This window comes from Alteromonas sp. MMG017, from assembly GCF_018100795.1.
Classification (GTDB): domain Bacteria; phylum Pseudomonadota; class Gammaproteobacteria; order Enterobacterales; family Alteromonadaceae; genus Alteromonas.
In genome coordinates this window covers 230,685-455,876 of sequence record NZ_JAGJDY010000004.1, presented here as the reverse complement: position 1 = coordinate 455,876, position 225,192 = coordinate 230,685, and the positions used below count along the sequence as shown (strand labels likewise).

210 protein-coding genes and 1 pseudogene (1 of these 211 cut by a window edge) are annotated in these 225,192 nt (G+C 44.1%); 110 read left to right on the top strand and 101 right to left on the bottom strand.

The annotated features are described in order from the left end of the window. The first annotated feature begins 195 nt into the window (after window positions 1-195). A complete protein-coding gene (locus J8L84_RS08905; RefSeq protein WP_211070363.1) occupies window positions 196-750 on the top strand; it encodes a gamma carbonic anhydrase family protein in 555 nt (184 codons plus the stop codon). Window positions 751-777: 27 nt separating this feature from the next. On the opposite strand, the gene aroE is transcribed toward J8L84_RS08905, so the two are convergent. Then, a complete protein-coding gene (gene aroE / locus J8L84_RS08900) occupies window positions 778-1,605 on the bottom strand; it encodes a shikimate dehydrogenase (protein ID WP_211070387.1) in 828 nt (275 codons plus the stop codon). 25 nt (window positions 1,606-1,630) lie between these two features. Between aroE and J8L84_RS08895 the strand changes: the two genes are divergently transcribed. After that, window positions 1,631-2,062 (top strand): group II truncated hemoglobin, encoded by a 432-nt coding sequence (locus J8L84_RS08895; RefSeq protein ID WP_211070362.1) that lies wholly within the window; start codon window positions 1,631-1,633, stop codon window positions 2,060-2,062. A 101-nt stretch (window positions 2,063-2,163) separates the two neighbouring features. Here the strand turns inward: J8L84_RS08895 and J8L84_RS08890 are convergent, their stop codons facing one another. The 7 genes from J8L84_RS08890 to J8L84_RS08860 all read right to left on the bottom strand — a co-directional run bounded on the left by J8L84_RS08890 (window position 2,164) and on the right by J8L84_RS08860 (window position 7,859). After that, window positions 2,164-2,838 (bottom strand): OmpW family outer membrane protein, encoded by a 675-nt coding sequence (locus tag J8L84_RS08890; RefSeq protein ID WP_211070361.1) that lies wholly within the window; start codon window positions 2,836-2,838, stop codon window positions 2,164-2,166. Between the two features lie 165 nt (window positions 2,839-3,003). Further along, a complete protein-coding gene (hemF, locus tag J8L84_RS08885; protein ID WP_211070360.1) occupies window positions 3,004-3,948 on the bottom strand; it encodes an oxygen-dependent coproporphyrinogen oxidase in 945 nt (314 codons plus the stop codon). Next, window positions 3,945-4,520, bottom strand: coding sequence for a Sua5/YciO/YrdC/YwlC family protein (locus J8L84_RS08880; protein WP_211070359.1), 576 nt, complete (start codon window positions 4,518-4,520; stop codon window positions 3,945-3,947). The genes hemF and J8L84_RS08880 overlap by 4 nt, the downstream gene beginning before the upstream one ends. A 21-nt stretch (window positions 4,521-4,541) precedes the next feature. Then, on the bottom strand, window positions 4,542-5,093 hold the full coding sequence (locus J8L84_RS08875) for a topoisomerase DNA-binding C4 zinc finger domain-containing protein (protein ID WP_211070358.1): 552 nt from the start codon (window positions 5,091-5,093) through the stop codon (window positions 4,542-4,544). Between the two features lie 23 nt (window positions 5,094-5,116). Next, the gene (locus J8L84_RS08870; RefSeq protein WP_013782529.1) at window positions 5,117-5,593 is read right to left on the bottom strand and encodes a DUF494 family protein; all 477 of its coding nucleotides are present in this window, start codon (window positions 5,591-5,593) and stop codon (window positions 5,117-5,119) included. 1 nt (window position 5,594) lies between these two features. After that, window positions 5,595-6,752 carry a DNA-processing protein DprA gene (gene dprA, locus J8L84_RS08865; RefSeq protein WP_247670649.1) on the bottom strand — a complete coding sequence of 386 codons (1,158 nt, stop codon included), beginning with the start codon at window positions 6,750-6,752 and terminating at the stop codon, window positions 5,595-5,597. A gap of 33 nt (window positions 6,753-6,785) precedes the next feature. Beyond that, window positions 6,786-7,859 carry a LysM domain-containing protein gene (locus tag J8L84_RS08860; RefSeq protein ID WP_247670648.1) on the bottom strand — a complete coding sequence of 358 codons (1,074 nt, stop codon included), beginning with the start codon at window positions 7,857-7,859 and terminating at the stop codon, window positions 6,786-6,788. Between the two features lie 216 nt (window positions 7,860-8,075). Between J8L84_RS08860 and def the strand changes: the two genes are divergently transcribed. From def to J8L84_RS08830, 6 genes are all read left to right on the top strand, one after another. Beyond that, window positions 8,076-8,585 (top strand): peptide deformylase, encoded by a 510-nt coding sequence (def, locus tag J8L84_RS08855; protein WP_013782526.1) that lies wholly within the window; start codon window positions 8,076-8,078, stop codon window positions 8,583-8,585. Window positions 8,586-8,593: 8 nt separating this feature from the next. Then, window positions 8,594-9,550, top strand: a complete 957-nt coding sequence (fmt, locus tag J8L84_RS08850) for a methionyl-tRNA formyltransferase (protein ID WP_211070357.1) — start codon at window positions 8,594-8,596, stop codon at window positions 9,548-9,550. Then, a complete protein-coding gene (gene rsmB / locus J8L84_RS08845) occupies window positions 9,550-10,884 on the top strand; it encodes a 16S rRNA (cytosine(967)-C(5))-methyltransferase RsmB (RefSeq protein ID WP_211070356.1) in 1,335 nt (444 codons plus the stop codon). The genes fmt and rsmB overlap by 1 nt, the downstream gene beginning before the upstream one ends. A gap of 24 nt (window positions 10,885-10,908) precedes the next feature. After that, window positions 10,909-12,288 carry a Trk system potassium transporter TrkA gene (gene trkA, locus J8L84_RS08840; protein ID WP_013782523.1) on the top strand — a complete coding sequence of 460 codons (1,380 nt, stop codon included), beginning with the start codon at window positions 10,909-10,911 and terminating at the stop codon, window positions 12,286-12,288. Between the two features lie 126 nt (window positions 12,289-12,414). Next, window positions 12,415-12,759 carry a hypothetical protein gene (locus J8L84_RS08835; protein ID WP_211070355.1) on the top strand — a complete coding sequence of 115 codons (345 nt, stop codon included), beginning with the start codon at window positions 12,415-12,417 and terminating at the stop codon, window positions 12,757-12,759. Window positions 12,760-12,808: 49 nt separating this feature from the next. After that, entirely contained in the window at window positions 12,809-13,555 is a 747-nt protein-coding gene (locus tag J8L84_RS08830) for a complement resistance protein TraT (RefSeq protein ID WP_211070354.1), read from the top strand. Window positions 13,556-13,604: 49 nt separating this feature from the next. Here the strand turns inward: J8L84_RS08830 and J8L84_RS08825 are convergent, their stop codons facing one another. Both J8L84_RS08825 and elbB read right to left on the bottom strand, forming a co-directional pair. After that, window positions 13,605-15,056 carry a TrkH family potassium uptake protein gene (locus tag J8L84_RS08825; protein ID WP_057795008.1) on the bottom strand — a complete coding sequence of 484 codons (1,452 nt, stop codon included), beginning with the start codon at window positions 15,054-15,056 and terminating at the stop codon, window positions 13,605-13,607. A 109-nt stretch (window positions 15,057-15,165) separates the two neighbouring features. Continuing rightward, window positions 15,166-15,819: an isoprenoid biosynthesis glyoxalase ElbB gene (elbB, locus tag J8L84_RS08820; protein WP_211070353.1), complete on the bottom strand. Its 654-nt coding sequence runs from the start codon at window positions 15,817-15,819 to the stop codon at window positions 15,166-15,168. A 408-nt stretch (window positions 15,820-16,227) separates the two neighbouring features. On the opposite strand from elbB, the gene polA reads away from it, so the two are divergent. Beyond that, window positions 16,228-19,020, top strand: a complete 2,793-nt coding sequence (polA, locus tag J8L84_RS08815) for a DNA polymerase I (RefSeq protein ID WP_211070352.1) — start codon at window positions 16,228-16,230, stop codon at window positions 19,018-19,020. Window positions 19,021-19,404: 384 nt separating this feature from the next. Here the strand turns inward: polA and yihA are convergent, their stop codons facing one another. After that, the gene (gene yihA, locus J8L84_RS08810; RefSeq protein ID WP_057795014.1) at window positions 19,405-20,022 is read right to left on the bottom strand and encodes a ribosome biogenesis GTP-binding protein YihA/YsxC; all 618 of its coding nucleotides are present in this window, start codon (window positions 20,020-20,022) and stop codon (window positions 19,405-19,407) included. Between the two features lie 174 nt (window positions 20,023-20,196). On the opposite strand from yihA, the gene J8L84_RS08805 reads away from it, so the two are divergent. The 3 genes from J8L84_RS08805 to J8L84_RS08795 all read left to right on the top strand — a co-directional run bounded on the left by J8L84_RS08805 (window position 20,197) and on the right by J8L84_RS08795 (window position 22,335). Next, window positions 20,197-20,820 (top strand): c-type cytochrome, encoded by a 624-nt coding sequence (locus J8L84_RS08805; RefSeq protein WP_211070351.1) that lies wholly within the window; start codon window positions 20,197-20,199, stop codon window positions 20,818-20,820. 531 nt (window positions 20,821-21,351) lie between these two features. Then, window positions 21,352-21,864 (top strand): Der GTPase-activating protein YihI, encoded by a 513-nt coding sequence (gene yihI, locus J8L84_RS08800; protein WP_057795027.1) that lies wholly within the window; start codon window positions 21,352-21,354, stop codon window positions 21,862-21,864. Between the two features lie 18 nt (window positions 21,865-21,882). Next, window positions 21,883-22,335, top strand: coding sequence for a DUF2489 domain-containing protein (locus tag J8L84_RS08795; protein ID WP_211070350.1), 453 nt, complete (start codon window positions 21,883-21,885; stop codon window positions 22,333-22,335). Window positions 22,336-22,426: 91 nt separating this feature from the next. Here J8L84_RS08795 and J8L84_RS08790 read toward each other — a convergent pair whose 3' ends face one another. Then, a complete protein-coding gene (locus J8L84_RS08790) occupies window positions 22,427-23,014 on the bottom strand; it encodes a DNA-3-methyladenine glycosylase I (protein ID WP_211070349.1) in 588 nt (195 codons plus the stop codon). 149 nt (window positions 23,015-23,163) lie between these two features. Between J8L84_RS08790 and glyQ the strand changes: the two genes are divergently transcribed. The 3 genes from glyQ (at window position 23,164) to J8L84_RS08775 (ending at window position 26,668) form a co-directional block, all read left to right on the top strand. After that, window positions 23,164-24,069 carry a glycine--tRNA ligase subunit alpha gene (gene glyQ / locus J8L84_RS08785; RefSeq protein ID WP_013782512.1) on the top strand — a complete coding sequence of 302 codons (906 nt, stop codon included), beginning with the start codon at window positions 23,164-23,166 and terminating at the stop codon, window positions 24,067-24,069. A gap of 2 nt (window positions 24,070-24,071) precedes the next feature. Next, entirely contained in the window at window positions 24,072-26,150 is a 2,079-nt protein-coding gene (glyS, locus tag J8L84_RS08780; protein WP_211070348.1) for a glycine--tRNA ligase subunit beta, read from the top strand. A 71-nt stretch (window positions 26,151-26,221) separates the two neighbouring features. Then, entirely contained in the window at window positions 26,222-26,668 is a 447-nt protein-coding gene (locus tag J8L84_RS08775) for a hypothetical protein (protein WP_211070347.1), read from the top strand. A 618-nt stretch (window positions 26,669-27,286) separates the two neighbouring features. Here the strand turns inward: J8L84_RS08775 and gyrB are convergent. From gyrB to dnaA, 4 genes are all read right to left on the bottom strand, one after another. Continuing rightward, window positions 27,287-29,707 (bottom strand): DNA topoisomerase (ATP-hydrolyzing) subunit B, encoded by a 2,421-nt coding sequence (gene gyrB, locus J8L84_RS08770; RefSeq protein ID WP_211070346.1) that lies wholly within the window; start codon window positions 29,705-29,707, stop codon window positions 27,287-27,289. Between the two features lie 8 nt (window positions 29,708-29,715). Next, on the bottom strand, window positions 29,716-30,804 hold the full coding sequence (gene recF, locus J8L84_RS08765; RefSeq protein ID WP_211070345.1) for a DNA replication/repair protein RecF: 1,089 nt from the start codon (window positions 30,802-30,804) through the stop codon (window positions 29,716-29,718). 118 nt (window positions 30,805-30,922) lie between these two features. Beyond that, window positions 30,923-32,023: a DNA polymerase III subunit beta gene (dnaN, locus tag J8L84_RS08760; RefSeq protein ID WP_159534265.1), complete on the bottom strand. Its 1,101-nt coding sequence runs from the start codon at window positions 32,021-32,023 to the stop codon at window positions 30,923-30,925. 32 nt (window positions 32,024-32,055) lie between these two features. Then, window positions 32,056-33,765: a chromosomal replication initiator protein DnaA gene (gene dnaA / locus J8L84_RS08755; protein ID WP_211070344.1), complete on the bottom strand. Its 1,710-nt coding sequence runs from the start codon at window positions 33,763-33,765 to the stop codon at window positions 32,056-32,058. A 605-nt stretch (window positions 33,766-34,370) separates the two neighbouring features. Here dnaA and rpmH point away from each other — a divergent pair. The 25 genes from rpmH to J8L84_RS08630 all read left to right on the top strand — a co-directional run bounded on the left by rpmH (window position 34,371) and on the right by J8L84_RS08630 (window position 55,819). Next, window positions 34,371-34,505, top strand: a complete 135-nt coding sequence (gene rpmH / locus J8L84_RS08750) for a 50S ribosomal protein L34 (protein ID WP_049791785.1) — start codon at window positions 34,371-34,373, stop codon at window positions 34,503-34,505. 22 nt (window positions 34,506-34,527) lie between these two features. Next, the gene (rnpA, locus tag J8L84_RS08745) at window positions 34,528-34,887 is read left to right on the top strand and encodes a ribonuclease P protein component (RefSeq protein WP_013786828.1); all 360 of its coding nucleotides are present in this window, start codon (window positions 34,528-34,530) and stop codon (window positions 34,885-34,887) included. Continuing rightward, complete coding sequence (yidD, locus tag J8L84_RS08740) at window positions 34,872-35,120, top strand: membrane protein insertion efficiency factor YidD (RefSeq protein WP_082605073.1); 249 nt, start codon at window positions 34,872-34,874, stop codon at window positions 35,118-35,120. The genes rnpA and yidD overlap by 16 nt, the downstream gene beginning before the upstream one ends. A gap of 10 nt (window positions 35,121-35,130) precedes the next feature. Then, entirely contained in the window at window positions 35,131-36,783 is a 1,653-nt protein-coding gene (gene yidC / locus J8L84_RS08735; RefSeq protein WP_211070343.1) for a membrane protein insertase YidC, read from the top strand. Window positions 36,784-36,854: 71 nt separating this feature from the next. Continuing rightward, window positions 36,855-37,337, top strand: a complete 483-nt coding sequence (locus J8L84_RS08730) for a YajQ family cyclic di-GMP-binding protein (protein ID WP_057795044.1) — start codon at window positions 36,855-36,857, stop codon at window positions 37,335-37,337. A 3-nt stretch (window positions 37,338-37,340) separates the two neighbouring features. Continuing rightward, on the top strand, window positions 37,341-38,729 hold the full coding sequence (gene mnmE / locus J8L84_RS08725) for a tRNA uridine-5-carboxymethylaminomethyl(34) synthesis GTPase MnmE (RefSeq protein ID WP_211070342.1): 1,389 nt from the start codon (window positions 37,341-37,343) through the stop codon (window positions 38,727-38,729). 3 nt (window positions 38,730-38,732) lie between these two features. Next, the gene (locus J8L84_RS08720) at window positions 38,733-39,170 is read left to right on the top strand and encodes a flavodoxin domain-containing protein (RefSeq protein ID WP_211070341.1); all 438 of its coding nucleotides are present in this window, start codon (window positions 38,733-38,735) and stop codon (window positions 39,168-39,170) included. Beyond that, window positions 39,167-39,838 carry a DnaT-like ssDNA-binding domain-containing protein gene (locus tag J8L84_RS08715; RefSeq protein WP_211070340.1) on the top strand — a complete coding sequence of 224 codons (672 nt, stop codon included), beginning with the start codon at window positions 39,167-39,169 and terminating at the stop codon, window positions 39,836-39,838. The genes J8L84_RS08720 and J8L84_RS08715 overlap by 4 nt, the downstream gene beginning before the upstream one ends. Window positions 39,839-39,842: 4 nt before the next feature. After that, a complete protein-coding gene (locus J8L84_RS08710) occupies window positions 39,843-40,664 on the top strand; it encodes an ATP-binding protein (protein WP_211070339.1) in 822 nt (273 codons plus the stop codon). 710 nt (window positions 40,665-41,374) lie between these two features. Next, a complete protein-coding gene (mnmG, locus tag J8L84_RS08705; RefSeq protein WP_211070338.1) occupies window positions 41,375-43,276 on the top strand; it encodes a tRNA uridine-5-carboxymethylaminomethyl(34) synthesis enzyme MnmG in 1,902 nt (633 codons plus the stop codon). A gap of 14 nt (window positions 43,277-43,290) precedes the next feature. Further along, entirely contained in the window at window positions 43,291-43,935 is a 645-nt protein-coding gene (gene rsmG / locus J8L84_RS08700; RefSeq protein WP_211070337.1) for a 16S rRNA (guanine(527)-N(7))-methyltransferase RsmG, read from the top strand. A gap of 11 nt (window positions 43,936-43,946) precedes the next feature. Further along, window positions 43,947-44,741, top strand: coding sequence for a ParA family protein (locus tag J8L84_RS08695; RefSeq protein ID WP_013786818.1), 795 nt, complete (start codon window positions 43,947-43,949; stop codon window positions 44,739-44,741). A 49-nt stretch (window positions 44,742-44,790) separates the two neighbouring features. Then, window positions 44,791-45,669 (top strand): ParB/RepB/Spo0J family partition protein, encoded by an 879-nt coding sequence (locus J8L84_RS08690; protein ID WP_061998130.1) that lies wholly within the window; start codon window positions 44,791-44,793, stop codon window positions 45,667-45,669. 205 nt (window positions 45,670-45,874) lie between these two features. Then, window positions 45,875-46,258, top strand: coding sequence for an ATP synthase subunit I (locus J8L84_RS08685; protein WP_211070336.1), 384 nt, complete (start codon window positions 45,875-45,877; stop codon window positions 46,256-46,258). Between the two features lie 100 nt (window positions 46,259-46,358). After that, a complete protein-coding gene (gene atpB / locus J8L84_RS08680) occupies window positions 46,359-47,192 on the top strand; it encodes a F0F1 ATP synthase subunit A (protein ID WP_061998128.1) in 834 nt (277 codons plus the stop codon). Window positions 47,193-47,297: 105 nt separating this feature from the next. Then, the gene (atpE, locus tag J8L84_RS08675; protein ID WP_061998127.1) at window positions 47,298-47,528 is read left to right on the top strand and encodes a F0F1 ATP synthase subunit C; all 231 of its coding nucleotides are present in this window, start codon (window positions 47,298-47,300) and stop codon (window positions 47,526-47,528) included. A gap of 37 nt (window positions 47,529-47,565) precedes the next feature. Continuing rightward, the gene (atpF, locus tag J8L84_RS08670; RefSeq protein ID WP_211070335.1) at window positions 47,566-48,036 is read left to right on the top strand and encodes a F0F1 ATP synthase subunit B; all 471 of its coding nucleotides are present in this window, start codon (window positions 47,566-47,568) and stop codon (window positions 48,034-48,036) included. Between the two features lie 14 nt (window positions 48,037-48,050). Beyond that, window positions 48,051-48,584, top strand: coding sequence for a F0F1 ATP synthase subunit delta (atpH, locus tag J8L84_RS08665; protein ID WP_211070334.1), 534 nt, complete (start codon window positions 48,051-48,053; stop codon window positions 48,582-48,584). A gap of 13 nt (window positions 48,585-48,597) precedes the next feature. After that, window positions 48,598-50,139, top strand: coding sequence for a F0F1 ATP synthase subunit alpha (atpA, locus tag J8L84_RS08660; protein ID WP_061998124.1), 1,542 nt, complete (start codon window positions 48,598-48,600; stop codon window positions 50,137-50,139). Between the two features lie 62 nt (window positions 50,140-50,201). After that, on the top strand, window positions 50,202-51,062 hold the full coding sequence (gene atpG / locus J8L84_RS08655; RefSeq protein WP_057795063.1) for a F0F1 ATP synthase subunit gamma: 861 nt from the start codon (window positions 50,202-50,204) through the stop codon (window positions 51,060-51,062). 33 nt (window positions 51,063-51,095) lie between these two features. Continuing rightward, complete coding sequence (gene atpD, locus J8L84_RS08650) at window positions 51,096-52,481, top strand: F0F1 ATP synthase subunit beta (protein ID WP_013786810.1); 1,386 nt, start codon at window positions 51,096-51,098, stop codon at window positions 52,479-52,481. A 58-nt stretch (window positions 52,482-52,539) separates the two neighbouring features. Continuing rightward, entirely contained in the window at window positions 52,540-52,956 is a 417-nt protein-coding gene (locus J8L84_RS08645; protein WP_211070333.1) for a F0F1 ATP synthase subunit epsilon, read from the top strand. 198 nt (window positions 52,957-53,154) lie between these two features. Next, window positions 53,155-54,069: a hypothetical protein gene (locus tag J8L84_RS08640; protein ID WP_211070332.1), complete on the top strand. Its 915-nt coding sequence runs from the start codon at window positions 53,155-53,157 to the stop codon at window positions 54,067-54,069. 152 nt (window positions 54,070-54,221) lie between these two features. Further along, the gene (locus tag J8L84_RS08635) at window positions 54,222-55,184 is read left to right on the top strand and encodes a hypothetical protein (protein WP_211070331.1); all 963 of its coding nucleotides are present in this window, start codon (window positions 54,222-54,224) and stop codon (window positions 55,182-55,184) included. Between the two features lie 35 nt (window positions 55,185-55,219). After that, window positions 55,220-55,819 carry a glutathione S-transferase family protein gene (locus J8L84_RS08630; protein ID WP_211070330.1) on the top strand — a complete coding sequence of 200 codons (600 nt, stop codon included), beginning with the start codon at window positions 55,220-55,222 and terminating at the stop codon, window positions 55,817-55,819. Window positions 55,820-55,822: 3 nt separating this feature from the next. Here the strand turns inward: J8L84_RS08630 and J8L84_RS08625 are convergent, their stop codons facing one another. Further along, window positions 55,823-56,404 carry a tRNA-uridine aminocarboxypropyltransferase gene (locus tag J8L84_RS08625; protein WP_211070329.1) on the bottom strand — a complete coding sequence of 194 codons (582 nt, stop codon included), beginning with the start codon at window positions 56,402-56,404 and terminating at the stop codon, window positions 55,823-55,825. Window positions 56,405-56,472: 68 nt separating this feature from the next. Here J8L84_RS08625 and J8L84_RS08620 point away from each other — a divergent pair, with 68 nt between their 5' ends. From J8L84_RS08620 to J8L84_RS08610, 3 genes are all read left to right on the top strand, one after another. Continuing rightward, window positions 56,473-56,811: an MGMT family protein gene (locus J8L84_RS08620; RefSeq protein WP_211070328.1), complete on the top strand. Its 339-nt coding sequence runs from the start codon at window positions 56,473-56,475 to the stop codon at window positions 56,809-56,811. A gap of 73 nt (window positions 56,812-56,884) precedes the next feature. Continuing rightward, complete coding sequence (locus tag J8L84_RS08615) at window positions 56,885-58,078, top strand: HD-GYP domain-containing protein (protein WP_211070327.1); 1,194 nt, start codon at window positions 56,885-56,887, stop codon at window positions 58,076-58,078. A gap of 541 nt (window positions 58,079-58,619) precedes the next feature. Beyond that, window positions 58,620-59,255 (top strand): OmpA family protein, encoded by a 636-nt coding sequence (locus J8L84_RS08610; protein WP_211070326.1) that lies wholly within the window; start codon window positions 58,620-58,622, stop codon window positions 59,253-59,255. A gap of 30 nt (window positions 59,256-59,285) precedes the next feature. Here the strand turns inward: J8L84_RS08610 and J8L84_RS08605 are convergent, their stop codons facing one another. From J8L84_RS08605 to J8L84_RS08590, 4 genes are all read right to left on the bottom strand, one after another. Next, window positions 59,286-59,819, bottom strand: a complete 534-nt coding sequence (locus tag J8L84_RS08605; protein ID WP_211070325.1) for a nuclear transport factor 2 family protein — start codon at window positions 59,817-59,819, stop codon at window positions 59,286-59,288. A gap of 107 nt (window positions 59,820-59,926) precedes the next feature. Next, window positions 59,927-60,928, bottom strand: coding sequence for a LacI family DNA-binding transcriptional regulator (locus tag J8L84_RS08600; RefSeq protein WP_211070324.1), 1,002 nt, complete (start codon window positions 60,926-60,928; stop codon window positions 59,927-59,929). Between the two features lie 74 nt (window positions 60,929-61,002). Then, window positions 61,003-62,535: an MFS transporter gene (locus J8L84_RS08595; RefSeq protein WP_211070323.1), complete on the bottom strand. Its 1,533-nt coding sequence runs from the start codon at window positions 62,533-62,535 to the stop codon at window positions 61,003-61,005. 22 nt (window positions 62,536-62,557) lie between these two features. Continuing rightward, complete coding sequence (locus J8L84_RS08590; RefSeq protein WP_211070384.1) at window positions 62,558-63,895, bottom strand: GH1 family beta-glucosidase; 1,338 nt, start codon at window positions 63,893-63,895, stop codon at window positions 62,558-62,560. A 447-nt stretch (window positions 63,896-64,342) separates the two neighbouring features. Between J8L84_RS08590 and J8L84_RS08585 the strand changes: the two genes are divergently transcribed. From J8L84_RS08585 to J8L84_RS08570, 4 genes are all read left to right on the top strand, one after another. After that, window positions 64,343-67,348, top strand: coding sequence for a TonB-dependent receptor (locus J8L84_RS08585; RefSeq protein WP_211070322.1), 3,006 nt, complete (start codon window positions 64,343-64,345; stop codon window positions 67,346-67,348). A 147-nt stretch (window positions 67,349-67,495) separates the two neighbouring features. Further along, a complete protein-coding gene (locus J8L84_RS08580) occupies window positions 67,496-69,139 on the top strand; it encodes a tryptophan halogenase family protein (RefSeq protein WP_211070321.1) in 1,644 nt (547 codons plus the stop codon). Next, window positions 69,117-70,637: a tryptophan halogenase family protein gene (locus J8L84_RS08575; protein ID WP_211070320.1), complete on the top strand. Its 1,521-nt coding sequence runs from the start codon at window positions 69,117-69,119 to the stop codon at window positions 70,635-70,637. Before J8L84_RS08580 ends, J8L84_RS08575 begins: the two co-directional genes overlap by 23 nt. Before the next feature lie 263 nt (window positions 70,638-70,900). Next, window positions 70,901-71,194 carry a DUF1330 domain-containing protein gene (locus J8L84_RS08570; protein ID WP_211070319.1) on the top strand — a complete coding sequence of 98 codons (294 nt, stop codon included), beginning with the start codon at window positions 70,901-70,903 and terminating at the stop codon, window positions 71,192-71,194. A 92-nt stretch (window positions 71,195-71,286) separates the two neighbouring features. Here J8L84_RS08570 and J8L84_RS08565 read toward each other — a convergent pair whose 3' ends face one another. Together J8L84_RS08565 and J8L84_RS08560 are read right to left on the bottom strand one after the other, a co-directional pair. Continuing rightward, window positions 71,287-71,730, bottom strand: a complete 444-nt coding sequence (locus J8L84_RS08565; RefSeq protein WP_211070318.1) for an SRPBCC family protein — start codon at window positions 71,728-71,730, stop codon at window positions 71,287-71,289. Between the two features lie 217 nt (window positions 71,731-71,947). Continuing rightward, on the bottom strand, window positions 71,948-72,811 hold the full coding sequence (locus J8L84_RS08560) for a YicC/YloC family endoribonuclease (protein ID WP_211070317.1): 864 nt from the start codon (window positions 72,809-72,811) through the stop codon (window positions 71,948-71,950). A gap of 287 nt (window positions 72,812-73,098) precedes the next feature. Between J8L84_RS08560 and rph the strand changes: the two genes are divergently transcribed. The 3 genes from rph to tusA are packed head-to-tail and all read left to right on the top strand — an operon-like array spanning window position 73,099 to window position 74,723. Beyond that, window positions 73,099-73,812, top strand: a complete 714-nt coding sequence (gene rph / locus J8L84_RS08555) for a ribonuclease PH (RefSeq protein WP_013786776.1) — start codon at window positions 73,099-73,101, stop codon at window positions 73,810-73,812. Between the two features lie 9 nt (window positions 73,813-73,821). Beyond that, window positions 73,822-74,463, top strand: a complete 642-nt coding sequence (pyrE, locus tag J8L84_RS08550) for an orotate phosphoribosyltransferase (RefSeq protein WP_211070316.1) — start codon at window positions 73,822-73,824, stop codon at window positions 74,461-74,463. Window positions 74,464-74,465: 2 nt separating this feature from the next. Continuing rightward, entirely contained in the window at window positions 74,466-74,723 is a 258-nt protein-coding gene (tusA, locus tag J8L84_RS08545; protein ID WP_063456681.1) for a sulfurtransferase TusA, read from the top strand. Between the two features lie 15 nt (window positions 74,724-74,738). On the opposite strand, the gene J8L84_RS20660 is transcribed toward tusA, so the two are convergent. The 7 genes from J8L84_RS20660 to J8L84_RS08510 all read right to left on the bottom strand — a co-directional run bounded on the left by J8L84_RS20660 (window position 74,739) and on the right by J8L84_RS08510 (window position 80,036). Further along, complete coding sequence (locus J8L84_RS20660; protein ID WP_211070315.1) at window positions 74,739-75,551, bottom strand: DUF1206 domain-containing protein; 813 nt, start codon at window positions 75,549-75,551, stop codon at window positions 74,739-74,741. A 140-nt stretch (window positions 75,552-75,691) separates the two neighbouring features. Then, the gene (locus J8L84_RS08535; RefSeq protein WP_211070314.1) at window positions 75,692-75,874 is read right to left on the bottom strand and encodes a hypothetical protein; all 183 of its coding nucleotides are present in this window, start codon (window positions 75,872-75,874) and stop codon (window positions 75,692-75,694) included. A 54-nt stretch (window positions 75,875-75,928) separates the two neighbouring features. After that, on the bottom strand, window positions 75,929-76,309 hold the full coding sequence (locus J8L84_RS08530; protein ID WP_247670646.1) for a hypothetical protein: 381 nt from the start codon (window positions 76,307-76,309) through the stop codon (window positions 75,929-75,931). 215 nt (window positions 76,310-76,524) lie between these two features. Beyond that, entirely contained in the window at window positions 76,525-77,115 is a 591-nt protein-coding gene (locus J8L84_RS08525) for a VTT domain-containing protein (protein ID WP_211070312.1), read from the bottom strand. Between the two features lie 56 nt (window positions 77,116-77,171). Next, window positions 77,172-78,479: an amidohydrolase family protein gene (locus J8L84_RS08520; protein WP_211070311.1), complete on the bottom strand. Its 1,308-nt coding sequence runs from the start codon at window positions 78,477-78,479 to the stop codon at window positions 77,172-77,174. Between the two features lie 140 nt (window positions 78,480-78,619). Further along, window positions 78,620-79,189 carry a DUF1285 domain-containing protein gene (locus J8L84_RS08515; RefSeq protein ID WP_211070310.1) on the bottom strand — a complete coding sequence of 190 codons (570 nt, stop codon included), beginning with the start codon at window positions 79,187-79,189 and terminating at the stop codon, window positions 78,620-78,622. Beyond that, entirely contained in the window at window positions 79,176-80,036 is an 861-nt protein-coding gene (locus J8L84_RS08510; RefSeq protein WP_211070309.1) for a DUF3014 domain-containing protein, read from the bottom strand. Before J8L84_RS08510 ends, J8L84_RS08515 begins: the two co-directional genes overlap by 14 nt. A gap of 319 nt (window positions 80,037-80,355) precedes the next feature. Between J8L84_RS08510 and J8L84_RS08505 the strand changes: the two genes are divergently transcribed. Beyond that, on the top strand, window positions 80,356-81,618 hold the full coding sequence (locus tag J8L84_RS08505) for a sterol desaturase family protein (RefSeq protein WP_211070308.1): 1,263 nt from the start codon (window positions 80,356-80,358) through the stop codon (window positions 81,616-81,618). 88 nt (window positions 81,619-81,706) lie between these two features. Further along, window positions 81,707-82,015, top strand: a complete 309-nt coding sequence (locus J8L84_RS08500; RefSeq protein WP_211070307.1) for a DUF6482 family protein — start codon at window positions 81,707-81,709, stop codon at window positions 82,013-82,015. A gap of 109 nt (window positions 82,016-82,124) precedes the next feature. On the opposite strand, the gene J8L84_RS08495 is transcribed toward J8L84_RS08500, so the two are convergent. The 4 genes from J8L84_RS08495 to J8L84_RS08480 form a co-directional block, all read right to left on the bottom strand. Further along, entirely contained in the window at window positions 82,125-83,471 is a 1,347-nt protein-coding gene (locus J8L84_RS08495) for an AarF/ABC1/UbiB kinase family protein (RefSeq protein WP_211070306.1), read from the bottom strand. A gap of 276 nt (window positions 83,472-83,747) precedes the next feature. Next, the gene (locus tag J8L84_RS08490; protein WP_211070305.1) at window positions 83,748-84,020 is read right to left on the bottom strand and encodes a hypothetical protein; all 273 of its coding nucleotides are present in this window, start codon (window positions 84,018-84,020) and stop codon (window positions 83,748-83,750) included. Between the two features lie 264 nt (window positions 84,021-84,284). After that, entirely contained in the window at window positions 84,285-84,848 is a 564-nt protein-coding gene (locus tag J8L84_RS08485; protein ID WP_211070304.1) for a DUF6702 family protein, read from the bottom strand. Further along, a complete protein-coding gene (locus tag J8L84_RS08480; RefSeq protein WP_211070303.1) occupies window positions 84,838-87,306 on the bottom strand; it encodes a M1 family metallopeptidase in 2,469 nt (822 codons plus the stop codon). Before J8L84_RS08480 ends, J8L84_RS08485 begins: the two co-directional genes overlap by 11 nt. A gap of 179 nt (window positions 87,307-87,485) precedes the next feature. On the opposite strand from J8L84_RS08480, the gene proB reads away from it, so the two are divergent. The 4 genes from proB to J8L84_RS08460 are packed head-to-tail and all read left to right on the top strand — an operon-like array spanning window position 87,486 to window position 91,022. Next, the gene (gene proB / locus J8L84_RS08475) at window positions 87,486-88,583 is read left to right on the top strand and encodes a glutamate 5-kinase (protein ID WP_211070302.1); all 1,098 of its coding nucleotides are present in this window, start codon (window positions 87,486-87,488) and stop codon (window positions 88,581-88,583) included. 36 nt (window positions 88,584-88,619) lie between these two features. Beyond that, window positions 88,620-89,093, top strand: coding sequence for a thioesterase family protein (locus J8L84_RS08470; RefSeq protein WP_211070301.1), 474 nt, complete (start codon window positions 88,620-88,622; stop codon window positions 89,091-89,093). Continuing rightward, window positions 89,083-90,123: a D-2-hydroxyacid dehydrogenase gene (locus J8L84_RS08465; RefSeq protein ID WP_348771825.1), complete on the top strand. Its 1,041-nt coding sequence runs from the start codon at window positions 89,083-89,085 to the stop codon at window positions 90,121-90,123. Before J8L84_RS08470 ends, J8L84_RS08465 begins: the two co-directional genes overlap by 11 nt. Next, entirely contained in the window at window positions 90,120-91,022 is a 903-nt protein-coding gene (locus J8L84_RS08460) for an EamA family transporter (RefSeq protein ID WP_211070299.1), read from the top strand. The genes J8L84_RS08465 and J8L84_RS08460 overlap by 4 nt, the downstream gene beginning before the upstream one ends. 49 nt (window positions 91,023-91,071) lie before the next feature. Here J8L84_RS08460 and J8L84_RS08455 read toward each other — a convergent pair whose 3' ends face one another. Then, window positions 91,072-91,347 carry a hypothetical protein gene (locus tag J8L84_RS08455; protein ID WP_211070298.1) on the bottom strand — a complete coding sequence of 92 codons (276 nt, stop codon included), beginning with the start codon at window positions 91,345-91,347 and terminating at the stop codon, window positions 91,072-91,074. Window positions 91,348-91,619: 272 nt separating this feature from the next. Between J8L84_RS08455 and J8L84_RS08450 the strand changes: the two genes are divergently transcribed. Then, entirely contained in the window at window positions 91,620-92,117 is a 498-nt protein-coding gene (locus J8L84_RS08450) for a sigma-70 family RNA polymerase sigma factor (protein WP_211070297.1), read from the top strand. Continuing rightward, window positions 92,110-92,712, top strand: a complete 603-nt coding sequence (locus J8L84_RS08445) for a hypothetical protein (RefSeq protein WP_211070296.1) — start codon at window positions 92,110-92,112, stop codon at window positions 92,710-92,712. Before J8L84_RS08450 ends, J8L84_RS08445 begins: the two co-directional genes overlap by 8 nt. A 38-nt stretch (window positions 92,713-92,750) precedes the next feature. Here J8L84_RS08445 and J8L84_RS08440 read toward each other — a convergent pair whose 3' ends face one another. Further along, window positions 92,751-96,605, bottom strand: a complete 3,855-nt coding sequence (locus J8L84_RS08440) for a translocation/assembly module TamB domain-containing protein (RefSeq protein ID WP_211070295.1) — start codon at window positions 96,603-96,605, stop codon at window positions 92,751-92,753. Then, entirely contained in the window at window positions 96,602-98,416 is a 1,815-nt protein-coding gene (locus J8L84_RS08435; RefSeq protein WP_211070294.1) for an autotransporter assembly complex family protein, read from the bottom strand. The genes J8L84_RS08440 and J8L84_RS08435 overlap by 4 nt, the downstream gene beginning before the upstream one ends. Window positions 98,417-98,750: 334 nt before the next feature. Here J8L84_RS08435 and J8L84_RS08430 point away from each other — a divergent pair, with 334 nt between their 5' ends. Together J8L84_RS08430 and J8L84_RS08425 are read left to right on the top strand one after the other, a co-directional pair. Next, on the top strand, window positions 98,751-100,736 hold the full coding sequence (locus J8L84_RS08430; protein WP_211070293.1) for a prolyl oligopeptidase family serine peptidase: 1,986 nt from the start codon (window positions 98,751-98,753) through the stop codon (window positions 100,734-100,736). 196 nt (window positions 100,737-100,932) lie between these two features. Further along, a complete protein-coding gene (locus J8L84_RS08425; RefSeq protein WP_211070292.1) occupies window positions 100,933-102,180 on the top strand; it encodes a multidrug effflux MFS transporter in 1,248 nt (415 codons plus the stop codon). Between the two features lie 97 nt (window positions 102,181-102,277). Here the strand turns inward: J8L84_RS08425 and ilvC are convergent, their stop codons facing one another. Then, entirely contained in the window at window positions 102,278-103,756 is a 1,479-nt protein-coding gene (gene ilvC / locus J8L84_RS08420) for a ketol-acid reductoisomerase (protein WP_211070291.1), read from the bottom strand. A gap of 154 nt (window positions 103,757-103,910) precedes the next feature. On the opposite strand from ilvC, the gene ilvY reads away from it, so the two are divergent. Further along, window positions 103,911-104,777: an HTH-type transcriptional activator IlvY gene (gene ilvY, locus J8L84_RS08415; protein WP_211070290.1), complete on the top strand. Its 867-nt coding sequence runs from the start codon at window positions 103,911-103,913 to the stop codon at window positions 104,775-104,777. A gap of 135 nt (window positions 104,778-104,912) precedes the next feature. Here ilvY and J8L84_RS08410 read toward each other — a convergent pair whose 3' ends face one another. Together J8L84_RS08410 and J8L84_RS08405 are read right to left on the bottom strand one after the other, a co-directional pair. After that, complete coding sequence (locus J8L84_RS08410) at window positions 104,913-106,427, bottom strand: YifB family Mg chelatase-like AAA ATPase (RefSeq protein WP_211070289.1); 1,515 nt, start codon at window positions 106,425-106,427, stop codon at window positions 104,913-104,915. A gap of 90 nt (window positions 106,428-106,517) precedes the next feature. After that, window positions 106,518-107,132 (bottom strand): trimeric intracellular cation channel family protein, encoded by a 615-nt coding sequence (locus J8L84_RS08405; RefSeq protein WP_211070288.1) that lies wholly within the window; start codon window positions 107,130-107,132, stop codon window positions 106,518-106,520. 447 nt (window positions 107,133-107,579) lie between these two features. On the opposite strand from J8L84_RS08405, the gene J8L84_RS08400 reads away from it, so the two are divergent. From J8L84_RS08400 to ilvA, 3 genes are read left to right on the top strand one after another with little or no spacing between them, the layout of a single operon-like run. Next, window positions 107,580-108,512, top strand: a complete 933-nt coding sequence (locus J8L84_RS08400; protein ID WP_211070287.1) for a branched-chain amino acid transaminase — start codon at window positions 107,580-107,582, stop codon at window positions 108,510-108,512. 34 nt (window positions 108,513-108,546) lie between these two features. Next, entirely contained in the window at window positions 108,547-110,397 is a 1,851-nt protein-coding gene (gene ilvD / locus J8L84_RS08395; protein WP_211070286.1) for a dihydroxy-acid dehydratase, read from the top strand. Then, on the top strand, window positions 110,394-111,935 hold the full coding sequence (ilvA, locus tag J8L84_RS08390; protein ID WP_211070285.1) for a threonine ammonia-lyase, biosynthetic: 1,542 nt from the start codon (window positions 110,394-110,396) through the stop codon (window positions 111,933-111,935). Before ilvD ends, ilvA begins: the two co-directional genes overlap by 4 nt. A 210-nt stretch (window positions 111,936-112,145) precedes the next feature. On the opposite strand, the gene plsB is transcribed toward ilvA, so the two are convergent. After that, entirely contained in the window at window positions 112,146-114,593 is a 2,448-nt protein-coding gene (plsB, locus tag J8L84_RS08385; protein WP_211070284.1) for a glycerol-3-phosphate 1-O-acyltransferase PlsB, read from the bottom strand. Window positions 114,594-114,738: 145 nt separating this feature from the next. Further along, window positions 114,739-115,221 (bottom strand): GNAT family N-acetyltransferase, encoded by a 483-nt coding sequence (locus tag J8L84_RS08380; protein WP_247670645.1) that lies wholly within the window; start codon window positions 115,219-115,221, stop codon window positions 114,739-114,741. Window positions 115,222-115,502: 281 nt separating this feature from the next. Between J8L84_RS08380 and J8L84_RS08375 the strand changes: the two genes are divergently transcribed. The 6 genes from J8L84_RS08375 (at window position 115,503) to J8L84_RS08350 (ending at window position 123,405) form a co-directional block, all read left to right on the top strand. Continuing rightward, the gene (locus tag J8L84_RS08375; protein WP_211070283.1) at window positions 115,503-117,617 is read left to right on the top strand and encodes a TonB-dependent siderophore receptor; all 2,115 of its coding nucleotides are present in this window, start codon (window positions 115,503-115,505) and stop codon (window positions 117,615-117,617) included. Window positions 117,618-117,774: 157 nt separating this feature from the next. Further along, entirely contained in the window at window positions 117,775-118,401 is a 627-nt protein-coding gene (gene lexA, locus J8L84_RS08370) for a transcriptional repressor LexA (RefSeq protein ID WP_057795164.1), read from the top strand. A gap of 583 nt (window positions 118,402-118,984) precedes the next feature. Continuing rightward, window positions 118,985-120,148 (top strand): cytochrome c oxidase subunit II, encoded by a 1,164-nt coding sequence (gene coxB / locus J8L84_RS08365; protein WP_211070282.1) that lies wholly within the window; start codon window positions 118,985-118,987, stop codon window positions 120,146-120,148. 9 nt (window positions 120,149-120,157) lie between these two features. Continuing rightward, entirely contained in the window at window positions 120,158-121,771 is a 1,614-nt protein-coding gene (gene ctaD / locus J8L84_RS08360; RefSeq protein WP_211070281.1) for a cytochrome c oxidase subunit I, read from the top strand. A gap of 124 nt (window positions 121,772-121,895) precedes the next feature. Next, the gene (locus tag J8L84_RS08355; protein WP_211070280.1) at window positions 121,896-122,483 is read left to right on the top strand and encodes a cytochrome c oxidase assembly protein; all 588 of its coding nucleotides are present in this window, start codon (window positions 121,896-121,898) and stop codon (window positions 122,481-122,483) included. Window positions 122,484-122,508: 25 nt separating this feature from the next. Next, window positions 122,509-123,405, top strand: a complete 897-nt coding sequence (locus tag J8L84_RS08350; protein WP_063457955.1) for a cytochrome c oxidase subunit 3 — start codon at window positions 122,509-122,511, stop codon at window positions 123,403-123,405. A 27-nt stretch (window positions 123,406-123,432) separates the two neighbouring features. Here the strand turns inward: J8L84_RS08350 and J8L84_RS08345 are convergent, their stop codons facing one another. Beyond that, complete coding sequence (locus J8L84_RS08345; protein ID WP_057795172.1) at window positions 123,433-123,642, bottom strand: DUF2909 domain-containing protein; 210 nt, start codon at window positions 123,640-123,642, stop codon at window positions 123,433-123,435. Window positions 123,643-123,675: 33 nt separating this feature from the next. Here J8L84_RS08345 and J8L84_RS08340 point away from each other — a divergent pair, with 33 nt between their 5' ends. Genes J8L84_RS08340 through J8L84_RS08315 form a run of 6 tightly spaced genes read left to right on the top strand, consistent with a single transcriptional unit; the run spans window position 123,676 to window position 128,232 of the window. Beyond that, the gene (locus J8L84_RS08340) at window positions 123,676-124,383 is read left to right on the top strand and encodes an SURF1 family protein (protein ID WP_211070279.1); all 708 of its coding nucleotides are present in this window, start codon (window positions 123,676-123,678) and stop codon (window positions 124,381-124,383) included. Continuing rightward, window positions 124,376-124,921, top strand: coding sequence for a hypothetical protein (locus tag J8L84_RS08335; protein ID WP_211070278.1), 546 nt, complete (start codon window positions 124,376-124,378; stop codon window positions 124,919-124,921). The genes J8L84_RS08340 and J8L84_RS08335 overlap by 8 nt, the downstream gene beginning before the upstream one ends. Window positions 124,922-124,929: 8 nt before the next feature. Further along, window positions 124,930-125,997, top strand: coding sequence for a COX15/CtaA family protein (locus J8L84_RS08330; RefSeq protein WP_211070277.1), 1,068 nt, complete (start codon window positions 124,930-124,932; stop codon window positions 125,995-125,997). Beyond that, window positions 125,990-126,958, top strand: a complete 969-nt coding sequence (cyoE, locus tag J8L84_RS08325) for a heme o synthase (RefSeq protein WP_247670644.1) — start codon at window positions 125,990-125,992, stop codon at window positions 126,956-126,958. Before J8L84_RS08330 ends, cyoE begins: the two co-directional genes overlap by 8 nt. Beyond that, a complete protein-coding gene (locus J8L84_RS08320) occupies window positions 126,955-127,623 on the top strand; it encodes an SCO family protein (RefSeq protein ID WP_211070276.1) in 669 nt (222 codons plus the stop codon). The genes cyoE and J8L84_RS08320 overlap by 4 nt, the downstream gene beginning before the upstream one ends. A 15-nt stretch (window positions 127,624-127,638) precedes the next feature. Next, window positions 127,639-128,232, top strand: a complete 594-nt coding sequence (locus J8L84_RS08315) for a GNAT family N-acetyltransferase (RefSeq protein ID WP_211070275.1) — start codon at window positions 127,639-127,641, stop codon at window positions 128,230-128,232. Here the strand turns inward: J8L84_RS08315 and J8L84_RS08310 are convergent, their stop codons facing one another. Next, window positions 128,233-129,444: a polysaccharide deacetylase family protein gene (locus J8L84_RS08310; protein ID WP_211070274.1), complete on the bottom strand. Its 1,212-nt coding sequence runs from the start codon at window positions 129,442-129,444 to the stop codon at window positions 128,233-128,235. It abuts the gene before it with no gap. A gap of 179 nt (window positions 129,445-129,623) precedes the next feature. On the opposite strand from J8L84_RS08310, the gene J8L84_RS08305 reads away from it, so the two are divergent. Next, window positions 129,624-130,892 (top strand): MATE family efflux transporter, encoded by a 1,269-nt coding sequence (locus J8L84_RS08305; RefSeq protein WP_247670665.1) that lies wholly within the window; start codon window positions 129,624-129,626, stop codon window positions 130,890-130,892. 44 nt (window positions 130,893-130,936) lie between these two features. Here J8L84_RS08305 and J8L84_RS08300 read toward each other — a convergent pair whose 3' ends face one another. The 6 genes from J8L84_RS08300 to nfuA all read right to left on the bottom strand — a co-directional run bounded on the left by J8L84_RS08300 (window position 130,937) and on the right by nfuA (window position 134,868). Further along, window positions 130,937-131,923 carry a GyrI-like domain-containing protein gene (locus J8L84_RS08300; RefSeq protein WP_211070272.1) on the bottom strand — a complete coding sequence of 329 codons (987 nt, stop codon included), beginning with the start codon at window positions 131,921-131,923 and terminating at the stop codon, window positions 130,937-130,939. A gap of 60 nt (window positions 131,924-131,983) precedes the next feature. After that, a complete protein-coding gene (locus tag J8L84_RS08295; protein WP_211070271.1) occupies window positions 131,984-132,637 on the bottom strand; it encodes a class I SAM-dependent methyltransferase in 654 nt (217 codons plus the stop codon). Window positions 132,638-132,731: 94 nt separating this feature from the next. Further along, the gene (locus tag J8L84_RS08290; protein ID WP_211070270.1) at window positions 132,732-133,115 is read right to left on the bottom strand and encodes a VOC family protein; all 384 of its coding nucleotides are present in this window, start codon (window positions 133,113-133,115) and stop codon (window positions 132,732-132,734) included. A 38-nt stretch (window positions 133,116-133,153) separates the two neighbouring features. Next, on the bottom strand, window positions 133,154-133,846 hold the full coding sequence (locus J8L84_RS08285) for an aspartate/glutamate racemase family protein (protein ID WP_211070269.1): 693 nt from the start codon (window positions 133,844-133,846) through the stop codon (window positions 133,154-133,156). Window positions 133,847-134,038: 192 nt separating this feature from the next. Continuing rightward, window positions 134,039-134,272 (bottom strand): hypothetical protein, encoded by a 234-nt coding sequence (locus J8L84_RS08280; protein WP_211070268.1) that lies wholly within the window; start codon window positions 134,270-134,272, stop codon window positions 134,039-134,041. Window positions 134,273-134,289: 17 nt separating this feature from the next. Further along, complete coding sequence (gene nfuA / locus J8L84_RS08275) at window positions 134,290-134,868, bottom strand: Fe-S biogenesis protein NfuA (RefSeq protein WP_057795196.1); 579 nt, start codon at window positions 134,866-134,868, stop codon at window positions 134,290-134,292. Window positions 134,869-135,002: 134 nt separating this feature from the next. Between nfuA and J8L84_RS08270 the strand changes: the two genes are divergently transcribed. Further along, the gene (locus J8L84_RS08270) at window positions 135,003-137,627 is read left to right on the top strand and encodes a M14 family metallopeptidase (protein WP_211070267.1); all 2,625 of its coding nucleotides are present in this window, start codon (window positions 135,003-135,005) and stop codon (window positions 137,625-137,627) included. A 73-nt stretch (window positions 137,628-137,700) separates the two neighbouring features. On the opposite strand, the gene J8L84_RS08265 is transcribed toward J8L84_RS08270, so the two are convergent. Continuing rightward, window positions 137,701-138,375, bottom strand: a complete 675-nt coding sequence (locus J8L84_RS08265) for a ComF family protein (RefSeq protein ID WP_247670643.1) — start codon at window positions 138,373-138,375, stop codon at window positions 137,701-137,703. Window positions 138,376-138,605: 230 nt separating this feature from the next. Here J8L84_RS08265 and bioH point away from each other — a divergent pair, with 230 nt between their 5' ends. The 3 genes from bioH to J8L84_RS08250 all read left to right on the top strand — a co-directional run bounded on the left by bioH (window position 138,606) and on the right by J8L84_RS08250 (window position 141,031). Then, entirely contained in the window at window positions 138,606-139,424 is an 819-nt protein-coding gene (gene bioH / locus J8L84_RS08260; protein WP_211070265.1) for a pimeloyl-ACP methyl ester esterase BioH, read from the top strand. 198 nt (window positions 139,425-139,622) lie between these two features. Then, entirely contained in the window at window positions 139,623-139,955 is a 333-nt protein-coding gene (locus J8L84_RS08255) for a hypothetical protein (RefSeq protein ID WP_211070264.1), read from the top strand. A gap of 17 nt (window positions 139,956-139,972) precedes the next feature. Further along, window positions 139,973-141,031: a putative metalloprotease CJM1_0395 family protein gene (locus J8L84_RS08250; protein WP_211070263.1), complete on the top strand. Its 1,059-nt coding sequence runs from the start codon at window positions 139,973-139,975 to the stop codon at window positions 141,029-141,031. A 164-nt stretch (window positions 141,032-141,195) separates the two neighbouring features. Here J8L84_RS08250 and J8L84_RS08245 read toward each other — a convergent pair whose 3' ends face one another. Next, window positions 141,196-143,571, bottom strand: a complete 2,376-nt coding sequence (locus J8L84_RS08245; protein ID WP_211070262.1) for a Tex family protein — start codon at window positions 143,569-143,571, stop codon at window positions 141,196-141,198. Between the two features lie 162 nt (window positions 143,572-143,733). Then, window positions 143,734-144,219, bottom strand: coding sequence for a transcription elongation factor GreB (gene greB / locus J8L84_RS08240; RefSeq protein WP_211070261.1), 486 nt, complete (start codon window positions 144,217-144,219; stop codon window positions 143,734-143,736). Window positions 144,220-144,394: 175 nt separating this feature from the next. Between greB and J8L84_RS08235 the strand changes: the two genes are divergently transcribed. Further along, window positions 144,395-144,682, top strand: coding sequence for a hypothetical protein (locus tag J8L84_RS08235; protein ID WP_211070260.1), 288 nt, complete (start codon window positions 144,395-144,397; stop codon window positions 144,680-144,682). Between the two features lie 298 nt (window positions 144,683-144,980). On the opposite strand, the gene fkpA is transcribed toward J8L84_RS08235, so the two are convergent. After that, window positions 144,981-145,760 carry an FKBP-type peptidyl-prolyl cis-trans isomerase gene (gene fkpA, locus J8L84_RS08230; protein ID WP_211070259.1) on the bottom strand — a complete coding sequence of 260 codons (780 nt, stop codon included), beginning with the start codon at window positions 145,758-145,760 and terminating at the stop codon, window positions 144,981-144,983. Window positions 145,761-145,956: 196 nt separating this feature from the next. Between fkpA and J8L84_RS08225 the strand changes: the two genes are divergently transcribed. Both J8L84_RS08225 and J8L84_RS08220 read left to right on the top strand, forming a co-directional pair. Beyond that, window positions 145,957-146,889 carry a hypothetical protein gene (locus tag J8L84_RS08225; RefSeq protein ID WP_211070381.1) on the top strand — a complete coding sequence of 311 codons (933 nt, stop codon included), beginning with the start codon at window positions 145,957-145,959 and terminating at the stop codon, window positions 146,887-146,889. An 8-nt stretch (window positions 146,890-146,897) separates the two neighbouring features. Beyond that, window positions 146,898-147,158, top strand: a complete 261-nt coding sequence (locus J8L84_RS08220; protein WP_211070258.1) for a SlyX family protein — start codon at window positions 146,898-146,900, stop codon at window positions 147,156-147,158. A 21-nt stretch (window positions 147,159-147,179) separates the two neighbouring features. Here J8L84_RS08220 and J8L84_RS08215 read toward each other — a convergent pair whose 3' ends face one another. Together J8L84_RS08215 and J8L84_RS08210 are read right to left on the bottom strand one after the other, a co-directional pair. Continuing rightward, on the bottom strand, window positions 147,180-148,325 hold the full coding sequence (locus J8L84_RS08215) for a DUF748 domain-containing protein (RefSeq protein WP_211070257.1): 1,146 nt from the start codon (window positions 148,323-148,325) through the stop codon (window positions 147,180-147,182). A 275-nt stretch (window positions 148,326-148,600) separates the two neighbouring features. Next, on the bottom strand, window positions 148,601-148,807 hold the full coding sequence (locus J8L84_RS08210) for a YheV family putative zinc ribbon protein (RefSeq protein WP_159534096.1): 207 nt from the start codon (window positions 148,805-148,807) through the stop codon (window positions 148,601-148,603). 117 nt (window positions 148,808-148,924) lie between these two features. Here J8L84_RS08210 and J8L84_RS08205 point away from each other — a divergent pair, with 117 nt between their 5' ends. The 4 genes from J8L84_RS08205 to J8L84_RS08190 all read left to right on the top strand — a co-directional run bounded on the left by J8L84_RS08205 (window position 148,925) and on the right by J8L84_RS08190 (window position 152,750). Then, on the top strand, window positions 148,925-150,862 hold the full coding sequence (locus J8L84_RS08205; RefSeq protein ID WP_211070256.1) for an ATP-binding cassette domain-containing protein: 1,938 nt from the start codon (window positions 148,925-148,927) through the stop codon (window positions 150,860-150,862). Beyond that, window positions 150,849-151,376 (top strand): TIGR02444 family protein, encoded by a 528-nt coding sequence (locus tag J8L84_RS08200; protein ID WP_211070255.1) that lies wholly within the window; start codon window positions 150,849-150,851, stop codon window positions 151,374-151,376. The genes J8L84_RS08205 and J8L84_RS08200 overlap by 14 nt, the downstream gene beginning before the upstream one ends. Before the next feature lie 20 nt (window positions 151,377-151,396). Then, a complete protein-coding gene (locus J8L84_RS08195) occupies window positions 151,397-152,425 on the top strand; it encodes a hydrolase (protein ID WP_211070254.1) in 1,029 nt (342 codons plus the stop codon). Between the two features lie 82 nt (window positions 152,426-152,507). Beyond that, on the top strand, window positions 152,508-152,750 hold the full coding sequence (locus tag J8L84_RS08190; RefSeq protein ID WP_211070253.1) for a YheU family protein: 243 nt from the start codon (window positions 152,508-152,510) through the stop codon (window positions 152,748-152,750). 170 nt (window positions 152,751-152,920) lie between these two features. Here the strand turns inward: J8L84_RS08190 and J8L84_RS08185 are convergent, their stop codons facing one another. Next, window positions 152,921-153,481, bottom strand: a complete 561-nt coding sequence (locus J8L84_RS08185) for an outer membrane beta-barrel protein (RefSeq protein ID WP_211070252.1) — start codon at window positions 153,479-153,481, stop codon at window positions 152,921-152,923. Window positions 153,482-154,089: 608 nt separating this feature from the next. On the opposite strand from J8L84_RS08185, the gene J8L84_RS08180 reads away from it, so the two are divergent. Then, window positions 154,090-155,799: a glucan biosynthesis protein G gene (locus J8L84_RS08180; RefSeq protein ID WP_211070251.1), complete on the top strand. Its 1,710-nt coding sequence runs from the start codon at window positions 154,090-154,092 to the stop codon at window positions 155,797-155,799. Next, window positions 155,780-157,732, top strand: coding sequence for a glucans biosynthesis glucosyltransferase MdoH (gene mdoH, locus J8L84_RS08175; RefSeq protein WP_211070250.1), 1,953 nt, complete (start codon window positions 155,780-155,782; stop codon window positions 157,730-157,732). The genes J8L84_RS08180 and mdoH overlap by 20 nt, the downstream gene beginning before the upstream one ends. A gap of 166 nt (window positions 157,733-157,898) precedes the next feature. Here the strand turns inward: mdoH and J8L84_RS08170 are convergent, their stop codons facing one another. The 3 genes from J8L84_RS08170 to nudE form a co-directional block, all read right to left on the bottom strand. Then, a complete protein-coding gene (locus tag J8L84_RS08170) occupies window positions 157,899-158,483 on the bottom strand; it encodes a YceI family protein (protein WP_211070249.1) in 585 nt (194 codons plus the stop codon). A gap of 76 nt (window positions 158,484-158,559) precedes the next feature. Then, window positions 158,560-159,408, bottom strand: a complete 849-nt coding sequence (gene cysQ / locus J8L84_RS08165; RefSeq protein WP_057795241.1) for a 3'(2'),5'-bisphosphate nucleotidase CysQ — start codon at window positions 159,406-159,408, stop codon at window positions 158,560-158,562. A 3-nt stretch (window positions 159,409-159,411) separates the two neighbouring features. Continuing rightward, on the bottom strand, window positions 159,412-159,975 hold the full coding sequence (gene nudE / locus J8L84_RS08160) for an ADP compounds hydrolase NudE (RefSeq protein ID WP_057795243.1): 564 nt from the start codon (window positions 159,973-159,975) through the stop codon (window positions 159,412-159,414). A gap of 66 nt (window positions 159,976-160,041) precedes the next feature. On the opposite strand from nudE, the gene yrfG reads away from it, so the two are divergent. The 4 genes from yrfG to J8L84_RS08140 all read left to right on the top strand — a co-directional run bounded on the left by yrfG (window position 160,042) and on the right by J8L84_RS08140 (window position 164,127). Next, entirely contained in the window at window positions 160,042-160,749 is a 708-nt protein-coding gene (gene yrfG / locus J8L84_RS08155) for a GMP/IMP nucleotidase (RefSeq protein WP_061998093.1), read from the top strand. Further along, entirely contained in the window at window positions 160,739-161,281 is a 543-nt protein-coding gene (yjjX, locus tag J8L84_RS08150; protein ID WP_211070248.1) for an inosine/xanthosine triphosphatase, read from the top strand. Before yrfG ends, yjjX begins: the two co-directional genes overlap by 11 nt. A gap of 266 nt (window positions 161,282-161,547) precedes the next feature. Beyond that, window positions 161,548-162,936, top strand: a complete 1,389-nt coding sequence (locus J8L84_RS08145; protein WP_211070247.1) for an NAD-dependent succinate-semialdehyde dehydrogenase — start codon at window positions 161,548-161,550, stop codon at window positions 162,934-162,936. A 69-nt stretch (window positions 162,937-163,005) separates the two neighbouring features. Further along, window positions 163,006-164,127 carry an MBL fold metallo-hydrolase gene (locus J8L84_RS08140; RefSeq protein ID WP_211070246.1) on the top strand — a complete coding sequence of 374 codons (1,122 nt, stop codon included), beginning with the start codon at window positions 163,006-163,008 and terminating at the stop codon, window positions 164,125-164,127. A gap of 71 nt (window positions 164,128-164,198) precedes the next feature. On the opposite strand, the gene J8L84_RS08135 is transcribed toward J8L84_RS08140, so the two are convergent. The 12 genes from J8L84_RS08135 to gspC are packed head-to-tail and all read right to left on the bottom strand — an operon-like array spanning window position 164,199 to window position 175,559. Continuing rightward, a complete protein-coding gene (locus tag J8L84_RS08135) occupies window positions 164,199-164,957 on the bottom strand; it encodes a type II secretion system protein N (RefSeq protein ID WP_211070245.1) in 759 nt (252 codons plus the stop codon). After that, window positions 164,954-165,433, bottom strand: coding sequence for a type II secretion system protein M (locus tag J8L84_RS08130; RefSeq protein ID WP_211070244.1), 480 nt, complete (start codon window positions 165,431-165,433; stop codon window positions 164,954-164,956). The genes J8L84_RS08135 and J8L84_RS08130 overlap by 4 nt, the downstream gene beginning before the upstream one ends. After that, complete coding sequence (gene gspL, locus J8L84_RS08125; RefSeq protein WP_211070243.1) at window positions 165,430-166,629, bottom strand: type II secretion system protein GspL; 1,200 nt, start codon at window positions 166,627-166,629, stop codon at window positions 165,430-165,432. Before gspL ends, J8L84_RS08130 begins: the two co-directional genes overlap by 4 nt. Then, window positions 166,629-167,672, bottom strand: coding sequence for a type II secretion system minor pseudopilin GspK (gene gspK / locus J8L84_RS08120; protein WP_211070242.1), 1,044 nt, complete (start codon window positions 167,670-167,672; stop codon window positions 166,629-166,631). The genes gspL and gspK overlap by 1 nt, the downstream gene beginning before the upstream one ends. Beyond that, entirely contained in the window at window positions 167,672-168,289 is a 618-nt protein-coding gene (gene gspJ, locus J8L84_RS08115) for a type II secretion system minor pseudopilin GspJ (protein WP_211070241.1), read from the bottom strand. Before gspJ ends, gspK begins: the two co-directional genes overlap by 1 nt. Next, on the bottom strand, window positions 168,289-168,693 hold the full coding sequence (gene gspI, locus J8L84_RS08110; protein WP_211070240.1) for a type II secretion system minor pseudopilin GspI: 405 nt from the start codon (window positions 168,691-168,693) through the stop codon (window positions 168,289-168,291). Before gspI ends, gspJ begins: the two co-directional genes overlap by 1 nt. Continuing rightward, on the bottom strand, window positions 168,690-169,319 hold the full coding sequence (gene gspH / locus J8L84_RS08105) for a type II secretion system minor pseudopilin GspH (RefSeq protein ID WP_057795262.1): 630 nt from the start codon (window positions 169,317-169,319) through the stop codon (window positions 168,690-168,692). The genes gspI and gspH overlap by 4 nt, the downstream gene beginning before the upstream one ends. An 8-nt stretch (window positions 169,320-169,327) precedes the next feature. Continuing rightward, window positions 169,328-169,765 carry a type II secretion system major pseudopilin GspG gene (gene gspG, locus J8L84_RS08100; protein WP_013786669.1) on the bottom strand — a complete coding sequence of 146 codons (438 nt, stop codon included), beginning with the start codon at window positions 169,763-169,765 and terminating at the stop codon, window positions 169,328-169,330. Further along, on the bottom strand, window positions 169,765-170,991 hold the full coding sequence (gene gspF / locus J8L84_RS08095; RefSeq protein ID WP_057795264.1) for a type II secretion system inner membrane protein GspF: 1,227 nt from the start codon (window positions 170,989-170,991) through the stop codon (window positions 169,765-169,767). The genes gspG and gspF overlap by 1 nt, the downstream gene beginning before the upstream one ends. 1 nt (window position 170,992) lies before the next feature. Continuing rightward, window positions 170,993-172,558 carry a type II secretion system ATPase GspE gene (gene gspE / locus J8L84_RS08090; RefSeq protein ID WP_282100412.1) on the bottom strand — a complete coding sequence of 522 codons (1,566 nt, stop codon included), beginning with the start codon at window positions 172,556-172,558 and terminating at the stop codon, window positions 170,993-170,995. Window position 172,559: 1 nt separating this feature from the next. After that, the gene (gspD, locus tag J8L84_RS08085; protein WP_211070239.1) at window positions 172,560-174,602 is read right to left on the bottom strand and encodes a type II secretion system secretin GspD; all 2,043 of its coding nucleotides are present in this window, start codon (window positions 174,600-174,602) and stop codon (window positions 172,560-172,562) included. Window positions 174,603-174,620: 18 nt separating this feature from the next. Beyond that, a complete protein-coding gene (gspC, locus tag J8L84_RS08080) occupies window positions 174,621-175,559 on the bottom strand; it encodes a type II secretion system protein GspC (protein ID WP_211070238.1) in 939 nt (312 codons plus the stop codon). A gap of 136 nt (window positions 175,560-175,695) precedes the next feature. Between gspC and hslR the strand changes: the two genes are divergently transcribed. The 3 genes from hslR to J8L84_RS08065 all read left to right on the top strand — a co-directional run bounded on the left by hslR (window position 175,696) and on the right by J8L84_RS08065 (window position 178,886). After that, on the top strand, window positions 175,696-176,091 hold the full coding sequence (hslR, locus tag J8L84_RS08075) for a ribosome-associated heat shock protein Hsp15 (protein ID WP_211070237.1): 396 nt from the start codon (window positions 175,696-175,698) through the stop codon (window positions 176,089-176,091). A gap of 28 nt (window positions 176,092-176,119) precedes the next feature. Then, window positions 176,120-177,019: an Hsp33 family molecular chaperone HslO gene (gene hslO, locus J8L84_RS08070; RefSeq protein ID WP_211070236.1), complete on the top strand. Its 900-nt coding sequence runs from the start codon at window positions 176,120-176,122 to the stop codon at window positions 177,017-177,019. A gap of 304 nt (window positions 177,020-177,323) precedes the next feature. Then, window positions 177,324-178,886, top strand: a complete 1,563-nt coding sequence (locus J8L84_RS08065) for a phosphoenolpyruvate carboxykinase (protein WP_211070235.1) — start codon at window positions 177,324-177,326, stop codon at window positions 178,884-178,886. Window positions 178,887-179,024: 138 nt separating this feature from the next. On the opposite strand, the gene J8L84_RS08060 is transcribed toward J8L84_RS08065, so the two are convergent. Further along, the gene (locus J8L84_RS08060) at window positions 179,025-179,519 is read right to left on the bottom strand and encodes a hypothetical protein (protein WP_211070234.1); all 495 of its coding nucleotides are present in this window, start codon (window positions 179,517-179,519) and stop codon (window positions 179,025-179,027) included. A 239-nt stretch (window positions 179,520-179,758) separates the two neighbouring features. Beyond that, the gene (locus tag J8L84_RS08055) at window positions 179,759-179,944 is read right to left on the bottom strand and encodes a hypothetical protein (RefSeq protein ID WP_211070233.1); all 186 of its coding nucleotides are present in this window, start codon (window positions 179,942-179,944) and stop codon (window positions 179,759-179,761) included. Window positions 179,945-180,425: 481 nt separating this feature from the next. On the opposite strand from J8L84_RS08055, the gene J8L84_RS08050 reads away from it, so the two are divergent. After that, on the top strand, window positions 180,426-181,601 hold the full coding sequence (locus J8L84_RS08050; RefSeq protein WP_211070232.1) for an MFS transporter: 1,176 nt from the start codon (window positions 180,426-180,428) through the stop codon (window positions 181,599-181,601). On the opposite strand, the gene envZ is transcribed toward J8L84_RS08050, so the two are convergent. From envZ to J8L84_RS08035, 3 genes are all read right to left on the bottom strand, one after another. Further along, window positions 181,592-182,908 (bottom strand): two-component system sensor histidine kinase EnvZ, encoded by a 1,317-nt coding sequence (gene envZ, locus J8L84_RS08045; protein ID WP_211070231.1) that lies wholly within the window; start codon window positions 182,906-182,908, stop codon window positions 181,592-181,594. The two genes, J8L84_RS08050 and envZ, sit on opposite strands and share 10 nt — an antisense overlap. 44 nt (window positions 182,909-182,952) lie before the next feature. Then, complete coding sequence (gene ompR, locus J8L84_RS08040) at window positions 182,953-183,675, bottom strand: two-component system response regulator OmpR (protein ID WP_057795281.1); 723 nt, start codon at window positions 183,673-183,675, stop codon at window positions 182,953-182,955. Between the two features lie 145 nt (window positions 183,676-183,820). Then, window positions 183,821-184,918 (bottom strand): DUF2855 family protein, encoded by a 1,098-nt coding sequence (locus tag J8L84_RS08035; RefSeq protein ID WP_211070230.1) that lies wholly within the window; start codon window positions 184,916-184,918, stop codon window positions 183,821-183,823. A gap of 335 nt (window positions 184,919-185,253) precedes the next feature. On the opposite strand from J8L84_RS08035, the gene J8L84_RS08030 reads away from it, so the two are divergent. Continuing rightward, a complete protein-coding gene (locus tag J8L84_RS08030) occupies window positions 185,254-186,051 on the top strand; it encodes a hypothetical protein (protein ID WP_211070229.1) in 798 nt (265 codons plus the stop codon). Window positions 186,052-186,135: 84 nt separating this feature from the next. Here J8L84_RS08030 and J8L84_RS08025 read toward each other — a convergent pair whose 3' ends face one another. From J8L84_RS08025 to J8L84_RS08010, 4 genes are all read right to left on the bottom strand, one after another. Continuing rightward, a complete protein-coding gene (locus tag J8L84_RS08025) occupies window positions 186,136-188,685 on the bottom strand; it encodes a TonB-dependent receptor plug domain-containing protein (RefSeq protein ID WP_211070228.1) in 2,550 nt (849 codons plus the stop codon). 185 nt (window positions 188,686-188,870) lie between these two features. Beyond that, window positions 188,871-190,238 carry a nucleobase:cation symporter-2 family protein gene (locus J8L84_RS08020; protein ID WP_211070227.1) on the bottom strand — a complete coding sequence of 456 codons (1,368 nt, stop codon included), beginning with the start codon at window positions 190,236-190,238 and terminating at the stop codon, window positions 188,871-188,873. Window positions 190,239-190,639: 401 nt separating this feature from the next. Continuing rightward, window positions 190,640-191,548 (bottom strand): phosphoribulokinase, encoded by a 909-nt coding sequence (locus J8L84_RS08015; RefSeq protein WP_159534032.1) that lies wholly within the window; start codon window positions 191,546-191,548, stop codon window positions 190,640-190,642. Between the two features lie 106 nt (window positions 191,549-191,654). Next, on the bottom strand, window positions 191,655-192,611 hold the full coding sequence (locus J8L84_RS08010; protein ID WP_211070226.1) for an ion transporter: 957 nt from the start codon (window positions 192,609-192,611) through the stop codon (window positions 191,655-191,657). A gap of 89 nt (window positions 192,612-192,700) precedes the next feature. Between J8L84_RS08010 and J8L84_RS08005 the strand changes: the two genes are divergently transcribed. Then, the gene (locus J8L84_RS08005) at window positions 192,701-193,453 is read left to right on the top strand and encodes a CBM9 family sugar-binding protein (RefSeq protein WP_211070225.1); all 753 of its coding nucleotides are present in this window, start codon (window positions 192,701-192,703) and stop codon (window positions 193,451-193,453) included. 91 nt (window positions 193,454-193,544) lie between these two features. Here J8L84_RS08005 and purD read toward each other — a convergent pair whose 3' ends face one another. The 6 genes from purD to prmA all read right to left on the bottom strand — a co-directional run bounded on the left by purD (window position 193,545) and on the right by prmA (window position 200,383). Beyond that, window positions 193,545-194,837, bottom strand: a complete 1,293-nt coding sequence (purD, locus tag J8L84_RS08000; protein ID WP_211070224.1) for a phosphoribosylamine--glycine ligase — start codon at window positions 194,835-194,837, stop codon at window positions 193,545-193,547. Between the two features lie 27 nt (window positions 194,838-194,864). After that, window positions 194,865-195,680 (bottom strand): class I SAM-dependent methyltransferase, encoded by an 816-nt coding sequence (locus tag J8L84_RS07995; RefSeq protein ID WP_211070223.1) that lies wholly within the window; start codon window positions 195,678-195,680, stop codon window positions 194,865-194,867. Between the two features lie 583 nt (window positions 195,681-196,263). Next, window positions 196,264-197,862, bottom strand: a complete 1,599-nt coding sequence (purH, locus tag J8L84_RS07990) for a bifunctional phosphoribosylaminoimidazolecarboxamide formyltransferase/IMP cyclohydrolase (protein ID WP_211070222.1) — start codon at window positions 197,860-197,862, stop codon at window positions 196,264-196,266. 81 nt (window positions 197,863-197,943) lie between these two features. Then, window positions 197,944-198,237, bottom strand: coding sequence for a DNA-binding transcriptional regulator Fis (gene fis, locus J8L84_RS07985; protein WP_012520109.1), 294 nt, complete (start codon window positions 198,235-198,237; stop codon window positions 197,944-197,946). Window positions 198,238-198,267: 30 nt separating this feature from the next. Next, the gene (gene dusB, locus J8L84_RS07980) at window positions 198,268-199,266 is read right to left on the bottom strand and encodes a tRNA dihydrouridine synthase DusB (protein ID WP_211070221.1); all 999 of its coding nucleotides are present in this window, start codon (window positions 199,264-199,266) and stop codon (window positions 198,268-198,270) included. 235 nt (window positions 199,267-199,501) lie between these two features. Continuing rightward, complete coding sequence (prmA, locus tag J8L84_RS07975) at window positions 199,502-200,383, bottom strand: 50S ribosomal protein L11 methyltransferase (protein ID WP_211070220.1); 882 nt, start codon at window positions 200,381-200,383, stop codon at window positions 199,502-199,504. 276 nt (window positions 200,384-200,659) lie between these two features. Between prmA and J8L84_RS07970 the strand changes: the two genes are divergently transcribed. Together J8L84_RS07970 and J8L84_RS07965 are read left to right on the top strand one after the other, a co-directional pair. Continuing rightward, window positions 200,660-201,427 (top strand): transporter substrate-binding domain-containing protein, encoded by a 768-nt coding sequence (locus tag J8L84_RS07970; RefSeq protein WP_211070219.1) that lies wholly within the window; start codon window positions 200,660-200,662, stop codon window positions 201,425-201,427. Window positions 201,428-201,706: 279 nt separating this feature from the next. Then, on the top strand, window positions 201,707-203,356 hold the full coding sequence (locus J8L84_RS07965; RefSeq protein ID WP_211070218.1) for an amidase: 1,650 nt from the start codon (window positions 201,707-201,709) through the stop codon (window positions 203,354-203,356). A gap of 92 nt (window positions 203,357-203,448) precedes the next feature. Here J8L84_RS07965 and J8L84_RS07960 read toward each other — a convergent pair whose 3' ends face one another. From J8L84_RS07960 to J8L84_RS07950, 3 genes are all read right to left on the bottom strand, one after another. Next, on the bottom strand, window positions 203,449-203,742 hold the full coding sequence (locus J8L84_RS07960; protein WP_013786614.1) for a high-potential iron-sulfur protein: 294 nt from the start codon (window positions 203,740-203,742) through the stop codon (window positions 203,449-203,451). A 256-nt stretch (window positions 203,743-203,998) separates the two neighbouring features. Beyond that, entirely contained in the window at window positions 203,999-204,697 is a 699-nt protein-coding gene (locus J8L84_RS07955) for a flavin reductase (RefSeq protein ID WP_211070217.1), read from the bottom strand. Then, window positions 204,690-204,881, bottom strand: coding sequence for a CPXCG motif-containing cysteine-rich protein (locus tag J8L84_RS07950; RefSeq protein ID WP_211070216.1), 192 nt, complete (start codon window positions 204,879-204,881; stop codon window positions 204,690-204,692). The genes J8L84_RS07955 and J8L84_RS07950 overlap by 8 nt, the downstream gene beginning before the upstream one ends. A 201-nt stretch (window positions 204,882-205,082) precedes the next feature. On the opposite strand from J8L84_RS07950, the gene J8L84_RS07945 reads away from it, so the two are divergent. Both J8L84_RS07945 and J8L84_RS20430 read left to right on the top strand, forming a co-directional pair. Further along, window positions 205,083-207,215, top strand: coding sequence for an exonuclease domain-containing protein (locus tag J8L84_RS07945; RefSeq protein ID WP_211070215.1), 2,133 nt, complete (start codon window positions 205,083-205,085; stop codon window positions 207,213-207,215). Window positions 207,216-207,374: 159 nt separating this feature from the next. Next, window positions 207,375-207,665, top strand: coding sequence for a TIGR03643 family protein (locus J8L84_RS20430; protein WP_348771827.1), 291 nt, complete (start codon window positions 207,375-207,377; stop codon window positions 207,663-207,665). Between the two features lies 1 nt (window position 207,666). Here J8L84_RS20430 and J8L84_RS07935 read toward each other — a convergent pair whose 3' ends face one another. From J8L84_RS07935 to J8L84_RS07905, 7 genes are all read right to left on the bottom strand, one after another. Beyond that, complete coding sequence (locus tag J8L84_RS07935; RefSeq protein ID WP_211070213.1) at window positions 207,667-208,113, bottom strand: hypothetical protein; 447 nt, start codon at window positions 208,111-208,113, stop codon at window positions 207,667-207,669. Window positions 208,114-208,367: 254 nt separating this feature from the next. After that, window positions 208,368-209,306, bottom strand: coding sequence for a hypothetical protein (locus tag J8L84_RS07930; RefSeq protein WP_211070212.1), 939 nt, complete (start codon window positions 209,304-209,306; stop codon window positions 208,368-208,370). A gap of 451 nt (window positions 209,307-209,757) precedes the next feature. Further along, window positions 209,758-211,101, bottom strand: a complete 1,344-nt coding sequence (gene accC, locus J8L84_RS07925) for an acetyl-CoA carboxylase biotin carboxylase subunit (protein WP_211070211.1) — start codon at window positions 211,099-211,101, stop codon at window positions 209,758-209,760. A 14-nt stretch (window positions 211,102-211,115) separates the two neighbouring features. Beyond that, the gene (accB, locus tag J8L84_RS07920; RefSeq protein WP_211070210.1) at window positions 211,116-211,580 is read right to left on the bottom strand and encodes an acetyl-CoA carboxylase biotin carboxyl carrier protein; all 465 of its coding nucleotides are present in this window, start codon (window positions 211,578-211,580) and stop codon (window positions 211,116-211,118) included. A gap of 14 nt (window positions 211,581-211,594) precedes the next feature. Continuing rightward, complete coding sequence (aroQ, locus tag J8L84_RS07915; RefSeq protein ID WP_211070209.1) at window positions 211,595-212,035, bottom strand: type II 3-dehydroquinate dehydratase; 441 nt, start codon at window positions 212,033-212,035, stop codon at window positions 211,595-211,597. 275 nt (window positions 212,036-212,310) lie between these two features. Then, window positions 212,311-213,162 (bottom strand): M23 family metallopeptidase, encoded by an 852-nt coding sequence (locus J8L84_RS07910; protein WP_211070208.1) that lies wholly within the window; start codon window positions 213,160-213,162, stop codon window positions 212,311-212,313. A 49-nt stretch (window positions 213,163-213,211) separates the two neighbouring features. After that, complete coding sequence (locus tag J8L84_RS07905) at window positions 213,212-215,149, bottom strand: protein-disulfide reductase DsbD (RefSeq protein ID WP_211070207.1); 1,938 nt, start codon at window positions 215,147-215,149, stop codon at window positions 213,212-213,214. A 202-nt stretch (window positions 215,150-215,351) separates the two neighbouring features. On the opposite strand from J8L84_RS07905, the gene J8L84_RS07900 reads away from it, so the two are divergent. From J8L84_RS07900 to J8L84_RS07885, 4 genes are all read left to right on the top strand, one after another. Further along, window positions 215,352-215,903: an FxsA family protein gene (locus tag J8L84_RS07900; protein WP_211070206.1), complete on the top strand. Its 552-nt coding sequence runs from the start codon at window positions 215,352-215,354 to the stop codon at window positions 215,901-215,903. Window positions 215,904-216,122: 219 nt separating this feature from the next. Further along, on the top strand, window positions 216,123-216,413 hold the full coding sequence (locus J8L84_RS07895) for a co-chaperone GroES (RefSeq protein ID WP_013786601.1): 291 nt from the start codon (window positions 216,123-216,125) through the stop codon (window positions 216,411-216,413). Window positions 216,414-216,453: 40 nt separating this feature from the next. Next, entirely contained in the window at window positions 216,454-218,094 is a 1,641-nt protein-coding gene (gene groL, locus J8L84_RS07890) for a chaperonin GroEL (protein WP_211070205.1), read from the top strand. A 490-nt stretch (window positions 218,095-218,584) separates the two neighbouring features. Then, complete coding sequence (locus tag J8L84_RS07885; RefSeq protein WP_211070204.1) at window positions 218,585-220,528, top strand: EAL domain-containing protein; 1,944 nt, start codon at window positions 218,585-218,587, stop codon at window positions 220,526-220,528. A 120-nt stretch (window positions 220,529-220,648) separates the two neighbouring features. On the opposite strand, the gene J8L84_RS07880 is transcribed toward J8L84_RS07885, so the two are convergent. Beyond that, window positions 220,649-221,341, bottom strand: a complete 693-nt coding sequence (locus tag J8L84_RS07880) for a DUF1826 domain-containing protein (protein WP_211070203.1) — start codon at window positions 221,339-221,341, stop codon at window positions 220,649-220,651. Then, window positions 221,341-222,543: pseudogene (gene zigA / locus J8L84_RS07875) on the bottom strand (zinc metallochaperone GTPase ZigA). The gene J8L84_RS07880 and the pseudogene zigA overlap by 1 nt, the downstream one beginning before the upstream one ends. Before the next feature lie 710 nt (window positions 222,544-223,253). Here zigA and ppiC point away from each other — a divergent pair. Further along, window positions 223,254-223,532 carry a peptidylprolyl isomerase PpiC gene (gene ppiC / locus J8L84_RS07870; RefSeq protein WP_013786522.1) on the top strand — a complete coding sequence of 93 codons (279 nt, stop codon included), beginning with the start codon at window positions 223,254-223,256 and terminating at the stop codon, window positions 223,530-223,532. Between the two features lie 86 nt (window positions 223,533-223,618). Here ppiC and J8L84_RS07865 read toward each other — a convergent pair whose 3' ends face one another. Together J8L84_RS07865 and J8L84_RS07860 are read right to left on the bottom strand one after the other, a co-directional pair. Beyond that, window positions 223,619-224,317 (bottom strand): hypothetical protein, encoded by a 699-nt coding sequence (locus J8L84_RS07865; RefSeq protein ID WP_211070201.1) that lies wholly within the window; start codon window positions 224,315-224,317, stop codon window positions 223,619-223,621. 109 nt (window positions 224,318-224,426) lie between these two features. Then, complete coding sequence (locus J8L84_RS07860) at window positions 224,427-224,603, bottom strand: DUF6435 family protein (protein ID WP_138118173.1); 177 nt, start codon at window positions 224,601-224,603, stop codon at window positions 224,427-224,429. Window positions 224,604-225,046: 443 nt separating this feature from the next. Between J8L84_RS07860 and J8L84_RS07855 the strand changes: the two genes are divergently transcribed. Then, window positions 225,047-225,192: the 5' portion of an NAD(P) transhydrogenase subunit alpha gene (locus tag J8L84_RS07855; RefSeq protein ID WP_211070200.1), read on the top strand. Its footprint extends 1,012 nt past the window's final position; only the first 146 of its 1,158 coding nucleotides appear in the window; its start codon is at window positions 225,047-225,049; its stop codon lies beyond the right edge, outside the window.

Here is a 225,192-nt window from a genome sequence, read left to right as displayed (position 1 = left end):
TCTGTTTTAAAAAAAGTGTCACATTTCGTTTAACTGCTTAAAATACCAACCGCACAGCCTATAAATCGCACATAATTTCGGTTTTTTACTGATAACCGCTTTCTCACCTTGCCACCTTTTACTGAAATAATGGTGGAATAAGGTTGGTTCTTTCCCCCTGTTCTCTGTTTTAATGCAATCACTATTGATGAATTTATGTATAAAGGTGCAATTTTGACAATTAGAACCTATCAATCAACGTCTCCCACACTCGGTGATCGCTGTTATATAGATGAGTCTGCCGTTATCGTTGGCGACGTTACCCTAGGCGACGATGCCAGTATCTGGCCATTAGTTGCTGCTCGTGGAGATGTTAATCATATTTCGATTGGTGCACGCAGCAATATTCAAGATGGCAGTGTGTTACATGTATCTCGTAAATCTGTGTCCAACCCAGACGGTTTTCCACTTGTTATTGGTGACGATGTTACTGTGGGCCATAAATGTATGCTTCATGGCTGTGTGCTTGGAAATCGTATTTTGGTAGGGATGGGCGCTATTGTTATGGACGGCGTTATTGTTGAGGACGATGTCTTTATTGGAGCCGGTGCATTAATACCACCGAATAAGCGACTTGAGAGTGGTTACTTATATGTAGGGAACCCTGCCGTTAAGAAACGCCCATTAAAGGAAAGCGAGACAGCCTTTCTTAAACAATCAGCATTGAACTACGTAAAACTAAAAGATGAATATAGAGAAGAGCAGGCTTAACAGCCTGCTTATTTATATGAGTCTCGATTACTTTGCCTTTAACTGACTACGTAATACATCAATTACCGCACTGGTCTGTGGTTTGTAACCTGTCCATATCGTAAATGATGCAGCAGCCTGTTCTACCAGCATACCTAAACCATCAAGCACCCGTGAAGCACCTAATGATAATGCTTGCTGCATAAAGTGAGTAGGCTCTGCACGATAAACCATGTCATATGCTGTTTCACATTCTGCAAATAGCGTGGCGTTCATATCAAAAGGCAGTGTTTCACTTAAACTCGCTGCGGTTGAATTGATAATAATATGTGGGGCTACTGTATCGCAGTCTTCTATACCAACAACCTTAACCTTTCCTCCGCCCGTTTCACTTGCCACTATTTCTGCTTTAGCCTTTGTCCTGTTAGTAAGATGTAACGACGCTATGCCTGAAGCAATAAGTGGCGCTATCACGCCTCTTGCTGCTCCACCTGCACCTATTAATAGCACACGTTTATTTTGTAGCTGTACGCCGTGGTTAAGTAAATCATTCACCAGCCCCACCCCGTCGGTATTAAAACCTGCAACAGTGCCATCGCTGCGCTTCATTAAGGTGTTAACTGCTTTTGCGTCTAACGCAGCCTGGTCGTCTACACTGGCAAGGGCAAAGGCATCTTGTTTAAACGGCATAGTGACATTACAACCCACTGCGCTCGGCTGCGCTAGGAATGCCTTCGCTTCAGGCGTAAAACCATCTTCTGGCGCAAGGATTTTTTCGTAACTAATTTGTTCGCCACATTGCTTAGCGAACATTTCATGAATAGTTGGTGATAGACTCTGAACAATAGGGTTACCGAAAACGGCAAACTTTTTCATTGGATTATTAATAAGGCTGTCTGTCATGGGAATGTCTAACTTCTTTAAATCGATACGAAAGGAAAAACCTGCTGTGTCAGAGACTACACCATATTACCGTATAGGTGGAGAAGATCAGGTACGCCTTTTGGCAAAGCGCTTTTATGATGTTATGCGTGATGATCCTATTGCGAAGGAGCTTTACGCCATTCATCCTCAGCCAACAGATAGAATTAGAGAAGTGTTTTTTCTTTATTTAAGTTTGTGGTTAGGCGGACCTGACACCTATCAGCAACAATATGGTCACCCAAGGTTACGTTCACGGCATCTTTCTTTTAGTGTTACACCTGAATTAAAAGACCAGTGGATGTATTGTATGCGCAAAGCCATGCACGAGACGGTTGATGACCTTCCTTTGGCGCAGCAACTTCTGAGTGCCCTGGACCAACTTGCCGAACATATGATTAATAGTAAATAAAAAAGCGCTCCGTTAAATTACGGAACGCTTCAGATTACGATATAAGGTTTTACGCCTTGCTAAGCTGCTTGTTTAAGGCAACTTACCTTATTAAACGAACCTTAGAATGTGTAACCTACTGACAAGGTATAAACCCAAGGGTCGATATCAATATCGTTTACGCTACCTTCTGCACCACCTACGGTAAATGACGCCTCGGTATTAATATCGATGTAACGTACTGACGCATTTACATGCCACTCTTTATCTATTTGATAGTCCATGCCTACTTGTGCAGAAATGCCTACAGAGTTATCTAAAGATAAATCCTCAAGCCCTGCATCCTTATTTGCAGCAGTAAATGATTCATCAAAGATAAAGGTATAGTTTAAACCCGCACCAACATATGGCTGAAATGCTGAGTTAGCGTCGTTGAAGTAGTAGTTAACAGTAATAGTAGGGGGTAAGTGCGTGACCTCTCCCAATGTATTACCTGTACCTAGTGGATCGCTTACCGAAAAATTTACGTCGTGAGTAAACGGTGTTGCGGCCAATAATTCAACATTGATATTGTCGGTAATGAAATAGGCAACGTTTAATCCCAACTGGGTATCGTTATCGATAGTCAGTGCTACACCTAAATCGCTACCACCTGCAATGATGTTTGAGGTTGACTCATCGGGCGCTACTGTTGTTAATCCGCCACGAACTAACCAGTCACCCTTTTCATGGGCTGAAGCAAAAGGGGCGACAAGCGCTAAAGAAATACATATGGCTGAAAGTGTGTGTGTACGCATTGTGTGTCTCTCATGTGTTTAATGATAATGACGACACTGTATACGTTTAAAAAGAAAATCCTTTGATCCAGCGCAAGGTGCAATCTAGCTATATACCATGGCAATGAGGAAATTTGATGTGGATCAAGAGATTGGCACCACAGGGAGAACCCATGGTGCAAAATATTACCAGTTTGTAGGCTGAAGCCAGTCGGTTAATTTTGCTTCCGCGCTACCCGGCGCTGGCGTATAGCAATACTCCCATCGGGCAAGTGGTGGCATAGACATCAAGATTGATTCGGTTCTGCCTCCAGTTTGGAGCCCAAACAAGGTGCCTCTATCGAATACTAAGTTAAACTCTACATAGCGACCACGGCGATATAGCTGAAAGTCACGCTCTCTTTCGCCGTACGACGTATTCTTACGCTTTTCTACAATAGGAACATAAGCATCAACGAAACCATTTCCTACCGCTTGCATAAAGTTGAATGACGTTTCAAAACCCCAATCGTTTAAATCGTCAAAGAACAAGCCACCTACACCGCGGGTTTCATTTCGATGCTTTAAGAAGAAATAGTCATCACACCATTTCTTATATTTTCCATACACGTTTTCACCAAAGGGGGCGCATAATTTCTTAGCGGTATTGTGCCAATGCACTACGTCGTCTTTAAAGGGGTAAAACGGGGTTAAATCGAACCCACCGCCAAACCACCAAATAGGTGCTTCACCTTCTTTTTCGGCGATAAAAAAGCGCACATTCGCATGAGATGTAGGAATATAAGGGTTATGTGGGTGAATAACCAACGAGACCCCCATGGCTTGAAAGTTTCTACCGGCCAGTTCAGGGCGGTTAGCCGTGGCTGACGCCGGCATTTGGCTACCAAACACGTGAGAAAAGTTCACTCCACCCTGCTCTATCACAGCACCGCTTTTGATAACACGAGAACGACCACCACCGCCTTCTTCGCGAACCCACGAATCTTCTTTGAACTGCCCTTTACCATCGGCAAGCTCAAGGGTTTGGCAAATGTTGTCCTGTAATGACAGTAAATACGCTTTAACTTGTTCTATCACTTCAGCCGCGTCTTTACCGTCTAACTGTTGATTTATGTGTTGGGGGTCAATCATGATCTTATTATCTCTCCGGTATCGCCGTCACGGATGGTACTGGGTTTAGCGTGGCCACCTACTTCCCCATCAATATAGAAAACACTATCACCAAATATATCGGTTGCTTCTTGCTGGGTAATTGCGGGTTGTTGGCCAGTTAGGTTGGCACTCGTAGATACCAGCGGCTTTCCTAGCTTTTCACATAATGCTCTAACCACTGGGTGGTTACTTACTCGAACCGCTATTTTCTCATGCTTGCCGGTTAACCATAGTGGTGCCGACGCAGACTTAGGTAGCAGCCAAGTATTTGGCCCAGGCCAACTGGACACAATTTCAGTACGTTTGTGCTGAAGTATGGCTTCATCATTTATATAGGGTAATAGCTGAGAATAGTTAGCAGCAATTAAGATTACCCCTTTTTCTATAGGGCGCTGCTTCAACGCTAAAAGGGACATTACAGCCGCTTCATTATCTGGGTCGCACCCTATGCCCATAACCGCTTCGGTAGGGTAAACCAATAAGTCACCATTTTTAAACGCGGTAACAATTGGATCGTTAGTGTCTATTTGCCCCTTGGTCGGGATACTCATTAATGCTTTTCTCTGTAGGTGTTATTTATCGTCTTTTTTGAAGCCACACCCTGGCTGAGGGCAATAAATTTGGCCTTTCTTTTTTATCAGAACGGCCCAGTCACAATCGGGGCATGCTTCATTTACTGGCGTGAAATTTAGCACATAACGACAATGGGGATAATGATCACATGCAAAAAACTGCTTACCGTATTTATTAGTACGTGATGTAAGTTGCCCTTTTTTACACTTAGGGCAAGTAACGTGGGTGTCTTCTTGCTGTTTAATGGGTGAGATATAGTGGCATTCAGGAAAATTGGTACAGCCTATAAACATACCAAAGCGGCCTTTTTTGATAGCCAATGTAGAATCACATTCTGGACAGCTAACGCCATCAAGTACTTTTAATAAGGTGGTTTGTTTATCGTGTAATGGCTTGCTGAAATGACAGTCTGGGTAACCTGTGCAGCCAATAAAAGGGCCTGATTTGCTGTTTTTTATATGCAGTGGTTTACCGCAATCGGGGCAATCACCGAAAGCGTCTTCTAAGGCATGTTCGTGCGCAGAGAAAAGTGAATGATCAATTTTTGACATAAACTAGCACGACATGATGCACATTAGTGCAACACGCCGTCAGGTTCATCAAATAATAAATCTTCCATTTGTGCATAGGCTTTTTCTTTACCTGGTACATTAAACAGTACCATGAGCACTACCCACTTTAGGTCTTCTAAACAAAATTCAGAAGAGTCTATTTCCATTACTCTGTCTATTACCATTTCTCGCGTTGACGCATCTACCACGCCCACCTGCTCTAAAAATAGCAAGAAGCCACGGCACTCTACGTCTAATCGCATTTGCTCTTCATGAGTATAAATGCGACTGAGGCTGGTACTAATCCCTTTACAAAAATAAGGCTTAATATCTGTTTCTTGCAAAGCCGCTAGCTTTTCAAGCCACGCTAATGCTTTGTAGATTTCATCATGATGGAAACCCGCGCGTACCAACTCCTCGGTAAGCTCGTCTTGATCGACTCGAATTTCAGTTTCACTGTGAATGAAGTTTTCAAACAGGTACATGAGGATATCGAACATATTATTTTCCCCTCAATTTAATGTAGCCACCAGGGACAGCGGCTACTAAACCACGCAACTCATATTCTAATAATGATGCCATAACCTCATTAACAGGAGAGGTACAGCGCTGCGCTATAACATCAATAGCGGTGATGTCGTAATCCACACTATCTAATAATTTATCGGTTGCCAAGTTATTCACTTCACTTTTTTTACTTAACGCTTCGCTCTGGCATTCTCTCTCACCAGCAGACACTACAATTTCATCGAAAATGTCATCAACACAGGTAACCAACTTAGCGCCTTGCTGAATTAACCAATGACAACCTTCGGAGTAAGCATGGAAGATACTTCCTGGAACTGCAAATACTTCACGCCCCATATCTGCGGCCAAATTCGCAGTTATCAAGGTGCCACTCTTTATTTTTGCCTCTATTACTAAGGTTCCAAGTGACATAGCCGCAATTATTCGGTTTCTTCTGGGAAAATGCCAAGGCTTGGCAGATACCCCAGGAAAGAACTCGGTAATACAGGCGCCACCAGCGTTTACTATGTCGCGGTGTAGCGATACATTTTTAGGGGGGTAGACAATATCAGGCCCCGTACCCATTACCGCTATAGTGCCACCCTCGCACGCCAACCCACCTGTATGGGCAGCTGAATCTATTCCTGCAGCCAGCCCACTGGTTACGGCTACCCCATTAGTTGCTAGTGCTTCAGCAAATTCAGTAGCAATTTGCTTACCTTGATGGCTAGCTCGCCTACTCCCTACTATCGCTATTTGGGGCATTACCAAGGTATCAATATTACCTATAACGAATAGCACCAGTGGTGGGTTTGGCAGGGTTTTTAATAGTTCAGGGTAATGAGCACACCCTAGGGTAACGATATGATGTTTTGCATGTGAAGCGTGCCAGTGTTTCGCTTTTTCAAGTAAGTTGAGAGATATTGATTGTGTAAGGGTATGAAGAACACCCGAGGTTAAAGCAGTTTTGTGAAAACCATCTAGCAATGCTACTTCGCTAAGAGAGTGTGCTTCAAGCGCCTTGAGCCACTTCCCTGTTGCGATATTTATTGCTGACGCCATTGTCAGCCACGCCATCTGTTCTTTGCATAAGGTTTTATCTAATACTTGAACAGCATCACTACTTGCTTCATGTGGTAGGGAAGTTGTCATTGCCGCTCCTAAATAATAAGCGGCAATAACGTATTAGGGTTTTGCCACAATGAAGCCGCGTCTTACGCCTTCTTTTGCTCGAGTTATAATGCCGTAGCTCGCTGAATCAAAAGTTTTGAACACAATGACTTCACCAATTTTAAGTGCAGGTTGCTGTACTTTATCGGTAAAAAGCCCGTTTCCTTTTATGACATCACGGTTGCTTGCGTATTGAGGTTCTTCGCCATCTATGATGTCAGGCCCACCAGCGTAGATGCCCATTACGGTACCCGCTGTTAGCTCACCCGCGCCTAAATCTAAAACCACAACATCGTAACGGCCGAGTAAGTCGTGATCGTGTAAGTCGCCAATTACAAACCCTCGTTGTGATGTTGCTTCTTGCAGAACTAAATCATCGTCTAACGTAAAGTTACCCGTAAGTAGCTTATCTCCACGTTTTGCTTCCTGATTTGAATCTGAAAGCTTCACCATTCTAGCGTTTGGCAATGACACGTCATTCTCTAAGCTAGCTTTTGCTACATGGGTAAGTTGCACACCAAGCACCTTACCCTGCATATTGCGTATAATAGATTGCTTTCTTACCACCTGATACTGATCCTCAGTGCGGTTTTCTTTTTGGCTTACCACTAGATCGTTAGACACAAAACTCACATTACCATCGTGATTCCCTAATAAATGAGGGAGTAATTCATACTCTTCCTCAGAAACCAGCGTGTGTTGTTTTATATAAGGGGCTAATACCGACCATGATAGGGTTTCTATAGGTGCACTCTTAACTCTTCGGGTAGAACCAGGCGAAAGCACTAAGGTTGGCTTATCTCGATTTATCGAAAATACGGGTTCACCATTGATATAAGACACCGAGATAACATCACCGGGGTAAATTAAATGCGGGTTATCTATTTGGGTGTTGTGACGCCAGAGTTCAGGCCACAGCCATGGCTGATTTAAAAAAAGATTAGCGATGCCCCATAAGGTATCACCTTGTTGAACTGTGTAAGTATCGGGCGCAGATTCTTTAAGCGGTTTGGCCATTGCTGAAAATGCGGCAAAACACGCCACTACTATTACCATTGCACGTGTTGCATTCTTCAATCGATTTTTCAAATTAACCTTCCGCAATTTTTCCACTGCCATTTACTGTTGAAATTTCAGACAATACTACTATATCGATATTGTGCCTCAATACTGTGGCGCGGCAGCAAAAAACTGCACGATATAACTCGATATACGTTAGAATAGTAACTCAAAAGGCACTGTAAAGGGTGCGAGCGACTAGATCGTATATGAATTTATACAGCGAAAAGGTTAAATAAGCGACACATGGCAATTTTAGACGTATTAAGTTTTCCCGATGAGCGACTTCGTACCGTAGCAAAACCGGTAGAAGAAGTGAATGACGACATTAAACAATTGGTTTCAGATATGTTTGAAACCATGAAAGACGAGAATGGAATTGGTTTGGCTGCTACTCAAGTCGACAGACATGTTCAAGTTGTTGTAATGAACGTAGCGGAAGATCAAGACGAGCCTCGTGTTTTTATCAACCCGGAAATCACCAAAAAAGACGGCAGCACTATTAGTGAAGAAGGTTGTCTTTCGGTTCCAGGCAACTACGCCAAAGTTGAGCGCGCAGAAGAAATTACGGTAAAAGCACTGAATGAAAATGGTGAAGCATTTGAGTTGGAAGCAGACGGTCTATTGGCGATTTGTATTCAGCATGAATTGGATCATCTAAAAGGCAAACTGTTTATTGATTACTTGTCTCCGCTTAAACGCCAGCGAATTCGTAAAAAGCTTGAAAAAGAAGCACGTTTAGCTGCACGCGACTGAGGTTAGTTTTGATAAAACCATTACGCATCATTTTTGCCGGCACTCCGGATTTTGCTGCTCAGCATCTGAGTGCTTTATTATCTAGCACTCACGACGTTGTTGCGGTGTACACCCAACCAGACCGTCCTGCTGGACGAGGCAAAAAACTTACACCAAGCCCCGTAAAAGTGCTTGCTCAAGAACATGAGATTCCAGTTTATCAGCCAGCCAGCTTAAAAAATGACGAAGCGCAGCAAATATTGGCAGACATTAATGCCGATATAATGATTGTGGTTGCCTATGGGTTAATTTTACCCAAGTCCGTACTTGATGCTCCCCAATTAGGTTGCCTTAATGTGCATGGCTCAATTTTGCCTAAGTGGCGTGGTGCTGCACCTATCCAACGGTCGATATGGGCCGGTGATAGCGAGACTGGCGTTACTATCATGCAGATGGATGAAGGACTAGATACCGGCGACATGTTGCATATAGCCACCTTGCCTATTAGCGAAAGCGATACAAGTGCGTCGCTTTACGAGAAGCTTGCAGAACTTGGCCCTACTGCATTATTAGATGTCGTAAACAATATCGACACCCTATCACCTGTGAAGCAAGATGATAGCGAAGCAACGTACGCCAAAAAGCTTTCCAAAGAAGAAGCTTTTATTAATTGGCACGATAGCGCAGCGCAAATTGCACGAAACGTGCGCGCTTTTAATCCATGGCCTGTAGCTTGGACTAAAATTGAGTCGCAAAATATTAAAATTTGGTCGGTGGATGTGGTTGATGGCCTACCGACTTCACATGCCCCCGGTACTATCATTCAAGCTGACAAGCACGGCATTGTGGTAGCTACGGGCTCAAGTGCCCTTCGAATCAACACCCTGCAAATACCTGGGAAAAAAGCATTGCCCGCTGCAGATGTCGTTAATGCTCGCAAAGACTGGTTCGCACCAGGAAACTGCATCGCCAGTACGGAAGAATAGTGAAACCCACTCCATTACCGAAACAAAAAAACCTTCGTGCCGATTGTGCATGGGTGATATATCAAATTCTAGAACAAGGTAAATCGTCAAGAGACTGCCTAGAGCGAGTTCAACGTCGCCATCACCCTAGAGACAATGCGTGGATCCAAGAAATGTCTTTGGGCGTCATGCGTAAACTTCCCATATTGCAGCATTGGTTACGAGAGTTACTCGACCGCCCTCTAAAAGGGAATAAAAAAGTAATAGAGCACCTTATTTTGTTGGGGTTATACCAGTTAGCGTTTTCTCGTGTAAGCCAACATGCTGCAGTGGGCGAAACCGTTAATGCCTCGCCTTACTTAGGTGGCACAGCATTAAAAGGCTTAGTGAACGCTGTACTGCGCAACTTCATGCGACAAGAACTGGTTAACAAGCCTATCGATAACCCCATTATTGCCAGTGGGTTACCCAAGTGGTTATTTAAGGCGCTAGAAGATGCCTATGGTCAAGATGCTGATGCCGTGCGAGAAGCTACCAATGCCATGGCGCCAATTTGGCTAAGGGTTAATACCAAACAAATATCTATTAGCGATTACACTGGCGCATTGGATGCTGCTGAGGTTAGCTATTCATTAAGTGCTGCACACCCAGATGCCATCAGACTTGAAGGCCGTGAAGATATAACCGGGCTTCCAGGGTTTGAAAAAGGTCACTTTGCTGTACAAGATGGTGCAGCTCAGCTTGCAGCCCATTATTTGGATGCCCAATCACATGAGCGCGTATTAGATTGTTGCGCCGCACCAGGTGGTAAAACAGGTCATATTATTGAGCGTACTCCCGACTTAGCCTATTGCCTTGCCCTTGATGCTGACGAGAATCGCCTAAAGCGTGTTGAAGAAAACATGACCCGCCTGCAGCATACACAAACCAATCTGCCGGTTATAAAGCAAGGCGATGCTGCTAAGCCTGATACATGGTGGGATGGACAACACTTCGACCGAATTTTGCTTGATGCACCCTGCTCTGCCACAGGTGTTATACGACGCCACCCTGATATTCGCTGGCTAAGAAAGTCGAGTGATATTGATGCACTTGCAGCACTACAAGCTGAAATACTGACTAGCTTATGGCAAACACTCAAGCCCGGTGGCACACTGCTTTACGCCACCTGCTCTATTCTGCCACAAGAAAATAGCCAACAGATTAGCGCATTTTTAGAGCGCAATGCAGATGCCACATTAGTACCTGTTATAAAAACGGAAACTCCGAGTAACCCTGGTAGACAAATCCTTCCTGGTGAGCAACAAATGGATGGTTTCTACTATGCGAGACTGGTAAAGTCGTTGAGCAAATAAAAGCAATAAGGCACATAAACACCGATGAAAATCATCATTTTAGGCGCAGGTCAGGTTGGCGGAACACTTGCTGAAAACCTTGTAGGCGAGAAGAACGATATTACGGTTATCGATTCAGATCCTAATACCCTACGTGCGCTTCAAGACCGATTAGATTTACAAGTGGTGAATGGGGTGGGCTCTCACCCTGACGTATTACGAAAAGCCGGCGCAGAAGATGCCGACATGCTTATCGCTGTAACGAACAGCGATGAAAGCAATATGCTTGCGTGCCAAGTTGCCTTTAGTTTATTTAAAACCCCAACCAAGATTGCTCGCGTTCGCTCAGAACAATATATTATTTACCAAGAACAACTCTATAAGCAGCAGGACATTCCTGTAGACCATATCATTGCCCCTGAACAACTAGTGACTAAAGCCATTAAACGGCTTATAGACTACCCTGGCGCCTTGCAGGTTGTTGAATTTGCTGACGGTAAAGCCAGCTTAGTGGCGGTAAAAGCGTATTATGGTGGTTTACTAGTAGGTCATGCGTTATCCGCGCTTAAAGACCACATGCCTAATGTGGAAACGCGGGTGGCAGCAATATATCGCCGTGGTCGCCCTATTCGACCACTGGGTACTACGGTTATAGAAGCCGATGATGAAGTATTCTTTATTGCTGCAACAAAGCATATTCGTGCGGTAATGAGTGAACTTCAAAAATTAGAGTCTAGCTATAAACGCATTATGATAGCCGGTGGTGGCTTAATTGGCGCAGGGCTAGCGAAAAAGCTTGAACACAAACATAACGTAAAGCTGATTGAGTTTAGTCACGAAAGAGCAAAGTACCTTTCTGCCCACTTAGACAAAACTATTGTCTTTAGCGGTGATGCATCGGATCCAGAGTTACTCAGTGAAGAAAATGTCGAGCAAGTCGATGCATTCATTGCGGTGACTAATGATGATGAAGCTAACATTATGTCTGCCATGTTGGCCAAGCGCATGGGCGCACAAAAAGCCATGGTACTGATTCAACGTAGTGCTTATGTAGACTTAGTACAAGGCGGTGAAATAGACATTGCTTTCTCGCCACAGCAAGCGACTATTTCGGCCCTACTTACCCATGTTAGACGCGGAGATATTGTAAACGTATATTCTTTACGTCGTGGTGCAGCAGAGGCAATAGAAGCGATTGCCCATGGCGATGAAAATACCTCTAAAGTTGTGGGTAAAGAAATCGGTAAAATTAAACTGCCTCCTGGTACTACCATAGGCGCGGTAGTAAGAGACGACCAAGTAATTATTGCCCATAGTGATACGCTTATTGAAGCAAATGACCACGTTATTCTGTTCTTAGTCGACAAAAAATATATAGGCGATGTAGAAAAACTGTTCCAACCCAGCGCATTCTTCTTTGGATAACAAACACATACGCCAAGCCGTAAAGGTAGTGAAATAGCTACTAGAAATAATCCTAAATAATCCGTTGCGAATTGTACAAAAAGTGATCAATAATTACCTTCTCAGGTCGTTATAGGATTAACGGAAATGTACAAAAACGGATTTACCTCACTCCCCATACCCACACTTGCTTTGTTATTTTCTAGTTTATTACTTTCTTTTTCCGCAGTTAGCCAATCAGATGAAGACGATGAACTTGCACGTATGCAAGCTCTATTAAATGCTGAAGTTATGTCTAAACCGTTTTTAGCCGAGAAGCCTGAGGAAGTAGACGCCTATATTAAAAGCATGCTGGATAAAGGGGTCAAGCCGAAAGAATATCAAGGTACGAATTGGCGTCCGGGTTATACCTGCCGAGACTTACTACGATATAACTGGCGAGAGTATCGCAATTGTCGCTACTACCACCGTTATTACGGTCGCTACTACTAACAAATCACTAACGATAATTTACAGTTCAATTTTTTAATAAGGAATTACCATGACGTTACGGAATCAGCATGTCAGGATTGTTGTACTTGCATTTGTAGTTATTCTTTTTAGCGGCTGTGCTGCCGTTCATACCTCCATAGCTAAAAAAGATTTAGATGTGCAGACCAAACTGAGCACCTCAATTTTCGTTGAGCCTGTGCCGCCTGAAAAACGAAAAATCTATTTAGAAGTTCGCTCAGCGGTGATGGAATTTGATCGCAATGCATTTAGAGACGCACTCAACTCTCAAATATCGAGCAGTGGAAACGGCTATTCGTTTGTAGATAGTCCTGCTGGAGCCCAATATACGATGAGTGTGTTCGTGCGCAATCTAGAAAAGGCGTCTCCTTCCGCGGCAGAAAATTATCTGTCATCAGGATTTCAGGGCGTCGCGTTAGGCTCAGCTGCAGCTTATGCGGGTGGTGGGAATTATAAGCAAGCTGCTGCGGGTGGCATTATCGGTGGATTGGTTTCTACTGCGGCCAACGCGATGGTTAAAGATGTAACCTACCTTCTCGTGGCTGATATTCAAATTAAAGAACGTGCCGCTAAGGGCGTGATAGTAAGGAAAGATTCTAAGGTGAATACGAAAATTTCAGATGACGGCGCATCAACTCAGACTGTATCTGAAGTTTCAAACCAAAAAGAATACCGCACTCGCGTTGTGACGACAGCTAACAAAGCCAACCTAGCGTTAGAAGAAGCACAACCACTCATGTTTGATAAAACGGCTTATGCAATGGCTTCGTTCTTTTAAACCTGCCTTACGGTATACAGCAATGACTGACTGAGCAGTCGTTGCTGTATTAACTCCGCCAGAACGTAGGTGAAAATAGTACTAATAACGAAAAGACTTCCAGTCGCCCAAACACCATTCCCACAACTAAAATCCACTTTCCAGCATCGGTCACACCCGCATAGTTAGATGCGACACTGCCCAATCCAGGTCCAAGGTTATTTAACATGGCGGCAGTGGCGGTAAACGCGCTTAAGTTATCTAGCCCTGTGGCGATTAGGCCTATCATTAGTATCACAAACACCACTGCGTATGCAGAGAAAAAGCCCCATACCGCCTCGACGACTTTATCTGGCATTGCTCGCTCACCTAACTTAACGGAATACACCGCCTTAGGATGAATAAGCCTGTCTACTTCACGCTTTCCTTGAAGGAACAATAAACAGACACGAACCACTTTTAACCCGCCCCCTGTTGAACTCGCGCAGCCTCCAATGAAACTTGAGAAGATGAGTAGTATGGGCAAAAACGTAGGCCAAATTGAAAAGTCTGTGGTGGCAAACCCCGCAGTTGTGCTGATTGATACGGCTTGAATCATAGCTTGGTCGAGCGCGGTTTCCGCTGAGTCGTAAAACCCAGATAGGGTGAGTACTAAGAAGCACAGCATGATAAGCGTGGCTTGAATAAAGAAAAAGGCTTTAAATTCTGGGTCGTTAAAATAGCCTTTTACCGAACGGGTACTCACTGCTGCGTAATGGAGTGAAAAGTTAAGTGCAGCAATTAATAGAAAGACCGTACAAACCACATTCACCATTGGGCTATTAAAGTAACCAAGGCTTGCATCGTGGGTTGAAAAGCCCCCAATGGCAACCGTTGAAAATGCATGGCAAATGGCATCAAACATATCCATACCGGCCAACCAATAGGCGGCAGCGCATGCAATAGTGATAGAAAGATAAATGTACCAAAGGTGTTTAGCGGTATCTGCAATACGGGGGGTCATTTTATTATCTTTAACCGGCCCTGGGGTTTCTGCACGGTATAGCTGCATGCCCCCAACCCCTAAAATAGGCAGTATTGCTACGGCGAGTACAATGATACCCATACCGCCTAGCCATTGTAGCTGTTGTCGATAGAACTGCACCGAATGAGGTAGGAAATCAATACCTTCTATTACCGTTGCACCGGTTGTAGTTAGCCCTGAGAATGATTCGAAGAAAGCATCAGTTACGGTCATGCTAGGCTGTTCTAGTAACATAAGTGGAATGGCACCTACACTTGCTAGTACCGACCAGAACAGGGCAACAATTAAAAAGCCTTCTCGCGCTCGCAAATCATTTTTTTGCTGTCGGTTTGGGTACCAAAGCACCATACCGCCACCTACGCAAATAAAGAACGCAAGGGTAAAGGGCAAACCACTACCATCTTGATAAATCAGAGAAACCACAGCAGGTGGGATCATGGTTACGCTAAATAGCGCAATAAGGAGCCCTAAAATTCGTACAATGGCACGGTAGTGCATGCTTCGTTATGCCTTTCGTTATTAGTAAACTCGCGATTAACAGTGTTCGCGGTTTTTAGAGGATACAAGGTTTCTACTACATTGACGCGATTATAGGGCTATAAGCAAATTATTTCATCGCTAGTACCGTTTCTACCATTTTATTAATACTAGCATGGGCTTGTAAGATATTTTGTGCCGACATATAAGCTGGCGTAGTAACCAGTTTATTTTCCACGTCTACCACCACTTCATCTACTTCACAGTTTACGTGGCATGCTCCTAACGCGTTCAAGGCATTGGCGGTATCTTCATCGCTACCAATGGTTAGTTTAACATCGTTTCCGTATACGCTGGCTGCAATAGCAGGTGCAATGCATGCATAGGCCACAGGTTTCTTTGCTTTCGCAAAGTCGCTGCATACCGCAAGCACGTCCTTATCTACCGTGCTTTTTTCACCATCAACTGCAAATGAACACAAATTCTTAGCAGCACCAAAACCGCCAGGTACAATAAGATAATCGAAGTCTGATACCTTACATTCTGTAATAGGCTTTACATTGCCTCGGGCAATTCGTGCAGACTCAACCAATACGTTACGCGTTTCATCCTCTGAAACTTCTCCCGTTAAATGATTCACTACGTGCATTTGAGCCTTATCTGGCGCAAAACATTGGTAACCTACCCCGGCTTGTTCAATAGCTAAAAGCGTTAATACTGACTCATGAATTTCAGCGCCATCAAAAACACCACAACCACTTAAAATCACTGCAACTTGTTTCATAATGTCCTCCTAGACCTTGCCAAACCGACTTATTCTATTTTTGGCTATAAAACCACCAACTGTTCAAAAAAAAGTCTTAATAACCAGTATTGGATTGTTAATTTGTTATGCTACATTATCTGACCAATTTGGTTAAACGAAAAAATAAGTTCACCAAGTTATCCACATAAAAAGGAATGATGAGTTGCAGGTACGCAGTCCACACTCTTATTTTTCATTCCCTTATTTTTATTGCTTTACAGGACGATCTTTCTATTAACAAAGATCGTTCATTTTGTTGTGCTTATTTTATTAGATCACAATCTTATCCACAGATGATCCCTTTATTTATGTTGTTATGCTCTATGGCGATCCACTAGCGCCTATGGCATGCTTGCGCCTTATTCTAAGCTTGGTTAATGCATAGCTATGACAGATTCGAAAAAGCCCCCTTTTATTCTAGTAGATGGATCATCTTATCTATTTAGAGCATTTCACGGATTACCGCCTCTGACGAACTCAAAAGGTCAGGATACCGGTGCGATCTATGGTGTTGTCAACATGCTGAAAAGCTTGATTAGACAGTACAACCCTACTCACATGGCAGTCATCTTTGATGCCAAAGGTAAAACGTTTCGCGACGATATTTATGAAGAATATAAAGCGAATCGCCCACCTATGCCGGAAGAGTTACGTAGTCAAATAGAACCATTACATACCATCATCAAAGCGATGGGGTTACCTGTAATCGTTGAGTCTGGCGTTGAAGCCGATGATGTTATTGGTACCCTAGCCTGTCGTGCAACAGAACATGGTATCGATACTTTGATCAGTACTGGCGATAAAGACATGGCGCAACTGGTCAACGACAATGTCACCTTGATCAATACCATGACGAATCAGATTATGGATATTGAAGGGGTAAACACGAAATTTGGTATTCCACCGGAACTGGTTATCGACTTCTTAGCCCTTAAGGGTGACAAAGTAGATAACATTCCTGGCGTGCCCGGTGTGGGTGATAAAAGCGCCCAAGCGCTATTAAACGGTATTGGTGGCATCAGTGCTATCTATGACAATCTTGATAAAATTGCCGATCTCTCATTTAGAGGGAGCAAAACGATGGCAACTAAAATGCAAGAGTATGAAGAACAAGCACGCTTGTCATACACCCTTGCCACGATTGCCATTGATTTAGATCTAGAATACAAAATAGATGAGCTTCGCCCTACTGTTCCGGATAACCAAACCTTACAGTCGATGTTTGCAGAGTATGAATTTAAGCGCTGGCATACCGAAATTAGCGCATTGATCGCAGGTGATGGTAGTGAGTCCTCAAAGCCAACAAGTGTTGAGAGCGCATCAGATTCAAGCGATACAGATGAAGTATTACCAGAAAGTAATATCGATAAATCTGGTTATGACGTGGTGCTAGATGAAGCTACGTTTGAGGCTTGGATTGAAAAACTAAAAACAGCGCCGCTTATTGCTGTTGATACTGAAACGACCAGTGTTAACTACATGGAAGCTGAACTTGTCGGTGTTTCTTTTTGTATTGAACCTGGTGCTGCGGCTTACGTGCCAGTTGCTCATGATTATCCTGATGCACCCACGCAGTTATCAAGAGAGTACGTGCTAGCAGCATTGAAGCCTATTTTAGAGTCTGAAACCATCATCAAAGTGGGTCAGCACATTAAATATGACAAGAATGTACTCGCGCATTACGACATCACCCTAAATGGTATCGGCTTTGACACTATGCTGGAAAGCTATGTGTTAAACAGCACCGCGCAGCGCCATGACATGGACTCGCTAGCCCTTGCCTATTTAGGCCATAAAACGATTCACTTTGAAGAAATTGCCGGCAAAGGTGCTAAACAGCTTACTTTTAACCAGATTGGGTTAGAAGAAGCTGGTCCTTATGCTGCCGAAGATGCAGATATTACTATGCGCCTTCATCAAGCAATATGGGCAAAGCTAGAGAACGAACCCAAACTTAAAACGTTGTTGGTTGATGTTGAAGTGCCGGTTGCTTGCGTTTTATCTCGTATGGAACAGCAAGGTGTATTAATTGAAAGCCAACGGTTACGCCAGCAGAGCCAAGATTTAGCTACGCGTATTGCTGAGCTAGAAAAAGAAGTGCATGAAGAAGCAGGTGAAGTGTTTAATTTAGGCTCGCCAAAACAGCTTCAACACATTTTGTTTGAAAAAATGTCGTTACCGGTTATCAAGAAAACCCCCAAGGGTGCCCCTTCTACTTCTGAAGAAGTATTACAAGAACTTGCCCTTGAATTCCCGTTACCTAAAAAGTTAATGGAGTATAGAGGCTTAACCAAGCTTAAAAATACGTATACCGACAAACTCCCTAAAATGATTAATCATCGCACGGGTCGTGTTCATACTTCTTACCATCAAGCTATTACGGCAACGGGCCGGTTGTCGTCAACGGATCCTAACCTTCAAAACATTCCTATTCGAAATGAAGAAGGTCGTAAGGTAAGACAAGCATTTGTTCCACGTGAAGGCTATAAGATTGTAGCTGCCGATTATTCTCAAATTGAACTTAGAATAATGGCCCACTTGTCGGGCGATGAAGGTCTTCTTGATGCATTTGCTCACGGCAGAGACATTCACAAAGCTACCGCTGCAGAAGTGTTTGGGGTTACGCTTGACGAAGTGACGACGGAACAACGTCGCAGCGCTAAGGCCATAAACTTTGGTTTGATCTATGGAATGAGTGCCTTTGGCCTTGCCAAACAACTTAATATTCCACGTCATGAAGCACAAAAATACATGGACCTATATTTTGAACGCTACCCTGGTGTACTCGAGTACATGGACAGCACCAGAGAAGGCGCTAAAGAAAAAGGTTACGTTGAAACTGTGTTTGGTCGCCGCTTATACCTACCCGATATTAAAGCCAGTAATGGCGCACGTCGTAAAGGCGCAGAGCGCGCCGCTATCAATGCGCCAATGCAAGGCACAGCTGCCGACATCATTAAAATGGCCATGATAAAGGTTGATGATTGGATCACTTCCCTTGAAAGTGATGATGTTCTCATGATGATGCAGGTACACGATGAATTGGTATTTGAGATTAAAGAAGAACATCTAGAGGAACAGGTTAAAAATATCGTCAGCTTGATGGAGCAAGCTGCGGTGTTAAATGTTCCGCTGGTGGTTGAAGCAGGCGTGGGCGATAACTGGGATGAAGCTCACTAAAAAGTAATTAGATTACAGAAAATAGTGAGCAATAGCTCAAAAATGGGCAAGTTTGGTAATTTTATTACACTCTTACTTGCCTTTTTTCACCATTATTGTACCCTAATGCGTGTAGGGTACAGAGGTGAGAAATCTGTTTTCAAACCTTTGCTTTAACCCCGACAGATTTGTCGGGGTTTTTTTATGTCTGGAATAAAGTTTCCAAAAATCCAGAAAGAAAAAAGCCTTAAAAATCTTAAGCTTAAATTAAAGAAAAGATATTTTTATATTTTAAAGTGAACTAACCGAAATTTGCACACTCTATATATTCGGTTTTTATGTGTTTTCTCTCAGTATTTTGGCCCTGCTTTTTAGCGGGGCTTTCTTTTATCTAGCCTTTTATTTCTATTCTTCGTCAGCCGTTTTTTCGTCAAGTGCCAACCATTTATTCAACACTTTCTCAAGTTCAGGTAATCCCTGACGATTTAACGATGAAAAGGTATTTACCGTCACATCACCCATAAACGCCAGTGCAGCTTCCTGCGCCATAAGTAGCTGAGCCTTTCGCTTCCCTGATTTAAGCTTATCTGACTTAGTCAGTAAGGCTAATACTGGGATATTGGAATCTACTGCCCAGTGAATCAAATCTTGATCAAGATCTTTAAATGGGTGACGAATATCCATAAGCACCACTAAACCTTTAAGCGATTTACGCTTTTGAAGGTATTCACCTAATGCTTGTTGCCATTTATTTTTCATCGCAAGCGGTACTTGGGCAAACCCATAACCAGGCAAATCGACTAAACGACGGTCTTCTTCAAGATTAAAAACATTGATGAGCTGTGTACGCCCTGGTGTTTTACTGGTTCTTGCCAGGTTCTTTTGACGAGTGAGTGTATTCAACGCGCTCGACTTGCCCGCGTTAGAACGGCCAGCAAACGCTACCTCAATACCGCTATCATCTTTTAAATGGCGAATATCAGGTGCACTGGTAAAGAACTTTGCTTTGGTGTAATACGACATCTAGACTTACCTCAAATGCGTCATAACCCTAGAATTAAACTCTATTAATGATCTAAACCTGCTAAAAACCATAGTTTTATCATGGAATAGGTTTTTCTGACGCGTTAAATGTGTAAAATACGCATGATATCACGTATGTTACGCGAGCCGTTGGATCCATTTAAGAGATTTATTATGAAAAAACTGTGTTTGTTATTGTGTGTGTCTTTAGGTATTTCAGTTTCTGCGATGGCAGAAGGTGATGCTGAAGCCGGTAAAGCAAAATCTGCAGTATGTGCAGCATGTCATGGACCTGATGGTAACAGCATGATAGACATGAATCCCAAAATAGCAGGACAACATGAAAAGTACCTCGTTAAGCAATTAATGGAGTTCAAGCTTGCGTCACAGACAGGTGGCGAAGAAGGCCGTAACAATGCCGTAATGAACGGTATGGCAGCCCCTCTTTCAGAACAAGACATGAAAGACCTAGCCGCTTACTTCTCAAGCCAAACACCTAAAGAAGGTGAAACGCCAGAGCAATATATTGAAGCTGGTCGCGCTTTATACCAAGGCGGCGATGAATCTCGTGGTGTTACTGCATGTATCGCATGTCACGGTCCTAAAGGTAACGGTATGGGCTTAGCGGGTTTCCCTGATATCAGTGGGCAGCATGTAACCTATACTGCAGCACAATTGAAATCTTTCCGTGCAGGCGAGCGCCATAACGATATGAATGGCATGATGCGTGATATTGCGATGAAATTAACCGATGAAGATATCGAAATTTTATCTAACTATATCGCGGGCTTACATTAAGACTCTGAAATTATATGCGCATTTGTTAATTAATTGTTGCGTATAAAGTTGTATTTCAAAAATATTCGTGTAGTCTATCGCAATAGTTTGTAGGTTTGTCTGAAACTCTACAGGCTAAATAACAAGAATAATAATAAAAATACAACACGGAAGATTGGATAAAGCGCCAAGAAGGCCAAGAACAAAATGAGCTCTGCTAAAACCAATAAAAAGGGGAGCCAAGCTGGGAAGCACAACTACACATAGAAGTGTAAATAACGGGAGAGGTGTCATCTGACACTCAAACAATGTAAGGTGATGGTGAAAGCCATCGCCTTTTTTCTTGCCTAAATTTACGTATTAGCCAGCCTTTATACTACGCATTATTCGGCAAACACCTACTTTTTCGTAGACCCTCAAGTTATATTATCGCGAGCACATTAAACAGTATATTCACTTTCCGATGAATCATGCTGTATTGATGAAGAAGCTTTGAGCAATTCGCGCTATAATATGCCCTTTCAATCACTAAAAATTTGATACCTTTTATATATGGCAAGATCAAAAAAGTCTCGTAAAGTTGGACTCATTGGCGTCAGGAAAGATCCTGATCGTAAACCTGGGCAAAAACGTCTGGAAAGTACTCCTCGTCCAAAGAAGCATAAAGGCAAACCAGCGGGTAGCCGTCACAATGTTGAGCAAGGTGAGAACGGTGCTTCTAAACGTCGTGAAAACCAAGATCCACGTTTAGGCAGTAAGAAACCTATTCCTTTAGTCGTTAAGAAAACGACAATTACCACGCCGAAAGAAAAGCAGAAATTCGCCACACCTAGCGAAGAGCTAGCGGCACTTGAAGCAGATCAGCGTTTAGCGTCATTGTTAGATAAGCTTGATGACGACAAGCAACTTACTAAAGAGCAACAATCTTACGTTGATGAAAAAATGGCACGCCACCGCATTCTTTGTGATTTGCTTGGCATCGTAGAAGACGATGATGAGGATGACGACGAGATGGATCCATTAGACGATTTAGACGCTATAGATATTAACGACTTTAAGAAATAGTAAGGCGGGCTCTGTTTTATGCTGTGGACAGTGTTAGTTATTGTGGCGCTACTAGTTATCGTCACACTTGGTTTTTATGCCGGTCGGTTGTTGTTCCAGCTAAAGCAACAAAACCAACGCCAGCAGAAGGTCAGAGACGAGCGCGTAAAAACGATTAGCGAAAGTATTTACACTATCGCTAAGGCTATGGAGCAACAACAGTGCGACTTATCTGAAGGGGTTATTCGGATAGTCAACTTATTGGGTGCATTACCTATTTTGTCTCCGCCAGATCATAAAGCCTCCTACCCTCATACTTATGCGTTATTCGTAGAAGTGAGCGGCTTCGCCGTACTAGAAGATAGGCAGAAACTGACTAAACAAGAAAGGCGTAAGCAAGACTTGGCTAGAGAGCAAATTGAGTCAGATTATGAATCTAAAGTGTTAAGTGAAATGCCAGCAATCAAGGCTTATTGCCAGTCTATTAGTTAAATACTTATCGTTGTTGGTATGTGTATGTTTTTTAAAAGCGCTTATTATGAAGCGCTTTTTTATTGGGGTTTTGTTGGGATTTTATTGAAGGTTAGCGTCTTGCTAAACTTCGGGTTTCCTCGTAGCAGTGGCAGTCTATAACGTGGTCGTTCACTATGCCTACCGCTTGCATGAATGCATAACAAATGGTCTCACCTACAAATGAAAAACCCTCTTTTTTTAGCGCCTTCGACATAGCTTTAGATTCAGCGGTAAAGGTAGGCGCTTCTTTAAAGTCTTCCCATTCATTGATGATGGTTTTACCGTCGGTAAACTGCCAAATAAAGTCAGAAAAACGTTGGCGCTTTTCGATATTTAAATAGCCATGGGCATTTTTAATAATGGACGCCACTTTCAGCTTGTTGCGCACAATACCAGGGTTTTGCAAGCATGCCGCTATTTCTTGCTCATCCATTTGAACTATTTTTGTAGGCTCAAAGTCATGGAAAGCGGCTTCGTAATTTGCTTGTTTTTTTAAAATGGTGATCCACGACAATCCAGCTTGCTGACCATCTAAACAAAGTTTAGCGAACAACTCTTTGCTATCTGTAACGGGCCGTCCCCACTGTTCATCATGATATTTTTGGTATAGAGGGTCATCGCTCACCCATCCACAACGATTCAATCCAGTTGACGTCATAATCTTAAATAGCCTCTTCAATCGACCTTTTAGTTATCTTTTAGCGGGTTTCATGGCGCTTTTTAACGCTTTACACCTACATACTATGCGTTACAAATTGTATACTATCCCACCTTTGAAGATACAGATAACCAATAAGCAGCGGATGTATGCAGAAATACGATATTAATACCTTTCAAGGTTTGATCCTTGCGCTTCAAGATTATTGGGCGCGTCAAGGGTGCGTTATAATTCAGCCCCTTGATATGGAAGTAGGTGCGGGTACCTTTCACCCAATGACATTTCTTCGTTCATTAGGCCCAGAGCCTATGAGCAGTGCCTATGTACAAACTTGCCGTCGCCCTACTGATGGTCGTTACGGTGAAAACCCAAATCGCTTACAACATTATTACCAGTTCCAAGTTATGTTGAAGCCTTCTCCTGACAATATTCAGGAATTGTATTTGGGTTCTTTGAAAGAATTAGGTTTCGATCCACTGGTGCATGACATTCGCTTCGTTGAAGACAACTGGGAGTCACCTACCCTTGGCGCTTGGGGCCTGGGTTGGGAAGTATGGCTTAATGGTATGGAAGTGACTCAGTTCACTTACTTCCAACAAGTTGGCGGTATTGAATGTAAGCCAGTTACCGGCGAAATTACTTATGGCCTAGAACGTTTAGCCATGTATGTACAAGGCGTAGATAGCATTTACGACTTAGTATGGGCAGATGGCCCTATGGGTAAAGTCACCTATGGCGATGTATTCCATCAAAATGAAGTAGAGCAATCTACCTATAACTTTGAATATGCCAACGTTGATGCCCTATTCCGTACATTCGATGAATGCGAAGCAGCTAGCCAACTACTTATCGAGAAGAATTTACCACTACCTGCCTACGAGCAAGTAATGAAGGCATCTCACGCATTTAATATGCTAGATGCTCGCCATGCTATTTCAGTGACAGAACGTCAACGTTACATTTTACGTGTGCGTACTCTTGCAAAAGCATGTGCTGAAAGTTATTTCCAGAAGCGTGAAGCGCTTGGTTTCCCACTTTGTAATAAGGAGTCTTAAGGGTGCGAACAGAGAATTGTTTGATAGAGCTTGGAACAGAAGAGCTTCCACCTAAAGCGCTTAAGTCTCTTGGCGAAGCCTTTGCACAGCAATTTGAGGCAGCACTTAGCGCTGCTGAGCTTAGTTTTACCAGCGTCAGTTGGTTTGCTGCACCACGTCGCTTAGCTGTTTATGTTTCTGCGTTGGCTGAAAGCCAAGCTGATAAAACGGTAGAAAAACGCGGCCCTGCTGTAAGCGCCGCTTTTGATGCAGATGGCAACCCTACTAAGGCCGCTCAAGGTTGGGCCCGTGGTAATGGTATTAGTGTCGAAGATGCTGAACGCCTTGTTACCGACAAAGGTGAATGGCTGTTGCACAAAGCGCACGTGCCAGGCAAACAGATTGGCGAGTTACTAGAGTCTTTACTTAACCAGGCTATTGCTAAGCTTCCTATCCCTAAAGCGATGCGTTGGGGTAATTACACTACGCAATTTATTCGCCCAGTTCATACCCTTACTGCGCTGTATGGCAGTGAAGTAGTGAACTTAACCGCGTTAGGCTTAGCAAGCGGAAGGACTATTCAAGGCCATCGTTTCCATGGTGAAGCGCGCTTTGAGCTAGATCATGCCGACAACTACGCAAGTGCCTTGGAAGCCCATTACGTGGTAGCTGATTTCACTGCGCGTAAAGACAAGGTACGTCAGCAACTACAAACTGCTGCTGATACGCTTTCGCTTACACCTGATTTTAATGAAGACCTGCTTGAAGAAATTGCTTCATTGGTTGAATGGCCGGTTGTGATGCAAGCAAGCTTTGAAGAAGGCTTCTTAGCGGTGCCTAAAGAAGCGCTTATTTACACCATGAAAGACGATCAGAAATATGTGCCATTGCTTGATAGCGAAGGTCAGCTTTCTAACACGTTCTTATTTGTAAGTAATATTGAAAGCCAAGATCCTATTCAGGTAATAAGCGGAAATGAAAAAGTTATTCGCCCTCGCCTAGCTGATGCTGAGTTCTTCTTTAACAGTGATAAAAAGACATCACTTGAAAGCAGACTTGCCAGCCTTGAGAGCGTGCTTTTCCAAAAGCAATTAGGAACACTTAAAGAAAAATCTGAACGTATTTCTGCGCTATCTGGTTTTATTGCGTCTCAAATCGACGCGAATGAAGCCCTTGCGGCTCGTGCAGGTTTACTTGCTAAAACTGACTTAATGACCAATATGGTAATGGAATTCCCAGACGTACAAGGCGTTATGGGGAAATACTATGCGTTAAATGATGGTGAAGATACTGCGGTTGCTGAAGCCCTGTACGAACAGTATATGCCTAGGTTTGCCGGTGACGCTTTGCCTTCTCCAGGCGTTAGTGCTGCAGTAGCGCTTGCTGACAAGCTAGATACGCTGGTTGGAATTTTTGGTATCGGTCAACTACCGAAAGGTGACAAAGACCCGTTCGCGTTACGCCGTGCCGCTATTGGTGTGCTACGTATTATCACCGAGCTTTCACTGCCTCTAGACCTTGAAGTGCTTGTTGCTAAAGCGGGTGAAGTGTACGGAGATAAGCTTTCTAACCAAGACTTCAAAGCACAGGTTGTCGACTTTGTACTAGCAAGGTTTGTCGCGGTGTTACAAGACCAAGGTATCGCTATTGATGTTATTCAAGCGGTTTCAGCAAGACGCCCTACTCAACCAAGCGATTATGTGGCCCGTGTAAACGCCGTAGCCGAGTTTAAACAACTTGAAGAAGCCCAAGCATTGGCAGCAGCTAATAAGCGTGTTGCGAACATTCTGGCGAAGCAAGGTGTCGATAGCAGTATTAATGTTTCTATAAATGAATCATTGTTAAGTGAAGATGCTGAAAAAGCACTTTACAGCGCGCTAGTTTCTGCAGAGTCTGTGGTAACCACAGCGGTTGCTACTCAAGATTACACTAAGATACTTTCTACTATGGCTACACTACGTAGTGCCATTGATAGTTTCTTCGATGACGTTATGGTAATGGCAGAAGATGACGCGGTTAAACAAAACAGACTTGCGTTGTTATCGCTTTTAAGGCAACTTTTCCTAACTACCGCAGATGTTTCCTTGTTAGCGAAGTCTTAAGTTAGTTTGGTAAGTAAGTTATAGACTAAAAACGCTCAACATCTGTTGGGCGTTTTTTTATTGGAGTTAGTGTGAATAAAACCCTGTTAGTCATTATTTTTTCGCTTTTTGTTTCTGCCTGTTCAAGCAGAAGTGGTTTTTCTATTCCAGAAGTAGCCCAGCCATCACCAAAAATTCAGTTTGAGAACTTGTTTCTTCGAGGCGTATTTAATTGGTGGGAAGCCACATCGGCCTATCAGTTTAAAAAAGATAGTAACGGTTGGTACGTCAATGTAGAGCTTATCGCTGATGGACAACCTTATGACTTTCGTTTGTCTGATGCTATTTGGACACCGAGTCAAAGTTGTGGAGGTAATTACAAGGGTCAGCCTGTTATGGTAAGCACTAAGATATTTTTAGTCTGTAAACAAGGCTCTGAGAACCTACAATTTACACCCTCTAATACCGGTATTTATCGTTTTCAGGTTGCTCCTGCAGACGACAATGAAGTGAGTTTGGTGATAACTAGAATGCCGTAAGGCTTTAGTTTCTGAACGCCTACATCACTGGTTCATAGCGCTATAATAAAGAAAAAGAGTAGACATTAAGCCTACTCTTTTATTAACCCGGTTTTTGGTATGCGCGTATTGTTATCTCAATCACCTACACCTAACCCCTACCTACCTATCCACCTATCCACCTATCCCTAATTATTACTGATTACCACTGATTAGCGCTCGACTAAAATCGTCACTACGTTGTCATATTGTCGTTGCTCAAACTCACCTGTCACCACACCAGTATCATCCATTAATGGAAAGACATAGCGCGGCGTCATTATGACTTCATAATCATCAGTACCCGATGGAATATCTTCTACCTCTAAAAAGCCATAATGTTTACCTCCCGATACTAGCTTTGCTCTTTCCCATACTTCAAGCGCGTCTCCATGGCCGCTCTAATGGGTTTTTCTTGCGCTTCAAGGTAGCAAGTCAAACTGCACATAATCTGTTGTAGGCGGTTAACCTGGGCTGAAATATATGTATTGAGGCTACGATTATAAGCGTGGTTTATAAACAAAAAAGCCCGGATTCTTTTGTTAAAGAAGCCAGGCTTTTCTTTATCTCTTCACACTTAGGTGTGGGTCATTGACCTCTTTACACGTCTAAGTTTTCTACTCTTAACGCGTTAGCTTCAATGAAGTTTCGTCTTGGCTCTACTTGGTCGCCCATTAGCGTAGTAAACAATTGATCACACGCTATGGCATCTTCAATTTTCACTTGAAGCATTCTACGACCTTCAGGGTCCATGGTGGTTTCCCAAAGCTGGCTTGGGTTCATCTCGCCTAGTCCTTTATAACGCTGGATGTACTGACCGCGTTTAGCTTCACTCATTAACCAATCTAGTGCTTCTTTAAATGACTCTACAGGCATCTTACGATCACCACGTTGTATAAACGCATTAGAGCTCATCATGTCGTTAATCGCCAAATTAAGCTCTTTAAGACGCTGATATTCAGTAGACTCAATAAAGTCGTGACCAATTACGTATTCGTAATCGATACCATGCATACGCATAATAATGGTGATATAGAACTCGCTAAGTTCGGTGTCTCTGCGAATTTCATAACGGTATGTTGCGCCATCATTTTCACGTTCAGTAAGCTGTGCTACAAAGTGCTCAGCCACGTTTGCTAGCGTGCTTTCGTCTTTTAAATCTTCTAGATTCAAAGTAGGCGTATAAATCATTCTATAAAGAATAGAGGAAGGCATTAGACGCTTCATGCGCGTAATCATCTTCTCTGCAGATTGGTATAAAGTTACCAATTGCTCTAACGCGACACCGCTGATACCTGGATCATCATCACTAGTATGCAAAGATGCGCCATCAATAGCGATAGAGGTTAGGTATGACGTTAACGCATCATCATCTTTCAGATACTGTTCTTGCTTACCTTTTTTCACTTTATAAAGCGGCGGCTGTGCAATATAGATATAACCACGTTCAATGATTTCTGGCATTTGACGGTAGAAAAATGTCAGTAGCAAGGTACGAATGTGCGAGCCATCCACATCAGCATCGGTCATGATAATGATGCTGTGATAACGTAGTTTTTCTGGGTTATATTCGTCGCGCCCAATACCACAACCTAGTGCAGTGATCAGCGTGGCCACTTCTTGTGAAGAAAGCATTTTGTCAAAACGTGCTTTCTCAACGTTCAGTATTTTACCTTTAAGCGGAAGAATAGCTTGGTTCTTACGGTTTCGTCCCTGCTTGGCTGAACCGCCAGCAGAGTCCCCTTCCACTATATATAGTTCGCTTAGTGCAGGATCTTTTTCCTGACAATCAGCAAGTTTACCTGGCAAACCAGCTAAGTCTAATGCTCCTTTACGGCGAGTCATTTCACGGGCTTTACGTGCAGCGTCTCGAGCACGTGCCGCATCAATAATTTTGCCAGCAATAATTCTACTTTCGGCAGGGTTCTCAAGTAAGAACTCAGCAAGTTTTTCGTTCATTGCTGATTCAACCGCGGATTTCACCTCTGAAGAAACCAGTTTATCCTTAGTTTGTGAAGAGAATTTAGGATCAGGTACTTTCACTGATACAACAGCCGTTAAACCTTCACGCGCATCATCACCGCTCGTGTTAGTTTTCGCCTTTTTGTTCATACCCTCTTTTTCCATGTAGTTATTAAGCGTTCTTGTTAACGCACCACGGAAACCGGCTAAGTGGGTACCACCATCTCGTTGAGGAATGTTGTTGGTGAAGCAGTATATATTCTCTTGGAAACCATCATTCCACTGCATAGATACTTCTACTGAAATACCATCTTCTTGCTCATGTGTGAAATGAAATACTTTCTGGTGTACAGGTGTTTTCTTTTGATTCAAATATTCAACGAAGGCTTTAATACCACCTTCGTACATGAAATGATCTTCTTTACCATCTCGCTCGTCTTTCAAGCGAATCGAAATACCAGAGTTAAGGAAAGATAATTCTCTTAAACGTTTAGCTAGAATATCGTAGTGGAACAAAGTGTTCGTAAAAGTGTCTGAGCTCGGCCAGAAACGTACACTTGTACCTGTTTTATCAGTTTCACCTATAACGGCTAATGGCTGTTGAGGCACACCATGCTGGTATTCTTGCTCGTGAGTTTTACCTTCACGACGAATACGCAGCTTTAATTTGCTTGAAAGAGCGTTAACTACAGATACACCTACACCGTGAAGTCCGCCTGATACTTTATAAGAGTTATCATCGAACTTACCGCCGGCATGCAGAACCGTCATAATAACTTCTGCTGCAGATACACCTTCTTCTTCATGCACCGCAGTTGGAATTCCGCGACCATCATCGTAAACAGAAACAGAACCATCTGTGTGTATTTGCACAACGATTTCTGAACAGTGTCCAGCCAATGCTTCATCTATCGAGTTATCAACAACCTCGAAAACCATGTGGTGAAGTCCTGTACCATCGTCCGTGTCACCGATATACATACCAGGACGCTTTCGTACGGCGTCTAATCCTTTAAGTACCTTGATACTGGACGAGTCGTAATTATTCTGTTCTGACATACTAGGTTTTACTCCTCTTTCACGCTTCCATGTTCCACGTGAAACATTTTCTTTTCGTTATATTTTTGTATGAATTCAAGCTGCGAAGATTCAATTGCAGTAACGAAAACCTGCGTATCCATATCCAACAGCCCGTCTATAAATAACTCACGTTTATCGGCGTCAAGTTCTGCGCCTACATCATCTAACAAGAAGATACTCTTTCTGTTAGTTAACGTATTAAATAGTTCTGTTTGCGCCATTTGAAGCGCTGCAACAGCCATTCTAAGCTGCCCGCGAGACAATAACTCTTGGGCATTAACCCCATTTACTTTTAGCTTAATATCAGCCTTGTGGGGGCCAGAAGTTGTATGACCTATTTTACCATCATACTCACGTTTTTTAACTAAGCTTTCTGCTAAAGACGCATCTTTTTCCCATCCTTTATAATAATTAAGGGAAACTTCGTAGTCAGCTAGAAATGTTGTAGCGTATTTTTCAAAAATAGGCGCCAATTTTGATATATATTCTTCGCGTTTCGTAGATAGCGCTTCCGCCCGCTCTAGAAAACACTGTTCCCAGTACTGATTTTGAGGTGCCGATAAATCGGACTGTTGTTTCAACAAGGCATTACGGTGCTTAAGAAATTTAGAAAATTGCACCGACAGCATTTGGAAGTCATGTTCCACGTGAAACAATCCCCAGTCACAAAAACGTCTACGTTCAGAAGGAGACCCTAAAATAAGATCAGTACTTTGGGGGGTAAATAATTGAACGGGTACTAAAGAAACTAAATCAGAAAGCTTATTTGAATGCTCACCGTTAATGCTGCAGGTAAATGTATCGTTGCGTCGACGCTGAAAACCTACATTCAGTTTCTCGCTGTCCTCATTCCGGCAACTAGCAAATACACTGAATTCCTCTTCCCCCGTTTTAATAACAGAAGTATGTTTACTGGTACGAAACGATCTTCCAAAACCTAAATAGAAAATAGATTCAACAAGTGAGGATTTTCCACTGCCATTTACACCGCGAATAATCGTTAATGCAGGCGAAGGTGAAAGAGTTGCAGAAGAAATGTTACGGAAGTTCGTAAGCTGGACTTTGTCCAGTTTCATAAGAAAACTCGGTAAAAAGCACGATAATAATAAAAGATAAACGGCGATGGAATGAATCTAGAAATCCTAGAATTTAGATACAAACGCACCGCCGATAAATAATGAAGTGTATTAATAACTACAGACGCATTGGCATAATGACATAAAGTGCAGCATCATCGGCAGCATCTTCAATCAGGGCACTTGCGTTAGAATCAGACAAACTGATTTTCACATCGTCAGAACCTAGCGAGTTCAATACGTCGATTAGATAAGCTACATTGAAACCAATTTCTAAGTCGTCGCCTTGGTAATTTACATCTACGATTTCTTCGGCTTCTTCTTGCTCTGGGTTATTCGCTGTAATTTTCAGTTCACCAGATGAAAGATTTAATCGAACACCGCGGAATTTTTCGTTGGATAAAATAGCTGCACGAGAAAACGCATCTTTTAATACCGCTTTGCTGGCAATAATTTCTTTATCACCATCTTGAGGCAGTACCCGACGATAATCAGGGAATCGGCCATCTACCAATTTAGAGGTAAAGATGAAGTCGTTTGAAAAAATACGTAAATGGTTTGCACCTATTTGTACTTTTAATGATTTATCGTCTTCTGTAATTAAACGCGATATTTCAAGTACACCCTTGCGTGGGATGATAACTTGTCGGGCAGGAAGTGTTGTTTCGTAGCTTAAACGACAAAGTGCAAGACGATGACCGTCAGTTGCCACGGTACGAATAATGTTTTCTTCCGTTTCTAACGACATGCCGTTCAAGTAATACCGAACATCCTGCTGCGCCATTGAAAAGCTTGTTGAATCAATTAAGCGTTTCATATCGCTACAGGTGATTTCAAACTCTACTTCGCCTTCCCAATCTTCTAGATTTGGATAGTCGTTAGCTGATAACGTAGATAGGGTGTAACGACCACGCCCTGCTTTTATAAGCGCTTTGTTACCATCTAAAGAGAAATGAATATCGGTGCCTTCAGAAATACCTCGAATAATATCGAAGAGTTTCTTGGCAGGAACGGTGATTTCGCCTTCGGTGAACTCCCCTTCTAACTTAACGCTAGAAATGAGCTCAACCTCTAAATCTGTACCTGTTAACCATAGTGCGTCTTCACTAACTTTAATGAGCACGTTAGAGAGAATAGGTAATGTGTGTCTACGCTCTACAGCCCCCGATACCAGCTGAAGGGGTTGTAAAAATTGTTCGCGGCTTATACTAAATTTCATTGCTGTGCTATCTCGCCTCTAAAGGTCATTTTTTAGGAAGACAAAGTCCGAATGAGGTTCTTATAGTCTTCTTTTATATCATGACTTTCTTCTCTAAGCTGCGTTATTTTTCTGCAAGCATGAAGTACCGTTGTATGGTCTCGTCCACCAAAGGCATTTCCTAACTCAGGCAAACTGTGATTGGTTAGCTCTTTCGCTAAAGCCATCGCCACTTGTCTGGGCCTTGCAACACTTCGACTTCTTCGCTTAGATAAAATGTCAGCAACTTTAATCTTATAATAATCTGCCACAGTTTTCTGAATATTATCAACCGTAACTAATTTTTCTTGAAGGGCTAATAAATCACGCAAGGCTTCACGAACAAAATCGATGGTTATCGGACGACCTGTGAAATTAGCGTTGGCAATCACTCGGTTCAATGCCCCTTCTAACTCACGAACATTCGAACGTAAACGCTTAGCAATAAAGAAGGCAACTTCATTAGGTAAGTGAATACGGTTCTCGGCAGCTTTACGCATTAAGATGGCAACACGAGTTTCTAATTCAGGAGGCTCAATAGCAATAGTTAAGCCCCAGCCGAAACGAGACTTAAGGCGGTCCTCTACCCCATCAATTTCTTTAGGGTATCTATCAGACGTGAGTATGATTTGCTGATTACCTTCCAGTAATGCATTAAAGGTATGAAAGAATTCTTCTTGAGAACGTTCTTTATTAGCAAAGAATTGAATGTCATCAATTAATAACGCATCTACTGAACGATAGAAGCGTTTAAAGTCTTCTATCGCATTATTTTGTAGTGCCTTAACCATATCTTGCACAAAGCGCTCAGAGTGCATGTAAACGATTTTGGCATTTTCATTGTTTGCCACAATGCCATTACCTACAGCATGCAATAAGTGCGTTTTACCTAAACCCGTTCCGCCATAAATAAATAAGGGGTTATAAGAACTACCCGGGTTATTTGCCACTTGAGTAGCCGCAGCACGGGCTAATTGGTTTGATTTACCTTCAACGAAGTTATCAAATTGGTAAGTCGGGTTGATATTACTTTTATGCTTAGCCGCTTCTGGGATCGGGATCACTTTAGGCTGCTGAGACGCAGATCGCATTGTGTTAGATCCAGCACTTCGTTGATCATACTGTATATTGTCATGATTAGACGTAGAGTGGCTTTGCTGACTGTACCCCGTTTGAGGCATGGCAGAGCGCGCACTCGCTTGTACAGGTGATGACGCAGTACTATTGTTATTATCAATAGATTGTTGATCGTTGCCCGATTGACCGGCCATATTTCCTGATGATCGCCCTGAATATTGATTAGACGATTGACCAGAACCTTGGCTAAATGACTGACTAGGTGCCTGGTTATACGATTGATCAGGTGCTTCGTTTTTATCTTGGCTAAAGCTCTGATCTTGACTGAAGCTCTGATTGTGGCTTTGATTTTGGTTTTGAGGTTGCTGGGGCGCAGGTGAAGCAGCGGCTCTACTACGGCTTAAGCTTTCCCTACTCATAACATCTAAGCGTAACTGAGGTGCGTTCGGACCTGCAAATTCCCGCAATAACCCAGTAATGTTATCGAGATACTTATCTCTAACCCAATCAAGAATAAAACGGTTAGGGGCAAACAAGGCCACAACACCTTCTTCCTCTTGAGGAACCAAAGGTCTGATCCACATACTAAATTGTTGCGTGGGTAATTCTTGACGCAAACGCTCAAGACATTGATTCCATAAAGACATGTAAGTTACTTAGCTCCGGTAACTCGCAAATAACAACCAATACAAAGAAACAGGCACCGAGATGCGCGCCAAGAAGAAGAATCAGGCGGATGTATATTGTTGGGTAGCAGCGAGAATTTGTTTTATCATTTTAATAGCTGTGGATTATCTTACTTTATCAACAAAAAGTAAATGACGATCTTTGGGGATCATCAGGATCAAACTTGTAACCTATTGATAATTAAACAAAGAGCTCTTATTCGAAAATGTGCTTAATTTAGCTGAATTAAGAATTAAAATCGTAATAATTGTATGAGATCACCGCCTAAATGCTATACATAGCGGCATGAAAATTAAAAATCTGTGGATAAAATGATGATTATAACCAGCTTATTCACAGTTAAAATTATACCTACTGCTTAGCATTTAAGCCTTTTCAGTAAACTTTGTTCACATTTTCTACCAAAATAGTGGATTATTGATTGACAGCAGCCCCCGAGATCTCTAGAATTCAGCGTCCTTTTTCGATGGGCTTTTCTGGTGATAAGCACAACTTACTCTGGCAACAGAATAAAGTGTTTACCAAAAACGCCTATGTTTAATTAAATATAAGTGAGACTTTGGTCATGAAAAGAACATTTCAACCGAGCAATTTGAAGCGTAAGCGTTCTCACGGTTTTCGTGCTCGTATGGCGACTAAAAATGGTCGTAAAATACTAGCAGCTCGCCGTGCAAAAGGCCGCGCTCGTCTTTCTGCTTAAGCTTAAGTAGAAAGCACCTAAAGTGGGCGAAAATCATTTTTCACGGGAGTTACGTCTGTTAACTCCCACCCACTTTACCTATGTGTTTGATAATGCAATTCCAGCTGTATCTCCCTCGTTTACTATCCTTGCAAGAACCAATACTCTACCGTCCCCACGTTTAGGCATTACACTTGCCAAAAAGCGCATTCGTAAAGCTCACGACCGAAATCGTTTAAAACGTTTAATTCGTGAAAGTTTTCGCCATAAGCAACATGACCTCCCAAATGTGGATATTATCGTAATTGGTAAATCTGGTGCTGATAAACTTAGTAACCAAGAAATTTTCGCAACGATGGATAAGCTATGGAAAAAATTAGCCAAACGTTGCAACGCGTCTTAATCGCGATACCACTGGTACTCATAAAACTGTATCAATGGTTTATATCTCCTATTTTAGGACAACGCTGTCGTTTTCATCCATCATGTTCTTGGTATGCTATTGAAGCACTAAAAACACATGGATTAGTAAAAGGCGGTTGGCTATCAATCAAACGCATATTAAGATGCCATCCTTTGCATGCCGGTGGTTACGACCCAGTACCGGAAAAACAACAAGATAAACACTCAAAATAAAGAGACCTATATGGAATCGCAACGTAGTTTTCTGATAATTGGCCTGGCGCTGGTCAGTTTTTTGCTTTGGCAACAATGGCAAAAAGAATACGGACCTCAACCTGTACAGCAAGTACAAACAGAGCAAGCCGAACAGGTATCACAAGGTGTGCCATCATTTGATGATGCGCAATCTGAAGATGTACCTACCGGTGATAGCCTGCCAGCTGCTAAACCGATGGTTAGCGCATCAAATGCTAACCGTATTATCGAAGTTAAAACTGATGGCTTAGACCTTCGCATCGACTTATTGGGTGGCGATGTCATTACTGCAGACTTGTTAAAGTTTCCAGTAACTCAAGGCTCTGAAGAACCTTATAGCCTATTACGTTCAGGTAATAATCTATATATCGCGCAAAGTGGTCTTATTGGTGCCAATGGCCCAGATGCTAGCAGCAGTGGTCGCCCTGTTTATCGTACCGACAGCAATTTCTACGAGATGACCGGTGATACCCTCGAAGTGCCTTTGGTATGGAAAAACGACCAAGGACTTACTGTTACCAAAACGTTCATCTTCAAAAAAGACCATTACAACGTAGCGGTAAATTATACTGTTGAGAATAACTCCGGTACGGCGGCTAATGTGCAGCAGTATGCACAACTAAAACAAGTTATTGACGCGGAAGACGACGGCAATATGTTTATGCCTACCTATCGCGGCGCAGCATACTCTACCGAAGAAGATCGTTATCAAAAGTACACGTTTGATGATATTGCTGATGACAAATTGCGTGAGACTACCAAGGCGGGTTGGGCTGGTATGCTAGAGCATTACTTTGTCTCTGCTTGGGTACCACCACAAGATCAAGTAAACACCATTTACTCGCGCAATATTTCAAACCAATATGCGGTTATTGGTGTGTTGATGCCAGCGGCAGTGGTTAATACTGGCGAAACAAAAACCTTATCTAGCACCCTTTATATGGGTCCAAAAGATCAAGACAAGTTAAAAGAGATTGCTCGCGGATTAGACCTAACCGTCGATTACGGCATTCTATGGTGGATATCGCAATCACTGTTTTCATTGCTTACATTCTTGCACAGCTTAGTGAATAACTGGGGTGTAGCCATCATCTTGATTACTATCGTAGTGAAAGGTGCTATGTACTGGCTGACTAAGAAGCAATACGAGTCTATGGCTCGCATGCGCAACTTAGCGCCTAAAATGCAGCAACTTAAAGACCGTTTTGGCGATGACAGACAAAAAATGTCTCAGTCGATGATGGAGCTTTACAAGAAAGAAAAAGTTAACCCAATGGGTGGTTGTTTACCACTAGTACTTCAAATGCCTATTTTCCTAGCGCTCTATTGGGTGTTAATGGAAAGTGTTGAATTACGCCATGCAGATTTTGCATTGTGGATCACTGATTTGTCGGTGAAAGACCCGTACTTTGTATTGCCTATACTAACGGGCGCAAGTATGTACTTGTTGCAGAAACTACAACCTACAACAATTACTGACCCAATGCAGCAGAAGATAATGCAGTTCATGCCTGTGGCAATGAGTGTGTTCTTCTTATGGTTCCCTGCAGGTCTAGTATTATACTGGTTAGTCAGTAACATCATTACATTAGTACAAGCCAAAATGATATATGCTTCTATGGAGAAGCGGGGAATTAAATAGCAACGTCTATTTCTTTTATAATAAACAGCCCGCCAATTGCGGGCTGTTTTGTCTACGAGGATAAATTAACTATGCCATCATTTGATATTGTGTCTGAAATCAATATGGAAGAAGTGCGTAACGCCACTGAAAATGCTCACCGAGAACTTGCCACACGTTTTGACTTTCGTGGCATTGAAGCGAGCTTTGAATACAAAGAGAAAACCGTGGTCATGAAAGCAGAAGCGGAATTTCAATTACAGCAAATGGAAAGTATGTTTAGAACTGCATGCTCTAAGCGAAACCTAGATACTTCGTTTATTGATATGAAGCCCTTTGATGCTAACGGCAAAACTTATCGTCAAACGATTGCTTTCAAAGAAGGCATAGAACAGCCTATTGCGAAGAAAATCGTAAAAATTATTAAAGACGCAAAAATCAAAGTACAAACGGCTATTCAAGGTGAAGAACTGAGAGTAACCGGTAAAAAGCGTGATGATTTACAACAAGCCATGGCCTTGGTGAAATCATCAGACTTAGGTCAGCCTTTTCAATTTAAGAACTTTCGCGACTAAAATATGGATTCACATATCATCACAACCGATACCATTGCCGCCCAAGCTACTGCCCCTGGGCGCGGTGGTGTAGGAATTGTACGCGTATCAGGCCCACATGCTAAAACTATAGCCGCCACTCTGGTACCTACAACGCTAACCCCTAGATTGGCCACCTATACCCCGTTTGTCGATAGCCAACAAAATGTTATCGACCAAGGTATCGCGCTATTCTTCAAAGGGCCTAATTCATTTACGGGCGAAGATGTATTAGAGCTGCAAGGTCATGGCGGTCAGGTTGTGATGGATATGCTTATTGACGCTGTGTTATCCACTGGCAAAGCGCGATTAGCCAACCCAGGTGAGTTCAGTGAACAAGCCTTTATCAACGACAAGCTCGATTTAGCGCAAGCTGAGGCTATCGCTGATTTAATAGATGCCAGCTCTAAACAAGCAGCTAGAAGCGCGCTACGTTCGTTACAGGGCGAGTTTTCAACCCAAATACAAACCTTGTCTGATCAAATCGTTCATTTACGTATGTACGTTGAAGCCGCTATCGACTTTCCTGAAGAAGAAATTGATTTCTTATCTGATGGAAAAGTGTCTGGCGATCTAGCCGCCATACTTGCGCATCTTCAAGTTGTACGAGAGCAAGCTAAGCAAGGAAGTCTGCTAAGAGAAGGTATGCAGGTGGTTATCGCCGGGCGCCCTAATGCGGGTAAATCAAGTTTACTAAATGCATTAGCAGGCCGAGATAGCGCCATTGTCACCGAGATTGCAGGCACTACTCGTGATGTATTAAAAGAGCATATTAATATTAACGGCATGCCGGTACACATCATTGATACCGCAGGTCTTCGTGATAGCCCAGACAAAGTAGAACAAATTGGTATTGAGCGAGCGTGGCAAGCCATCAGCGAAGCGGATCACGTACTTTTTGTTACTGATTCAACCACTACCGATGTGGCAGATCCTTATAAAATTTGGCCTGAATTTATGGCGCGCTTACCAGAGGGTATCCCAACCACGGTTATTAAAAATAAAGCGGATCTAAGCGACTTACAAGTAGGCCTGAATAACGTCAAAACCGAACATGGCGATATGCCGGTTATTAATATTTCAGCAAAACAAAGCGACGGTATTGATACCCTGCGAGATCATTTAGCCAACACCATGGGGTTCGACACCACCACCGAAGGGCAATTTATCGCCCGAAGACGTCATCTTGATGCCTTGGAAAAAGCTCATCAATTTGTGGTGATAGGCGAACAACAACTCCACGACGCGATGGCCGGTGAATTACTAGCAGAAGAACTTCGGTTAGCCCACCAGTCGTTGTGTGAAATAACCGGTGAATTCACCTCAGACGACTTACTTGGTAAGATATTTTCATCTTTCTGTATTGGTAAATAATTGATGACAACGCACTACGAAATAATTGTGGGTACCATGCTTGGCGCATCTGAATATGTAGCTGAGGCTATTGCAAAAACGCTCGAGCAGCGAGGCAATACATTTACTATTCATCTTGAACCAACGCTAAGCGACATTAATAAAGATTCAACATGGATAGTATGCACATCAACCCATGGTGCCGGTGAGCTCCCAGATAATATCCAACCTTTTGCAAAATCATTAAAAGACGCAGATTTACCAGGTGTGAATTTCTATGTGATTGGTTTGGGTGACACGAGTTACGATACCTTCTGCCATGGCGCAAAAGATATAGAAACCGCGATGAAAAATACCGGCGCTACCCTTCTTGCCGACCCCATACATATTGATGTGTTAGAATATCCTATTCCAGAAGATGAAGCGGTAGCACTGTTTGAACGCTCCTTGGAAACTGCATGAGTACAACGCTAACGCAAGCTGAACTCGCGGTACTGCAATCGCCGATATCAAACGATTGCCGCGTACTTTACTTGCTTGGCTTACGCCCAACAGCCAACACGGCTTCAACGGCAAGTGCTGCTATCGATTATAAGTACTTACTGTCGCTATTGAACGGCGAACAAAAAGACACCCCCTATCAACGTGGCCGGCAAATCAATAGCCTGTTAAAACAGCTTGAACTTGTGGGGCTGGTGGTTTTTCCAGAAGAGTTGGATTTAGAGCATTCTATTAATGGTAAAGCCCTGCTGCTTCCACTCATAAACAACGCACAATCAAATTTTGATGCCCTGCATAAATCCCATTTTGCTATTTCAGCCGCTTGGAAGCCAAACAAGGAGCTGTTTTTAGAAATGGCCTCTCTGCTCGGTATTATCGATACTGAATATGATGATAATGAAGTGGGCGAATTCATTTCATACTGGCTAGGCAGACCAAGCACAATCCTTAGTGAGTTTCAGTGGACACAAAAATTCGCTCACAATATTAAACATAAGCGCGTAGCCGCGGGTTATTCTCCTGTAAGAAAAGTGGGAAATCAGCAAGTGAAAGTTGCAGCCGGTATCGAAGCGGATGATAATGCAAGAAAGCTGGTGGAAAAATACGCCACATCGACAAAGAAGAACTAACGCTATGGATCGAATTACAGACAAAATTGCGAATCTTGCCAAGGCCCTTAACAAGCCTTCCGAGCCTAACGATGAATACATCGATTACGCAACGCTTAGAAAGCAATACGAGAACCAAGCAAACCAAGAAATTGGTCAACTACAACAACGCTCTAAAAAAGCGCGTGTAGAAGCCATTCATGGGCGTTCTGATCTAAACCCCAAGTGGACGTTCGCTAATTTGATAGAAGACAGCGACGATGTCATTGAAGCGGTGTCTATTGCACAGTCTTTTATTGCCGCTCATGACGATCCCGCCTGGCGTCAAAGTGGTTCTCACATGATGTTATTCTACGGCGATTATGGCAGGGGTAAGTCTCATATTGCTGGCGCGATCGCCCATCAACTTATAGAACAATATGAGATCTCAGTCTTATACAGGCAGCTTTCAACCCTACTGGAAATGCGTTATTTCTCTTATGATTTTAGTGCCACAGACAACGTAGGCCAGAAGTTCAGAGAAGCAAACCAAGAATTACTCGAAGTCGATTTGCTCATTCTGGATGAAGTCTGTGTGAATGAAACCGTGCTTAAAAAGAATACCCAAAGCTGGTTAGGCAATTTATTGCGCCAACGTTTGGTGAATAAAAAGAACTGCATCTTAATTACCAACCATAGTTTAGGCGAGCTAGAGCACGCTATGGGCCGTTATTGCTTTGAGTCAGTCAAAGAATACGATACTTATAAAGTACGCTTTCAAGGCCCAAGTAGACGTGAAGGCTTAACCCAAGATGAAGCCGAAGCACAAAATATCACGCCGAGATATCAACCTAACCAGGTTCGCTAAGCTAAAAACCGCAGAGAAAGCGCGCTCAACGATCAGTAAAATACCCTCGTATTTCTTTAAAAGGGTATCATTAATAATGATCATTGCTCCTCTGCGGCACTAATTTTTTCTGTTTCCTCCATAATTTTTTAATTATTTTTCCGATCACAAAATAAAAGATATTGAGTGATCACATGATCCACCTAAAAATTGTGGAAAGATCTCATCCACAATAAGATCGCTCTGAAAGCCATATTCTATGCTTAGTTAGCGATCTAACAGTAGTAATAACCAACATTTTATCCCCAATGCGATCACATCTTGATCAGTGCTGTGGATAGGATCCTACAAACCACTGTGTATAAGCTCTTACTGAAGAATGAGTAACTTTATTCACAATTGCCCATGTGGATAACTAAGGGGTTTATACACAAGATCATGAGGGGGTTATCGATCTGTATTGCACAACCTTTTAGATCGTGTAACTTCATGATCTGAAACTGCTTTAAAGGGTTACTAACAGATCTTGCTGATCCTAATAATAATAAAAATAAACAGATCTATAAGAGATCTTAAGATCAATAAGCCAGGGCAGAAAGAAATGAACAACAGCATTGAAGAAAATTTAACCGTTTTCTTTATGCAATAAGTCAGCTAAAATACGCGCCCTTTTTTCAGCTTGTTCAGAAAAGAAAAAAGTTACTCCATTTACGTTAATAGTGAGGTTCGATATGTATTACACCCAAGCATTTGATGTCATCGTAGTCGGTGGTGGTCATGCTGGAACAGAAGCTGCGCTAGCTGCTGCTCGCATGGGTTCAAACACCTTACTGTTAACCCATAACATTGAAACCATTGGACAGATGTCTTGTAACCCAGCGATCGGTGGGATCGGCAAAGGTCATTTGGTAAAAGAAATTGATGCACTTGGTGGAGCTATGGGTTTGGCTGCCGATCAGGGTGGCATTCAGTTTAGAACCCTAAATTCAAGCAAGGGACCAGCTGTTCGTGCAACGCGTGCTCAGGCTGATAGAACCCTTTACCGTCAAGCTATTCGTAAAATTGTAGAAAGCCAAAAAAACCTCACGTTGTTTCAACAAAGCGTTGACGATCTCGTGGTTGAAAACGATCAGGTAACTGGCGTGGTTACCAAAATGGGGCTTAAATTTAAAGCCAAAACCGTGGTACTCACAGTAGGAACATTCTTAGGCGGCACCATCCACATAGGCCTTGAGAACTATCGTGGTGGACGCGCAGGCGATCCCCCTTCGATAGCCCTCGCTGATCGTTTACGTGCCTTACCGTTTCGTGTAGACCGCTTAAAAACCGGTACACCTGCACGTTTAGATGCCCGTTCGTTAGATTTTAGTGTGATGCAGGCACAACCTGGTGATAATCCAACACCGGTATTTTCATTCATGGGCAACCGTGAAATGCATCCACAACAGATCCCGTGTTACATCACGCATACTAACGAAAAAACACACGACATTATTCGAGGCGGACTTGATCGCTCTCCTATGTTTACTGGCGTCATTGAGGGTATTGGCCCCCGTTACTGCCCAAGCATTGAAGATAAGATCACTCGGTTTGCTGACAAAGATTCCCATCAAATTTTTGTGGAGCCAGAAGGCTTAAACAGCATTGAAGTTTATCCAAATGGTATTTCTACAAGTTTGCCTTTTGATGTTCAGATGAATCTTGTTCGCTCAATCAAAGGCTTCGAGAACGCGCATATCGTGCGTCCTGGCTATGCCATTGAATATGATTTCTTCGATCCAAGAGATCTGAAACAAACACTCGAAAACAAATTTATCAAAGGCTTGTTCTTTGCTGGCCAAATTAACGGCACAACCGGTTATGAAGAAGCGGGTGCACAAGGCCTGATTGCTGGCGCAAATGCGTCATTGCAAGCACAAGAAAAAGATCCTCTTATTTTACGTCGCGATCAAGCCTACATGGGCGTATTGATTGACGATTTAGCGACCATGGGTACCAAAGAACCGTATCGTATGTTTACTAGTCGTGCTGAATATCGATTATTGCTGCGTGAAGATAACGCCGATAGTCGCTTAACCGCGTTAGGTCGTGAAATAGGCTTAGTGGATGATGCTCGCTGGGCCGCATTCAATACTAAGCAAGAAGCGGTTGAAGGCGAGTTGCAACGCATGCGTGGAAATTGGGTCCATAAAGATCATAGTGCTACGCCAGCGTTGAATACTTTGCTTAAAACACCCGTAAGCAAAGAGCATTCACTAGAAGAACTTATTCGCCGACCTGAAATGACCTATCGTCAATTGATGGAGATTGAAAGTATTGGACCTGGTTTAACCGATCCTATTGCGGCAGAACAAGTTGAAATCCAAATTAAGTACGCAGGTTATATTGCGCGCCAGATGGACGAAATAGCCAAAACACAGCGTCACGAGAATTCACTGTTACCGGTTGATCTCGATTTTACTAAAATCTCAGGTTTATCAAACGAAGTGGTGGCTAAACTTACCGAAGCGAGACCTGAAACTATTGGTAAAGCGTCGCGTATTTCCGGAATTACGCCGGCTGCTATTTCCTTGCTTTTGGTGTATTTGAAAAAGCACGGCATGTTAAGAAAACACGATAAATTAAGCGCTTAAGCAGATTTCAATTTATGAGTTTAGAGCAAGAATTACACGAAATACTGGCTTCGGGCCTTGCGGCACAATCACTTCAATTAAGCGATGATCAGCAAGCAAAGCTCGTGGGCTTTGTATTGTTGATTGATAAATGGAACAAAGCCTACAATCTGACATCGGTGCGTGATCCGAAGCAGATGATGGTTAAACATATTTTGGACTCATTAGCGATATACCCATATTTAGCTAAACATGAAGCCAAACATATCATTGATGTAGGTACTGGCCCTGGTTTGCCAGGCATGCCCCTTGCGATAGCGTTTCCTGACACGGCATTTACCTTGCTAGATAGTTTAGGTAAGCGCGTTCGTTTTATGACCCAAAGTGTCCATTCCCTTAAATTATCGAATGTGACGCCTGTTCAAAGTAGAGTTGAAGCACATACCCCAGCGCAACCGTATGATATAGTACTTAGCCGAGCGTTCGCTTCGTTAAAAGATATGTTGCACTGGTGCCAACATCTGGTAAATTCAGACGGGCAGTTCCTTGCACTTAAAGGGCAGTTTCCAGAAGACGAATTAAAAGAAGTGAGTGATCACTATCAGGTGATCAAAACGGAAAGTCTCACTGTACCGAATCTGGTGGGCGAACGACACCTCGTTTGGATTAAAAAGGCATAACAGGACATATTGTGGCAAAGGTAATCGCGATCGCGAATCAAAAAGGTGGTGTGGGTAAAACCACTACTGCAGTGAATGTTGCAGCATCAATGGCTGCCACAAAACGTAAAGTGCTACTGATTGATCTTGATCCACAAGGTAATGCAACCATGGGAAGCGGCGTCGACAAATACGATGTTCACGCTACCGCGTTTGAGTTGCTTATCGAAGAACAACCTATCAACGACGTTATTGTTAAAAATACTGCGGGTAAATTTGATTTAGTGGCTGCCAATGGCGACGTGACAGCAGCTGAAATTAAGTTAATGGAAATGTTTGCCCGTGAGGTGCGCCTTAGAAATGCGCTAAAACCTGTTCTTGATTACTACGATTTTATCTTTATTGACTGCCCTCCTTCACTAAACCAACTTACAGTAAATGCATTAGCCGCGGCTGATTCAGTCATGGTGCCAATGCAGTGTGAATATTACGCGCTTGAAGGGTTAACGGCGTTAATGGATACCATTCAAAAACTCGCGTCAGTGGTGAATCCTGAATTGAAGATTGAAGGGGTATTGCGTACCATGTACGACCCCCGTAACCGCCTTGCAAACGATGTTTCAGAACAGCTTAAGCGTCATTTTGGTGAGCAAGTATATCGTACTGTGATCCCGCGCAACGTGCGCCTAGCTGAAGCGCCAAGTTTCGGTACCCCGGCGATGTACTACGATAAGTCTTCTACAGGGGCTAAAGCATATTTAGCATTGGCGGGTGAAATTCTTCGTCGCCGTGATAAATCTGCGCCAAGTCAGGCGAAAGCCAGTTAAATTATAATAAAGCGTAATGCATATCAGCAAATAGGCCATTGAGGGTAATATGTCAGCAAGAAAAAGAGGGCTAGGTCGCGGTTTGGATGCGCTATTAGCAACCAGTCAATCGACGTCGCAAAGAGAAACAGATGCTGCGGCGACAGAAGCGACACAAAGCGAACTTAGTAAATTACCGATAGAATTTCTTGTGCCTGGCAAATATCAGCCTCGCAAAGACATGTCACCTGATGCCCTTGAAGACCTTGCTTCCTCTATTCGTGCCCAAGGTGTTATTCAACCCATTGTTGTTCGTAAGGTTGAAGACAACAAGTATGAAATTATTGCGGGTGAACGCCGCTGGCGCGCATCGCAACTTGCGCAACTTGATGAAGTACCGTGCCTTGTTAAAGATGTGCCTGATGAGGCTGCCGTTGCCATTGCGCTAATTGAAAATATTCAGCGTGAAGATTTAAACGCCATGGAAGAAGCGCAGGCATTAGACCGTCTAATGAATGAATTCTCCCTAACCCATCAAGAAGTCGCTGAAGCCGTAGGTAAATCACGCACAACTGTGACGAACTTGCTTCGCCTTAACAATCTTAATGATGACGTTAAATTGTTAGTGGAGCATGGTGATATTGAAATGGGTCATGCTCGCGCGTTGCTTGCCCTTGATGGTGATAAACAATCAGAAGCGGCAAATGTTGTTTCAGGTAAAGGTTTAACCGTTCGTGATACAGAAAAGCTGGTCAAAAAGCTGCTTGAACCAGAAAAACCGAAGCAAGAGAAGCAAATTGATCCTGATGTGCAAAACCTTATGACCCGACTTTCAGAAAATTTAGGGGCACCGGTAACAATAGACCATAACGCAAAAGGGAAAGGTAAATTAGTCATTAGCTTTGACGATTTACAACAATTAGACGGAATAATAACCAAAATTCAATAAGTTATATTTATATGCTGAAAGGTAGTAGGCATAAATAGTGAGGCCATTCATTCCTAAAACTTGGGCTGTGGACAGCCTCCTTTCCGGTTATAGCGTTAGAATATTTTCAGAATAGCTTTCAAAATGCGATGTACTGTTGAAAAATGTCGGTAAAACAGTATACTTCTGACGCTTTTCGTTAGACATGAACAAGCAGTAGGGCAACGTGAAAAACAAGTTAGCTGAACACGGATTATTTATTGCCAAAAAAGGCATTCTGTTTCAGTTAGTCACGGCACTAATAATAACCCTTTTGGCGGGTATTATCGCAGGTCAACATTCTGCAATATCAACCGCCGCTGGCGCAGTGATAAGCATACTGCCAACAGCCGTTTTTTCAGGGTTTGCATTTAGATATGCTGGTGCGAGTAAAAACGAACTTGTTGCCCGAAGTTTTAGCCAAGGTTCAAAATTGAAACTGGCACTGACAATCATTTTATTTGTAGTGACATTTGCAGGCTTAAATGCCGCGCCTATCGAAGTTTTCGTGGCTTATGTCGCTACAACCGCCAGTCATGCACTGGCCATGTTCCGTTATGGTACGAAGTAGTCAAATAATAACGATTAATAAATAGCTACTGAATACTTTGGTTACGAATATGTACTGGAACCAGTCACCAATTTTTACACTTTACAACTTAGGTTAAACAATGGCATCTGAATACACTACCTCAGAATATATCAAGCACCACTTGACCAATGCCACCATGTGCTCAACCGACAACGGAATTGCTTTTAACAAAGCATGCTCTGATGCAGGTTTTTGGGCGTGGCATGTCGACACACTAGCCTGGTCAATTGGCCTTGGCATACTTTTTCTTGTTGTTTTTAGAAGCGTAGCTTCAAAAGCCACTACAGGTGTTCCTGGCAAAATGCAGGCGTTTGTGGAATTGGTTATTGAGTTCGTTGACGACAACGTAAAAAGTACCTTCCACGGAAGAAGTGCACTAATTGCACCACTTGCACTAACTATTTTTGTTTGGGTTTTATTGATGAACCTGATGGATTTAGTGCCAGTTGACCTTATTCCTTGGATTGCAGGCCTTGTAGGTCAGCACGCGTTCGGTATGGACCCTCATGATGTTTATATGAAGGCTGTGCCTACTACTGACCTTAACCTGACGTTTGCATTAGCAGCAGGCGTATTTGTTCTTATTCTTTTCTATTCAATCAAAATGAAGGGTATTGGTGGTTTTACTAAAGAACTTACTATGCAACCTTTCGGTCACCCAATATTTATTCCGGTGAACTTCATTCTGGAAACCGTTACCTTACTAGCACGCCCGCTTTCATTAGCACTGCGTTTGTTCGGTAACTTATACGCCAGTGAGCTAATCTTTATTTTGATAGCCACCATTGGTTACTTCCAATTACCTTTACACTTTATGTGGGCTGTATTCCACATATTGGTTCTCCCTCTGCAAGCGTTTATTTTCATGATGCTAACCATCGTGTATTTAAGCTTGGCATGTGAAGACCATTAATAAGCATTAACCCGTGTCGGTATTGCCTGGAAATATCGGCGCGGTTGATAACCGAGTTCTACTTTTAACATTAACTTTAACTTAACTTTAAATCGGAGATTTAACATGCTTGCAATTGCAGTTGCTATCCTAATTGGTATGGGTGCGCTTGGTACCGCTATCGGCTTCGGTCTTCTAGGTGGTAAATTCCTAGAGTCCGCTGCTCGTCAGCCAGAGCTTGCGCCTCAACTTCAAGTAAAAATGTTCATCGTAGCAGGTCTTATCGACGCTATCGCGATGATCGGTGTTGGTATTGCACTATTCCTATTGTTCGCTCCACCTGAATACTTACTTTAATTCAGTCTTTAGCGAACTATTATAAGGAGGGGCGAGAGTGAATCTTAACGCCACTTTTATTGGTCAATTAATCGCCTTTGCTGTGTTTGTAGTGTTCTGCATGAAATATGTATGGCCACCGCTAATGGCAGCGATTGAAGAACGTCAAAAGAAGATAGCCGATGGGCTTGAAGCTTCTGAACGGGCAGAGAAAGACTTAGAACTTGCTCAAGCGAAAGCTACTGAGCAAATGAAAGACGCGAAAGCGCAAGCAGCCGATATTATCGAGCAAGCCAAAAAGCGCGCCAACCAATTGGTTGACGAAGAAACGCAGAAAGGCCATGCAGAACGCGAGAAGATTATTGCTTCTGGCTACACCGAAATTGAAGCTGAACGCAATCGTGCCAAAGAAGATTTGCGCAAGCAAGTGTCTGCATTAGCAGTAGCTGGCGCAGAGCAAATCTTACAACGTGAAATTGATGCTAACGCACAAAACGACATTGTTGAAAAACTTGTCGCTGAGCTTTAAGAGGGAGATGAGCCATGTCTGAATTGACAACCGTTGCTCGTCCTTACGCTAAAGCAGCTTTCGATTTCGCCGTCGAGAAGAATGCCATTGCGAAGTGGCAAGAAATGCTGACCTTTGCAGGTGCAGTAGCACAAAACGATGATATGCATCAGTTATTATCTGGAGCAGTAGCTGCAGATACATTGGCTGACATTTTCATCAATGTTTGTGGTGAGCAACTCGATGATCATGGTCAGAATCTTGTAAAGATTCTGGCTGAAAATAAACGTTTAGCCGCGTTGCCTGAAATTTCAAATGTGTTTGATGCCTTTAAAGCTGATTACGACAAAGAAATTGAAGTAGACGTAACTTCAGCCTCTGCGCTGAACGATGCACAGAAAACCGATTTGGTTGCATCGTTGGAAAAACGTTTGGCACGTAAAGTGAAGCTTAATTGTAACGTGAATCCTGACCTGATCGCTGGCATGGTTATTAAAGCCGGCGATACAGTAATAGATGGTTCCGTAAAATCGAAATTGAACCGTCTAGCAGACGCGTTGCAAGCATAACGGGGATAAGAGCATGCAACTTAATTCCACTGAAATTGCTGAACTGATCAAGAAAAGAATTGAACAGTTCAATGTAAGCAGTGAAGCACGCAATGAAGGTACTATCGTCGCAGTAACTGACGGTATTATCCGCATTCATGGCCTTGCCGATGTAATGCAAGGTGAAATGATTGAGCTTCCTGGAAGCCGCTACGCTATTGCACTAAACCTTGAGCGAGACTCTGTAGGTGCGGTTGTAATGGGTCCATATGCGGACTTACAGGAAGGCGTAAAAGTACAATCTACTGGCCGTATTCTTGAAGTACCTGTTGGTAATGCCCTACTAGGTCGTGTTGTAAACACACTTGGTGAGCCTATCGACGGTAAAGGCGCCATTGATGCAGCTGGCTTTGAGCCAGTAGAAAAGATTGCACCTGGTGTAATCGAGCGTCAATCGGTAGATCAGCCAATCCAAACTGGTTATAAGTCAGTTGATGCCATGATCCCAGTTGGTCGTGGTCAACGTGAACTTATCATCGGCGACCGTCAGTGTGGTAAAACCGCAATGGCAATCGACGCTATCATCAACCAAAAAGGTACAGGCATTAAATGTGTGTACGTAGCGGTTGGTCAGAAAGCTTCTACTATCGCTAACGTGGTACGTAAGCTGGAAGAGCACGACGCATTGGGTCACACCATTATCGTTGCTGCTTCTGCGTCTGAGTCTGCTGCATTGCAATACCTTGCACCATACTCTGGTTGTACTATGGGTGAATACTTCCGCGACCGCGGTGAAGATGCGCTAATCGTATATGATGATTTGTCTAAGCAAGCTGTTGCTTACCGTCAAATCTCATTGCTACTTAAGCGTCCTCCTGGTCGTGAAGCATACCCTGGTGACGTTTTCTATCTCCACTCTCGTTTGCTAGAACGTGCTGCTCGTGTAAACGAACAATACGTTGAGCGTTACACAAACGGTGAAGTGAAAGGTAAAACCGGTTCACTAACTGCGCTTCCAATTATCGAAACGCAAGCTGGTGACGTATCTGCTTTCGTACCTACCAACGTAATTTCGATTACAGATGGTCAGATCTTCTTAGAAACTGACTTGTTTAACGCAGGTATCCGTCCAGCGGTTAACGCTGGTGTATCGGTATCTCGTGTTGGTGGTGCTGCGCAAACTAAAATCATCAAGAAGCTGGGCGGTGGTATTCGTCTTGCACTTGCTCAGTATCGTGAATTGGCGGCATTCTCGCAGTTCGCATCTGACCTTGATGATGCAACCCGTGAGCAACTTGAGCACGGTGAGCGCGTAACAGAGCTAATGAAACAGAAACAATATGCACCACTGTCTATTGCAGATATGGGCGTATCATTGTTCGCGGTTGAAAAAGGTTTCCTTAAGGACGTTGAGCTTGGCAAAATCTTAGATTTTGAAGCAGCTCTTCATTCTTACATGAACAGCGAAAACGCTGACCTTATGAAGACTATCAACGAAACTGGTAACTTCAACGACGAAATCGCCGCTAAGTTAACTGACGCTTTGACACAATTTAAAGCGACACAAACTTGGTAATCAATGCAGCCGATGATGTGTAAACACCATCGGCTTCACGTTGAGTAATCGGAGAGATAGTCATGGCCAGCGGTAAAGAAATAAAAGGTAAGATTGGGAGTATTAAAAATACTCAAAAAATTACCAGTGCAATGGAAATGGTTGCTGCGTCCAAAATGAAACGGGCGCAAGAACGTATGGCCTCTGGCCGTCCATATGCGCAAAACATGCTAAAAGTGATTGGTCACATTGCTAACGGTAACCTTGAGTTCCGCCATCCTTATTTGGAAGAGCGTGAAGTTAAGCGAGTCGGCTACATTGTGATTTCCACTGACCGAGGTTTGTGTGGTGGCTTAAACAGTAATGAATTTAAGCTTGTCACTCAGGACGTCAAAAAATGGCGTGACCAAGGTGTAGAAGTGGACTTCGCTGCATTAGGTTCTAAAGCGTGCTCTTTCTTCAACCGTTTTGGTGGCACTTTGCTTGCTGCTGAATCTGGATTGGGTGATAAGCCGTCTGTGAGCGATGTAGTAGGTGTTGTACGCGTAATGCTTAAAGCTTACGACGAAGGCAAATTAGACCGAGTTTTCTTGGTATTTAATGACTTCGTAAACACCATGACACAGAAGCCTGTGATCAATCAGTTATTGCCTTTGCCAAAGTCTGAAGACGAAGAATATAAGCATCGTTGGGACTACATATACGAACCAGATCCAAAAGAAATTTTGGAAGCATTAATGGTGCGTTACATTGAGTCTCAGGTGTATCAGGGTGTTGTAGAAAACGCGGCGTCAGAACAAGCTGCGCGAATGGTTGCCATGAAGGCAGCAACCGACAATGCTGGTGACTTAATTGATGAGTTACAACTGATATATAACAAAGCGCGTCAAGCTGCAATCACACAAGAAATTAGTGAGATTGTGAGCGGTGCCGCAGCGGTGTAGGCAAAGGTTTCTAAAAGATAACGAGGACAAATTATGAGTCAAGGTAAGGTCGTCCAAATCATTGGCGCCGTTGTGGACATTGAGTTTCCACAAACTGCGGTACCAAGAGTTTATGACGCACTACGAGTTACCGAAGGTGGCTTGTCTGGGTTAACCCTAGAAGTGCAACAACAATTAGGTGGCGGTGTAGTTCGCTCTATCGCCCTAGGTTCTACTGATGGCTTACAGCGCGGTTTGGCTGTAGAGAACACTGAAAACCCTATTATGGTTCCAGTGGGTACAGCTACACTTGGCCGTATCATGGACGTATTGGGTAACCCAATCGACGAAGCAGGCCCAATTGGCGAAGAAGACCGTATGTCTATTCACCGTGCAGCGCCTAGCTACGAAGATCAGTCTAGCTCAGTAGAATTACTAGAAACTGGTATCAAAGTAATCGACTTGGTTTGCCCATTCGCTAAGGGTGGTAAAGTTGGTCTATTCGGTGGTGCTGGTGTAGGTAAAACTGTAAACATGATGGAGCTTATCCGTAACATCGCAATCGAACACAGTGGTTTCTCTGTATTCGCTGGTGTTGGTGAGCGTACTCGTGAAGGTAACGATTTCTATCATGAAATGAACGACTCTAACGTACTTGATAAAGTATCGTTGGTTTACGGCCAAATGAATGAGCCTCCTGGTAACCGTTTACGTGTTGCTTTGACAGGTCTTACTATGGCTGAGAAGTTCCGTGACGAAGGTCGTGACGTACTATTCTTCGTAGATAACATCTACCGTTATACCCTAGCTGGAACAGAAGTATCTGCTCTTCTAGGTCGTATGCCGTCTGCGGTAGGTTACCAGCCTACACTTGCAGAAGAGATGGGTGTACTTCAAGAACGTATTACGTCAACGAAGACAGGTTCAATCACGTCAATCCAAGCGGTATACGTACCTGCGGATGACTTGACGGATCCATCTCCGGCAACAACCTTTGCTCACTTAGACGCAACAGTTGTACTTTCTCGTGATATCGCGTCTCTTGGTATCTACCCTGCGGTAGACCCACTAGATTCAACTTCACGTCAGCTTGACCCATTAGTTATCGGTCAAGAGCACTATGACGTAGCACGTGGCGTACAAACTGTACTTCAGCGTTATAAAGAGTTGAAAGACATCATTGCCATCCTAGGTATGGACGAGTTGTCTGAAGAAGACAAGCAAGTGGTATCACGTGCTCGTAAAATTCAGCGCTTCCTTTCTCAGCCTTTCTTCGTAGCAGAAGTATTCACTGGCTCTCCAGGTAAATATGTATCGCTTAAAGACACTATCAGTGGCTTTAAAGGTATCCTGGAAGGTGAGTATGACTCTCTACCAGAACAAGCCTTCTATATGGTTGGTTCTATCGAAGAAGCGCAAGAGAAAGCCAATAAAGCATAATTATGTGGCTGACAGAGTCAGCCTATTAATGTGCTAACGTACCTAATCAGGAGGTTCTATGGCAGCAATGACAGTACATTTGGACGTAGTAAGCGCAGAAAAAGAAATTTTTTCTGGTCTTGTTGAAACGATTCAAGTGACAGGTAGCGAAGGTGAACTAGGTATACACCCAGGTCACGCGCCACTTATCTCTGCTATTAAACCTGGTATGGTGCGTTTGGTTAAGCAGTTCGGTGAAGAAGAATTAATCTACGTTGCTGGTGGTGTACTTGAAGTACAGCCTGGTAATGTCACCGTGCTAGCTGATACTGCGGTTCGTGCAGAAGATCTTGACGAACAAGCAGCAGAAGAAGCCAAACGACGTGCAGAAGAGCACATCGCCAACCCAGGCGCAGACTTTGATTACGCAGAAGCAGCTCAAGAGCTGTCTGAAGCTATCGCACAACTTCGCCTTATTCAGAAGTTACGCAAGTAATCTAATAGCTGTTTATAAAAACCCGCCTTTTGGCGGGTTTTTTTATTTGAATTGATAGATAAACAGTGTAAATAAAAACGTCAATCGATTAACATAAGAATTGCTGAATATAATGATTGTCTACTCAGATTGCGACTAATTGGTAGTAATACAAAAGCAGTCTGTCCGTATCCTTTCGTTAGTAGATACGATGGTTTTATGAAAATAGCTCCTCCAACTAGTAAACCGCAACAGTTTATTGGCTTATTTCCTTTATTAGTTTTATTAGCGATACCGCTATTGAATATGTACTCGGGTGCTTTTTACTGGCCGGATTCAGGTGATATGGCTGCACAGCGAAGCTTTAATTCTGCGGTAAGTATTTCGTTATTCATTGGGTATTTTTGGTTTGGCTTTCGTTACATTCATCAAAACGTAGCCAGCAGTTTAATTTCGCTATTGGTTAAAAAAAATCAGCTGGGTCAGTTTTCAGTACACAGACAAAAGCTAACAAAAGCGTTTCATCACCAAATTATTAACTCATTAATAATTTCATCTATGTTTATGGTTGTATTAGCATTTTTAGGCGATGTTAGTAACGAAAGCTATAACATCAAAGGCATTTCATACATTGCCTCATTTGTTACTTTTAGCCTTCTCACTTCCCTATTTTTATTTCAAGTAAGATCGAATGTGACCTACCTGCTAAAACAGGTACTTCCAGGAACCAATAAGTCCTCTGACTATTGGGCATCTTTTAGTGTAATTACCAAGCTTTCTCTGACTAATGCCCTAATTGCCTTAGGCCTATTAACCGTTCTGCCAATATTTTGGTTTAACGTAACAGTGTCACCTTTGGAAGTGATAGCGGTGGTAAGTATGTCACTGTTAATTGTGACATATACATTCACGCCCTTATTGAAATTAAAATCGATTTTAAAACAGCAGAAATCTCGTACCTTAAAACAAGGGCAAAATGTTACGAACAATCACAACCGCGATGATAGGCAGCTAAAAGTGGTTCGTGCACCCAGTGAAGTATGCAACAGCAGTGATAAACTAAAAACAATAGCTGCGTTAATATTGGTTCCCGTGTCGTGGGGACTGGTATCAATAGTTGAAACCTTGATTTAGCCCGTCAGCTTTACAGCTAGTCTTAAAAGGCGATAATTAAGCACTTTTTAAATTTGGTTTGCTCTTCCTATACCCGTATAATTCCCAGTTCAGCGTTCAGTAAACGCATATGTCCCCTTTCCTATTTATTAAAATTAGCGATTAAAAAGACGATGAAGTTCAGTGCTTACGAGAGTAACCGCAATGTAGTAAGTGTATGGGCGTACCCACTCTTCTTAGTGTTAATTTTACTACTTATTCATAATTGGACCGGCGCATTAACGTGGCCAGTTCTAGATGATGACCATCAACGAGATTTTAATACGGCGCTAGGCACTACGCTGCTTTCTGGTTTTTTTTGGCTTACGATTAGAAATGTGCATAAGAATGCGGCAAGTACGTTAATTGCAGTGTTAGTAAGCCTAGAAAAGCTAAGTCAGTTTAATCATCATCGCGGTGTGTTAGGTAGGCAGTTCGCAAGACACCTTATGTGGTCAACCTCGGTTGGGGTTATCATGCCGGTTGCCTATTTATTATCAGAAGGGCTTGTGACACGGATAGATGAGGCAGAAGTACTTGTTATCGCACTCACATCCATCCCTTTTTGGTTATTGTTAACGCTCTTTATTTTACAGGTATTTAGCAACACTCATTATTTGCAGAAGCTGGCATCAACAGAACATTCTGATTCTACAAAAGAGCTGAATTCGCTGCGTGAAATATTCAACATGGCCCTGTCGAATACCTTAATTGCGGTTAGTGGATTTGCGTTAACACCGATTTTTTGGATCAACAAACCTGTTCCTTTCTTCGATATTGTGATTCTCACCGTTTATGCCGGTTTGATTTCAGCGTATTTGTTTTTACCCATGATTATAGTAGCTAAGCGAATGCGTACCGTGTCAAACATCATCATGACAGAGCATGAAAGCGAAATTACTCAGTTAATACGTCAGCAGGCAAATAGTGGCGTAAAGTCAACGCTAAGTAAGAAAATAGAGTCGATAGAAACCAATAAAGAAACGTTACGTAGAATTCTAAGCAAACCCCAAAAGCTTAGATTACTTATGTGCATGATGCCTTTACCAGCCGCTTGGCTTGTCTTTCTATTTGTAGAATCCTTCTACTACGGGTAGCTTATAGATTAAGCAGATTTCAACAGGAGAGTGACATGCTAATTTACGGTGATAAGCGCTCTGGTAATTGCTATAAATTACAGCTTTTACTGGCATTACTTGGGAAGGCATGTGAGTGGATTGATGTCGATATTCTTAAAGGAGAGTGTCGAACAGATGCCTTCCTAGCTAAGTCCCCTAACGGTAAAATTCCTATTCTAGAGCTAGATGATGGACGTGTGTTGTCTGAGTCTAACGCCATTATGCATTATTTAGCGTCGGGCTCTACGTTCATACCCACCTCACCTTTTACTTTTGCCACTTTACTACAATGGCAATTCTTCGAGCAATACAGTCACGAACCCTATATTGCGGTTGCGCGCTATATCAATCTTTATCTTGGCTTACCTGATGACAGAAAAGCAGAATATGAGGCGAAGCAAGCCGGCGGCTATAGAGCGCTTGAAGTGATGGATAAGCAACTTAGTCAAACCCCGTTTTTGCTAGGTAATCATGTTTCGCTGGCCGATATCTCACTGTTTGCCTATACCCATGTCGCACACGAGGGAGGCTTCGATCTTGCTGCTTACCCCGCGATAAGAAATTGGATAACACTGATTAAAGATCAAAAAGGGTTTATTCCAATGGATGCCTAGGGGTTAGGTCTCTCGCTGGTGGGATTTTGGGCCTCTCCAATTATCTTGCATGGCCTCTTGTAACTTTATGAAAGGCTGAGTATCAATATTATATAGTGTGTTTAATGTATAGGCTGTTGCTTCAAGAGTTGATAACCCTTCACGAATTCGAGTATGCCTTATTCTATATTGTGTAGCGGGGGCGTGCTCGAAATGAAAGCTCGGTATAGACGATAACCATGGAAATTGTTGTAACACAGCGTAAGCTTGCTTCCAGCTACCGTCTATGACCAATAGGGTTTGAAGCGCTGAAGCAACGTGCTCCCGTTGTGACTCAAGCGCAATACTGCTATCACTGGGATATAAAAGTGCTGTTGATTGAACACTGCATCTTGAAGCTAATGATTCCATTTCGCTAATATTATCAGTAGTAATTATCTCTACATCGTTAGCACAAAGCTTAATTAATCTCGCCGTGTTTTTAGCATTGGCAGATTCTTTAACGTGTTGAATTACAATAATCTTAATTGGTATTGCAACTAAAGATACCGCATCACAAATACAGGTGCTTGTAGGGTAATTGCACTGTTTACATTTAGCTCTCATAGTGTTGGTTTTTGAGAAAGTTCCTATTTTTAAAAAGTGGAAAATAGTTAGAATGGATAATATGCATTATGGTTAATATGGCGATAAAATCCAGAATACTAAAAACGCTTTCAATTGTACCAAGTGGTTTCGTAGTCAGCTATGGGCAGCTAGCAGACCTTGCAGGTTTGCCGGGTAAGGCTAGACTTGTAGGAAAGTGCTTAAAAGACTCTGATGTTACTACTCGATGGCATCGAGTTATAAGATCCGATGGAAAAATAGCATTTCCAGCAGGTTCTGAGCTAGCAGAAGAGCAGCGTGCATTGCTAGTGTCGGAAGGAGTCTTAGTTAAAAACCATAGAGTGAACATGAAAGTTTATGGGTGGAAGCCCAGTTTATATACTTTATTGGCTGAACTAGAAAAGTAATTTAACGTATTCATGTATGGCACATTTTATCACCAGTTGGTGTGGCGTTTTTTAAAGTGGTATCTCACTCATAATGCTTAAAAAAATTACAATAAAAGACTTGAAACCGGGTATGTTTGTACATCAAATCCTGGAGCAGAAAGGTCAACTTTCAGTTAAAAGCCAAGGGCGAGTTACTTCGCAAGCTATTGCTGATGCTCTTAAAAAAAGGGGAGTGTTAACCCTTGTTGTCGATACTGACAAAGCCTTTAGCGTATCTACAGGTGAACCTGAAGCTGAAAAGAAAGCGCCGGTAAGCAAAAAAGTCGAAGAGAAAGCGCCTAAGGCAAGCCTTGAAAATGAATTGACCCGCGCAACTAAGTTGCACGTGCAAGGTAAGCGCATCCAAAAGCAGCTGCTTAACAGTGTTAAAAAAGCACAGCCTTTTGATAGCAGTATTCCGAAAGAATTTTCAGCAAAGTTGGTTTCCTCAGTAGACCGCAATCCCGATGCGTTATTGTGCCTGACGAAAATTCGTGAAAAGGACGATTACCTACTAGAACATTCTTTGAATGTTGCCATCTTACTGGCTAACTTTGGTCGTCATTTAGGAATGTCCGAAAGTGAAGTTCAAGATCTCTCCTATTCGGGCTTTCTTCATGATCTGGGTAAAATTCAAATACCCGATGAAATTCTGCATAAACCTGGCCGTTTAACTGATGATGAAATGGACATCATGAAAGGGCATGTTAAACACGGTGTAGATTATTTAAATGAAACCGACTTAGACAAGACCTTAATTAGAACTATCAGCGAGCATCATGAGCGCTTAGATGGGTTAGGGTACCCTATGGGCACTAAAGGTGAAAATATTAGCCATGAAGGCCGTATGTTGGCTATTGCGGATATGTACGATGCCCTAACTGCAGATAGAGTTTACAAATCTGGCATGTCGAGTCAAAAAGCGTTTTCTATTTTACTCAGTGATGCGCCGTCTCGATTAGATTTACCGTTAGTACAGCAATTTATCAAATGCATGGGTATCTATCCAGTAGGAAGCTTAGTATTACTGTCTAATGAACGGCTAGCCATGGTGATAGAGCAAACTGACTCGCCATTAGCGCCTAAAGTTAAGGTATTTTACTCAGTTCGAAATGCACATTATCTAGAGCCGAAAGATATTGATTTAGCATCAGAAAAAAACGTTAAGGTTTCAAAAGCAGCTATTGCCGCTGATTATAAAATTGACGTTAATGCCTTTTTCGAACGCTCGGTGTCTATCGGGTAAGTGCATCGAATCCAACACAGTGTAGAGGTTCGGTGTAAGTTCAGCAGTGTGTTAGGCACACACTGTCGTAGAAACGCGACTAAGTAAGAACGTTGCGTTGGTCTGTACCCTTTACAAAGATATTCGCACTATATCTCAACATTATTTAAACGGGCGAGCGCATATATCTCGTATTCACGGGTTTATCAAAATATCACATTCGAAGTTAAGGCATCCCACGGCTAGCACTTCAGGCAGCCGTTTAGCTTACGTTCAGTTTACTTCCTCTATAATGCCCTTAATGTTTTTCGTTTATTGGTTACACTCAAGCCAATTAATGAATGTGGAATATATATTGCTGCACTTCCTACTTAACAGTGCTCAATAATTATTGCTCAAAACGTATTGCACAGTTTATTGCACGGTTTATTAAACAGTGTAGTGAGACGATAATTTAATAACAGAAAAGATAGAAGTGACGCGAGTGTGCAAGTGAAAAGCTTAAAAGTAAGCGTAAGCTCGTCTTCACCGTAATAATTAATAACGACGTACCGAGGATGTTATGAAAAAGAAAATAGGAATTACTTTAATAGCGGCATCTTTAGCTGTTGCAGGCTGTGCTAATGACCCTTCAAATTCTCAGAAAGGGGCTGCCATTGGCGCTGTCATGGGCGCATTGCTAGGTAAGGCAACAGGAGATAACGATAAAAGTCGCTACGCGTGGGGGGCAGCGGTTGGTGCCATTGCGGGTGGCGCAATTGGTGGTTATATGGATAAGCAAGAAGAAGAACTTCGTAGTGAATTATCTGATACGGGCGTTCAAGTAGTTCGAGAAGGTGATAACTTACGTTTGATAATGCCGGGTGACATCACGTTTGCAACCGACAGTTCTTCTATCAGCCCCAACTTTAACCCAGTACTTCAAGATGTTGCCAAAGTAGTGAATAACTATGAAAAAACGGTACTGATGATAAAAGGCCACACTGACGACACAGGCTCGGAACAATATAACCAAGGGTTATCAGAGCGCCGAGCGGGTGCAGTTAGAAACGTGTTATTGAATTACGGCGTTAATTCAACCCGTATTACTACAGTAGGTATGGGTGAATATCAGCCTAAAGTGCCAAACGATACTGCTGCTAATAGGTCGATGAACCGTCGTGTAGAACTAGAGATTCAGCCGCTAACTCAGTCATAGCGTTAGCAGCTAACCAATAAATAAGGGCCATTATTGGCCCTTTTTTCTATGTGATTTAATCTGTTCTGCAACGCTATCGGCTAGCGCATTCGGCACTGGGATGGTTAGGTGGTATTGGCTCACTTTCCACGCATTGTTCTCTAGTATCAATACACCGGTTCCACGTGTCACGCCTAAACTTTTGTTGTCCAAAAGCTCATTGAACCACGCCACATCTCGATTTTTTGAAAAATACACATGCCTTGAATGGGGAGTATATGTCCACCCCTGCCCTTTTGAAAAATGAGGTTGTGCATAGGCTTTAAAGGCATTAATTGTCCATACCTCAGTAGCATCTGTACCAATGAAAACAGCGTCATTACTATACAAGGCGAAATAATCGTCGAAGTTTGCATCACTCGCTAATTGGTGTAGCGCATCAAGCACCTTATTTACTTTTTCTTCGGCTTCTAGCAAAGCTTTATCTTTTGTACTAGTTCGAGGTGCTATAGGTGAGGAAACTACTTCTGCAGCAAAGGCATTTAAACAGCTTAGCAATAAAATGATGGTAACAGTTAAACGCATAAAGGTAGCTCCGAAAAAAGGTTAAAGGTTTCACATGGAACAGTAAGATGCATTTATCTTAGAAAGAGATGATGCCATAAACCAGATTTATAATTTCGAGTGCGCCTTTAAGCTTCATAGGCCATGGTGGACTCTCGTATAATCAATGACGGTTGAAACAAAGTTTGTACTTCATCTTTATAGCCATACACCACATTTAAAATGTGTCGTGCTGACATTGCAGCCATCTCAGAGATAGGGTTGCTAACGGTGGTCAGTCGCGGAAATACATGGTGAGCAAATACAGCGTCATCAAAGCCTACAATAGATAAATCTTGTGGTAGGTTCATTCCTAAATCCCTAGCGCAACTCATCGCGCCTGAAGCCATCCAATCATTCGCGCACACCAATGCTGAAAAAGACGTGTCACCGGAAAGTAGTTCTAATAAACCTGCCTTCCCATCTTCTTCGGTGTAGTTTCCTTCAAAGACTAAGTTCGGCGTAAAGGCTATTCCGGCGTCTTTAAGCGCGCGCTTATGACCTGCCAATCGTTGGTTGGCATCGCATTTATCAGAAGGGCCCGATATATAGGCAATACTTTTATGGCCTAGACTAATTAGATGCTGAGTGGCTAAATAACCGCCTTTTTCATTGTCTAACACAATACACCCCTCACCCACGCCATTAACTTGGCGGTTAACCAAAGAAATTGGGAGGCGAGATGCATTAAGCGTTTTTAAATACTCATCACTCATGGCTTCAGCGTGCATGATAATAGCATCGCAATTACGGCCAATTAAAAACTCGACGGCATCTTGTTCGGTTTCTAAGTTATTGTGCCCTACCGTAATAATAACGTGCTTATCAGCGGCCCTTAGGGTTAGCTCTACGGCTTGCATCAAGTCACCAAAAAATGGCGAGTTTAGCTCTGAAACTAGAATGCCTACACTATCTGAGCGGCTGGTGGCCAGTGAACGAGCGATGGAGTTGGGGCGATAGTTTAGCGCTAACATGGCTTCTTCTACCTTGGCTTTTAAGGCGGGATTTACAGTAGTTTTACCGTTTAAAACCCGAGATACCGTCGACAACGAGACCCCTGCCTTATCAGCTACTTCATAGATTGTTGCCACGTATCACTTCCCCCAACTTAGTTTTGATGCTCATTAATGCGGTGTTCGCATTATATAAAGCATTATGCCGTTATTCAGGCAGTTGCGCTACGGCGCTTAAGTAAAGTCTCTGTCACTTCTTGCTGGCGCGCATCGGTAAGCGGATAAAGCATAATAAGGAGCGCACCGGCTATACCGAAACAGGCAGGTATCCAGCTCATCAATGCTTGCATACCTGGTAAGGTTTGCGAAATAGAATCGACTTGCATGCCGTCATAGCCATAACTGCCTAGCACTAACAGTACTAATGCGCCTGCAAAGCCCCCACCGGTTTTCTGTACGAAAGAGCCAGCCGAATACACTAAGCCGGTTGCTCTTCGGCCTGTGCGCCATTCGTTATAGTCTGCAGAGTCGCCCAACATGGAAAAGAATAAGGTTGGCATAATCGCAGCGAAAAATTCAGCACCACAGCCTAGTACAAATATGCCTGTCACAGATCCTTGTGGAACAAAGTAAATCGCACATGTCAGTGCGCTGCTTGCCAATAACGAGACAATAAATAGCTTTTTCCGGCCCATATAACGCGACAATGCTGGTGTGGCCAATGCGCCCAATATCGAGACCACCAATAAGGCGATAAAATAGTATCCGGTGAGCAATTCATCACCAATGTAGTACTTAAAGTAATAGGCAATGACACCGTACTTTATGCCGTTAAACATCATAGTAAGGAAGCCCATGCCTAGCAAAATGACCCAAGGTTTATTGGTAAGTAAATCAATGATGTCTTGTTGTGAACGGCTATTTTGCGCTTCAGGTCGGTTAACAAGGCGCTTAATAAAGAAAGAGGTTATTGAAATAACCACCACGAAAGCAATGCCACTAGGCCAGTTTCGATAATAGAAAAAGGCAGTGATTGCCGAGAGTGGAAACAGAATTAAAGGTAGCTGCCGAGACAGATCTTTTAACTCTTGAAGTAAGCTTGCCCCGTCGTTTTGCACGACTGGCACCCTTTCTCTCGTTGTCGCTACGGTTGTGAACATGAGTGCGACCAATAAGGTAGCAAAAAGATACATGGCATATTGATAGCCCTTTGCGGTATCGCCTTCACCGAAAAACGCAACCAGCATCGGTAAACAGCCCATAACTAACAGGCCGCCCATAAACGCGCCAGCAAAACGAAAGCCGGATAGACTCGTGCGTTCCCGGTCGTCGCTTGTCATCACACCCATTAATGCGGAATAGGGGACGTTATTTACCGTGTAAGCTAATGTTAGCCCTATGTAGGTCAGGTAGGCATAAATGAGCTTATTTGTATAAGAAAAATCAGGAGTGGTAAAACATAGCACCATGAACAAACCGAGAAACGGGGTAGAACCTAATATCCAAGGTCGAAATTTACCTAGTTTAGTCTGCGTTCTATCGGCAATCATTCCCATAATAATGTCGGTGACACCATCAGTAAGGCGTACCACCAAAAAAAGCATAGCGGCCGCCGCCGCGGTCAATCCAAAAGTATCGGTGTAGAATACCGCTAGGTATGCAAGGGCACCACGCCAAACTAGATTAGCCGCTGCATCTCCCAACCCATAACCAATCTTTTCCCTTACACTTAGCGAATGATTCACAGCGTATTCCTTCTTATATTTGTTATTTACGACTAGCTAATAAACGTTGGTAAGCCTTCGCGCTGTTTTTAAACGTACGTTCTTGCGTATCAAAATCAACATATACAAGCCCGAACCGTTTTTCATAGCCCTCAGCCCATTCAAAATTATCCATTAGGCTCCATGCGAAGTAACCACTCACTTTCACGCCAGATTCCATTGCCTCGTTTACCGCGTTTAAGTGTCCTGTGTAATAATCAATTCTACCCTCATCGTCTACCATACCATCTTGAAGGACATCTGCCATGGCAGCCCCGTTCTCTGTAATGTACACAGGAGGTAGTTTATAGCGCTCATGCAAAGAAACGAGTAGTTCACGTAAAGCTTCAGGGTAAATTTCCCAACCAATATCTGTCATGGGTGCTTGATGGGCGTGCTCGTGGAATAGGTCTTCAGCTTTACTGGGTGCAGAGTAGTGAAGGCGGGTGTAGAAGTTAATGCCAAGAAAATCTAAAGGCTGACAAATAATTTCCATATCGCCTGACTCAATAGGAGGTTTATCATTCTCAGCCAATGCATCAATAACATAGGGGTAACTACCTTCCATTACAGGTTGCATATACCATTGATTAATATATTGATCCGCCATTTCTGTAGCAAGTTTGTCTGCCTCTGAATCTGATGCGCTATAGCATGGCGTAAAATTTAAAACGATGCCATTCAAAGCATGAGGAGCATTCTTTCTTAGCACTTGCATGCCTAATCCGTGGGCAAGCAAAATGTGATGCGCTGCCGCTCTACCCCGCTTTCTTCCTTTTCGTCCAGGGGCATGAACACCAATTTCGTAGCCTAAATATGCAGAACAAAAGGGTTCATTAAAGGTGGCATAGGAATAAACTCGCTCACCAAGGGCAGCGGTAATTTTGTCGGCATAGTTTGCAAAATCGTACGCCGTTTGACGGTATAGCCACCCGCCTTTATCTTCTAAATACTGTGGTAAATCCCAATGGTAAAGGGTAACAAAAGGCTTTATATTCGCCTCAATTAACACGTCAAGCAATTGAATATAAAAAGAAACTCCTTTTTCATTCAATTCCCCTTCCTGATTCATTACCCGAGGCCATGATATAGAAAAGCGATACGCATCTACGCCAAGTTGCTTTAGCATTTCAACATCTTCACGCCACCTAAGAATGTGTTCACACGCTACAGCACCATCAGAATTATCAGCTACTGCCCCAGGGGTACGACAAAAAACATCCCAAATACTTTCCATTCGGTTTTCAGCATCCCCCTCTATTTGAAAAGAAGAAGTTGCTGTTCCAAACGTAAATTGTTTTTCTAGCATTGGGCTTGTTTTGGGTAGCTCTATGTCTTTCATCATTTCTAAAGGTCCTATTACAATTCTCAATAATGTAGCGAGGTGAAGGTTGGAAAGCGTGAGAAATAAGCGCGATGGATGACTTCACCTATTTTGTTTATAGCATGAACTCAATATTTTGAGAAAGCGCTTTCTTTGTAAAGTTGTTATATTTTATCTTTACGTTAGAAAATGCCCGTTTACATTTGGTCTAGATTAGTCAATTAATAATATTCTAGGGGATAACTCAAGATTATGATTTTAAATAAGAAATATTAATGTAACTAGGTGTTCGATTTAAAGCTGGCTTTTCGTTGTGAACTTTGTGTGAAAAAAATGTTGATCTTTAGTCTAGGATGACTTAGTTTTGAGAAAGCGCTTTCTCTTGCGGGTGTTTCGTTGATAAACCTGAGAAAGCCCTTTCTTGGGAGGCGCTCATCACTCAGCACAACATAAGAGAGAAAGACAGTGACACATAACAAGCTATACAAATCTAAAATCGCTACTAGTCTGTCTTTAATATTGGGAACAGGCCTGATGTTCCCAGTACAAGCACAGGAAGCTAGCGAAAATGACAATATAGAAGTCATTCAAGTATCTGGAATTCGAAGCAGTGTTCAAGAATCGATGGGCATTAAGCGTGATTCAGCGGGTGTTGTTGATGCTATTTCCGCTGAAGACATTGGCAAGTTTCCTGATACAAACTTGGCAGAATCCCTTCAACGTATTACCGGTATATCGATAAGCCGAAATAACGGTGAAGGTAGCCAAATTACAGCACGTGGTTTCGGGCCAGATTTCAACATGGTGACGCTAAATGGCAGAACGATGCCAGGCGCAGCATTACCTAATGGTGGTAGTGTTGGTAATTCCCGTGCATTTAACTTTTCTGATTTAGCCTCTGAAAGTGTACGAGCTGTAGAAGTTTACAAAACCGGCCGCGCGAGTATAGCCACTGGTGGTATTGGTGCCTCGGTAAATATTCGTACTGCAAGACCATTTGATGCCTCTGAAACAGGCATCATGGCGAGTGTTGGCGCCAAGGCATTGCATGACACCACAAATCGCGTGGGTGACGATGTTACTCCTGAGTTGTCTGGCTTTATTAATTATCTAGATGATGACAGAACATTTGGCGTGACCTTTACAGGTTCTTATCAACAGCGCGACAGTGCAGCTCAGGGGGCATTCGTAAACGAATGGCGCGTGAAACCATTCGATGGCACTGTGCCACAATCACCCGATCCAGCTAACCCAGATAGTGGTGATCCCATTGTTTTAAACAATGCACCAGCGATGGGGCAATTATTTGGTATCCCTTCAGATTTACGTTATTACATGGCAGATAGAGAGCGTGAGCGTACCAACGCCCAGCTTACTTTTCAGTATGCGCCAAGCGATAATTTAGTGGCTACTCTTGACTACACGTACTCAAAACAAGACTTATATGAAGCCCGTGCGGAACAATCTATTTGGATGGATGACCGCTACTTTACTAACCTAACGTTCGATGATAATACGGTTAAAACCCCCGTACTTATCACGCAAGAGCGCAGAGATTTATTGCCTCGAGATTTAGGCCTAGCGTTACAAGAGCTTAATCAGGTTAACGAAAATAAATCAGTAGGCTTCAACGTTAAATACTTCGCTACCGATGATCTAACGCTGCATTTCGACTTACATAACTCTACAGCAGAAGGTCGCCCAGATTCGCCCTATGGTACATGGACTAACCTTGGTCTTGGCGCGAATGTTGCCCGCGGTCAAGGTGTCGATTTCTCCGGTGACTTCCCTATCATGATGCTAGATTTTGACGATGTTTCTCGTACAAATCTAAATGGAAATGGCGTACTTGACCAAGACGATGTAGGTACATCCATTCTTGATATGAACTTTGCTTCACAAGAAACCGAAATCACCCAAGCTCGCATTGACGGTAGCTACGCTATGGATACCGGAAGTATTAACTTCGGTATTGAATCTCGTGCGATGGAAAGTACATCGCTGCAATCACTTACACGGCATACCATGGGTAACTGGGGTATTGAAAATCCGGGTGAATTACCAGCTGGTTCACTAACGCCGCTCGATTTAGCTAGTGAATTTAGTGATTTCAATACTACGGGGATGTTTTCACAAGGTTTCACCGGAAGTGTGGCTGAAATTGGTGCTTTCGCCGCTGACGAGTATGGTTTCGATTTACTTGCCAACAACCCATTCGCCACTAACCGTACTATTGAAGAAGATATTACATCGGTTTATTTCGAGTTCGATTTATCCGGTGAGCTCAATGGTATGGAATACAACCTATTGACCGGTATTCGTTACGAAAATACGGATGTTACTTCTATTGCGAATATCAGTTTGCCTAGCGGGATTGCATGGGAAGGTAACAACGACTTTAACGTTCGTTTCGGTAGCGACATGGAAGATGTCGAGGTTGATTCAAGCTACGATCACTTCCTGCCGGCGTTAGATTTCGATATTGAAGTAATGGAAAATGTGATTGCACGTTTCTCATATAGCAAAACCATCGCCAGACCGACTTATAACAACTTAAGTGCGGCTTCTACCGTTGGTACGCCAAGTAGCCCGACGTTGCTTAGCGATGGCCCAACGGCAACGGCAAGTTCTGGTAACCCTGCCCTTATACCCCTTGAGTCAGACAACGTAGATTTGTCATTAGAATACTACTTTGATGAAACCAGTTACGTATCGGTAGGTTTTTACGATAAACGCGTTAAAAACTTTATTGGTAACGAGCAGGTTGAAGAGAATATTTTTGGTTTGACGGATGCTACCGCCGGCCCTCGAGCACAAGCCGCTATGGATGAGCTTGAAGCGCGCGGTATTCCCATCAGCGATACCTCGTTATTTAACATGGTTGCTGCAATGGAAAATGGCGTCGATTACGACTCTATGACCGATGAACAGTTTGAAGCAGAATATGACATTATTCCAAATGGTGACGATCCATTGATGACTTTCATCAATTCGAAGCCTGTGAATAACAAAAATGCCAATATTTACGGATTTGAGCTGGCTGCTCAGCATTTCTTCGGCGATACCGGTTTTGGTATTCAAGCGAACTATACAACGGTGACTGGCGACATCGGGTTTGATAATAATGCTAACCCAAGTATTACCCAGTTTGCGCTAGTCGGCTTGAGTGATACCGCCAACCTGATTTTCATGTATGAAATGGACGCACTGCAAGCACGTATTGCCTATAACTGGCGTGATAAGTTCTTAGATACCACGTCTCAATATGTGAATGAGCCAGGCTATACCGAAGCATACTCACAGATTGATTTTAGTATGTCGTACGAGGTGTCTGACGCATTGACGGTATCGTTTGAAGGGATAAACATTACCGATGAAAACATTCGTCGACACGGAAGAACCAGCGCTATGCTGTGGAAAATAGATGAATTAGGTGCGCGTTATGCATTGGGTGCGCGTTACACCTTTTAAGTAAATCGTAAGCTAATTTGATAAATGGCCTATTGGGGTGGCATGCGTTGCACCTCAATGGGCTTTTTTGTCATAGTGGATACTGATATAAACACTACGCTTAGTAATAAAGAAACAAACCCTACAAAGAATAAAAAGGGATAAATAGTGTCGAAGCAACCGATTAAGCAGGTAGTCATTGTTGGGGGCGGAACCGCAGGTTGGCTATGTGCTGGCGTATTGGCCGCTAGGCTGGGTCATCGCATCGGTAACAGTGACGAGAGCGCAATTAATATAACGCTAGTGGAGTCGCCTAACATACCGAGTATCGGGGTGGGAGAAGGTTCTTGGCCCTCATTACGAGATACGCTTCAAGAGATAGGCATTAAAGAAGCGGAGTTTCTTACTTGCTGTCACGCATCCTTCAAGCAGGGTTCTACCTTTGCTGGCTGGAGAAACGGCCAACAAGATGATAAATACCAACACCCTTTCACTACACCCACAGGCTATACTGAGCTAGATATTCACCGTTGCTGGCAACATTTTTTCCATAATGAATCGTTTGAGCAAAGTTTCTGCTTACAGCCCGATATTTGTCATGCTGGGCTAGCACCAAAACAAAGCACTACGCCTGAATATGCTTACGTACTGAATTACGGCTATCATTTTGACGCCACCGCATTGGCGACCCTGCTCACAAACCATTGTAAAACCTCCCTAGGTGTAAAGCACACGCAAGCGCATATTGCGAAGGTGGTTGCACAGGATAGTGGCGATATTGAAGCGCTGGTAACAGAAAACGGCGATACGATAAAAGGTGATTTGTTTATTGATTGTAGTGGTCAACAAGGGCTACTAATTGACAAACATTACCATGTACCTTGGCAATCTGTGTCATCTGTGCTGCTAAATAACCGGGCAGTCGTGGTACAAGTGCCTTATGTCAGCAGTGACTTGTCGGCATCTGCCGATAACATAGCCTCAACGACAATCGCCACCGCTCAAACCTGCGGATGGACGTGGGATATTGGGTTGCAACACCGTCGTGGTGTGGGGCTAGTCTATGCCAGTGACTATGCGAGTGAGGAAGATGCAGAAACTATACTGCGTGAACACTTAGCGAAGCAGTTGCCCAAAACTGAGATAGAGAACCTCAACTATAGACATTTACAGTTTGACCCAGGCTATCGAAAGCAGTTTTGGGTGAATAACTGTATTGGTATGGGTATGTCATCAGGATTCATCGAGCCACTAGAAGCCTCTGCGATTGCGATGGTTGAATTAGGTATTCGCATGCTGTGCGATCAGTTTCCGCAGAACCGACATCACATGAGTCACGTGGCCACGCGTTACAATCAGCGTTTTACCTATCGCTGGGAAAGAGTTATCGACTTTTTAAAACTACACTATGCGTTAAGCGAAAGAACAGAGCCATATTGGTTAGCACAGCGACACGAAACAAGCATTCCTGACTCGTTGAATGCGCTACTGGATTTGTGGCAGTATCAACCCCCTTCTCGCTATGACCTAATTGAAAACGAAGAAATATTCCCTTCGGCAAGTTATCAGTACGTCTTATACGGAATGGGTTTCCACACTAATAGCAGGCTGCTTGATAAAAACAGTGACATGGTTAGTAAGGCGTTCGCGTTAAAGCAGCGCTTACAAGAAGGCAAAAGCCAATTACTGGCTGGCTTACCAACTAATCGCGATTTACTCACCGCTATCTCTCAGCGTGTAGAGAAAGAAGAAATAACCACTAATAACGAAAAGAAAGAAGGACCTCGCCATGATGTCATCGGTTTCCGATAATTCAAACACTTCAGGTACGGGAGCGAAAGCCAGTCCAGTAAAACGTGTCGTGATTGCTGGTGGTGGCACCGCCGGCTGGATGGCGGCGACTGCGCTTTCAAAATTACTCGGCAAATCCCTTTCTATTACGTTGGTGGAGTCAAAAGATATCGGCATTGTTGGTGTTGGCGAGGCGACAATTCCCCCTATACGTACGTTCCACAAGCTCCTCGGTATAGACGAAAAAGCCTTCATGCGTGCTACCAATGCTACCTTCAAATTGGGTATAGAGTTTGAAAACTGGCGAGAGCAAAATCATAGTTACATCCATTCATTTGGCGTAACAGGCCGAGAGTGCTGGGCAGGCGAATTTCATCACTTTTGGTTACGAGCAAAAGCCCTTGGCTTTGGTGGTGACTTCGGTGATTACTGCTCCGAATTAAAAGCCGCGAAAGCGAGCAAGTTTGCCTATGGCGAACGTTTGCCAATGAACTTCGCCTATCATTTTGACGCCGTGGCCTACGGTCGCTTTTTAAAAGGGCTGGCAGTAAAGGCGGGAGTGACCCATATCGAAGGTGACATTCAGCATGTAAGTAAATGCTCACAAACGGGGTGTATTACAAGTATAAAGTTATCGGATGATAAAGAAATTGCCGGCGACTTATTTATCGATTGCACGGGATTTAAGGGGCTTTTGATAGAAAAGGCGCTTCATACCGGGTATGAAAACTGGAGCCATTGGCTTCCCTGCGACAGTGCTCTAGCAGTCCAAACAGAACCAACCTCCGACCCCGTTCCTTATACAAAAAGTGTTGCACATGCTGCGGGCTGGCGCTGGAAAATACCGCTTCAAAATCGGGTGGGTAATGGATTAGTTTATTGTAGCAATTATATGAGCGATGACGAAGCCAAAGACACCTTATTAAGTGCTATAGAAGGCGATACCCTAAACGAACCAAGAACCATAAGATTCACGCCAGGTAAGCGTCGTTTGGGGTGGAATAAAAACTGTGTGGCATTAGGATTAGCCAGCGGTTTTATCGAACCATTGGAGTCCACCAGCATTCACTTGATCATGACCGGGATTGTTCGCTTAATGCGCTTGTTTCCATTTGATGGAATAACCCAATCAACGGTAGATGAATATAACAATAAGTACGACAGTGAAATGGCAGCCATTCTCGATTTTATTGTGATGCACTATAAGGTGACTAACCGAGAAGACAGCCCATTTTGGGAACACTGCAAAAATACGGACATCCCCCCTTCTCTCACCCACAAAATAAACTTATTCAAACAAACCGGAAGAGTGTTTCTAGATGATGGGGATATCTTCCGAGTCGATTCATGGACACAAGTAATGATGGGGCAAGGCTTGGTGCCACAACAGTATCATCGGGTAGCCGATGAAATGTCTGAAACCGAACTTGAGCGCTTTCTAGCAGGCCTGAAGCAGCAAGTAGATAATCAAGTATCGGCGCTACCTTCTCATCAAGACTTTCTTGAGAAGTACTTGTAATCAAGAAGCTATCTGTAATCGAGAAGTTCCTGTAATCAAAAAAATGGCCATGATTATCCTGTTTCACCATAAACTCATTCAATGATTAGGCTAATTATCAATTTATAGTGAACTGCTATGCTATAGCCAACATTAAGCACTAGCGCCTAAATGAGTAGAAGATACTGCTAATCGTTTTTTACCAGTAGCCTTTATTAACAGCGCTTGCATATTTTGCTCCCTAGCGTGGTGCACAAGTATTTTTCAAATAGGAAAATAGCCAAATGAAAGCTTATTCAGTATTGGATGTAATCGTGAAAAATGACAGTTGGGTTCCAGCGTATATGGAAAGCGTAGGTGACATAGTGTCGAAACACGGTGGGGTATATTTAGCCAATAGCACCCACTACGAATTTCTAGAAGGTAGCGGTAATCAAGAAGCGGCACGGGTTATTATTGAATGGCCATCTGTCGATGCTGGCAAAGCATTTATGTCAGACCCAGCTTATCTTCCTCATTTAAAAGGGCGCCAGGCCGGTACAATCAGTAATCACTTTTTGATTGAAGGCAAAGCTTAATATTGAATTAGTGCTGCATAAACATTCTGGGCGAAGTTTGTAGAAGTACTCTCTACTTAAGTTCGCCCTAGTGCGAATACGAAGGTTATTGTTTAGCTAGGCATATTCCCAATCTGCTTAAGAATACTGCCGAAGGCTTTACCTCCATTCTTTTGAATTTGTTTGTCAAAATATAAACTACCTAATACAAAAATGGTGATGTGGCCTACCGAGCGCCATGTAGCATGGGTTTTACCATCTATTTCTTTTAACGTAATCTCGCCTAACTGGTGGTCGTAAGGAAGCGGCTTCGATTTCACCACTTTATAGCCGAGCTTATAGGGAGGATCGTAAGCAACTATTTCTTCATGCAAGTTGGCCCCACCCGCAATAATCTCACGCACAGCACCAAGACCATTTTGTTCGAGCTTACCTTCAACAATAAGGTTAGATGCTTCCACGCCCTTGAATTGTGCATAGTTTGCGTGATCACTTAACTTGGCAAAAACAAAGTCTATCGGTTTGTCGATAACGCGCTCTACACAAATTGAAAACATCCACTGCCCCTATTGAAATTACTGCTATTGAGTACGACTGATTTACTCACTGGTTAGTTAAATATAAAGCAACGGACATATAGCTCAAATAATCACTTTTGATTTGTAACTATAGGTTGGAGGAAGTCTTAATATGCATTTATGGCTAAAGCAAAAAACCTCGCGGTATAGCGAGGTTTCTACGTTTATTGTTCGATTTACTAAGCGCTAGTGAGCTTTACTCAATATTCTGGATCTGCTCGCGCATCTGCTCAATCAACACCTTAAGTTCAACAGCCGATTGGGTGATGTCGGTATTAATTGATTTTGACCCTAGTGTGTTCGATTCGCGGTTAAATTCCTGCATCATAAAATCGAGACGTCGACCAACTGCCCCGCCCTTTTTAAGAATATTGCGGGTTTCTATAACATGAGCATTCAAGCGGTCGAGCTCTTCGGCAACATCGACTTTTTGCGCTAGCATAATCATTTCTTGTTCAAAGCGGCCTGCATCTAGCTCAATTTTGGCTTCTTCGAAGCGTGCTTGTACTTTTTCTCGCTGCCACACCATAATTTCAGGCATACGGGTGGTCACTTTCTCGGCTTCTACTTCAATGGCGTCTAAGCGCTGAGTGATCATGCCTTTTAACGCTTCGCCTTCGGTGGCGCGGGCGCTTATAAAGTCGGTAAGGGCTTGGTCGAACGCAGCCATAACGTCGCCATGAATAGTATCCATGTCAGCTTCTTCAGCAGCAATAACACCCGGCCAGCGCAATACGTCTAGCGGGTTTACGCCGGTAGATTGGCCATGAGCCTGTACCCAGTCGGCGGCATTAAGTACTTGTTTAGCCAATTCTTCATTAAGGCTAAGTTTGGTTACAGCAGCATCGTTAGCGGTGAAACGTAAAGCGCACTCTACTTTTCCGCGCGCTAGTTTCTTTCTGAAACGTTCGCGAAGCACCGGCTCTAAAGAGCGGAACTGCTCGGGCAAGCGAAAGTAGGTTTCTAAGAAACGTTGGTTAACGGAGCGTATTTCCCATACGGCCGAGCCCCAGTCTTTTTTCGTTTCTACCCGCGCGAATGCGGTCATGCTGTAAATCATAAAGGGTCCTTTTATTGCACTTATTGCAAATGAAAACCTGCAAAAACAACCCGCTGGCGCGCATTGTGTCATCATTATCTTAAGGCAGGTTTTCTTGTATTCACTATAGTAGCCTACATTGATAAGAATTCGATATGTTAAAAGAGCGAAAGTTCGTTTTTAACAGCCGCTATTAGTGCGTTATACTTACGCCCCAAACACAGGCTTGTGTGCACACTTACCCAATATTAAGTGCGCTACTTGCCGGAACTCTTTCTTTTATAAGCATTCATCTCGTGGAGAACTCTATGCGTCCAAGCGGCAGAACCGCCAATCAAATTCGCCCAGTTACTATTACTCGTCAGTACACTTGTCACGCTGAAGGCTCAGTGCTGGTGGAGTTCGGCAACACTAAGGTGTTGTGTAACGCTACGGTTGAAGAAGGTGTGCCTCGTTTCATGAAGGGCCAAGGTAAAGGCTGGATCACGGCGGAATACAGCATGCTCCCTCGCGCCACTCACACCCGTAGTGGTCGTGAAGCTGCACGTGGTAAGCAAGGTGGCCGTACGCTAGAAATTCAACGTCTTATTGCTCGCTCGCTTCGTGCGGCCGTAGATTTAAAACTATTGGGCGAGAACACTATTACGCTTGATTGTGATGTTATTCAAGCTGACGGCGGAACACGTACTGCCTCTATTACAGGTGCATGTGTGGCGTTGGTTGATGCGTTAACGTATATGCGCAGTAAAGGTATTTTGAAAGCGAACCCACTGAAGCACATGATTGCGGCATTGTCGGTAGGTATTTACAAAGGTACGCCTATCGCTGACCTTGAGTATACCGAAGATTCAGTTGCTGAAACTGACATGAATATCGTCATGACAGAAACAGGCAAGCTTATTGAAGTACAAGGTACTGCAGAAGGCGAACCGTTTGCGTTTGAAGAGCTTGATGAAATGCTAACTATTGCTAAGCATGGCTTGCGTGAATTGTTCGACATTCAAAAAGCAGCACTGGCGTAAGGGGTTACCATGAAAGCGTTTCAGCGCAGTTTTATTGAATTTGCCATTGAACGTGGTGTACTTAAATTTGGTGAGTTCACCTTAAAGTCTGGCCGTGTAAGCCCATACTTTTTTAACGCGGGGTTATTTAACTCTGGCGGCGACTTAGCAAAGTTGGGGCGCTTTTATGCCGATGCATTAGTGGATGCTGGGGTTGAATTCGACGTACTGTTCGGCCCTGCTTACAAAGGCATTCCTATTGCTACAACGACTGCGGTAGCCTTAGCCGATAGACATCATCGTGATGTGCCTTATTGCTTTAACCGCAAAGAGGCGAAAACTCACGGAGAAGGCGGCAATTTAGTAGGTAGTCCGCTGGAAGGTCGCATTATGTTAGTTGATGATGTGATTACAGCAGGTACGGCTATTCGTGAGTCTATGACTTTGATAGAGCAGCACAAAGCGAGCTTATCTGGTGTGCTTATTGCCCTAGATAGGCAAGAGCGCGGTAAAGGTAAGCTGTCTGCTATTCAAGAAGTAGAACGCGATTTTGGAACTACCGTGATTGCTATTGTTACGTTAGCCGATGTAGTGACTTACTTAACCGAGCAAGACAACATGGCGAGTGAAATTAAGGCGATAAATACGTACCGTGAAACCTATGGTATTTAAGTATGGCATCTGAATTTCAACAAGCTTTTGATGAAGCTACAACGCATTTAGATGCGTTGGGGCTTCGTTGCCCAGAACCCGTGATGATGGTGCGTTTGCAAATACGCAAGTTGGAAGACGGTCAAACGTTGTCGGTTACGGCAGATGACCCCTCAACGGCACGTGATGTACCGAGCTTTTGTCGATTTATGGAGCACACCTTGGTGGCATCACAAACCGATGTAATGCCTTATCAGTATGTGATCAAAAAGGGGTTGTAGGCTTATAGACCTCGGCTAGGTTCGACGATACCTAGCTTCAAACCCACAATAAATACCAAACATAATAAACCCCACTCCCACGGCAGCTAACATATAAAGCCCAAACGTTTGCTGGGTAAGAGTTTGTAGTGCTTGTTGCAGCCCTCCCGCTTCAGAGGGGTCATTTTTTATCGCCGATATAACAAAGAAACTGCCCACCAGAAGATACACCACACCTCGGGAAAAGTAGCCTAGTCTGCCAACCACTTTGGTAGTTTTTCGTTTATGACCCGTTAGCTTTGCTTGTTCAAACTTTTTGAGAAAATCTGTTTTGTAAGCGTGTTTGAACTGCATAAAAGCAAATATAAGTACACCTGCACCAATAGCCGCAACCAAATAGGTTCCCCATTGATACTGCAGAAGTTGATGGCTTACCTGTTCCCCTTTGGAACCACCGCTACCACTTGAACTACTGCCAGAGTTGCTACCAATAAGCACTTTTGCACCTAAAAATGCAGCACCAAAATAGAATATACCCGATACAAACAAAAACACGCGCATGATAATGTCTTTGGCTTTTGTCATATCTAGCGATTCAGTGTTTAAAATACTTTGAAGCCATCGCCACAAGGCGTAGCTCACTAACCCTGCGATTAAAATACCTAGAAGTACTTGCCCAAATGGCTGGGATTTGAGTGTGACAAACACGTTTTCTTGTGTTGCTTTTTCACGGTCTGCGGCAGTAATTACCGAGGAAAGGATAAAGAGACCAAGCATGGAGTACATGATGGTTTTGGCGCTGTAACCTGCGCTAGCAATGGCTGAAAGCCAGTTTGAAGTATCGCGCACGTTGCGCTCCTCGTTCGTATAATTGAAGATTGTCTCGTGAGACTTTCAAGAATCGAACCATGACTAATAGAAGCGACAATAATCTAACCGAGCAGTTTATAGCCAGCGCTCAATACGTATTGTTATTTTTCTGCAATTACCTACTCGTCGTTACCACTTACAGCTTGCAACAGTAGTTGTTGAAGTTGTTGTTTGCTACGGGAGCAGTCGCAATGAATATCGGACACATGCAAGTTTTGACCACTTAACATTTTTCGAAGCACCGACGCTTTTACGTTTAATGATATGAAGTCGTTGTTATCCTGAAACGGTTCTACTGTCATGCTGATTTCCCTCGTTTTGAATGGGGTATCTTACGGTTGATAATTGCTGTTGCGCTAATGCAATGCCAGCGTTTGCTGATGCGCAATGGGCATGGCGCCACTTCCTTTTTCAAGTGCAACCTGTATAGCGCAAATAAGCTTACATACCGAGGGCTTACTGGCATGTAAAGGAAGTATGGCGATAAGTTGCTGGTGGCACTCTTGCAAGATTTGATGTGCCTCGTGCTTTTTATCTTCTTTATGCAGCAATGAAGATAAATACATGGCCATCGTGCCGAAGGCCAAGACATCTTCGTGAATAGATTTGTCTATTGTATCGTTGACCGGCTGCAGCGCAGTAAGCACGACCTTAGCGGCTTCGAACGTCTGATAACCAAGACTTCTTGCCTCGCTAAACTTACCAGCTTGATGAGCTTGCTGTGTTTGAACCTGCATAGCGATTCTATGCTCACGCGCATGTGAAGGATTTAGCTGCAACCACTTCCTGTAGACTGGGCATAACCGTTGTAAATTCATAATTTGCACCTCCTAAAAACTACATTAGTGCAAATGAGAATTATTATCAAATGTAAAATTGAAAAAATTTATCTGTGTAATTTACAAAGCAGATTAGGGACTCAAGTACGCGTTAAGTAATGCCTGAAAAACAGCTAGCCTTTCAACATATTAACCGTAAACCATGTGCCTATTACTAATACGGTGAGCACGGCGATGGCGGCAAATTTATATTTCTTAATAAGTCGTTCGGCTTTGTTTCCGGCAAAATACACCACGGCTGCTAAGCCAAAATAGCGAATGGCGCGAGCAATTACCGTGGCTAGTAGAAAAAGGCCAAGGGAGAATTTGGTGGCACCTGCTGCTAGCATTGCCACCTGAAAGGGAATGGGAGCAATGCCTAATGTCATCACAAACCAAAACCCTTGGTTTTGCATTTGTTGTTTAACATTGTCGAATTGTTGTTGGCTGAAAAAGGTATCTATTACCCACTGGCCTAGCAAATCGAATAAATAGTATCCCATCGCATAGCCGAATAATGCGCCTACCACGCAGCCTAAGGTTGCCATAAAGGCTATTAACCATAGCTTATCGCGGCGCGCCTGCATCAAGGGTACCATAACCGCTTCAAGAGGCACTGGCACAATGGTCGACTCTAAAAAAGACGCAAACGTGATACCCGTAAGCATGTGTTTGGAGTCTACGAGTTGCTTAGTTTTCTTCTTTACCTTTTTACCCAGTGCCATCTTTTGCTTTGTACTACCCTGAAATTAATGAGGCCCTGATACTCAAGGCCTTTCCATTATTGTTTGTAAATTTTGCCGTCTTTCATCACAAACGACACACTTTCTAATAGCGATATGTTTTCTAACGGGTTACCTACTACGGCCACCAAGTCAGCCAGTTTTCCAGCTTCTAAAGTGCCTAAAGTATCGCTAACACCCAGCAATGCCGCGCTATTAGCGGTGGCGCTTAAAATCGCATCAGCTTCAGACATACCCGCTTCAACCATTAAGCTGAATTCTTGCGCGTTGTCGCCATGTGCAGAAACCCCGCTGTCTGTACCAAAAGCAATTTTTACGCCTGCTTTATGGGCTTTTTCAAAGGTGTTTTGAATAAGCGGGCCAATTGCCGCCGCTTTTGGACGTACTAACTCAGGAAAGTAGCCGTCTATTTTAGCTTTGTCGGCAACAAACTTGCCAGCCAGAATAGTTGGCACATAGTAAGTCCCTTTTTGTTTCATTAAGTCGCGCACTTCATCATCCATATAGGTGCCATGTTCAATGGAATTTACACCCGCGATAATGGCGCGTTTCATGCCCTCTTTGCCGTGGGCGTGAACCGCTACTGTCATACCGTAATCTTTTGCGGTTTGAACAATAGCTTCTAGTTCATCGGTCATGAACTGTGGATTCTGACCGCTTTTCGCTACGCTTAATACCCCGCCGGTGGCAGTAATTTTAATTAAATCTGCACCGTCTTGATAACGGGACCGAACGGCTTCACGGGCTTCTACTTCGCCGTTAACCACGCCTTGTTTAGGGCCAACGTCAGGGCGCAGCAAGTGAGATAACCCGTTGCTAGGGTCGGCATGTCCACCAGTGGTAGCTATTGATTTTCCAACCGTGAATATACGCGGGCCAGTGGCATAACCTTTACTGATCGCATTTCGAAGAGATACGGTTTCATGATAGCCATCCCCTAAATTGCGCACCGTGGTAAATCCAGCATCTAGTGTAATTTCAGCATAGTTAGCAGCCTTAAGCGCATAGTCAGCTTCATTCAATGAAAAGCGCTCTAAATAGGTTTGAGGGCCGCCATGCTGTGAAGATAAATGAACATGCATATCCATTAAACCAGGCATGACTGTGGCGTGTTTTAAATCGATAACTGTGTCTGATTCTGAAGGGGTTTTATAACCAGACTCTACCGACGTAATTTTATTGCCATCGATAACAATGGTCACTTCGCTTTTGAGTTTATCTGACGTACCGGTGAATGCTTTACCCGCGTGCACTAAGGTGGCAGAAAGTGCAGGCGCCGAAAGGGCTACTGTGCCTAGCGTTGCTAATCCTAAGGAAATAGCGAATGAAGTCAGTGTCTTTTTCATGGTGGTTCTTCTTATGATGTGTGAATAGACGAAGAACCAATGTAGAACACCAGTAAAGCTAACGCAAAACTTTGCGCTATTTTACCAATGCTATTTCAGCGAAGCCTGACTCTAAAACATAACTCCGAAGCCTTTGACCACTATTTGGTGGGCACCGCGCCAATAACGAAAGGAATCGTATTCGAGGTAACCACAAATTGGGTTTCACCCCCTTTTTGCTGCTCGGTCGCGTGCTCCAGCAGTTGGTAATAAACGTTCTGATGCAAACGCGCCCACAAGTTGCGTCTAACTAACACATAGGGAATGGGTGTAGCGTCAGTATCTTGTAAGTCGGCGGGGGGCTTTCGCAAGCTAAGTTGTTCCGCCGAGGTTAGAGAAACCACATCGCCAGTTTGCGTGGTAAGCTCCAAGCTATCGTTATCAAAACGCCATTCGGTAACCAAAAAGGGAACATCTTCTACGGTAATCCCCACCTTCTCAACAGGGGTAACCAGAAAGTAATTGTCCTCTTCTTTTTTAAGCACGGAAGCAAATAGCTTCACTAAGCTTGCTCGACCTATGGGGCTACCTTCGTAAAACCAACGGCCATCTAGTGCGATAGTTAAATTGATATCGCCGCAAAAAGGAGGGTTCCACTTTTCCACTGGCGGCAGGGGGCGCGCCTTGTCAGACGTGCCCTTTAATTGCTGTTGAAATCTAGTTAGATCCATTTTCTTCAAGCAACACTTTAATTTCACGCAACTTCGCTTTAATACGGCGCATATTATCTGGGCCTGTACGAAGCAACTGCTTTTGCGGCTCGTTTAGGTTTTCTAAGCGAGGATCGATGTATTTATAGGTGACCGAATCGGTGTAAACTTCAACCGGTACTGGTACTTCAGGTGTATCGAGTAACTGATCGATAGCATCTAGTACAACTTCATTGAAGTTTTTATTCGAGTCACCAATTTCAGCGTATTTATCTTGAATGTCGCCTTTGTAAATATCGTACATACCAAGCAAAGCTTCACTTTCAAAAGACTCAAGCATGTTTACATAAGGTGTATAACGCTTATAACTCGCGGCATCAATCCATTGCTTACCCGCTTGAGAGTAAACACGAAACGTTTGTTCAGGCGGCGCTAGCAATTGATGGTTGGGGGCCATTTCATCATTCGCTAAGTTGGTAACCGAGACCACAAAACGCTGCAGTAAACCTTCATTCACAATCATGCGGTTAACGCTGTCATCAGTGGCGGTAGAAATATCCACTAGCGATGATTTTATGGCTGGGTCGCTCACATCCAACGGCTCAGGATCTGGCTCTACCGGCTCCGGCATTGGCGGGACTTCATCAGGCTCTTCAAGCTCTAAAGGTGGCGGAGCTGGCTTCGTTTCAAAAACGTCGGGTACTTCTTCAACAGGCGCTTCTACGTCTGGTTGAACAACCTCTGGTTCAGGGGCGACGGGCTCATCTTCTTTCGAAGGCCAAAACACAAGAGCCAAGATGACTACAATTATTATCCCGATAATAAGAAAATGGGGACCTAACGTACGCTTTTCTGACGATTCGCTCATAATATCTCCGCTGCAATAACTGATCTAATAATAATACTATCAGAGATAACACCCAATATTTGGATATCACGCAAGAGAATTGTTCTCTGATGAAGGTAATTTCCTTATTTAGAACACTTTTTAACGTAATTGGTTCGCAATTCGATCGTAATTTATAGCAATTTCTTAGCGATAGTATCCCGTGATAAGAAACGCTAGAAAGGGAAACTTTGGTGTCATTGTTCTATATATTCTTTAATTTTGCTGTGAAATGTAAAATAACTTGCTTATTTACTACATTTTATTAACAATTCAAGTGAATTTAAAAAGCGTAGATATTATGACTGTTATCCTTTTTGCCATCCCTTTGTTCATTCTTCTTATCGCCATTGAAATACTTGTCGATAAACGGAAAAAAACAGGTCACTATCGTGCGAACGATGCGATTACCAGTTTAAGCATGGGCGTATTATCGCGAATAATGGCAATTGGGCATCAACTTATACCGCTTACTTTTTACATATTGGTGTTTAATGCTTTTGCGCTTACCGAGCTGAGTTATTCACCTTGGGTATGGATAGCCGCATTTATATTGTACGATTTTTTCTATTACTGGAATCACCGTATGGGCCATGAAATGAGTATTTTATGGGCTGCCCATGTGGTGCATCACTCCAGTGAAGACTACAACCTTACTACCGCATTACGACAAACCAGTGGTGCTATTTTCAGCTGGGTTTTCTATTTGCCTTTAGCGCTTATGGGTTTTGCCCCAGAGATGATAATTACAGTTGGTGCGCTTAACTTGGTATATCAATTTTGGGTTCATACTCAGCATATTGATAAATTAGGTTGGATGGAAAAATGGTTTGTTACGCCTTCGAATCATCGTGTTCATCACGCCCAAAACCGCGTTTATATCGACAAAAATTATGGTGGCGTGTTCATCATATGGGACCGTTTATTCAATACCTTTATTCCAGAGCTAGAAAGTGACAAACCGGTATTTGGCATTCGCGGTGCACTGAAAAGTTTTAATCCTTTTTGGGCGAATGCACAGCTATATAGTCAACTAGCCAAAGACAGTTTTTACACCTCACGTTGGCAAGATAAACTTCGAGTGTGGTTTGGTCGCACGGGGTGGCGTCCGAAAGATGTAGCCGAACGCTTTCCCTTCGAAAAAGCACCACTGTCCTCGTTCAAAAAATTTCACCCGGCATTGGCAGCCCCCGTTACTTACTACAGCGTGGCGCAGCACGTTGTTTTACTGAGTATCACCGTATACTTATTACTTTTTATCGAAGCCTTAAGTGGTACTCACCAGTTAATACTGGTGGCGACAATAGTAGCAATGAGTATCCAAAATGGGTTTATTTTAGCGGGCTCAAAGTTAGCATTAGCGCTAGAGGGGCCTCGACTACTGATATTTCCACTAATGTGGCTAGGGAGTGGGCTTATTATTCCTGCGGCGATATTGAGTGGCGCGTGCTTGGTCAGTATGATCATGCTCGTTAGAGCTGTGCGCTCTAGTGTGACACTCAGCAATATGGCTGAAAGCGTGTCATCAGAGGACGCCAACACTCAAGTGCCAGTATCATCGTAATGAACCTGTTTATCCCCAACAACGTAAAAAGCGGCATAAAAATTATCAAAATACTCATCGGTTGATTTACATGCGCTGAGGGGCGGTTATGCACAAGTTTCTATTTACCCAGATTGAAGGTAAGCCTTTAAACATCGATTATCTTGAAGTTCAGTCGTATGAAATGAACGTTTATTTGGTCTACCTAACCGCAGGAGACAAAAGCGGCATGGTGTATGACAAGCAAGACCGGCCTATGCGCTTTTTCAGTACCGCCCAAATACGAGAAGTGTTTTCTCACTGCAGCGTGCAGCAAGCCGTTATGAAACACGACTCCCCCTATGACGAAATGATTGGTAACCCACCTAAAAGCGCAGAACAAATGGCGCTGCCATTTAGCATGCAGTTACCTTATTAGCCATTTATGTTGCTAGCGTTATAGCTGCCTCATGATACGTGGACTGCTGCCAAGGCGAGGCTCTTAATCTCAGAAGCATACTCAGAAGCTTAGTCTCAGTGGCCTAATCTCAAGGATTTAGCCAAGGCTCTGCTGCGGCGCGCATATTAACTTGTGTATATAATCGCTTAGCCAACATATAAAGCCCCCCTAACTTGCGATGAATAAACAGAGCATCAACTGGCGGTGTGTGCCAAAAATCATGCTGCATGGTTAATGCTACGCCTTTATCATGCAGTCTTGGCAACAGATCACTATTGCCGAAATCATAGGGGCCGTCTTCTCTAATAGCTTCACACGCTTCCATTCCTAATGCGACAACAAGGTCCTGCTGTGCATCACTGTGTTCTTGGTTTATTAAGCCAATCTGTAGGGCTGCGTGTTGCATGTCTTGTTTATTGCCGCTGGCCGCACTTTGAAGCAGTGCTTGGTAGCCCATCGCAATATCATCGGGTACTTCTCGCGTGGCCCCGAAATCCAGCAATACCCATTGCTTAGTATCTTCTTTATATCGATAGTTGGCTAAGTTCGGGTCGCTTTGAAGCAGCCTAAAGCCAAATATCTCGTTAAAAAATAATTGGAATAAGGATGTCATTAACCTGTTGCGAGTTTCTTGGGGAGCGTTCATCGCCGCATCAAGAGGGCTAGCTTCGATGAAGTCCATTGTTAGCACAGAGTCGGTTGTTAACTGTGAATGAACACTGGGAATAACAAATTGGTGGGAGAACTCAGTATCATTATGCTGCGCTACCGCGTCTTTGTAGCGCGTTAGCATACTGGCTTCCCGGTGATAGTCGGCCTCTTGATGAAGTTGAACTTTAGCTTCTTCTAACAGCGGGCCAATATCTAACGAACTTGGAACTAAACCTGTGAGTTTAATGAGGGTTGCTACGTTATCCACATCGCTACTGATACTTTTACGTACACCAGGATACTGTACCTTTGCTGCCAGCATTTTCCCGTCCATAGTAATCACTTTGTGTACCTGACCGATGGAAGCGGCGGCAACCGGCGCATAAGAAAAATACAGTAAATCATCATGCCAACTCTCGCCCCATTGGGCGTTTAGCGTGGCATCTAATTGGGCTTTTGGCATAGGGTCGGCATCTTCCCTCAGCCTGGCTAATATAGTCGCGAGTTCTGGCGGTAAAAAGTCGCCAGTGTCCATAGAGATAAGCTGGCCTAGCTTCATGGCGGCACCACGCATGGTGGCGAGTTGATCGGCAATATTGGAAATGTTTCTCGGTGTTAACAACAATGCGCTAAGCGCGGGGCGTTCGCCTTTTATCCATTGGCTGGCACCATTGGTAACAACATTACCCGCAATTTTACCTGCCAAAGCACCTAAGCGCCCTACTCTCCCAATACGTGAAGACGGTACTGCTCGCGCTTTTCGTTCATCGGTATTTTTTGCCATGAAGTAACCTTGAAAGCCTTTAATCTTTTATGAAGCCCAACGTTTGAAGCCCAACCTTTGAAGTTCAGTCTGTGAGGCCTGAACGTTAATACTATTTATACGCCAAAGTGTCGTTGGTCGATTACTTCTTAATTTTTTGTAAATTGCTTAGTTATCTGGCGCCGAAGTCAGGCTTCTTACAAAGCTGTAACTAGGCTACTGATGATAAAACTACCGGTGCTCACACTATCAGCACTCAAATTGCCGATGCTCAAGATAGGCGTTCAATATAGAAGCTCAGACTATCTGAGCTACCATTTGTAGTATAAGGCCAACTACGCTACCTACTGCAAACCCTACCCAGCCATTTTTTGTCATATAACGAAATAACGCTGCGCCAAAGATGCCACACCATAGCATGGCAGAGTAAACCGCTATCATGCCCTCACCCGTACCGCTGTTAGGCAAAAACATCATCACAATAAAGGTAAGCGCCATGGCGCCGCTAAGCAGCACCCACATAATATTCTTGTTGTTGGAAAACGCATTGGTGGTGGTATTGTCGCTCATGGAAAATCCCCATGGTGTAAGTTAAAAGCATGCCCATCTTCGTGCCCTTTTTATAAAAATCGACATTTATCGCTTGATACAAAACGACAGATACAAACAGATCGATATAAAAGCACGGTACTAGGTTAACTTAGGCCAGATTGACGCAAATGGGAATAAGACTTCAGGGGGATACAAAAAAGCACTGCGAAATAGCAGTGCTTTAAATCAGTAACAGAAAGTTGAATAAAGATTAAGTGACGGGTTCATCATGCGATTAGTGCATTAATGATGGTCGCCGTTAAACTCCACTTCTAGCAAGGTCACGTTGTCGGTGAAAGTAAGGGTTTTTAAAGGCCCATTCCCTTCTACATTTAACGTATTAACTTGCGTTGGCCACAAATCACGTAACGCATCGTGACGAATCATCAAACCATCTAACGCTGGCGGTTGAGCGGTTTCTTGGTACACCCAAAAGTGATTACCATCTAACTCAAAACCTACTAAACCTAAATCTAATGATTTTTCCTCACCGTTTAACAACGCAAAATGGTTGCTTACGTAATCAGCGAACGCTTGCTGGGTTTTCTCTTCTTCCATAATATCGGCGTGCTTATCAAACAGTACTTTTACAGCGTGCTCGGCATCGTGCAGGTTAAAGCGATGCATGACCTCAATGTTTTGCGTTCGAGGGTTGAACAACACGGTAGTAATAGCGGCTTTAACTTGATGCGCGTTAGCCCAAGTACTGAATAAGCCAGTACATAAGAAAACGGCCACAAGCAGCGCCGTTAGGCCCTGCTTATGGTTTTTTGCAGATAACTGAAAAGGCATAACCTTAGTTGTCATCTTCGTCTTCGTCATCGTCGGTCTTTAGCTCGGTTTTTACATCGTTCATTAGATCGCGATACTCGTAAGTGTTACGAGGCTTAGACTTGTACGCTTCAATACGTGAAGGAATGATTTGACGCGGATAGTGGTTGTTTTCAACATCTACGTCAGCCGTTTCCCAATGTGGGTCAACCGTTACGCTTACTAGCTCTTTGCCTTTTTCAGTAACAATAAGTTTGCTTACCGCTTTCGGTGTACGACGCCAAATTTCAGCAGGAATACGCATTTCTTCGGTTGTGCCGTCTTCAAATGCTAGCTCAAGAATGATCGGCATAACTAAGCCACCCTTGTTGCTAAAGTCGAGTACGTAGTAGTTTTTGTCTTCACGAACCGCGCGTTCAAACGCTTTGCGTTCCCAAGGCTCAAGTTTCTTTAAGAAACTACGGTACTTGTTGCGTTCTTTATTGGTTACCGTGTAACGGTCGTTTTCGTCGTAAAAATCTTTGATATCATCGAAACGGTCTACCCAAAGCTCTTTCCCTTCTTCTTTATTACGAATGTCGGTAAGTGATTTAGGCTTATCAAGTTCGGCTTCACGCTCACGGGCGAAATCAATATCAGGATCTTCAGTGTTCAAACGAAGTTTGTAAACGCTATCTAGGCTGATATCAACGTGGTCAGTAGTGTAAAACCAACCGCGCCAGAACCAATCTAAATCAACACCAGAAGCTTCTTCCATGGTGCGGAAAAAATCAGAAGGTGTCGGACGTTTAAACATCCAACGTTGTGCGTATTCTTTAAAGGCGAAGTCGAACAAATCACGGCCAAGAATGGTTTCACGAAGAATGTTCAACGCTACGGCTGGCTTAGTGTAAGCATTAGGACCTAATTTAAGTACCGAATCAGACTGGGTCATAATTGGTACTTGGGTTTCAGACTTCATATAACTAACAATGTCACGTGGCTCAACGCCCCATGGAATAGTAGGATCCCATTCACGTCCTGCAACACCGTCTAGGAAGCTGTTTAAACCTTCATCCATCCACGTCCACTGACGCTCATCAGAGTTAACCGTCATTGGGAAGTAAATATGACCCACTTCATGAATAACCACGCCAATAAGGAAGCGTTTTTCAGATAAAGAGTAAGTACGTGAGCCATCGTCACGAAGCTCAGTACGTGGACCATTGAAAGTGATCATTGGGTATTCCATACCGCCAACTGGGCCATTCACAGACTGAGCAACTGGGTACGGGTAATCGAAACTAAAGCGGCTATAAACATCCATAGTATGAATGATAGATTCGGTAGAGTACTTCTCCCAAAGCTCACCACCCTCTTTCGGATAGAAAGACATCGCCATGACTAATGGCTGAACGTCGCCGCCTTGGTGGTAACCACGAGCATCCCACATAAATTTACGCGATGAAGCCCAAGCGAAATCACGCACGTTGTCAGCTTTAAAACGCCATGTTTTTTGCTTGTTGGTGCCTGCTTTTTCGTTCTCTAGCGCTTCTTCAGCGGTAACAACGAATACAATGCGATCGGCATCTTCAGCTTCTTTCAAACGATTACGCTGGGTTTTTGTCAACACGTCATCAGCGTTTTGTAATTTACCGGTAGAAGAAACGATATGATCAGCTGGCACCGTAATATCTACTTCGTAGTTACCGAACTCTAACGTGAACTCACCACGGCCAATGAACTCTTTGTTTGTCCATGCTTCGTAATCGGTATAAGCCGCTAGACGAGGAAACCATTGGGCTAGTAAGAAAATATCGTTACCGCCTTCACGTTCATCATCAGGGAAATGTTCGTAACCCGCACGAGCAGAAACCGCATCTTCTTCAACGATATTAAACGCAAAATCGATATCGAAAGTGACGTTATTTTTAGGTTGAAGCGGTTGCGCTAAATCTACACGCATTAGCGTACCGACGATAACGTGGTGTAAATCGTTACCTGCGCTGTCTTGCACCCGTGAAATGGTGTAACCCAATTCGTTATCGTCAACAAACTGTTGGCGGCGAAGTGCAGCCATGCTCAACTGTGCAGGTTTACCACCGCTAGCCGACTGGGTTGCTGGCCCACGATTACCGATGCCACCAAAAGTGGTGGTAAGGGCAGACATAGAATCGTCGCGGAATTTATTCTGATCCAATTGGATCCATAAATACTTCAACGTATCTGGTGCATTGTTGTGGTAGGTAATGGTTTCACTGGCTTCGATACGGCGTGTATCTTCAATCAGCTTAACGTCAATTTTGTAGTCTACTTGTTGTTGCCAGTATTGATGACCTGGCTCACCCGCTGCATTTCGATATACATTGGGGGTAGGAAGAGATTCATCTAGCTGACGGAACTTATCTTCAAAATCGCCTTTTGTTTGATTTATTGCTGCGTTGGCGAATGGAAGATAAATCAGCATAGACAACACTGGCGCAAGCCAGAAAAGATGTCGTTGGTGCTTATTCATGGAGTTTCCCGGTTATTTTTATAATAAAATAAGCGAACTAGTATATAAGCCATTTTGCTTTTATCCCAGTTTTTGACCGTAAACTCACCCTATTTTAACGCAAAAAACTGTAACATAACGTTTGTTTAAAAAGCGAAGTGTCGTATTCTTAACCCCCTGTTTTCTTGCATCATCTTCTTATGAACCGTCTCAATTGGCAGCGTGCCGTAATTAAAGTAGGTAGCGCCCTTATTGCGCCAAATGGCGATGCGTGTAGCGCCCGATTTTTATTAGCACTGGCGCGCTTTATCACGATAAGCCGTGAATCTGGCAAAGAAATTATTTTGGTTTCCTCGGGCAGCGTGGCTGCGGGTCGAAGCAAAGTGAAAATACGTCACAATGCGTCTATTGCTGAAAAACAAGCGATGGCGGCCATTGGTCAAACCCAAATGATGGCAAACTGGCAACGGTTTTTCGACTTTCCCTGTGCGCAGGTTTTACTTACCGCTGACGATCTTCGCGATCGTACTCGTTATGTGAATATCAAAAATACCTTAAGAGAATTGCTAAATCATGATGCGCTTCCCATCGTTAACGAAAACGATACCGTGGCGGTGAACGAGCTAAAAGTGGGTGATAACGACAATCTTGGCGCGTATACCGCGCTAGTGGCTCAAGCAGATACTCTTATTATTTGTTCCGATATTGATGGGTTGTACACTGCCGACCCCCGTAAAGATCCAGACGCCACATTAATCAGTGAAGTGCACAATATTGATGAATCGATTTACAAACTAGCAGGTGGTGCGGGTACCTCGGTGGGTACAGGCGGGATGCGAACGAAAATTGAAGCAGCAGATAAGTGCACCAGTAGCGGTATTCAAACTATTATTGTTAACGGCAGGAAAGGGGCGTCTTTCGATGCCATGTTAAACGGTTCTATTCCTGGCACCTTGTTTCACGCTAGTAACTCGCCTAAAAAAGCCCGCCGGTTGTGGTTAACGCATACGCTTAAAACCTGTGGCCGTATTCATGTCGATGAAGGCGCAAAAGTCGCCTTGGTGGATCGCGGGGCGTCTTTGTTACCTTCAGGCATGACGAGCATAGAAGGTAACTTTAACCAAGGAGAGGCGGTAGAAATTTGCTATGACAACCAAGTTGTCGCAAAAGGCTTGGCGCTTTATAACGCGCGAGACTTAATGCTGATAAAAGGGAAAAAGTCGCAGCATATTGCGGATGTGTTAGGTTATGAAACAACCGACGTAGTTGTACATCGCGACGACTTGGTATTGCTATAGTTTCCACACTCTTAACTTTTTGGGATAACGCCACGCATGACAGACATTACACCATCGCTCAACGATTACCCTTATCACCTTGAAATTGCTACTCGCTGGCAAGATAACGACGCTTACGGTCACATTAATAATGTGATGTATTACAGCTTTTTTGATACCACCGTAAATCGCTTTTTAATTGACGAAGGCGGCCTTAATATTCAAGAAAGTAGCGCTGTCGCTTACGTAGTCAGTAGCCAGTGCCAATATATAGCGCCAGCGGCTTATCCAGAAACGATTTACGTTGGGTTAAGGGTGATAAAGTTAGGCCGAAGTTCGGTTACTTACGGTTTGTCGATTTATGCCGGTGAGGCTAAACGCCGCGTGGCGCACGGTCAGTTTGTGCATGTATTTGTGGACAGACTCTCTGATAAAGCAGTGCCTATTCCCGTTAATATTAAAACCGCCCTTGAGTCTATTTGCGAGTCTATCGGCGAGGCAGACAATCAAGGAAATGCCGGTGGCCAATAGTCAAGCCGCCCAAGCAGGCACTAAAAGCACGGGAAAACATACTCATAAAAAGCTAACGGGGGTTTTTCTTGATGCTGAAACCTTTAGTGCAGATTTACTGAATTCAGACACAATCGATACGTCATTGCTCAATAACGTAAATATTGAGCTAACTTGCTATGACAACACCCTTCCAGAAGAGGTGGTTGGCAGAATAGCGAATGCCGATATCGTGCTTACCAACAAGGTAGTATTAGATAGCGAGGCCCTGCAACACGCCAAGGCGCTAAAGTATGTGGGCGTCATGGCCACAGGTACTAACAACGTAGATACTCATTACTGCCAATCGCACAATATTTACGTGCAGAATGTGGAAGGCTATGGCACCGACAGCGTTGCCCAACATACCTTAATGTTGCTGCTTAATTTAGCCACCGCCTTTCCCCAGTATCATAACGATGTTGAACAAGGGAAATGGGAGGCGTCGCCGCACTTTTGCTTAACCGAACACCCTATTGTAGAGCTTGCCGGTAAGCATGCGGTTATTGTTGGTCATGGAGAGTTGGGTAAGCGAGTTGAAGCGCTATTTATCGCAATGGGGATGAAGGTGAGTATTGCCGCGCGGCCTGGCGGGTTTTTAACAGAGGAGCGCATTGCTAACAAGCGCGACCCACGACCTTCACTGGAATCATTGTTACCTAGCGCTGATGTAGTCAGCTTACATTGCCCACTCACTGATGATAATTATCACCTTTTCAACGAAGCTCGGTTGTCGTTAATGAAACCCACCAGCTTTCTTATTAATACTGCCAGAGGAGGGTTAGTTGATGAAGAGGCGCTGGTGGCTGCGCTTAAGCGCGGGCAGATAGGCGGCGCGGCGGTTGATGTTATATCTCAAGAGCCACCTGGGCCGAATCATCCCTTATTAAAGGGCGCTATACCCAACCTTATCGTTACCCCTCATACGGCGTGGATGGCTAATGAATCTCGTCAGCGCCTTTTTGACATTGCGATGAATCACTTAATTGATTTTGTTGAAACTCAAATATGAACAATGGTGTGCTATTTGCCATATGTACGCTTATTTGGGGTTCAACGTGGATAGCGATTACTTATCAGATAGGGCATACCGCTGAGACCTTAGCCGTTGCGTGGCGTTATACCTTAGCGGCGCTGTGTTTAGGGCTATTTTGCGTAGTACGCGGGCTGCCGTTTAAGCTACCGCTACACATTCACATTAAAATGGCTGGAGTAGGTTTCTTTCTATATTGCCTCAACTATACCCTGCTTTATATGGCGCAGGCGCATATTATCAGCGCGTTACTCGCCCTGATGAGCTCCAGCATTATTTATTTTAATGTGGTGCTTCGCAGGTGGTGGTTAAAGCAGCCTATTCGTTTAGAAGTGGTGGTGGGTGCTACGTTTGGGCTGGCCGGCATCGTGTGTATGTTTGTTCCTGAGTTCTCCAAAGTATCCATGGATGCAGCATTAGCGGCGGGTCTTTCTATCGCGTTTGTTTCTTTTTTCAGTGCATCAATTGGTAACGTTATTTCAGAGCGGATCCTCACTTCAGGCACGCCGGTTATTCAAATGAATTTTTACGCCATGAGTTATGCCATGGTAATGCTTTACATTACCGCGTGGGTCACAAACGAAACTTTGGTTGTTCCAACGGCGCCCGAGTTTTATATTTCGCTGCTTTATTTGGCGCTTTTCGGTTCGGTGTTGGCGTTTGGTTCTTATATGAAGCTGCTGAAGCAAATAGGCGCCGACAAAGCCGCTTATGTGGTACTGGTTTACCCCATTGTGGCGCTGGTTATCTCCACCTTTTTTGAAGGTTATACGTGGAGTTGGCTGTCTGTACTTGGCGTAGTTGTGGTGTTGGTGGGCAACGCCATTGCCATGGGAAAAGTGCCCATATTCATGCGACGCCCACCCCTAAGTAACTAAGTATGAAATAGCTAAGTATGAACTAGCTAGGCATACTTTAAATGCATTTCTAAAGCGCATTAATTTTTTGATTCAGTTCATACGCCGGCTGAGTCACTATGGCTTCCAGTGTTTCGACTCGCTCTAGTAAGGCGGCAATTTGCTTATCTTTTTTCTCAATAAGTTGTTGTTGCTGCTGTGTGGCTTTGCTAGCAATGAAAGGATTGCTACACGTACCACTCATCCAGTCGTTGAGGCGCCATTGAAATTTAGCATCTAAGTAACTTGCGCCTAGAGCGATGATGGTGATAAAGCCAATAAGTAAAAAAATGCTTAAGGTAGACATAGTGTGCTCCAAGGTAAAAGTTTGCGTCCGGTTTTGTAACTAATTTTGTACCCAATAGTGGTGTTTCGATAACACCCTTCATGCTTACTAGTCTTTAGGTTTCAAAAAAAATTACAAAGAAATGTAATTTTTTTCGCTCACCCTAGACTACACAAAATAAGCACTGGTGATTTCTGTCATCACATGCATGTAAGAAAAGTAAATGGGTGGCTCTTAACGTAATAGTCGGTAATACAGTGCAGTGAATAATAAGAAATACTGGGGATGAGAGATTGGGGCAAGGATTTGAAGATGTGTTTGCACAGTACGGTAGTCTATTAAGCCGTGTAGCAAACAGTTACGAGGCTAACCATGCCTTACAGCAGGAACTGCTACAAGAAATAGCCATTGCTGTGTGGCAGGGGCTTGTGCGCTTTAAAGGCGATAGCAGTGTAAAAACTTATATTCTAAAAATTGCCCATAACCGCGCCGTTACTCACGTGGCAAATCAGATGAAGCGCGTCGATACCGATGAGTACAACGATGACGTTGTTATTGAGCAAATGTCACAAGTCTCCCCTGAAACGGCCACCAGCCAGCAACAATCACTAACACGATTACTCGTTAAAGTACGCGCACTAGCGGTACAACCGCGACAAGTACTTACCCTTTCCTTAGAAGGCTTATCTTACGATGAGATTGCTGATATATGCGGCCTAACCAAATCTCATGTAGGGGTTATTTTAAAGCGTGCTAAAGCAAGTGTATTGGAAGGAAACTCTGATGAATGACAATAACAAAAGCGCTGATAATGGCAGTAATAGTGACAATGACCTCAGCGCGTTATGGCAAGCCCAACCCGTGTCGAATGTAGATTTGGATGAGGTGAAAAAAACGTTTAAAAGCCAAACAAGAAAGCAGCGTCTTTACATAATGGTAGATTGCCTCTCAGTTATCCCAATGGCATGGATGTTTTTGTATTACTGGAGTGAGTTCCCCCCACTGGTACGTCTTTTAAATATTGGTCTTATTATTTTCATTTTACCTTTACTTGGCTATCAGCTTTGGCTTAGAAGAGTGGCTGCGTTTGGCAGTAATGCGCAAACTAACGATCATGTTCAACAATTGAAAAAGCAGTTTAAAAACAACGCACGTATTGCCTTTATTAACAAACATTCTGCCTGGATAGCCGTTCTCATTGTTATTACGTTCAATACCATCTTTACCTTGGCTAAGGCTGCTGAAGAAAGGGAGTATGGGGTGGTAGTGCTGGTAACGGTAATTACCGCTGGTATTATGGCGGTGTGGTATGTTTGGGCGCATCGCAGGCAAAAGCAATTTGAACAAAAATTAACGGCATTAAATGATATGAGCGACGGCGGCTAGTCATTTTTGAAGACCTGCCGCCCGTCATTATGAGTTAGCTATTTTGTCGCTTTTTCAGCCTTTGAGGTAGCAGCTTCACCGTTACTGGTATCGCTGCTTTCGTTGTTGTTTCCATCACCACCCTCATCTTCAACACGATCTTCACTATCATCATCGTCTTTTTCTTCTCCTAAGAAGAATTCATAGTATAAATCTAAGGCGAATTCAGACTGATCCTCAATGGTGGTTTGTACCGCTTCTAAAAATAAACGAGGCAACAAGCGGTAGCGCAATGCTAAATCGGGCGGGTCTTGCCTACGGCGAAGGGTGCTGCTTGAATCATTGTTACTCAACCCCACATCCACGTTATATTCAGCCGTTAACCTGTCATTAATCTGACCGGTTACCGACAGTTTGTTCTCGTTAGTGCTTAAGCTGAAATCATCAATGCCTAATGCATTACCTACTTGGCCGGTTAAGGTTTTGGTATTTGAAAGGCCAAAGCCCAGTAACAATGCCGTGTAGTTAGGATCTTCGCTTTCAGCGTCTGGGCCAGACCCTGTTAGCAAGTACGAAAGTACGTTTTGCTGATCCATTGCAGGCTCTGAGAATAAATTAATGCTAGGGGAATCGGCGGCGCCGTCTATTCTAATGCCGGCAATCACATCATCGTCTGTTTTGTCTGGGTCGCGAATGGCTTCAATTAGCAGCATGGGTTGATCGATAGGGCCATTAAACTGCACTTCGCCCGTTTGAATAACCAGCTGCTGGCCGTAGGCGTTATAACGGCCGTTGAGTATTTGTAAATCACCAAAGCCCACTAAAGCAGGTTGGTTATTCACTTTTACGCCGCCGTGCAAACTTGCGGTTAAGCCAAATGCTTCCAGCTTCACTTCACCGGTTTTGCCTTTATCGATATTGACCATCACAGACGCATGGACAATATCAAGGGGTTCTTCTTTAGGCGGTTCGCCGCGAAGGTGAACATCTTTAGACGGTGACACCGCGCTTTCAGGTAATGATTCAACTTCAATACGCGCCCAAGGTATATTGACACTGCCTGATACATCAACCTTGTCAGCGGTAGCCGCTACTTTCAAATCTGGCGATACCCGCAAACGCATGTTTGGTTGGCGTACCTCAAATTTATCGCCTTTCAAATTAATGTTCGCGCTTGGTACATCAGCCCAACTGAGATCGCCGTTTAGCGACCCTTTACCACCGCCCAGCAAAAATGTGCCGTCGAAGTTGGCTTGTTGGCCGTTTAACGTAATTGATTGAGTCCAGTTTTCCAGTGACACGGGCGTGTCTTGAATATCAATGGCGCCGTTTTCTATTTGTAGTTCACCTGTGAGGTCCGGTGAGTCGATAAATCCCGCCAGCGTGATCGTGCCATTCATTACACCCGTAAGGGTGCGAATAGCAGGAGATAAAGGCTTCAGTGGCGCGACATCGATGTTAACTAGTTCCAAATTACCGCTTATGGGTTTGCGTTCCTCAAAAGGCGAAGTACTAATATTGAGGGTGGCATTACCTAAATCTTCACTGGCAATAAGCGACTTAGCTTTAAGCTCACCTTGCTTGAAAGTGCCGGTGGTTTCCACAGAGTTAACGCTTATAGCGAGTGGTCGTTCTTTTCCTAATTGCCATGTGGCTGGTGATAAAGACGCCGTAAAAGTCGCATCAATAGGATCGGCCTGAGAATATTGGCCTTGGGTTTTCACCGATAAGGTTGCCGGTGCTGCTGCCGCAATCATATCTGGCGCAAGCTCGTGCGCCCACAAGCCAACAGGCAGTGCCTTAGCCCATACATTCCACTTCGCTTTATTTTCTTGGTAGTTCAAGCTGGTGATACAAAGTTCACCCTCTTCCCGAGAGTGCCAGCAGTGTTCGCCCACATTGGCGCTAAGCGGTGCCGTGCCGACATTGAGAGAAAATGGTGATGACAACGCCCAATGCATATTGGCGAGTTTTAATTTGCTCTGTTCTACCTGACCCGCCCAAGCATTGTCTTGCCACTTACCTGCAACGCTAAGGGCAACGCTATGCTCAGGCAAGGTTATATCTAGGTCGACCTTATGGCTTGTGTATGAGCCATCAATAACAAGCTTGCCATTAATTTCGCCTTGTTGGGCTGCCGCGTTTGAAAGCGCAGGCGACACCGCAATATTTGAAAAATTAAGTGCGCCTTTGGCAACGGGGTTAATCCATGGGCCTGTGGCTTTTATATTGCCAGATATCGCCCCAGCTACTTCAGGGTAAAGGTCGGCAATTTCCGCTACATCAAGACCAATATCAGCGTTAATATAGCGTTTGTTTAACAGTTGGCCTACCACATCAATTTTATTTTCGGCTTGCTCTACGGCTAGCGAAGCAACCAGCAAGTCGCTGGGGCCGGAATAAACGAAAGCGCCGGCTACCGAAAAGGGTTTGTTTTGCAAAACGCCTTTTAAGTCTAAATCTCGAATACTGACTTGCGGGCCTTTTTCCGTATATTGCATCACGCTGGTAAAGCCACCTTCTAACTGCTCAGGCGCGTATTCAGAAAACTGAACACCAGAGACATTGGTAAACGTAGTGTTTCCTTCCCAAGAAATAGCCTCATCTAAGTACAAGGTACCGGTATTACTGATACTGCCTTCTAATGCTTCGATTTTGGCTTCGTTCACGTAGATGTTGTGTTCTTTTAGCACCACATTTAGCGCTACAGGCACCTTGCCTACATCGGGCAAAGTGGCAGCTGCCCCGCCATCTAAAATGTAATCACCCATGGTGCCGTTAAGGGTTAGTGCGCCATCGTGAAGGGTGCCAGACTCCATAGTGGGTAAGGGCTGTTCTTTCCATGATGCGCTAAAGGAAATGGGCAGGTTGTCACTAAGTACATCGGCAGACAGGTTTACTTTGGCATTCATCACACCGTCAGTTTGTAGGTCAGCTTCAAGTGCAGCCAGCGAGCCTGATGCTTGAAAGTCTACTTGCTGCTGGCTGTCGTCTATAGGGCCGCTACCGTTCAGTGAGACTGATAACGGATAGGCACCATCAAGGGTGACCGCAATGTCGCCATTAAGCTTGCCTTGTGGATGAACTACGTCCAAATTGGCCAACGATATATTAGCATTGGCAAACTCAAAATCCTTAAAAGCGAATACTGATAAGGTTTGGGCTGTATCGCCTTGATGTAGTGTGCCATTGGTCAGTGAAAACTCTCCAATTCTTATAGGAATAGGCGATGAAACTGTGGGCAGTTCTGGGGCGGTGTATGAAAGCGAATAAGACTTTGGTAGTGATTTGTTCGAGGTGCTATTGTCAGCTCTACTTTCAGAGGTAGCACCATCCTTGTTCGCGTTAGCCGAAGAGGCTGTTGTTTGAGAGGATGCTTCAACTTGATGAAGGGTAACGGCTAAATCTTCAAGCGATAACGACGATATCGTCAGCTTATCGTTGCCTAAGAACTCATCTAAGTTTAACTTCCCTAGTTCAACTGTCTGACTCGACATTTTTAAGGTAAAACGCTCAACCTTGGCTTGGTTTACCTCTATAGGTAAAGGCAGCGTAAAGTTTTCTGTTTCTTCGGCTGATTCTGTTTTTGGTGACGCTTGTAATTGTTCAACAAGAATTCCGCTGGCATTGACTTCGTTGACGCAGACTCGAGGCTCAAAGATACAGCGCCACGTAACATCAAGATACGCATACTCAGCGTGCACCCGCCACTGCGCATTCTCCCACTTTACCTGTGAAATAGTGAGGTTGTCGGCAAGACCACCCTCAATGCTTTCAATACTCAGCCCGCCTACTAAATTATTGGCAATTAGGCGTATGGTCGGCCCGCCTAGTGGGCTAATTAATAATCCGTAAACAAACACCACAATAAGTACAGGCGTTAGTAGAATGGTTGAAATCGTGCGCTTTCTCATAACTCTGGCCCCAACATTAGATGCAGTTGCCATGTCTTTTCATCTGGTGCAAAGCCGCGAGCCACGTACACGCGTACAGGGCCTATTGGGGATAGCCAATGAAAACCCGACCCCACGCTGTAAGTTAATGTGGTATCTAAATCATTGGTGGCCGTACCCGCATCGGTAAAGGCGGCAATACGCCAATTTTGTGCAATGCGATAGGCATACTCCACGCTGGCAGTGGCTAAGTATTTACCACCAATGGCATCAGTTACGATGTCACCGGTTTCAGGGTCGATAACATCATCAGTAGGCGAAATTTCTCGGTAATCGAACCCGCGAACACTTTGGTCGCCACCGGCATAAAACCGCAGTGATGTTGGTACTTGTGAAAAATCATTGGTTTTGATTGCGCCAAGCTCACCGCGAATAGCGACCCGATGCACGTCAGAAAAGGTACGAATGACCATGCCTTCCATCACAGATTTCACAATATTAATATCTGAGCCAAGATTATCTCGCCCCACTTGGGATAAAAATTGAAAATAATTCCCATTATTAATATTAAGGTCGTTATCTTTGGTTATGTAAGTAATAGAGTAGCCGGGCAATATAAGTGATGTAGTGTTGTTGTCAGTGTCGCCTTGATCATAGGTTTCTTGTAAGTATGTGATAGAGCCATCATGCTGCCAAGGTGAATGATCTTCCTGAAAGTAGCGGTGAGCAGCAAGTGACAAGGTCTCACTTTCAATCGAGGTGTTACTGTATTCAATAAATTGATAACCAGCTTCAAAACTAATGTAGTCTCTGGTGATGTTCTGCATCGGGATACGATAGTCGGCAGTAACAGATTGTTCTGGTTGAGAGATAAAGATATCGGATGATACAGAGTGACCACGATCATTTACCCAAGGGCGTTCCCAGCCTAAAGTAACGCGTGGACCCGTATCGGTGGCAGCACCAACCGATACGTTAAACGCATCCTTTGGGCGGTGTGACAGCGATACTTCAATCGGTACATTTAGTCCCTCTGCATCGCTTACCACTGGCCGCGCAATTACCCTATCAAAGTATCCCGATTGATTTAACGAACGGTTGAAATCTGACAATCTTGCTGATGAATAAGGCTTGCCTTCCTCAAACGGGGTGAGCCGTTCGATAATTGACTTCGCTTTGTCTTCTCCAACAAACTTTAGTTTACCAAAATTATAACGGGGGCCGCTTTGGGCAATAAGAAGAATGTTAGCTTCTTTTTCCTCTCTGACTAAATCTAACCGCGTGGCTTGCCAATAAAAATCAAAGTAACCATGAGACAAGGCATAATTAAACATCGATGACTTAAACGACTCGTAAACGGGTTGATTAAGTACATCCCCTTCTTTAAGCGAAAACCCATTAAAGCGGCTTCTAAAGTCGCTATCTTCTCGTCCTACACCAATAATTTCTCGGGTGACCTTTGATACCAGAAGAGGTTCGTTAAGTGAAACTGTCACAACGACCTCATCGCCTTCAGTGACTTTTACTGTTGCATCACTATTGTAATAGCCAAAGGGCTGCACGGCAGTGGCTACCGTCGCGATAACTTCGTCCTGCCAGAATGGGTCATTCAATAGCTCGGTTTCTACATCTAAATTGTTCAAGTGTAGGCGAATATTGTCTTTAAGCGTGTCTTGCTTTACCCCATTAACTTTGTAGGTAATCGCTTGAGCAGAAGAGATAAAAAAGACAAATAGGCACAGCGATAAAAACCGAAGAGCGTACCCTCGGTGGCGCCAGGTTTTAATACCCGCTAGCGGCGTTTTTAAAGAAGAGAGAAAGCACGATGGCATTGAAAAATGCGATTCCTTGTAGCAAAAAAAAAGAGACGGCGCAGCTTCAGCCTTTACAAAAAAGGGGCGCTAATATGATACGAGATAACTAACACAGCATCGACGATGCTGATAATACCACACCCCTTTGTATACTGCGTATTTAGTAAAAAAGCACAACTAAAGTACAGGTTAATGTCACGTTCTTTTTAGTGTAGTGTTTGGTTTGAATGTAACCAATTATTACAATTAAACTTTCTTTTTAAACTATAAATCGTTGTATAGTGTTACAAACTTCGAGCTAATCACAGGATGAATAGTTCAATAAGGGTTGTTAATAAGCAAAGGAAAATATATGCGCTGTCGGTTTTTTTCGTGTATCCATTCAGTTACCTCTTTAGTTGTTCTGTTTTTCTTAAGCTCAATAAGCGTTAGTGCGCTAAGTGATGAAAATACCGCAGAACCAGTAGAACGTGTTTCAGCCCCCCTGCCTTACACCGTATTTAGTGCCCTACCGGCTTATCGAAGGCCCGCATTGTCGCCTAAAGGCGATAAAATTGCGTTTGTGAAGAACGTTAATGAGCCAGATGAACTATCGGTTTTAGCCACGTTTGACCTGACCACAGGTAAGTTTCACTACCTTATTCACTCCGATAACGAAAAAGTTAAGATAAATTGGTATCGATGGGTTAACGATGAGCGAATCGTGGTTAGTGCTCGTTATGAAAGCCGTCGTGGCAATACGCGGGTCTATGATACTCGCCTACTGGCTATGAACTTCGATGCGCAGGGCGAAAAACCTAAACACCTTTTAGACTGGCGAAGACTGAAACGAAGAGCGGCAGATCCTAATCGTGTGCCACAATTTCAAGATAATGTGATTGATTGGCTACCTGATGATCCTGAACACATCTTAATGGCCATTGACGTAGAAGTTTTTGCCCTTCCTTCTGTATTCAAAGTGAATGTCTATACGGGCAGTACTACAAGATTAGAGCGTGGGAAGCGCAGTATTAGAGATTGGGTCGTTGATAGACAGCATAATGTTCGAGTGGGTATCACACTAGATTATGACAGTGGTGAGCGCCACGTATTACTTAAAGAAGATGATAGTTGGCGTACCTTGTTTAGTTACAATGCCATGAGTGAAAAAGGTGAAATGCCTCTAGGCTTTGGCCTCGATCCTAACATTCTTTATTATCGCGGCTACAAGGGAGACTACAAAGCCTTGTTTACGTTAAACCTCGAGACCAATGAGCACACAGAAATTTTCTCTGATGAAGGTTATGACGTAGATGGCAGTTTAATCTACTCCCCTGTTACCAACGATGCTATTGGAATTCGTCACTATGGTAGACACTACTGGGACGAGCGTTATGTCGCACTGCAAAATGGCTTAGACGAAGCGCTGGTCGACTATTCCAATACACTCGTTAGCTTTAGCCGTGATGAGAAAAAATATATTGTGTATTCTGAGTCAGACACTATGCCAGGCGCCTATTTCATTGGTGACCGCGAAAAAGGTTCATTAGACTTCCTGTTTCAGCAGTACCCTAAAATTGAAGAGGGCATGCTGACTGAGCACAACCTGATTACTTACACTGCCCGTGATGATATTGAAATTGAGGCTTACTTAACCTTGCCGAATGGAGAAGGGCCGTTTCCTACGATTATTCACCCTCATGGTGGACCCGGTGCGCGAGATTTTAGTGGTTTCGATTACTGGACCTCGTACTTTACCAATAAGGGCTACGCGGTGCTTCGCCCTAACTTTAGAGGCTCGGAAGGTTATGGCTTCGACTTCGCGCAAAGCCAGATGAAAAGCTGGGGGCTGTCGATGCAAGATGACATCACAGACGCAGCAAACTGGATGGTTGAGCAAGGTTATGCCACCAAAGACAATATGTGTATTGTTGGCGCGAGTTACGGCGGCTATGCAGCGTTAATGGCGGCAGTGAAAACGCCAGATTTATTTCAATGTGCAGTAAGCTTTGCCGGTGTGAGTTCATTAAAGCATATCGTTATCCACGCCAGACGCTTTGTGAATTCAGACTTGGTGAAAGACCAGATTGGTGATGACTTCGACGATTTGGAATCACGCTCACCTTATTACAATGCAGAAGGGATAAAAACGCCGATTCTACTGGTGCATGGTGAAGAAGACCGCATCGTTAGACCATTACAAAGTCGTTATATGGCTGACGAACTCGAAGATTTAGATAAAACATTTAAATATGTCGAGCTAGAGTCGGGAGATCATTACTTGTCTATACAGGGCAATCGACATCGCTTCTTTGCTGAAATGGATGCATTTTTAGATAAGTATTTGAAAACAGAATAAACCTTTTTTCACGCTGTACTCTCAAAATAGCCAGAGCCGCCAAGTTCCACGACCAAATAGCGTGAAACTGGCGGCTTTTTGTTCATCTTTACGTTACACTTCTGCCCATTCAGCGTGCAATTATGATGCACTAACGCGTCAATCATCACACTGAGCAACACAAGTACTATCCCCTTCTTCGTTAAATAGAGAAATTATGTCCCATTCAAGCGAGACCGCGCCTAATGCTGGCCAGCCTCAAGGAAAGCCCCCTTTAGGGTTAATTGAATTTGTAGCACTGATGGCTACCATGACATCGCTGGTGGCGTTAAGCATTGACGCTATGCTGCCTGCACTACTGCAAATAGGCGATACGTTAAACGTAGACGAGCCACATCATACCCATCTTATTGTGACCGTTTTCTTTATGGGAATGGCCTTTGGGCAGATGTTCTTTGGTCCATTTGCAGATAGTCGTGGTAGAAGGCTTACCATTTTAATTGGGTTGTTTGTTTTTGCGATTGGTACTTTCGTGTGCATGTCGGCCACTAATTTAGAAACCATGTTGGTAGGGCGTGTAATACAAGCCTTTGGTGTGTCTGGACCTCGTATCGCTGCCATGGCGATTATTCGCGACTTGTACGTGGGTGATGCGATGGCCCGGGTGATGTCATTTATTATGATGGTGTTTATCCTGGTGCCTATGATAGCGCCCATGGTGGGCCAGGCAGTCATGAGCTTTTTTGGGTGGTTTCATATCTTCACCCTATTTTTAATTGTGGCAACATTAGCCGGTACATGGTTTTTCAGTCGGCAGGGGGAAACCTTACCTCGGCATAAACGCAGGCCGTTTTCATTTAAGCAGTTTTACTTGTCATCAAAATTTATTCTTACCCATGCAACGGTAATGGGGTATACCTTCGCCATGGCGGGTATTTTTGGTTCGTTTCTGGCGTATTTAAGTGCCTCACAAACCATTTTTCAGGTGTATTACGGTGTGGGCGATATGTTTCCTTACATATTTGCAGTACTGGCATTCTCGATTGGTTTAGCGTCTTATTTCAACGGCACTATGGTGATGAAATTCGGCATGCGCCGTTTGTGTCGGTTTGCGCTTAAAGGCGTTAACGGGTTTGCTGTTGTCTATCTTGCTTTATTGTTCGCTTACGATGGGTTACCGCCACTTGTGCTTACCGTAATTACCATGTTCGTTGGTTTCTTTTTTGTGGGCATTTTATTTGGCAACTTAAACGCACTTGCCATGCAGCCATTAGGTGATATGGCAGGGCTTGGTGCTGCTATTATTGGTTCTCTTTCTAGTCTTTTTTCTGTGCCTATTGCGCTGTTCGTAGATAGCTTTTTAGATGGCAATTTATACCCGATAGGTGTGGGCTTTTTTGTCTTCTTTGTGTTGGCTTACTTTGCAGTTAGATATGCAGAGCGAGTTCGCGAATGCGGGGAATAGGTAAAAACAAATAGGCATAAAAAAGCCCGACCAAATTGGTCGGGCAAGAGGGCTTATATAAAGCACCTAACGACAGAAACTGTCCTAACCTCTGTTTTTACACAACTATGGCTTTCATGTCAGTCATGTAGCCACGCAGGGTCTTACCTACTTGCTCAACACCGTGAGTGCGGATAGCTTCGTTAATATCAACAAGGCGCTTGTTTTCAACCTGATTAGAGGTTTCTGACAATCCCTTACCAATAACTGAAGTATCGATAGTAGGCATAAATTTCTCACGCAAAATTGGAATTGCTGCATTCGCAAACAAGTAGTTTCCATATTCTGCTGTGTCTGAAATTACCACGTTCATTTCATACAAACGCTTACGAGCGATGGTATTAGAGATAAGTGGTGTTTCATGCAGTGATTCGTAGTACGCAGACTCAGGTAAGATACCCGCTTCAACCATTACGTCGAAGGCCACTTCTACACCGCACTTGATCATGGCAACTAAAAGGATGCCGTGGTCAAAGAATTCTTGCTCGCTGATTTCACCTTCATAGACAGGTGCGTTTTCAAAACCAGTTTCACCGGTTTCTTCGCGCCATCTAAGTAGATTCGCATCGCCGTTTGCCCAATCTTCCATCATAGTGCGAGAGAACTCACCGCTAATGATGTCGTCTTGATGCTTTTCAAACAGTGGGCGAAGCATGTCAGTTAATTGCTCTGACAAATCGTACGCTTTTACTTTAGCTGGATTTGATAGGCGGTCCATCATGTTGGTTACGCCACCAATCTTAAGTGCTTCAGTGACTGCTTCTAAGCCGAACTGAATAAGTGCACCAGCATACGCTGCGTCTATGCCATCAGCGGTCATTTTCTCAAAAGCAAGTACTGCTGCAACTTGTTGCATACCACATAGAATGGTTTGCTCGCCCATAAGGTCTGATTTAACTTCAGCTACAAACGAAGACTCAAGTACACCTGCACGATCGCCACCTGTTGCACTCGCTAATGCTTTAGCGGTATCCCAACCCTTGTTTTCAGGGTCGTTCTCAGGGTGAACAGCAATCAATGTTGGTACACCGAAACCACGCTTATATTCTTCACGTACTTCTGTACCTGGGCACTTAGGTGCACACATCACAACCGTAATATCGCTACGGATTTGTTGGCCTTCTTCAACAATGTTGAAGCCATGTGAGTATCCAAGTGTTGCGCCTTTTTGCATTAACGGCATTACCGCTTCTACAACGCTTGCATGCTGCTTGTCAGGCGTTAGGTTGTACACCAAATCAGCACTAGGAATTAATTCCTGATATGTGCCAACGGTAAAACCATTGCTAGTAGCACGTTTGTAAGAGTCGCGTTGCTCTTCAATGGCTGCTTGACGCAGCGCATAAGAAACATCTAACCCAGAGTCACGCATGTTCAAGCCTTGGTTAAGACCTTGAGCACCGCAGCCTACAATGACAATTTTCTTGCCTTTTAAGAACTGACAACCGTCAGCGAATTCTTCGCGTGCCATGAAGCGGCAGCGGCCAAGCTGATCTAGCTGCTGGCGTAGCGATAGGGTATTGAAATAATTAGCCATAAAAATTCCGAACAACATTCATTTTCGTCATTATCAACAACCAACCGTGGCGTTGACGACCTCGTCTATGACGACTTGCTACGGAGATTAAGGGATTTCTTTTGTTTTGGAAAATGATATATTTGCAAGATAATATTGCAATAAGTGAAACACTATGGATTTTCGTAGCCTTCAACTGTTTACGCATCTCGCCACAAGCCTACATTTTGGTGATACTGCGCAAGCTATGTATGTGTCGCCTTCTACGCTAAGCCGCGTAATACAAAGGCTAGAGGATGAATTGGGTTGTACCCTGTTTAAACGAGATAACCGTAAAGTGGCACTCACCCATAGTGGGCACAAACTGCTGTCTTTCTCTACCCAAGCATTAAAAGACTGGCAACAACTGAAGGTAGACTTACGAGAAGACAGTAATTCTTTGCAAGGCGAGATAAGTTTGTTTTGCTCTGTAACAGCAAGTCAAAGCCACTTACCGGCCATCCTACGTCAGTTCAGGGCGCAACATCCAGGCGTGGATATTCGCTTAATTACGGGCGACCCCGCATTAGCCATAGATAAGGTAAAGCAGAAAGAGTGCGACTTATCGATAGCTATCTATACGCCGGATTTACCTACAGACTTACATTTCTCCCCTTTGGATAACGTGCCTTTGGTACTTATTGCGCCCCGTGACTGGCGATTAACTCAATTGACTCAGGTAGATTGGACCAAACATCAGGTGATCATGCCTGAGCATGGGCCAACCAGACGCATCGCTTACCACTGGTTTGCAGAGCATGGGATTAGGCCAAATGTTTATGCTTCCGTGGGGGGCAATGAAGCCATTGTTAGCATGGTGGCTTTAGCGTGTGGTGTTGGTTTTGTGCCCAAAGTGGTGCTCGATCATTCCAGTATGGCAAGCTTGGTAACGCAAATTCCGGTAGATGATATTGAACCCTATGGATTAGGCCTATGCTGCTTGCAGGATAAGCAAAACGAGCCACTTATAAACGCATTTTTACAGTTAGAAATGGTGCCCTAAACTGTTCAATGATGAACTGTTTAGCCATACAAGCGGCGTTAAGCTTGGAAGTTAAAGCTAGTCTTTAGGTATTAAAAATTTGGCATCAAGCTTTAAACTTTCGGGCTACTTGCGGTTAGGTTATCACCTAATATGCTACTGACTACTGAGCTGCTTAATTAAGGTGTCCAGTGCACGGTAACCTAGTGCTTCGGCTAAGTGAGCGCGGGTAACCGTAGGCGCTTCAGATAAATCTGCTAACGTCCTCGCGACTTTAAGGGTGCGGTGGAACACCCGCATCGACAAATTCAATTGTTTAGCCGCCGCTTGTAAAAAACGTAAGTCCGTGTCGGTTAATTGGCATAAATCAGCAAGCTCACCTGCATTTAACTGTGCATTGGGCTTACCTTGCCGAAGAAGCTGTACTTCCCTTGCCCGTAATACCCTATTCCTAGCCTCTATCATGGAATCAGACGCAGAGTTTACCGGTGGCGATAAGTCGTAACTGGCAAGCCTTGGTACTTCCACTTGTATGTCTATTCTATCTAACAAGGGGCCCGATAACCTATTTAAGTAACTTAACTGCTGTTGTGGGGTTAAGCGGTTGTCGTCTATATCGCCGGTAGGGCTGGGGTTCATAGCCGCTATTAATTGAAAATTAGCAGGGTATGTAGCGCTCGCCATCGCACGGGATATATGTACATCCCCCGTTTCTAAAGGCTCTCTAAGTACATCTAATGCGCGGCGGCCAAATTCGGGTAATTCATCTAAAAATAATACGCCGTTGTGGGCTAACGATATTTCGCCAGGTACAGGCTGCGAGCCACCGCCGGTAAGCGCTACTGCAGAGCTCGTATGGTGTGGGCTGCGCATATGGCGCTTTAAAAATCGCTCCACATTTAAATTTTCCCCTTTTACTGAATGAATGGAGGCGACTTCTAAGGCTTCTTGTTCAGTCATCGGGGGTAATAATGCAAGTAACCTACTGGCCAGTAAGCTTTTGCCTGTACCTTGTGGGCCCACCATAAGCAGGTTATGGCTGCCTGCTGCGGCAATGGTTAATGCACGTTTAGCTTGGGTTTGGCCAATAATATCATCCCAGCCCAAACTGCTAGATAAAGAGGCACAAGGGCTGAAGGGCTGGCCTTTATTGAGTTTTTTATTATTCGCCAAATGCTCGTAAACAGACAGAAGATCAAACGCTGGGTAACGCGTAGCGTAAGAGACTAACGAGGCCTCAACATCGTTAACCCCCGGAAAAACAAGTGGCGTGTCGTCGTCGGCTGCCGCAATTAAAACAGGAATAAGCCCGCTTACTGGCTTAATTTCACCGTTTAAGCCAAGCTCGCCCACAAAGGCAATGTTAAGCACACTGGTATCGGGAAGATAACCTGACGCTACCAAAATACCCACCGCAATGGGTAAATCGAAGCGGCCGCCGTATTTAGGAATATCAGCAGGGGCCAAGTTAACGGTAATGCGCTTTGCCGGAAAATCGAAACCACTATTAATAAGTGCACTACGCACCCGCTCTCGAGCTTCTTTTACACTGGTTTCCGCCATACCTACTAACTGGAACGCCGGCAGACCATTAGCCAAGTGAATTTCTACCGACACCTCGGGGGCTGCTACGCCCTGCCCCGCAAAGGTTTTAACTACTGCCATGCTCATAAATTGTCGCTCTAGAAGAAAGTACCTAAAGAGAAATACTTTAAGTGAGCGTGGTAAAAGCTGAAACTGTACTTAGGGCAAGAAGAAGGACTAATTTTCGTTATAGAAGACCGGCATTTCCCAGTGCCAACGCATGGCGCCTAACCGCATTAATACTGTGGTCGCAAGTGCAACTGCACCGCACCATTGGGCCTCCAAGCCCAGATACATAGCGAGTCCGTAGGCCATCCCGCCCACAATACAGGTCGTGGCGTAGAGTTCACCGCCCAGTACCAAAGGCACTTCTCTGCATATAACATCACGCAATAAACCACCAAAAACCCCTGTAATGGTGCCCATAGCAATGGCTACTGCAATACCTGTGTCATTGGCTAAGGCTTTTTCAATACCCACTACATTAAATAGCGCTAATCCAAAGGCGTCAGCAATAAGCAAATAGTGATAAGGGAAGCGCGGGCTAACTCGTAACCAAATGATAGGAATGAAGGCAGCAATAAGTGTAGTGTAAAGATAATCGTTATCGGCAATCCAGAATACGGGAACATCCAGCATCATATCGCGCAGTGTTCCACCTCCTATAGCAGTGGCACTTGCCAATACAATAACGCCAAACCCGTCCATCCGTTTTTGGTACGCCATTAAGGTGCCAGAAATAGCACACACAGCTACCCCTGCTAAATTTAACCAGTGAAACCAGTCTACCATTGTATTGCGATACCCTTTTTTATCTTATGAAAACTGCGTTTGAACCGCAAAATACTTGATTTCGGCAGCGGTTTCATGCTATTTCTTTGCGCACATTAATCGTGTAACGGCCAATTCACGTTTAATTGGGGTGAAAAAGCCATAGCCCTATCGTACAACCATTCATTTTAGCATTCATCCAAGGAACTGGGTGTTGCTCGTCAATTAAATCTGTAAATTCAATAGCATAAGCTTATTGATTTTATCTGATGTCCTTTGTTTTCACGACAAGCGACAGTGTTTCAATGTCAGTGATAACGCACAGATGCGTAAATTTATGTGTCCGCGCGTCGCGTATTGCATCCAGCGTATTGGGCGCTCGCGCACTGTCATGTATCATTCGTCTCGGTATTAATATTTCCGCAAAACGCGGTTCGGGCTTTACGCTCAATTTTTGAAGGATTACTCATGGCTAAGCAACCTGCCGAACATATTTGGTTTAATGGCGAATTGAAACATTGGAAAGACGCGACTTGTCACGTAATGACGCATGCTATTCATTATGGTTCGTCTGTATTTGAAGGTGTACGTGCATACGACACTCCCGATCAAGGTACTTGTGTTTTTCGTTTAAACGACCACAACCGTCGCTTGTTCGATTCAGCGAAAATCTACCGTATGACTATTCCATACACGTTAGATCAAATTAACCAAGCTACCCTTGATATCATTCGTGAGAACAAATTGAAGTCAGCGTACATTCGCCCTATCGCGTTTTACGGTGATATTGGTATGGGACTTCAAGTGCCTTTCGGTACAGAAGCTGAAGTTGCCATTGCTGCCTTTGAGTGGGGCGCTTACTTAGGTGAAGAAGCACTTAAAAATGGTGTAGATGCTGGTATTTCTTCTTGGAACCGCTTAGCCGCTAACACTATGCCTACTGGAGCTAAAGCCGGTGGTAACTACTTATCTTCACAGCTTATTTCGATGGAAGCCCGTCGTCATGGTTACGGTGAAGGTATTGCCCTTGATACTAACGGTTACATCAGCGAAGGTGCGGGCGAAAACATTTTTGTTATTCGCGACGGCATTGTGATTACTACGCCTAAAACTGCAGCCATTCTTCCAGGTATCACTCGTGATACGTGTATGACGCTACTTAGAGATAAAGGCTACGAAGTTCGCGAAGAAAATATTCCTCGTGAAGCTATGTATCTAGCTGATGAAGTCTTCATGTGTGGTACAGCGGCAGAAGTAACGCCAGTACGCAGTGTAGATGGTATTGAAGTAGGTGCGGGCGGCCGTGGCCCAATCACCAAAGAAGTACAAGATATGTTCTTCGGTCTTTTCAACGGTACTACCGAAGACAAATGGAACTGGTTAACACCGGTTTACAAGTAATTAATTTAGCTATTTATTAAACGGGAAGGATTTTATGCCCAAGTTACGATCTGCAACGACTACGCAAGGTAGAAATATGGCCGGCGCACGCGCTTTATGGCGTGCAACGGGAATGAAGGATTCTGATTTCGGTAAACCTATTATTGCTATTGCTAACTCTTTCACGCAGTTTGTGCCGGGGCATGTGCATCTTAAAGACATGGGTCAATTAGTCGCACGAAGCGTTGAAGCAGCCGGTGGTGTAGCAAAAGAATTTAATACTATTGCGGTAGATGATGGTATTGCTATGGGCCACAGCGGAATGCTTTACAGCTTGCCTTCCCGTGAAATTATTGCTGATGCAGTAGAATACATGGTGAACGCGCACTGCGCCGACGCTATTGTATGTATTTCAAACTGCGACAAAATCACCCCAGGAATGTTAATGGCGTCATTGCGCTTAAACGTTCCTGTTGTGTTTGTATCAGGCGGTCCGATGGAAGCGGGTAAAACCAAGCTTTCTGATCAAATCATCAAACTCGACTTAGTAGATGCTATGGTGGCCGCTGCTGACGATAAAGTAAGTGATTCTGATACCGACGAAATTGAACGTTCTGCATGCCCTACCTGTGGTTCATGCTCAGGTATGTTTACTGCAAACTCAATGAACTGCTTAACTGAAGCGCTAGGTCTATCGCTTCCGGGTAATGGTTCAATGCTAGCGACCCACGCAGACCGTGAAGGTTTGTTCAAAAAAGCGGGTTCGCAAATTGTAGAGCTGTGTAAACGTTACTATGGCGACGATGATGAAAGCGTGTTGCCACGTAACATTGCTAACTTCAATGCCTTTGAAAACGCCATGAGCTTAGATATTGCCATGGGCGGTTCAACTAACACGATTTTGCATTTGTTAGCAGCAGCAATGGAAGGTGAAATTCCTTTCACCATGAACGACATCGATAGACTGTCACGTAAGGTTCCGCACTTATGTAAAGTGGCACCGTCTACCCCGAAATACCATATGGAAGATGTGCACCGCGCTGGTGGCGTATTGGGTATTTTGAATGAATTAAATAAAGGTGGCTTACTGCATGGTGATGCAAACCATGTGTTGGGTAAGTCGCTTACAGAAGTAATTGCCGATTGGGATATCACTAACCCAGAGAATACCGATGCAATTAAATTTTTCCGCGCAGGCCCTGCTGGTATTCGTACTACCCAAGCGTTCAGCCAAAGCTGTCGTTGGGATGAAGCAGATGCAGATCGTGAAGACGGTTGTATTCGTTCGGTTGAAAACGCCTTTAGCCAAGAAGGTGGCCTAGCCGTGTTATACGGTAATGTGGCGGAAGATGGTTGTATCGTTAAAACCGCTGGTGTTGATGAATCTATTTTGAAGTTCACCGGTACTGCACGTATCTACGAAAGCCAAGATGATGCCGTAGCCGGTATTTTGGCAGACGATGTGAAAGCAGGCGATGTGGTGTTCATTCGTTACGAAGGCCCTCGCGGCGGACCGGGTATGCAAGAAATGCTATACCCCACGTCATACTTGAAGTCGAAAGGCTTAGGTAAATCGTGTGCATTGGTTACCGATGGCCGTTTCTCTGGTGGTACAAGTGGTCTGTCGATTGGTCACTGCTCACCAGAAGCTGCCAGTGGCGGTGGTATTGGTTTAGTAGAGCACGGCGATAAGATTGAAATTGATATTCCAAATCGTAGCATCAACATCGCTATTAGCGACGAAGAACTCGCAGAGCGCCGCGCGAAAATGGAAGCCAGCGATAAGCCTTGGCGCCCTAAAGATCGCGTTCGTGAAGTATCAACATCATTGAAAACTTTTGCTGCATTGGCCACCAGTGCGGATAAAGGTGCAGTACGTGATGTATCGAAACTGGAAAATCTATGACCGTTAGCGATCACGACTATTTAAAGAAAATTCTATTAGCCCCTGTTTACGACGTAGCCGTAAGCAGTGAGCTTTCTTACATGTCGTTGTTGTCTGCCGAATTAGGCAATGAAATATTCTTAAAGCGTGAAGATCAGCAGCCGGTAAAGTCATTTAAGTTACGCGGCGCTTATAACCGTATAAGTTCGTTAAGCGAAGCTCAGCTTAGTGCAGGTGTTATCGGTGCTTCAGCCGGTAATCATGCACAAGGTTTGGCGTACAGCGCTAGGCGCAAGGGCATTCAGGCAACTATTGTGATGCCTGAAACGACCCCTGACATCAAAGTGGATGCAGTACGTCGTTTTGGCGGCGACCATGTAAACGTTGTCCTGCATGGCACGAGTTTCGATCAAGCCAGTGGCCACGCGAAAGCGCTTTGTGCAGAACATGGTTACACCTTTGTGCCGCCCTTCGATGACCCTGATGTAATCGCGGGTCAAGGAACGGTTGCTCGTGAACTACTAGAGCAAAACCCTAACCTGGATATTTTGTTTGTTGCGGTAGGCGGTGGCGGTTTAGCGGCCGGTATTGCGGTTTACTTAAAGCAATTAAAGCCAGAGATTAAAATTGTTGCCGTTGAATCGGAAGAGTCTGCCTGTTTTGCCTTGGCGCAAAAAGAAGGTGCACCTGCTGCACTTGAAAACGTAGGCATTTTTGCCGATGGCGTTGCCGTTAAAGTCATGGGGCAAGAAACCTTTAGGCTGTGTAATCGCCTAATTGATGAAACCATGACGGTAACCAACGATGAAATATGCGGTGCCATTAAAGATATTTTTGATGACACCCGTGTTATTGCTGAGCCTGCTGGGGCGCTGTCTGTAGCGGCTATTCGAAAGTATGCCAAGCAGCACGACCTTACCGGTAAGAAGCTGGGCGGCATTTTATGCGGCGCGAATATTAACTTTCATACTTTGCGTTATGTGTCTGAACGCTGTGAACTGGGCGAGCAAAAAGAAGCCGTATTCGCGGTGAAAATACCCGAGCGCAAAGGGGCATTCAAGCAGTTTTGTGAATGTGTTGGCGCAAAAGCGATTACTGAATTTAACTATCGTTATGCTAATGACGACGAAGCTCATATTTTCGTTGGGGTTAAATTAAAAGGCGGTCAGCAAGAGTTCCTAAGCCTGCAAAGCGACTTAGAAGCTAAAGGCTACCAATGCTTTAACTTAACCAATAACGAATTAGCCAAACTACACGTTCGTCACATGGTAGGGGGAAGACCTCCGGCGATATTGAACGAGCAAGTGTTCAGTTTTGAATTTCCAGAGCGCCCTGGCGCATTGCTAACCTTCTTAAACACCTTGGGTGAATCGTGGAACATTACCTTGTTCCATTACCGTAACCACGGTGCGGCAGAAGGGTTAGTGTTGGTTGGGTTTGATATTGCGCCAGAAAGCCGAGACGCTTTCAATGAGCATGTTATTGAGCTTGGCTACAAAGTAGATGAAGTAACACAAGATCCTGCCTATAAGTTCTTCTTGTCACAACCATCTAAGTAAAGAGCAAACCGTTTTCGCTTTACCTCGCTTCACGTTAAGCACGGCTTACCTTGGGGCGAGGTAAAGCGTATTCTAAATCAATAAAAAAGCCGAAGCGTTGTATTCCAACGTTTCGGCTTTTTTGTGGTATCGATAACAATCTTTTCAGTGTACAGCACTATTGTAACTAGTAATTAATAACTAGTTGCAAACACACGGACGGAGTATAGGCTAGTTATGCAATACCACGTTCTCTAGATGCTGGGTCATTTCAGGCCATACTAGCGCCATCACATCATCCCGAAGTGCTTCACACTCTTCAGAGTATTTCAGACTGCCATCTTCTGTGGAGTCTAACCAATGATTGTCTTTTAATGCGCTAATAAAACTAGAAAGCACGTTCTTATCGTAAAACTCAGGTGAGCTTAGCCCATAAAGGGTAGATAAGCGTTCTGCCACTTGGCGGCTAGTGCGTTCAAGTGCGCCGCGACTAATCACTTTCTCTTTATCTAAAATAGTCAGTACTACCGCATAACGTTGCAAGGTTTCTTGCATACAACGGCTTAACAACCATGCTGAATGAAACTGCTTTTGCTGGGCATCAGGTGGAAGTAAATCACCCTCTTTAATACGTAGAAGGCCTTGGTCCACTAACGCATCAATAAGCGCATCGGTATGAGCAAGGGCTTCATCTTGAGATAAATGCAAAAATAGCTCGCGCTGCAACAACGGGTATAGCGCAGCAATTAACTGGAAAACTGACGCTTTACTTGTGCCTTTATGCGCAAATACACAGGCCATAATTAATCCCGGCAATGCGAATAAGTGCAAGATATTGTTGCGATAGTAGGTGAGATAAACCGCAGACTTAGGTTTAGGGCTGATTAATCGACCATAGTCGTCTTCATCAATCTCAAACTTGCCAAGCTTCAAGGTATCGTCAAACAATTCTTTCGCGCTGGCATCAGGTATGGTGGCATCGGCACTGAAAGGTACGTTTTTAAATAAACTGATAAAGTCGCCCATGGCTTGTTTAAGCTCAGACTCACTCATAGTTTGTGTTTTTGATGACAGTAAACACAGCGATGTTAACGCCATGCCATTTACCGCTGCTGCGCGATTTATACGTGTCATGACATTGTTGGCCAATTCGTTTACCGCCGGCGTTAGCCAAGCGGGTTTTTTCTCTGGCTCGGCATCACGGCAATCGCGCCAGTTTGGCACATGGGTTTCTAAAAATTGATTTAGCTGGATAGGCTCACCAAAGTTTACATAACCATGACCGTAGTTCTTAAGCTTGCGAATAGCCGAGAACACTTGCCAGTTAGATTCTTTTTGCTTCTTAGTGCCTTTAAGTTCGTTCAGGTAGCTTTTCACTTCCATCACGTTTTCGTAGCCAATATAGACGGGTACCAAGCTAACAGGCCTATTCACACCTTTAAGCATGGCTTGAATGGTCATGGCTAGCATGCCTGTTTTAGGTGGAATAAGACGACCAGTGCGGCTTCGGCCACCTTCAGGGTAATATTTTACCGAATAGCCTTTATTAAAAAGTAGCTCTAAATATTCGCGGAAAACGGCGGTATACAACTTATTACCGGCAAAACTCCGGCGCAAGAAAAAGGCACCGCCTCGGCGGAAAATCTTACCTACCGGCCAGAAATTTAAGTTAATACCTGCGGCAATGTGTGGGGTTACCATACCTTCATGATAAATCACGTAAGTCAGCAATAGATAATCCATGTGACTGCGATGACAAGGCACGTAAACAATTTCATGGCCGTTTGCGGCTAATTCTCGAATACGTTCAGAGTGGCCAACACTTATGCCGTTATAAATTTTGTTCCAAATACGAGTAAGTAGTCGGTCGCCAAAGCGTATCAGCCCTTCGCGATAATCGGCGGCTATTTCGGTAACGTATGATTGCGCTCTATCTTTAGATGCATCATGGGTAATTTTTTTACTACGAGATTCTTCTGCCATAGCGCGACGCACGGCATCAGAGCCTAGTACACTGTTGTTCAACTCTTGGCGCTCTAACAATGTAGGGCCTGTCATACTTTGGCGTTTACGCTGAAAGTGAGTACTCGCTACTCGTACTAATTTGTGTGCAATACTTTTGTCACTGCCATGTTGGTTTGACATGGCGCGCGCCGATACCGCTTTTGAGTAATTGATAAAATTATCGCGGCCCAAGAACATCACAATGAAGAGTTTTCTCAGCCAACTTGGTGCTGCATTGTCGGCAATAAGATCGGCTAATCCAGGTGTACCTCGCCCAGGCGCTCGGCCCCAGGTTACGAATACTGGCACCACTTGAAGGTCTAATTGATGATGATCTCTGTGCAAATGAAACAAGTCAGTAAACACATCTTCAATACCCGTATCGTCAGCTTGTGAACGAAAAATCGGCTGGGTTTTACGTAAAAACAGCGTAGAAGGGTATTCTCTGCCCGCTAATGTTAGCGTATCAGTCGGGCTCGGTAGGCCTAGTGCTTCTGTTGACATTCTAAGCGCTAATTGATCGGTTACCGAGTTTGCTGGAAGCAAGTAAACGATGGGCTTCGACTTATCAATGCCAAGCTCAGTTTCTACGTTTACGGGAATGCTGTGGGCTTTAACCAGCAACTTAACAGGATAATGAAATAGCGACAAAAGGGCTTTTCGCATCCACGACATGAATTCTGTAATCCTATGAAATTAAAACGGGTGAAGTGTACCACATCTCGAGCAATGTCATGCAGAGGCCGTGGGGCTGTTTAGAAGAGTCATTAGTTTAAATTGTCCCCATAGCATATTGATTGAGCGTGTTTTTACTCACATATCACTTGGTGGCAGTACCTTTGTAATGCATAGCCACATCGCAGCGTTCATAAGCACAACCAAATTTTTGCATGATTTCTTCACAATGAACAAAGCCATTTTTCTCATAAAGATGGATGGCGGCCTCACACTTCTTATTCGTTAAAAGAAATAACGTATTAAAAGCAATAGCAGGGGCGTTATTCAATACATATTGCAACAAGCCTTCGCCTACTTTTAATCCTCTTGCTTCACTGACCACACCCATCTTAGTAAGTTCGAATACCCCATCCCCTTTTTTCATTAATGCGCATGTACCTACAATGCCAAAATCGGGATGTTCAGCAAACCAAATGTATCCACCCTTGTCGATAATATTACACTGAGGATTGCCAATAACGGCCTCATCAACGCTCTCTAAACGAAACATCTTGGTGATCCACTCTCTATTTATGCGGTCAAAATGAGGGGCTAGCTCGGGGGTATAGTCGAGGAAATGCAACATGAGGAATTAAATACTCTGATTAAAGATAAATAGAAGAAAGGTTACTTTATGCCTTAATGCCAAACTTGTCACCTCGGCGCAAACCTAATTAAAGGTGCTGCTCTTATTCATTATTGCTATCTAAACAGACTGTCTAGTTAAGCTGACGCTTTCATTTATAACAAAAGTTTAATTTTTATTAATACACCTTTTAATTATAAATAAATCTAACTAGAATCCGCTATAAATAAGAATATCTATCATTTTCAATACTGTTTGAATTATCACTTGAGGAGACTTGCTTGAAACTTGGTAAAGCAACTATTTCTACTGCTGTTTTATTGGCGCTTTATGGCACACCTGTTTTTGCACAAGACACTATGCCTGAGTCAGATGAAAGCGTTGAGCGTATTACCGTACGCGGCGCATTCTTCGGCCAACAAGTCGCCACAGCGGTTAAAACCCCTACATTATTAGTTAACGTGCCACAGTCAGTATCGGTAGTAAGTGCACAGCAAATTTCAGAACAAGCATTGTTTAGTATTGCCGATGTTATGCAATACACGCCAGGTGTGAGCATTGGGCTGGGTGAAGACCATCGCGATCAGGTGACTATTCGTGGTCAGAACACTACTGCCGATTTCTTTGTTGATGGGCTTCGCGATGACGTTCAATACTTCCGCCCCCTATATAATTTAGAACGCGTTGAAATATTGCGTGGTGCCAACGCGCTTTTATTTGGTCGTGGCGGCGGCGGTGGTGTCGTTAACCGTGTGACTAAAGTGGCCAGTAGCGCAGAAGACTTCACCACACTGTCAGCAGGTATAGATACCTTTGGCGCTGGCTCTATTAGTGTAGATACCAATAAAGCCATAGATGCGAACAATGCTTTTCGTTTTAATGGTGTGTTTGACAGTATTGATAATCATCGTGATTTTAAAGATGGTGAACGTTACGCCATTAACCCTACCTACACATGGATGGCTTCAGACGACACCACGGTTGTAGCATCTTACGAATACGTAAACGATGACCGGTTAGTAGATAGAGGTATCCCTTCATTAGATGGTGCGCCGCTAGATGGCTATGACGATACCTACTTTGGTGATCCCGACTTCAACAATACCACGCTTGAAGCGCATATTGCCCGTGTGCGTGTTGATCACGCACTATCGCAACATTGGAACTTAAACGGTACCGTTCAGTTTGCTGACTATGATAAAGCTTATCAAAACTTGTACCCCGTTAATTTTGATGCTGATGCAGGTACGGTTACCTTAGACGGGTATCGTGATACCACTACTCGTGAGAATGCGTTGGTTCAATTAAACCTTATTGGGCAGTTTGCCACAGGTGATATTAACCATACTTTATTAACAGGAATGGAGTACGGCAGCCAAGATACAGAAAACGCGCGCCGTGATGCATTTTTTGCCGATAGCCAAGATGATCAAGTATCCTTCGTGTTCAGCGATCCATTGGTTATTCCCTCAATGACGCTAACAGACCCAGTAAGAGATCGTGCATCAGAAGTCACCTTTACTTCAGCTTTCGTACAAGATGAAATTAAGCTTAACGATAATTGGATTGTGGTGGCCGGTCTTCGCTACGATAACTTTGATATCGACGTGGTAGACAGTATTGAAGTGGCTAATGGTGCTGACGATGGTAACAGCGGCTTTCTATCAAGTTCTGATTCACAAGTGTCGCCTCGTGCAGGCTTAATTTACAAGCCAGCGGAATCAGTATCAGTCTACGCGAGTTACAGCAAATCGTTCCTACCGCGATCAGGTGATCAATTTCTTACCCTTTCTCTTTCAAGCCAAGCGCTAGAAGCTGAAGAGTTTGAAAATAAAGAAATTGGCGTGAAGTGGAATTTATCTGACTCGCTCAGCGTAACCGCAGCAGCATTTGAAGTGGAACGTGAAAACGGCACAGCGCAAGATCCTAACAACCCAGAAGCGTCTATTTTAACCGGTACCGAAACCAAAGGTTTTGAAGTGCAGGTGGTGGGTAAACTTTCAGAGCGTTGGGTAATAAATGCTGGTTACAGCAACCTCGATGGCGAAGAAATGGGTCGAATTGTAGATGGCACATTGGCGAACCGTGACTTAGCGCAGCTACCAGAACATATGCTGACGTTATGGAATCAGTATGAAGTAAATGATAAATGGCGAGTTGCATTAGGCGTGATTTATCAATCTGAGCAGTATGCTTCATTAAATAATACGGTTGAGCTACCTGACTTTGTTCGCGTAGACGCTGCACTTTATTACGACTACAGTGAAGACGTTAAAATTCAGCTAAACGTGGAAAACCTATTCGACGAAGATTATTTTCCGTCTGCACACAACGACAACAATATTGCCACCGGCGAGCCGCTTAATGCACGTTTGAGCTTGCAATATAAGTTTTAGTCACGCTAAATAGTAGTGATATACAAAGCGGCCTTCATGGCCGCTTTTTGCATTCTAGTTAGGGCGGTGTAAAAAACATGCTTTGCAAAGCTTTGTGCTTGTCATTTCCTTTTAGGTGTATATACTTACAGGAACTGTATAGACAGACAGGTCTTTTATGCGCCCACTCACAGCAAGACAAACAGAAGTTCTCGAGCTTATAAAAACAACCATGCTCGAAACTGGCATGCCGCCTACCCGTGCAGAAATTGCCCGTCATTTAGGTTTTCGCTCTGCGAATGCCGCTGAAGAACATTTAAAAGCGTTGGCCCGAAAAGGTGTCATCGAGATTCTTCCAGGTACTTCCCGTGGTATTAAATTGAATATCCCCCTTGAAGATGAAGCTCCTGAAGAAGAAGGGCTACCTCTTATTGGCCGAGTAGCTGCGGGCGAGCCTATTTTAGCGCAAGAGCATATTGAATCTCACTATAAGGTCGACCCTGCTCTGTTTCAGCCTCACGCTGACTTCTTACTTCGTGTAAGCGGTATGAGTATGAAAGACATAGGTATACTTGATGGTGACTTGTTAGCCGTGCACCGCACTACGGATGTTCATAATGGGCAAGTGGTAGTAGCACGTGTTGATGAAGACGTTACCGTTAAACGCCTTGAAAAGCGTGGTCGCGAAGTATTACTTCATGCTGAAAATGACGAATTCTCTCCTATTAAGGTCGACTTAGCTTCAGAGCCTTTTTCCATTGAAGGGATTGCCGTTGGTGTTATTCGAAATGCTGACTGGATGTAACCTTTTAGCTATTTAATAAAGAAAGCGGCTTATAGGCCGCTTTTTTGTATGTTTAATATACCTTGCTTGTACAATAATCTTGTTTAAGCCTAAGAAATACCTTAAAAGCCAGCAGATCTGGCTCCCACATTTTATCTTCTATTTATGTCACCCTTTTTGGTACTAGCGAATACTATTTCAGTCATCTAGTCTGTTTGAAAAACATTCACTATTAAGTGACTACCTTTTGATTATAAGAAACTTATAGCCATCTTCTATTTGCCTATCTCGTTCAAAATGAGCGTTTCAAACGGGCACACTAATTACCTGTATAGCGTCCATACGCTGTGACGTGAGTCATTTCTCTTACATACAACTTTTGGTTAAAAATTGAACGCTGTAATTGTTTTTTCTTAGAAAAGACTAGACTTGTGCGTTTTATTGAGCAATTCTTATACTGTATTTAACAAAATAATAACAATAGCTGTAACTTTGTTTTACAACTAAGGCTAGGTCTTTCAGTTAAAAGTTGGATTTCGGGTATCAGTTGCCAGAAGCGCAGCGCAACCAGTGCGTAATGCTTCTGTTATAACGGAGGTGTTGAGTGAAACGAGTAACGACACAAGCGGCAAAGTGGCTCTGCGGGCTTCCACTTTTGCTTACCTCGCCACTACTGTTTGCTGATGTAGCAACGGGCGAAGGCTCTTCCATAAATTTGCGCCGAGGCGCAACCGACATAAGTGGTCAAGTATACGACCTCCACATGTTGATGTTCTTTATTTGTATCGCAATTGCCGTTGCGGTTTTTGGGGTTATGTTTGCCTCAATGTACTTACACCGTAAATCCAGAGGGGCGAAACCCGCTCACTTCCACGAAAATGTAAAAGTGGAAATTGCATGGACCGTAGTCCCTTTCATTATTCTTATTCTAATGGCTATTCCTGCGGCCAAAACCCTTATTGCGATGGAAGATACCAGTGAGCCCGATCTTACTGTTGTCGTTACAGGATCTCAGTGGAAGTGGCATTACCGATATATGGACAGAGACGTTGAGTTCTATTCGTTAATGGCAACTCAGCGAGAACAAATTGAAAACAAATTCGAGAAAGGCGCGAATTATTTGCTTGAGGTCGACCGTCCACTGGTGATCCCCACAGGGCAAAAAGTGCGCTTTCTTATTACCTCAGATGACGTTATTCACTCGTGGTGGGTACCAGATTTTGCGGTGAAAAAAGATGCTAACCCCGGATTTATTAATGAGTCTTGGGCAAAGGTAAACGAGCCTGGTATTTATCGTGGGCAGTGCGCCGAGCTTTGCGGAAAAGATCATGGCTTCATGCCAGTTGTGGTCATCGCTAAAGAGCCTGCCGAATTTGATGCGTGGATGGATGAACAAGAAGAAGCCGCTCGCCAAGCGAAAGAGGAAGAGCAACGTCTACTGTCAATGAATATGTCGATGGATGAACTTATGGATGAAGGCAAGCGGGTTTATAACGCCACCTGTGCAGCTTGCCATATGCCTAACGGCGAAGGGTTACCTGGCGTTTTTCCTGCGCTTAAAGGCAGTGAGATGGTTCTTGAAGACCAAACTGCCCATATCGATATTGTGTTGAACGGTAAAACCGGAACGGCCATGCAGGCGTTCGGAAAAATGTTAAGCCTGAAAGACATTGCGGCTGTGGTGACCTACGAGCGAAATGCGTGGGGTAATAACACGGGCGATATGGTGCAGGCCAAAGATGTTAATGCCGTCGTTAATGGGAACTAGGAGTGCGTAATGAGTAAAGCAACTGATGTCATTGCGCCGGATACCTCGGCGCATCACGAAGATCATGACCATCATAGTCATATTCCAAAAGGAATAACCCGATGGTTGTTTACCACTAACCACAAAGATATAGGCACCTTGTATTTATGGTTCGCCTTTATCATGTTTTTAATTGGTGGCGCCATGGCAATGGTGATCCGCGCTGAGCTATTTCAGCCTGGATTACAAATTGTTGAGCCAAACTTCTTTAACCAAATGACCACAGTGCACGGCCTTATCATGGTATTTGGTGCGGTAATGCCAGCCTTTACGGGGCTCGCAAACTGGCTAATTCCTATGATGATAGGTGCACCAGATATGGCTCTGCCGCGAATGAATAACTGGAGTTTCTGGATATTACCCGGTGCCTTTCTGATATTACTTAGCTCGCTCTTTTTAGAGGGGGGCGGCCCAGCATTTGGGTGGACCTTCTATGCACCGCTTTCTACCACCTACAGCGGCGACTCGACGGCGTTGTTTGTGTTCTCGGTACATATTATGGGTATCTCATCCATTATGGGGGCGATTAACGTCATTGTGACCATTTTCAATATGCGTGCCCCTGGCATGACGTGGATGAAAATGCCTTTATTCGTATGGACTTGGCTCATCACTGCTTTCTTACTTATTGCAGTAATGCCGGTCTTGGCGGGGGCTGTCACCATGGTGCTGACAGATAAGTTCTTCGGCACCAGCTTCTTTGATGCGGCAGGTGGTGGAGACCCCGTTATGTTCCAGCATATCTTCTGGTTCTTTGGGCATCCCGAGGTGTACATAATGATATTGCCAGCCTTTGGCATTATCTCTCAAATTGTCCCTACATTTTCTAGGAAGAAGCTGTTTGGTTATGCCTCAATGGTGTACGCCACAGGCTCTATTGCGCTGCTGTCTTTTGTGGTGTGGGCTCACCATATGTTTACCACCGGTATGCCGGTGTATATGGAAATGTTCTTCATGTTTGCCACCATGCTTATTTCGGTGCCAACAGGCGTGAAAGTCTTCAACTGGGTGGCGACCATGTGGCGCGGCTCTCTTACCTTTGAAATGCCCATGATGTTTGCCATTGCGTTTATCGTATTGTTTACCATTGGGGGACTGTCAGGATTAATGCTAGCCATCGTGCCCGTCGATTTCCAATACCACGATACCTATTTCGTGGTCGCACACTTCCATTACGTTCTGGTCACCGGTGCCATCTTCTCGATTATGGCTGCGGTGTACTATTGGTTACCCAAGTGGACAGGAAAAATGTACCACACGGGGCTAGCAAAATGGCATTTCTGGTGCTCACTTGTGTCTGTAAATGTGTTGTTCTTCCCTATGCACTTTGTGGGGCTAGCTGGTATGCCACGTCGTATTCCTGACTACGCCTTACAATTTGCTGACTTTAACAAATGGATAAGCCTTGGCGGCTTTGCCTTTGGGTTGTCGCAGCTCATCTTCTTAGCATTGTTAATTAAGGCCTGTAAGAAGCAAGGTGAGCCAGTATCTGCTCAAGTGTGGGAAGGTGCTGAGGGACTAGAGTGGGAAATACCTTCTCCAGCACCCTATCACACCTTTGAAACGCCGCCGGTTGTTAAATAAGAATAAGAAGTAATGCCAGTAAGGTAAGTAGAACAAGCAGTACAGGTAATGAAAGCAAAGCAGGCAAAATAGTCGCTAAATTGTGATCATGTATCAGCACAAAAAGTAGGCACGGGAGGTAACCATGACACAAACCAATGCAAACAACAAAATGGTGATAAAACTCGTCGTTATTGTGTTTGGTATGTTTGGTTTTGGGTTCGCCTTAGTGCCACTTTACGACGTATTTTGCGATGTTACCGGTATTAATGGCAAAACCGAAAATACCGCAGCGGTATATGAGTCTATCGAAATAGATGAAAGTCGTGAGGTAACGGTGGAATTTATCACCCGCACCAATACCGGTATGCCGTGGGAATTTCGAGCGCAAACTAGCCGTATGAAAGTACATCCAGGGGAACTAAATACGGTGTCGTTTTACGTCAGAAACCCGGCATCTAACAATATGATGGCGCAAGCTATTCCGTCGGTTTCACCAGGTATGGCGGCGCTGTATTTAAATAAAACGGAATGCTTTTGTTTTAATCAACAGCCTTTAAGTGCCGGGGCTGAGGCGTACATGCCCATGCAGTTTTATGTCGATCCACAGCTTCCTGAAGATATTAGTTATTTTACTGTGCAATACACCCTGTTTGATGTGACCGCGCGAGCAAGTGACATGAAAACAAAACCGAATCCCTACATGGTCCCTCAACCTGAAAGTGGTAAATAACAGGTATTGGGATAAGGAGAGAGTAATGCAGCAAGAATATCAGAAATACCCAGATTATCAGAAATACTATGTACCAGCACAAAGCCCATGGCCGATTGTCGGTGCGGTGGCGCTATTTTTAATTGCCGTTGGCGCGGGCAACTTTGTCATTGAAGCCACTAAAGGTGAATCAGGCTATGGAGGTTATACACTTCTCGCTGGGTTTGTCGTATTGATGGTGATGTTGGTTGGCTGGTTTAAAAACCAAATTGATGAGTCTATGTCTGGGCTTTATAGCGACCAATTAGGTCGTTCTTATCGGCAGGGAATGAGTTGGTTTATCTTCTCTGAAGTTATGTTCTTTGCCGCCTTCTTTGGCGCCCTCTATTACGCCCGATTCATTTCAGTGCCTTGGTTAGGCGGTGCATCAAATAACGCGATGACTAACGAAGTGTTATGGCCCACCTTTGAAGCTATGTGGCCGCTTGTATCAACCCCTGGGGGCATTACTACTCAGGAAATGAGTGCGGTTGGCCTACCCACCATCAATACCGTTATTTTGCTTATATCATCGGTCACATTGCACTTTGCTCATGTTGGTTTAGAGCAGAACAAACGCAAGCAACTCACCGTCATGTTAGGCGTTACTATCTTGTTGGGAATTGGTTTTTTATTCTTACAAGTTGAAGAGTATGTTCACGCCTACCGCGACCTAGGGCTAACGCTACAGTCAGGCATTTACGGTAATACCTTTTTCATGCTGACGGGCTTTCACGGTATGCACGTGACGCTTGGCACCATCATTCTGATTGTTATGTTTTTTAGAGTGCTAAAAGGGCATTTTACGCCGCATAACCACTTTGCCTTTCAAGCCGGAAGTTGGTATTGGCACTTTGTTGATGTGGTGTGGGTGATGCTTTATATCTTTGTTTACGTTTTATAAACGCCGATAAAAAAACGCAGCCAAACCCTAGTACGGTCGAGGGTTTGGCGTAATTAAACCGGTGCCAATTGCCACTAAAATTAAAATCACAATAATGGCAGAAGTGAGCACCCTGCGACCGATGTATTTACTCATTGGACCGTCTTTGGGATCGTTTTTCATCATGACTCGCATGGCCATAAAAAGGTTAACGATCATGAAAAGCACCAATGCAACCAAGATTATTTTTATCAACATATAGACCTCAATAGTAGTGTGCAGGTTGGCCAAATGAATCAGGTTAGAGCATCCAAATTAATCGCTATCGTCATTACCAGTTTATGTGTAATGGCGATGTGTGGCTTGGGGGTCTGGCAACTAGACCGAATGGCACAAAAGCAACAACGCCTCGCTAGCATAACCGAAAAACAGGGGAAAGAAAGCCTGTCGCTCATTGATGCCCTTTCAATGAAAGCGCCCGAAGATCGAGCAGTAACTTTTGAAGGTACGCCAAACGGTGACAAGGTGTTATTGCTCGATAACCAAATACATGAACAACGGGTAGGTTACGACGTGCTGGCGCCAGTGCAAACCAACGCAGGGTGGGTTTTGGTTAACTATGGTTGGTTGCCTGCACCAGATTTATCACGCTCGCTACCGGCTGTGAAAATTAGTCACCACTCACAACAATTTGAAGGAGTGGTGAGTCTGCCCAGTCATAACCCGTTAGTAAAAGAAACGCTTACATCAGCATCACGCTTTCCGGCACGTATTCAGCAAATTTCAATCAGTACCGCCAGTGAATTGCTATCACTTAACTTATTACCTTATGTAGTAGTACTTACCGCAAAGAATGACCTTTTTGTTAGGCGTTATAACAGTGTTGTCATGCCGCCTGAAAAGCATTTGGGTTATGCCATTCAATGGTTTGGTCTTGCTATCGCAGCCGCCTTGATTGGCGGTTTCGCAATTATGAAAAAAGGACGTCAATATGAGTAATCCGGCCTCGAAGAAAACCTTAATTATCATGGTCGCCGTGTTCGTGCTACCAGTAATTTTAGCTAAGCTTGCGTTAGAGAATGACTGGTTCAACCAAGGTGCTACAAATAAAGGTGCGTTGCTGCAGCCTACCATTGATGTTTCATCGCTTTTAGAAGGCACAGAGCCAAAATGGCGCTTGTTGTATGTCTTGCCTGAAAATTGTGATGCCATTTGTGAAAATGCATTGTTTAGCATTAATCAAGTGTGGCTGGCGTTAGGCAAAGAGTCTGACAGGGCAGAAGCTTTAGTTTTGTTCACTGGAAAAAGTGATGTAACAGCACTAGAGCAACTATCTGAGTACGCCAACGTGCATACCTTGAGCCTCAGCGATGCCCCTATCACCAACCTTAAACAGCAAAGTGTGTATATCGTCGATACCTTAAATAATGCCATGTTGTATTACCAAATAGACAGTGACAGAAGCACTGCTGTAATGGAAAGTCGAAGCATGCTGGCCGACATTAAAAAGCTTCTGAAACTATCTCGGATTGGGTAGGAGATGCTATGAAAAAACTGGTGCTGTTTAGCCTTTTTCTTGCTGCAATAGTCATCATTTTAGGGGCCTATACTCGCCTTACTGATGCTGGCTTAGGCTGCCCTGATTGGCCGGGATGCTACGGTAACCTTACCGTGCCGTTAAGCGATGCGAAAGTTGCCGCAGCCAATACGGCGTTTCCAGAGCGCCCTGTGGAAGCGCACAAAGCATGGAACGAAATGATTCACCGCTATTTTGCAGGGGCATTAGGGCTATGTATTTTGGCCATTGCTGTTATTGCAGTAAAGCAGCGTCATAAGGGTACACCCGTTAAGCTGCCTTTATTGCTGCTCGGTCTTGTGACTTTTCAGGCGGCGCTTGGCATGTGGACAGTCACCCTCAATTTATTGCCTGTGGTGGTTATGGGGCATTTGTTAGGAGGCTTTAGCGTACTAAGTTGTTTATTTTTACTTTATTTACGCCTTAGAAAGCACAATGCAGTTAGCGTGCAACAACCCAAAAGCACTACGGCGCTACCATTAAACGAGGGTGCCTATTACCCGGGTAAAAACAACAAGCTGACTGCAATGGCATTTTTAGGTATGGCTATCTTAGTAGGGCAAATCGCCTTAGGCGGCTGGACATCAGCTAACTACGCAGCCCTCGCCTGTACCGATATGCCAATTTGTGAGCCTGGCTGGCAGCAGCGGTTAGATTTTCAAGGCGCATACAGTGTGCCCGAAGCACAAAACTATGAGTTTGGCGCACACAATTATGGTGAGCGAGCCACCATGCATATCGTGCATCGGTTCGGCGCTGTCATTACCTTTGTTTACCTTACGGTATTGGCTTTCATGTGGCTACGAAGCAGTAAGTTATCACCGGCGGTGAAAAAAGGGTGTGTACTCATGCTAGGAGTGCTATGTGTGCAGGTCGCGCTTGGTCTAAGTAACGTTTTGTTTAGTTTACCTTTGTTTATCGCGGTATCGCACAATGCAGTTGCCGCCATGCTATTACTTACATTGATATGGCTGACATGGTCAGTTGCTCCTTCAACCTCTTCTTTCTCCTATTCTACTGGAGGTCATCATGGCTAAATCTATCCCTTTAAATAACGCTGTTGCAGCTAAGCACTCGCCAATCTCGCAAACAAAGAGCAACTCTCAAATAAAGAGCAACTCGCATGCAAAAATCAGCTGGCGCGACTATTACGAAATGACAAAGCCTAATGTGGTGATGCTACTTTTACTCACGGCGTTAGTGGGGATGTGCTTAGCCTCGCCGGGCTGGGTAGATGCCACCGCGTTGGTGTGTGGATTACTTGGTATTGGTATGTTGTCGGCATCGGCCGCAGTGATTAATCATGTGGTCGACCATAAAATCGATAGCCAAATGGCCCGTACCTTTAATCGGCCTGTGGCGAAAGGGAAAGTGAGTATCGCTAAGGCATCGTGGTTTGCTGCGGGCCTTGGCGTAATGGGCTTTGTTGTATTGAGTTTATGGGTGAACATGCTTACCGCTTGGCTTACCCTTGCTAGCTTAGTGGGCTATGCCGTGGTGTATACCATGTTTCTAAAACGGGCCACGCCGCAAAATATAGTGATCGGGGGTATAGCAGGTGCTGCACCGCCGCTTCTCGGCTGGACCGCTGTCACCGGTGAAATTCATGCCCATGCGTTGTTGTTAGTACTCATTGTGTTCACGTGGACCCCCCCACATTTTTGGGCATTGGCTATTCATCGTGAAAAGGATTACGCAAAAGCGAAAGTGCCCATGCTACCGGTTACCCATGGGGTAGAATTTACTAAAACCTCGGTGCTACTTTATACTGTGTTGCTTAGCTTGGTGTGTCTATTGCCTTACTTGGTGGGCATGAGCGATTTAATTTACCTTATTGGCTCTTCGCTTTTAAATATTGGCTTTATGTATTACGCAGTAAAATTGAAATTTGCCGCCACAAGTCAAACGGCGATGAAAACTTTTAAGTTCTCAATTGTTCATCTCATGGTATTGTTTGTAGTATTGTTATTCGATCATTACGTACCACTGAGTTTATGAACCGACGGATTTTTGTAGGCGTTGTTGCGTTATTAGCATTATTGACTGGGGTGTTTGGGGCAATTTACTTGTCGCCAACGGGGCAGTCTAATGGCAGTTCTCCCGAATATTTTCAGGCTTACCCTGAGCCTCGCGCCATTGCGCCTTTTTCGCTGACTGACAATAAAGGAAATGAATTTAACCAAGCTTCGCTAGAAAATCAGTGGAGCTTGTTGTTTCTTGGTTATACATTTTGCCCCGATATTTGCCCGACTACGATGGCTGAACTGAACAGCATTTACCCACAAATGCAGGCGATTGAGTCTGAATTTCCTATTAAAGTAGTGTTTATTTCTATCGATCCAAATCGTGATTCGATTAAAAGGTTAAACGAATACATCGGCTACTTTAACCCCAACTTTATTGCCGCGACCGGTGAGCATAAAGCCTTGTTTCCCTTCGCTCGAAACTTAGGCATGATGTACGCAATTGCTGAAAGTACAGACAATCCTAATTATCTTGTCGATCATAGTGCATCTGTAGTGCTCATTAATCCTAAAGCACAGGTGATAGGACGTTTTAAGCCAAAACGTGAACCTGGCGAATTGTCGATTAGTGACGCACAGCAAATTCTCAATGATATGCCAGCGATTACAACATCATTTAATTCAAACTCGGCACTATAGGTGGGCATGGGAGGCATGGATATAAAAATCCGACAAGGTCTTGTGTCTGATGCTGGCCAAGCGGTGCCCTTATTATTAAGTGCCGCTGAAGATCTATTGGTTTCCGTTTTTGGTAATGGTGATACAAAGCATACTCTCGATTTTTTAACCCATGCATGGAAAGGTAAGTATGGGCAATATGGCTGTAATAATCACTGGGTAGCGGTAGTCGATGATGCTGTTGTAGGTGTCATTACGGCGTGGCATACCAAGTTGGGGCCAGTATTTGACCGTGCTTCGTTAGACAGCATTACCACCTTCTACAATCTCGATGATGCGATGGCAGTACTAATGCGCAATCAAGCGGTTGCTGTAGGCTTAACCCCTCCAAGTGCGACAGAGCTTATGTTAGGTCACGTAGCGGTAGATAGCATTGCTCGGCGCGGCGGAATCGGCAGGGCTATGATTGCCCACATGCGTGATTACGCCATAGAACTTAAAAAGCGGGCATTGGTGCTAGACGTGCAAATTAGCAATATCGCGGCTATTCGATTTTATCAAAATGTTAATTTTAAAGAGCAATCAGTGAACGGCACCTTCGTGCGTTTTGTTCATGCACTTTCAGCTTAACTAATCTGGGTAATTCCCGTTCTTATCTGCAACAAAAAATGGCTGAGAATACCAATAATACCTTCCTGATTGAGAATTTGAGGGCGCGGTACAATTTACTCTCGAACGTCCAACAGGAAGTGCTTGAGTAATACTGAAGGTAACAGCATTGCCTTCAACATTTGTTTCAACCGGAGAGCCTGAAAAGAAGCAATTTACTTGGCTTAAGCGGACATCATCGCCCTTAATAGTTAGCGTTATAGGGGGGAGTATCGAGTCTTCACTAGAACCTTGTACCCTATCTCGATTTACCTCAGGGATATGCTCACCTTCGAAGCTGGTCGATAATAGCGGCATAGCGATACTGTTTAGTTTGGTTTTTAGTGTTTTTAAGTTGGCATAAGGGCCTGCTGCGGGAAAGCGAGGTAAAGCTTGAAAGTTACTGTGAGGGCCTATAGCGCCTGAGTGTTGACCGAACGCAATGTAGCCTTCTTGGGCAATCTTATCTGCTAGCTTTTGGTTGAACTCACCAAAAGGATAGGCCAAATATTTAAGTGACTCCCCAATTTTGCTATCAATAATGGCTTCGGCGTCTGCAACATTCTGCCATACCCTTTCAAGCCAAGCTTCATCGCTAGTTTCGCTATCAGCACCATTGTTAGACGTTCTGCCATCAAGCATATGCAAGTGATCAAGTGTATGGTTAGCGAAGGTGACACCATCGTTATGCATCGCCTTAACTTGTTCCCAAGTAAGCTGGCTTCTATTGCTGCCAATTTCCCCTGGATTAATAAATATAGTGTAAGGGAACCCCATATCAACCATGATGGGGTGGGCATTTTTGAGGATGTTTTCATAGCCATCGTCGAAAGTAACGACCACGGTATTGGAAGGCAGTGGTGTGTTATCTAAAATAGCGTTAACCACTTTTGCTAAAGGTAAAACAGTGTGGTGTTGTTTTAAATACGCCATGTGTTGCTTGAACATATCAGGCGATATACTGGTGCTTTTCGGCGTGTTTTCAGACACATGATGGTAAAGCAAAATAACACCGTTTTGAGTAAGAATTTCACGGGTTGGCTGCGTAGTGTTATCAGTAGCAGCCAGACTGTAGCCAGAAAAACAAATAAGAGAGAAGAGTGCTAACCAGCGTTGTCGGTTGCCTTTCATTTGCGCCAAAGCAGCGTCACATTTAATCCACGAAATGATATTGAAAGGCATGATAAACTTCATGTTTTCTCCGAGTTGAAGTTGATGTAATAGCAGTGATTTTTACTGCGTGTCAGCACGGCGTCCTACTAATGCAGAGACTATAATTAATGCAAAAGCGAGTGCAAGAAGATAAGCAATCTCTACGCCAACCTGAGTCGTTCTGGCACGATCATACACGCTTACTCACATTAGCGCTGCCCATGATTTTGGCCAATATTACCACCCCTTTGTTAGGTTTGGTGGATACGGCTGTTTTGGGGCATATGTCTGCGCCTGCAATGTTAGCTGGTGCGGCAGTTGGGGCGCTTATTCTTACCCAAATTTATTGGGTGTGTGGTTTTCTACGTATGTCTTCAACGGGGTTAAGCGCACAGGCAAGAGGGCATAAAGATGCCACACTATCCTCTGCCAAAGTGCTTTGGCAAACCCTTGCTGTCGCCTCAATTTTAGGGCTGTGTTTACTTGTATTACAAGAGCCTATACTCACAGCTGGGCTAGCACTGGCGAGCCCATCAGATGCAGTAGCGGTGCATTTAACTGAGTACTATCAGGTGAGGGTGTGGGGCGCGCCAGCGGCTATGCTGAACTTAGCCCTTATCGGCTATTTGGTGGGCCAGCAAAAAACGCGAACGGTGATGGTCATCCAGATAGTGGGTAATCTCGTCAATGCTGGGCTAGATATCACTTTTGTTTTTGGACTGTCGATGTCGGTGGCAGGGGTGGCCTTAGCCAGTATTATTGCTGAATACGCCATGGCATTTATGGCTTTGTATGTTGCGCTAAAACAGGTGCGGGGTATTTCCCCAGAAGCGAACTGGTTTAATCGAGCAGCGCGAAAAATATTAATGAAGCTCAATACTGACATGCTGCTGCGTAACTTAGCATTACAAGCCTGCTTAGCGTTTTTGACGATACAAGGTGTACGGTTTGGCGAAATGCCGGCGGCGGTGAATGCAATTCTACTGCAGTTTTTCGTATTAATAGCGCTAGGATTAGACGGGGTCGCCTATGCAGTAGAAGCGCTGGTGGGCGAAGCGAAAGGCGCAAACAACGCCGTAGAAATAAAGCGCAGAACATACCAAGGTTTGTTTTGGTCATCACTGTTTGCAATAGGCTATAGTGCTATCTTCTTTTTTGGCGGGCACGGCATAATAAGTCTGCTCACTGAGCATCAAAATATTGTGAATGCAGCGGTAACCTACCTTCCACTAATGGTTATTTTGCCGCTACTGGCACATTGGTGTTTTTTGTACGACGGTGTATTTGTTGGCCTTACAAAGTCATCCTCTATGCGCGATACCATGATTATTAGTGCTATCGCGGTATATTTCCCTGTGTGGTTTTTTACCCAGTCCCTCGGTAATGTCAGCTTATGGTACGCATTGCTCGCGTTCTTACTTGCCCGTGGTATTACCCTTGGCTGGAGCTTTGAACGGCTAAGTAAGCGCAATGCATTGTGTAACAGCTAATTTAACCTAAGTCACGCAACCCCCAACTAAGCTAAGTAGCTACATTACTCAGCAGCCTTAATAGGCAGAAATACATCGGTGATGGCTTCATGGGCAGCTACGTCGGGGAAAAAGCGAATACGCTCTAAAAAAACGGGAAAGTCTCTGAGTTCAAATTGCGTATCTGGTAACCACTGGTGATATAAGGCGTGTACTACCGCGCCTAATTCTGCATCGGTGCCAATATGGCGGACTTTAGCGCAGTATCCTTCCGGTATGGTAGTGGTGGTAACGCTTGGATGATTTGTATCTGTAGATTGGCATGTTTCTATAGCTTCGCTTGTTCTCACGGGCGTACTACTTGGCATAAGAATTTGGCACGCCACACCAAACCGGTACGATTCATGTGGCGTGTTTCCAGGATCATCAAACAATAAGTTGAAAGTGCGGCTGGTAGAAGGCGGTAGCTTGTTTTCTCTTCTCCATGCAATGAATTTACTCACCGTGCTCATAATGTGGCTAGGCGGGCCAATGTGCATCATCATCGCAATGTCTAAGGCTGGAAACTGAATAACTGACACATCAAGTTGATGATTTTCAGAGGTACCATTTTTAGGCGCGCTAATTGCGTTGTCATGTGAGGTGTTCATAAGTCCCGAAGATCCTTTTTCGTTAGATATTACTAGCGAGCTAATTTGTGCACCTTTATGTAGTGCTTCAACATTGGGTGTCTTTCTAAAGCCTGAAGGCGACTGGTTGTAATGCTTTTTAAAGGCTTTGGCATGGCTTTCATGTGACCCAAACCCTGCTTCTATCGCAATATCCAGTATGCGTTTTTGAGGCCGAAACGCTAATTTATAGGCACTTTCGTGCAGTCGAAGTTGCCTAGCGTAGGCACCAATGTTGATACCAAACTTTGCGTTAAATGCGCGATGAAGATGGTACTCAGAGGTACATGCAAGGGAGGCAAGTCGACTAAGATCACTGGCAAGCTCGGGCGCTTTTAAAATGGCGTCGGCAACCTTATCAAGACGAAGATATAAAGGGTTCATTCGTTACTAGCGTTATGAAGATTAAGCAAACAATACAAAGTTGAATCAAAAAATACCCGACTATTTTTGCGGTATTGTTTTTTGCACTACAAAATAGGTATGAAACTCGGGTAGCTGCTCGTATTCGATATGCCGAATAAAGCAATCAGCTTCTATAATATGGCGCACATAGCCATTAATACCGAGCGAAGCGTAATAGACCTTAGGCCCCATGGTGGTATTGGTGTGTTCGCCCGGTTCATCCACACCGCCACAGCTAAATATAAATACGCCTCCTGGCTGCAGCGCATTACACAGTTTAGTGATTACATCTGCTTGGCTTTGCAGTGGTACATGCCACAGGCAGTCCCATGCGCTAATGAAGCGGTACTGATGGGGCAAATCGAAGGTACAAATGTCATCAAAATAAAACGTGTTGTTAGGGTACCTTTCTCTGGCTAACGCCAGCATTTTCTTAGATATATCAATGCCCTCTACAACAAACTTATTGTCATGCAGTAAATCAATAAATCTACCTGTGCATCCACACCCCACATCAAGGGCTAGGGGCGAGAGGCTCGACGTTGCTGGGGGCGCATCAGTTGTTGATGTAAAAACGTCTAGAAATGATAAGGCAGTTTTATGCTGAGCAACGCCATTTTTACGATTGAACTCTGGGCGAGTCCAGCGCTGGGTAATTTGATCGTAAGCAAGGCCTGTTTCTGTAGGTGTCATGGTTGCTTACCTATTTTGAGTAGTCGCCCGCCAGTGGGGTACTGACGAGCTTATCGTAGATGTTTATAACAGCTCAAGGCTGATAAACTCTCGGTTATTTCTTAACGAAGTGCGTGGCACATAGTTTGTTGCCGGAAGGGTCACGTAAATACGCTAGGTACAACTGTCGCTCTTCAGTACCGCGAATGCCGGGAGGATCTTCAACCGGAACGCCGCCATTGGCTGCGCCCACTTTATGCCATTCATCAACAAGCCCAGGGTTCGTGGCAGCAAGACCAATCGTAGTACCGTTACCGTGGGTAGCGGCTTCGCCATTAATTGGTTTAGTAAGGGCTAATACACCTTTCGGGGTGAAGTAGAAAACACGACCGTGTTCATCGTAAACGCCTTCATCGTATCCAAATACCGCAAGAGAAGCATCGTAAAATTTCTTCGACGCTTCAATGTCGTTCGCGCCAATCATTATATGACTAAACATAGCATTTCCTTCTTCATAGGCAAAATATTGTTATCTGATTATTCTAGCGCCATTTTTACAGCCTCAGCAGCATGAAGCGCTGTTGTATCGTAAAGAGGCATATCAGTGTCTGACTGCTTCACCAACAAGGCAATTTCGGTACAGCCTAAAATAACGGCTTGTGCACCTTGTGCTTTTAATTTGTTGATAATATCAATATACGCGTCACGGGATTTTTCACAAATAACCCCTTTGCATAATTCCTCATAAATAATCTTATGCACGACTAATCTATCTTCACTGCTTGGTACGACTACATCTAAATCAAACTGTTGCGCTAATCGTTCGCTATAAAAAGCCTGTTCCATGGTGAATTGAGTACCTAACAAGCCCACCTTTTTGACCTTGTTTTCACACAGAGCCACGCCGGTGGCATCGGCAATATGCAGTAACGGAATGGCTACTGCGCTTGCTACCTGCGCAGCAACCTTATGCATGGTGTTAGTACATATGAGTAGAAAGTCGGCCCCAGCATCTTCTAAGGACTGTGCGGCGCGCTTTAACGCATCGGCGGCTTTATCCCACTCGCCGGTGCGCTGAAATACTTCTATTTCGGCAAAATCAACCGAGTACAGACATATTTTTGCACTGTGTAGCCCACCGAGTTGACTATTTACCAGCCGATTAATCGCTTGATAATAGCTCACTGTCGACTCCCAACTCATACCACCAATTAGCCCAATGGTTTTCATCCCAAGCCCCTTCTATTCAGCACGCTCAAATCACCTATGAAAAAGGGTATGAACGTTAGGTTACATCCAACAAATGTCAGATTATAAATACTAGATTACATGTAATTAGTAGCCTAGTACAAGGTCATTGAACGAGAGTGTTAACAAATGCGTGTAAGGTAAAAATGAGTGTAAAAAGCGAGAGGTAAACGACTAATCGTCTTTAAAGCTAGGGGGGATTTTCTTGTCTTTTAGAAAGGCGAAACGCTGCATGAAGATGCCTACATAACCAGACATGGCAATAACAAAGCCTACAAGCAAAGTGGTAAGAGAATAATAGTAAAGGAAGGTGCTAAAATGGCTTATGGCGAAAAGCTGCACAACGCCAGCAACGAACAAGGCAAGGCCTAATTTAAATCGTCGCCAGCTTTTGTGCACATCAAACATAAGTGGGATACAACATCTTAGTAGTAAGAATGCTCACCGGCTTCATGTTCAGTGGCATCACGAACACCGTTTAATTCCCCAGCAAATTGCTCAAGCATTTGCTTTTCAATGCCGTCTTTCAACGTAACATCAACCATTGAGCAACCGTTACAGCCGCCGCCAAACTGAAGAATAGCAAAGCCATCTTCGGTAAGTTCAGCCAACATTACCTGGCCGCCATGGCTAGCAAGTTGAGGATTGATTTCAGCTTCAATCATGTATTTTATACGTTCAACCAATGGCGCGTCATCAGCGACTTTACGTGCTTTAGCATTTGGCGCTTTAAGCGTAAGCTGTGAGCCCATTTGATCAGTAACATAATCAATTTCTGCTTCATGTAAAAATGGAACACTTTCTTCATCTACCACTGCATTGAAGCCATTGAACTCTAAGCGAGTATCCGTTTCTTCAACAGCATCTGGCGGACAATAGGACACGCCACACTCGGCGCTCGATGTGCCCGGATTTACGACGAATACACGAATATTTGTGCCAGTCTCTTGTTTATCCAACAGTTTTACGAAGTGAGCCTGGGCTTCTTCTGATATAGTAATCATCAGTAAGTCCTATTAATTAAAAATTTGGTTTATGATAACAAATTTACCTGACTAAAACAGTCAAGTATTGACTAGTTTCGATGTAACCGCATCTAGTTTCGATGTAACCGCATAACGACAAGACGGAAATCACTATGCTCGCAACTTTGGTTCGCACCGCCACAATCTCGAATTTCCCAAAATGGCTTGCGCCATTTGTAGTGTTAACCGCCTTGTGCGTATCTGCTCCGGTAAATGCCAATAAGGTCACCCTCGATAAGGGCGGAAAACCCGTTCAGGCCTATTTACCAACCGATGTGACCTATAACCCAGATATTCCTACGCCAGAATCAGTACTGGGTGCGAACATTGGTCAATGGCACGTACGTCATGATCAACTTACACACTACATGCGTGTACTGGCTGACCATTCCGACCGTATTTCATTAGAAGTCACCGGCAGAACCCATGAAAATCGTGAGTTGTTGCTACTTACCATTACTGCGCCATCGAATCGCCCTAACATAGAAAGCATGCGTACCGCGCATATCGATGCCATGAATTCTGGCAATAAAGTCAAAGCGGGTGCGCCACTCATTTTTTATATGGGCTACAGCATTCACGGTAATGAACCTTCAGGCTCTAATGCTGCATTAGCCCTAGCGTATTACCTCGCTGCTGGGCAAGGCGCGCCCATCGATGCACTACTGAACAACAATATTGTGCTGTTAGACCCATCTTTCAACCCCGATGGGTTATCTCGTTTCGCGCAATGGGCCAATATGCACAAAGGAAAGCAACTTGTTGCGGATAGTAATACCCGTGAGCATGATGAAGGCTGGCCATCAGGGCGCACGAACCACTATTGGTTTGACTTAAATCGTGACTGGTTGTTGTTGGCTCACCCTGAGTCTCAAGCACGTATTAAACAATTTCACCGCTGGCGCCCGCATATTCTTACCGACTTTCATGAAATGGGCACCGATAGCACTTACTTTTTTCAGCCAGGTGTCCGTTCGCGCAAAAACCCGATCACGCCAGATGAAAACGTAACCTTAACGGAAGCGTTAGCGGCTTATCATGCCAAAGCTTTTGATAAACAAGGGAAGCTGTATTTCTCGGAAGAGGCATTCGACGACTTTTATGCCGGTAAGGGCAGTACCTACCCTGATTTACATGGCAGCATAGGTATTTTATTCGAACAAGCGAGCTCTCGCGGACATTTGCAAGAATCTATCAATGGCCCATTGGCATTTTCTACTACCATATCGAATCAAATTACAACGTCGTTGAGTACCTTTGAAGGTGCCCTTGCCAATAAACCAGCTATCTTAGATTATCAGTCTGCTTTTGTTAAAGACACGCAAACACTAGCAAAAGACGGCGATATAAGCGGTTACATTGTGGGTGAATCGAATGATAGCGGTAGGTTTAACGCTATGTTGTCGCTGCTTAAACAGCACAATATTAAGTTCGACGTTGTCAGCAAAGATTCCGAAATAGGCAAGCAAACTTTTAGTGCCAATCGTGCTATCTACATTCCTGTTGCCCAAGCGCAGTATCGACTTATTACATCTATATTCTCAACCCAAACCTCGTTCGAAAATAACACCTTCTACGATGTGTCATCGTGGAACATGGCGATGGCATTTAATTTGCCGTTTGAAGCGGTTGAAAAGCGTGATGCGCGAAGCGTAAAAACGGCTGCCAATGCAAAATTGGTAATGCCAGAACTTAGCGATTCGTTACCTGCTAATGCCTATGCATACGCCTTTTCATGGAACGATTACTACGCGCCTGCGTTGCTTCAATCGTTATTGGAAGCAGGGGTAAGTGTAAGAAGTAGCGAAAATGCGTTTGAAGCTAAGCTTGTTAATAATCAGCGTCATACATTTACCTCAGGAAGCATCGTTATTCCTACAGGATTAGCACAGCCTGATAACTTACTTAGCCTATTGACGGAACACGCTAGTGCATTAAATATTCCGGTTTACGCACTAGCCAGTGGGTTAACGCCAACAGGCAGTGATATTGGAAGCCGCTCAATACAGCCTATTTCAGCGCCTAAAGTGCTGTTAGTGGGAGGCGAGGGCACAAGTCAGTATGAAGTGGGGGAAATGTGGCACTATTTTGATACTCGAGTGGGGCTGCCGGTTAGTATTGTGGAGCAACAAAAGCTAGGCAATGCCCTACAGTCAGGCTATACCCATATTGTGTTTGCCAGCGGCCGCTATTCGCTATCGAATGACACGAGAGATGCACTGTCTACTTGGGTTGAAAATGGCGGTGTGTTAATTGGACAAAAATCTGCGCTACGTTATTTTGCGGCCAACGAATGGTTAAACGCTGATATTTTAAAACAAGAAGAAATTGACAGTAAGTTTGACGAAGATAAGCTTTCTTTTGGCGATAAATCGGCGCTATATGCAAGAAAGTTAGTGGCAGGCGCGGTTTATGAAGCGGAAATTGATATTACCCATCCACTTTTTTACGGTTATACCGACACCACGCTGCCAATGTTTAAAACCAGCAATATGGTGGTGAACAATTACTACACGCCATTCACTACGCCAGCGCGTTATACCTTTGCGCCATTACTGGCTGGGTTCAGTGATGAAAAGCTGGTGAAACTTATTGCCGAAACCCCTGCTGTGATAACCACAAAGCAAGGTAAAGGTGTGGTGATTGGATTTACCGACAATACGCAATTTCGAGGGTATTGGTACGGCACGAACAAAATGTTAAGTAATGCCATTTATCAGTCTGGCTTTCTTAAGTAACTGGTTTTCATTTAGCTAATGCTTAAATAGCTAACTTTGATTAGATAATAAGAGGTAACGGTAGTCGTTTCGGCTACCTTGCCTGCACTTTTGCTGCCATTCTTGCCGTCAGTAATGAGCTTTTTGGGGGCGGGGTAAAAGTCATTGCCCACACTAGAATACTCAGTTGTGGATAGCGAGCTCTCAATAAGCTCGCCAGAGCATTTACCGTGACACCGGTAGTGATAACATCATCCACTATAGCGATGCATTTAAGAGCAGGGTTAGAAGCGACTAATTGATCAATACACTGTGGCGTTAATGAAAACACCTGCTTAGCATGTTGTAGCCTCTGTGCTTTTCCTAAATGATGCTGGGCAGACATACCTTGTCGAATCGCCCAATTGGTGCAAATGGGAATATTCAGTGCACTGCCAATGGATTTAGCGAGCACTGCAGCCTGATTATAATGCCGCGTTGCCAGTCGCCAAGGGCTTAATGGCACTGGTAAGAGAAGTTGCGCAGTGGTGTGAGATACCTGCGGTGTATGCTGAGCTAAGTGTTGCTGTTTACCGACAAACCACGTGGCTAATACCTTCCCCGAAGTCAGTGAGTGTTGAAACTTAAAGCCATGAATTAAGGTGGTTATTGGATAAGTATGTAAAGCCAGTACAGATAGCCCGTTATAGCTACTATGCTTAACGTGCCGACCCACTGGCCCAAAGGACAGTAAATTATAACCGTGTTCTTTGGCTGAGAAAAAAAACATATCACGTTCACACCAATGACATACTGGCGTAGGACTTGCCTGATAACATAGTAAGCATGAAAGATTCATAGTACGTGAATTTTTGAATTCTTATGTTAAGTAGCTTTTTCTCGCATGTAGCTACAGTACGATAACGTGTCTTTAAGCATTTTTTGAGATAATGGGTAATCATGCATACATGGCAGCCTATTAGGTTTGCTTCTTCATGCAACAGCCAAAGGATGTATACAGTGAAAGATTTGCATACAAACACACCACTTGTCACCCGAACTCAAGGTACAGGAAACGATCTGGTTTTCCTTCACGGTTGGGGTATGAATAGCGGCGCATTTACCTCGTTTATTCCCTATTTAACCAATAGCTTTCGAGTTACCACTATTGATCTCCCCGGTTTCGGCGAAAACGCTCAGCATGTGCCTTCTCCTTATAGCGCTGAGTCTTTAGCACAAATGATAGCGCCTTACATTCCACCAAAAAGTATTGTCGTAGGCTGGTCTTTAGGCGGTTTGGTGGCGCAACGACTAGCCTTACTTGGTGGCAGTAAAGGGTTAGCTCTTAAAGGTTTAGTGACAATAGCCTCTACACCGCGATTCATCGCTGGCCCCTGCTGGCCTGGCATTGCAGGTGATTTACTGGCCATGTTCGAAAGTCAGTTAGAGAGTAACTACAATAGAACGCTAGAACGCTTTTTAGCCATTCAAGCAATGGGAAGTGATACGGCCCGCCAAGACATCAAAGCCATTCGTGGGCATATCAGTGAATACCCTGAACCTGACCAGCACGCGCTGAAACAAGGTTTAAGAATTCTTTCCACAGAAGATTTACGCCAAGACATTGGCCGCATAACGGTGCCAACCCTACGACTTTACGGTCGTTTAGATAGCCTAGTGCCTACCAGTGGTATAGATCGTATTTGTGAGTTACACCCTCAAGCCGATACCGTGGTATTGCCCCATGCAGCGCATGCGCCTTTTATTTCTCACCCTCAGCAAAGCGCCGATATTTTGTTTAGTTTTGCATCAAGCGTGTACCAACAAAAAGCATCGTGACCCGATGCTTTTAGGCCGCGTTTAGGTAATGTGTAGCGTACGTTAGTGGATAAGCCCTAGTTTCTCGCTAGCCAAAACATAGGCGCGAGGAAAAAATATTGCTCGTTTTCACAGCCAGTTAAGGTGTATGAGCGGTACAGACCTTTTCATTTTCTGCAATTTGGTTAATAATTGCACATGAGAGTGTAGAGGTAGTGTATGTCTGGTATATCAGGTGTAAATAGCAACAATATAAATTCGGCAATTTTGTCCGGACAATTCGGTTTGCAGAATGCCAGTAATGGTATAATGCAGGCTGCGTCTAATATTGCCCAGCAAACCACAAGCGCAGAGCGTGATCCGCAGGCTGTTTTAGCCAATTCTGCCACCCAGAGTTTACAGAATATACGCAACATACTTCCCACTCCACAGGATGATGTCACCACAAATCTGTTGTCACTGAAAATCAACAGTATTAATGCCCAGGCTTCTGCCAAGGTACTTGATGTGGCTAATGACACCATAGGCACCATTATTGATACGTTAGCGTAGTCGTGTAGGAGTGTAATGTGAACATTGTTACCCCTATCCTTACGGCCATAGCGTACCCTACTGCAAACGTTAATACTGAGTCTGCAAGACGAGACAACGTATTACGTGAAACTATTCCTCAGTCGGGGGATGCAGAGAAAGGGGCGTCGCAAAAAGGCCTAGGTTCGGACACTGACAAAGCTCGTAATCCGGGACAAACGCCTGCGCCTGTTACCTACGATCGCCCCCAAATCCAAACTGAACTGCAAAGCGCGTTTGAAAGCGTGTTTGGCGAACAAAAAGACAATGGCTCTGATGAAAGCGCCGGCAAACAGAATGCTCGCGATCAACAGGAATCAAATCAGCAAGCTTCTGGTGAGCAAGCCTTACAGCCTGAACAGCAAACAGAAGAAGAACAGCAAGAAATAAGCAACTTAGAGGCGCGTGATCAAGAAGTCCGTACTCACGAGCAGGCGCACGCCGCTGCGGGTGGGCAATACGCTGGATCGCCGCAATATGAATATACCACTGGGCCAGATAACAAACGTTATGTTACCGATGGTGAAGTGTCTATTGATATTTCTGAGCTAAATAGCCCTGAAGAAACCCTTCAAAAAATGCAGCAAGTACGTGCTGCGGCACTCGCCCCTGCTGAGCCTTCGGCGCAAGACTTAAAAGTGGCAGCAGAAGCGACGCAAAAATCTTTTGAAGCTCGTAGCGAAATTGCTGAAGACAACGCTGCTACGTCATCGGTAGCGCCAAGCGCATCAGAGATCACGCCACCTGACATTGATGAAATTACCGATAATGCCGGTGTCGAACGCCCTACTCGGGCGTTAGACGAAGCCGTTTTACAAGCGCAAACGGCTGAGCAAAGCGCCGGAAGTCAAGGCTTACAAAGCGCCGCGAGCCAAGGAATACAAAGCGCTGCCAGTGAAACTTCAAACGAGATTGGTGGTGGTTTTGATACGCGCTCATTAGCCTTTGGCAATGAAGCTCAGGAAAGCCAAGCTAACTCAGCCCGTATTGGTCGCATTCAAAATTTCTACACCCAAGCCTATACACCAGTCCGTGAAGGTTTTTCCGCTAGCGCTTAGGGCCTGGTACTTAACGCTCACTGCCAATAACCCGTATTCTTAACACTGCTACTTTCAAAAATATAAACTTCCACTGTGCAAATACAGAAAAGCCAGCATGCATGCTGGCTTTAAAATGCTGACTTTAAAATAATGATTGCTGGTGTAAACAATAATGTTAGGCGTTATTTCTTTGCTTTAGCGAACGCATCGGCAAAGGCGTTACCCATAGCACTGTTTTGCTGCTGGTTTTGTCCGCCACCACGCTTGTTTGACTTATCTGCGCGAGGGTTTCCACGCTGAGACCCATTGTTAGCACGAGGATTCCCATTTGACTTTGCGTTAGCAGCGCCATTACTGTTATTGCTTTTGCCCGACTGGTTTGACGAGGTCGGTGTATCTTCTAGTCGCATAGTAAAGGATATACGCTTACGTGCTACGTCTACCTCAAGTACTTTAACCTTAACAATGTCCCCTGCTTTCACTACATCCCGTGGGTCTGAAATGAACTTGTTGGTGAGCGCTGAAATATGCACTAAACCATCTTGGTGAACACCTACATCAACAAAAGCACCAAAGTTCGCAACGTTGCTCACAACGCCCTCTAAAATCATACCTGGAGTAAGATCTTTAATGGTCTCCACACCTTCTTTAAAGGTGGCAGTTTTAAATTCTGGTCGAGGATCTCGCCCTGGCTTATCAAGTTCGCTCAAAATATCTTTTACCGTGGGTAAACCGAAAGCGTCACTGGTAAAGGTATCAGGCGATAAGGTTTTCAGTAGCTCTGTGTTACCGATAAGATCGTTTACCGCAACCGCGGCCGTATCCACAATTTTATCTACCACAGGGTAAGCTTCGGGGTGAACCGCAGACGCATCTAGCGGGTTACTGCCATTTACGATACGTAGGAATCCAGCGGCTTGTTCGAAGGCTTTTGGCCCCAAACGCTCTACTTTCATTAATGCTTTTCTATCGCCGAAGGCACCATTGGTGTCTCTAAATTGCACAATGTTATTTGCTAAGGTCTTGTTTAGTCCTGATACGTAACTAAGCAGTGCCGGTGATGCCGTATTTAAATCTACGCCTACGGCGTTCACACAGTCTTCAATAACACGGTCGAGCGATTTACCTAACTGGCTTTGGCTTACATCATGCTGATATTGGCCCACACCAATAGCTTTAGGCTCAATTTTTACAAGCTCGGCTAGCGGGTCTTGTAAACGGCGAGCAATGGACACTGCGCCACGAATAGACACGTCTAAATCAGGTAGTTCGTTTGAGGCTAATTCTGAGGCTGAGTAAACCGAGGCGCCAGCTTCGCTAACCATGATTTTTTGTGCGCCTAGCTCAGGGTTATTTTTAAGCATTTCCCCTACAAGCTTATCGGTTTCACGAGAGCCTGTACCATTACCGATACTGATAAGCTCAACTTTATACTGCTTGCACACGGTGGTGAGGGTACGCAGTGACTTATCCCACTGATTCTGGGGCGCATGGGGGAAAATGGTATTTTTAGCGACAACTTTGCCAGTTTTATCTACGATAGCCACTTTCACACCCGTACGAAGGCCAGGATCAAGCCCCATGGTGGTCTTAGCGCCAGCTGGCGCGGCCATTAGCAAGTCGTTAAGGTTCTTGGCAAACACCTCAATCGCTTCTTCTTCAGCGCGCTCACGAAGACCACTGAATAGCTCAGTTTCCATGTGTAAGGCGATTTTAATCTTCCACGTCCACTGCACTACTTGCGCTAGGAAATCATCAGCAGGGCGGTTGCGGTGCATAATATTGTAGTGGCTAGCAATAAGGTGTTCACAGTGAGAAGGCGCACTGGCGTCATCTTGCTGTGGGTCGGCATCCAGTTGAATGTTCAACATGCCTTCGTTACGACCACGAAACATAGCAAGGGCACGGTGTGAAGGCGCGTTTTTGTACTTTTCACTGTGTTCAAAATAGTCTTTGTACTTAACGGCTTCTTGGGCTTTATCGTTTGCTACTGTGCTTTTAATATGCGCGTTTTCAACAAGGTAGCTACGAATTTTACCTAACAGTGCTGCATCTTCAGCAAACCGTTCCATTAAAATAAAGCGAGCGCCTTCCAGAGCAGCTTTGGTATCTGCAATCCCTTTTTCGGCATTAACATATTCAGCGGCTAATTCGTCGATAGATTGGTCAGGGTTGGCAAATAAGGTATCTGCTAAGCCTTCAAGGCCTGCTTCAATGGCGATTTGACCTTTGGTGCGTCTACGAGGCTTGAAGGGTAAGTATAAGTCTTCCAAGGTGGTCTTACTGTCAGCGCCGGTAATATTGCGCTTTAACTCATCAGACAGTTTTCCTTGTTCATCAATAGATTTTAAGATGACTTGGCGTCTGTCTTCTAGTTCACGAAGGTAAGTAAGACGTTGCTGAAGCGTACGTAACTGAGTGTCGTCTAGCCCTTGCGTTACTTCTTTTCGGTAACGTGCAATAAACGGCACCGTTGAACCTTCATCAAGAAGCTTAACCGCGGCACTGACTTGGGAAGTTTGTACGGCAAGTTCTTCGGCAATTTTGTTAATAATCATAATACGCTCTAGGCAATAGCAAATAAGGGTGTAGTGGCTAGCATTAGCCTTTTTACACCGCTTTTATTTTAGTTGGAATAACTGGCGGCAATTATACCACCGCGACGGATCAGGAGAAGCCTGATTGTATGGTCAGTATTCATGGAAAACGTTTTAACTTTATTACAGTTTATCGGTGGGATCGTACCAAATACGGTTTATCCACCATTCTTTTACGTCGGTTTCAGTTTTTACCGTAACATCATCATCTTCTTCTTTCCCTACTAAGGCGCGTGCCATAGGAGAGTCGATAGAAATGTAATCTCGACGGCCAAATATTTCATCGTAACCCACAAGGCGAAGTTCTAGCACTTGTCCTTGTTCATTTTCAATTTCTACCCAAGCACCAAAATAAACTTTATTTTCCTGCTGGGGGCTATAATCCACGACTTTTAGGTTTTCCAAACACTTACGTAAATAACGTACTCGCCTATCGATTTCACGTAGTTTTTTCTTATTATATTGGTAATCTGCGTTTTCACTACGATCGCCTAAGCTAGCAGCCCACGTGACCTTTCGTGTGATTTCGGGCCTTTCTTCCCGCCACAAATGGTCAAGCTCCTGTTTTAGCTTCAAATATCCTTTTCGTGTTATCAGTGGTGTTTTCACAATTATTTAGCTAAATTGAAATCTTATGGCTAGTGTATGTGGGTGAATTAATAGAACGCAATAAACAAATGCGTCGAAATCTCTCATTTAAACCACTTTGTGCAAATATTGAACATAAACCTTTAGGTTGTTGTCGCAGTATAAATAACAACCGGCTAATGAGCGGGAAACTCGAATGGAAGATGATGCACGAAAGATGGAAAAGAAGCCTGTAGACAGGCGCCAAGCTGCAACTAACAGTTCAATGGGTGGCACTATTGCTGGTTTCATGCTGTTTTTAACGGGCGCGTTAATGGTGCTGTACGGCTTGCTTGATATTGTAGTACGTATGGACAGCCTAATAACGGCAGGATATCTCGTGATTGGCTTATTAATGTATAAGTTTGGGCAATACCTGTTAAATCACTTTGCGGTATTTAAAGTGCAGCGCGAACGACGTCGTGCGCCACCGCGTCATAGTTAGCGCCACCGCGTCATACTTAAATTGGTGGTCGTTACATTGCACGATATATTGCACGATTTTTTGCATATATAGCGAGTTATCGAACGGCTAACCATGTGATACACCTTCCATGCAAGGTGTGCATTTGCTGTATTTGTAGCAATGGCTATGGTGCCGCCCTTACGTTCATCCGCTCATTAAAGTACTACCATCAGTTAACGCATTAAAAAAGCCGACACTTTAAAAAAGTATCGGCTTTTATTGGTAGTGGCAATCGCAAAAGCGTAGCCGCTACGCGGCATTAAAGCGCTGCGTAATATTACTCAGCAGCAGCTTCTTCTTTAATGATTTCTAGCAATTCAACGTCAAAAATTAGTGTTGAATTAGGCGTAATTGAACCGGTAGCACGTTCGCCATAAGCTAAATCAGAAGGGATATGGAAGCGGAACTTCGCGCCTTCTTTCATAAGCTGAACGCCTTCAGTCCAACCAGGAATAACTTGGTTAAGTGGGAATTGAGCTGGCTCATCACGCTTGTAAGAAGAATCGAATTCAGTACCGTCTAGCAATGTACCACGGTAGTGAACTTTAACGATGTCTTCAGCCGCTGGGCTTGCGCCTTCACCTTCTTCTAACACTTCATACTGAAGGCCAGATTCGGTAGTCGTTACGCCATCTTTCTTCGCGTTCTCTTCTAGATAGGCCGCGCCGGCTTCAATGTTATCTTGTGCGGCTTTTTGCGCCATTTCTTGTTGCTTAGCACGAAGTACTTCTTCGCCTTGCTGAGCAATTTGCTGAATTTCTTGTGGGGTAAATTTCAATGTGTCGTTAAGGCCATCTTCAAAGCCTTCTTTCAACGCCGCTTCATCTAGCGGAAAGCCCAGTTGCTCTTGCTGTTGTGCGCGGTTGCTCACGAACAAGCCCATACTAGCACCCATAGCGTACGCTTGCTTTTGTACGTCTGTCATTGATTCTGTCGAAACATCGGCGGTTTCAGCGATGTCAGTGCCGGTAGTAGCGGCCTCATCAGTGGTATTTGGCTGACAGGCAAAAAGGCCTAGGGCAGCAATAGTAGATAAGGCAACAAGCGACTTCTGCATAAAACGTCTCCATAAATTTTTATCATCATGCGTCTATGTTTAAACTGCTGCATCCAGGGCAGTCTGCACGATAGTGAAAGATGCGTGATCCATGCTATGTTAAACCTAGCATTCACAAAGCGAAACCTATTTGATTATGTTTAGGGCTCAAATGTTCCCCAGATTATTGTTACTCACCTTATTAATAAGTGGATCTATAGGATGCAGCTTCCCTGAGACCACGCCAATTAAACAATGGCGACATGTTGAAGAAGGGGCTTATGCAGCCGATATATCCTCAGATGGCACTATTTCTGTCGTATCAGGCATCAACAATGGCATTAATGTATGGCGAATAGGCGAAGAAACCCCTTTGTATCAATGGAGTCATCAAGGGGAAGGCAATAATTTAGTCATTTCGTTACATATATCAGCCGATAATACCCATGTAGTCACCGCTGACCGAGAAGCGTTTGCGCTGTGGAGCATTGAAACTGGCGATCCGATTGGCTTTTGGCGGATTGACGAAGCGTCTATTCGAGATGTGGCCATCTCTAATAATGGAAATGGCATCTTGGTGGCTCGTTCGAATGGTAAGGTCATGTTTTTTGAACCTAAAACTCAGCGTAGATTAGAGTTTTTGGGCCATCAGGAAAAAGTAAACTCTATTGATATCTCTCCGAATGGCAAGTTTGCCCTCACCGGCGGGAACGACTATATCGCGTATCTATGGAGCACCGATACAGGGCAAATAATTCACACCTTTACTCATCCTTCCCGGGTAACTAAAGTGGCATTAGACGACAAAGGCCGTTTTGCCTTTACTGCCGATAGCCAAGATAAGTCACAAGTGTGGAACGTGCAAACTGGCGAAGCAATTAGCGGGCTGAGCTTTATTGCGAGGCAAAAAATCTTCACCGATGCTGTATTTTCTGATGATGGTAAGTATTTACTAACAGGCTCGCCATCACGCCAAGTGTATTTATGGGATTTAAAGAGTGGAAAGGAAGTGGATGCTTGGCAGGTTGCATCACGAGATACAGTTTCACCGCCAACTGCAGTTGTTTATGGCGTTGGCTTTATGTCCGATGGTAATATTGTGACAGAAAGCAGCAGTGGTCTTGCCGAAGTATGGCAGCGCAGTAAATAGAGTAAATTATGACAGATAAAAATAGCAGTACTGATGGTGTCGCATTTCGAGCAGAACTCGACAGTACGAACAACAGTATTGAAGAGCTCCAAACGAAAATAGCGTTTCAAGAGCACACCATTGAAGCTTTAAACGAAGCGTTGTCTTCGCAGCAGCAGCAACTCGATGAGCTTACCTACAAGTTACGTCACGTTATTGACAAGGTTAAGTCTATTGAGCCCTCAAATATGGCCAAAGACTCGGAAGAAACACCGCCTCCTCATTATTAATACACCCGAGAACATAATAAGCTAGCGTGTTTCGGGTTCAGCGCTTTGGCTATCTGAATCTGCGGTTTTTGTTGAATCAGGCAGTGCGGGTTCAGACAACGTCTGTAGTTCTACTGACTCTTCAATGTCGCCGCTAATAGCTTGAATAAAGGCGTTTTTGATAATGGCGCCCAGCGCACTAAAAACATCAGTGTCTGGGCTACTCAAATCCCCTTCTATAGGAATACGAGTAGCAACCTGATCTTCACTCTGATTTTCAAATATCTCAGTAACAAAAGCAGATAGCAGCTCTACGGTACCTTCAAGTAGGCCATCACCATCTTGCTCAATATCGCCTTTCCATGAAAATACTTCCACATGGTGCAGTATTGGTTTTATATAACCCTTTACTTTACCATCGTCGGCAGCTACTTCCGCAGCCAGCGTGAGTGAACCCGCCTCTAGGTCAAATGGCGCATAGGTATCCAGCAAGTTTTTAAAGTTAACTAATGCCACATTGTCGGCTTGAATATTAAGATCGAACGTGGGTTTTTGTGTGGCAGGGTTCAGCTTAGCTTCAAGGTTCAATGTACCTTGCTGGGCGGTTTGCGCAGTCACTAAGGCGTTAGCCACCCGATTGTCAGATAGCGCATCGCTGTTTACCAAATTGGTTACTTCACCTTGAATGTCGTGCAGCGAGATATCAATCACAGGTGAGGTTTCTGGGTTATAAAAACCAATTTTCCCATCGGTAACACTAAGCTTATCAATACTTAACGGGAATAGTTGGTTAGCAATGTTAAGCCAATCTTCATTTTTACCCGCTTGACTGTTATCGCTGGTGGCACCATCAACAAAGTTAATTTCTGGGCGGGTAAGATTCACCGTACCGCTTGCTGCGCCTTTAATCAGCTGGCTCCAGTTTAATGTGAACTCAACCTTATCGGCGCGAAACAATGGCTTGTCTACCTGTCCATTAGATTTGTACAACAACACATGCTCTAAACTATAAGCCCCGCGCCATAGCATTAAATCTACGTCACCTACTCGGCCGCTGTATTCCCCCGGCTGACTGAGTGTTTTATTGATATACCACTGCGCAGCATAAGGCATGCTCATACGAATAATAATGAGTAGCCCAAGTATGACGGCGAGTGAAATAAGTAGGTAACGATTTGCGGTTTTCATAAATACTCCTTTAACGAAGTATTTCAAGATTTATGCCGTTGAATGTAAATAGAAGATGCGAGTTGTTTGATATGGTAAGTATTTTTAAATCAAAGGCTTGGTGGGGTTTTCAGCGTAACACTTACTGTTTCAAGTAATGTAAAGATACGGCTAACATGGGCGGTATCTTCACATTATGCGTAATAGTTACTGCTAGCGAATACTGTGGGTGAGATGCTGGTGGCTATCGTGTAGAACGTGACGCAAAAGCAGTGATGTGCGCCATTACGGTAACGTTAGTGAGGTTTGAAAATGCCAATAACGTTTTCGTTTTCACGGGTGGCCGCATTCACTTGTTCTTCGGTTTGCGCTTCATTGTAACCACAGGCCACGCACTCTAGCTTTTCTACGTTATTTTCGTAATATAGCGAGATAGTGTCTAACTCTTGGCATTTTGGGCAGGTAGCGCCTGCAACAAAGCGGCGTTTAATCGATTTTTGCATTGCAGCTCTCTTAACGTAATTTACTCAGTATTATACCGTGAAAAGCCATTTCCTGATCAGATTTTGATAGGAATTTGCTATTATACGCGACCTAAATTGTTCCCGCGAAGGTTATGAATGATAAAGCTTACCAACGTATCGCTAATGCGTGGCAGAAAAGTACTGCTAGAAAGTGCATCAGCGCAGGTGTTTCCAGGCCATAAAGTCGCCCTTATAGGGAGCAATGGCTGTGGTAAATCCACCTTGTTCGCATTACTGCGTAACGAGATGTCGGTAGACGCAGGTGACTGTGTGGTACCCGCTGATTGGCGTATAGTGAGTGTTGCACAAGAAACCCCTGCCACCGACAGACGTGCAATAGAGTACGTTATTGATGGTGATAAACATCTTCGCCGTTTACAAGCACAGCTTCAGCAAGCTGAGCAAGATGAAGACGGCGTACTGATTGGTAAAATTCATGGCCAACTAGAGCAAGCCGGCGCTTACGATGTAGAAGCACGAGCCGCGACTATTCTATCAGGGCTTGGCTTTACTAATGTTCAGCTTACCGCACCGGTTACTGATTTCTCTGGTGGTTGGCGTATGCGCCTTAACTTAGCGCAAGCACTGCTTTGTCCTTCTGACTTATTGCTGCTTGATGAGCCCACGAACCACTTAGATTTAGATGCCGTTATTTGGCTAGAAAAGTGGTTACAGCGCTACGAAGGTACCTTGTTACTTATTTCTCACGATAAGGCGTTTATAGATAATACAGTCGCGCAAATTATCAGTGTTGAACAGCAACAGCTGATTACCTATACCGGAAACTACTCTGCCTTTGAAAGACAACGTGCCGAGCGACTTCGTTTGCAAAATATTGAGTTTGAAAAGCAGCAGCAAAAAGTGGCGCATTTAACCTCTTTTATTACTCGCTTTAAAGCCAAAGCGAGTAAAGCGAAGCAAGCACAAAGCCGTATTAAACAACTCGAAAAAATGGAAACCTTGTTACCTGCGCATGCAGCTAGCCCATTTAGTTTTGAGTTCGTACCGCCTGCTGCACTGCCTAACCCCCTTGTACAAATGGAACACGTACAGTTAGGTTATGATGATCATATTGTTTTGCAGCAAGTGAAGCTGAACTTGGTGCCAGGAAGTCGTATTGGTTTACTGGGGCGAAACGGGCAAGGTAAATCAACCCTTATCAAGTTATTAGCTGGTGTTCATGCCCCCAAACAAGGTGTGTTTGATACTGCCAAGGGCCTTAAAATTGGTTACTTTGCTCAGCATCAACTAGAAACCCTCGATCCTAACGCCACGCCTATTTTGCACTTACAGCGCATAGACGAAAAAGCTACCGAGCAACAATTGCGAGATTATTTAGGGGGGTTTGGCTTCAACGGTGATGAAGCACTTTCCGCCGTAGCGCCTATGTCTGGTGGCGAAAAAGCGCGGTTAGTGTTAGCGCTTATTGTGTATCAAAAGCCAAACTTGTTACTACTTGATGAGCCTACCAACCACCTTGATTTAGAAATGCGTCATGCGTTGAACATTGCGCTGCAAGGCTTTGAAGGTGCCATGGTGTTGGTATCGCACGATAGGTTCTTACTCTCATCGGTATGCGAAGACTTTTACTTAGTGGATAGCGGCGAGGTTGCGGCTTTCACTGGCGACTTAGACGATTACCGCGACTGGATTTTAAAGCAACAAGCCGCTGAAAAGGCGAAAGCGAACAGCGATGCGAAAGCGTTAAATGAAGATGCAAGCGCTGTTAGCGAGCGTAAAATCGATCGAAAAGAAGAAAAGCGTCGAGAAGCCGAGTTTAGAAAGCAAGTTGCTCCGCTGAAAAAAGCCTTAGAGAAACACGAAAAGGCCATGGACAAATGTTCAAGCGAGCTGAAAACCCTTGAAACATCGTTGTCAGACACAAGCTTGTATAACGATGATAAGAAAGCCGATCTAATGCAGTTGTTAGATAAACAAGCAAAACTCACTCAGCAGCTTGAAGAAGAAGAGATGCAATGGCTCGATGCACAAGAGCAAATGGAGGCGCAGCGCGCAAGCTATGAAGCACAATAATGCAATTGTAAATGCAGAGGACTTTTGGCAGTACGCGGGCAGTCGCTATGGCAAAGGCGATGTAGCGCCACTGGCTATTTTGTTGCAAGACCGCCATGGTGTGAACGTAAATATACTTTTGTTGATATGCTGGTGTATTGAGCACGGCTTCATTATCAATCTGCCTCAGTTAAATGCGGTGATAAGTGCCGTTGAAGCATCAGAACACACTCTTAAGCAGCATCGGCTTGAGCGAAAGCAAGCGAAGCCAGAAGACAAGCAAGATGCAAATTACCCGCAGGCCTTAGCGAAATACAATCAGCTAAAAGATGACGAGCTGGCATTAGAAAAAGCGCAACAAGCTATTATCGTAGAAACGGTAAATAGCCTTGGTTTAGCGTCTTTACCTTCAGGCGCCTCTAGTATGTCAGGTGTATTTAATGCCTCTATCGCTGCACTTATTAATGCGTATGGGCTTAGAGAAAAACAGGAAGCCCGCGAGTTAATCAGTCAGCTATTGAAGCAGTTGTCGTAAAATAACAATAAGAAAACATCATGAGCAAAATCGCGTTATCGCATGGAAAGATTATAAAAAGCAGTTTTCGAGTGCCAAGTTGGGCAAAGAACCGACATGTTCAAACTATATGGCCGCGCTTCATTCAAAAACGCTTACCGCTAAAATACAGCATGGAACGCCTAACACTGCCTGATGACGATTTTGTCGACGTTGCTTGGGGACCAAAGCCCGCCGAGCCCTCTGGCATTATTGTGATGTTCCATGGCCTTGAAGGCAGCATTCGCTCACATTACGCCAACGATATGATGGCCAATTTATCGGTGAATGGCTGGCAAGTGGTGATGATGCATTATCGTGGCTGTAGCGGTGTACCGAATTTAAAGCCAAGAGGCTACCATTCTGGCGAGACTGGCGATCCAAGTTTTTTTCTTGATTGGCTAAACCAAAAATTCCCTCAGATCCCTAAAGTTGCAGTGGGTTTTTCTCTTGGCGGGAACATGCTGTTAAAGCTGCTTGGCGAGAACCCAGCACAAAAATGGTTGAATGCGGCTATTGCTATATCATCACCGTTGAAATTGTCGGAATGTGCTAAATCCATTAATCACGGTTTCTCGCGGGTTTATCAGAAATACCTTTTAAACAGTATAAAAACCACGCTGCGCAAGAAAATGTCGTTTATCGACTATCGTAAACTTATTCAATTAACGGGTGATGATGTTGATGGCATTACCAGCTTTGCGCAATTTGACGAGAAAGTCACTGCACCCTTGCATGGTTTCGAAGACGCGAATGACTATTATGAGAAATGCAGTGCGTACCACTTCTTAAGTGCTATTCACTGCCCTACGCTGGTACTGCACAGTATTGACGACCCCTTTATGAACCATTTAGTGGTGCCTAAAGAAGAAGAATTAGCGCGCAATGTTACCCTTGAACTTAGTGAGCGTGGTGGCCATGTTGGCTTTATGCAGGGTTCAGTGTTTAGCCCTAAAGTGTGGCTGCATGACAGGGTCAAAAGGTACGTTAGCGATATATTACCTATTAATCCCAACACGCCCTACGTGTGAATTTCCCAACTTATTAGCACGTTAGCTGGCTTTAATTCACGCATAACAGTTAGCGTGAACTCATTTTTTTCTGGAGGCAGAGATGATAATTCCAATCGATGCGGTTGATACCGAGACCCTACACAGTTTAGTGGAAGCATTTGTGCTGCGAGAAGGCACAGAGTACGGCGCTGAAGATGTCAGTATGGAAACCAAAGTAACACAGGTGTTAGATGCGCTTAAAAGCAACGAGGCGGTGCTTGTGTATTCAGAGCTTCATGAGAGCGTGGATATAAGGCCAAAAGGCGACGTGACATCCGAAAGTGAGTCTGCTCCAGAAGAGTAAAAATACCTTAGGTTTCTCAATAAAAAACTGTTCATTAACCCATTCTTAAATAAAAGATTGTTCAATAAAAATTGCACAAAATCGTATAAGCTCAAATTGAAGACCAAAAAAAGCCGGGCGAGTGACCCGGCTACCTTTCTTTAGGAGAGCATCCCAAAAACGAGAAAGGTTTAGAAACTGTAGCGTGCAGTTACCTGCATGATGTCTAAGTCATCCATCAGCTTGTAGTTGGCACCTACGGCCCACTGAGGAGTGACGTAATAGTTTGCACCTACTTTAAACGTCGCATCGCCATCTTCAACGTCGTAGTAACCTACTTCGCCTAGAAGCTCTACCTGCTCAGTCACCATAGAACGAACGCCCGCATTTACGCTGTAGCCCGTCTCATCATCGAAATCGCCATCGATACGCTCAAAGTTGGCGCCGAAGTATGCATCGGTAGTGGCGTTAAGTGGCATTCTGTAACCAGCACCTAGCGTTAGCATATCGAAATCGAAATTGCCCTCTTCAAAGTTGCTGTATTCACCGTTTAAATAAATGTTGCTGTTTAATAGATATTTGCTGCTTAGTACGAAACCATCTGGTTCAAATGATTCGTTATCGTCAAAATCCATTTTGCTATAGCCACCTTCTACATAACGCCAGTCTGGAGACTCAGCCAACGTTGCAAAAGAAGCAACAGAGGCTGCGGTAGCGGTAAGTGCTGTAAGTAAAGTGATTGCTTTACGCATTGAAAAAACTCCTATTTATCGCAGAAAGAAAAAATACCTGCGCTTCACATTTTGCGAACCTGTGCATCGTGATGTGCAAACAAGTATCGCGAATTCCATGGTTAAATCTGAAGTTAGTTTTGCAAAGGGTTTGCCAATTACGTTATTGCCTGCTGTTTAAATATACGATTTTTCTTTAACTAACAGAAAGATAGTGATTTTTACCTACGACCGTTTTTTATCACCGAACTAGATTTATGAATTAGCGCTGATTATCTAAACAATAAAATGCGCGAAATGTGTATCTAAAAAACAACACTATATCCTTTCGTCTAATGCTTAGTCCTTTTTTACACAGTATAAAAGCGCCCTTCGTTTCAATAATACCGTTTGTAAATGTTTGAAAAGATGGCGATTGATGGTTATTCAACCCCTTTTAGATAAGTTGGATCATTCTTTGCAATTGCTCTAGTGAGTTCAAGCGCGGTTAATTCGCTACCCAGTTCTTCTTCCTTTATGGGTCAGCGAGGTTCCTATCAAAAAAGTACCTTTGGGCATTCATCTACGGAGTTAGCTGGTGGCTTTTTTGAACGCGTTTTGGCATAGCCCTAATTCATGGAGATAACGACATGCACCAAGAGTTTAAACCAGACCGCTTTGATGGCGTGATGAGCGTCAGTAAAGACACTAAGCGAGGCCCTATGTCACTTTTCTCTCGCGTTGCGGTTGTGATTACCAGTGTGTTGTCATTATTAGTCGCACCAGTGATTAATGCTGAAGGAGTGAGTGATAGCAATGAACCTCGTGATGCATCCCCTATTCTTCAATCTGTTATCGATGCCGCAAAAGCGTCTGCCGAGCAAGGCTATGAGCAAAATGATCATGGTCTCGATGACGGGTTAAAATCAATTGATTATCAAACTTATCGAGCTATCCGCTTTAATCCTGAAAAAAGCTTGTGGAACGGTGAGAACGACTACGAAGTACAGTTTTTTCACCCCGGATTTCTCTATGAGTTGCCTGTAACAGTTCACACTATCGATGAATCTAATAGCGCTGAGCGTATTCCCTTTTCTAGCGACATGTTTCGTTATGACGACAAAGCAGCACCGTTAGCCGGGCTGACTAACGATAAAACAGGGTTTGCAGGCTTTCGCGTTCATTACCCGTTAAAAAACGAAACATACAAAGATGAGTTTGCCGTATTTTTAGGAGCCTCTTACTTTCGTTTAGTGGGTAAGAATCAAGTATATGGTATTTCTGCTCGCGGGCTTGCCATTGATACAGCCTTAACGAAAGGGGAAGAGTTTCCTCACTTTACCGAATTTTGGCTAATTGAGCCTAAAGAAGGCCAGCCTATTACGATTTACGCACGACTGGAAAGTCCGTCAGTGGCCGGTGCTTACAAGTTTGTTATTGAGCCAGGCATCGATACACAAGTTGATGTGCAAAGCTGGTTGTTTGCCCGTGAAGACGTAGAAAAGCTAGGTGTAGCTCCTTTTACCAGCATGTTTCTTTATGGCGAAAATAGTGAAAAGCGCCCCGATGACTATCGCCCTGAAGTACATGACAGCGATGGTGTATTGATGGTAACTCATGCCGATGAAGAGATTTGGCGCCCACTGACTAACCCAGCAAGGCTACAAATTACTTCGTTAAGTGATAGCGCGCCGAAAGGCTTTGGTATGTTGCAGCGCGATGGCGAATGGGGCAATTTTCTGGATGCTGAAGCAAACTATCATATTCGCCCAGGTCTTTGGGTAACACCTACTGAAGGGTTCGAGAAGGGCCGGTTAGAGGTGGTTGAAATACCCACCAACTCAGAAACTCACGACAATATTGTAGCGTATTGGGTGCCTGAAGCGCCGTTACTTAGCGGTGAATCTCGTTATTTTGCATACACCTTAAAAACGGTAGAGCGAAACGCATTTGTTAGCGAGTTGGCCACTGTTATTCGCACACGCCAAGGTCAGCCGTCGTTACCTGGCGAGAAAGTAAAAGATGAAGCGAAGCAGACTCAGCGCCGCTTTATTGTTGATTTCTCTTCACCTGATTTCTCTTCACCTGAACTGGCAGCACCTGAACTGACAACACCAGACATGTCAGCCAATGAGAACACGGTTACAAGCTTCAACCCAGACACTACCAAGCTTATTGTGCAAGGTAGCAATGGTGCAATTTCTCAGCAGCGCCTTTACCCCGTTAATGAAGGTAAAGAATGGCGCGCCACTTTTCTTCTTAAGCCTAAAGACAAGAGCACGGTAGATATGCGTGCTTATATCGAGCTAGATGGCAAACGTATCAGTGAGGTTTGGAATTATGTCTACCAACCCAAGTAATGCTTCTATTTCCCCTGAATCCTCAACAAAGCGTGATCGATTCATCACGACAGGAGAGCACATGCGCTTATTTATAATGGCAATTTTGGTGCTTCCGAGTACGGCGTTGGCCGGTTGGAGCCTTTATGAAATTTTTCTTCCTAATGGGTTAACTAAACTTGAAATGGCTCAACTAGGTTTAGGCCTTATGCTGTTCTCGTGGCTTTGTATGGCCTTTTGGACCGGTATTATTGGGTTTGTACTTCAACTGTTTAATATTGACCCTTTAAGCTTGCGTAAGAAGCAAAATAAGCCTGATGAAACCACGCAATTAAGCCAGCGCCATGCGGTGGTAATGCCAGTATACAATGAAGATACGCGCCGAATTATGGTGGGCTTTGAAGCTTGTGTACGTGAGTTAATGAATACGCCACAGGCTGAACATTTCGACTTTTACATGTTAAGTGACACCCGCGACCAAAACAAAGCGGATGCCGAGCTTCGTGCATGGCAGCGTATGACCAAGCGTTTAGGTAGCTATGCATCACAGGTATTTTATCGTCGCCGGGAAAAGAACCTTCATCGCAAAGTGGGTAATTTAAAAGAATTTTGCGAACGCTGGGGCGCAAATTACGAATCTATGATTGTGCTGGATGCCGATAGCATAATGACGGGTGAGCGAATGTTAGATTTAGCCCGCCGTATTGAACAAAACCCAGATACTGCCTTAGTTCAAACTATCCCTATGCCAGTACGTCAAAATACCTTCTTTGGCCGTTTTGTGCAGTTTGCTGCGCACCTTTACAGCCCAATGTTGGCAACAGGTTTGTCATTTTGGCAAACAGACAGCGCCAACTATTGGGGTCATAACGCGATTATTCGCATCGCGCCCTTTATGCAGCATTGTGGCTTACCGAAATTAGAAGGCAGTGCCCCGTTTGGTGGTGAAATTCTAAGTCATGACTTTGTAGAAGCCGCACTGCTTCGCCGTGCAGGGTGGCAGGCCTATTTACTGACCGATACCACGGGCAGCTATGAAGAAGTACCTAGCAACATTGTAGATTACGCCATTCGTGATCGTCGTTGGGTACAAGGTAATATTCAGCATTTAGGTTTGCTGAACGTAAAAGGCCTAAAAGCGGCTAACCGTCTTCACTTCCTATTTGGCGCGTTTGCTTATATTTCATCGCTGGTATTATTTTGTATGCTGGCGCTAGGTACGGCCGATGCCCTTATTCGCGCTACGTCAGTACCGGACTTCTTTGTCTCTGAATATCAATTATTTCCAAGTTGGCAGGTAGCCCGTCAAGATATGATGATGGTGACTATGTGGGGTACCGCTGCATTACTCTTCTTGCCTAAGATATTGGGTATCGTGCTTGCGTTAATTAAGCGCAGAGAAGAATTTGGTGGCGCTATGTCGTTGTTAAAGAGCGCAGTGGCAGAAATTACCATGGCCATTCTAATTGCGCCGCTCATGATGTTTTATCATAGCTTCTTCGTAATAAGCGTGTTTGTTGGGCACTCGGTTAAATGGGAAGCACAAGAGCGTGAAGGTAAAAAAGTACCCTGGAGTGTTGCCTTTAAGCATACGCAGCTTATGAGTTGCCTAGCAGTGATATGGGGCGTAACAACCTTCTACTTCACACCGTCGCTATTTATGTGGTTGCTACCGGTGTTAATTGGCATGGTTCTGGCCGCGCCGGTTATTCGTATTACCAGCAGTGACAATTTAGGTATACAAATGCGCAAATGGGGCGTGTTTGTTATCGACCAAGAAGTGGATGAATGCACCGCCCTTAAACGTTTGCGCGTAGCTATGAACTACTTTGCATTGTCTCAGTACAAGGCTCAAGAGCCTGCGCTACCTGAAAGTTTGTGGGTAACCATGCCTGAACAGGTATTAAGTCAAAAGCCGCTGCCTATGCGTCCAGCATTGGTTAATAACGCCTAGTAGATTGTGCGCTTAAACGTGTATCTTATGCTAATCCCCTAGGGCGAGGTGAATTAACCTCGCCACAAAGCAATGCACCGTTGTTTTGCATAAACATACAGATACAAAAAAAGCCGGGTCGCTTTACTTCAAAGGTAAAGCCCCGGCTTTTTTATATTAGGTGTACTTACTGCGTGAAAGTGACGGAGAAAGAAACCGGAACCGTGGTAGTAATACTTTTAAGCCCTGCAATTTTTTGTAATGCTTCAATACCTGCTGTTAATCCGAAAGACTCCGCTTTAATCAGCGTAGGCGCGGTAGTTGAAACCGTTAAGGTGTCGGCGTCTACCTTGCTTGCCATCACTGAAAAGCTAGTAGGAACCGCCATACCGTGCAGCGTTAAAATACCATCTACTCTGCCGTTGACTACTTCGCCATCGGCTAAATTTAGCATCGATTCAGGTAGAGTGGCGTCGAATGTTGCTTCAGCAAATTCAGTAACGTTGAATAGCATGTCTTGCATACGTGTATTACGAATATCGATTGACGTATTTACCGACGCCAAATTAACCGACACACGCAATTTTCCAGCATTAGATAAACTGCCTTCAAAACTATCGAATTTATGTACTTCGGTAATTTGTGAATTCTTGGTAGAAAGGAAATGCAAAACACTGGTGTCGCCATCTAGGTTCCAGTCAGCGAGTGCAGGAAACGCAAGACCGCATGCAAGCAAGGCAGTTGTTACCTTACGAATACGTGTCGTCACCATAATATTACTCCTTTAAATAATAATAATGTCCACTCGAGACTACTCGAAGATGGCATAGACCAAATAACCTAACGTACTAATTACGATGAGGGTTTACAAAATCATTATACTGGACAACATCTTTCCATGGCACTCTTTGATCGCCCATTACCACAAAATCTGGGTTTTCTAGCGAATGGCGTTGGTTATAGGTAAGCGGTTCGAAGTTAGCGGCCGCAATACTGCCTCCAGCTTCAGATACAATGCACTGTGATGCGCCTGTATCCCACTCACCGGTTACGCCAATTCGCATAAACACATCGGCCTTACCTTCTGCAATAAAGCAGGCTTTCAGTGAGCAGCTGCCTAATGGCAGGGTTTGATAAACCCGTTTTGCACACATGCGACCTAATACTTTTTCTCGGCTTTGCCTGCGACTAATGGCAATCATCACCACACTGTTTTTAGGATCGTCGAGCTTACGTACGGCAATCTTCTCTTCACCGTCGGGTGACGACTTAAATGCCCCTTTCCCCTTTTCAGCAAAATACAGCGATTGGCCAGGAGGCCAGAAAATAACACCAATTTTAGGCTGGTTATTTTCAATAAGCGCTATGTTCACCGCAAAGTCGCCGCTTCGGGCAATAAATTCTTGCGTACCGTCGATAGGATCGATAAGCCAATAACGTGGCCAGTCCTTTCGCTCTTCTAGGCTGGCATGCTTATTTTCTTCAGACAAGATAGGAATGTCGGGGGTAGCGTCGCTTAAGCGTTTAACAATAATATCGTTGGCTAGGTAGTCGGCGCTAGTAACCGGAGAATCGTCTTCTTTTTGGTAAGCGTCAAAATCGCCTTTATCATACACTTTAAGCACAGCTTCGCCGGCTTCAACGGCAACGGTTTTTGCGAGCTCTAATAGTTCGCTGTGGGGGTGTTCATCGGGCATAATCTATTGGTCCTTCAACCATTTTTGAGCAAGCAACAGCGCAGCGATACAGCGGGCTTCTATAAAATCTTCACGAGCCAGTAACGCGTCTGCCTCAGCAAGGGGCCAGTGAATAACTTCCAATGGCTCTGGTTCATCACCCTCAAGTTGTTCTGGGTATAAATCTCTTGCTATTACAATGGTCATGTTGGCATTAAAAAAGGTAGGTGCCATGCTAACTTTATGTAATTCAATCAGGTCATTCGCACCAAAACCTGCTTCTTCTTTTAATTCTCTATCGGCGGCTTCAAGGGCGGACTCGCCAGGATCGATAAGGCCTTTTGGAAAGCCAAGTTGATAGGAGTGAGTACCTGCGGCATATTCACGAATCAATACCATGGTATCTTTATCAATCATGGGAACAATCATGACAGCGCCACGATTGCCTCCTGCCATCCGTTCAAACTCTCGCGTTGCACCATTAGAAAACTCTAAGTCTAGGCGCTCTACGCGAAAAAGCTTACTTTGGGCAACAATTTCCCGATTGTGAATTTGCGGTAACGGCTTGTTCGGGTCAATTTTTCGCATGTCTCTTGCTACAACTTTGTTATCATACCTACTGTAACTAGCTTACTTCATTATAAGGAAAATCGCTTGCCCTTTCTGCCCTGGAATGAAATTGATACGGTGTTGTTGGATATGGACGGCACCCTACTGGATTTGCACTACGACAACCGGTTTTGGCTAGACCATTTGCCAACCCGTTTGGCTGAAATCAAAGGTATTCCTGAACAAGAATGTCGTGACATGATGGCCTCGCATTATGAAAAGGTGCACGGTCAAATTCAGTGGTATTGCCTCGATTATTGGGCAGAAACGCTGGATATCGATATTATGCCGATAAAGCGTGAGTTGGCGCACCTTATTGAAATTCGTCCCGACACCGTCCCTTTCTTAGAGGCGCTGCATCAGTCTGGTCGCGAGGTCGTGTTAGTCACTAATGCGCACCCAGGTAGCTTATCGTTAAAAATAGAGCGTACTCAGTTAGACGCGCACATCGATAACTTAATCTCCACCCATGAGTTTGGTGTCACTAAGGAGTCGCAGTTACTGTGGCAGAAACTGCATGCACGCTTAAACTTCAATCCAGCGCGAACCTTGTTTGTAGACGACACAATACGAATTTTAGATGCAGCCAAGGAATTCGGCATACAGCATCTTCTTGCAGTTGATAATCCAGACCACACATTGCCGCATCGCAACATCACCGAGTTTCCTGCTGTTACCGACTATCGCCTCATGTTAGATGATATTTTGGCAAACCCTGTCTCTAGCGACGAAGGAGGTAAACATGCTAAGTAAATTGTTTGTAGGCTCTAAAAATCCTGTAAAAGTGAATGCTGCGCTTATCACCTTGTCGATTAGCCTAGAGCAGGATTTCGATGTGTATGAAGTTGGCGTGCCTAGTGGGGTATCTGAGCAGCCAATGAGTGAAGAGGAAACTCGTTTAGGCGCGGTGAACCGCGTAAAAGCACTTATTGATATGCACAAAGACGACACAAATGATTCATGGTATGTGGCTATTGAAGGGGGCGTTGATGTGTTCGAAGACGGCCCTGCTACCTTTGCTTATGTGGCGATTTATAATGGTGGACGCATGTCGATAGGCCGAAGTGCCAACTTGCCGTTACCCGTTAGTGTGTATCAAGCATTACAGCGGGGCGAAGAGCTTGGGCCTGTTATGGATAAATTATTCAATACCACCAATGTGAAGCAAAAAGGGGGCGCGATTGGCTTACTTACCCTTAACCACGCTTCTAGACAAAGTGTTTATGAAGTGGCGCTTACACTCGCCATGGCCAAATTTCATTTTCCCGACTTATATACCGATTAATAGACTTATTGATATACAAAGCAACACTGCTATTTGCCTTAACATGACAACGTAAATAGCAGGTTTTGACTTCAAAATACTCTGTAAGCCCTACCGAAATGATGACAAATTTTGGTAATAATTTCTTATCGGGCTTTTATTAAATTTCGCTTATAATGTTTATGCTTTAGTCTATGTTGTTGATATGTGGTTAGAAATATAAGGCTGGCTGATCTGGCGTTGTAGTTGCACTACCTCTTATCACAAACGGATTAAGGAGTGTGACAATGAGCGAGACAATCAACACGTACAACCCAGCAACGGGTGAGAAGCTAGATCATTATCATTTGATGTCAGCGGATGATGCAGAGCAAGCAGTAACCCGCTCACAAGAAGCCTATTTAAACTGGCGCAGAACTTCTTTTGACGCCCGTGCCCAATTATTCAATAACCTTGCTGATTTAATGGAAGAGCGTATTGACGATTTAACCAGCCTAATGACCCGAGAAATGGGTAAGGTAACCGAGCAAGGTAAGCAAGAAGTACAGCTATGTGCAAATATCTGTCGATATACGGCAGAACATGGTGCCGAAATTCTTGAAGATGAACATCGTATTTTTGAAGGCGGTCGCGCCATTATCAGCTACCAGCCTATTGGCGTAATTTTAGGCATTCAGCCTTGGAACTTCCCACTTTATCAAGTTATTCGCTACAGTGTTTCTAACATTATGGCGGGTAATACGACGGTACTTAAACATGCGAAAAATGTATTTGGGATGGCCGTTGCTATCCAGCAAATGTATGAAGATGCAGGCTTCCCTAAAAACGTTTACCAGTCGCTATTGATTGATGGCGGTACGGCGAGCGACTTAATTAAGCATAAACATGTTCGCGGCGTAACCTTTACAGGCAGTGACGAAGTGGGCAAGCAGGTTGCTAAAGAAGCAGCAAGTTTGTCGAAAAAGACGGTAATGGAGCTAGGTAGTAACGATGCCTTCATCGTGCTTGCGGATGCCGATATCGACCAAGCGGTTGAAACCTGCATTATGGGCCGTGTAATTAACAACGGTGAAACCTGTGTAGCAGCCAAGCGATTTGTTATCGTCGATAGTATTTATGATGAGTTTAGAGATAAGTTTGTTGCCCAGTGCAAGAAACTTAAAGTGGGCGACCCTGCGGACGAAAACACCGATCTTGGACCTATGGCACGTGAAGATTTACGTGATGAATTACATGACCAAGTTAAAGCGTCACTTGAAGCGGGTGCAACGCTATCGTTGGGCGGAGAAGTACCAGATAGTAGTGGTTATTTTTACCCTATCACTGTTTTAGAAAATGTCTCACCAGGTATGCCGGCGTATGACGATGAATTATTCGGTCCAGTGGCTTCGCTAATTCGTGTTCGTGACGACAAGGAAGCGATGACAGTGGCAAATGATTCACGCTACGGTCTTGGTGGTGGTATCTTTAGTACTGATACCGACAACGCTATTGCGCTTGCTAAAAACGAGTTCGACACGGGTATGGTGAATATCAACGGTTATTCGTTAGCTCAACCTAACTTGCCATTTGGCGGTGTCAAAGACAGTGGTTACGGTCGTGAACATGGTGGCTACGGTATGCGTGAATTCGTTAATATCAAAACCATCATGATTGCAGAGCAACAAAACAGCTAAGCGTACCAATGCGGCTAGTCCACAGTGCTGGGCTAACCCGCAACAAAGCGCTGAATAGGAGTAAGTAGTATGTTAGTCACATCCATGAAATCTAGTTCAGCCCGCGTTGCGAAGCCGCACGGTTCACATCTAGGTTCAAGTTTAGGCGCAAGTGAAAAGTTTAAACTTGGACTGAGTAGTAAATTAAGTATTGGGCTGGGGTTGTTTACCTCGGCCTTTTTAGTTTGTGCAGAGCCCGCCTCTACGCCTGAGGCAACGGCTGGTGATTCCGTTAATCAAACGTCTGTGCATAATGCATCAATGGATAATAGCGCCACTACGGTGTGCGAAGGAATTTCGTTGCAGGTGCTTGGCTCTGGTGGTCCAGAACTCGATGATGGTCGCGCCTCTACGTCTTACCTTCTTTGGAAAGATGACAAGGGCAGAGTACTTGTAGATGCTGGAAGCGGCAGTAGTGTTCAATTTGGCGCGTCGGGTGCTGATTTTACCGATATAGACACCATTTTATTATCTCACTTACATACCGATCATGCCGCCGATTTACCCAGTTTTATCAAGGGAAGCTACTTTACCCGTCGAGATACAGATTTATCCGTATATGGCCCAGCCGGTAACGACCTAATGCCAAGTATCCAAGCGTATCTTGATGCGCTAATAGGTAAAGAAGGGGCTTTTAAATATTTGTCATCTTACACCCAAGAAGGTGAAGATGATTACAAAGTGTCTGCACACACGATTGCAGATAACGCATTCTCAACATCTATCAATAACGATATCAGCATTGATGCTGTATCGGTGCACCACGGACCTATACCTGCGTTGGCGTGGAAAGTCACTATTGACGAATGTGTTGCCGTATTCTCAGGCGATACCAACAATGCAGATGGAACATTAGCAAACTTTGCTAAGCATGCTGATGTGCTCGTGTTGCATAACGCGATTGAGGATATTGAAAAGGGGGCGGGTAGCGCAGCCACCAACTTGCATATGACGCCTAAGCAGATTATTGAAATTGCTAAAGCGTCCGAAGCAAAGCGTATCGTGCTTTCTCATATAATGAAGCGTAGCGAAGCTGGTTTAGACGGACTTACAGAGGCGATTGCGGTTATTGCACCCGGACGGGTATTCGCAGCGCAGGATTTGATGAATATTCCATTGGTGAGCGACCTCTCAAGTGAAGAAGGCCGCTAACCTAAAAGTGTATACTGTCTTATGGTAACCTAATGGTTATGCGCCAGACTGGTTATGTAACTTGCTGGCGACTATTGTAATTTAATCGCGATATAGCCATTCGCATCAGGTTGTCCGAAGAATTTAGACGCCTGATGTACCTCTTGAGGAAGGCTATCATCTGGCTTAAATTTCCCGTCTACTTTCACTTTTTTCATGTCTGGGCTAACCACAGCATCAATAGACAGACCAAGTAGATTTGGCTCGCTAACCACAATACCAATGTCATCACCCACGCAGCGAAGTTTGGCAGAATAAGTCCCAAAGTCGATAGGGCCTTGAGTACCTGCAACTGCTGCATTCAACCAATCACCGGTGCCTTGTAGTGCCACACACTGAGGGCCAAAAGTAAGTTCGTCGAGTTTCACTTTAAATCGCCCACTGGCATTAACAGGCAGGGGTAAGTTCACTTGCGCAAGCACGCGGTCTACCGGTAAATAAACCGAGAAATTCGTGGTTTCTATTTTGTTTGTATTGAACAAGCTGGTTTTAAATGGCCCTTCAAACGCAATGTCGTTTACATCGCGAATGTTGCCCGCTTTTACATGCGCACTGACATTTCCAATTAGCAACGCAAGGGGGCTAAGCTCCCAATTAACGTTATTAATAGGTAGTCCGTTCACCACAATGGTTTGCGCTTTACCTGTCCATAATGTGCCACTCACACCGCTAATCGATACATTTTTTGGCAAGTCTACTCTGCCAATTACCTGAATAGCAGGCATGTAAGCAATTGCAAAAATTAGAAAGGCAACAATGCCACCCACTAGCCAACCAAACTTAGACTTCATGCTTTTCCTAACTGTAAACGGCGAATTTTGATGTAACCTGGATCATCTGCTTCGGCAATATCGGCCTGAATAATAACAATACCCATACCTTCTAAGGTTTTTAACCACTCAAGTACGTCATTAAACGGGGCTTGGTCTATCCAAACTTGTAACTCATCATCTTGCGGCTGCATGCGCGAAATAGCGATGCTGTGCTTTGATGTAGTACGGTTAACGGCTTGTGGAAGTGAACCTTTAAAAGGCGCTGAGCGGTTATTGCTTTTTCTTAGCTGTTGGGCGCGAACGGCACTGTCTTTCACCCACACTAGCAAGCTTTGTTGGTTATCTAACAATTGCTTTTGCTGATGCAAAGACGCGTTGAGGGGCGACCAAATCAAAAAGTAAAATAAGCCAATGACCACTACTACAGCAGAGATCATGACCAGTATTTGCTCGCGCTCGGTAAGCGCTTTAAATTTGCTGATTAGTGCGTTCACAACACACTCCTAATTGATACCGTGCCAATCACATTGTCATCACGGTTATTGATAGCACCTTGTTCAACGGTAAATCCAGCACCTTCCGCTTGACGGCGAAATTGCTCTAACGCCTCAAAACTTTTACCTTGCGCTTGAATGCGTATTTCGGTGCGGGTGGCGTCAAATCGTAAGGTTTGTGGTTTCACTTGCGTGCTGGCAAAAGCTTCTGAAAGCTGATCTAACATCACTAACATAGAGGCATCGCCGCCACTTTTTGATAATTTATTAAGCTCATATTGCAGCTTAAGCTTCACATTACGATAAACGCCAATATTAGGAAACCCAGACTTTACCGCTTGATCAATTTCACTGGTGAGAGCCGCATTTTCAGATTTTAGCTGGTACAGGGTAACGGTTTTATCAATCAGGCTGGTACATAACACCAGTACGGCTAATACTGCCGCAACACGCCATTGTGCCCATGCATTATTACGAGTGCGTTTTACTTTGTACTCGCCCTGAAGCAAGTTAAAGCTGCTCGACATCGCCTCTTTGGCTAGCACATGCATAGGCAGCTCAAGAGGGGCGTCACTAACCGTAATGTTCGGCATATCGTTTAAATCAATACCCGCGTAGTTGGTAATTACAACAGGGGTTTCTTGTTGGCTGGTGAAGTGACCTAGGGTGGGTAACAACCACGCTTGCTCACCTTGTATACCTTTAAAGGTATCTTGGCGAACCAACATTTGATCGCCTAAGGTAAGTACAGACCAACCGTTTTCAGTTACCGGTACGGCGAGTACATCAGGAATTAGATGGTTACAGAATAAGCCTGCATCGGCTAACCACTGCTGCCACATTTGAAGTTTTGCATGACTTACCACGGCAACCGCTTGGCTATCGCCCACTTTAGGGCCTATAGCAAAAAATTGTTCGCTAATATCAGTGGCTAATTCGTCTTCAAGCATAAAGGGCAAAGCAGAAAGTACCTTTCTACCCGCTCTTGGTGGTAAAGCTACCCATTTAAGCAATATTTCGCTGCTAGGTGCTAATGCGATGACTGCACGGTGCCCAGCGCGTTCCGCTAAGGTAGAAAGGGCGTCGGCATTGGCTAGCTCACCAGAAGCAATAATCTCTTCTTCCGCTGTAGACCATACCAGCCAGCTAATTGGGTCGGCCTCGGTGGCACCTAACCTAATCAGGAGTTGTTCCATTATTTTACGCCTCCAAACTCGCGCTTTATTATTTTTACGCCCGCGTCACTACTTGCGTTAAATACGGTAGAAAGTTGAAACGTTGCTTTATTGTAACGGGTCTTAGTGTGCAAAATAAAATACTCAGTCGTTACCGTAAACCATTCTTTTCGGCTGTCAGATAAACTTAATGCTTCAACACTCGGTTCAGCCAGAAATTCGCTTACGTCTCCCCAGCCATCTTGTGGGCGATTACCCAGCAAGCTAGTGGCTTGTTGTAAATCTAGCCCTGTTAAACCGGCTAATAGTGCAGCATGTTCTTCATCAATGGTATTTACATTAATGGCTAGGGTGTCGTTGTCGGGAATAACGCAAACCAAAGGGAGAATGTCATTCAACCAAACCTCAGAGACGCCATTTATAATACGCAATTCACTTGTCGATGCCAGTAGTCCGTTTGCTCCTAAGTAAGGAAACTCCTTCGATTCATACTCGCTATCTTCTGCGCCATAGGGGCGCATATTGTCGTCTTCATCTACCCAATCGGCCAAACTGTCTCGCACTGTATCAGCGGTAAAGCTGTTGATATCGTCAATTTCTAGGGCCAAAAGCATCGTATGAAAGGCATCCATCGCTTCGGTAGCACCATCACCACTATTCACGTTTGCGCTAGCGCTGCCTTGTAGAATAGCGTTTAAATTAAAGCATGCTTGAAGGTCGGTAAGGTTCGCTTGCAAACCGCCATTTTCTAATGGGTACATAAATTCCTGTGCCCAAGGCTGGTCTAGCGAGATTTTGTCGCCGGTTTCTTCCATCAAGGTTTGAATTGATTTACGAGCAAAAGCCTCGGCGCCCAAGGCATACCAGTAAGCTTGGTTGCTGTCTTTAATATTCATGGTGCGCTGTACTTGCAACTGCAAGCGGGTACCCATTTCAGTGGCCAATACAGATACCAGCGCCACTATCATCAGCACTATCATTAACGCCACGCCTTGTTGGCGAGAAGGCAGTGAGCTAGGCGTTTTTATAGGAGCTTTGATAGAAGCTTTGGTAAGAATTTTCATTACGCAGAACCTGCTGTTAAGGCAAACTCGCGGCGTATTAAACCGAAGTCTTTACTCACAAACTCAATGGCCACAGCGGTGGGTAACGCTTCACCTTGGTAACTTTCACTCCAACTTAAATCGTCGTCATCACCGCTACTTTCAGGGCTGATGAACTCAACGGTAAAGCTTTCTATATGTTCAAGTAGGGTACGTGTCTTAGGTTCATAGCCAATTACATTATCGACGTAGTTGCTATAAACGCGTTCTAGTCGGTCTTCATCAAGGCGATAGGCCACGTATTGTAAGGTGCTTCTGGGCAACATGAGCTGAGGGTTATGCCAACCGCCACGCACAAAGCCAATACCATCGCCGTCGCTATCATCTACCTCGCCGCCAGCCATCACCACTTTTTGGGTTTCCCCTTCAGCGCGAACTGGACGAGGCACCGCTTGTTGGATGTCACGCTCTATAATCACCATGGCACGCTGTAATTGCTGTAACTTCTCAAAGCGCTCACTAGATAAATCGTTACTATCAATGACCGTGGTTAGCAGGCCCGTAGATGCCAAACCAATGAGCGTAAAAATAGCCATGGCAATCAATATTTCAATAAGAGTAAATCCGCGCTGCTTCATTAAATGCCTGCGCTGGTGGGCTTAGCCACAAAGGTGGTTACTGAAGTGACGCTGCCAGAATAGTCAGAATCTAGGCCTACGCTGATACTTACCGAGCGTAGATCATCGTCATTGGTTTTAGTGACGGTTTGCTGCCAGTACCAAGTACGGTCAGCCATTTCCATGCTGCCTTTCAAATTGTTCTTAGGTGGCCAAGTATCATCAAGTTGTAATTGATTTAGTCGGTTGCTGGCAACATAGCTGGCAAAGGTTACCGCTTCAATTTGCCCTACGTTATTTAAGTGATCGCCCGCAGCTTTTAAAATAGCCGTGCCGGTTAAGGCAAAAATAAGCAGCGCCACCATGACTTCAAGCAGTGTCATGCCTTTTTGACTGTTAGGCGAATGCGAAGACGCGCGTTTCATTGCTCGGGGCTCTCAAAAGGACCAGCTAATTCTAGTGGTGGGAATTCTTCATTGTTAAGCGCAAAATAAACGGGCTCATCGTTAAAGTCGCCTTCATACGCAAAAGTAAGGCTGAAGGGGGTAATATCGCCGCTAGACATAATTAATATTTGCGGAGGTGGCAATTTCTTTTCTTCTTCGCTGCCTATCTCAACACCATCTTCAGACACGCTTAAGGTCTCGTCGAATATGCCTCTATCGAAAAGTTGATCTTCTTTGGTCCAAGGCAAGTCGTCTAAATTCAGCGTAAACGAGAAATCTTCAGGTAGTGTGTGGGCTTCGTAGTATTTCTCGCCCTCAATGCGTTGCCACTCATCATTCTCATCTAAAAAAACAAAGTAGTACTCGTTGTCTTTTTGCTCAACGCGAATGCCAAGTTGCTGCTGATTTAACACCGCATAATCGCTTGCCATATCAACCAAAACTTGTAGCCGTTGTGCTTGGCTTTTTAACAAATCTGCTTTACTGGCGCCGAAGGCATTAAACATTACGTAACCGGCCGCCAAGCCCATAAGCAACAGTACCAGCATCACTTCTAAAAGCGTGAAGCCAGTTTGCTTGTTGTGAGGATGAAAGCGGCCAAGCATAAGATAACTTAGTTTAGGTATTCGTTGATATTCCAGTTACCAATGTCGTCATCGGTACCGGGTTCACCGTCTGGTCCATTTGAAAAAATGTCTACTACGCCTAATTCTCCTGGGCTAATTAGCGCATAGGGGTTACCCCAAGGATCTTCAGGTAAGCGCTTAATGAAGCCACCTTCTGGATAATTTCTTGGAATAGGATCAAGGGTTGGCGCTGTAACCAAAGCTTCTAGCCCCTGTTCAGTCGTTGGGAACTTGTTGTTGCGAAGCTTGTACATTTCAAGTGCACTTTCCATTTGCTGAATATCAACAGCGGCTTTTTTAAGTTGTGCCACTTCTTGGTTACCCAAAATTTGCGGCGCTACCATCGATGCCATAATGCCGATGATAAGCAGCACCACCATTACTTCAATCAAACTAAATCCAGAACTACGTTTTAAGGTTTTCATCAGATATTCACCATATTGTTTAAGGCCAAAATAGGCTGCAAAATTGCCATTACGATAAACAGCACTATGCCAGCCATCGACACGATAAGTAGAGGTTCAAATACTTTTAGTGAGACACCAATAAGGGCTTCAAATTCCCTATCTTGGTTATCGGCGGCACGGCCAAGCATTTGCTGTAATTCGCCAGATTTTTCACCAGATGCAATCATGTGCATCATCATTGGCGGGAAAATTTTTGTGTTATCGAGGGCAGCGCGCAAGCTGCTCCCTTCTTTTACATTAACGGCAGCATCGGCTACCTGATTCTTTATGTGCTGGTTTTCAAGTACATCACCGGAAATACGCATAGATTCAAGTAAGGGCACTGCACTGGCACTTAAAATACTCAAAGTACGTGCAAAACGAGCGGTATTAAGCCCTCGAGAAACTTTACCAATAAGCGGGAGTTTCAAAATCACTTTGTGAAATCTTAACTTCATCTTTTTCTGTTGAAGCACGCGCTGAACAATTACTGCCAATATAGCCACGACAACCAGTAAAATAAGGCCGTAATTTTGTAACCAGGTACTCACCGAAATAAGTACTTGGGTAATACCCGGAAGGTCTTGACCCATGTGATCAAACTGACCCACAATTTTAGGCACAACTACCGTAAGCAGTAGCATCACAATGCCGAAGGCGAAAAACAGCATAAGTGACGGGTAAATGAGCGCTTGGGTAATTTGACTGCGAGTTTGCTGGCGTCGTTCTGTGTAATCGGCAAGGCGATTAAGCACCGTATCTAAGTGACCGGATTTTTCACCTGCCGCCACCATGGCGCGGTATAAGTCGTCAAACACACTGGGAAATTCAGATAGCGCATCGGCTAAACCATGACCTTCTACCACTTTGCTTCGAACGGCCATCATCATGTTTTTTTGACGAGGCTTTTCACACTGCTCGGCAACCGCCAGTAAGGCTTCTTCTACCGGTAAGGCAGATTCTACCAAGGTGGCCATTTGGCGAGTTAACAGGGCAAGATCTGAGGCTGAAATTCTCGGTTTAAAAAACGAGAAGCCACCACTTTTACCGTCACTTTTTCCGCGCTCGGTAACTTGTTCGACTTCTAAAGGAATGAGGCCTTTTTCACGCAGTTGCTGGCGCACTTGGCGAGCGTTATCACCTTCCAGTACACCATTTGCGTTACGGCCACGGTTGTTTACCGCTTTATAAGCGAAGGCGGCCATACTAATCCTCCTTGGTTACACGCAGGACTTCTTCTAAAGAGGTAACACCTGCAAGTACCTTACGACACCCATCATCCCGAATACTGGGCGTAGAGTGCCTGATATATTTTTCAATGGCCTGTTCACCCACGCCTTCATGCATCATTTCGCGCACTTTCTCATTCACCAGTAATAGCTCGTGAATACCCGTACGACCTCTGTAACCGGTTTGGTTACATGCGGCGCAGCCGTTGGGTTGGTAAATGGTAAAGTTGCTATCGGCATCAATATTAAGGGCTTCACACTCTTGAGGATCGGGCGTGTGAGGTGTCTTACACTCTTTACACAGTGTACGCACTAAGCGCTGCGATAATACTGCCAGTAAGCTTGATGAAAGCAAAAAGGGCTCAATACCCATATCTTCTAAACGGGTGATCGCGCCAGCAGCGGTATTGGTGTGAAGGGTCGATAACACTAAGTGACCGGTTAAACTGGCTTGAACCGCAATTTGTGCGGTTTCAACGTCTCGAATTTCCCCTACCATCACCACATCGGGATCTTGTCGCAAAATCGCTCGAAGGCCGCGGGCGAAAGTCATATCTACACGGGGATTTACCTGTGTTTGACCAATACCGGGTAAGTCGAATTCTATAGGATCTTCTACGGTTAAAATATTGCGGTCGCGAGAGTTTATCTCGCTTAGGCCTGCATACAAGGTGGTACTTTTACCAGAACCTGTCGGGCCGGTAACCAAAATAATACCGTGGGGTTTTCTAATTAACGAAGAGAAATGGTCACGGTTTTGCTGGGTCATGCCTAAGTCTTTTAGGTTTAACCGCGCGTTGTTTTTATCTAATAAACGCAGTACCACGCGTTCGCCGTGGCTCGATGGCATAGTAGACACACGAACATCTACCGCACGGCCTGCAATACGAAGGGTAATACGGCCATCCTGAGGTACTCGTTTTTCAGCAATATCAAGCTTTGCCATTACCTTAATACGAGAAACTAGCATGGAAGAGAGTTTACGATTTGGGCGTAAAATCTCTCGCAATACACCATCTACACGAAACCGAACCACTAATTGGTTTTCAAAGGTTTCAATGTGAATATCTGACGCGCCTTCTTTAATCGCTTCACCTAGCATGGCATTAATCAGCTTGATGATAGGGGCGTCATCTTCGTTATCTAATAAATCTTCGGTATCAGGTAACTCTTCAGCAAGGGCAAACAAATCACTTTCGTTACCTAAATCTTCCATTAACTGCTTTGCTGCAGAACTATCACGCTGGAATGCAGTGGTTAGAAAGCTTTCGAACTCATCAGCTGCAATGGTTTTAGGTACAAAAGGTTCGCCATAAAAGCGGCGGACTTCGGCAAACACTTCAAAAGGCGTGTTTTCCGTAAAATACAGCACAGCAGGCGTCACGTTAGTTTCAAGTAAAACCTGATTACGCTTTGCAAAGCTAAACGAAAGCTGACGAGGGCCAGCTTCGGCTTCTGGTAAGCCTTCTTCGCCAGCCATAGCTTCGAGCGCTTCTTCCTGTGCCTCTACCGCAAGGGTGAGTTGCTCGTCTTGACCTGCCATATTACTCGTTACCTTCATCAAGGTTGTCTTTTTCAGTCAGGTACTCTTCAAATGAAGGCGGTAATGAAAGTTCATCATCCCAGTTCGGCATGCTTGGGCTTTCCGCGTTAGGCATTAATGAAATACCATCTTGCTGGCGCTTAAGTTGTAGCGCACGAATATAGTTGTACTTACGATGACTGATAGAATTCATAGTTGCGCCGTCACGTACAATAGTAGGCTTTAAAAACACCATGAGATTACGCTTACGTTTGCTAGTAGACGTAGACTTAAATAAGTTACCAAGAATTGGGATGTCGCCTAATAAAGGCACTTTAGACACACTTTCTTGTACGTCTTCATCAATCAAGCCACCTAAAACTATGGTGCCGCCATCATCTACAATAACCGTGGTTTTAATTTCACGCTTGTTGATAGAGATATCTACTGAAGTAGCACCACTTACGCTTGATACTTCTTGTTCAATTAGCAGTTGTACCGCGTCGCCTTCGTTAATTTGCGGTGTTACTTTAAGTTTAATACCCACTTCTTGGCGATCAACCGTTTGGAAAGGATTCGAGTTATTCGAGCCTGTAGATGTGCCCGTAATAATGGGTACTTCTTGACCTACAATGAAATAGGCTTCTTCGTTATCCATGGTTGTTAAGTGCGGCGTGGCCAATACGTTTGAGTTAGTATCGGTACTGACAGCTTGTACGACTGCGCCCCAGCCATTATCAATAATACCGGCAATTAAGCCGTTCGCGCTGCCCAATAAGCTGGCAAGAGAAGTGTAATCACCTTCATCGGTAGTAGTGACTTCAACAACAGCACCTTCATCAGTTACAAAGGCTTCGGTATCGGTATCGTCTTCTGCTTCTTTAACCGCTACAGCCAATGAACCAACAGGTATAACGCCATTGCTGAACTGAGTACCGCCGCCACTTTCAGACACCCACTGTACACCCAAGGTAGTGCCGTCACTTTCAAATACTTCTACAATAATAGCTTCTACTTGTACTTGTGCTCGGCGAATATCTAACTGGCGAACTACTTCTTCAAGTGAACGCATCATGTCAGGTTCCGCAGTGATCACTAACGCATTAGAATCTTCATGGGCATCAATGCTGACATCACGGTTCGACGACGAACGGCTATTGGCACTGCCACTTTTTTCTTCGGCTTGAATACTGGCTGACACTCCTTGTAGTACTTTCACTAGGTCGTCGGCTTTGGCGTAGTTAAGAAACATTACGCGGGTGTTACCGCTGGTTTCTAACTCCTGATCCATGCGCTGAATAAGGTTGATTAAACGTTGGCGGGCTTTAATATCACCGCTTACAATTACTGAGTTAGTGCGGTCGTCGGCTACCACTCGAGGGTCTGATTTAGCACCGGTATTGGTCTTGCCTTGTGACTTGTTAATGCTGTCGATAATACGCACCATTTCAGAGGCTGAAGCGAAACGTAGTTTCACAATTTCAACTTCTTCATCACCTGCACGGTCAACACGCTCAATAATTTCAACTAAGCGGTTTACCACAGCCGCGCGGCCAGTAATCATCATTACGTTTGAAGGGTCGTGGCTTACTACATTACCACCGCCTGCTTGGTCATTAAGCTGACGTAAAATAGGCGCTAATTCTCTTACCGGTACGTTATAAACAGGCACTACGCGGGTGATCATTTCATCACCGTCTTTCGCTGAACCTTCTACGACAGGAATATTTGACGTTTTAGCATCTTTTGAGCGAACGACTTTTAAAATACCACTAGGCATTTCAACCACAGCAAAGTCGTAAACCTGAAGCACGTTTAAAAAGAATTGATAATACTGATCTTCAGTGAGCATATCGTAGCTTCGAACACTGATTTTACCGCGAACATTGGGGTCGACAATAATGGTGCGCTCTAAGTTCTTGCCCACAATATTAATGAACTCACTAATATCAGTGTCTTTAAAATTAGGCATATATTCAGCGGCTGTTACCGAGAAACAAAGAAGGGCCGTACACAGCGCTGTGCTTAGGCGAGATAACAATTTTTGGCTAGTGCGCCTTTTCATTCTGTCTTCCTTTAATTCTTATTCTGCTGATGGCTCAGGCAAATCGAGATAGAGCGTAGTAAAACTGCCATCACGAATGATTGTAAGTTCAATATTCTGAGCATTGCGAAGTTCAGATAGTGCTTCTTGGGATTGCTGCATGTCTGTCAGATCCAATCCGTTAATTTGTGCAATAACATCGCCGGCTTGAAGCCCTGCTGATTTAAATAATGCGGGTTCTTTACCTGGGCTAACTTGATAGCCGATTAGCTGTCCTTCTTCCGTTTTTGGCGAAATAGAGATGAAGTCGGTAAAGCTTGCTGGGCGTTCTCGCAGTGAAGCGGTTGCTTCAATGGCTTCTTCACTTAACTGTCTTGAATCGGGCTCGTCTCGTACATCTGGCACTGGCTGTGGACGACGTTTAGCTTGTTGTTGGCGACGCTTGTTCGCTTCGTCGTAGTCAATGCCATCTAACATCAAGGTTTCGTTTCTAATTCCATTTTTAATGATAACCCTGTCGCGGAATACTTGCTTCAGAGTGGCGTTAGTACCTTCAATTTTTTCACCCAAGCCATACACTGCTTGGCTATTGCGATTTTCGATAACCGCAGTACTAGAATCTTCATCTGAGCTAGCTACTACACCGGTAAGCGTAAGGTTAAGACGCGTTTCAGGCGCATCAGTAACGGGGGCTTCTTCTACCTTTGCAGGCACCGCTGCTGCATTACCAAATAAATTTAATTGTTGTATTTTGCGTATGTTGACCCCACTTTGCCCTGAAGCCGTAGAAGGTATAGGCGCAAAACTCACTGCGGGAGTCGCAGATAATTGAGGTTCAGGTATAATTCGCCATATTAGCTTGGCGGCAAAGGCTATTAAATATAGGCTCAGCAGCACCACAATTAACGTGTGAAGTTGTTTTTGGTTCTGGTTTACAAAAACAACCAGAGACTGTGGATTGAGTTTATCGAATGTCATGTCGCCACTTGATGGTACTGCTTATTATAAAAGTGAAAATTTGGTTAACCGCGCTTTGTCCGACCCATCATAGCCTAGTCGAGGTGGGGCTCACAACACTAAAGCCGCACCGTTACGAAATTATTACAAAGGTCTTATGGAAACGAACAATACATCACAAAATGTGAGGCTAGACAAGTGGCTATGGGCAGCAAGGTTTTTCAAAACCCGCGCCATTGCCAGAGACATGGTTCAGTCAGGAAAAGTTCACTACAACGGACAACGCACTAAGCCCGGCAAGAATGTAGAGCTTGGTGCAGTGATAAAAGTTCCCTCAGGTTGGGATAACCGTGACGTTATTGTTCGAGGACTCAGTGATAAACGACTTAGTGCAGCACTTGCTCAAGCCTTATATGAAGAAACTGAGACAAGTGTAACAAAACGTGAAGAAAACCAAGTTGCACGAAAATTGAACGCTTTTCATAGTCCTAAGCCGGAAAATCGGCCAGATAAAAAACAGCGCAGACAAATTATTAAATTTAAGCAGCAGTAAAAAGCATGCTGCCTAACAGGACAAGTTTATGAGTGATTTCGACAAATTACATCGATTTTTATTTACCCAAGCAAACGTTCGCGGCGAATTAGTTCGCCTAGATGAAAGCTTAAAGCAAATTGTGCACAGCTATGAATACCCTGTACAAATTCAGCGTTTGTTGGGGCAGCTGGCAGCGGCAACATCTTTACTGACGGCTACGCTTAAATTTAAAGGCGAAATTGCCTTACAAATTCAAAGTAAAGGGCCAGTGAGTTATGCGGTAATTAATGCCACCCATGAACAAACATTTCGTGGCGTTGCCCGCTGGGATGAAAGCCTTGAAACGCTTCCAGAAGCGTTTGATGAGTTACTTACCGAAGCGGTATTGGTGATGACAATTACCCCTGATGAAGGCGAGCGTTATCAAGGTATTGTGGCACTAGACAAACCAACATTAGCTGAGTGTTTAGAAGAATACTTCGCCCAGTCAGAACAGTTAGCCACTCGCGTGCACTTAATGACTGACTTGCAAGATGAAAACAACGCCAGAGCGGCGGGTATGCTGCTTCAAGTATTACCAACAGATGCTAGCGCGACTGATATAACCCAAGCTACAGGGTTTGATCATATTGCGACGTTAACCGAAACCTTAACGGAAAAAGAAATGTTCTCGTTGTCGGTAGAAGACATTCTTTATCGTTTGTATCACCAAGAAGAAGTTGAAGTATACCCAGCGAAAGCAGTTAGCTTTGCGTGTACTTGTTCTAAGGAACGTAGCGCAGAAGCGCTTCGTAACATCGATAAAGCAGAGCTGTTATCGATAGTGAAAGAAGATGGCGACATTAAAATGAATTGTCAGTATTGCCATGCAGAATATCGTTTCGACAGTATCGATATTGAGGCGATTCACAGTGGTAATGCACCTTCACCTGATACTAATCAATAAGGGTACGCTTTTTACCCTTAGCATTCCTTACCCTCAACTCAGCCTTTAAAAACGAAAATCTCCTTATTCACTTCCCCATTACGACATTTGTTGTAAGGGGAGGTTGATATAAATACCACGAATCCAATTTTGTTTCTCTCCTCCAAATGAAAATGTAATTTTATTACGTTTTTTTTTGAAAGTTGCTCCGGATTAATAATCAGTATTCTTTATAGAAATAACGCTATGCCTTTATTTACTTTAGACTCGGTTAAATGATACTTTTTGAAAGTGATATTGAAAGATTACATTGAGGGTTACGGTTATGAGTGTAGCAGCGTCTTTGAAAACGGATTTAAAAATCTCTCCACTGGTTGATTTGCCCAGCGCCGAATTAATCGAACGCGCGATTAAGCGTGGCGAGGGTGTGTTGGACACTAACGGGGCTTTGGTGGTTGAAACTGGCGAAAGAACCGGTCGTTCACCAAATGATAGGTTTATCGTTAAAGAGTCTTCCACTGAAAATGAAATTGATTGGGGTAAGGTTAATAAGCCATTTGATGCCAATAAATTCGATGCCTTGTGGAATAAAGTAGAAGCTTACCTTACTACTCAAGAACACTTTTTATCTCACCTTCAAGTAGGCTCAGATCCTGCGCATGCACTTCCCTTAGAAGTAAGAACGCAAACCGCATGGCAGCACGTATTTGCCCGTAATCTTTTCATCGTACCTGAAAACTGGAATGCCAATAACGAAACGCCATGGCAGGTACTCAACGTGCCTGGGTTCGTTTGTGAGCCAGAGCGTGACGGCACCAACAGTGATGGTGTTGTAGTCATTAATTTTGCAAAAAAACGTGTGCTCATTGCCGGCATGAGATACGCCGGTGAAATGAAAAAAGCCATGTTCTCGGTTCAGAATTTTTTACTTCCCGCGAAAGACATATTACCCATGCACTGCTCTGCCAATGTAGGCGAGCAAGGCGATGTTACCTTGTTCTTTGGTCTGTCGGGTACAGGTAAAACCACCTTATCTGCCGATCCTAAGCGCTTTTTAATTGGCGATGATGAACACGGTTGGGGCGAAGGCAGTGTGTTTAATATTGAGGGCGGCTGCTACGCAAAATGTATCGACCTTTCGCAAAAGAACGAACCGGTTATTTGGGACGCCATTAAGTTTGGCACTATTTTAGAAAACGTTGTGCTAGACGATACTCGCACCCCAGATTACAAAGATACATCGCTAACACAAAATTCACGCGCTGCTTATCCGTTAAGCCATATCGAAAAGCGGGTGGAAGCAAACCGTGGCGGCGAGCCACGCTCTGTCGTGTTTTTAACCTGTGACGTAAGTGGTGTGTTACCGCCTGTGTCAGTACTAAGCGAAGAAGCGGCGGCCTATCATTTCTTAAGTGGTTACACCGCAAAGGTAGGCTCTACAGAGATTGGTTCAACCTCTGACATTGAATCGACCTTCTCTACTTGCTTTGGCGCACCCTTCTTCCCACGCCCAGCAGGCGTGTATGCCGAGTTATTAATTAAACGTGTGAAAGCGTTTAACGCCAAAGTGTACTTGGTGAATACCGGTTGGACTGGTGGGCCTTATGGTACAGGTCAGCGTTTCGATATTCCTACTACCCGCGCCATTATCGATGCCATTGTATCCGGTGATTTAGCCGATGTTGAAACCCAACATATTGAAGGCCTAAACCTTGATGTACCTGTTGCAGTATCAGGCGTTGACGATAAATTATTGGTGCCTAAGCAAACGTGGGACGATGCAGAAAAATACGAAGAATATGCGCAGAACCTAGTAGATAGCTTCAAACAAAATTTCGAAAAATACGATGTTAGTGACGCCATTGTTAAGGCGGGTCCTGGCAACTAATTCTCGCTGCGTTTTTAGGGGCGCAGTTAGATGTTAGGGGAGGCAACCCTTCCCTTCCCAACCTTCATCACACTCAACGTGATTGATGTTTTGCCCGCGCTTAGCCGCGGGCTTTTTTCGTTTCGATTCGCTTACTGTTTAATGTAAAGAGGTGGATCCAAACCAATTGTGGGGCAGAGGGGTAAAATTGATATTGTTTTTATATTGAAGAAGCTTGCTGTCCAGCTGGCTATCTGGAAACCAATACTTCCGATCATCTATGGAAATAAGTCTTAGGGTGTAAGATACGCTAAATGGGTCGAGTGGCCCTTTTTCAGTTCGAATTGAAGTGTCAAAAATTTGAACTTCTCTGTCCTTATTGTTTGGTGCTGGTACTTTTTTATTTTCAGAGTTGTATATAACAGGGATTTGAATAACAGTGATGCCTTGTGGAAGCTTGTGAAATTTGGAAATTTCAGACAATTTCTCGTTACTAAATGGGTATCTTTGTAAGCGCCAACTGGCGTCTATATACACTTTGGCCAAGGCGACGTTATTATCTCCAACATGAATAAATACTCTGGGTTGGAACAATTTAAAGAAACAATAGAACCCAATTAACGTTGAGCCAACGATAAATATTATCCACCTCATTACAATACTGGCTCATAGTTAACTTCAAAAAATGCTCCCTCACTCGGTCCGATTTGATGAAAACTTGAATCTTTGCCGCGATCTTGCCAAAATCTTACACTCAATGCCAGTGTCACTCCCAACCTCATTTTTAAATGTCGCTTTCACCGGACCTGAGTTTCCGATATAGCCATTTCTGTTGACGATACTATAGTAGCAGAATCCACTCAGTCTTGGCAGACTAAAGGAAGATCCGGGAACTAAAGCACAGAGCCTTTTGATGATTGGTAAATCCCAACTCTAATCAAGGTAGAAGCAAATTCTAAATGCGCTTCAAATATATCCTGCGAATCAAGATGCCTTGCAAATACTTCATCTGCTATAGATTTGTCATCGCCATCATTGATACAAAATCTTGCTTTCGAAACTTTCTGGAAAACTTTCAATTGAGTCGCCGTAATAGGTGTGTGTCCGGAATGTCGTCTTGGAGCAGGAGTCAAATCAAGGGGGTTCCTAGTGAAATATGCAATGTATTAAAGATAATATCGGTATTCCTTTCTACATCGTCGCGAATACCATCAGCGTCGGAGTCGATACCAGTTAAAGAGCCGTCGTCATTTTTCCCATATGGTAAGTCTTCACTTTCAACGTAAATCTACAGTCTTGGTCTCGGGGGTTATCAAAGATTAGATCAAAGAATATTTTGCTCGCGCTTAGCCGCGGGCTTTTTTCGTCTCCTATCTTGCGCGACTTATACTAAAGGCGTACTGTAGCGTCCTTGGTAGTCGATAACGTTTTCACGTTAAAAATGTGCTCCAAACAAAAAATCAAAAAACGTTGTAGTAAGTCTCTTAACTACAAATCATGCCCTGCTACACCAAAATATTGCACTATTTCGTTTAGAACCCTGTTTGTAAAGGAGCATGGATGAGCCGTCGTCCTATTACTGTTGTTATATTTTCCGGTTTTTTCTTACTGGGTATGTTGTTTATATTATGGGGTATTTTACTTCCAGATATTGCTGCCGATCTACGTATGTCAGAGTTGGTAAGTGGTTTGTTCTTCTCGCTTTTCTCATTGGGTATGATGGTGGGCGCCGTAGTAGGCGGAAAGTACGTAAGTCGCTTTGATTACATGCCATTGTTAGCATCGCTGCTAGGTATAAACGCTGTTTTACTGCTGATCATATCGTCACTGCAAGGGTGGCAATGGGTATTGGTGGTGGCCGTAGTGATAGGCATAGTCAGTTCCACAATTTTTACTATTGGGCATACCCTAATTGCACGCCTGTACGAAGAAAAGCGCTTTACCATGATGGGGCTGATGGACTTTATGTTCAGCTTGGGGACCTTTGCCGCTTCGTTTTTTGTAACCTTGCTTTATCTTCAGGAAGAAAATTGGCGTAGGCCTATTCAGGTGCTCGCATTATTTATGCTAGCCCTGTCGGCGTACACCTTTATGGCAGCGCACTCTCAAGCTAAATTACTTCGCGGGCAACCAAAAGCGCAGCGTAAAACCCTTAATTTTGGTGCGGTAATTAGACAACCTATCTTTATTTTTATGGCGCTGCTTAGTTTTGGCTACGGTGCGGTAGAGTTTGGCAACGCTAATTGGTTTGTAAGCTATGCGCAAAACGGCATTGGGTTTACCGGTGAACAATCTCGAAACCTACTCGCGTGTTTTACGGCGGGTATGGTAATAAGCCGTTTGGTTTTTCCTTTTTTATTGCGATTTATGTCGGTACATCGTCTTATCGTTATTTTGGCGACAGCGTCGTTGTGCGGTGTGTTTGCCATTAAGCTTATGACCGACCTGTACAGTATGGGCGCAGGTAATTTACTGTTAGGGCTAGGCTTAGGTGGGTTATTTCCACTTATGTTATCGGCAGCTATGAATATTGATAGTGACAACGGGCCCGTATTATCTGGCATTTGTATTATTGGTAACTCTACTGGCGTGCAAGTAGCCTCATTTTCAACAGGCTTGTGGGCCAACTATGTGCCCCTTACTACCGCGTTTTGGGTAATACCTATGGGCGGGTGTATGTTGTGGGTTGCTGCATGGGCTTATAGCCGAATGGTGAAACAGCACGGTTACGCATGAAGGGGTAAATAGAACTCTGCAATTAAGCCTTGCTGTGGGTGATTGCGCAGTTCCACACCGCCACCATGGGCTTCTACAATACGCCTTATAATTGATAAACCTAAACCAGAGCCCGATGTACTTCGGGCTTTGTCGCCTTGCGCGAAGGGCATAAACACATGCTCTAATTCTGCTGCGGGAATGCCAGGGCCAAAGTCGCGAATTTTACAGTAAACCCGCTTTTCATTTCGGTTATAAAAAGTGGAGATAACTATATTGTCAGAGCCATAACGAAAGGCGTTCTCGATAATATTATCAATAACCCGCTTCATGGCCACGCGGCGTAAATCAAGCAAGGGAATATCGTTAAGTTTCAACGCGATATGATGCTTCTCTTCAATATGCCGCGCTTGAGCCAGTTCAATAATAAGACTGTTTAGATCGGTGTTTTCTTTTATCTCTTCTGTATCGTAGCGGGCGTAGTCGATGAATTGATCGATAATGGCATTCATATCTTCAATATCGTTAACAATGCCATCTTTTATCCAGTTTTGGGATTCAGGCAGCATTTCAGATGCAAGGCGAATGCGTGTCAGCGGAGTACGTAAATCGTGGGATATACCTGCCGTCATCAAGGTTCTGTCATGCTCTAGTTGCTTTATGCCTTGATTCATTCGGTTGAAGGCGCGGGTAACTTGAATCATTTCCGTGCTGCCTTGCTCTTTAAGCGGCGCGGGGTGTTCGCCTTTACCTACCGCTAATGCTGCTTTTTGCAAAGAAGACAGTGGCATGGTCATGCGCCGTACAAATAGCCAACCACCCGCCACACTTAATATACCTATCACCATCAAATACATAGTTAACGGTGAAATATTCGCTTCGTTTAAGCCGGTTATGGGAATAGCAATCCAGGTGTCGGGGTAGCGAGACAACGAGATCCATACTGTATAGGGTGCGCTGGCGTCGGTTTTTTGCGAAACGGTGCTAATGCGAACATCGGCAAGTTGCTCAATTTGTTTGCTTACTTGGGACGACATAAACCCATAATAGACCGCGCTTTCTAAGCCTTTGGTTCGCGCTTTGCTGGCATCGAGTATTTGAATGTCGGTTTTGTCGTAATAGCGGGCTCTGCTGTCGTCATTACTGACTAATAAGTCTTCCGCTAATACCGATTTTACTTGCGTGGCAAGTAGGCTGTTAATTTGTTGGTAACTCGGCTGAATAAAATAATAAGTAACAGACAGATAAGAGACGACTTGGTTAATAAGCAAAAGTACGCCAATTAGCATTACTGTTTGGCCAAATGCACTTTGAGGAACCAGACGCACTACTTCACCAGCCTATCTAAACAACCCATTTTTCCCATGGTTATTTATGCCTGCTCACCATCGGGTACGAATACATAGCCTAAGCCCCAAACGGTCTGAATATACCTTGGGTTAGCGGGGTCTTTCTCTAGCATTCTACGCAGTCGAGATACCTGAACATCAATACTACGCTCAAGCGCACTGTAGTCTCGCCCGCGAGCAAGATTCATCAGCTTATCGCGTGACAATGGCTCTCTAGGGTGGGTAACTAAAGACTTCAATACCGCAAATTCACCGCTGGTGAGGGTAAGGGGGGTAGTGCCAGCCGTCATTTCTCGGGTAGCCAAATTTAGTTTGTATTCGCCAAATTCGATAACTTGAACGTCTTTAGACGGCGCACCAGGAGCTTCACTACTGCGTCGACGTAATACTGCCTTCGCCCGTGCAAGTAACTCTCGAGGATTGAATGGCTTAGGCAAGTAGTCATCGGCACCCATTTCAAGGCCAATAATTCTGTCTACTTCATCGCCTTTTGCGGTAAGCATGATAATAGGAAGTTCGCTACCGGCTTGACGTAAGCGACGACAAATAGACAAGCCATCTTCGCCAGGAAGCATTAGGTCTAGCACCATAAGGTGGAAGTTCTCGCGTTCAAGCAGTCTATCCATTTGCTCTGCATTTCCAGCGCTTCGCACCTGATACCCTTGTTCCACTAAATAGCGTTCAAGTAGGCTACGAAGGCGCATGTCATCATCGACAACGAGAATTTTGGACGTTTCCTGACCCATGATATGCCTTTAGTAATAGTTTTCCTCACTATAACGACTCGTCACCAAATACAAAAGAGAGGAATGCATGAAAGCCTTCCCCTCTTTGTTACAAATAGTGTCAGATATAGGTTTATATAACGTCGCTAAGGTAAACAAAAGCCAACTAGTTAAAGCGAACCACGTTTAGTGCTTTGGTGTCGGCGGTGCCGTTTAAGGTGTCGGAATATAAGGCAACAATTTGCTGAGAGCCCGTGTGTCCTTGTTCAAAAAAGGTATCTTGAACTTTGCCTGCAAAACCCTGCCAGGCCTTTGCGTATTTTGCTAAAAAGCCATCGTGTCCCCATTCCTGCTGGCGTTGTTTTACCCGAGCTGGTGCAAAAAATATCTCTGCATCTAAGGCTTTCTTGTTCGGTTTTTGCTCGGCTTTCCAGTCAGTCGCACCAATTAGCGTCACTTTTGAAAGCTTATCACCAAGTGTATCGCCGAGTGACTCAATCAAAGAGCCATTGGCGGCAAAATCAAGTAGCCAGTACTGGTGATCTTTAGATAAAGTTTCTACATCGTCATAGCTAAATACCTGATCGTAGCATCCCGATGCCTTCACCATGTCTACATTTGACGCAGAGGTTAACCCTATTACTTGATAATTAGCATGTCTGTGACTTTTTTGATCTTTAAGCAGTTGAGCGGTGCCCAATGCGGTTTTGCTAGATGCACTTGAAAGTAATAACGACTCACCTTGGCTAAATTCATCCACAAAGTCATCCAACACAAACGAAGTCATATATAAGGGGCGAAAATTTAACTGCCACGCTTCACGGCTGGCGTCATAACCAGGGTCGACGGCACAGCGTAGATATTGGTCGTACACGGGGCTAATACTTTTGCGGTTTTCGTGTATATCAGAAAATCCGTGGGGTGCTACTTTTCCTGCCTTAATTACCCAATGGCTTGCCATTGGAAGATAGCCAAAGATTTTTTCGCCTGCTTTAACATCAGCATGATTGGAGGCGACAACCGTAGCAAAGCCCCATACAGGCACAATGCCGTAATCTTCATCAGCAGGAAAGAAACCCCAGTAGCCCATAGTAAAGCCCAATGCTGCATAGGTAATATTATTGGCTGAAAAACCAAAGCTATCGGTTTCAAGCAAAACTTCATCTTCCGCTAAATCATCGATAGACAATGTTTTGTCTACCACTTGGGTGTCGTCAATTTTATCTTTCTTCACCCATATCTGCGTACTGGTTACGGTTGTCATGGCGTCACCCTCAATCATATTGTAAAGGAGTACGATGACGCACTTTCTAGGTATTTTCGACTTTAGGTTGTAAATAGATTGTTATAGGAGTGACGAATACAAGAAGAAGCAGGCACATTTTGCTCGTATAGTTTGTTGTTTAGTGTGCCAATTCGGGTGCAATAGTGACGTTCAGTATTGAACTGACCGTCAAAGCTAATCTATGTGATTGCCCCTTTTACACCATTTAACTACTAGCGCTGCACTGTTTATTTATTATACTAAAGTCTAATTTGGCGTTTGTGTAGGCACGGGTACAAATACCTATATGAGCGGAATAGTCAAAGGGAAAGAGCATGTTGAAGCGTAACGTAATAATTCTATTCACATTGATGATGTCGTTTTCATCATCAGCGGCTTTAGTGAAATTTTCATTTGAAGGCAAGGTTACTGATATTGACAATATAGTCGGAAGCTTTTGGGACTCATCAGTGATAGGCGCTAAAATTAGCGGTTACATGATTATGGATACCGAACGTGCCATAGGTGGGCGAGAAGAAACTTCATATTATTGGTGGAATAATATAGATAGTGACCCAGGCGCGTTAACCACATTTTTTGAAATTCTAGGCAAAAGTTACACACTCTCTGGTGACTATGATTATAACGCCATGTACGACAGTTACGTGACCGATGAATTTTTAGAGTATGGCGGTGGTATTGATGAATATGGTGATGCTGTTCCTGACAGTTTTGGGCTGAAAGATACTGAACAGCACGAAACTATAGTTAATGGCGAAGAGACTTTTATAAACAAAAAATTTGCTTTCGGTATTTCAGATAGCTTGATAGATTTTTTAACTGACTTTCGGCCTGTCCCTGGCGTTGGTGAGCCCCAACCCGATTGGTTACAAGAAATTTTATGGATAGATGACGGTACCATTGATAATGGGAAATCTGGCGGTGGATCTTTCGATTATTATGAGACCTTTGATGATGGGATAACAAGTCGAGAGACGGTTGCCGATGCTATGCTGTATTTTCGTTTTAACCAAGTTTCAACACAGCAAATCTCAAGTGTTAGCGCGCCTAATAGCGTTGCACTCTTTATAATAGCGGCAGTAATGCTAGTTTTTCGCTGTCGTTTACGATGATAGATGATTGCTGGTAGATAAAAAAAGCGCAGGTAGGTAAAAACGACCACCACTTTTTATGTGAGGTGGTGGTCGATGTTTGCGCTAGAAAGAATAACTAAACATGATTGAACCCGTTCGGCCTTCAGAAGGTTTAACCACGACCGAGTCGAACAAGTCGGCAGACGTGTAATATTCCTCTTCGAACAAGTTGTTTACGCTAAGTAGTATGCGGTAATTCTCGGCAACATAGCCCACTGAGCCGGTCCATACCATGTAACTAGGCAGTAATATGGTTTCCAGTACATCGGTGTAAGTTTCATCGGCCCACCCAAAGCCAAGACTAGCCGTTACTCTGCCTCTCTCTAATGGCTTGTTGTAATTCAAAAACAAGCTCACAGTGTTGTCAGGCAGACCACCACGGTCAAGCTCTACACCTTCGCCAACAAATGTCGATCTGTCCCCTGCAATACGTCCACCATAAACCTGGTACGCTTCAAGACCATTTTGGGCCGCAAAGTCAGCGCCATTGATTACAGCTAACGCACCATCACTCACCTCGGTGGTTTCAATGTGGGTGGCGGTCGCGGTAAGCGAGAAACTTTCATTTAAGATAGCGCGGGCTTCAAATTCAACCCCTTCACTGTATACGGCTACTAACGCAGAGGTTTGGCCAATTCGGTCGGTTTTTTCCTGATCAAATACGGCAAGGGCGGCATAGAGTGATTCATCGTCGCTGCTGTATTTAATCCCTAGCTCGGCTAAGGTTGATTCGGCCAAATACTCACCGTTATCCACACTACTTGGAATAATGCCGCCAAGTTGGTTAGTGCTTAGCGAACTAGATTCGGCGTAAGTGGCGTAAGGCACGAATCCTGATTCCATCTTGTACGACACGCTCACGTTGTAACTAAACGCAGATTCGGTATCGGTATGTACTTCGCCATCGCCAAAAGGAATGCCTAACAAGGAAATGGCTTGGTCTTCAGATTCAACATCGAAATAATCGTACCTAGCGCCAAGCAAGATACTCCAAGACTCTAGCGTAATATCGGCAATATAAAACAGGCCCGCGTTAAGCATGGTAGAAACTTGTTCTTCGTTGTAGTTTCTTCTTACTGTGCCATCAATGCCGGTAGGGTTACCGTCTTCATCGTAAATAATGGTGGCATCTTCATAGGGGTCATCTACCGCCCAATCAATTCTATCGTCAGGGGTTGGCCCTACGATAATATCTCGAAAATCGAAAGTTTCGTCGTAGTACGCATGGTTGTAGTCAAGATCTTCGTTACGAATACTAATGCCGGTAATATGCTGGATAGTGGCATTATCGTGGAAAGTTTCGAAGTTTAGGCTCGACCTGAACTCCATGGCTTCGGCCCCAGGATAATCAGCAGTAAAGCCCCAGCTCTGGAACTTGGTGTGATCCATGTAATCGTAATAAAACTGGTTTTTCCACGTCATGTCGTCAGACAAATAGGTCGTAAAGTCTAAGTACGCAGTGAATGCTGTTGAGTCGGCAAAATCAATGTCGTCTATAAAGGTTGTTTTATGATCGATTTGAGCGGTGCCAGGGTTACTGAGCGCATAAGCATTTTCAATACCGTCAGCCACTCCTGGGCAAGAAAGCAGCATAGCGTTATAGGTGTAGTTACTGTTATCTGCCGTGCCTGGGCTACAAAAGGTGCCTACGCCTGAAAACGACGAGTTAATGAAGTAAGGCGCAAATGGCGAGATAAAACCCGATTCTTGAGGCAGTAGTCTATCTGCCCCAATAGGGTTATCTGAATTCTTAGCCACGGGTGCACCTGTAATGTAGGTGCCATTATCAATTAAGTCTTGGGTTACCCGGTTCCAGCCTGGCACTTGAATGGCATCAGAGGTTTGGTATTGAAACCCAAATTCCATCAAAGTGTTATCGGTTAAATCGACATCTAGCGCCACTTGTACAATTTCATTCGTTGGTTCGTAGTTATCGTAATAAGAGCCTGAATCTTCTGCTTCAGCAAAAATGTACACGCCTGCTTGTTTATCGCCAAGCATGAAAGGCGTACCGCCCTCTATAGCAAGAATTTTTTGATCGTATGTGCCAAGGGTTAAGTGGATTTCGCCGGTGGCTTCATCAAAGTATTTAGTGGCATCTGATTTTGCCGATTTTGGTGAGTAATTTAACTGCCCGCCTACGCTACCATTTCCATATAAAGGGCTAACCGGCCCGCGCATCACTTCCAACCCTTTTGCCCCACGAATATTAGTTTTAAACGCACCTGGGTTGGCAATTCGCCTAAAGCCACGAAAGTAGTTATCGGCCGATTCACCACGAATATCCATGGCGCCTTGAATACCAAAAAACGAGCTGGTGAAGGCTCCAGGGGTGATGCGGACTAAATCATCCACCGAGCGCAATCCGTAAGCTTCTATTAGGTCTGAACTAATATCGGTAACCGATCGGGGTGTTTCTACTAACGACTTGTCTAAGCCAAATGCGCTTTTCGATTCTATCGGAATGAGTGAGTTAAGGTCTTTTACCCCAGTAATTGAAATGGTTTCCATGTCTTCATCACTCGGTGGCTCTTGTGCCAAGGTAGCACTCGAGTATGAAGCAAAGAGCGAAAGCATCGTTAAGTAGAGGGTTTTATGCGTAAATGTTTTCATTGAGCTGCCTAGTGTGTGTTATCGCGCTATGCGCTTCTTTAGTTATGTATTAAATCGTTCACGCCTTTATTGCTTTAATTGGTGGGCGTATACAGTTTGGTTGTTGTAATGCACGGCTCAACAAGGCAATTTTTCTAGTTGTGTTAGTCGAACTTTTATTTCGACTGTTGTTTGATTTTTTCTACTCACGGTGACAGCGAAGCATCAGTGTTTTCTGGTTTCGTAACTTTATTCTCTGGAATTAAAATACTCATAATAATGGCGGTAAAGCCCGCAGATGTGACCGAGGAGGACAGCACGTTTTTAAAGGCTACAGGTAAGCCTTGTATAGCATCGGGTACCATCAGCACTCCTAACCCAGTGCCTAGCGAGGTCGCGATAATAAGTGACTTTCGACGATCGATAGGCTCGCTAGCCAATATCTTAATACCGCCTACGGCAATGGTGGCGAACATAACCAGTGTTGCACCGCCAAGTACAGGTTTAGGCATTAATTGAAGTGCGCCGCCGATAATGGGAAACAAGCCTAAAATGACTAGCATGGCCGCCACATAAAAGCCCACATGCCGGCTTGCTACGCCGGTTAATTGAATAACAGCGTTGTTCTGCCCAAATGTGGTATTTGGAAAGGTATTGAATATGGCTGCAATGGCCGAATTAATGCCGTCGGCTAAAATGCCGCCTTTAATTCTTTTTAGGTATTTAGGGCCCTTTATTGGTAAGCCACAAAACAAGCTGTTAGCTGTAAGGTCGCCGGAGGTTTCTAGTGCGGTAAGAAAATAAATAAGCGCGATAGGAATGAATATATCGAGGTCAAAATTAATTCCATACTTAAAAGGAATGGGAATACTGACAATAGGTTGTTCGGCCAAGCTTGCAAATGAGACCCAGCCTAAGACAGACGCAACGATAGTGCCTAAAATCATGCCTATCATGATGCCGGAAAGTCTTACCCAAGGGTTACTAGAAACGTTCAGCGCAATAATGATAACAAGTACAAATAGCCCAAGCGCAAGGTTTTCTATACTGCCAAAGTTCGTGCTACCAAACCCGCCAGCTAAATCAGTGATGCCTACCTTTATAAGGCTAATACCAATAGTAGTAATAACAATCCCCGTGGTTAAAGGCGTGATTACCCGCTTTATTTTATTAATAAAAAAACTCACGATAATTTCGATGAAAGCGCCGAGAAGACACACACCCAATAGAGTAGAGAGTATTTCTTCTTTGCTACCCCCTTTAGCTTTAATAGACAGCCCGGCTATTAGTAACGCGCTGATGAACGCAAAGCTGGTGCCTTGTACTGCAATTAAGCCGCAGCCGACTGGGCCAAAGGTTTTTGCTTGAATAAAAGTCGCCACGCCTGAAACAAACAGCGACATACTAATAAGATAAGGTATTTCGGATTCAAGCCCTAAAGCAGTGCCAATAATCAGCGACGGGGTAATAATACCTACGAAGCAAGCTAATATATGTTGCAACGCGGCAGTAATAGATTGGTTTACTGTTGGAATGTCGTCTAATGCAAATAAGACATCGGTATTTGGTTTCATTAAGTCCCTTTATAAACCAATTATCGCTACAAGGTTGTGATTACGGATTTACATGCACAATATTGCTATGCAAGAAATTAACCTTTTATGATTTTTAATTTATTTAAAAACTCTATTTTTATCAAAGTGATATTAAGGGTATGAAATTTAAGTTTTTTATTACGTTATTTTTTAGGTGATAAGGATAATGCAGAGTGTTGAACGGTATTTAAAAGGTAGCTGGAAATTAGTAAAGGGCGGGTTTGGTGATCATTTTAGTGCATTCGATGAATTAGATTTGAGAAAGATAAATCGAGATTATTATACTTTAGTCTAGTTTTTAATTGGCCCAAATATTAAAAAAGGGCTTGTTATAAAAGCCCTTTTTTTAATTTAGTAAAGATTATATCGTACTGGAAATATTACTCATCTTGGGTGTTAAGCCAATCCATTTGATGGCCAGCACGACGCTTTCTATTTAAAATATCTTCCAATAGTGGAGTAAGGATAAGCTCCATCGCTAACCCCATTTTACCGCCCGGAACTACAAGTGTGTTAATACGCGACATAAACGCGCCATCAATCATTTGTAGTAGATAAGGGTAGTCAACATGCTTCATTTCACGCCTAAAGCGAACCACAACAAAGCTTTCATCTTGTGTAGGTATTTCACGAGCACTGAAAGGGTTTGAGGTATCTACAGTAGGTACACGTTGAAAGTTAACATGGGTTTGCGAGAACTGAGGCGTGATGTACTGGAAATAATCATCTAGCCCACGGACAATGCTGCTCATTACCGCTTCACGAGAATGGCCTCGGTCGGTGGTATCGCGCACAATTTTTTGAATCCACTCAAGATTAACGATGGGAACCATGCCTACCAATAAATCCACATGCTTGGCCACATCATTCTCTTCGGTTTTTACGCCGCCATGTAAGCCTTCATAAAACAGTAAATCGGTATTTTGTGGTAAATCTTGCCATGGCGTAAAGGTGCCGGGCATTTGGTTAAAAGGCACGGCTTCATCAAATGTGTGCAGGTACTGGCGAAATTGGCCTGAACCAGAGCTTCCGTATTCTCTAAATAGGGTTTCGAGAAGTTCGAAATCGTTGGCCTTCGGGCCAAAGTAACTAATATGTCGGCCCTGTTCTTGGGCTTTGCGAATTTCCACTTCCATTTCCGGGCGAGTAAATCGGTGGAAACTGTCGCCGCCAACCACCGCTGCATTCACATTCAGGTTCCTGAAAATGTGGCGTATAGCATTGGTTGTCGTGGTTGTTCCTGCCCCTGACGAACCGGTAATGGCAATAATTGGATGTTTTACAGACATAGAAATTCGTTTGAGAAATGACGGGTACTAGTTATAAGCCCACTGACACCATTAATCAAGAGTTAGACTTAAGTAAGGGGTAGAGTGAGCAATTACCCAGCACATTTTAGGTCTCTTTTTCACGGGTGTCGTTTTTATGATGATGTTGCAGTAAGCGAATGATTAGTCGAGCTTCTTCTTCATCTAAATCAAGAAGTGCTCGCATTCTCTCTAGGTGATTAGCATCGTGTTCGCTGAATTTCCCATCTTCTAACACCGTGCGAACGGTCTCTTTAAAGCGGTCTCGTTTTAGCTGCATTTGGGCAGTAAAACTGGATGACAATATACCCGCTGGCAGGGCGTAAAAGCAGATCCCTAAAATGGTGATTAAACCGCCAAACATTTTGCCACCAGGCGTGATGGGAACAATATCACCGTAGCCAACAGTGGTCAGTGTTACCAAAGCCCACCATAGTGAAGCGGGTATACTACTAAAAGCGTCGGGCTGCGCGGTGTGTTCAATATAATAAATGCAGGTGGCTGCAATAACGGTAAACAACATGAGCACGCTGAGGGCGGCAATTAATGCATGAGACTCGTTTCTTATGACGGTGATAAGCGTTTGCATCGAGCGTGAGTAACGGCCAAGCTTTAAAATTCGAAGCACTCTGAATACCCTTAATATGCGTAAATCCAGGGTAACAAACATGCTTAGGTAGAAAGGTAATATGGCAAGCAAATCAATCAATGCCATGGGGCTTTTTAGATAGTACCAGCGCTTTTGCCAAGGGGTATTAAATTGAATGTCTTTTGATGACGTTAACGCCGAAGACGGCGCGGCGCTGCTACTCCAAATACGAAGTACGTACTCAAGAGTAAAAAGCGCAACAGAAACCACTTCAATAATGTGTAGCTCTGTACTGTATTGTGAAGAGGTGCCCGGTACGGTAGATAGCATCATGGTGGCGATATTAATCACAATGACAGTCACTAGTATCACATCAAAGTACTTACTTGCGTTGTGATGTGATTGAGCATCTTTATAAGAAGCTAAAATATTGTAGCAAGTGGTCTGAAGTGACATAAATGCCTTTGCGTTACAGGTACAGTTTAATACTCTACCAAGAATCGGCAGGTAAGCAAAAATACGCAGCAATAAAATAAGGATTAATTATGAAGGCAAGTCATTGGCTGGCGGCAATAATATGTACAGCCGCAGCTACAACAGGTGCTAATGCAGATGAAGCACTGCATATTAAAGCTGCACCCACAATTGATGGGGTAGCGAACGAGGCACTTTGGGAAGGGGATGATTGGTATCCTATGAATGAAGTGATCATAGGTGATACTCCTGCTGCCAGCGATTTTACGGGCAAGTATAAGCTTCGCTGGAACGAAGATGCCTTGTACTTATTGGCCGAAATTCGAGACGATCATTTATCTGACACTTACGCATCGCCATTAGAGCGCTATTGGGATGATGACTGTTTAGAAATATTTATTGATGCTGATGGCTCCGGTGGCGATCACTTCAACAACTATAACGCCTTTGCATACCATTTAGCGTTAGACAACCAAGTGGCGGATATCGGCCCTAGCATGGCAGCGGAAAATAAGGGTGAAGCTGTGCCTCAGCTTTATAACGACCATGTTGATAGTGCGTGGCAACGCCAGTCAGATGCCCCGTATGTGGTGCACTGGGAAACCGCAATAAAAGTGTATGCTGATGATTATGTTCACGGTGAATCAAATACCCCGGAGACGCTGAAAAAGGGTATGAAGCTTGGTTTTATGTTGGCTTATTGTGATGCCGACGGCGGCGATAGAGAGCATTTTATGGGGTCGCACCCTATAACCCCAATAGACGGGGATAAAAACCAAGGATATAAAGATGCGTCTGTATTTGATGTGCTTGAGCTAAAGTAAACTTGGGTTGATACAAACAAAAACGCCGCCTAAATATCAGCTTGGGCGGCGTTTGAATATGCATTTATTTAGCGCTTCTCTCAATAAGCGCTCAGTCAGCGCTAGACTCACGGGCAATGGCACGGTAGCCAATGTCGGTACGAAAATACGCGTCTTTGAACTGTATTGCATTTACCAGCTCGTACGCTTTCTGCTGAGCTTCAGTAACGTTATTCCCCATAGCAGTGGCGCAGAGTACGCGGCCCCCGTTAGTCACCACTTTGCCGTCTTCTAATGACGTACCAGCATGAAAAACTTTGCCGTCTAATTCGGCTGCTTGCTCAAAGCCAGTGATTTCATCGCCCTTGTCGTAACTACCAGGGTAACCTCCGGCTGCCAGAACGACACCAATGGCGGCACGTGAATCAAACTCAATGGTTTGGCTATCAAGCTCGCCCTTACAGGCTGCTTGGCACAATGCGACGATGTCTGATTGCAAACGCAGCATAATAGGCTGGGTTTCTGGATCGCCAAAGCGGCAGTTGTACTCAATGACTTTAGGCGTACCATCGGCCATGATCATAAGACCCGCGTACAAGAAACCCATGTAAGGGTTACCTTCTGCTGCCATACCTTCAACGGTAGGCATAATGACTTCTTTCATCACGCGATCGTGAATTTCTTGTGTTACCACTGGGGCAGGAGAGTATGCACCCATACCGCCTGTATTAGGACCTTTGTCGCCATTAGCGGCGCGTTTATGGTCTTGGCTGGTGGCAAAAGGAAGCACGCTTTTACCGTCTACCATAACGATGAATGAAGCTTCTTCACCATCTAAGAATTCTTCTACTACTACACGGCTGCCGGCTTCACCAAATGCGTTACCTGCTAACATGTCGCGAATAGCGTCTTCTGCTTCTTGTAGCGTCATCGCTACAATCACGCCTTTACCTGCCGCTAAGCCGTCTGCCTTAATCACAATAGGCGCGCCTTTTTCACGCACATAGGCGATGGCAGGGTCAATCTCAGTAAAGTTCTGATATTCAGCGGTAGGAATATTGTGGCGAGCAAGAAAATCTTTAGTAAAGGCTTTAGACCCTTCAAGCTGCGCTGCAGCTTGAGTAGGGCCAAAGATCATTAAGCCTTCGTTAGTGAACGCATCTACTACACCTGCAACCAACGGCGCTTCTGGACCCACAATGGTCAATTCAACATCGTTGCCTTTGGCAAAAGACAGTAAGCCTACAATATCGTTTACATCAATAGCCACATTTTCTAGTTTGGGCTCTATTGCTGTACCCGCATTACCAGGGGCAACAAACACAGTTGAAACATCAGAAGATTGCGCCGCTTTATACGCTAGCGCATGCTCGCGGCCACCGCCGCCAATTACAAGTACGTTCATTAACTATTCCGTTTTAAGGTTTTGATTTTACGACTTAGGTTTTACGAATTTAAGTGTCATGCGATTACTCTCACCAATGGCAAGGTACTTCTCACGATCTACATCTTTTAATCTTAGGCTAGGAGGAAGCGTCCATACACCGCGTGGATGATCAGCAGTGTCTCTAGCGTTTGCATTAATATCACTTGCTTCTTCAAGCTCAAAGCCTGCTTTTTCCGCGGCAGCAACCACGAAAGAGCGCTTCATGTAACCACTTTTTTCCATTGCTGAGTCGTCAGCAGATTCTGGTAATTCATGTTCTACCACACCCAACACGCCGCCTGGCTTAAGGGCTTTGAAGAAAGCGCCGAATGCGTTATCGATACCTTCAGTACCTTGCCCCATGTACCAATTATGAATATTACGGAAGGTAAGTACCACATCGGCACTGCCAGGCTCTGCAATATCAAGGGCTTTAGTTGGGTGGAAAGCAGTAACTTTCACGCCTTGATATGGGGCGCTGTCTTTTACTTTTTGATTGAAGTTTTCTAGTGATTTGCGGTAATAATCGTTGGTCGATTCGTCAACGAAGAAGTGAGCAGCAATATACTGGCCTTCTTTTTGAACCAAAGGCGCAATAATGTCGGCATACCAGCCGCCACCCGGCGCAATTTCTACTACTGTCATGTTTGGCTTAACACCAAAGAATCGCAGCGTTTGTTGAGGATTACGGAATTCGTCACGTACTTTGGCTTTTGCTGAGCGGTGTTCGCTCATGGCAGCATCTGATATAGCATCGGCGCTAGCATAGGTTGCTGACATGCCAAGTGTTGCTGCGAGTACTAATGTGGCTAACTTCTTCATTGTTATTTCCTTATTATCATCGAGGGTAACGGCGATTACGTTAACTGCTAATACTGATAAACACCAGTTTCAGATTAAGCTTATCAACAAACTATGATACCTACCCGACACCCAACATGCTAAATCTGTACTCTGCCGTTTTGCTTTTTATGGCTTAGAGCTCAAAGCGAAGAGCGAGAGCAGAAGGCATTCAAAACACGCGGTAAACCCATCCATGGGCGCTCTGCCACAGCATCCATGCTGTGGAAGGTTTCGAATGCCTTCTGCTCTCACTCCTATCAACCGGCGTCATGCTTTTTAAATTCGAGATCAAAATTATTTGCAAGCGCAGTACACCACGACTTTGGCACTTTGTTGCAGCATTCATGCTGTGGAGGGTTTTGAATGCCTTCTATAGTATGAGTTTTTAGCGTTTACCGCACTTTTATTCAACTGCAACTGTAGAACCTAGATATCAAAAGAGGGGAAGTGAATGCCAGTACTAAACCCTCTGCGGCAAGGATGCCGCCGCGGAGCCCCCATGGATGGGTTTACGGCGTGTTTAGTACTGGTATTTGCTTCCCCTCAAGTTGTCTACGCCCAATTAATGGCGGAAGTGGCGCATTCCGGTGAACACCATGGCGATGCCGTGTTCGTCGGCTGCATCAATCACTTCTTGGTCGCGCATTGAGCCACCAGGCTGAATGACGGCTTTAATGCCAGCTTCTGCGGCAGCATCAATGCCATCGCGGAATGGGAAGAAAGCGTCAGATGCCATTACAGAGCCTGCAACTTCTAGGTTTTCATCAGCGGCTTTAATGCCTGCAATTTTAGCAGAATATACGCGGCTCATTTGACCTGCACCCACACCTACTGTCATACCGTCTTTGCAGTAAACAATGGCGTTAGATTTCACGTATTTCGCTACTTTCCAGCAGAACATCAAATCGCGAAGTTCGTCTTCTGAAGGCTTAAGTTTGGTGACTACTTGAAGGTCTTCCATTTCAACCATGCCGAAGTCGCGCTCTTGAACTAACAGCCCGCCATTAACACGTTTGAAGTCGTAACCGTCAGTCAGTTGACCAGCCCAATCACCACACGCTAATAAGCGTACGTTTTTCTTCGCGCTAACAATGTCTTTTGCTTCGTCGCTAACCGTAGGTGCAATAATCACTTCTACGAACTGACGATCTACAATGGCTTGTGCCGTTTTTGCATCTAGCTCACGGTTAAACGCAATAATGCCGCCAAACGCAGAGGTAGGGTCGGTTTTAAACGCGCGGTCGTAGGCAGATAAGATATCTTCGCCAATAGCGACACCACAAGGGTTAGCGTGCTTAACAATAACGCAAGCTGGCTCTTCAAATTCTTTAACACATTCTAGGGCTGAGTCGGTGTCGGCAATATTATTGAACGACAATTCTTTACCTTGAAGCTGAGTGGCAGTAGACACTGACGCTTCTTGAATATCGTTTTCAACGTAAAACGCAGCGCTCTGATGGCTGTTTTCACCGTAACGCAAATCTTGCTTCTTGCTGACTTGAACGTTGAACGTACGTGGGAATTCGCTGTGCTCATGGCCGCATTCATCTTCGCAATCAGCAGTATCGATACGCGCGCCAAAGTAGTTAGCAATCATGCCGTCGTATTCAGCAGTATGCTCGAACGCTTTAATGGCTAGGTCGAAACGGGTTTTGTAAGTCAGTGAACCTTCGTTTGCTTCCATCTCAGCTAGAACGCGGCCGTAGTCGGCAGCTTTAACAACAATGGTCACATCTTTATGGTTTTTAGCCGCAGCGCGAACCATGGTAGGGCCGCCAATATCGATATTTTCAATAGCGTCTTCTAACGTGCAATCGTCGTTAGCCACTGTTGCAGCAAATGGGTAAAGGTTCACTACCACCAAATCGATGGGAGCAATGTTGTTTTCGTCCATTACCGCTTCATCAATACCACGACGAGCCAAAATGCCGCCATGAATTTTAGGGTGAAGGGTTTTAACGCGGCCAGCCATAATTTCTGGGTGGCCTGTGTGATCAGACACCTCTGTTACTGGTAAGCCAGCTTCAGCGATGAGTTTAGCAGTACCGCCCGTCGACAGAAGTTCTACCCCAGCGTTATGCAGCGCGGTGGCGAAATCGAGGATACCGGTTTTATCAGAGACACTTAATAGAGCACGTTTAATGGGTTTTGGTGTTTGCATAAAATATAAGCTTCAAAGTTAAGAGTGGTGAAACAAAAAGAGCACCTGTAGGTGCTCTTCGGTGGGCTAGGCCCGGTGATTTTAGTTCATGCCGTACTGCTTCAGCTTTTTGCGAAGCGTGCCACGGTTGATTCCCATCATGATGGCTGCGCGGGTTTGATTGCCGCGGGTGTAAGTCATAACTTCTTCCAGCAGCGGGGCCTCAACTTCGGCCAGTACCATTTCGTACAGATTATCGATATTGGCGTTGTCCAGTTGCTTCAAGTATTTATTAACCGCTTGCTTTACTGAGTCACGAAGTGGCTTTTGTGCTTGCGTTTGAGAAGGCGTAGTTACTGTAGTAGTAAAAGGTGAAGTCACGTTTTGATCGAACATAATACTGTCTTGCTCTTAAGTTAGTCATTACTATGCTGCAGGAGAAATCTGTCGGGTTTCTCGATTCTGCAGCGCTTCAAAATAAGCGTTTAGTGCTTCAAGTTGCGCTGACGCATCCTCGATAGCGTTGAACGATTTACGAAATTGACGATCCGTATCGTGTTCCGAGAGATACCAGCCCACATGCTTGCGGGCAATTCTTACACCGGCGACTTCACCGTAGAAGCTTTGTACATTAGCGACGTGCTCGTGCAAAATCTCATACTGTTCAGACAATGGCGGTGGCGGTAGGTTCTCGCCAGTTTCTAGGTAATGCAGGATCTCTTTAAAGATCCAAGGATTGCCTTGAGCACCGCGACCTATCATCACACCATCTGCACCGGTACAATTCAGTACCTGTTGTGCTTTTTCAGGAGAGGTAATGTCTCCGTTGGCAATTACGGGTATCGAAATTGCCGCCTTTATACGACGGATAGTGTCGAACTCCGCCTCTCCTTTGTACATACATGCTCGCGTTCTACCGTGAACAGCCAGTGACTGTATGCCGTTTTGCTCAGCAATGCGGGCTATCTCAACCCCATTGCGGTTATCGGTATTCCAGCCGGTACGAATTTTAAGTGTCACAGGCACATCAACAGCGTTAACTACCGCTTTAATGATTGATTCCACCGTGCTCGGGTACTGAAGCAACGCGGAACCTGCCAGTTTCTTATTCACCTTTTTGGCGGGACAGCCCATATTGATATCGATGATTTGCGCACCGTTCTCAACATTAAATTGTGCCGCTTGGGCCATAAGCTCTGGATCAGCGCCTGCAATCTGTACAGAACGAATACCTTCTTCGCCCTCATGATTCATTCGTGCTTGTGATTTTGCGGTATTCCATACCTTTGGATTGCTAGAAAGCATTTCCGATACCACAAGCCCCGCACCCATACGTTTACATAGTTGACGAAATGGACGGTCAGTCACGCCAGCCATTGGTGCTAGCATCAAATTGTTGTCTAACGTGTAGGGACCAATTCGCATATTTCGCCATCTAGAACTGCACAGAATTTATACACCCGGCTAAAACGGGGCGCTAAGTGTACGTGTTTTCGCAATACTTGAAAAGGCTAAAAATCACACAAAATTTCACTCTATGGGCTTGACAGTGAAAAAAAACTGTAACATTAGCTATCTATCACTGTTTTGCAGAGTGAATTTTGTGCAATTCTCTTAAAGGCCGCGAATTGAAAGGCATTGAAAGACAAAAAATTTACATTTAGGCGTGTTTTTTACCAGACACTCGTGCCCATTCTCCATCAATCGCACTCTCATCAAGGGCGAAATCTCGGGTGTAGGCAGCTTCAATTTTGGTTACTTGTTCGGCAAGAATGCCCGAAAGGACGAGTAAGCCCGACGGTTTGCAGTAAGATGAAATAACATCTTGAAGTTCTAGAAGTGGCCCAGACAATATATTCGCCATCACTACATCGGCCTCTAGTGTGGGCTGATCAGCGGGCAAGAATACATCCAGTCTATCTTCAACACCGTTACGGCGGGCATTTTCTTGTGTGGCTTGAAGGGCTTGCGGGTCGATATCAATAGCAACTACCCGTTTAGCACCTAATTTAAGTGCCGCTAGGGCTAAAATGCCTGAGCCACAACCAAAATCCACAACCACTTTATCGGCAACGTCTATACCGTCTAACCAACGTAAGCAAAGGGCAGTAGTAGGGTGAGTACCCGTTCCAAAGGCAAGACCTGGGTCTAGCATAACGTTAACGGCATTAGGGTCTGGTACATCACGCCAGCTTGGACAAATCCACAAGCGGGTACCAAATTGCATGGGGTGGAAGTTATCCATCCACTCACGCTCCCAGTCTTTATCCTCAAGGGGCTCTAGTTTGTATTTAAAATCTGAACCTAGAATGCGCGCTTTGCCTAATCGTTTGATGATGGCTTTCATGTCATCGGTGGCTTCAAATAAACCCACCACTTGCGTGTCGGGCCACAGCATGATTTCGCCGGGCTTGGGCTCGTACATAGGCGTGTCTTTCGCGTCTACGTAGGTTACAGCTTGCGAACCATTGGCACTAAGCATATCGCCAATTGATTCAGCATATTCTGAGGAGGTATTTATTCGTAACTGTAGCCAGGCCATATTCACACATGTTCAAAGGGTTTGGCTATATTGTACCGCTTGGCTAGTTAAAGCGAAATCATAATGCTGGCAGTAACGCGCGAATTAGCCGTTCGTTTGGGCGTTTTATCCAGTATTTTCATGTGAAAGCGTCTTTTTTTATCAAACTTAAGTATAAAGCGCATGTTTCTTAGCTTCTGTTTTTAAAGGGTTTTTGAAATCATTAAGTCTTTTGGCGAATGGTTATTTATTGGCAAGTGTTTATAGTTAATACGTGTTCCATTACCATTTCGCCTTATGCACTATATTGTTGTACTTTTAATTATTTTGTTCTCTTCACACGCCGCATTTGCAAAGCAAATTGAAGTGGTCGTGGGTTGGACAAAACCTCCCTATGTTATCTCAGAACAAGATTCAGGCTTTGAGTTAGAACTAGTGCGGGCAATATTGCTGGAAATGGGGCATGACATGTCGCCTATTTATGTTCCCTTTGGCCGTACCGCCAGCCTAGTGAAAAAAGGCGGGATGGATATAGGGCTAACCTTAAACCCTGGCCACGATATTGACCCAGCTATACTGACTGATGCCTACGTTTATTATCAAAATGTTGCGGTAAGCCGTACTGACAGAAACTTGGAAATTAACGAAATAGAAGACTTACTCGGCCATAGCGTGATTGCTTTTCAAACGGCAATATCGGTATTAGGTGAAGAGTTTAAAAATACACTAGCCCATCAAAAAAACTATATGGAGCTTGCTCAACAAGAAAGGCAGGTCAATTTGCTACTGCTTGGCAGTGTGGATGTTGCGGTGCTTGATAGAAATATTTTTCAATACGTTAAACATCAGTTGCCTGTCGAAAAGCAACACGATACAAAAATACATGAGTTGTTCCCTGTTTCCTCCTACAGTGCGGCCATTCGCGATGAGCAATTAAGAAACGAGTTTAATAGCGTATTGGCTCAATTTATAAAAGACGGGCGTTACCAATCTTTACTTGATGAATTTGGTCTATTTAATTTTATTGAAGAACTGCCTGCGCAACCTGCTAAAAAACTGAATTAAGCTTCATTGAATAGTCGCTCTTCGCGGTTTTCTACTTACTATCTTCAAACTCCCCGCCTTATAACCAAAGCCTCATAATCAAAGCCCCATAACCCAAGCCCCTCAATCACAGCAATAAGGCTCGCATTTCAATCTGTTATGTCTTCATTTGTCGCGTTTGCCGAATAAAATGAAGGTTTGAACCTAGTTAGCCACGTATTGCGTAGTAATCGTTTCTATGCACTACTAAGATATTCAAAACTAAAATGCAGATATCTTAAGAACTTGGGGATGAAACACATGAGGGTTACGCTTTTTTACGCCGCCGCTATATTACTTTGCACAGCATGTGCACCATCGCAGACGACCACAAAAAATACATCTATTGGACGTTCAGACGATGGCGCTGTTTCGGCGCCAGTGACGTCTTGGTTAGATAAATCTGCACTAGAGCAAGCGCAGGCAATAGCAGCAGGTGAATTATCGTCTGAGGCGTTAGTAAAGGGCTATCTTGCTAGAATCGAAAAGCTTGATGGTGATGTAAATAGTATTTTGGCACTCAACCCCAATGCTATTGAAGAGGCAAAAGCGGCTGATTTGGCACGTAAAAATAGAATGCGAAAAGGGCCGCTGTTTGGTCTGCCTGTTTTACTGAAAGACAATATTGAAACCAGCGAGCTACCGACTACCGCAGGCGCGATGGCGCTTGTTAATAATGATACAAAGCGAGATGCCCCTATTGTGGCTCGCCTAAAAGCTGCGGGCGCCATTGTGTTAGGTAAAACTAACCTATCTGAATGGGCTAACTTTCGGTCTGAATCTTCTATTAGTGGTTGGAGCGCCGTAGGCGGGCTAACCCGAAACCCGCATATGTTGTCTCGTAGTGCGTGTGGCTCTTCGTCTGGTTCTGGTGCTGCGATGGCATTGCGTTTGGCATCTTTAGCGGTGGGCACTGAAACCAACGGTTCTATTATTTGCCCTTCTTCAATGAACGGTATTGTAGGTTTTAAACCCACCGTTGGGCTATTATCGCGTACCCACATTGTACCCATCTCGTATACCCAAGATACCGCAGGCCCTATGACCGCAAATGTTAACGATGCATGGTTAATGGCTTCAGTGATGGCAGGTGTAGATCCCAAAGACAGCGCCACTAAAGACGCTAGTAAGCATATGCTTAGCGCGCCGCAGCAAAGCATGTTAGCGAGCGATTTAAAAGGCGTGCGTGTTGGCGTTGTGCGATATCGTCAAGGTGATAACCCTCATGTGCTTTCTACTTATGAAAAAGCCCTAAGTAGCTTAACTGCCGCAGGTGCTGAACTGGTGGAAATTAGCGATTTCAAACAACCTGAAAGCTTTTGGGCAGACTCTTATCAAGTGTTACTCAGCGAGTTTCATTACACGATAAACGAATACCTTGAAAATAGCCCTGCGGATATTCCTGTGCGCAGCTTGTCGGAACTTATCACTTACAATCAAGCTAGCACTCGAGAGCTCGCGCTATTTAATCAAGATATATTCGAAAAGGCCGTGAACACAGACGATACCAAGAGCCAAAAGTACACCTCAGCGTTAGCGCTAGTGAGGGAAACCGCTAAACAGAATGGTATTGATGCCTTAATGGCAGAGCACAAGGTTGATGTACTTGTGGCACCTTCAAATAGCCCCGCTTTTCTGATTGATGGCGTGTATGGCGATCACTCCCCAATGGGCTTTATTGGTATTGGGTATTTGGCGGCTATTGCCGGTTACCCGCACCTTACAGTGCCCGCGGGTGAGGTTAAAAATCTTCCGGTGGGGATCAGCTTTATTGGCAAGCAATGGGACGATGAAAAAGTGTTACGCATTGGCAGTATATTTCAAGCGAAGCACGGGGCGTATATAAAGCCTGGTTTATTACCAAGCCGCCTACATAACCCCGAGTTGTTAAAGGCTGTGAAAGGGTTGTAGTTAGTTTAAACAGCTTAATGTAATGGCAAAAAAAAGCCCCAGTGTCGCTTCATATGTGCGCGAGACTGGGGCTTTTTCAATAATTCGCTTTATTAGCCTGGGCGTTTAACCCACGCACTACACCAACCATTGGCGTTAACCAATTTGTTAGGGAATATGGCACAAGGGCGGTGTTGTTCACCGTCGGCACCTTGAATGTACATGCAGTTATTACATTTAGCACCGTCTACAGTAGACGCCGCAGTATAGTTTAATGCTTTCGCGCTTGGATCATCTGCTTGTAATTGTTCTTGCGCATTAGCACGTAACGCAACGCTTCCTAACGTTAGGCCTATCAAAGATGTACCTGACAATTTCAGAAAGTCACGACGGTTTACAGACTTCATAATTCTCTCCAATTGAGATAATAACGATAATGATTCTTTTTTACTCAGCGCCTAAAACGCAAAAACCTGCCGCAAGGCAGGTTTTGAATATTCTAATTATACTATAACCCGTGGCGTTTGGATCTAACACAAAGCAATAAAGATTTGTTGATATAGATTAACTGTTGCCACCTGAACAACGCCTGAACAGCTAGCAAAATCAATGTTATATGGCATATACGCGCCGTTAATTTATGCGCCAGTTGCTAAACATGAATTATTTTTTAGTTATGCTCGTCTTTGTTAAAGGCTCGTTGGGTTTAGCATAAGCATATTGGGCTATCTTATGCGTACTGTGATAAGTGTCTAGCCCCGAAATGCACGAGGTTTGCAATGATTCAATATCAACATAACCATCTTCGGCGATAGCATTTTTTGGATTGGTATTTTCAGGGGCAGCACTCTGGGCATTGCTTCGCTCAGTAATAAAGACCTCTTGAATTTCACCTATAATCATTTCGGTTTGATTACACAACGTAAAATGCTGTTCTACTTTCAACCCCATCTTTACTGCGCTTTCTTTAACGTAAGGCGCGCTGAATGTGTCACTAAACCAGGGCGTTAGCCCGACCTCTTCGAACTCACTCACTCCATTATCGTACCGTGCAGACGTTTGATGCGCTTTGTCAGTCCAGCTCGTGTGAACATGATTTAACGTGAACACGCCTTGCTGCTTAATATTGGATAGAGAATCTCGCTGTACAGTGTGCGGACGCATAATAATGCCCAGCAATGGTGGGTTGGCCCCCACATGAACCACAGAACTAATAATCGCTAAGTTGTTGAATCGGCCATCGGTAGTGCCAAGTAAAGAGGAAGATTTAAAGCCTGATAAGCTATTTATAAAGTTGGCGCGATAACGTTGTGGCAGTGCATTGATGTCTTGCAACGAAAAGTGGGTACTACTGTCAGGCATTTTCCTGCTCCGCAATAATAGTTAAGTCTTCGCCTTGTTGATAGACGCCAAGTTCAATAGGTTGGCAACATACTTGGCAATCAAGTACCTGCACCTGACCAACATCATTAACCTCGTCAATTTCTACATCATTGGCTGCCATGCAATAGGGGCAAGAGAATTCCATCGATCTCGTTAAGCTCATGATTTCCTCGTATGTGAATTACGTTGTGATAGTTATTACGAGTAAAGTAGAAAACTGGATTGACTGCCAACTTAGCATTGTGACTTAACAAACCACTACGCAAAAGCCCGTGCACCCGCGCATGAAATAAAAAGGGAAAAGGTTGAATAATAGGGCTGTATAAATATACACTAATCAAGTATGCAATAGTTTGGTTTTATAATGCGAAAAGATTTGCCACCACGATATTACTTAGCCCACTTTTTTGAATTCTTAGCATTCTTTAAAGGGGCGAATGCTGCGTTGTTAAGCGATAACGCGCGTGACTTTATAGAAAGCTTTAACCAGCTAGATGCTGATAAGCAATGCATCATCGTGCGTGCGGCTAATCGTAAATATGCGGTCATTGATAGATCACAGTTTTCTTATGCAGAAATAGGGAACCCTCAGCAGCAAATTGATGAACTGATTGAAGCTAAGTGGTTCGGCGATTTGCACCATGCTTCGCTACAAGATATTGCAGGCGTACTGACCAAAGACGCGATTTTAAGGTTGTTAGGTGAATACGGTGCCACTCAAGGTTTGGCATCATTAACTAAGCCCGTGCTTGTCTCGCGCTTAGAAGCCTGTATCAATCAGCATGGCTGGCCTGAAGGGCTAAATGAGCATACCTACTTAGTGTGTTTGTTTGATGCACCGCTAAAATTTTTATTATTCCTTTATTTTGGCAATACCAAAGGTAGGCTAAATCAATTCTCTATGCGCGACTTAGGCGTCATGCGTACGCGGGGCGATTCAGTGTCAGACATTACCCGTTTCGACAGTAAAGCAGATGCTGAAGCAGCCTGGTTTTATGCAAACCAATTAGAAAAGCTCCCTTTTCTTTCGTCAGCACAAGCTAATGCATTAGCCCAAGACTCCTTCCCCAACAGCGATGGCGTATCGGCTACGTTTTATCGCGATCAGTTTCTGTATGCATTAGCGTTAAAGTTACTAGGCGAGCACCGAGAACAGGCGCTTCTTTTGCTATATCAAGCTCAAAGCGATAAAGCGAAAGAGAAATGGATTAGAGAAAGCTATAAAGACGGCAACATCGATAGTGTTAAGGAAGTGCTAGAACACATTATCGATTCGCCACCTTCCGATACGCTGCTGGCATTTGCTGAAGATTTTTACGCTAGGAAATACCATAAAAAGCGCACCAGTGCAGTGACCGATATGCTAAGAAATGCAAGCCGCACTATTGATATTGATGTTAGCCAGAATCAACAGGTAGAGCGTGGCGTATTAGCCCATTATAAACGCTTGGGTATTACTGGTTGGCGTACCGAGAACCGATTATGGCGCAGCTTGTTTGGGCTAACCTTTTGGGCACAGTTATATGAAGAAGATACGCTAGTCACTGAGTTTGACAGGCGGCCACTATCACTTAAACAAAACAACTTTTATGCCCGTTTTGGTGGCAGTATTGAAGCCTTATTTGAACGGTTAGATAGCAAAGATAAGTTTCGCCACCACTTGCACAAAATGGCGACAGCCCACTATGGCAAAGTGAATAGCTTATTCATGTGGAGCAGCCACTTGCTTGAACCTATCGATGCTCTTATCAAGCACGGGGAGCTTAGCGCTATCGTTAATCTGCTTCGAATGATGAGTGAAGATTTTGCCTCTTTAAGCGACGGCTTCCCTGACATTATGGTGTTTGATGAAAAGCTACGCTTTGAAGAAGTGAAAGCGCCGGGTGATCAGTTAAGACGCAATCAATTGGTGTCTATTCAGAGGTTGCAACGTGCAGGGTTTGAAGTTGCTGTTACTACGGTAAATTGGCATCGCGATCCTAACCAGCCTTATGTGGTGGTTGATATTGAAACCACAGGGGGCAACAACAGCTACAATCGAATTACTGAAATTGGCATGGTGAAAATTGTTGCGGGCGAAGTGGTGGATACTTATCAAACCTTGATCAACCCGCAGCGACGAATTCCGGCTACCATCACACGCCTTACCGGTATTTCTGATGATATGGTGGCTGATGCCCCATTATTTGTAGAAGTCGCTGAAAGTATTGCTAACTTTACCGACGAGGCGGTATTTGTGGCGCACAACGTTAATTTTGATTATGGCTTCATTAAGCAAGAATTTGCACGGTTAGAGCTGCCTTTCAAACGACCTAAGCTGTGTACGGTTCGAGAAATGCGAAAGGTGAACCCAGGGCTACCCTCATATTCATTGGCTAACCTTACTCGGCATTTCGATATTAAAATGGAGCAGCATCACCGCGCGCTCTCTGACGCAAAGGCGGCCGCAGCTTTACTTGATATCATTCTAACGATGTCTGCCGAAACGATTAAATAAATGTAAGGTTAGGTAAGGCTAGGTAAGGTGAACATTTTTTCTATATTAGCGTAGAAGTAGTGTTAAATAACAAGAGCCAGCAGTATGCGATATATCGAAGAGCAACATAACGAAGAGCATCCTTCAAAAAAGCGCCCGTCAAAAGAGCATCCAACAGAGATTTATCCCTTAGAACGTCAGTCTAAAGGGCGGCTTACCGAGGTTGAGCAGTCTCGCGTAATTGAAATGGCGTGGGAAGATAGAACCCCTTTCGAGGCAATCGAAAACTTATATGGCTTGCCTGAAAAAGAAGTTATTAAACTGATGCGCCAGAATTTAAAGCATAAGACATTTAAAAATTGGCGAGCAAGAGTGTCTGGACGCAAAACCAAACACGAAATTTTACGTCCAGCTGGCGTAGAAAGAGGATATTGCCCTTCTCAGTACAAACCTAAGAGTGCGAATAAGTAACCTATTCTTCCGCTGGCTTCAACGGCTTCACGGCAGTGACTGGCAGAAGTAGCATCATGAGTTGTTGACGCCAAGGCGTGGGAAATAACGCCGTAGAGCCGTCTTGTGCAGGCTTAGCCTCTGAAATTTGTTGTTTATAGGCTTTATAGTCGGGGCAGCTTTTTTTAAGGCTTTCAATGCGACTTAACACCGAGTCGATAAAAATAGCAGGGCTACGTTGGGTGTTCTGCTTTAAATCTAATACCAGTTCACGCAAAACATAGGCTTCCCATTCAGAACGGTATTCTCGTTCTAGCTTGCTAGGGTCGTGGGAAAGCTCTGCCATTTCTTGTTGTAACTTCACTTCGTTTTCGGGCTTATCGTAAAGCACACGCAGGGCAAGCAAAACGTCGATAGACAGGCGTGAAACAGGGAGTTGAGATTTTAGTTCTTCGTAGCGTTTGGGCACCTTGTTAACCTTTTTACCTAAGTGGTAAATATTGAAAAATGAGCAGTAATCGATAGCGCTTTGTGTTAGTAGACACTACCATACTTTAGTAAGCTGCTATAGTAAATGACTGCGCTAACAAGCGGTTATGCGAATTAAAAAAACGTAATGCGCTGTTGCTGAACTTTAGTGTGTGGCACAAACGTAATAAAGAGTGCACTGTCAAAGTGCGTACGCGTTCTTGCTGTTTGGCCCATCATTTTGGTGGGCCTTTTTTATTGCTCAAATGACACCTTTATGCCAGCAAGTAGCCTACTAACGCTGTCTACCACATCGGCACGAATAAACCACTCTGTGTCATTAATAAGGGTAATGTCACCGCTTATTTCAGCTGAAGCGCCATGCCCGGTACCTAAAAAATCTTCAGTTAGCTCAGCCCTAGGACCAAAGCCTTCACTCACATAAGAATAGTGAGAAAAGTAGGATAAAGGGTAGTTACCCATGCTAGTTTTTCCACTTAAACCAATAACAAACTTTGAACTCGAAGATGACAGTTGTTGCACAGACTCAACGAACAAGGTGTGAGATGGGTTGTATTGCCAGCGATATTCACCGCGAACAAAATTGCTGTCAGTCATTCGTTCTACACTCACTTCATAGCTGTGGGTCTGCCCCATTTTTGCTGAGTATTCTAATTCAACATAGTTGAGCTGGTGGAAGCTATCAAACGCACTATTGGCATTAGTATTATCAAGCTCGCCAATAACTAGTTCTATTTCGCTGTCCTTTTGCAGGGCATAAACACTTCGCATGCCTTTAATCCACCCGTCTTTAGACAGCCCTGACGAAGAAACGCGGCCTTTATAAGTGGGTATTATTCCTGCCTCCATTTTTCCTTCAGAAAATTCATAGCGTAAATATAAACGCCTAGCGTAAAGGTGATCTGAAGTTTCACTGCCGAAGGTGTTGTGGCTGGACGCAAAAGACTCCCCGGTTACCACAAAGCTGTTTAACGACCACGCATCATCGGAGGAGAGGGAAATAGAAGGGTAATAACGCATTCTATACTGGCTTCTATGATCTCTATCAGAGCGCTCATCAAAACGAAATTGCATATCTAGCTTCTGTGAAAAGCTTAAGCTTTCGCCTACCGCGTTTGTAGATACAAAAAGAAAAAGAACACCAAATATTGTCGTGCTTTCAGCCCATTTCATTCAAGTAGAGTCCAAATCATCAACGTGTAAATTAATTCTAATAAACTTATACGAGAAAAAGTGTGACTTGGGTAAAAATAAATGAAGAAAATAAGGACAAAAAAAAGCCGGCGAAAGGCGCCGGCTGAAGACTGGAGGTGGACTCCAATGAGGGTAAACACATAAAACACAACTAAAGTTTCAATAGCAGGGAGGGCTAGGAAACTGAGTTCAGTATATGCCTGCACTCCTCATTTGAAAAACCTTAAAATTTGATTGTTCTAATCGTAAAAACAGAATGAACCACGTGGGCTTTTGAAAAGTAAAGCATGAATAGTAATTGGGTAGAAAGGTAGCGTGTAACTAAAGCGGCTTGAAAATGTATTGTAGAAAAAGCGTCAGTGCATACGGAAATATTAGAAAGGAAATAAAATCAGCGCCGTGTAAAACACGGCACCGAATTTTGAGTCTGTTAGGCTATGCCTAGTTTCTTCTCAAGGTAGTGGATGTTTGTTCCACCAGCAAAGAAGTTTTCGTCGGCCATAATAGCGCGCTGTAGTGGAATATTTGTTTTTATTCCCTCAATAACTAGCTCATCTAATGCATGTCGCATTCTAGCTATGGCCTCGTCACGACTTTCACCAAAGGTAATCAATTTACCAATCATAGAGTCGTAGAAAGGCGGCACGGTATAGCCAGAATAAATATGAGATTCCCAACGAATACCTAAGCCACCTGGCGAATGAAAAATATCAATCGTGCCTGGGCTAGGGATAAAGGTTTTAGGATCTTCAGCGTTAATTCGACATTCTATAGCATGACCACGAATTTGAATTTGCGATTGGTCGATAGACAGAGGCTGACCTGCCGCAATGCGCAGTTGTTCTTTAATTAAGTCAACGCCGGTGATCATTTCTGATACTGGGTGCTCAACTTGAATACGAGTGTTCATTTCAATGAAATAGAACTCGCCGTTTTCATACAAGAACTCGAACGTACCAGCGCCGCGATAACCAATTTCTACACAAGCTCGGCGACAACGATCGCCAATCTTGTTACGCATTTGCTCAGAAATACCAGGTGCTGGTGCTTCTTCTACCACTTTTTGGTGGCGACGCTGCATAGAACAGTCACGTTCGCCTAAGTGAATCGCATTACCTTGGCCATCGGCTAAAATCTGAATTTCCACGTGACGTGGATTTTCTAAGAATTTCTCCATGTACACGGTAGCGTTACCAAATGCCGCGCCTGCTTCAGCTTGCGTGGTTTCAATAGCACTAATGAGTTCCGCTTCACTGCGAACCACACGCATACCACGACCACCGCCGCCACCAGCTGCTTTAACAATAATTGGGTAACCAATGCGTTTAGCAATGGCTTTATTTTTATCATTATCGCCAGTAAGCGGGCCGTCTGAACCAGGTACACAGGGTACGCCAGCTTTCTTCATGGCACTAATTGCCGACACTTTATCACCCATCAGGTTAATGGTGTCTGCGGTAGGGCCAATAAAGATAAAGCCACTTTTCTCTACTGCCTCAGCAAAGTCGGCGTTTTCTGCTAAAAAGCCGTACCCTGGGTGAATAGCAATAGAATTTGTGACTTCTGCCGCCGCAATAATGCGAGGAATATTCAAGTAGCTTTCGGTTGCTGAGGCTTTACCGATACAAATCGACTCGTCTGCCAGCAACACGTGCTTTAAGTTTTTGTCAGCCGTAGAGTGTACCGCAACGGTTTTGATGCCAAGCTCTTTACAGGCACGCAAAATACGAAGGGCAATTTCACCACGGTTTGCAATGAGTACTTTATCTAGCATAGTACGAAGCCCGCTTATTCAATGATGAACATGGCTTGATCAAACTCTACTGGGTCTTGGTTATCTACCAGTATTGCTTTAACCACACCAGATTTGTCTGATTCAATTTGGTTCATCATCTTCATCGCCTCAATAATGCAAAGCGTGTCGCCTGCATTAACCGTTTGACCCACTTCAGCAAACGGTTTTGCTGTAGGTGAAGATGCGCGATAGAAAGTGCCTACCATTGGTGACTTAACCACATGGCCTTCTGGCGCTGCAGGCGCTGCTGCTTGTGCAGGTTCAGCCGCCGCAACAGGTGCTGGAGCAGGAGCTGGTGCCGCATGAGCTGGTGCAGCAAAGCTATAGTTCATTGGCGCTTGAACGCCAGTTGGGCCGCGATGAATTCGAACAGACTCTTCGCCTTCAGTGATCTCAAGTTCGGCGATGCCAGACTCTTCCACTAATTCGATGAGTTTTTTGATTTTTCTAATATCCATGTTCAGTCTCTACGTTAATTTTTTGATTGCGGTAAATTGATGGCGGCGGTCAAGGCTAGTGAATAGCCAATGGCACCAAGGCCAACAATGACGCCTGCCGCAACATCTGAGAAATATGAGTGATGTCGAAATGATTCACGGGCATGAACATTCGACAGGTGTACTTCAATAAACGGGATATTGACACTTAACAAAGCGTCGCGAAGTGCAACGCTGGTATGAGTGAAAGCAGCGGGGTTAATAATAATTGCGTCGATATTACCCATAGACTGATGAATACGGTCGATAAGCGCATGTTCTGCGTTCGACTGAAAATGGGTAAGAATGGCATCAGACGATTTTGCCTGCGCGCTCAGATCATCAACGATGTCCTGTAACGTTTGTGTGCCATACTTATCGGGTTCACGTTGTCCTAACATATTTAGGTTAGGGCCGTTCAGTAACAAAATATTCATTAAAGTTGCTGCTATCTTCGGGAAAAAGTCAGTGTATTTGCCATTTCAACAAAATTTTATGACAGTTGCACGAAAAAAAGACAATTAATCCGGTCGTTTATTCATTTAGACGTTGATTATAGAGATAGTGAAAGATTTCGCAGCAAAATACTGGTCTAATCAGGTGTTTTCGACGCAAAGTTCTCTTTCCAGTCTATGCGTGACCACAGGTGTGAGGCGGTGTATAAGAAAGTGCGTATGTGAATTTTATGTGATGCTCATATGAATAGTGAAGCTCATTCGAGTTCATTTTTTAACGTAAAAGGCACCGACATGTACCTTCCTTCGTACTTCGCCTTATACACAGCGAAGTGCAAATGGGGCAGTGATGAAAACCCTGTATTACCAGAATAACCAATGAGTTCTCCTGCTTTTACTTTTTGCTCTCGCGTCACTACCACGCCTTTATATTTCAAATGATAATATTCGCCTGTGGTGCCATCGTCGTGCAGGATGGCAACAAAATTTGCATGCTTAGCAAACCGTTTGGAAGCGCCGCCTAATTGTCCATCATCCTTTGTATCTATGACTATCCCATCACGTGCGGCGAATACGGGAGTGCCAACCGGCGCTGCAAAATCTAATGCATAGCGAGAAGCGCCAGTATGACTATAGCCGCCCCCAAAACCTTGTACTACAGGGTAATTACCCGCAGGGCGAAGCGGTGGCAAATAAGTCACATCGTCATTGTGCACAGCATTCAGCACCCCTGAAGTCCAGCTTACTTTCATAGAATGCCAAAACCGTCGGGGGCTTTTGATTACCCCCATTAAAACAGGTGCATCGTCGTTTAAAAATACGCTGGATGTTGACCTGGGCGCAAGCCCACTGGGTGGTAAGTCAGACGTAAGCCCGCTGGCTGATAACGTAAGCACAAGAGGCAGCGGTACCTTTCGCTGTGCATAGACTTCATAGTTGCCATTGGTGGGCGGCGAAATACTGATACAAAATCGATTGGCATCGTAGCAACCGGGCGCTTGGGTGGTCAGGTTTTGCTTCACGGTCTCTTGCGCCATCAGCGTTTTAGATGGCACGCATAAGGTAAGAGCGAACAAAAGCGTGAGTGAAAAGTGGGATATTAGGGGCATAGCTCACCCTTGAATTACGGCGAAGTGTAATCAATCACCAATCATAATGTTAAAACGTATTCTCAACATGTTCAGCAAAGGCTGGCGCTTTCATAAATCCGGTTACCCGAGACTGCGTTAGCTCATTACCGCTTTCATCGAAAAATAAAATGGTCGGCAACCCAAGAATAGAAAATTCTTCCTGAAAGGCCGTGTTGTTGGCAGAGGTATCGGTTAAATCTATCTGCATCCACACGGTATTATTAAGCGCATTAATAACATTAGGATCAGGGAAGGTATATTTTTCAAACTCTTTACAGGCCACACACCAATCGGCGTACAAGTCCACCATCACCGTTTTGCCTCGTGAATTGGCTTCCGCAACTTGCTGGCGTAAATCATCTAAATTCTCAACGACAATAAACGTAGGGTGAGCTAACTGGCTGTGCTGCGTGGCAGTGTCTTCAGGTGAAGTAAGGGTGTTATAGGCTAGCAGCGCACTGGCGAACAAACCTGCCGCTATAACTAACGTTCGCACGTATTTCAAAATGCCTTTTTGGCTCGCTTCGTTTACCACAAAATAATAGCCAAATGCCCCTAAACCTAGGGCTGCCCATAGCAAGTTAATGTATTCGCTAGGCCATGCTTTAGGCCATAAACGCTCTACAAAAACGATGGCCACCGACAGCATCATAAAGCCAAACGATACTTTTACCACGCTCATCCATTGACCCGCTTTAGGTAGCAATTTAGAGCCGGTGATGCCAAATATGATAAGGGGAATGCCCATGCCTATGCTCAATACATAAAGCGATATGAAGCCAAGGGTTAAGTCGCCGCTTTGTGCAATAAACAACAATATGCCAGTTAATGGCGCCGTAGTGCATGGAGAGGCAATTAGCCCCGATAACGCACCCATAGCGAATACACCCGCCATGCTGCCGGGCGTTTGGTTGTTACTTAAATTGGTCAAGCGGGTTTGCCACTTTGCAGGAAGCTGAAGCTCGTATCGGCCAAACATGGCTAACGCCAGCAGAACAAAAATACCAATAAAAATACCCAGAATGAGCGGATGTTGAAGTGCAGCCTGAAATTGCATTCCCGCCGACGCCACAACCAAGCCTAATATAGAATAGGTAATGGCCATACCTTGTACATAAATAAACGTAAGCCAAAAGGCGTTGCTGGTTTTAGCTTGTTTACCTTGGCCAATCACAATGCCCGACACGATGGGGTACATAGGGAACACACAGGGTGTAAAGGCAAGGCCTATGCCTAGCACAAAAAATAGCACTAGGGTAAGTGCTAGGTTTTCTTTATTAATGAGCTTATCGGCTAGAGAATATTGAGACGCTTGTGAACCATTCTGGCTGTTCTGCGAGACACTCTGTAAATCTGTCAAGGTGGAGGCAGGGCCATTGTTCGAAGTACTGCTTTTCGAAACACTGGTACCAGCGTCACTGGCAAGGGCATTCAAATAGACGGTTTTAATATTCGGAGCATAACAAAGCCCCGCATCGGCGCAGCCTTGATAGCGTATTTTTACAATACCGTCGTCGGTGGCTTGAGTAATAGGAACGGTTAGCGTGACTTCGTTATAAAATACTTCCGACTCGCCAAAGTATTCATCTTCAATGATCACGCCTTTTGGAAAGCTCGGTTCCCCAATAGAGGCTTGCTTAGCCACTAATTTAAATTGCTTTTTATAAAGGTAATAACCGTCGGCAATACTAAAGGTAAGGCTTAGGGTGTCGCCTGCCTGATTGAAGTCGAAAACAAAGGCTTGATCTACTTTTAAGAATTCTTCTTGGTTACTGAATACATCGTCAAACCCACCCAGGTTCTGACTTGAAGGTTGAGCGGAGGTCTGAGGCGACGACTGCGCTGTAATTTGTTCCGTGCTCTGCACCGAAAGTTGTGCATTAGTTTGCGCATGGCCAGGCAGCGCAAGCGAGGCTAAAAATAGACTACAAGCGACAAAAGAGAACAAACGGGTGATGTACTTCATATAACGACTTTCTTTATCCTAAAGCTATTGGCCTGTAAAAATGTAAGACCGAGATGTATACGCTATTCTTTCACAAACCCAGTTTAACACAGCTACCGTCGGTCGCTTGAGTTTGCCACTTAACCCAAAGCGTTGCACCTTCGCTTGTTATTGTGGTCTTTACCCCAATACTATTCTATGACTAGATAAAAGAGGAAATGTTGTGCGGTTTTTATTTTTATTGTTTGCCATATTACCCATAGTAGAAATTGCCCTGTTAGTTCAAGTGGGTGGCATAATTGGTGGCTGGAACACTATTGGTCTGGTGATACTAACGGCATTCATAGGTGCTTACTTTGTTAAGCGTGAAGGTATAGCAACATTACAAACCGCACAGGCAAAAATGCAGCGCAATGAACTGCCAGGCAAAGAAATGGTAGAAGGCCTAATGCTGGTAGTTGCCGGTATTTTATTAGTTACCCCTGGCCTTATCACCGACGTTCTTGGTTTTATGTTTGCGTTGCCAGGCTCTCGCCACCTTATTGCATCACAGCTAAGTAAGCACATGAAACTCCGTGTGGTTACTCAAGCGGGCGGATTTAATCAACAAGCTGGCGGGTTTAATCAGCAGGCTGGCGGCGCACAGTACAATCCATTTGAAAACCCATTTAATCAGCAACAGTCTGGTCAACCAGGCAGTTCAGATAATGGTGATGTGTTTGAAGGTGAATTCTCAGACAAAACACAAAATGATGCAGATAAACGCCTTAAGTAATGTGTGCTTTTGGCCTTAAGTGCAAGCTTTGAGCATTAAAATCAATTTTTTTACATTTTTTTGCTCAAAAACCCTTGAACTTGCATGGCTACTCCCCCATTTATCCTCGCAGATACGATTTTAACTGCTCGGTAACGAGCAACCCAAGCATACGACATACAAATCATTGTGTGTCGACAATCATTAACTTGAATAGTGAAATTTTCAGGAGACTTGAAAATGGCAATTCGTCCTTTACACGACCGCGTAATCCTTAAACGCGCAGAGCAAGAAAGCAAATCTGCAGGCGGTATCGTTCTGACTGGTTCAGCAGCAGAAAAATCTACACGTGGCGAGATCATCGCTGTAGGTAACGGCCGCATCCTAGAAAATGGCGATGTTAAAGCGCTAGACGTTAAAGTTGGCGACACCGTTATTTTTAGCGAAGGCTACGGCGTTAAAACTGAAAAGCTGGATGGTGAAGAAGTTCTGATCCTAAGCGAAAGCGACATTCTTGCGATTGTTGAGTAATTACAACTAACGTTAAACGAATTAAGAGAGGAATTTAATCATGGCAGCTAAAGAAGTACGTTTTGGTAACGACGCTCGTACAAAAATGCTTAAAGGCGTAAACACGCTAGCGAACGCAGTGAAAGTTACACTAGGTCCTAAAGGCCGTAACGTAGTACTAGATAAGTCTTTCGGCGCTCCTACTATCACTAAAGATGGTGTATCTGTAGCCAAAGAAATCGAGCTTGAAGACAAGTTTGAGAACATGGGCGCACAGATGGTTAAAGAAGTTGCGTCTAAAGCGAATGACGAAGCGGGTGACGGTACGACTACTGCTACCGTGCTTGCACAAGCTATCGTAACTGAAGGTCATAAGTCTGTTGCTGCAGGCATGAACCCAATGGATCTTAAGCGCGGTATCGACAAAGCAGTACTTGCTGCGGTTGAAGAGCTTAAAGCCCTATCTACTGATTGTGCTGACAGCAAGTCAATTGCTCAGGTTGGTACTATCTCTGCAAACTCTGATTCAGAAGTTGGCGACATCATTGCGCAAGCAATGGAAAAAGTAGGTAAAGAAGGCGTAATTACCGTTGAAGAAGGTCAAGCACTTCAAAACGAACTAGACGTTGTTGAAGGTATGCAGTTCGACCGCGGTTACCTATCTCCTTACTTCATTAACAACCAAGAGAACGGTACTGTTGAACTAGACAGCCCTTTCATCCTATTGGTTGATAAGAAAATTTCTAACATCCGTGAGTTGCTTCCTACCCTTGAAGGCGTAGCGAAAGCAGGTAAGCCACTGATGATTATTGCTGAAGATGTTGAAGGCGAAGCCCTAGCTACACTAGTAGTTAACAACATGCGCGGTATTGTTAAAGTTGCTGCTGTTAAAGCACCTGGCTTTGGCGACCGTCGTAAAGCAATGCTTCAAGACATCGCTATCCTTACTGGTGGTACGGTTATCTCTGAAGAGATTGGTCTAGACCTTGAAAAAGTAGAGCTAGAAGACCTTGGTACTGCTAAGCGCGTAGTTATCAACAAAGACAATACCACTATTGTTGATGGTAACGGCGACGAAGAAGCGATTGAAGGCCGTTGTGCTCAAATTAAAGGTCAGATTGAAGACTCTTCTTCAGACTACGACAAAGAAAAGCTTCAAGAGCGTTTAGCTAAGCTTTCTGGCGGTGTTGCAGTAATTAAAGTGGGTGCAGCTACCGAAGTAGAAATGAAAGAGAAGAAAGACCGTGTTGAAGATGCATTGCATGCAACTCGCGCCGCGGTTGAAGAAGGCGTAGTACCTGGTGGTGGTGTTGCGCTAGTTCGTGCAGCAGCTAAGCTTGCTAGCCTAACTGGCGAAAACGAAGACCAAACTGTAGGTATTAAGCTTGCTCTACGTGCAATGGAAGCGCCTCTACGTCAAATCGCTAGCAACGCCGGTGCAGAAGCATCTGTTGTGGTTAACGAAGTGAAAAATGGCGACGGTAACTACGGTTACAATGCGGGCAACGACACGTACGGCGACATGCTAGAGATGGGTATTCTTGACCCAACTAAAGTAACGCGCTCTGCACTACAGTTTGCAGCATCAATCGCTTCACTTATGATTACGACTGAAGCCATGATTGCTGATATACCTCAAGAAGAAGCAGCGCCTGCAATGCCTGATATGGGCGGCATGGGCGGAATGGGCGGCATGATGTAAGCCACCCAAGCTTAATTGCTTGAAGGGTGTTTGTTTAAGCACCTAGATATAAAAGAAACCCTCCGTACCGGAGGGTTTCTTGTTTATACGTAAAATAAAACGCATTATTTACTTCCCTCCAGTAACACATTCACTTTATTGAAAACCCTACTACGTCTTTTTTTGCTGCCACTCTAAGTGTTATTAGTATGGCGTTTACATCGTTGATGCGATCTGCGGTGCCGAGTAAGTGTCCCAGTACTTCGAACGTGCCATTTTTAACATAGACCTCCAGAGCTTATATTGGTCTTTGTCAGCATAGGTTACGTATCTAAAATCGCATAAAGTGTACCGTTAGAAATTTTAAAACTTATTAAGCGTTTGCTTAAACACGATTACCTGCTATAAATTCAGTAGTATAACTCTGAAAAATAATCGTTCGCCGCTAGCGTACATACATGGAACAGTGGCTTGCTTACAGCGAGCACGTATAGAAAGAGCAGTTTGAACAATGGATGCGAAAAACAGTGGCATAAGGAAGGCGTTACCTGTTTTAACGTTTACGTTTTTCGTATTTGCGCTAATACTGGTTTGGTGCTTTTTTACGCTTAACCACAGTAATTTCTTTCATCAATTAAATGTTCGGCATTTCAAATATACGTCTGAATTAAGTGATCAAATTTCTGCGCCCGCAGAGCTTTTTTCAGAAGCACACCCTGTTAAATTAGATGATATTCGTCAAACCATTCTCAATATTCGTCGACAACCGTTAAATTGTTTGTCGATGATTGGCAATACCGAACGTTTTATCATGAAGATTATTGGTACCGAGTCGGTTATTGATATATGTACTCGCGATGTTCAAAGTGCGAATAACTCATTGTCTGCATTGGCCGATTATGAAGCGGGTGATATTAGTCGCAAAACACTTCAAGATCAGATAGTAAAATCACTTGAGGAGTTTAGAACAAACTCTTCTGATTTTGAGATTCCCGTCGAAAAAACCGTTAATTTTGTCGCCAACATTACCCTTTCTATTATTATTTTATCATCAATAGTTGTATTGCTATTTGCCGTATTTATTTCTCGTGCTGTGTCATCTGGATTAACCAGCAGAGAAGAGGCAATGAGAGCCTTAGCGGAAAGCGAGAAACGTAATAAAAAAATGGCGCATACCGACGCCTTAACGGGGCTTCCCAATAGAAACTTACTTGAACATACCATAGATAAAGCCATCAATATGTCAGAGCGAAATAGCTTACCCTTCGCGGTTATGTTTATCGATCTCGACCGCTTTAAAGACATCAATGATAGCCTCGGCCATGCGTTGGGAGATAAACTTCTTGTCACTATGGCGCAGCGAATTTCTGATGCAATTCGCGCTACTGATGTGGTGGTTCGCTTCGGCGGAGATGAATTTGTGGCAGTAACGGATTGTTTTGAGTCAATTGAAACCATTGATTTCATTGCCCATCGAATATTGGACACCATCAGTAAACCGGTGAAGCTTGCGAATAACGACTGCTATATCACTGCCAGTATAGGTGTAGCCTGTTACCCTCAAAACGGTTCCAACTCTTCATTGCTGCTCAAACATGCTGACACCGCAATGTACCAAGCTAAAGATGCGGGCAAAAACCAATATCAAGCATTTGATAAATTATCGGCCATTAAACAAAACCGCAAACTAAAACTGGTTAACCAGCTTCATCATGCTATTGAAAACAATGAGTTCAGCTTGGTTTACCAACCCATCATAAGGCTTGCCGATGGGGTAACAGTTGGCAGTGAAGCACTATTAAGATGGACGAACCCCGATAACGAAGCCATTGGACCTGACGAATTTATTCCTATTGCCGAGCACTCTGGGCAAATTATTGATATTGGGAATTGGGTTTTGCAACAAGCCTGTGAACAATGCAAAGCGTGGCACGATGCGGGTGCTATGCATCATGCAATGGCTATAAATGTGTCTTCACATCAGCTTAAAGATCAGCATTTCGCGCAAAGACTCGAAGATATTCTGGCTAGCTTATCGTTGTCTGCAGAGTGTATACATATTGAGGTAACCGAGAATATCGCAATTATGGAAGAGCAAGCCTGCGTAGCATCACTGTACAGGCTATCTGAGCTAGGTGTTCAACTGTTACTCGATGATTTTGGTACAGGCTACTCGTGCTTAAGCTATCTTAAAAATTTACCTTTTGATGTGTTAAAAATAGACAAGAGTTTCATGCCTGCGAATAACACGATTGCCACAACCATTATTGCAATGGGACATGAACTGGATATGGAGGTAGTAGCTGAAGGGATTGAAACTGATATGTGTTACGCAATGCTACAGAAACTAAACTGCCAATACGGACAGGGGTATTTGTTCCAAAAGCCAGTGCCTGCTAATGAGTTTGATATCTACAAGCAATATAAATGTAGCGTTCCTGAAGCGGTTGAATAACGTAAACTTTAAGTGTTTACAATCGGTTGGCTTAGCGAATTGCTACTCAGCCAACCACTTGTCACTTACACGCGAATGCGAACAGCTTGCGTGCTTTTAATCGATAAATAAGTCAATTAGTCAATCCACCAAATCTAGTGTCATCACAATACGAGGTTGGCTGCTAGAAACCGGTGGTGAACGATGCACTATTCCGGCGTTCTCATTATCGTGCCACAACTCTCCTTTTAAAATAGCCACATCCCCTGTTCCCAAAGTTTGTATATCTTGGGCTGTGCGATACAAACCCGAATTATCATCGGTTAACGCACCGCTTTTATGGCCAAGCATTTCTCGGTCGGTGTTATTGTGTTCTAGCCACTGACTGCCAGGCCCAACAAAGGTAGTCACTAACCGGCAAGGTACTCTATCAACATGAAAACGAGGGCACATGGCTTTGTCTAACGTTGATAATCTAAAGCCAACGGTTTTCGCTTCAAACAAGCAGGTAAACATGTCGACGAGCTCTGCTATATAGGCATGTAATTGAGGTGCAAAAGATTGGTCATCAGCTAAGGTGCGAATATGGGCCTCGGCTGAATCTGAACTCAGCTGCCTAGCCGCAGTCAGCTTGCCGCCATTTTTTACAAAGGTAGTTAATGAGGCTACAAAGTTCTCGTCTAAATGTCGCTGCCAAATCGCAATATTACACTCATCGTTATAGATATCGGTAAGCACAATAGGCTCTACTGATGTACTCGACTTTTTAATGCGCGTATCAGCACTTGAAAGTGCGGTTTCAGATAAAGGGCTAGCCGCTAGCGTCTGTGTCATTACAATCCCTCCCAACGCGGAAATGGGTCGGGCAGGGTACGCCAATAATCTACCCCTTTTATAAGGGCATCATCATCTAATAAGCACGTGTCGAGGGTTTTGGTGATTGTCGCCTCATCTAAGTTTTGCCCAATAAACACCAACTCTTGACGCATATCGCCAAAAGGCTCCATCCATTGTTTGTCAATCGAGGCTAGGTACTCTTCATCTTCAGGCCACTCAGACTTAGGAAGCGCCTTCCAAAACATACCGCCGTAGCCGTAATGTGCAATGCCGCCAGCTTAGCTCCACTGACCTGCGCATTCAGGGCGCGAGGCTAACCAAAAGTAGCCTTTAGAGCGTAATAATTTTCCGTAATTTTCGGTGGTATGTAAAAAGTTATAGAATTTTTGCGGGTGGAAAGGACGGCGTGCATGGTAACTAAAGCTGCTAATGCCATACTCTTCGGTTTCTGGTGTGTGTTCACCGCGCATTTCCTTAAGCCAGCCTGGAGCAAGCTGGGCTTTTTCAAAATTGAATAGTTGTGTGCCTAACACCTCATCAATATCGATGTTGCCTTTATTGATAGGAATTATCTTGGCGCTTGTATTCAGGCTTTTCAAAATGGCAGTTAAATTCGCCACATGAGTTTCATCAACCAAATCTGTTTTGCTAACAAGGATAACGTCGGCAAACTCTACTTGGTCAACAAGCAAATCAGCTACACTACGCTCGTCTTCTTCGCCAAGAGACTCACCGGTTTCTTGTAAATATTTGGCTTCTTCGTAGTCTTTACTGAAGTTAACCGCATCAACCACAGTCACCATGGTATCTAAGCTAGCGATATCTGATAACGACACACCGTCTTCATCGGCAAAGGTGAAAGTTTCTGCCACGGGAAGCGGTTCTGATATACCTGTGGACTCAATAAGCAAATAGTCAAAGCTGCCTGTTGCCGCTAACCGATTTACCTCAAGAAGTAAGTCTTCGCGCAAAGTACAACAAATGCAGCCGTTACTCATTTCAACCAGCTTTTCTTCACTGTGGTTCAGGGACACATCGTTTTTAACGATAGACGCATCTATGTTCACTTCACTCATATCATTAACAATAACGGCTACACGTTTGCCTTCGCGATTATTAAGAATGTGACTGAGAACCGTCGTTTTGCCTGCACCTAAAAAGCCAGACAACACAGTAACGGGAAGTTTTGCGTTGTTCATTATAATTCACCCACAATGATTAAGGTTTATATTGTTACAATATAACATATCATAAGTGCGCGATTTGAGAATAGTGAATTTGTGCTCTGATTAATAAAAGGTGCTGCACGACGAGGGAACAAAAGACATAGATAAGCGCAAAAACAACGTGCCTATTTATTACGACACAAACCGGCGTACTTCATCCAATTTGGACAGGTGTTGGCATCGTCGCAGCGCCATCTAACGCCACTTAAATCATATTTATCTTTTAAAAGATAAGGCTTAGATTCTAGGTTGATGATCTCGATATACTGGTAGTTTTCCCAGCGAATGAAGCAGGCATGTGAACCTGAGTTCACGGGGCGTATTCTTATTTCAATGCCGTTAGGATTGGAGCGTGTGATTAAGCAGCTTGTTGCGCCGCACTTGTCAGCTTGCACAATTAAAGGCGCAAAAATCAATGCGAAAAATAATAGGACAACAATTAGGCGCATATACGCGTAAATCGCAATACTATTTGCTGGCCCACAATGCCTCTCCTGCCTTAACGTAAATAATACCTTTAATACAATTCTAGCGTGGTATTGGCAGTTTGCTTGCCCAATAAGGTTACATGTCAGTGTGAAGCGCTATTATTAATCTATTGGGGTATCTTTTAAGCCCGTGCAAACGCAAGGTAGTGAATGGGGTATACTTACACCGTATAACATTAATTAATAGGTATCTTGATGGCATCTGCATCCGCGTTACACATTCTAGTTAAAACTGAAAAAGAAGCTTTTGCGATATTAGAGCAACTTAAAAAAGGGAAAGATTTTAGTACCTTAGCAAAGCGCCACTCAACTTGTCCTTCGGGGAAGAAAGGCGGCGATTTAGGTGAGTTCCGCCGCGGCCAAATGGTAAAAGCGTTTGACGATGTGGTGTTTAAAAAAGAAGTGTTAAAAGTACACGGGCCAGTTAAAACCCGCTTTGGTTATCACTTAATAAAAACCCTATATCGAAACTAGGTTTATAGTAATCAAGAGCATCTAGTAATCAAAAGCATCTATTAATCAGGAGCGTCGCAACTCAATCGAACTACCCACACCCTACGTTACGGCACCCAACGTTCGCCACAAACGCCATGTTTGGTATAAATACGGTAAGGGCTGTTAGTGCTGTGAATATCTTCACGTAATGCTTTGCCATGGTCTACTTCAATAAATGGAGTGCTAGACGCTGTACCTTGGCTATCTAACACGTAGTAGCGTGACGCGTACTCCGTTAATTGCATCTTATTATTCTGAGCAACGTCGGTAAGGCGTACGCGGGTAACAGCTTTAAATCGAGTATTGGGGTCGGTAATTGAGAGCAGTTTTTTATAAAAATAGCCTTTGTCAGCTTGATGCTGAGAAAACGCGTTAAGAACGTTAATTAACGCTTTAAGCCCAATGGCTTCGCGCTGCAGCATAAAATCGTGTTGAGTATGCTTTGTGTTTTGCGCTACTTGGCCTGCCGTGTATACCTGCTTTTCTTCTAAGCCTGTCAGGTAGTCTTGGCCTTCCTCATTGTAGTTAATCAAGGCTGCGGTATTCATGTTTATCATGTAATCGCTGATGCCGGCAGGTAGCACTTCAAAGAGTAATACATCAGGGGTAACCACACCGCGCTCTTCTGGGGCTTGCGGGCCTTTCGGTATGCAACTATCAGAAATGAAATAGTAGTATTGACCCGCATTCATTGCATGCGCAGAAGGCTGGAAGATTGCTAGGATAATCATAGTTGCTAAACAGAACAGAAAACACTTACTCATAACGCAAACCCGCAACAGCTAGGCGTCACATAACTCGCATTATGCAATACCGTAAAATAATGTGGCTATTGTAACCTGTAAGAGGGCTCGGTCGATAGCGAACCTATTTTTATTTGGCGCCTTTCTCTATAGCTTGTATTTCACTCCATAAGGTTTCCGACTCTTCCGTAATTTTAGCGTAGCTTTTCATATCACCGTTGCGTTGTGCCAGCATGGCTTTTTCTAGCAAAGTATCGTACTGCTTTCGCATCTTCTTAGTTGGACTAGATTTAAACATGCCAAACATAGGAGTTTCTCTTTATAGACGAATAGGGTTATTACATTAGCTGAGTGTAGCGTGATCACGTGACATGTTTTAAATATTTGTAATGAAAATCTAGCTTCGCTGCCTATCAATACTAAATTCAATACTTGTTAATTCACAAAATTAATACTCTCTTCGAACTGCATTAATTTTAGCTATGCCAATCCCATATAAATTCTAGTTATGACTCGTAGCAAAATAATACTAGTTGAGCATGTGTAAATGCCGTAAGTTCTTTCGCTGAGTGATAAAAGTGGTGAGCATTGGTGGCTACTTTTATGACTTTTAAAAGAAGTGTTTTAGCGTAAATGAGGGATGAAAATAGTTTTGATTTCCAAAAGGCATGTTAAGCATAAGTGAATAAAATGGCTTGTTCATCTATAAAGGATGTCATTCTCGTGGAGCCTGGACGTGAGGAGAAGCGTGTGAAAATCATAGTATTAAACGAATCGAAAATACCGATGCCACTATCAAATGTGGAGAAGCGCTGTGCAGTAACCCCATCAAGTGTGCAACGCTTGGTGAAGAAAGGGGCTGAGCTTCACATAGAAAGTGGGGCGGGTTTGTTATC

Bases quoted from the DNA above. Each gene is read 5' to 3' on its own strand.
- J8L84_RS08905 (WP_211070363.1), top strand. From the start codon at position 196: ATGTATAAAGGTGCAATTTTGACAATTAGAACCTATCAATCAACGTCT.
- aroE (WP_211070387.1), bottom strand. From the start codon at position 1,605: ATGAAAAAGTTTGCCGTTTTCGGTAACCCTATTGTTCAGAGTCTATCA.
- J8L84_RS08895 (WP_211070362.1), top strand. From the start codon at position 1,631: ATGGGAATGTCTAACTTCTTTAAATCGATACGAAAGGAAAAACCTGCT.
- J8L84_RS08890 (WP_211070361.1), bottom strand. From the start codon at position 2,838: ATGCGTACACACACACTTTCAGCCATATGTATTTCTTTAGCGCTTGTC.
- hemF (WP_211070360.1), bottom strand. From the start codon at position 3,948: ATGATTGACCCCCAACACATAAATCAACAGTTAGACGGTAAAGACGCG.
- J8L84_RS08880 (WP_211070359.1), bottom strand. From the start codon at position 4,520: ATGAGTATCCCGACCAAGGGGCAAATAGACACTAACGATCCAATTGTT.
- J8L84_RS08875 (WP_211070358.1), bottom strand. From the start codon at position 5,093: ATGTCAAAAATTGATCATTCACTTTTCTCTGCGCACGAACATGCCTTA.
- J8L84_RS08870 (WP_013782529.1), bottom strand. From the start codon at position 5,593: ATGTTCGATATCCTCATGTACCTGTTTGAAAACTTCATTCACAGTGAA.
- dprA (WP_247670649.1), bottom strand. From the start codon at position 6,752: ATGACAACTTCCCTACCACATGAAGCAAGTAGTGATGCTGTTCAAGTA.
- def (WP_013782526.1), top strand. From the start codon at position 8,076: ATGGCAATTTTAGACGTATTAAGTTTTCCCGATGAGCGACTTCGTACC.
- trkA (WP_013782523.1), top strand. From the start codon at position 10,909: ATGAAAATCATCATTTTAGGCGCAGGTCAGGTTGGCGGAACACTTGCT.
- J8L84_RS08835 (WP_211070355.1), top strand. From the start codon at position 12,415: ATGTACAAAAACGGATTTACCTCACTCCCCATACCCACACTTGCTTTG.
- J8L84_RS08830 (WP_211070354.1), top strand. From the start codon at position 12,809: ATGACGTTACGGAATCAGCATGTCAGGATTGTTGTACTTGCATTTGTA.
- J8L84_RS08825 (WP_057795008.1), bottom strand. From the start codon at position 15,056: ATGCACTACCGTGCCATTGTACGAATTTTAGGGCTCCTTATTGCGCTA.
- elbB (WP_211070353.1), bottom strand. From the start codon at position 15,819: ATGAAACAAGTTGCAGTGATTTTAAGTGGTTGTGGTGTTTTTGATGGC.
- polA (WP_211070352.1), top strand. From the start codon at position 16,228: ATGACAGATTCGAAAAAGCCCCCTTTTATTCTAGTAGATGGATCATCT.
- yihA (WP_057795014.1), bottom strand. From the start codon at position 20,022: ATGTCGTATTACACCAAAGCAAAGTTCTTTACCAGTGCACCTGATATT.
- J8L84_RS08805 (WP_211070351.1), top strand. From the start codon at position 20,197: ATGAAAAAACTGTGTTTGTTATTGTGTGTGTCTTTAGGTATTTCAGTT.
- yihI (WP_057795027.1), top strand. From the start codon at position 21,352: ATGGCAAGATCAAAAAAGTCTCGTAAAGTTGGACTCATTGGCGTCAGG.
- J8L84_RS08795 (WP_211070350.1), top strand. From the start codon at position 21,883: ATGCTGTGGACAGTGTTAGTTATTGTGGCGCTACTAGTTATCGTCACA.
- J8L84_RS08790 (WP_211070349.1), bottom strand. From the start codon at position 23,014: ATGACGTCAACTGGATTGAATCGTTGTGGATGGGTGAGCGATGACCCT.
- glyQ (WP_013782512.1), top strand. From the start codon at position 23,164: ATGCAGAAATACGATATTAATACCTTTCAAGGTTTGATCCTTGCGCTT.
- gyrB (WP_211070346.1), bottom strand. From the start codon at position 29,707: ATGTCAGAACAGAATAATTACGACTCGTCCAGTATCAAGGTACTTAAA.
- recF (WP_211070345.1), bottom strand. From the start codon at position 30,804: ATGAAACTGGACAAAGTCCAGCTTACGAACTTCCGTAACATTTCTTCT.
- dnaN (WP_159534265.1), bottom strand. From the start codon at position 32,023: ATGAAATTTAGTATAAGCCGCGAACAATTTTTACAACCCCTTCAGCTG.
- dnaA (WP_211070344.1), bottom strand. From the start codon at position 33,765: ATGTCTTTATGGAATCAATGTCTTGAGCGTTTGCGTCAAGAATTACCC.
- rpmH (WP_049791785.1), top strand. From the start codon at position 34,371: ATGAAAAGAACATTTCAACCGAGCAATTTGAAGCGTAAGCGTTCTCAC.
- yidC (WP_211070343.1), top strand. From the start codon at position 35,131: ATGGAATCGCAACGTAGTTTTCTGATAATTGGCCTGGCGCTGGTCAGT.
- J8L84_RS08730 (WP_057795044.1), top strand. From the start codon at position 36,855: ATGCCATCATTTGATATTGTGTCTGAAATCAATATGGAAGAAGTGCGT.
- mnmE (WP_211070342.1), top strand. From the start codon at position 37,341: ATGGATTCACATATCATCACAACCGATACCATTGCCGCCCAAGCTACT.
- J8L84_RS08720 (WP_211070341.1), top strand. From the start codon at position 38,733: ATGACAACGCACTACGAAATAATTGTGGGTACCATGCTTGGCGCATCT.
- J8L84_RS08715 (WP_211070340.1), top strand. From the start codon at position 39,167: ATGAGTACAACGCTAACGCAAGCTGAACTCGCGGTACTGCAATCGCCG.
- J8L84_RS08710 (WP_211070339.1), top strand. From the start codon at position 39,843: ATGGATCGAATTACAGACAAAATTGCGAATCTTGCCAAGGCCCTTAAC.
- mnmG (WP_211070338.1), top strand. From the start codon at position 41,375: ATGTATTACACCCAAGCATTTGATGTCATCGTAGTCGGTGGTGGTCAT.
- rsmG (WP_211070337.1), top strand. From the start codon at position 43,291: ATGAGTTTAGAGCAAGAATTACACGAAATACTGGCTTCGGGCCTTGCG.
- J8L84_RS08690 (WP_061998130.1), top strand. From the start codon at position 44,791: ATGTCAGCAAGAAAAAGAGGGCTAGGTCGCGGTTTGGATGCGCTATTA.
- atpB (WP_061998128.1), top strand. From the start codon at position 46,359: ATGGCATCTGAATACACTACCTCAGAATATATCAAGCACCACTTGACC.
- atpE (WP_061998127.1), top strand. From the start codon at position 47,298: ATGCTTGCAATTGCAGTTGCTATCCTAATTGGTATGGGTGCGCTTGGT.
- atpH (WP_211070334.1), top strand. From the start codon at position 48,051: ATGTCTGAATTGACAACCGTTGCTCGTCCTTACGCTAAAGCAGCTTTC.
- atpA (WP_061998124.1), top strand. From the start codon at position 48,598: ATGCAACTTAATTCCACTGAAATTGCTGAACTGATCAAGAAAAGAATT.
- atpG (WP_057795063.1), top strand. From the start codon at position 50,202: ATGGCCAGCGGTAAAGAAATAAAAGGTAAGATTGGGAGTATTAAAAAT.
- atpD (WP_013786810.1), top strand. From the start codon at position 51,096: ATGAGTCAAGGTAAGGTCGTCCAAATCATTGGCGCCGTTGTGGACATT.
- J8L84_RS08645 (WP_211070333.1), top strand. From the start codon at position 52,540: ATGGCAGCAATGACAGTACATTTGGACGTAGTAAGCGCAGAAAAAGAA.
- J8L84_RS08640 (WP_211070332.1), top strand. From the start codon at position 53,155: ATGAAAATAGCTCCTCCAACTAGTAAACCGCAACAGTTTATTGGCTTA.
- J8L84_RS08635 (WP_211070331.1), top strand. From the start codon at position 54,222: ATGAAGTTCAGTGCTTACGAGAGTAACCGCAATGTAGTAAGTGTATGG.
- J8L84_RS08630 (WP_211070330.1), top strand. From the start codon at position 55,220: ATGCTAATTTACGGTGATAAGCGCTCTGGTAATTGCTATAAATTACAG.
- J8L84_RS08625 (WP_211070329.1), bottom strand. From the start codon at position 56,404: ATGAGAGCTAAATGTAAACAGTGCAATTACCCTACAAGCACCTGTATT.
- J8L84_RS08620 (WP_211070328.1), top strand. From the start codon at position 56,473: ATGGTTAATATGGCGATAAAATCCAGAATACTAAAAACGCTTTCAATT.
- J8L84_RS08615 (WP_211070327.1), top strand. From the start codon at position 56,885: ATGCTTAAAAAAATTACAATAAAAGACTTGAAACCGGGTATGTTTGTA.
- J8L84_RS08610 (WP_211070326.1), top strand. From the start codon at position 58,620: ATGAAAAAGAAAATAGGAATTACTTTAATAGCGGCATCTTTAGCTGTT.
- J8L84_RS08605 (WP_211070325.1), bottom strand. From the start codon at position 59,819: ATGCGTTTAACTGTTACCATCATTTTATTGCTAAGCTGTTTAAATGCC.
- J8L84_RS08590 (WP_211070384.1), bottom strand. From the start codon at position 63,895: ATGAAAGACATAGAGCTACCCAAAACAAGCCCAATGCTAGAAAAACAA.
- J8L84_RS08575 (WP_211070320.1), top strand. From the start codon at position 69,117: ATGATGTCATCGGTTTCCGATAATTCAAACACTTCAGGTACGGGAGCG.
- J8L84_RS08570 (WP_211070319.1), top strand. From the start codon at position 70,901: ATGAAAGCTTATTCAGTATTGGATGTAATCGTGAAAAATGACAGTTGG.
- J8L84_RS08565 (WP_211070318.1), bottom strand. From the start codon at position 71,730: ATGTTTTCAATTTGTGTAGAGCGCGTTATCGACAAACCGATAGACTTT.
- J8L84_RS08560 (WP_211070317.1), bottom strand. From the start codon at position 72,811: ATGATTTACAGCATGACCGCATTCGCGCGGGTAGAAACGAAAAAAGAC.
- rph (WP_013786776.1), top strand. From the start codon at position 73,099: ATGCGTCCAAGCGGCAGAACCGCCAATCAAATTCGCCCAGTTACTATT.
- pyrE (WP_211070316.1), top strand. From the start codon at position 73,822: ATGAAAGCGTTTCAGCGCAGTTTTATTGAATTTGCCATTGAACGTGGT.
- tusA (WP_063456681.1), top strand. From the start codon at position 74,466: ATGGCATCTGAATTTCAACAAGCTTTTGATGAAGCTACAACGCATTTA.
- J8L84_RS08535 (WP_211070314.1), bottom strand. From the start codon at position 75,874: ATGACAGTAGAACCGTTTCAGGATAACAACGACTTCATATCATTAAAC.
- J8L84_RS08530 (WP_247670646.1), bottom strand. From the start codon at position 76,309: ATGCAGGTTCAAACACAGCAAGCTCATCAAGCTGGTAAGTTTAGCGAG.
- J8L84_RS08525 (WP_211070312.1), bottom strand. From the start codon at position 77,115: ATGGCACTGGGTAAAAAGGTAAAGAAGAAAACTAAGCAACTCGTAGAC.
- J8L84_RS08520 (WP_211070311.1), bottom strand. From the start codon at position 78,479: ATGAAAAAGACACTGACTTCATTCGCTATTTCCTTAGGATTAGCAACG.
- J8L84_RS08515 (WP_211070310.1), bottom strand. From the start codon at position 79,189: ATGGATCTAACTAGATTTCAACAGCAATTAAAGGGCACGTCTGACAAG.
- J8L84_RS08510 (WP_211070309.1), bottom strand. From the start codon at position 80,036: ATGAGCGAATCGTCAGAAAAGCGTACGTTAGGTCCCCATTTTCTTATT.
- J8L84_RS08505 (WP_211070308.1), top strand. From the start codon at position 80,356: ATGACTGTTATCCTTTTTGCCATCCCTTTGTTCATTCTTCTTATCGCC.
- J8L84_RS08500 (WP_211070307.1), top strand. From the start codon at position 81,707: ATGCACAAGTTTCTATTTACCCAGATTGAAGGTAAGCCTTTAAACATC.
- J8L84_RS08495 (WP_211070306.1), bottom strand. From the start codon at position 83,471: ATGGCAAAAAATACCGATGAACGAAAAGCGCGAGCAGTACCGTCTTCA.
- J8L84_RS08490 (WP_211070305.1), bottom strand. From the start codon at position 84,020: ATGAGCGACAATACCACCACCAATGCGTTTTCCAACAACAAGAATATT.
- J8L84_RS08485 (WP_211070304.1), bottom strand. From the start codon at position 84,848: ATGACAACTAAGGTTATGCCTTTTCAGTTATCTGCAAAAAACCATAAG.
- J8L84_RS08480 (WP_211070303.1), bottom strand. From the start codon at position 87,306: ATGAATAAGCACCAACGACATCTTTTCTGGCTTGCGCCAGTGTTGTCT.
- proB (WP_211070302.1), top strand. From the start codon at position 87,486: ATGAACCGTCTCAATTGGCAGCGTGCCGTAATTAAAGTAGGTAGCGCC.
- J8L84_RS08470 (WP_211070301.1), top strand. From the start codon at position 88,620: ATGACAGACATTACACCATCGCTCAACGATTACCCTTATCACCTTGAA.
- J8L84_RS08460 (WP_211070299.1), top strand. From the start codon at position 90,120: ATGAACAATGGTGTGCTATTTGCCATATGTACGCTTATTTGGGGTTCA.
- J8L84_RS08455 (WP_211070298.1), bottom strand. From the start codon at position 91,347: ATGTCTACCTTAAGCATTTTTTTACTTATTGGCTTTATCACCATCATC.
- J8L84_RS08445 (WP_211070296.1), top strand. From the start codon at position 92,110: ATGAATGACAATAACAAAAGCGCTGATAATGGCAGTAATAGTGACAAT.
- J8L84_RS08440 (WP_211070295.1), bottom strand. From the start codon at position 96,605: ATGAGAAAGCGCACGATTTCAACCATTCTACTAACGCCTGTACTTATT.
- J8L84_RS08435 (WP_211070294.1), bottom strand. From the start codon at position 98,416: ATGCCATCGTGCTTTCTCTCTTCTTTAAAAACGCCGCTAGCGGGTATT.
- J8L84_RS08430 (WP_211070293.1), top strand. From the start codon at position 98,751: ATGCGCTGTCGGTTTTTTTCGTGTATCCATTCAGTTACCTCTTTAGTT.
- J8L84_RS08425 (WP_211070292.1), top strand. From the start codon at position 100,933: ATGTCCCATTCAAGCGAGACCGCGCCTAATGCTGGCCAGCCTCAAGGA.
- ilvC (WP_211070291.1), bottom strand. From the start codon at position 103,756: ATGGCTAATTATTTCAATACCCTATCGCTACGCCAGCAGCTAGATCAG.
- ilvY (WP_211070290.1), top strand. From the start codon at position 103,911: ATGGATTTTCGTAGCCTTCAACTGTTTACGCATCTCGCCACAAGCCTA.
- J8L84_RS08410 (WP_211070289.1), bottom strand. From the start codon at position 106,427: ATGAGCATGGCAGTAGTTAAAACCTTTGCGGGGCAGGGCGTAGCAGCC.
- J8L84_RS08405 (WP_211070288.1), bottom strand. From the start codon at position 107,132: ATGGTAGACTGGTTTCACTGGTTAAATTTAGCAGGGGTAGCTGTGTGT.
- J8L84_RS08400 (WP_211070287.1), top strand. From the start codon at position 107,580: ATGGCTAAGCAACCTGCCGAACATATTTGGTTTAATGGCGAATTGAAA.
- ilvD (WP_211070286.1), top strand. From the start codon at position 108,547: ATGCCCAAGTTACGATCTGCAACGACTACGCAAGGTAGAAATATGGCC.
- ilvA (WP_211070285.1), top strand. From the start codon at position 110,394: ATGACCGTTAGCGATCACGACTATTTAAAGAAAATTCTATTAGCCCCT.
- plsB (WP_211070284.1), bottom strand. From the start codon at position 114,593: ATGTCGTGGATGCGAAAAGCCCTTTTGTCGCTATTTCATTATCCTGTT.
- J8L84_RS08380 (WP_247670645.1), bottom strand. From the start codon at position 115,221: ATGTTGCATTTCCTCGACTATACCCCCGAGCTAGCCCCTCATTTTGAC.
- lexA (WP_057795164.1), top strand. From the start codon at position 117,775: ATGCGCCCACTCACAGCAAGACAAACAGAAGTTCTCGAGCTTATAAAA.
- ctaD (WP_211070281.1), top strand. From the start codon at position 120,158: ATGAGTAAAGCAACTGATGTCATTGCGCCGGATACCTCGGCGCATCAC.
- J8L84_RS08355 (WP_211070280.1), top strand. From the start codon at position 121,896: ATGACACAAACCAATGCAAACAACAAAATGGTGATAAAACTCGTCGTT.
- J8L84_RS08350 (WP_063457955.1), top strand. From the start codon at position 122,509: ATGCAGCAAGAATATCAGAAATACCCAGATTATCAGAAATACTATGTA.
- J8L84_RS08345 (WP_057795172.1), bottom strand. From the start codon at position 123,642: ATGTTGATAAAAATAATCTTGGTTGCATTGGTGCTTTTCATGATCGTT.
- J8L84_RS08340 (WP_211070279.1), top strand. From the start codon at position 123,676: ATGAATCAGGTTAGAGCATCCAAATTAATCGCTATCGTCATTACCAGT.
- J8L84_RS08335 (WP_211070278.1), top strand. From the start codon at position 124,376: ATGAGTAATCCGGCCTCGAAGAAAACCTTAATTATCATGGTCGCCGTG.
- J8L84_RS08330 (WP_211070277.1), top strand. From the start codon at position 124,930: ATGAAAAAACTGGTGCTGTTTAGCCTTTTTCTTGCTGCAATAGTCATC.
- cyoE (WP_247670644.1), top strand. From the start codon at position 125,990: ATGGCTAAATCTATCCCTTTAAATAACGCTGTTGCAGCTAAGCACTCG.
- J8L84_RS08320 (WP_211070276.1), top strand. From the start codon at position 126,955: ATGAACCGACGGATTTTTGTAGGCGTTGTTGCGTTATTAGCATTATTG.
- J8L84_RS08315 (WP_211070275.1), top strand. From the start codon at position 127,639: ATGGATATAAAAATCCGACAAGGTCTTGTGTCTGATGCTGGCCAAGCG.
- J8L84_RS08310 (WP_211070274.1), bottom strand. From the start codon at position 129,444: ATGAAGTTTATCATGCCTTTCAATATCATTTCGTGGATTAAATGTGAC.
- J8L84_RS08305 (WP_247670665.1), top strand. From the start codon at position 129,624: ATGATTTTGGCCAATATTACCACCCCTTTGTTAGGTTTGGTGGATACG.
- J8L84_RS08300 (WP_211070272.1), bottom strand. From the start codon at position 131,923: ATGAACCCTTTATATCTTCGTCTTGATAAGGTTGCCGACGCCATTTTA.
- J8L84_RS08295 (WP_211070271.1), bottom strand. From the start codon at position 132,637: ATGACACCTACAGAAACAGGCCTTGCTTACGATCAAATTACCCAGCGC.
- J8L84_RS08290 (WP_211070270.1), bottom strand. From the start codon at position 133,115: ATGTTTAGTCATATAATGATTGGCGCGAACGACATTGAAGCGTCGAAG.
- J8L84_RS08285 (WP_211070269.1), bottom strand. From the start codon at position 133,846: ATGAAAACCATTGGGCTAATTGGTGGTATGAGTTGGGAGTCGACAGTG.
- J8L84_RS08280 (WP_211070268.1), bottom strand. From the start codon at position 134,272: ATGTTTGATGTGCACAAAAGCTGGCGACGATTTAAATTAGGCCTTGCC.
- nfuA (WP_057795196.1), bottom strand. From the start codon at position 134,868: ATGATTACTATATCAGAAGAAGCCCAGGCTCACTTCGTAAAACTGTTG.
- J8L84_RS08270 (WP_211070267.1), top strand. From the start codon at position 135,003: ATGCTCGCAACTTTGGTTCGCACCGCCACAATCTCGAATTTCCCAAAA.
- J8L84_RS08265 (WP_247670643.1), bottom strand. From the start codon at position 138,375: ATGTTTTTTTTCTCAGCCAAAGAACACGGTTATAATTTACTGTCCTTT.
- J8L84_RS08255 (WP_211070264.1), top strand. From the start codon at position 139,623: ATGTCTGGTATATCAGGTGTAAATAGCAACAATATAAATTCGGCAATT.
- J8L84_RS08245 (WP_211070262.1), bottom strand. From the start codon at position 143,571: ATGATTATTAACAAAATTGCCGAAGAACTTGCCGTACAAACTTCCCAA.
- J8L84_RS08235 (WP_211070260.1), top strand. From the start codon at position 144,395: ATGGAAGATGATGCACGAAAGATGGAAAAGAAGCCTGTAGACAGGCGC.
- fkpA (WP_211070259.1), bottom strand. From the start codon at position 145,760: ATGCAGAAGTCGCTTGTTGCCTTATCTACTATTGCTGCCCTAGGCCTT.
- J8L84_RS08220 (WP_211070258.1), top strand. From the start codon at position 146,898: ATGACAGATAAAAATAGCAGTACTGATGGTGTCGCATTTCGAGCAGAA.
- J8L84_RS08215 (WP_211070257.1), bottom strand. From the start codon at position 148,325: ATGAAAACCGCAAATCGTTACCTACTTATTTCACTCGCCGTCATACTT.
- J8L84_RS08210 (WP_159534096.1), bottom strand. From the start codon at position 148,807: ATGCAAAAATCGATTAAACGCCGCTTTGTTGCAGGCGCTACCTGCCCA.
- J8L84_RS08205 (WP_211070256.1), top strand. From the start codon at position 148,925: ATGATAAAGCTTACCAACGTATCGCTAATGCGTGGCAGAAAAGTACTG.
- J8L84_RS08200 (WP_211070255.1), top strand. From the start codon at position 150,849: ATGAAGCACAATAATGCAATTGTAAATGCAGAGGACTTTTGGCAGTAC.
- J8L84_RS08195 (WP_211070254.1), top strand. From the start codon at position 151,397: ATGAGCAAAATCGCGTTATCGCATGGAAAGATTATAAAAAGCAGTTTT.
- J8L84_RS08190 (WP_211070253.1), top strand. From the start codon at position 152,508: ATGATAATTCCAATCGATGCGGTTGATACCGAGACCCTACACAGTTTA.
- J8L84_RS08185 (WP_211070252.1), bottom strand. From the start codon at position 153,481: ATGCGTAAAGCAATCACTTTACTTACAGCACTTACCGCTACCGCAGCC.
- J8L84_RS08180 (WP_211070251.1), top strand. From the start codon at position 154,090: ATGCACCAAGAGTTTAAACCAGACCGCTTTGATGGCGTGATGAGCGTC.
- mdoH (WP_211070250.1), top strand. From the start codon at position 155,780: ATGTCTACCAACCCAAGTAATGCTTCTATTTCCCCTGAATCCTCAACA.
- J8L84_RS08170 (WP_211070249.1), bottom strand. From the start codon at position 158,483: ATGGTGACGACACGTATTCGTAAGGTAACAACTGCCTTGCTTGCATGC.
- cysQ (WP_057795241.1), bottom strand. From the start codon at position 159,408: ATGCCCGATGAACACCCCCACAGCGAACTATTAGAGCTCGCAAAAACC.
- nudE (WP_057795243.1), bottom strand. From the start codon at position 159,975: ATGCGAAAAATTGACCCGAACAAGCCGTTACCGCAAATTCACAATCGG.
- yjjX (WP_211070248.1), top strand. From the start codon at position 160,739: ATGCTAAGTAAATTGTTTGTAGGCTCTAAAAATCCTGTAAAAGTGAAT.
- J8L84_RS08145 (WP_211070247.1), top strand. From the start codon at position 161,548: ATGAGCGAGACAATCAACACGTACAACCCAGCAACGGGTGAGAAGCTA.
- J8L84_RS08140 (WP_211070246.1), top strand. From the start codon at position 163,006: ATGTTAGTCACATCCATGAAATCTAGTTCAGCCCGCGTTGCGAAGCCG.
- J8L84_RS08135 (WP_211070245.1), bottom strand. From the start codon at position 164,957: ATGAAGTCTAAGTTTGGTTGGCTAGTGGGTGGCATTGTTGCCTTTCTA.
- gspL (WP_211070243.1), bottom strand. From the start codon at position 166,629: ATGGAACAACTCCTGATTAGGTTAGGTGCCACCGAGGCCGACCCAATT.
- gspK (WP_211070242.1), bottom strand. From the start codon at position 167,672: ATGAAAATTCTTACCAAAGCTTCTATCAAAGCTCCTATAAAAACGCCT.
- gspJ (WP_211070241.1), bottom strand. From the start codon at position 168,289: ATGAAGCAGCGCGGATTTACTCTTATTGAAATATTGATTGCCATGGCT.
- gspI (WP_211070240.1), bottom strand. From the start codon at position 168,693: ATGAAACGCGCGTCTTCGCATTCGCCTAACAGTCAAAAAGGCATGACA.
- gspH (WP_057795262.1), bottom strand. From the start codon at position 169,319: ATGCTTGGCCGCTTTCATCCTCACAACAAGCAAACTGGCTTCACGCTT.
- gspG (WP_013786669.1), bottom strand. From the start codon at position 169,765: ATGAAAACCTTAAAACGTAGTTCTGGATTTAGTTTGATTGAAGTAATG.
- gspF (WP_057795264.1), bottom strand. From the start codon at position 170,991: ATGGCCGCCTTCGCTTATAAAGCGGTAAACAACCGTGGCCGTAACGCA.
- gspE (WP_282100412.1), bottom strand. From the start codon at position 172,558: ATGGCAGGTCAAGACGAGCAACTCACCCTTGCGGTAGAGGCACAGGAA.
- gspD (WP_211070239.1), bottom strand. From the start codon at position 174,602: ATGAAAAGGCGCACTAGCCAAAAATTGTTATCTCGCCTAAGCACAGCG.
- gspC (WP_211070238.1), bottom strand. From the start codon at position 175,559: ATGACATTCGATAAACTCAATCCACAGTCTCTGGTTGTTTTTGTAAAC.
- hslR (WP_211070237.1), top strand. From the start codon at position 175,696: ATGGAAACGAACAATACATCACAAAATGTGAGGCTAGACAAGTGGCTA.
- hslO (WP_211070236.1), top strand. From the start codon at position 176,120: ATGAGTGATTTCGACAAATTACATCGATTTTTATTTACCCAAGCAAAC.
- J8L84_RS08065 (WP_211070235.1), top strand. From the start codon at position 177,324: ATGAGTGTAGCAGCGTCTTTGAAAACGGATTTAAAAATCTCTCCACTG.
- J8L84_RS08060 (WP_211070234.1), bottom strand. From the start codon at position 179,519: ATGAGGTGGATAATATTTATCGTTGGCTCAACGTTAATTGGGTTCTAT.
- J8L84_RS08050 (WP_211070232.1), top strand. From the start codon at position 180,426: ATGAGCCGTCGTCCTATTACTGTTGTTATATTTTCCGGTTTTTTCTTA.
- ompR (WP_057795281.1), bottom strand. From the start codon at position 183,675: ATGGGTCAGGAAACGTCCAAAATTCTCGTTGTCGATGATGACATGCGC.
- J8L84_RS08035 (WP_211070230.1), bottom strand. From the start codon at position 184,918: ATGACAACCGTAACCAGTACGCAGATATGGGTGAAGAAAGATAAAATT.
- J8L84_RS08030 (WP_211070229.1), top strand. From the start codon at position 185,254: ATGTTGAAGCGTAACGTAATAATTCTATTCACATTGATGATGTCGTTT.
- J8L84_RS08025 (WP_211070228.1), bottom strand. From the start codon at position 188,685: ATGAAAACATTTACGCATAAAACCCTCTACTTAACGATGCTTTCGCTC.
- J8L84_RS08020 (WP_211070227.1), bottom strand. From the start codon at position 190,238: ATGAAACCAAATACCGATGTCTTATTTGCATTAGACGACATTCCAACA.
- J8L84_RS08015 (WP_159534032.1), bottom strand. From the start codon at position 191,548: ATGTCTGTAAAACATCCAATTATTGCCATTACCGGTTCGTCAGGGGCA.
- J8L84_RS08010 (WP_211070226.1), bottom strand. From the start codon at position 192,611: ATGTCACTTCAGACCACTTGCTACAATATTTTAGCTTCTTATAAAGAT.
- J8L84_RS08005 (WP_211070225.1), top strand. From the start codon at position 192,701: ATGAAGGCAAGTCATTGGCTGGCGGCAATAATATGTACAGCCGCAGCT.
- purD (WP_211070224.1), bottom strand. From the start codon at position 194,837: ATGAACGTACTTGTAATTGGCGGCGGTGGCCGCGAGCATGCGCTAGCG.
- J8L84_RS07995 (WP_211070223.1), bottom strand. From the start codon at position 195,680: ATGAAGAAGTTAGCCACATTAGTACTCGCAGCAACACTTGGCATGTCA.
- purH (WP_211070222.1), bottom strand. From the start codon at position 197,862: ATGCAAACACCAAAACCCATTAAACGTGCTCTATTAAGTGTCTCTGAT.
- fis (WP_012520109.1), bottom strand. From the start codon at position 198,237: ATGTTCGATCAAAACGTGACTTCACCTTTTACTACTACAGTAACTACG.
- dusB (WP_211070221.1), bottom strand. From the start codon at position 199,266: ATGCGAATTGGTCCCTACACGTTAGACAACAATTTGATGCTAGCACCA.
- prmA (WP_211070220.1), bottom strand. From the start codon at position 200,383: ATGGCCTGGCTACAGTTACGAATAAATACCTCCTCAGAATATGCTGAA.
- J8L84_RS07970 (WP_211070219.1), top strand. From the start codon at position 200,660: ATGCACTATATTGTTGTACTTTTAATTATTTTGTTCTCTTCACACGCC.
- J8L84_RS07965 (WP_211070218.1), top strand. From the start codon at position 201,707: ATGAGGGTTACGCTTTTTTACGCCGCCGCTATATTACTTTGCACAGCA.
- J8L84_RS07960 (WP_013786614.1), bottom strand. From the start codon at position 203,742: ATGAAGTCTGTAAACCGTCGTGACTTTCTGAAATTGTCAGGTACATCT.
- J8L84_RS07955 (WP_211070217.1), bottom strand. From the start codon at position 204,697: ATGCCTGACAGTAGTACCCACTTTTCGTTGCAAGACATCAATGCACTG.
- J8L84_RS07950 (WP_211070216.1), bottom strand. From the start codon at position 204,881: ATGAGCTTAACGAGATCGATGGAATTCTCTTGCCCCTATTGCATGGCA.
- J8L84_RS07945 (WP_211070215.1), top strand. From the start codon at position 205,083: ATGCGAAAAGATTTGCCACCACGATATTACTTAGCCCACTTTTTTGAA.
- J8L84_RS07930 (WP_211070212.1), bottom strand. From the start codon at position 209,306: ATGAAATGGGCTGAAAGCACGACAATATTTGGTGTTCTTTTTCTTTTT.
- accC (WP_211070211.1), bottom strand. From the start codon at position 211,101: ATGCTAGATAAAGTACTCATTGCAAACCGTGGTGAAATTGCCCTTCGT.
- accB (WP_211070210.1), bottom strand. From the start codon at position 211,580: ATGGATATTAGAAAAATCAAAAAACTCATCGAATTAGTGGAAGAGTCT.
- aroQ (WP_211070209.1), bottom strand. From the start codon at position 212,035: ATGAATATTTTGTTACTGAACGGCCCTAACCTAAATATGTTAGGACAA.
- J8L84_RS07910 (WP_211070208.1), bottom strand. From the start codon at position 213,162: ATGCCCCTAATATCCCACTTTTCACTCACGCTTTTGTTCGCTCTTACC.
- J8L84_RS07905 (WP_211070207.1), bottom strand. From the start codon at position 215,149: ATGAAGTACATCACCCGTTTGTTCTCTTTTGTCGCTTGTAGTCTATTT.
- J8L84_RS07895 (WP_013786601.1), top strand. From the start codon at position 216,123: ATGGCAATTCGTCCTTTACACGACCGCGTAATCCTTAAACGCGCAGAG.
- groL (WP_211070205.1), top strand. From the start codon at position 216,454: ATGGCAGCTAAAGAAGTACGTTTTGGTAACGACGCTCGTACAAAAATG.
- J8L84_RS07885 (WP_211070204.1), top strand. From the start codon at position 218,585: ATGGATGCGAAAAACAGTGGCATAAGGAAGGCGTTACCTGTTTTAACG.
- J8L84_RS07880 (WP_211070203.1), bottom strand. From the start codon at position 221,341: ATGACACAGACGCTAGCGGCTAGCCCTTTATCTGAAACCGCACTTTCA.
- ppiC (WP_013786522.1), top strand. From the start codon at position 223,254: ATGGCATCTGCATCCGCGTTACACATTCTAGTTAAAACTGAAAAAGAA.
- J8L84_RS07865 (WP_211070201.1), bottom strand. From the start codon at position 224,317: ATGAGTAAGTGTTTTCTGTTCTGTTTAGCAACTATGATTATCCTAGCA.
- J8L84_RS07860 (WP_138118173.1), bottom strand. From the start codon at position 224,603: ATGTTTGGCATGTTTAAATCTAGTCCAACTAAGAAGATGCGAAAGCAG.